We start from the raw sequence: 226,525 nt of genomic DNA, 5'->3' as shown, positions 1-226,525 counted from the left end.
TGGACGAAGCAAACGACGACGCGTTTGTGTTCTACTACGACGCAGCCTAAACGCAGGCCGCGCGATTTCCTCCGCAATTTCTATTGCCGGAGATGCAACAGGGGCGTAGCCAAGGGCTATGCCCTTTTTGCTTCTGATCCTTCTTCTTGGTGTTCTCGCCTATCTCTATTGGCAGCGCAGCACCACAACGCTGACCCGCCAGTGCCGTTGGCGCGAAGACCGGCGTGCGGGCGGCTGGGCCTGTGCCGCCTGCGGTGCCCGCCAAGGCGGCAGTGCCACCCCCCGCGATTGCCTGCGCCCCAGATCGCTTGCCAAAGGCGCGCGACTTCGTTTGTCTGAACCGACAGAAGCGGAGGACGCGATGACCGATCAGCGACAAGAGCCAACAGATGCGGAGGCGCGCCGCGCCGTCCCGCCGGTGATCTGTTATCCCACCGACACCCTGCCACGCCCGGATCTCAGTCTGTATCGGGCGGCGCGTAAAACCGCCCGGCCGCTGTCGGCAGTGACGGTGCCTCCGCGCGATGGCCGCTGTTTCCGGGTGCCCGCCGGTCATTTCTTTCGCATCACCTGCCGCGAGGGCGCGCAGGTCGGCGATCTGAACCTGTGGAACGCCAAAGACCTTTCCGAACGGTTCTACTCCGGCAAAACCCGCGCGCTCCACGGCAGCCATGTGTCCACAGGTGACCAGCTCTGGTCGTGTTTTCCCTTTATGCGCCCGATGGCGACGATCCTGCAGGATACGCTGGACTGGTATGGGATCGACGAATTCGGCGGCGCGGTCCACGATGCGATCGGCACCCGCTGCGACCCTTACACGGGCCGGGTTCTGGGCGGTGCGGATTACCACTATTGCTGCCACTCCAACCTGACCCGCGCTTTGGCGGCGGAAACGGGCCTGTCACTGGCCGAGGCCGAACCCAATGTGCATGATGTGCTCAATGTCTTTATGTGCACCGGCTTCACCCGCGACACGGGCCAGTACTTTATGAAAGCCAGCCCAGTCCGGCCCGGTGATTATCTGGAGTTCTTTGCCGAAATAGACCTGATTGGCGGTCTCAGCGCCTGTCCGGGCGGCGACTGCGGGGCTGAACACACCAGTGACGCGGCCGCCTGTTTCCCGCTTGAAGTCGAGGTCTTTGCCCCCGCCGCAGGGGCTTTGGGCGATTGGCAAAGCCCAGCCCTCAACCCTTACGACCGCAGCCATGGTCTTTAGGACAAAAAACTCCCGCCGCTGTAACATGCAAAAGGGGACCCCAAGGTCCCCTTTGTAGGCATCACACTTTGGCCGGGACCTTAGGTGAATGCGGCTTCCAGCGCGATTTCGACCATATCGCCAAAGCTGCGTTCGCGTTGATCCGACGGCAGCGCCTCACCGGTCTGCAGGTGGTCCGACACAGTCAGAACCGCCAGCGCACGGCGGCCATGACGGGCGGCCAGCGTGTACAGTTCGGCCGCTTCCATTTCCACACCCAGAACACCGTGACGCACCATCTGTTCGTTCAGATCGGGGCGTTCATCATAAAACGTGTCCGAAGAATAGATGCCCCCCACATGGGGCTTGCTCCCTCGGGCCTCAGCCGCGTCCACGGCAGCGCGCAAAAGGGACCAATCCGCACAGGGCGCGTAATTTACCTCGCGCAGAATTGTGCTGGACGGAGACGCCACAGTGGTTGCGGTCATTGCAATAATAACATCGCGGACCTTCACCGACGGTTGCATGCCCCCACAGGAGCCAATGCGGATCAGCGTTTTTGCATCAAAATCACGGATCAGTTCATTGACGTAAATGGACAGCGACGGCATGCCCATTCCACTGCCCTGAATGGAAACAGGGTTGCCTTTCCAGGTGCCGGTAAAACCCAACATGCCGCGCACGTCATTTACTTGGCGTACATCCTGAAGAAAAGTTTCCGCCGCCCATTTTGCGCGATAGGGATCACCGGGCAAAAGAACGGTTTCGGCGTAATCGCCTTTTTCCGCACCAATATGAACAGTCATTCTTTATTCCGATCAGATTTCGAGTTCGGAGATATCGACCCCATCGGTCAGGGCTTTGTGCACCCAATGCGGTTTGCGGCCACGGCCTGTCCATGTTTCAGAAGGGTTTTCCGGGTTGCGATATTTGGGGGCGGCTTTGGATTTCTTTGCGGCCTGCGCTTTTTGCGAGGTGCCAAGAACTTCATCCAGAGAATACCCGTATTGAGCAGCGGCCTGTTCTACTGCTCTCATCGCTTCATTCAATTCGCGCTGTTCTGCTTCTTTCAGGGCGACAGCGACGTCGTCTTGAAGTTGCAGAAGCTCTTTCCGTGACATTTGCGTCAAGTCAATGGACATGGCTTTCTCCAGTTTTTTTGTACCACGAAGAATTTCGCGCAATAAGCTAGTTATTGCGCGAATGCCAGATGCTAATCAGCATCTATTTTTATATTTTTAAATCGCAGGCTGAATAATGCCGGATTTATTGGAGGATTTAACGATCTTGATCCGGTTTTGCGAGATTCACAATGTCGTGCATAATCGCGTTCAGCTCGAAATTCTTAGGGGTATAGACTCTGGAGACCCCCATTTCGCGCAGTTTCACCGCATCATCATCTGGAATAATCCCCCCAACCACAACAGGGACGTGACCAAGCCCCGCGTCCTCTAGCTGCGCCAGCGTGTCCTTGACCAAAGGCAGATGGCTGCCCGACAGGATCGACAGGCCAATCACATGGGCACCGTCTTTTTCGGCGCTGTCGGCAAGCTCCTGCGGGGTCAGGCGAATGCCGTCATAGGTAATGTCCATACCGCAGTCGCGGGCGCGATAGGCGATCTGCTCTGCTCCGTTGGAATGGCCGTCCAGACCCGGTTTGCCAACCACGAACTTCAGACGACGCCCCAGCTGGTCAGAGACCGCGTTGACCGCCTCGCGCAGGTCATCCAACCCTTCGGTCATATTTGACTGCGACGCCGACACGCCGGTCGGGCCGCGATAGGTGCCGTGGACCTTGCGCATTTCTTCCGCCCATTCACCGGTGGTGACACCGGCTTTGGCCGCTTTGACAGAGGGCGGCACAATGTTTGCGCCAGTTCGGGCCGCTTCGCGCAGGTCCGCCAGGGCCTCGGCCACGGCTTTTGCATCCCGCGTGCTGCGCCAGGAGTTCAGGCGCGCAATCTGCTCCTGCTCCACCGCCGGGTCGACCACCATAATACCACCGTCTTCGGTCTGCAGCGGCGACGGCTCGCCCTCGGTCCATTTGTTCACACCAACCACAACGGTTTCATTGCTTTCGATCTTATTGATCCGCTCGGCGTTGGAATCCACAAGGCGGGACTTCATATATTCGATCGAGGCCACCGCGCCGCCCATGCTTTCAAGCGTTTTCAATTCGGCGCGCGCACCTTCTTTCAGCGCTTCCACCTTGGCATCCACCGCCGGGTTGCCATCAAACAGATCGCCATATTCCAGAAGGTCGGTTTCATAGGCCAGGATCTGCTGCATCCGCATCGACCACTGCTGATCCCAGGGGCGCGGCAGGCCAAGCGCCTCGTTCCACGCGGGCAGCTGCACCGCGCGGGCGCGGGCTTTTTTCGACAGGGTCACCGCCAGCATTTCGATCAGAATACGGTAGACATTGTTTTCCGGCTGCTGCTCGGTCAGGCCAAGGCTGTTCACCTGCACGCCATAGCGGAAACGGCGCGCCTTGGGGTCTTCAACCCCATAGCGTTCCTGACAGATCTCGTCCCACAGATCGACAAAGGCGCGCATTTTGCACATCTCGGTCACAAAGCGGATGCCTGCGTTCACAAAGAAGGAAATCCGCTGCACCACGCGGGGGAAATCCTCGGCCGAGACACGCGGGCGCAGTTCGTCCAGAACCGCTTGGGCTGTGGCCAGCGCAAAGGCCAGCTCCTGCTCCGGTGTCGCGCCTGCTTCCTGCAAGTGGTAGGAACAGACGTTCATCGGGTTCCATTTGGGAACGTGCTTATAGCAGTATTCGGCCACATCCCCGATCATCTTCAGGCTGGGTTGCGGCGGGCAGATATAGGTGCCGCGGCTCAGGTATTCCTTGATCAGGTCGTTCTGCACGGTGCCCTGCAGCTTGGAAATATCCGCGCCCTGTTCTTCGGCCACCGCAATATAAAGCGACAAAAGCCACGGCGCGGTCGCATTGATGGTCATCGAGGTGTTCATCTGCTCGAGCGGGATTTCATCAAACAGGGTGCGCATATCGCCCAGATGGCAGACGGGCACGCCGACCTTGCCCACCTCGCCGCGCGACAGCACGTGATCGCTGTCGTAGCCTGTCTGCGTCGGCAGATCGAAGGCCACCGACAGGCCGGTCTGACCCTTGGCAAGGTTCGCGCGATACAGCGCATTGGACTTCGCCGCCGTAGAGTGACCGGCATAGGTACGGATCAGCCAGGGGCGGTCCTTTTGGCGGACTTGGGACTGGTCGCTCTGCGCGTTTGTCATGGCGGGCCTCCTCACGGGATGAATCACGGATGGGTAATTTTATTTCGCTTGGCTGATGTAAACTGGAATTTTCGACCCTTGTCAATTCGCCGCGATGCAGCGACGAGGGCGGATGTGATTTCCGTGACGTCTTTGTTGCGTGAAATACGGTGGGCAGGGCGCAGGAAGGTCGATTGTTGCCGCGCGTGGCGCTTGTCTCGCTGGACGGGTGCAGGCAAGACTGCGCTATGACTCAGACTGTTGAACTCCCGCTTTGGCTTTTTGTGCTGATCCTGCTGTTTGCAGTGGTCACCTTTGCCTCGCATTTCCTGTTTCCCTCGGTGCGCTGGTTCTTCCGGCGGCGGCTGGAGACGGCGGTCAGACGTCTGAACAAACGGCTGGAGCGCCCGATCGAGCCCTTCAAGCTGGCGCGCCGCTATGACATGATCCAGCGCCTGATCCACGATCCTGCGGTCATGCAGGCGGTCAGCGAGCGCGCAGCCGAGGCAGGCGTGCCGGAAAACGTGGCCTTTGAAGAGGCCCGCCGCTACGCCCGTGAAATTGTGCCCTCGTTTTCCGCCGTGGCTTATTTCAGCTTTGCCATTCGCGCGGCGCGGTTCCTGTCCAATGCGATTTACCGCGTTCGGGTCGCCCATGTGGATGAACCTTCGGTCGCGGGCATCGACAAAAACGCCACGGTGATCTTTGTGATGAATCACCGGTCGAACATGGATTACGTTCTGGTGACCTATCTGGCGGCGGACCGCTCGGCGCTGTCTTATGCGGTGGGGGAATGGGCCCGTGTCTGGCCGCTCAGCCGTCTGATCCGGGCCATGGGCGCCTACTTTATCCGCCGCCGGTCCCGCAACGAACTTTATCGCAAGGTTCTTGCGGCCTATGTGCGGCTGGCGACCAAGGGCGGCGTGACCCAGGCGATCTTTCCCGAAGGCGGGCTATCGCTGGATGGTGCCATGGCGCAGGCCAAGCTGGGGTTGCTGAAATACATCGTCGAAGGCAGCGAGGCGCAGAATGGTCAGGACGGCAAAGACGTGGTCTTTGTTCCCGTCGCGCTGAACTATGACCGGGTGCTCGAGGACAAGATCCTGACCTCGGCCGCACGTATTGGCCAGCGCCGCTTCAAGGCGCGGATCGGAATTATCATGTTCCGCATGCTGCGCCAGTTCTGGCTGTGGCTGACCGGACGGTATCACCGGTTTGGTTATGCTGCGGTCAGCTTTGGCCGCCCCCTGTCCCTGTCCGAGATCGCCGCAGACCGCAGCCAGGATGCCCGCACCAAAGCCCTGTCGCGGGAACTGATGGCCCGGATCGGAGAGGCGGTGCCACTGGCGCCGGTGCCGGTGGTGGCCTGGATCCTGCTGCACCGGGGAGCAATGGATCGCGCCGGTCTGGAGGCGGAAATCACCCGGCTGACCGCGGATCTGCCGCTTGCTCATCTGCACCTGCCCGAAGGCGGAGAGGCCCATGCGGTTGACGTGGCGCTGCGGCAGTTGTTGCGCCGCCGATTGCTCCGCGAAGGGGCGGACGGACGCCTGACCATTCGGGACGGACAGGCGGATCTGATGTCCTATTATGCCAATTCAATCGCCCATCTGATGCCCCCTCCGGACCCGGCACCAGACCTATACGAAGGCACAGCCACGGACGCAGTTGCAGAGAATGCTGCATCTGCAAGGTTATAAAATTGCTCTGACGTAGCGAAAGAGGTTGCAATATTACCCTCCCGTTCTTATTCCTCAGATAGGACGAGCGATTCTGCATTGCGGCGAACAGCCCAGGGCAGAGCCGCCAAACCAACTGAAACATGGGACAAATCGCTGAGGGAGGCCGAGATGGCTCTGGACACGCAGGACAGCATCGCAACGTACGACGCACCGGAAAAAGACCTTTACGAAGTGGGTGAAATGCCCCCGATGGGCTATGTGCCCAAGCAAATGTACGCCTGGGCGATCCGCCGCGAGCGTCAGGGCGAGCCGGACAAGGCGATGCTGCAAGAGGTTGTCGACGTGCCGACACTCGACAGCAACGAGGTGCTGGTTCTGGTGATGGCGGCGGGCGTGAACTACAACGGCGTCTGGGCGGGGCTTGGTGTGCCGATCTCTATGTTCGACGTGCACAAGCAGCCCTACCACATCGCCGGTTCCGATGCCTCTGGCATCGTCTGGGCCGTGGGGGACAAGGTCAAGCGCTGGAAAGTCGGCGACGAAGTTGTGATCCACTGCAATCAGGATGATGGCGACGACGAGCACTGCAACGGTGGCGATCCGATGTACTCCGACAGCCAGCGCATCTGGGGTTACGAGACACCGGACGGGTCGTTCTCGCAGTTCACCCGCGTTCAGGCGCAGCAGCTTATGCCGCGTCCGAAACACCTGACCTGGGAAGAAAGCGCCTGCTACACGCTGACGCTGGCGACCGCCTACCGGATGCTGTTTGGCCACGAACCCCACGATCTGAAGCCGGGCCAGAACGTTCTGGTCTGGGGTGCATCGGGTGGTCTGGGCTCCTATGCGATCCAGCTGATCAACACCGCAGGCGCCAATGCGATCGGCGTGATCTCGGATGAAAGCAAGCGTGACTTTGTCATGGGGCTGGGCGCCAAAGGCGTTCTGAACCGCAAGGACTTCAACTGCTGGGGCCAGCTGCCCACCGTGAACACCCCCGAATATGCCGAGTGGTTCAAAGAAGCACGCAAGTTCGGCAAGGCGATCTGGGACATCACCGGCAAGGGCAACAATGTCGACATGGTGTTCGAACACCCCGGTCAGGCGACCTTCCCGGTCTCGACCTTCGTCGTCAAAAAGGGCGGCATGGTTGTGATCTGCGCCGGTACCTCGGGCTTCAATTGTACCTTTGACGTCCGTTATATGTGGATGCACCAGAAGCGCCTGCAGGGCTCGCATTTTGCCCACCTGAAGCAGGCGGCCTCGGCCAACCAGCTGATGGTCGAACGCCGTCTGGACCCCTGCATGTCCGAGGTCTTCCCCTGGGCCGAGCTGCCGGATGCGCATATGAAAATGCTGCGCAACGAACACAAGCCGGGCAACATGTCCGTTCTGGTTCAGGCGCCGCGCACCGGGCTGCGCACGCTGGAAGAGGTCGTCGCAGGCTAAACAGCGCCCAATTTGGGATCATGAAACTTAACAAACACCCGCAGGCGGTCGCTTGCGGGTGTTTTTGTCGTAAAAACAGGGTGAGGGCCGGTAAGCATACTGCCAAAGCTGTTGTTGTTGTCCCGGCGTGGGGCTAGCGTGAAGCCATCGCCTGAAAGGCCCTGAAATTGTTTTATCACATCTGCGCTCACTCTTTTGACTGTGACCCGTGCTGGGGGGCCTGTTGGGGCCCCTTTGGGGGCGTGCGTGTTTTGAAGGGTGCGGGGGGCGACAATGGCGCGTGATGATGTTGCCGAACCCGACGGCCTGGACGGGATTTTGGCACAGATCGAACGGCTGACCGATCTGTCGGATGTGCCGGGGGTGCTTCACGCGATCCAAAACCATTTTGAACTGGCCCACGTGGCCTATCTCTGGATCGACAAGCTGGGTGGACGCCACAAGCTGACCAGCCTCGGCGACGACTGGAAAACCCGCTACATCGAACGGGATTATTTCCGGGCGGACCCGGTGCTGACCGGCTGTTTTTCGGCGATTGACCCGGTGGACTGGCGGGATCTCAATTGGTCGGGGCGGCTCTCTGCGGCTTATCGGCGGGATGCCATGTCACATGGGGTAGGGCGGCAGGGCTACTCTGTCCCGCTGCGCGGACCGGGCGGTCAGTATGCGGTGCTCTCCGTGACCAGTGACTGGGCGGAACCGGTTTGGGATGCATTCAAAGACGCCAGTGGTCGCGATCTGATCCTGCTGGGGCACTACCTGAACCGCGTGGTTCTGGAACTGAGCACAGAGCCAGACCGCGCAGGCGATGCTATGGAAGGCCAGGCCCTGTCGCCGCGCGAATTGGCCAGCCTGGCCCTTCTTGCCGAAGGCAAATCCCGCGCCAAAGCCGCCGAAGCGCTGGATATTTCCGAACACACGCTGCGGGTCTATATTGAAACCGCCCGCAAGAAACTGGGGGCTCAGAACACCACCCATGCGGTTGCCAAGGCCGTGGCGACCGGGCTGATCGCGCTTTAACCTCTCGCCCCTCTGGTGCCCGACTTCCCACCCCTGTAGGGTCGCGCCAACAACAGAGAAAAGCGCATATGACAGAGCCTGCCAAACCCCCAGCCGTGCAGTTTTCCGAAGATCAGGCCGCAGCCTTTGATGCGGTGACAGCCGCCCTGCGCGATGCGGGCGTCGATCTGGAAGAAGAGCTGCTGCAATCGCCCAAAGGGGCGGGTGGCACATTGGCCGTCATCGGCAAGGCGGGCTCGGGCAAAACCCTGCTGCTGGCGCAGCTTTACAAGGCGCTGGAAGCGGCGGGGGTCGAGGTCGTCTCGGGCGATTACGAGAGCAAGAAGAAAACCGAAAAGCGCACGCTGGCGATCCTTGCGCCCACCAACAAGGCGGCTTCGGTCCTGCGCCTGCGCGGCGTGCCCGCAACCACCATTCACCGCATTCTCTACACGCCCGTCTATGACCCGGAATATGAAAAAATCGCCGAATGGCTGGCCGGTCACGGCGAACAGCCGGATCTGGAAGAACTCACCGAAGAAGCTTTGGCGCGGGCCAAAGCGTTTTACGAGCAGAACAAATCCATGCCCGGCGCGCTGGCCGCGGCGGGACTGCGCGGGTCCGATTTTATCACCGGCTGGAAACGGCGGGACGAACCCTTGGACATTGGTTTCATTGATGAGGCCTCCATGCTGGATGACCGCCAGTTCGAGGATCTGAAAGAAATCTTCCCGAACCTTGTGCTGTTTGGCGACCCGGCGCAGCTGGCGCCGGTCAATCAGTCGGGATCGATGGTCTTTGACAAACTGCCAGAGCCGCGCCGCCTGATCCTCAACCGCATTCACCGCCAAAAGGCCGACAACCCGATCCTTGATCTTGCCCATGCGCTGGCCGACCCGCAGCTGGGGTTCGAGGATTTTGAACGGATGATCGAAGACAGCGCCCGGCGCGACGAACGGGTGGTCTGGGGCCAACGGGTGGAGGTGGACCTGATGGCGCGCTCACCCGTTCTGGTCTGGCGCAACAACACGCGCATTCGCCTGATCAACGCCTTTCGCGCGGTCCACGGCGCCCCCGAAGACGAGCTCTTGCCCGGCGAACCCTTGATCTGCGACGGGATTGAGCTGCCGCTGAAACACCGCAAGAAACGGCTGGATCTGGAGGCCCGCGGCCTGATCAAGGGCGCGCAGGTGGTCTACCTCGGTCCCGGTCGCAAGCCGGGGTTTTCCCGCCTGCATGTGATGGGGGCGGAGGATCCACAGGTCTCGGCGGCCTCCATCGTGAAAATCGAAAAACCTGACGAAGAAGAACCCTTTATCCCCTTTGCCGCCCGTATGGGGGCGACGTTTTTGCACGGGGCGGCGGTGACAATTCACAAGGCGCAGGGCTCCCAATGGGATACGGCGCAGGTCTTTGCCCCCGATATCTTTGCCGCCGCCCGCATGGGACGGGTAGAGGCGGGGCAGCCCCTGTGGAAACGGCTGGCCTATGTGGCCATCACCCGCGCAGAATCGCGGCTGATCTGGGTGGTGCGCAATCGTCTGGCCAAGCCGACGCTGGGCCTGCCGGTGGATGACCTGCGCGCCGCCGCCGCGCCGACTCTCACGCTGGAAACACAGGAGGCAGACCTATTATGAAAACCGTCATCGTCACAGGGGCCAGTTCCGGGATTGGTCAGGCCGTTGCCGACTTGTTTCTCGCGCGCGGCTGGACGGTTGGCCTTCTGGCGCGCCGCGCTGAGGTGCTGGAGCAGATGGCAGCAGGCCAAGATCGTGCCATCGTAATTCCCGCAGATGTGACGCAGGCGGATCAGGTGGATCAGGCCTTTGATCGCTTTGTTGCGCAGGCGGGGCGGCTGGACGTGCTGTTCAACAATGCTGGGATTTTTCCGGCGCCCGGGCTGATTGATGAGATCCCGCTGGCAGACTGGCAGCGGTCGGTGGATGTGAACCTGACAGGCATGTTCCTGTCGGCCCGCGCGGCCTTTCGCACCATGCGCAGGCAGGACCCGCAGGGCGGGCGGATCATCAACAACGGCTCGATCGCGGCCCATGTGCCCCGCCCGCAAAGCGCGCCTTATGCGGCGACCAAGGCCGCGATCACCGGGCTGACCCGGTCTTTGTCGTTGGATGGCCGCGCCTTTGACATCGCCTGTGGTCAGATCGATATCGGCAATGCGCATACGCCGATGGTGGCGGAACTGTCTGCCCGTCACGCCGCGGCCAACCCGGACGCGGCCCCCTTGGACAGTTTTGATGTGGCGGATGCGGCAGCCTCGGTTCTGCATATGGCAGAGCTGCCAGCGGAGGCAAATGTCCAGTTCATGACCGTGATGGCGACCAAAATGCCCTACATCGGCCGCGGCTGAGGGGGCGCTCCCGCCCGTCGCCGGATCCTCCGCTGGCGCGGAGCGTCCGCTCCCGTTGGGCAAAGCGCGCCTTGCGGGCCGCAAGGCGCGCGCCCCCAGCCGCTGCTGTGGCGCGAAACATGTGCCGCATACGGGGCCGCAGCCCGCGCGCAGCGAGGGCTGCCAGGCCCAACCGGAGGAGATCATCTTTGATGATCAAACGACGGGCGGGAGCGTTTGCCTGCGGGGCGGGGCGTCAGCGTTGGCGCAGCGCCTGGAAAACGGCCGAAGCGCCCCAACCGGCCAGAGAGGCGATCACCAGCGCCAAAATCCCATAGAGCACCGGCTGCTGGCGCGACAGGTTGAACAGAAACCGCTCCAGACCAACTTTGCTCACCTCAATCGTGGTCTCGTAATGGGACACAACCTCACCGCCGCGGGTCAGGAAAATACGGGTGGCATAAAGCCCCTCGGTCAGGTCCGCGGGCATCGACAGCGCGGTGCGAAACAGGGTCTGCTGATCCACGGCCACGGTGTTTTCCCGCAGGGAATACAGCCCCCGGTTTTCGCGAATGCGGATCACGGCTTCGGAGAACGCAGCCCCATCTTCCACGCCCGCACCCACCAGCCGGATTGCCCGGCGGATCGACACATCGTGGCGCAGGTCTTCGGTGTCGCTCAGCACCTGTGTCAAAGGCGCTGAGGTTGCAACCGTGTAGAAACTGGGCGCGTGATCCACCAGCACCGCGTCGGTGTTGACCCAGATCCCGGCCTCGCGCGCTTTGCGGCGCACCATCACCGGCTCTTGCGGGCCAGAGACGGTGACCAGAACCTCCAGCGGCGCCCCATCAGGCAGGGGGGATTCGCGTTTCACCGCGCCAAAAATCAGAATTTCCGACCCGTTGAACGTAGCCGTGATCGCCACCTGATCCTGGCTCAGGCCCAGCACCACCTCTTCGGCAGTAGCCGTGCGCGACAGCACCAGCAGGGGCAGGCAGATCGCCAGCAGGGACAAGAGACGGCGCATCACGATCTCCCCGGGGTGGCAAGCGTATAAAGCTCGCTTGGTTCCAGCAGCAGATCCAGCGCCAGCTTGCCGCAGACCAGCAGAACCAGCGTTGCCAGCAGAATGCGCAGCTGTTCGGCGCGCAGTTTCACACCAATGCGGGTGCCAAACTGTGCCCCCACAACGCCACCAATCAACAGCAGAACCGCCAGAACAATATCCACGGTCTGGTTGGTGATCGCATGCAGCATGGTCGAGGCCGAGGTGACAATAATGATCTGAAACAACGAGGTGCCAACCACCACCTTGGTGGGCATGCCCAACAGGTAAATCATCGCAGGCACCATAATGAAACCACCGCCAACCCCCATGACCGCGGTCAGAACGCCCACGAAAAACCCCACAGCAATGGGGGGGATGACCGAAATATAAAGCCCGGAGGTGCGGAACCGCACCTTGAACGGCAGGCCGTGGATCGGGCTGTGCCGCGACCGTTTCGGGACCGCGCCGCTTTTGGCTTTGCGCCAGGCGTTCACACTTTCGATGAACATCAAGCCGCCCACAACGCCCAGGAAAATCACGTAACATAGGGTCACAAACAGATCGACCTGGCCCAGAGACTTCAGATAGTTGAACAGTGCCACACCGCAAAACGCGCCCGCAAGACCGCCTGCCTGCAGCACCGCGCCCATTTTCAGATCGACGGTTTTACGCTGAAGATGGGCCAGCACGCCCGACACGGAGGAGGCGACAATCTGATTGGCCCCCGTGGCCACGGCGACCGCAGGCGGGATGCCAATGAAAAACAGCAAAGGCGTCATAATAAAGCCGCCGCCAACGCCAAACATGCCAGAAAGAATGCCCACCAGCCCGCCAAGCCCGAGCACGATCCAGGCGTTCACAGCAACTTCGGCAATGGGCAGGTAGATCATCATGTTTCACTTTAAACCGCCGCAGACTGCGTAAATCAACAGCAAGCCGTGCCGCAAAGCAGCATATTTTTGTGACTGGGCAGGCGTGCCACAGATCGTAGGGCTGGCAGGATCTGCAGGCGTTAAAAAAAGCCCCCGACCGTTTGGGCGGGGGCTCTCTTTGTTTTGCATCTTTACGCGGTGGCTTAACGTTCTTTGACGTAGGGCTGACCACCGGCTTTCGGCGGGATCGCCTTGCCGACAAAACCAGCCAGGATCACCACGGTCAGGATGTAGGGCAGGGCCTCCATGAACTGAACCGGAACCACAAAGCCGCCAAGATCAATGTTCTGGAAGCGCAGCGCAATCGCCTGCAGCAGACCGAACAGCAGGCAGGCCCACAGGGCTGCGACCGGGCGCCATTTGGCAAAGATCAGCGCCGCCAGCGCGATATAACCACGGCCCGAGGTCATCTCTTTGACAAAGCCTGCTTGCAGACCGGTTGCAAGGTAAGCACCGGCAATACCACACAGCACGCCGCAGATCGCAATCGCGGCAAAGCGCAGACGGATCACGGAAATACCCGCAGTGTCCACGGCTGCCGGGTTTTCCCCCACCGCGCGCAGGCGCAGACCAAAGCGCGTGCGGAACAGCACCCACCAGGTCAGGAACACACACAGACCGGCAAGGTAGACGATGATCGAATGGCCCGAGATCAGCTCCGAATAGACCTGTTGCAGCACATTGGCCTCAGACAGCAGATCAGACAGGCGGCGGCCGGTCTCTGCGGCCTCGGTCGGGCCAATGGCAAAGGGCAGCTCAATCGGTTCAAACCGGCCACCGGACAACAGCGAGGGCGTGCGGCCACCCTGCTGGAACCAGCTTTGCGCAATCAGAACCGTCAGACCCGAGGCGAGGAAGTTGATCGCCACACCAGAGATCAGCTGGTTGCCCCGGAAGGTGATCGAGGCCGCACCATGCAGACCCGACAGCGCCAGCGAAGAGCCAATACCTGCCAGCAGACCAAACCAGACATTGCCGGTGATCGCTGCCACAGCCGCCGAGAAGAAGGCCGCCATCAGCATCTTGCCTTCAAGGCCAATGTCAAAGATGCCGGCACGTTCGGAAAACAGGCCCGCCAGACAGGCCAGCAGCAAGGGGGTGGCCAGACGGACGGTGCTGTCCAGCACCTGAACGAGTGTCAGGAAATCCATCAGGCTTTCTCCTTCCGAAACGCGAGGAAGAGTTTTTCAATCGGCATCCGGACCATATTGTCCAGCGCGCCGGTGAACAGGATGACAAGCGCCTGAATGACCACGATCAGCTCGGTCGGGATCGACGACCACAGCGCCAGCTCTGCGCCGCCCTGGTACAGGAACCCAAAGAGGATCGCAGCAAGGAACACACCCACCGGGTGGTTGCGCCCCATCAGGGCCACAGCGATGCCGATAAAGCCCGCGCCTTCGGTGGCGTTCAGAACCAGACGTTCCGCTTCGCCCATCACATTGTTGATCGCCATCAGACCGCAAAGCGCGCCCGAGATCAGCATGGTGATCATAATGATGCGCACCGAAGAAATACCGGCGTAACGGGTTGCGGGCTCGGATTTACCCAGCGCGCGGATCTCGTACCCCAGCGGCGTGCGCCAGATCAGCGCCCAGACAAACACACAGGCCGCCAGCGCCACAAACAGGGTCACGTTGGCCGGTGCGGATTTGGAGAACTCGATCCCGATCGGCGCCAGAATGTCATGCAGCGACGGCAGATGGGTCGCGGCCGGGAACTTGGCCGATGCCGGGTCCATTGCGCCTTGGGGTTTCAGCACCTCAACCAGCATGTAGTTCAGCACGGAAAACGCGATGAAGTTGAACATGATGGTGGTGATCACAATGTGGCTGCCGCGTTTGGCTTGCAGGTAAGCGGGGATCGCCGCCCAGGCCGCGCCAAACAGGCCCGCACCCACAGCCGCCACAACCAGCGCAATGGTCCAATGGGGCAGGGGCAGATACAGGCAGAACAGCGCCACGCCAAGACCACCCAGCATCGCCTGACCTTCGCCACCGATGTTGAACAGACCCGCATGGGCCGCCACGGCCACAGCCAGACCTGTGAACATGAAGTTGGTGGCATAATAAAGCGTATAGCCCCAGCCATAGGTGGAGCCGAGCGCGCCATTGACCATCAGGTTCAGCGCCTCAACGGGGTTTTCGCCAATTGCGAGGATCACAAGGGCGGAAATGAGTGCGGCCAGCAGGATGCTGATCACCGGGATCAGCACCACATCGGCCCATTTTGGCATCTTGTCCATTTACGCGGCCTCCCCCGCGACGCCGGCCATCATCAGGCCGAGTTCTTTTTCATCGGTTTGATCTGCGGCGCGTTCGCCCATGATCTTGCCGTCAAACATCACAGCGACCCGGTCAGACAGCGACAGGATCTCTTCCAGTTCCACCGACACCAGCAAGATGGCCTTGCCCGCGTCGCGCAGCTCTACGATCTGCTGGTGGATAAATTCAATTGCGCCAATGTCGACGCCACGGGTCGGCTGACCGATCAGCAGGAGATCCGGATTGCGCTCGATTTCGCGCGCAACTACGATCTTCTGCTGGTTGCCGCCCGAGAAGTTTTTCGCAGCCAGCCACGGCAGCGGCGGGCGCACGTCGAACTTCTCCATCTTGCGCTCTGTGTCGGCGCGCAGGGCGGCATTGTCCATCAACAGGCCCGCGTTATAAGCCGGGTCCCGGTGGTAGCCAAAGGCGACGTTTTCCCAGGCGTGGAAGTCCATGATCAGACCTTCGGCCTGACGGTCTTCGGGGACGTGGCCAATATGGGCGTCACGGCGCGCACGGGCATCCGACCCCGCACCGGTCATCGGCAGCTCAGACCCGTGCAGTTTCACGGAACCGGAAATGCGACCCCGATCAGCGCGCATACCGCCCAGCACCTCAAGGAGTTCCGACTGGCCGTTGCCTGCAACGCCAGCAATGCCCAGAATCTCGCCTGCGCGGACCTGCAAATCAATGCCTTTGACCCGCTCCACCCCCATGCTGTCGGTGACCGACAGATTTTGGATTTCGAGAATAGGCTTGCCCGGTTTCGCGGGCACTTTGTCGACCTGCAGCAGAACCTTGCGGCCCACCATCAGCTCTGCCAGCTCTTCCGGGCTGGTTTCGGCGGTCTTCACGGTTGCGGTCATCTCGCCACGGCGCATCACCGACACGGTGTCGGTATATTCCATGATCTCACGCATTTTATGCGTGATCAGCAGGATGGTTTTCCCTTCCGACCGCAGACGGTCCAGAATGCGGAACAGCTGGTCCGCCTCTGCCGGGGTCAGCACGCCGGTGGGTTCATCGAGGATCAGGATTTCCGCTTTGCGATAGAGCGCCTTCAGGATTTCCACACGCTGCTGCATGCCAACGCCGATCTCATCGATGCGGGCATCGGGATCAACGTAAAGCTCGTATTCTTCTTCCAGCGCCTTCAGCTCTTTGCGGGCGCGCGACAGGGACGGCATCAGCATGCCGCTGTCTTCGGCGCCCAGCACGATGTTTTCCAGAACAGTAAAGTTCTCGACCAGCTTGAAGTGCTGGAACACCATGCCAATACCGGCCGCAATTGCGGCCTGGCTGTCGGGGATCTCGGTGCGATTGCCCTTGATCCAAATCTCACCTTTGTCGGCTTTGTAAAAGCCGTACAGAATGCTCATCAGCGTCGATTTGCCCGCACCGTTCTCCCCAATGATACCATGGATAGAGCCGGGGGCTACGCTGATGGAAATGTCCTTGTTTGCCTGGACGGGGCCAAAGGCTTTGGAAATGCCTTTGAGTTGGATTGCTGGTGCCGTCATGTGGGCTCCCCTGTCACCTCATCACCGGTTGCGCTAACGGAGCCGGGTCGCGCCGCGCCAGTTAGTTACTTCGCATGTTCCGGGTTTGGGAAATACAAACCCGGAGGCCGTGCTATTACGACCTCCGGGCCATGATGCAAAGCCCTGAAGCGGAATCAAGCGTTGCGTCACACTGATTTTCTCGCTTCAGGGCGAAAGACTTTCGCTTAGAAGCTCAGAGCCGGGCAGCTGTCGTCGCTGGTGTAGTTGTGAACGCTCACGTCACCGGCGATGATTTTTGCTTTTGCGTCTTCAACGGATGCTTTCATCTCGTCAGAGATCAGCGCAGCGTTGTTGTCGTCCAGCGCGTAGCCAACACCGTCTTCGGCCAGGCCGAGGGTCTGGATGGTCGGCTCCAGCGCGTCGCCTGCTTTCAGCACCTCATAGACGGCAACGTCAACGCGCTTCAGCATGGAGGTCAGGACCTTGCCCGGGTGCAGGTGGTTCTGGTTGCTGTCAACGCCGATGGACAGGATGCCTTCGTCTGCGGCGGTCTGCAGAACACCAACACCGGTGCCGCCAGCAGCGGCGTACACAACGTCCGCGCCCTGTGCGATCTGTGCTTTGGTCAGCTCAGAGCCTTTAACCGGGTCGTTCCATGCGGTCGGCGTGGTGCCGGTCATGTTGGCGATGACGGTTGCATCGGGGTTCACAGCCTTCGCGCCTTCTGCGTAACCGCAGGCAAAGCGACGGATCAGCGGGATGTCCATGCCACCGATGAAGCCAACGGTGCCGGTCTTGGAGGCCTGTGCCGCCAGCATACCAACCAGATAGGAACCTTCCTGCTCGGAGAAGCCGATCACGTGCACGTTCGGCGCCTGAACCCAGCCGTCGATGGTGACGAAGGTGGTGTCGGGATAGTCGCCCACAACTTCAGCCAGCGGCGCGCTCATGGCGAAACCCATGGTGATGATCGGGTTTGCACCGGTTTCGGCAAAGCGGCGCAGGGCCTGCTCACGCTGGGCTTCGGACTTCAGTTCGATTTCCAGATACTTGCCGCCGGTTTCTTTCGCCCAACGCTCGGCACCATTGTAGCCGGCTTCGTTGAAGGATTTGTCGAATTTGCCACCGAGGTCAAAGATAACGGCCGGATCGGCCAGTGCTGCGCCTGCGGTCAGGGCAACGGTTGCGGCCGCGCCCATAAGCGTTTTGAAGAGGGTCATTCACGTACTCCCAAGTCTTGTTCCGGTCTTTAAAGACCCTTTTATCCTGTGCCATGCGGGCGCGCCCGGCAATGGCCTAGGTCAAGTTATAGGGCGATTTAGCGTGCGGCTTTCCGAAATGGTCAACAGTTTTTTGACCATCCGGTCGAATATCCGCGCAATTTCCTTAAAGAAACGCACGTTTCATCAGCAATGCATCGACAGGCGCCGCCCCGCGTCGCGCATAATAGGCTTTGCGGCGCGCGAAAAGAGCGAATCCGTCCCTCAGGTACAACTGTTGTGCGCTAACATTATCCTCTGCCACTTCCAGAAACACTTCCGTAGCGTCACGCGCCTGCGCCTCTGCCTGCCAAAGCGGCATTAGGGCGCGCGCCAAACCCTGTCTTTGGTGGTCGGGATGGGTGGCAAGGGTCAGCAGTTCCGCTTCGCCCGCAATCACCCGCACAATCGCAAAGCAGCGCGCATCACCAATGCCAAAGGTAAAGCGATCGTCCAGAAGATCGGCGATCTCGGTTTCAGACCAAGGGCGGGACTGGGTGAACGCGGCCTTGTGGGTGGCGGCCAGATCCGCCGCCTGCGCAGGCAACAGCAGCTCAGCCATCGATCAGCGCGGGCGGCTGGTCCGACGACGGCGCGGCATCTGCGGCGCGCAGGTACAGCGGTGCAGGGGCGTCTGTCTCAGTTTCAAACCGCGCCATCGCGTCGCGGGCAATCGCAACGGCAATACCGGGGGGCGTGGCCATGGGCGCACAGGTCAGCCCGGCATCGCGCGCGGCGTCCTCGGCCTCCTCACGTGGCATCAGACGCGGTGCCTGATCCCCGAGCGCGGCATAGAGCTGATCGCGCGGGGCGGGCACGGCGGCCAGCTCGCCCTCTGCGGCCCTTGCGTCAAACCCATCGACGCCGACCGCAGGAATATCCAGACCCAGCGCCAGCCCCCGCGCGGCCGAGACGGAAATGCGGATGCCGGTGAAATTGCCGGGGCCCACGCCCACGCCAATCGCATCCAGATTGTTCCACGTGACACCAGCCTCGGCCAGCACCTCTTCCAGCAGCACCATCAGACGCTCTGCCTGACCGCGGCCCATCTCTTCGACCCGGTTCACCAGCACATCCGCGCCACGCAACAGGGCGGCGGCGCAATGGGGGCCAGAGGTGTCAAATCCAAGAACCAGCGGCGTCGATGTCATTCGGAGGGATCCTTGTTAGCAGCGTTCAACCGCTCTCTGGCAGAGCCCGCGTCATGTGGCAACCCGTCGTGTATATGCAGCCACGGCAGGGCGGACTGGCTGTGACAGTGGTGTTCCGGCGCAATCTCGGCGGCTTGGTCCAGAATGCCGATGGGCACATAGACCTGCCCGGGCAGATAATCGAATGTCGCCGCCAGTGGGGAGCCGCATTTGGAGCAGTTCCAGCGCGCGACGCCGGGGGAATGGGACACACCGGGGCCCAGATCCGTCTGCAAAGCGGTGGCTTCAAATGCAACAAAGGCGCCCACGGGCGCCCCTGTCCATCGTCTGCAATCCGCACAGTGGCAAAAGGCGGCGGTCAAAGGCGCGGCCGAAAGCGTCAGGCGGGACGCGCCACAATAGCAGCGCGCCGTGTAGGTCTTGCCTGTTGCCTCAGACGGCAACCGGGCGGACCTCGGTTACTTCAGGGATATAATGACGCAGCAGGTTCTCGATGCCCATTTTCAGGGTCAGCGTCGAAGACGGGCAACCGGCACAGGCGCCCTGCATGTGCAGATACACCACACCGCGGTCAAAGCCGTGGAAGGTGATGTCGCCGCCGTCCTGGGCCACGGCCGGGCGCACGCGGCTGTCCAGCAGTTCCTTGATCTGGTTGACGATCTCGCCATCTTCGCCGGTGTGTTCGGCGTGGCCCGAGGCCTGCGTTTCGCCTGCGGCCATCACCGGCTGGCCGGATTGGAAATGTTCCATCACCGCGCCAAGGATGGCGGGTTTGATGTGGTCCCACTCAATGCCTTCGGCTTTGGTGACGGTGACAAAGTCATTGCCAAAGAACACGCCGGTGACGCCGTCCACCGCAAAGATGCGGGTGGCCAGCGGCGAGGTACCTGCCGCCTCGGAGGAGGGGAAATCAGCGGTGCCCGCTTCCAGAACGGTTTGGCCGGGCAGGAATTTCAGCGTCGCCGGGTTCGGCGTGGATTCGGTCTGGATGAACATAAGGGATCTCCGCGTTTGTGCTTCCGATATGCGTTCGGACGCGCTTGAAGTCAAGTTTTAGAACCATTCTAACTTAATTCCAAGCCCAAATCGCTGCGATATTATAACAGGCCTAACGAAACAGGGGGCCGGAGCCCCCTGTTTCTGTACTGTATATATAGGGTGATCAAAGCGCGTTCAGCTGCGCCAGCGCCGCATCATAGCCCGCCTGCGGGTCCGCGCTCAGCAGCGAGGGCTGGAAGCGCACCATCTGAACATCGGTGATGCCGATCGTGTTCAGCCACCACTCCAGATAGTTCGAGTGGAAATCAGCGCCGTATTTCGCATCCGCCCCCGGCGCCCAGACGCCGCTGGTGGTGATCACGGTGGCGCGTTTGCCCTCCAGCAGGCCGAAATACCCGCGTTCTGGATCAAAGCCGAACAGCATGCCCGGCTGGGTGATAATGTCGATATAATGCTTCAGCCTATAGGGCACGCCGCCGTTCCACATGGGCACACCCAGGACAATGTGATCGGCCTCAAGGAACCGCTGGGTGATCGACGCCACCTGATCCCAGGCGCGCGCCTTGACCGGATCCATTTCACCGACCCCAAAGAACGTCATCTTGGCGGCGGCCGGGTCGCCGTCAAAGGCGGGCAGGTCTTCGGCCCAGAGGTCGAGCCGGTCAACGTCGAGCGTCGGATCTTCGGCTTGCTGGCGGGCGACAAAGGCGGCAGCCAGCGCATTGGATTTCGACTCGGCCCCGCGGGGCGAGGCAAGGATATGGAGCAGTTTCGACATGGGGGTCTCCTGACATTTGGGTAACCAGTTAAATTGCACTTAGACGGTTACGTAGGCCCGAGTAACTTGTCAAAACAGATTTAGACGGTTACGCCTGATCCAACGCGAATGTGAAACCGCTGTGATCGCGCGGGACGGTTGACCGTAAGGAGAGCGCAAGTGACCAAAGCCCCCCAAAGCACCCTGCCGCCGCCGCAGCTGATTGCCGATCATCCGGGTCTGGAGATTCTGAACTCCTGCGGCGCGCCTTACGGGACGCATATGGACTGGTTGGAGACCGGCGAAGAACTGCTGTGCTGGATGCGCGCGGCGGGGTTTTTGACCGAAGAGCAGACAGCCCAGCTGTCCGGCCTGCCTGCGGTGGATCTGAAAATCGCTGCGGCGCTCGCCCGCACCATCCGCGAAACCTACCGCAGCAAAGGGGTGGGGGACGATCTGGTGCTGCTATTGAATCAGAACATCGCCGCCGGAGAGCTGCGCTGTCGATTGGAGATGGAAGAGGGCGTGCCGGTTCTGAAAGAAGACCTGCGCACTGAAACCGCCGAGGATCTTTTGGCGATCCTGTCCTATCACATGGCACGCCTGATCAGCGAAGCGGACGCCGACCGCCTGAAGACCTGCGATGGGCCGGGGTGTGATTTCCGGTTTCTGGACACCAGCCGCAACAATCGTCGGCGCTGGTGTTCCATGGCGATCTGCGGCAATCGCGCCAAAGCGGCCGCGCATCGGGCACGGCAGAAAGACGGCAGCGACGATCCCGCGCCTTAGGTGATCGCTTCGAGCTTTTCTTTGCTCATATCCCCCGGAACAACGGTGATCGGAATGGGCAGGGTGCCGGCCGAACGGGTCAGCTGGGTGACAATCGGCCCCGGTCCCTTGCGATCCGCCGCCGCGCCCAGAACCAGAACACCCACTTCGGTGTCGGCTTCGATCTGCGCGAGGATCTGCGGCACTGCTTCGCCTTCGCGGATGACCAGCTCAGGGTCCACGCCCTGACGGTCGCGCATCCATTTGGCAAAGACCTCGAAATGGGCGTGAATGCGTTCGCGGGCCTCTTCGCGCATCACCTCGCCGACGCCAATCCAGTGATTGAACTCTTCCGGGGGGATGATCGACAGGATTTCAACGCCGCCGCCGGTCTTGGCCGCGCGCATGGCAGCAAAACGCATGGCGTTCAAACATTCGCGGCTGTCATCAAGGACTACTAGGAATTTGCGCATTAAGGCCTCGGTTTTGTTCAGACGTCTTCTGTAGCGCTTAGTGTGGCGTAAGGGCCGGGTGCTGGCAATAGATCAACGCGGCCGGTCAGTGCGGCAGATTAGTGCGGCAGATCAGCGGGGGCGACCAAAGGGGCAGATTCGGGAAGGCCAATCGGTGTGCCGCAGCGGGCCCCGGCCGCAGATGCGATTCACGTGAAATAACGGGAAGGCCACCGGGCGGGTCAAAGCCCCGCTTTCAGCCGCGCATTTGGTTTTGAAATCGGCTTTCTGCGCCGCCCGGGCGGGTCGAGCGAGGTGCCAAATGGGCAGGCTGTCGCAAAAACTTCGATAAAAATTCAGAAAATAAACATTACCTTTGCACGAAATTGCGAGACAGGACTTGTGTGATATGCATAGATAAGGTGTGTGCGCTCGCATTGTGACCTAAGTCTTGTGTCCATAGGCGCGCGCGACAGAGGCAGTCCTTTACCCGAAGGTGGGGATTGTTTTCGAAACGTGAAAGAGGTGGATTGCGGAGATGCAGCAACATCGGGTCACAGGTGCTGCCGGGATAGGGTGGAGAAGCTCTGCCAAATGTCCTTTGCCTGTTGCCAGATCCGGTGCGGCTGATCTGTTTGTGGCACAAGGGAGCATCCTTTTGCACAAGCTGGGACAGAACGCTGGGCTGAAATCCGGTCATAAATGCGGCCAGAAATTCGGGCCGAAATCTGCGCAAAACACAGCCCCTTGGCCCTCTGCTGGCCGGTGCAAAGGGGGCTTTCTTTCACAACAAACCGTCCTGATTTCAAACAGTGCTGCGTTCATGGGGCAATCCCCGGGGGACGCGGCGCCATTGCGACGATCAGGACAGGCCCATGCACATCAGGTCAAACAGCCTGTTTTTGCACATGGGTCGGTGGGCCGAACCGCATTTGGCGCTGAATTTGGGACCGAACCTGGTGCCGAATTTGCTGCTGCGGAACGGCCAGGGATAAGCAGCTGTGCACAGCTCGGTGGGGGCCGAGAATGTTTTTCCGAGGAAGGAGACAGGCATGTATGCCGTGCACAAAGAGATCCGCCCCCAGGTCGCGCCTCAAGACGCGCCTCAGGTCGCGTCGCCTGATCAGGCAACCGCGCTTCCTTCACAGCGATCCCAGGACGCGCCCCTTGCCGAGCCAGCCCAGAAGCGGGCGGCGGCACTGGAACTTATGAAACAACTCGAAGCGCGCGCGGCCACGCGGTCCGAAGCCCGTCGCGCGCTGATTGACCGCTGTGGCCGACTGACGGCGCGGGCCCGGCTGTCGGCGCTGCTGGATGCAGAGCATCCCTATCTGCCTCTCTACAATATGGCGTCTTATCTGGTGGACGGGCCGGACCCGCTGCGGGCGCTGCCGGGGGCGTCCCTGTTGGGCGGGATCGGTTTTGTGGCCGGGGTGCGCTGTGTGGTGGCGGTGGATGATGCGGGGATCAACGCAGGTGTCATGACCGCGAAGACCGCCGAAAAGCTGGCCGGGCTGATCCGGGTGGCCCATCGGCAGGGCTTGCCTTTTGTGCATCTGATGGACAGCGTCGGCCCGGATTTGCACAAGGTCGATGGCACCCAATGGGATGCTTTGGGCACGGCGCTGGCCGAACTGGCCCGCAAAGGCCCGCCGGTGGTGTCGGTCCTGCATGGGTCTGCCATTGGGGCGGTGTCGCTGTTTGCGGGGCTGTCCGATCATGTGATTGCAGTGCGCAAAGAGGCGCTGGTGATGCTGGCGGGTGCGGCTCAGGTGCGGGCGGTGACCGGTGAGGTCGCCCGCGATGCGGCGCTGGGCGGAGCGGAACTGCATTCGGAGGTGACCGGTCTGGTCGATCAGCTGGCCGATGATGATGGCGAGGCCATCCAGCAGGCGCGGGCCTATCTGGCGTCCCGCTGGTCACAGGAAAGCGCCCCCACCACAGCCGAGCCGCCCTTGGCAGTGGCCAGCGTCGCGCCCGAAGAACTGGCCGTGCAGATCGCGGACGCAGGCGCGGTGGATCCGTACAAGCCGGGCTATGGTGTGGGCTGTCAGTGTATGCTGGCGCGCATTGGCGGCCATGCGGTGGCCATTCTGGCCGCAGGCGATGCGATGGATCCCGATGCGCTGCGCAAATGCTGCGCCTTTCTGGACCATGCGGAACAGGCCGGGTTGCCGGTTCTGTTCCTGCTCAACAGCAATGGGTTTGCGTTGGGACGGCAGGCGGAACGCGGTGGGATTGTACGACTGGCGGCCCAGCTGATGGCCCGTGTTGTGGCGCTGCGCACCCCGCGCATTGCGCTGCGGCTGGGGGCGGCGCATGGGGCGGCGGGCTTTGTGCTGGGCGGTTTGTCCGGCGCATTGGCCGGAGGGGTGGGGGGCATGGATTTCATGTTTTCCTGGCCCGGATCCGAGGCTGCGGTTCTGCCCCCACAGGAGGCAGGGCGGACGCTGGAGCAGGTGGCGCTGCGCAGCGCCCAACGGCGCAATCTTGCGCTGGATGAAAAGCGCCTTGGCGCGCAGCGGGCTGATCTGGAGGCGCATCTGACCCATCAGGCAGCAGCCCTCGTGCGCTCGGGGCAGGGCGGTGACATGGGGGTGATTGATCCGCGCGACAGTCGAAACGTGCTTCGGATCTGCCTCGACACCTGCGCCGCGGCCGGGAAGCGGCGCGTCAACGTTTGAGGTCGGTGCGACCCTTGCGTCCGCGCCGCCGATGCAGGCGCGCGCCCAGATCATAGGATCGATTGGCGTGCCCCACACGCAACCGCGCCGGGCGAAGCCCGGCGCCCGGCCCAACGGGACAAGATCATCTGAGATGATCGCAGGCCGGGCGGGAGTGCCCCCGCTGCGGTCCGGCCCGCGTCAGGGTCTGTGCTTTAGGTCCAGGTGCCTTCCGCCGCTGCGCGTATATTGCGGATGTTTTCACCGTAGACCTCCGGGTGTTCTACCGAGCCACCACGGAAGACAGCTGAGCCTGCAACCAGCACATCCGCACCGGCTTCGGCCACCAGAGGCGCGGTTTTCGGGTCCACACCGCCGTCGATCTCAATATGGATCGGACGGTCGCCGATCATCTCGCGCAGGGCGCGAATCTTCCCGGTCATGTCGATGAACTTCTGCCCGCCAAAGCCGGGGTTCACGGTCATGACGCAGACCACATCGGTCAGGTCCAGCAGATGCGCGACGGCTTCGGCCGGGGTGCCGGGGTTCAGGGCCACGCCGGACATCATGCCTGCGCCGCGAATGGCCTGCAGGGTGCGGTGAATATGCGGGCCTGCTTCCACATGAGCGGTCAGCACATCAGCCCCTGCATCGGCATAGGCATCAATATAAGGATCCACCGGCGCAATCATCAGGTGCACATCCATCACCGTCTTCACATGCGGGCGGAAGGCTTTGACGGCCTGCGGGCCAAAGGTGAGGTTCGGCACAAAGTGGCCATCCATCACATCCACATGCACCCAATCGGCGCCCTGCGATTCGATGGCCTGGATTTCCTGACCAAAGTTGGCGAAATCAGCAGAGAGGATGGAGGGGGCGATCTTGATGGAACGGTCAAAACCCATTGCGGCAGTCTCCTGAGGGGAAGGGATCAAGTCTCGCCGCCCCTATAGCGGCTCTATCCCCTTGCGCATAGAGCTTTCCGCAAGGGCTGTTTACAAAAGTTTTACCATTTCGACACACAGCGATCACTGAGCATCCGTAGGTAGGCGCGGTACTTATTCGGGGGCCGCTCGTGCTGCGCATTGACAAACTGACCAAGACTTTCGGCGATAAAACTGCAGTTGATGCTGCCTCGCTGGAGATCGACAAGCCCTGTATGCTGGGCATTATCGGCCGATCCGGTGCCGGCAAATCGACCCTCTTGCGCATGCTAAACCGCCTTGGCGATGCGTCCTCGGGCTCTGTCACCTTTGAGGGCCGTGAAATCACCACCCTGAAGGGCCGCGAAAAACGCGCCTGGCAGTCTGACTGCGCGATGATCTTCCAGCAGTTCAACCTGGTGCCGCGTATGGATGTTGTGTCAAACGTTCTGCACGGCACGCTCAACCGCCGCTCCACGCTGGCGACGCTGTTTAATCTTTATCCGATGGCGGACATTCACAAGGCGATCGATATTCTGGATCGTCTGGGCATTGCCGAACATGCCGCCAAACGCGCCGAGGCCCTGTCGGGTGGTCAGCAGCAGCGTGTGGCCATTGCCCGCGCCCTGATGCAGGACCCCAAAATCATCCTCGCCGATGAACCGATTGCCTCGCTGGATCCGATGAACGCCCAGACCGTGATGGAGGCCCTGCGCCGCATCCACGAAGAAGACGGGCGCACCGTGATCGCGAACCTGCACACGCTGGACACCGCACGTCGCTACTGCGACCGCGTCATTGGCATGCGCGATGGTCGCATCGTCTTTGACGGCCTGCCCGAGCAGCTGACCACCGGTGTGGCCCGCGAGATTTACGGCGCAGGTGCTGACTTCTCTGAGGCGGCGACCTCGACCGAGATCGAGACGCTGGAGAAAACCGACGCGCATGGCTACACCGCCGCGCTGGCCCATTAAGACCCCCGATTTCATCAACCTCGGGGCCGCAGAAACGCTCCGGGGATACCAACAACCGGAGTGACCTAAGATGAAAAAACTGATCGCTGCCGTTCTGGCAACCACCGCGCTGACCACCCCCGTTATGGCGGAAGGCATTTCTGAGTTTCGCATCGGCATCCTGGGCGGTGAAAACGCCCAAGACCGTCTGAACAACAACGAGTGCCTGCGCGCCAAAACCGAAGAGCTGCTGGGCGTTGAAACCAAGCTGTTCGCACCGGCTGACTACAACGGCGTGATCCAGGGTCTGCTGGGCGGCACCATCGACATGGCATGGCTGGGCGCGTCCGGTTACGCAAAAACCTACCTGTCCGACCCGGAAGCGGTTGAGCCGGTTCTGGTTAAGGTCAACGTTGACGGCGGCTACGGCTACTACTCTGTTGGTTTTGCCCGCAAAGACAGCGGCATCGCATCCCTGGAAGACATGAAGGGCAAGACCTTCGGCTTCGGTGACCCGAACTCCACCTCTGGCTACCTGATCCCGTCGATCGAGATCCCGACTGCAACCGGTGCCTCCATGGAATCCGGCGACTACTTTGGTGAAGTGAAGTTCACCGGCGGTCACGAGCAGACCATCGTTGCAGTGAACAACGGCGACGTTGACGGTGGCGTCACCTGGGCCGACGGTCTGGGCGAATGGGAAGACGGCTTCAACTCTGGCGCGCTGCGTCGTGCGGTTGACGCAGGTCTGATCGACATGAACGACATGGTCAAAATCTGGCAGTCCGCGCCGATCCCGGAAGGCCCCGTTGTTCTGCGCAAAGCCCTGCCGGAAGACGTAAAAATCAAAATGACCGGTCTGATGGCTTCGCTGCCGGCGATGGACTACGACTGCTACTACGGTGTTGCAGCTGGCGACTCCAAAGGCTTCCAGCCGATCACTCACGAAGCTTATGAGGTGATCATCGAAGCCCGCAAGCTGAAGTCCAAGTAATCCAACTGGACGCCTCATGATCGCGGGGTTCGGGTTCGTCCCGGACCCCGCATTTTTGGCCCCGATGTGGGCTGACGATTTCACAAGATTTTCTCAGGACAACGAACATGGCAGATCTGAGCGCCGCGCCGTCCTCGGTTGAGGACATTCGCACGGCTTACACCGAGCACACCCAGCGCAAACGCCTGTATGGCGGGATCATGCTGGTCTTGTTTGTTGCCCTTATGGTGGCGGGGTTCCGCACCGCTGACGACCGCAATGCGGGGTCTTTTGCGGATGGGGTCCACCGGATTTTTGACTATCCGGGCGAGGTGCTGTCGGAGGCGGCAGAGAAAGCCGTGCAGCTGCCCGGCCATCTGGTGCATTTCTACCCGGCGCTGATCGAGACGATCAATATTGCCGGTGCCGCAACCCTGATCGGCGCGATCTTTGGCACGCTGCTGTCGCTGTTGGCGACGCGCGGCATGGCGCCCTGGCCCGCGCTGATCCCGGTGTTTCGCCGCATTCAGGACCTGTTCCGCGCGATCCCGGAGATTGTGATTGCGCTGGTGCTGATCTTCCTTCTGGGCGGCGGTCCGGTGCCTGCGATGATCGCGATTGCGATCCACACGGCGGGCGCGCTGGGCAAGCTGTTTTCCGAGGTGAACGAGAACGCCTCGCTGAAGCCTGTCGAAGGGCTGAATTCGACCGGCGCGGCTTGGGCGCAGCGCATGTGGCTGGGCGTGATCCCGCAGGTGGGGCCGAACTATGTGTCCTATGCGCTGCTGCGCTTTGAGATCAACATCCGCGCCTCTGCGATCCTTGGCTTTGTGGGTGCGGGCGGCATTGGCTACGAGCTGAAGAACTCCATGTCCTGGGGGCAGGGGCGTTACGACGAAGCGGCCGCGATCTTTATTCTGCTGTTTGGCACCATTGTTGTTGTTGACCAGATTTCCGGCCTGTTGCGTGACCGGCTGACCCACGGAGCGAAGCTATGACAACTCCTGAAATGACGATTGGGGACACGAACATGGCCCTGAAAGGGCAGATGGACGGGCTGTTCCTGAAGAAGCGCCTGTTCAACTTTGGCCTGCCTGCGCTGGTGCTGCTGTATCTGACCTATGTGTTCTTTGCCTTTGATGTGCCCGGCCTGTGGGCCAAGGCGTCGATGGACAATGCGCGCACGCTGGTGTCGGATATCTACAGCTACAAGACCCATGTGACGCGCGACAATCGGTCGGGCGATGTGTCTGTCGCGATCGAAGGCGAACGCAAGGGCGAATACCCCGCGGGCGAAGGCCCTGCCTGGGTGGAATTTGGCGAAACCACCGTGGTGGATCTGGAAGATGGCTACGAGGTGCGCTTTGGCCCGGAAACCGTGGAGTTTGACATCCCCGGCTATGGTCTGATCCGCGCCACCCCGGACCGTCGCAAGGGCATTCAGGCCGAGCTGCCGTCCGAGGTGGTGCCGGATTGGATCAATGTGTCCAAGAACCGCATGGCGGTGAAAACGCCAAACGGCCGTCTGACCGTCACCCGCAACCGGGCCGAGGTGTTCCGGTATTTCACCGGCTGGGAGCTGTTCTTTTTCACGCTCGACAGCCCCTATTACGGGCAGGGCCCTGCAGAGCTGCTGAGCCGCGCGATTGCGGGGGAAAGCGGTGCGATCTGGCAGGACTTCTGGACCAACAAGATGTGGCGTCATCAGGATGTGGCCTGGGCGATTGGGGAAACACTGCTTATGGCGTTCCTTGGCACCTTTGGCGCTGCGATGATTGCCCTGCCGCTGGCCTTCCTTGGCACCCGGAACTTTATGCCCATTCGGCTGATCCGCATGGTGACGCGCCGTTTCTTTGACTTTGTGCGCGGCGTGGACAGCCTTATCTGGACCGTGGTTCTGGCCCGTGCCTTTGGCCCCGGACCCCTGACCGGCGCGCTGGCGATCCTGATCACCGACACCGGTACCTTCGGCAAGATCTTCTCGGAAGCTTTGGAAAACGTCGATGGCAAGCAGATCGAAGGCGTGGCCTCCACGGGGGCAAAACCGATCCAGCGCTACCGCTTTGGGGTGATCCCGCAGATCACGCCGGTGCTGTTGTCGCAGGTGCTGTATTTCCTCGAATCCAACACCCGTTCGGCGACGATTATCGGTGCGATCACCGGGGGCGGTATTGGCCTGTTGCTGACGCAGGCGATCATCACCCAGAAGGACTGGGAAGAGGTGTCTTACTATATCGTTCTGATCATCCTCATGGTGATGTTCATGGATTGGTTCTCGGGCTGGCTGCGCAAGCGTCTGATTCAGGGCGACGGCGACGGTCACTAAGACCGGGTCACAGGACACAAAGGCCCCCGGCATCCGCGCGGGGGCTTTTTCTTTTTGACGGAGACTGATGATGGCGAAACTGAGCGCAGAGACCCCGCATATCCACGACGGCTGCCAGATCACCGACAGCCGCTTTGGCGCTTTTGTCGAGATCGGCGCGGGCAGCCGCGTGGCGCATTCAGCCTTTGGGGACTACAGCTATTGCGACCGGGGCTGTGACATTGCCAATGCGCAGATCGGCAAGTTCTCTAATATTGCCAGTGCGGTGCGGATTGGGGCCACGGATCATCCGCTGACCACGGCGTCGCTGCATCATTTCCTCTATCGCTCGGCCAGCTATTGGGAGGACGCAGAGGATGACGCCGATTGGTTTGTGCGCCGGGCCGCGCGCCATGCGGTCATCGGGCACGACACCTGGATCGGCCATGGCGCGATGATCAAACCCGAGGTCACCATTGGCCATGGTGCGGTGGTGGCTGCGGGCGCGATTGTGACCAAGGATGTGGCCCCCTACACGATTGTCGGGGGCAATACCGCATCCTTGATCCGGCGCCGGTTTCCAGTGGCCGTCAGTGAGGCGATGATGGAACTGGCGTGGTGGGACTGGGACCATGCGCGCCTGCGCCTCGCCCTGCCGGATTTCCGCAGCCTTTCTGCCGAAGCCTTTCTTGAGAAATATGCCTGACCAATCGGTCAGCTGTCCTCGTCCTCCAAGGTCAGCGCAATGCGGTTGCCGGCGAAATAGCTGCTGCCATATTCCACTGGTCGGCCGTCGGCATCGACATTCAGGCTGACCGTGCGCAACAGCGGGTCGCCTTCGTTCACCCGCAGATGCAGCGCCTGCGTCGCCGTGGCGGCCGTTGCCGTGATCCGGGTCCAGGCGCGGGTGTAGTCGGTGATGCCAAACTGCCGGAAGGTTTCGGTGACAGAGCCGGTTTCGCGGATCACCTCGGGCAGGGTGGGGAAGCGGTCGGCGGGAAAGCAGCTGCGCGCCAAGGACACCGGCTCTGCATCGGCAAAGGACAGCGAGTCGTTTACGTGCAGCAGCGCGCCGACGTCGATTTTCAGCGCGGTGGCTTCTTTTTTATCGGCGCGGCGGGTGGTGACGGCCAGCTGTTCCCCACTGGGGGCGCGGCCTGCGGCGCGCAGGTTCTGGCGAAAGCTCACACGCTTGCCCAGCGGGTAGTCGGCCTTTGGCGTGGCCTTGGCCTGGGTGGCGACAAAGACGCCGGCACCGCGGCGGGGATGCACCAGCCCCTGGTCTGTCAGCTCTGCCAGCGCGCGGCGCACAGTGTGGCGGTTGACGCCAAATGTGCCCGCCAGCTGCGCCTCGGACGGGAGCTTGGCACCAATTGCGTAGCGACCGCTTGCAATGTCGGTCTCTAGGCTGTCGGCAATGGATTTCCAGATTGCAGTGCGCGCCATGCCCACCCCCTGTCATGATTTCGTCACCAAAGCTTCACGTGCCGGGGACTTCCCAGTGATCCGCGAATCTCCTATGATTTGTCTAGTTGTATAGTTAACATAGACAGGTTTGCCAAGAGGTGGCGGATGACCGAGATGAAAGAGATTGCGCAAGAGGCGCGGCGCGACTGGATGAGCCTGCTGGCGCGTTCAACGGCGGCAGATCTGGCGCGGCTTTGGGCCGAGGCGGGCCTTGCGCCTGCGTTTGACTGGCTGCGCCGTCCCGAAGTTGGCGGTGTCATGATGCGCGGCCGTCAGGGCGGCACCGGCGCGCCGTTCAATCTGGGCGAAATCACCGTCACCCGCTGCGCGCTGAAGCTGGCGGATGGCACGGTGGGGCACGGCTATGTGCAGGGGCGCGACAAGCGTCATGCGGAACAGGCCGCCCTTGTGGATGCGCTAATGCAGACCGGACAGGTGCCTGCGATTGAGGCCGCTGTGCTGGCGCCGCTGCGCAGGGCTCAGGCGGCGCGTCAAAGCAAACGTGCGGCCAAAGCGGCCGCCACCAAGGTCGAATTTTTCACCCTCCAGCGAGGAGAGGATTGATGCAGAGCAGCGTTTACGAGGGCGGATTTGCCCAGCCGCCGGTCCAGTCTGCTGCGGCCTTCCGCGCGGCGATGGAGGCCATGGCGCGTCCCGGCACAACACATCAGGTGACCGGTGGTCAGGCGCCGGGCCTGTCGGTTGCTGCCTCGGTCCTGTTGCTGGTGCTATGCGACACGGACACGGGTCTGTGGCTGGCGCCGGAATTGGACAGCGTCGAGCTGCGCGCCTGGGTGGCGTTTCATTGTGGTGCCCCAATTGTCGCGCCCGAACAGGCAGATTTTGCACTTGGCGCGTGGGGCGATTTGCCCATTGGTCAGTTTGCCATTGGCACAGCCGAGTATCCTGACCGTTCGGTCACGCTGATTGTCGAAGGGGACTGGCAGGGTGAAACAGTGAACCTGACCGGGCCGGGGATTGAAACCGCACAGGTGGTCGACCTGCCCGAACCCTCTGTTTTCACAGCAAACGCCGCCTGTTTCCCGCTGGGGTGGGATGCGTTCTTTACCCGCGGTGACACGCTGTGGGCGCTGCCGCGCAGCAGTCAAATTCAGGAGGGTTAAGCCGATGTATGTTGCAGTCAAAGGCGGCGAACGGGCGATTGAGAACGCCCATGACTGGCTGGCCGAGGAACGCCGGGGCGACCCGGATGTAGGAGAGCTGAGCCTTGCGCAGATCCGCGAACAGCTGAAGCTGGCGGTGACGCGGGTGATGGCGGAAGGCTCGCTTTATGATCCCGATCTTGCGGCGCTGGCAATCAAGCAGGCGCGCGGCGATCTGATCGAAGCGATCTTTCTGATGCGCGCCTATCGCACCACCCTGCCGCGCATTGGCGCGAGCCTGCCGGTGGACACCGAAGAGATGATCTGCGACCGCCGGATCTCGGCCACGTTCAAAGACCTGCCCGGCGGGCAGGTTCTAGGACCGACCTTTGATTACACCCACCGTTTGCTGGATTTCAAACTCGCCGCAGAAGGCGAACTGCCCGAGGCCGCGACGAGTGAGGCGCGCCCCGAACCCGTGCCGCATGTGACCAGCTTTCTGGATGCCGAAGGGCTGATCCAGCAGGAGCGCGCAACCGATGATGTTCCACGTGACATCACCCGCGAACCGATGGCGTACCCGACCGACCGGTCAACACGCTTGCAGGTGCTGACGCGCGGGGATGAGGGGTTCATTCTGGGCCTCGCGTATTCGACCCAGCGCGGCTATGCGCGCAACCATGCTTTTGTCGGCGAGCTGCGCATTGGCACCGTGCCGGTGGAAATGGAGATCCCAGAGCTGGGGTTTGCCATTGAGATCGGCGAGGTGGAGCTGACCGAATGTGAAAGCGTGAACCAGTTTGCCGGGTCTAAAACCGAGCCGCCGCAGTTCACCCGTGGCTATGGTCTGGTGATGGGCGCGGCAGAGCGCAAGGCGATTGCCATGGCGCTGGTCGACCGGGCGCTGCGTTGGGAAGAGCTGGGCGAAGACAATCTTGGCGCGCCTGCGCAGGACGAGGAATTTGTCCTGAGCCACTGCGACAATATTCAGGCGACCGGGTTCCTCGAGCATATCAAGCTGCCGCATTACGTCGACTTTCAGGCCGAGCTGGAGCTGGTCCGCAAACTGCGCAGCGAGGCAGAGGCAAACATTGCGACACAGGAGGCTGCGGAATGATGTCAGTCGCCGCCACCTCCGTCGCCACCGCCATCAAATCCACCGCCGTCATAACTGGTGTTATCTCCATACCAAGCGCCGCCGGGCGCATCGGGGTGAGTTCTAGAACTCCGTTCGCGACCATCAAAGTCGATCCAGACCCAGTGGCCGGAACTGTCTTGATGAAGGGAGCTGCGACGTCGGGCTTTGCGACGTTGGTGCCAAGCCATCGCCACGACGAAAATAGCAAAAATGCCAATGAAAATTGCGGCTTCCATAACTGGTCCTCAACAAAGGATGGGGCTCAAAATGTCTGACTACAACTTTGCATACCTAGACGAGCAGACCAAGCGGATGATCCGGCGGGCGATCCTGAAGGGGCTGGCTATTCCCGGCTATCAGGTGCCCTTTGCCAGCCGCGAGATGCCAATGCCCTATGGTTGGGGCACGGGCGGGGTGCAGGTGTCGGCCGCGGTTCTGATGCCCGATGATGTGTTCAAGGTGATCGACCAGGGCGCCGATGACACAACGAACGCGGTGTCGATCCGCAAATTCTTTGAACGCACTGCCGAGGTTGCGGTCACGGAAGCCACAACCGAGGCCACGGTGATCCAGACCCGCCACCGCATCCCCGAGACGCCACTGACCGAGGGGCAAGTGCTGGTCTATCAGGTGCCGATCCCTGAACCGCTGCGGTTTCTGGAGCCGCGCGAGACTGAAACCCGCAAGATGCACAGTCTGGAGGAATACGGATTGATGCACGTGAAACTTTATGAAGACATTGCGCGCCACGGGCAGATTGCCACCTCTTACGCCTATCCGGTGAAGGTCGAGGGGCGCTATGTCATGGATCCTTCGCCGATCCCCAAATTTGACAACCCCAAGATGGAAATGGCCGCCATTCAGCTGTTTGGGGCCGGGCGCGAACAGCGGATCTATGCGCTGCCGCCCTATACCAAAGTGGTGAGCCTGGATTTCGAGGACTACCCGTTCGAGGCCAGCAAACCCGACAAGGCCTGTGACCTTTGCGGGGCAGAACACAGCTATCTGGATGAGGTGATTACGGATGATCAGGGCGGGCGGATGTTTGTCTGCTCGGACACCGATTATTGCGCGTCCCGCCGGGCGGCGGGGCATCGTGGAGCCTTGGCGGCGGAGGACGCAGCATGACACCGTTGTTGCAGGTGAAAGACGTCACCAAAATGTATGGGCAGCGGATTGGCTGCCGGGGCGTGGGCTTTGATCTTTATCCCGGTGAGGTGATGGGGATTGTCGGCGAAAGTGGCTCGGGCAAGTCGACGCTGCTGAACTGCATGGCGGGGCATATGGCGCCCGATGCGGGGGAGGTTGTGTTTCACACCCGCGATCGTGGGCCGGTGGATACGGTCACCATGTCCGAACCCGAGCGGCGGATGCTGGGGCGCACCGACTGGGCCTTTGTGCATCAGCATGCGCGCGACGGGCTGCGCATGTCGGTGAGTGCCGGTGGCAATATTGGCGAGCGGCTGATGGCCGTGGGCGCGCGGCATTATGGCGATATTCGCACGCAGGCCGAAGACTGGCTGGGGCGGGTTGAAATCGATGCCGCCCGTCTGGATGACCGCCCGACCGCGTTTTCCGGTGGCATGCAGCAGCGTTTGCAGATTGCCCGCAACCTGGTGACCGGCCCGCGGCTGGTGTTCATGGATGAGCCCACCGGCGGGTTGGACGTCAGCGTTCAGGCGCGGCTGCTCGATCTGTTGCGCGGGTTGGTGCGGGACATGGGGCTGTCGGCGATTATCGTGACCCATGATCTGGCCGTGGTGCGGCTGCTGGCGGACCGGCTGATGGTGATGAAGGACGGCCATGTGGTGGAAACCGGCCTGACCGATCAGGTGCTGGATGATCCGCAGCATGGCTATACGCAATTGCTGGTGAGTTCCGTGTTGCAGGTGTGAGGAAGGGGGCCAGCCCCCTCTTGGCCTGCGGGCCAATTCACCCCCGGAGTATTGAGAGGCCAAAAGAAGATGATTGAAATTCGAGACGTGTCGAAAGAGTTTACCCTGCACAATCAGGGCAGTGCGGTGATCCCGGTGATGGCGGGTGCCAGCCTGTCCGTGCAGCCCGGAGAGTGCGTGGGGCTGGTGGGCAGTTCGGGCGCGGGGAAGTCCACGCTGATGCGGATGATCTATGGCAACTATCTGGCGGCCGGCGGCGAGATCCGGGTTGGTGGCGTGGATGTGGTGTCGGCGGAGCCGCGCGAGATCCTGGCGCTGCGTCGCGAGAGGCTGGGCTATGTCAGCCAGTTTCTGCGGGTTGTGCCGCGGGTGGCGACGCTGGATGTGGTGGCGGAGCCGCTTCTGGCGCTGGGCGTGGCGACGGCGCAGGCCCATGGCCGCGCGGCGGAGCTGCTGGCCAAGCTGAACATTCCCGAACGTCTGTGGTCGTTGAGCCCGACGACCTTTTCTGGTGGCGAGCAGCAGCGGGTCAATATTGCCCGTGGCTTTGCCCATGATTACCCGGCGTTGTTGCTGGATGAGCCGACGGCGAGTCTGGATGCAGCCAATCGCGCGGTGGTGCTGGAGCTGATCCGTGCGGCCAAGGCGCACGGGGCGGCGATCGTGGGGATTTTCCACGATGAGGCGGCGCGCGATGTGGTCTGTGACCGGGTGGTGGATGTGGCGCAGTTTACACCACAGGCTGCGGCATGAAGGGGCCGGTGGTTGCCATTGTCGGCCCCTCGGGCGTTGGCAAGGACAGTGTCATGCAGGGTTTGGCGGTGTCTGATCCCAAGATCCGCCTGCTGCGCCGGGTGATTACCCGTGCGCCCGAGGCGGGTGGGGAAGATTATCAGGCGGTTACGGAGCCGGAGTTTCAGGCGCTGGTGGCGCGGGATGTATTTGCGCTGCACTGGCAGGCGCATGGCCTGCACTATGGCGTGCCCCGCGATATTGAGCAGTTGCGGGACGGTGCGAGTGCGGTGCTGGTGAACCTGTCGCGGGCGGTGCTGCCGGCCGCACAAGAGGTGTTTGATGACTTTCGGGTGATCTCGCTTCGTGCGTCACAGGAAGTGCTGGCGCAGCGTCTGGCGGGCCGTGGTCGCGAAAGCGCGCAGGACATTCGCGCGCGGCTGACCCGCGCGGACCTGCCGCTGCCCGAAGGCCTGCGGCAGGTGTTCAAGGTGGATAATTCCGGCGCGCTGCAGGATGCGATCACGGCGATCCGTGCGATTATTGAAGCCCCCGTTGGCGACGCGGCTCAGCCAGAGGCGAGGGGGTAGCGTTGGATCAATTCAAAACGGCCATCCGCGCGTTCGCCGACCAGCGCCAGATCCGTGATCTCAAAGGGCTGGGGCAGCAGCGGCAGCAGGGTCTGCGTCAGGTAGGCTTCGGTCGCGGTCACTGTGGGTTTGTCCAGCTTGCCCGAGAGCGTGATGTGAAAGCGGAACAGCTCCATCACATGCGGGTAGCCCCACTGGGTCAGGTTGGCCTCTTGCGCGGGCGACAGGCCATTGCCGCGGCGGCGGGTCAGCTCGGCTTCGGTCGGGGGCGCGCGGAACGCATCGAGGGTTTCGACACAGGCGGCGGCCAGCTGGTTCAGCGCGGTTTCGTCCCCGGTGGGGCGCAGGGCCAGAAAACGGCCCAGTTTCGCGATCTCCAGCCCTTCAAGGCGCAAGGGTTTCTGGCTGGTGGCCAGTGTCGCGCAGGCGTCGCGCAGGGCGGCCTCGGTCTGGCCCTCGGCCAGGCGCATGGGCGGCTTCAGCGTGGCGTGCAGCCCGTATTTACGCGGTGTTTCGGTGATCGCCGCGACATCCAGATCACAGGCCGGATGCGCCAGAGGCTGTCCGGTTTCCATGTCCCAGCCCAACCATGCCGCGGCCCATTGGGCCCAGGCGGCGTCGGCTGGCGGCGCAAAGTAGAGCGCATATCGCGCAAATGTCATATTGGCCTCCTAAAGGGGGGCATTCTGTTTCGTTCCGCGAGCAATAACCCGAGAGTTGTGACCCTGAGATGACACAAGAGATGATCCTTGCCAATGCCACGCTTGTTTTGCCACAGGAAACCCTGTCTGGCAGCCTGACCCTGAAGGATGGCGTGATTGCAGAGATAACACCGGGCGCAGCGGTGCCTGCCGGGGCCATTGACTGCGGCGGCGACTATCTGGCCCCCGGTCTGGTGGAACTGCACACGGACAATCTGGAACGCCACATCGAGCCGCGCCCCGGTGTCGACTGGCCCCATGCGGCGGCCATTCTGGCCCATGATGCAGAGCTGGCCTCCTGTGGGATCACGACGGTGTTTGATGCCATGCGGGTGGGGTCGATCCCGCGCGGAAAGGGGCGGTATACCAAATATGCGCGCGAGCTGAGCCGCGAGCTGCTGGCCCTGCGCGAACGGGATGCGCTGAAGATCAGCCACTTCCTGCATTTGCGGGCAGAAGTGTGTTCCGAAACCCTTGCTGAGGAGCTGGCGGAGTTTGGCCCCGAAGACCGTGTGGGTCTGGTGAGTTTGATGGATCACACGCCGGGGCAGCGGCAGTTCCGCGATATTTCCAAGCTGGAGCAGTACGTGAAATCCAAACGCGGCATGTCGGATCAGGAATTTGTCGACCATGTCGCCCATCTGAAAGCGCTGCGGGACCAATATGGCGATCATCACGAGGCGGTGACGGTGTCCGAGGCGGCGCGCTTTGGGGCGGTGCTGGCCAGCCATGATGACACCACCACAGAGCAGGTCGCGGTCTCTGCCGAACATGGCATTCGTCTGGCAGAATTCCCGACCACGGTAGAGGCGGCAGAAGCCTGCCGGGCGCATGACATCAAGGTGATGATGGGCGCGCCGAACCTGATCCGGGGGGGATCGCATTCTGGCAATGTGGCCGCAGCCGAGCTGGCGGATCTGGATCTGCTGGACATTGTGTCGTCAGATTATGTGCCCGCCGCGCTGCTGCTGGCCGCGGTGAAGCTGGGGGGCATGTGGGATGACATGGCGCGGGGCATGGCCACCGTAACCCGCACCCCGGCGCTGGCGGCCGGGCTGACCGATCGGGGCGAGATTGCGCCGGGCAAACGCGCGGATCTGATCCAGTTCCGCATGACCGAAGGCGCCCCCGCCCTGCGCGCGGTCTGGGCCCGCGGCGCGCGCGTGTCCTGAAGCGGTTTGAAAAAGGAAAACGGCCCTGGTCGGGCCGTTTGCTTGATTTTGGTTCTGTGGGGCAGGCCGGGCCTGAGCCATCCGCCGTGCGCTTAGGCGCGGTAGAAGAAATAGCGCCCTTCGGGAATGCCGGCGGGCCCGTCCAGATCCTGAAACCCGACCAGCGGCTGACCCGAGACGATCACACCGCCGGGGGCCATGACCTGTGCGATCATCGGCGACAGGCGGGCGGCTTCGGCCACGTCTTTTTCTTTGACCCCAAAGCCAAAGTCATAGTGCGCCATCACGACCGGGCGATTCATGTCTGACAGCCGGTTCAGCATGTCTTCGGCTTCGCCCTGCAGGAAGTCCTGTTCTGGCGGCACGCAGGAGGGGTGGCATTGCAGCTGGCGGTCGATCACCCAGATGCGGCGCTGCGGCAGGAGTTCGCGCAGGTGGTCATAGGTGCGCCCATTGCCAAGCCCCATATCGAGCGCGTCGCCCGCCAGATCGGCGGTCTGCTCGGCGGCCCAATTGAGCCCGTCGCGTTGGGCGGTGAGGCGGCGAAGCATGGAATCGAGACGGCTCATGTGGGGATGTCCTTAGGTGTGCGGAATACGGGCGTCGTAGTGCCAGGGGCGGGCGGGGCCGCTCAGGAGCTTGTCGATGAGGGTTTCGCAGAACCCCCAGATCGCCGTGTCATGGGCCAGATGGTGGGTCAGGAGGCCAAAGGGCTCCAGCCGGTCGCTGCGGCCTTCGCGGCGGTCGGCCAGCTGGTCCGTGATCCGGGCCACCAGCCCGTCCAGCGACAGCAGGCTGCGGCTGCCGTGCCAGTCGATCGGGTCGACATGGGTGTTGACCTGTTCCAGCCCCGGCGCGGCGAGCCGTGTTTTCCGTGGCCCATAGGTTGAAATCGCGCCAAAGCCTGCGCCGGCCATCCACGGCAGCAGATCTGCCGAGACCCGGTTCCAGGGCGGTACAAACAGCGGCAGAAGGGCGTCGCCAAACATCTCGCGCAGCTGTGTGAGACCGGCTTCTGCCTCGGAGAGGGCGTCTTCGACAGGGCGCGAGGCGCCAAATTCGGCTTTCTTCTGGTCTTTGGGAGCGTGGTTCTTATGGGCCCAGCCATGCACAACCGGCAGCAGATGCGCCGAGGCGCCCACGGCGTCCACCAGCGACGGGGCGGCCGATTTTGGGATCACCGCCAGATGCACCGGCAGATCAAACTGACGGGCCATGGCGTCCAGGCGGCCAAGGGCTTCGCTTGGTTCGGTGGCGTCATCATCGCGCCACCACAGCGGCAGGTGCAGTCCCTGCTGCTGCCACATTTGCAATTCGCGGTCGAGGGGAGACCAATCGGCAGTCATTGGCGGTCCTTCATTCGTTTTTCTGCAATCTCCACGCTTTGGGTCGCGCCGTCAAACCTGAAGTTGTGGACGTCGCGTTGCGGCTGACGCATAGCTGAGGTGATGGCCTCGCACAGGCGGTCCGGCGTGAGCGCAGCGGCGGGGGACACGACAAATCCCGGCAGTTCGGCGAGACTGCGGGCGCGCAGACCCTGTTCCACCTCATTGCCCGCATCAAAGGGGACAAAGACCGACGGCGTGCCCGCCTGCAGCAGATCCAGCGCGGTGTTGTAGCCGCACATGCTGACAGAGGCCGCAGCATGGGGCAGCATCTGGCGGAAATCGGGGCGGGCGGGTTCCAGAACGGCGGGCGAGCTCGGATCCGCCAGCCGCGCAATCCGCGCCTGCGCGTCGCGGCCTCCCACCAGCAGACGGACGCGGTGGTCGGGCATCTGCTTGGCGGCTTCAATGGCGCAGGCAAAGAGTGCATCGCCCACATCACCCCCCCCCGCGCTGACGAGGATTTCGCCCGCGCCGAGGTTGTCGGGATGGGGGATCGCGGCTGGGGGCGCGACATAGCCGGTGTAGATCAGCTTTTCAGCCAGCGCAGGCGTCACCGGCCAGCTGGCGTCCAGCGTGGTGGTCGCAGGATCCGAATGGACCAGAACGCCGTCGTAGAACTGGCTTATCAGTGCCTCGGCCTGTTCGGCTTTCTTGGGCTTGGAGGGCGGGGCAAGGATGTCGCGGATCGACGACAGGATCAGCGGGCGCTTGGGCAGGGCATGGGCGGCCTCAAGCAGGGCGCGGAACTCTGCCCGCAGGGAGCGGCGGCCAAAGGGGAACAGTTCGGTCAGCAGCACGTCCGGCTGGATCTGATCCAGCAGGCCTAGCAGCGCGCTTTGACGGTGGGTCAGATAGTCCTGATCCGCGACGGTGCCTTCCGCAGTCAAAAGCCGCGAGAAGTCCACGCCGTCGGATCGCAAGGGTGGTAGCTGCACCAGCTCTACCCCATCGGTGTTCAGCTGCGGCGCAGGAAACCCACCCGAGGCCAGCGTGACCTGATGACCGGCCTGCGCGAAGGCACGGCCCAGGGTCAGGCCCCGCGACAGATGCCCGGTGCCCAGAAGATGGGTGACAACAATCAAGACCTTCATGGGGTGTCTTCCTTTGGCAGGCGGATGGGGTCGGGCCAGGGGGTGAGCCCATCGGCAGAGAGGTCCACGACAAACAGGCGGTTGCGTTTGATGGCAAAGGGGGCGGGGCCGTCGAAGTTCCAGCCATAGGCGCGGGCAAGGATCATGCGCATGACGCCGATGTGGCAGACGGCGACGGTATCTTCGGTGAGGGCGTCAAGCCAGGGAGACAACCGGGCCCAGACCTCGGCCGGGGGTTCGCCGTTGGGCGGGCGGTAGTTCCAGCCCCAGTTCTCAATATCGCGAAAGCCGCTGCTGGGGTCGGCGCGCAGGGGGGCGCCGTGCTGGCCTTCCCAGTCACCCCAGTTCATCTCGGTCAGGGCGGGGCTTGTTTTGGGCCTGCGCCCGGCGATTAGTTCAGCGGTCTCAGAGGCGCGGGTCAGCGGGCTGGACCAGAGGTCGGCCTGATCCCAGGGGGCGGGCAGTGACAGGCTGCGCAGATCGGCGCGGGCCTGATCGTCCAGCGGGATATCGCTGCGCCCCTGAATGCGGTGTTCGCGGTTCCAGGCGGTATGCCCGTGGCGCAGCAGGGCCAGTTTGATCGGGGTGTGCGGCATTACGGGGCCTCTGGGGGCAGGAGCGGCGCGAGCGCGGACCACAGCCGGTCCCGGGCGGCAGGCGCAAGGTGGCGGGCGGCGATGTGATCGCGGGCGGCTGCACCGTCGCTGTGACGCGCCTCGGGCGTGGTCAGCAGATGCTCCATCACTTGGGTCATGGCAAAGGCGCCTTGGCTTTTGTCCGGGCGCGGCAGAGCGCTGGGCGCCAGCACATCACGCAGGCCGGGGCGGTCCTGTGCCACCACGGGCAGCCCATGGGCCTGCGCTTCCAGATAGACCATGCCAAAGGCCTCGTTCACGCCGGGCCAGAGGAACAGCGATGCCTGCCCATAGGCCGCCGCAAGCGCGTCGCGGTCCAATTGCCCCAGCAGGTCCACATGCGCGCCAAAGGGGGCAAACAGCGCCTCCACCTCGGCGCGGGCGGGGCCGTCGCCCGCCACACAGAGCCGCCAGTCGCCCGCCCGCCCCCGGCTGTCGAGGCACGCCAGTGCCGCGGCAATAAGACGATACGAGGCCAGTTTATCACCGCCGCGCATCATGCCGACCGCCAGCATGGGGCCGTCCAGCGTGCTGGCGGGCGGCAGGGTGTCTTGTGGCAGAAAGGGGGGCAGATGCACCAGTTTCTGGTTCGGCGCCCGGTCGCGGTTCAGGGCAAAATGGTCCTGTTCGGTCAGGTAGAAAATCACATCCGCCGCATCGGCGGCCTGATGCGCGGCCTCGGCAAAGCCCGCCCAGGGACCAGAAAGCCGTTTCTTGGCGCGGGTGCTTTCCACTTGCACATAAGGGATGCCACGGGCGGCGGCGACACGCGGGCCGATCAGATCCGGTGCTTTGTAGTAATTGTGATAGGTCACCCAAAGGGAAATCTCGGGCAGCTCTGCCAAAAGGCGCGCAACGTCAGCTTCGGCCTCGGCGCGCAGCTGCGACTGGCGCGAAAGTGCGCCCTGTTTCTCGTGGCTGCGAAGTTCTGAGGTCAGCGTGACCTCGGCCCCTTCGCCCTCAAGCAGGGCAATCAGGTTCCGCGCCATCTCGCGATCACCCGAGGGCACCGGATGGTTCGGTGATTTCATGGGCGCGTAAAAGCCGATCTTATGGCCTGCGCCGCGCCTCATGCGGGGACGGGATGGCTGGCGCTGTCGAGCATCTGGCGCAGCAGTTGATCCAGCCGGGCAATGCCGGGGTCCATGCGGAATTCCGCCCGCAGACGGGCCAAGGCGGCATCGGCCATGGTGCGGCAGCCTGCGGGGTCGCGGGCCATTTGGGTCAGGGCCGCGGCCAGCGCCTCGGGCGCGTCTTCCGACAGGAGACCGTGGGTGCCGCTGGTGATGAATTCGGGGATCGCAGAGACAGGCGTCGACAGGATCGGCAACCCTTGGGAGGCGGCCTCCATCAGCACATTGGGCAGACCGTCGCGGTCGCCGTCTTCGGCAATGCGCGAGGGCAGCACAAACAGATCGGCGGCGCGCATGGCGTCAATCACCTCAGGCTGGTCGCAAGCCCCGCGCCAGGTGATGCGGTCTGCGACGCCGTGATCTTCGGCTATACCTTCAAGCAGGTCTTTCAACCCGCCGCCGCCAATATGGGTCCAGTGCCAGTCCAGATCGGCAGGCAGCTGGGCGAAGGCGGCGATCAGCCGGTCAAAGCCCTTTTTCTCGACCAGTCGGCCGACGGACATCATCTGAAACGGGGCATCCGGGGCACGCAAGCTGCGGGTCGGCGGTTCCGGGAACCGGCTGAGATCCAGCCCGTGGTAGACCAGATCCACCGGCGTCCCATCCGACAGGCTGCGCAGATGTTCGGCATTGAACGCGGTGCAGGTGGCCCCAAAGACCGCGCCATGGCTGCGGGTCGCCAGCTTTTCGCGCAGCTCCCACTCGGGGGAGGTGTAGATGTCCTTGGCGTGGGCTGAAAAGCTCCACGGTAGACCGCGCATGATCGCGGCATAGCGCGCAACGGAGGACGGCGTGTGCAGAAAATGGGAATAAAGCCCCAGAACCTCGGCCGGGGCTTCCGCCGCCAGTACGCAGGCTTGCCCAAAGCGGCGGATGCGGTTGTGGGTCGGGTCGCGTTTCAGGTCCTCGCGCCAGATTTTATAGGCCGCGCCATATCCGGGAAGGGCGCGGGCAGCGTCACGGGCGGCGGCCACACGGTCCTGTTCCTGATACAGGTATTCCGGCAGGTAGTTCACCCGCGCCTGCAGACGGTCGTGCAGGGGGTGACGTTTCTTGTCGGTGGGATGGCGCAGGGACCAGATTTCAAATTCTTGGCCCGCAGCTTCGAGCGCGACCAGTTCCTGCGCAATGAAGGTTTCGGACAGGCGGGGCCAGCCCTTGACCAGGACGGCAAGAGTGGGACGTGTCATTCCGCAGCTTTCCGGGATTGATTTGCCAGCAGGGCAGAGATCCGTTCGGTCACATATTCGAGCCCATCCAGCAGGCCGTTCCGAATTGCGGTCGAGGGCGCGGGCTGTTTTTCCAATGCACGAATGGCGCGCACCATGGCTTCGGGTGTCCAGCCGTCGCGGGTCTCGTCCAGCATGGTCACAAGGCCGAGCTCTTCGGCGCGGCTGGCACGGATCCACTGCTCCAGACGCGGCGTGGTGCGGGGCACGATCACGGCGGGTTTGTCAAAGGACAGAACCTCGCAGAAGGTATTGTACCCGCCCATGCAGACGACGCCCTGCGCGCCTGCAAACAGGGTTTCGATTTCGGACTCAAAGCCAACGGCGGTGACGCGGCCTTCAAGGCGGGCGACGCGTTCCTCAAAGGCGGCGCGGGTGTCGCCGGACAGGAAGGGGCCGTAGACCAGCACCGCGCGCGGCGCGAGGGTGGGGTCACGTTCGTAAGCGGACAGGACAAGATCCACCATCATTGCGCCATCGCCGCCGCCCCCGGGGGTGATCAGCACATAGGGCTGTTCCGGCGGCGCGCCGACCTCGCCCAGATCGCGGCGCAGGTAGCCGGTCCAATGCATGCGCGCCTGCGCATCTTCCGACAGATCCAAGCCCTGCGTCGGGTCATAGATGCTGCGCAGGCCATAGACCCAGATCTCGTGATAATAGCGTTCGGCCGCATCCAGCGCCCATTTGCGGTCCCATTCGGCGCGCAGCACCTCGGGTTCATCCAGCACATCGCGCAGGCCCAGCACCAGCTGTGCCTTGCCGCGTTCCTGCAGCATATCAAGCGTCGGCAGCAGCTCGCCGCGGAACCCGGTGGGTTCCTTGTCGACAACCAGCACATCGGGGTCGAACTGTTCGGCGGTGGAGCGGATCAGCCCGGCGCGCATTTCGGTGGTTTCCTCAATGCTCATCCCCATGGTGCGCGAGGCATAAGAGCCATCGGCGCGTTTGATCACACCGGGCAGGCGCATGTGGTCGACGCGGGTCGGAAAGGCAAAGCGCCCCGCCACCGGAGAGCCGGTGAGGATCATCGCCGAGGCCGAAGGATCCGCTGCCGTGATCGCCCCGGCCAGCGCCCGCGAGCGACGCAGGTGGCCAAGGCCAAAGGTGTCATGGCTGTAAAACAGGATCCGTGCGCCCCGTTTGATGGGGCTGCTGGCGGCGTTGGCTTGCGGCATATCGGACTTTGGCATGTCGGGCATTTTAGTCCAGCAAAGCTGAGGCCGTCCCCTGCGCCGCGAAACAGGCGGGGGTGGACAGTGGCATAGGAACGGAAGCCCGTTGGAATGCGCCCATGGTGTGCCTCGGTACTGGCAGCGCCCGGTTTGGGGTCGGCTGGCTGCTTTTGGATCTTTCCCGCCCCGATTGTTCGCTTTGGCTTTTGCACATCACACAGGATCGCAAGCACCACTTGGGTCACAAAAAACGGGCGGTTCTTCAGCACGATATAGCCCGCAGCCCAAAAACATGCAATCAAACCGATATCACCTGAATTTGAAATGCGACCGAATTTCAAGAATTGCGCTAGATTTGGCACGCTGCCGTTCTGGCACACGGAAAGATGGAAGTTTCGGACATGAAACATAAACAGATTGCAAATCTTTTGGCCGGTTTGTCAGCCCGCGTCTTGGCCCGTTTTATGGCCTGTGTTTTGGCTGTGGCATTTGCAGTGTTGCTGCCACTGTCGAGCCTCGCCCAAGAGAGCGACGCGGACGCATTGGCCGAAGCCATCCGCAAGGCGGCTGACAGTGGCGTCGGGGTGATCGTGGTCGACAGCACCGGCCGCCCGCTTGAAGCCGCAGAGCCGCAGGACGAAGCGCCGGTGGAAAAGGAGGGTGAGTCTTCGGCCATGATGATGGCGCAATCCGAGGTCAAAGCCTTTCGCGAAGCCTTGAACCAGCGGCTTGAGGCACTGCCCAATGCGCTGCGCGAAGTGGCCTATATCCTGCGCGCCACCAGCCCCGATGGGACCATTATGGCCTATGCCAAAGTGCTGGGCTGGAGCGTTCTGTTCCTGGCGATTGGCCGGTGGGTGACCACCGAAATCTACGGCAAGCGTCTGGTGCGCCGGTTTGTGGTCGCGCGGATCAAGGAAAAGCCCGAAGGCTACGCCGAAAAGATGCCGTTCTTGGTGGTGCGCTTCTTTGCGGGTATGGGCGGCACGCTGTTTGGCATGCTGTTTGCCTTCCTTGTCACCATGGTGATTTTTGGCCCCTCTGGCGATACTTCGATCGAGTTGACGGCGCTGGCGATCTATACGGCCTATTTCCTGGGGCGCACGGCCTCTGATCTGTGGCGTATGGTGCTGTCGCCGTTCCTGTCGCAATACCGGATCCCGGTCTTTTCCGACCGCGCCGCCAAGCGGATGTTCTACTGGGCGTCGGGGCTGGCGGTTTTTGATATCTGCGCGGTGCTGTTTTCCACCTGGGTGATGGATTTTGGCCTGAACAATCTGGTGTCGGCCATGGTCTATGGCTGCCTGATGCTGGCCTCGACCCTGCTGAATGTGCTGGGGGTGCTGATCAACGGACGGTTCATTTCCAATGCGATCCGCGGCGGCATGGATAAATCTGACTGCCCGCTGTTTCTGCGGATTTTCTCGCTCGCCTGGGCGCCGCTGATGGTGGCGTATCTGGTCTTTGGCTGGCTGGAACTGGCGTTTGATCTGGTGCTGGATCGCCCGGTATCCCTGCCGCCGACCGCCGGGCTTTATATGGTGATGATGTGCGTCTTTGTGGTGTACGGCGTGATCAATTACCTGATCGAGGTCTATTTTGCCCGCCGCGCGGTGCCGCAGGTCGAGGTGCTGGACACCCTTGAGGACGGCGACGTGGCAGAGGGGGATGTGATGGCCTCTGACCGGCCCGCCCATCCGATCGCCACCTTCAAGGCGCTGGCGCAACGGGCGGCGAGCATTCTGGGCTTTCTCGCCGGTGCGATTGCGCTGATCTTTGTCTGGAACCCGGATTTTGAGGTGGCGCCGAATTCGGTCATGGACCGGGCGCTGGATGTGATCGCCGTGCTGTTTATCGGCTATATCGTCTTCCACATGGCGCGGATCTGGATCGACAGCAAAATCGCCGAAGAAGAACAGGACGAGGAAGAGGGCGAACTGGGCGACGAAGGGGGGGGCGCCAGCGCCAGCCGTCTGGCGACGCTGCTGCCCTTGTTCCGGGGGGCCATTCTGGCGGTGGTGATCGTGACCATCATTCTGATTGTGCTGATGGAGATCGGGATCAATGTCAGCCCGCTGTTTGCCGGTGCCGGTGTGGTTGGTCTGGCGGTGGGCTTTGGCTCTCAGACCCTTGTGCGTGATATTTTCTCGGGGGCGTTCTTCCTGCTGGATGATGCCTTCCGGCGCGGCGAATATATCGACATTGGCAACGTGAAAGGCACGGTCGAGAAGATCTCGGTCCGGTCGTTCCAGCTGCGCCACCATCTGGGCGCGCTGCACACGATCCCCTTTGGCGAAATTCAGGTTCTGACGAACTATTCGCGCGACTGGGTGATCATGAAGCTGCCGTTGCGCGTGACCTATGACACCGACGTCGAGAAGGTGCGCAAGCTGATCAAGAAACTGGGACAGGAGCTGCTGACAGACGAGGTGATCGGCCACAACTTTATCCAGCCGCTGAAGTCTCAGGGTGTGATCGAAATGCAGGACAGCGCGATGATCATCCGGGTCAAGTTCATGACCAAGCCGGGGGATCAGTGGCTGGTGCGCAAGAAGGTGTTCCAGGAAATCCGCGATCTGTTTGAACGCGAAGGCATCAAATTCGCCCACCGCGAGGTCACGGTGCGCGTGGTCGACAGCACGGAAAAGGGCATGACACCTGCGCAGCGGGACGCCGCCATGGGCGCCGCGCAGCCTGCCATTGAAGACGAATTCATGGAAGCCAATGAGGGCGGTGACTAAACCGGGAGGCAGCGCCGCGCGCGCCCATCGGGCGCGCGCGGCGCTGGTCGCTTTGGGCAAAGCCCAAAGCGAAACCGCTCAGCCAGCGGGCGGCCGGGACAGCAGGGGTGAAGCCAGAGGGCGCCCTTTCGGTCGAACGCAAAAGGTCCATCCGGAAGCCGTTCTGCAAGTCTATTTGCCCCCCCAGGCAGCGGGGTTGCGCCCCACCGGTCCTGCGGCGTGTTGCCAGGACATCTGACATCCCAAAAGCGCAAGCGGAGGCGTCAGCCGCTCTGCCAGCCCCCAGCCGCTGCGCTCGGGCAGGGTGAAATCCCGATCCTCCGCGCCGGTCAGGACCGGGCCTTCTGCCGTATCAGACAGCGCGGCCAGTGTCTCTGCCGTGCGCGCCAGCGACAGCCGCGCTGTTGCCACGGGTTCGCCGCGCGCGGCGGCTGCCAGTGCGCTCAGACAGGCGGCGGCCATGAGGTACCCTGTCGCGTGATCCAGCGCCTGCACCGGCAAAGGATGCGGCCCCTCAGCACCGGCCCAGATGCGTCCGGCATCAGAGATCCCAGCGCTCATCTGCACCAGACTGTCAAAGCCGCGTCGCTTGGCCCAGGGCCCGGTCCAGCCATAGGCATCGAGCGTCACGTCCAACCGGTTCGGCGCGAGTGCGTCGCGGACCTCTGCCCCCAACCCCAAAGCCTCCAGCGCATCGGGGCGATAGCCATGGATCAGCACATCAGCCTCCGCCAACAGCTCTTTCAAACGGTCAAGGCCGGTCTCTGACTTCAGATCCAGAACGCCCATCCGCTTGCCCAGCGTGATATCCTGCAGCACGCCCGGCTCGTCCCAACCGGGCGGGTCAATGCGCAGAACATCGGCGCCGAACCCGGCCAGCGTGCGGGTGCTGACCGGACCGGCCAGCACGCGCGTCAGATCGAGCACCCGCAACCCGGCCAGGGGACGCGCCAGCGTCGCCTCCGGGCGCGCGCGAAGGGTCACGCTCCGCGGGGATGTCCAATCAATCAGCGGCTCCTGCGCCAGGGCTTGCCCCTGCGGATGCGCCAGCCACTCGGCACGGCTGCGCATGGCGGCGGCGACCCCACCGTTGGCGACCACTGCGGTCTCCAGCGCGTCGCGGTCCCATGTCAGAACGGCCTCAGTCACGGCCTCGCGATTGCCCGCACAGCCCAAAACCGACAGCGCCGCATCGCGGTGGTGGGGCAGGTTGGTGTGCAACCGGATCCAGCCGTCGCGGGTCTGGTAGTTCCCGGCGATCGGATCCCAAAGATCGGGAACCTCCCACCCCACCGCGCGAAAACTGTATTTGAACCACAGGGACGCCAGCCGCTGGTCGACGGTGACCTCGGGGCGGCTGGGGGCAAGGTTCAGCGCCGCAACCAGATCCGCCAGCGCCACCCCGACCGCGCCGACTGAGGCATTTGCCAGATCCGTGACCGCAAAGGCGCTGTCATAGCGCCCCTCCCCTGTGATCTGAAATTGATCGGGCGTGGGAAGGGCACGGAGCAGGGCCATGGGAAAATCCTATTGCTGGTAGGGGTCCAGACTGTCGCGCAGCCCGTCGCCTAAGAAATTAAAGGCTAAAACAATCACGATGATAGGCAGCATCGGAATTGCAGTCCACGGGTAGATCTCAATGCTGGCAAGGTTCTGCGCGTCGTTCAGCATCACCCCCCAACTGACCGCAGGCGCGCGCAGCCCCAGCCCAAGGAACGACAGCGCGGTTTCGCCCAAAATCATCGCCGGGATCGACAGCGTGGCCGAGGCAATGAGGTGGCTCATGAAGTTCGGCAACAGGTGCTTGCGGATCACTCGCCCCGAGGACGCCCCCATCATTTCCGCGGCGCGGACGTATTCTTCCTCGCGCAGGGACAGAAACTTGGCGCGCACGGATCGCGCCAGCCCCGGCCAATCCAGAATGCCGAGGATAATGGAGATGATGAAAAACACCGCCACCGGCGACCAGTTCGACGGCACCGCTGCCGACAGCGCCAGCCACAGCGGCAGTTCCGGCAGCGACCGCAGCACCTCGATCACCCGGTTGATGACCCAGTCGATGCGCCCGCCGAAATAGCCTGCAACAGAGCCAAAGAAAATACCCAGCACAAAGGACACGGTGATGCCGATCAGGCCCACCGTCAGCGACAGCTGCGCGCCGTACAGAATACGCGAGAAGATATCGCGCCCAAGGCGGTCAGACCCCCAGAGGAACAGGGTCGCCCCATCGGGGGCACAGAACAGATGTGTGCGCGACGGGATCAGCCCCGCGATGTGGTATTTGCTGCCTTCGCAGAAAAACTCGATCTGCTTGGGGGTCTCAAGATCCGGTTTCACGATCCACTGAAACGTCTCCATATCCGCCTCGGATGTCAGCGGATAAATGAACGGGCCGAGGAATTCACCCTCGTGGAACAGATGGATGCTTTGCGGTGGGGTGAACAGATGTTCGGCGTCGCGTTCGTTTGGCCCGTAAGGCGCGACAAAGCCCACAAAGGGCAGCATCAGATAGCAGAACAGCAGGAAGATGCCGGAAATCAGCCCCAGCTTGTGGGTGCGGAACTTGCGCCACACCAGCAGCCAATTGGGCGCGTCGAGATCCTTGCGCTCCACCTCGCGCAGCGAAGCGTCGGCGTCAAAGGGGGCGTCATCGACGTAGCGGTTGTCTTGGGTCATCCGTCGCGCCCCTCATAGCGGATGCGCGGGTCCAGAAGGACCAGAAGCACATCGGAAATCATGGTGCCGATCAGCGTGAGCAGGGCGACGAACATCAAAACAAAGCCCGACAGGAACATGTCCTGGCTTTTCAGTGCCTGCAACAGCACCGGGCCAATGGTCTGCAACCCCAGAACGACCGAGACCAGAACCGACCCCGACACCATCGATGGCAGCAGGTTGCCGATGTCAGCGACAAAGGGGTTGAAGGCCACCCGCAGCGGGTATTTCGCCAGCATCCGGCTGGGGCGCATGCCCTTGGCCACGGCGGTTTCGACGTAAGGCTTGCCCAGCTCATCCAGCATATTGGCGCGCAGCCGCTGCATCATTGCCGAGGCCCCAGAGGTGCCGATGACAAAGGTCGGCACGATCAGATGCAGCAGGATGGATTTCACCTTGTCCCAGCTCATCGGCATGCCTTCATATTCCGGCGCCATGAGGCCGCCAATGGGCAGGCCAAGGTGTTTATTGCCATAGTAAAACAGGATCAGCGCCAGCAGGAAGTTCGGCGTGGCAAGGCCCAGATAGCCAATGAAGGCAGCCGTATAGTCGATCATGGTGCGCGACTTGGCCGCGGCGATCACACCAAGGGGCAGGGCCACCATATAGACAAACAGCACCGCCGCGAGGTTCACCAGAACCGTCAGCCACAGGCTGTCGCCGACGATTTCACTTACGGGGCGGTCAAACTCAAACGACCAGCCGAAATTGCCCTGCAGCATGCCGGAAAACCCGTGCGGGCCGGGCAGGAAGCCCATCCAGATCAGATATTGCTGCCACAGCGGTTTATCGAGCGCATATTCCTGCCGCAGAAATTCAGCCTTGGCGACAAGGCTTTCCTGACCCGAAGCGCGGAATTCGGCGATCTGGTTGGACAGATAGTCCCCCGGTGGCAGGTTGATGATCCAGAAGATCAGCACTGACACCACAAGGAGCGTCAGCAGCATGGTGCCAAAGCGGTAGATCGCGTAGCGCAGAATTTCCATTAGCCGTCGCCACCTTCGAAGTAAAATTCATCCGGGCGATGGACGCCGAAATGGGCGCCGGGATCCCAGGCCCAGATGCCTTTTTCCGGCACATTGCGCAGCTTGTGCGAAACCACCACCGGCTGCGGCGCGCCGGCCACAATGCCAATGGCAAAGACATTTTCGGCATGGATCTTCAGCATCTCGCGCCAGGCGGCGGCGCGGCCATTGGCGTCTGTGGCATTGTTCCACTCTTCCAGCAGCTCCATCAGACGCATGGCGGGCACCAGATCAGGCGCTTCGCCTGCCAGACCGCCGGTCTGGTAATGCTGGCCCCACTTGGGCCACGAATAAAACACCTGATCGGTCGGCGCGAGGTAGATCGGCGAGGTATAGGACTGCGGCAGGCCATTGTCCCAGCCGAACCACACCGACGCCATCGACGACCCCGAGAACACGCGGTTGCGCATAATGTCCCGATCCAAGGGGCGCATGATCAGTTTTACCCCCACGTCGCGCCAGTCGTCGGTGATGATTTGCAACGCGTTTTCAACCTCTTGGCGTTCGCCTGCGGTTTCAATCACCAGCTCCATCGGGCGGCCGTCGGGCAGTTTGCGAATGCCATAGCCGTCTTTTTCGGCCAGCCCTGCTTCGTCCAGCAGTTTATTGGCCATCGCTGGGTCATATTGCGCCCAGGCGTCGCGCAGGGACTGGTCGAAGAAGGGGCTTTGTTCCAGCACCGTCATGGCGCCGGGCTTGGCCAGTTTGAAATAGAGCGATTTGTTGATGGCCGCGCGGTTGATCGCAACCGACAGCGCGCGGCGCACGCGGACGTCGCGGAACAGGTCGCGCCAGACCGGGTCGGCGGTGTTCAGGTTTGGATAGATCGCGATCTGCGAGGCTGTGCCATTGGACCACAGCTGGGTGCGGTAATCGCCCGCGGCCTCGCCTTTGCGCAGGATCGGAATGTCGCGGAAATCAAGACCGCGCGCCTGCAACTCGGCCTCGCCTGCGTTGGATTTTGCGGCGACCAGACCACCGGCGACAATCTCCATCTCGACGGTGTCGATATAGGGAAGCTGCACGCCATTGCTGTCGATGCGATGGTAGTAGGGGTTGCGGACAAACTGGTGGCGGATCTTCTTGCCGGCGGTGGCATTGATCCAGGGCTGCAGCGTTGGCAGGTCGGGATTGTCGAACTTCGACATATTGTCCCGTTTGTTGTGCAGCGCGGCCCAGCTTTTGACGCGGGCATAGTCGATTTCGCCCTGCAGATCAGCGGCCGAAGCAAAATCCTGATGGAACTGTTTCAGATAGTTCGACGGGCGGTAGATAAACGGCGGCACGGCCTGCGCCAGCGTTTGCAGGAAGTTCGGATTGGGCTGGGACCATTCGAAGACAACGGTTGTGGCGTCCGGGAAGCTGACCTGTGGCAACTCCCCATGGATGCGCAGGAAATCATCGGGGCCGGTCGGGGTCAGCTGGTCATTGTTGGCGATGTGTTTCCACCAGTATTCAAAGTCAGCCGAGGTGAAGGCATCGCCATTGGACCATTTGTGGCCGGGGCGCAGGCGCAGGGTGAACTTGCGGTTGGCCTCTTCCTCGAAGCTTTCCAGAATATCCGGCACCAGTTCGTAGTTTTCATTGAACCCAACGAGGCGGGCATAGCCATAGACCACCATCTGACGGATGTCCTTGGAGCGGGTGACCATGGTGTTGAGCGTGCCGCCCTGAACCCCCAGCGTGCGACCCTTGGTTTCCAGATCCACAACCAGCGGCACCTCTGGCAGGCGGTCGCCAATGGCAGGCAGGTGGCCCAGGTCAACTTCGGCTTTCCAGAATTCGCTTTCCTGCAGGGTTGGGCCTGCAAGGGCGGTCAGTGGGGCGAGCATGCAGGTCGCAGCGAGGGCAAGTAGGGAACGGGGGGCATCAAACATGGCAGCGCACCTTATGTCCTGAGGCCGTGGCCTCAGATCCTTTGTCGGGGCTCATGGCCACGAGGGGCGGCGCATCCGAGCCTTTGAACCGGAATTGTTCCGGCCAGTGCTCTGGGCTGCCGGCCCCCTGGGCCACAAGCTTGAGATTAATCGGGCGATTGACGTCCGGCGTCGGCTGGGCGGCAATCAGCGCCTTCGTATAGGGATGATTGGGATTATGGAAAAGCTCTTCTGGAGGCGCTTGTTCCACAACCAGCCCGCGGCGCATCACTGCAACCTCATCGGCGATGCGCGCCACCACGGCGAGGTCGTGGCTGATGAACAAATACGACAGGTTCTGCGCGTCGCGGATGTCTTCCAGAAGGCTCAGGATCTGGTCCTGCACCGACACATCCAGCGCCGAGGTGGGTTCGTCACAGATCAGCAGGCTGGGGTTCAGCATCAGTGCGCGGGCAATCGACAGGCGCTGGCGCTGGCCGCCCGAAAACGCATGTGGAAACCGCAACAGCATGTCCGTTGGCAGGCCAACCATCTTCAGCATCTCACCCGCGCGGTCCCGGCGTTCAGAAGCGCCGCCAATGTCGTGAATTTCCAAAGGTTCGCTGAGCGTATCAAGGATGCGCATACGCGGGCTGAGCGAGGAGTAGGGGTCCTGGAATACCATCTGCGCCTCGCGCTGGAAGGCGCGGCGTTGTTTGCGGTCCATGCGGTGGACGGCCACCGGGGTGGCATCGGGCGTGGGGCGGAACAGAACCTGCCCACCTGCGTCCGGGGCCTCGGCCCCCAGGGCGATGCGGGCGGCGGTGGTTTTGCCCGAGCCACTTTCGCCAACGATCGCCAGTGTCTTGCCGCGCGGGAGGGAAAAGTCGAGCCCGGCACAGGCCTGCACCTTCTGTGGTGCGGCCCAGGCCTTGCCTGCGCGCATGGTAAAGGTCTTGGCCACATCGCGCATTTCAAGGATCAGATCCCGTTCCACGGGGCGGTCCTGGGCCACCGGATCGGGGATCTTGGGCGCGGCGTGGAACAGTTTCTGCGTATAGGGGTGTGCGGGGGCGCGCAGGATCGGGGCGGCGGGGCCTGCCTCCATCACCCGGCCTTTGTGCATGACCACGACCTGTTCGGCCATATTGGCCACAACGCCCAGATCATGGGTGACGAGGATCATCGCCATGCCGGTTTCCTGCTGCAGCTCTTTCATCAGCCCCAGCACCTGCGCCTGTGTGGTCACATCCAGCGCGGTTGTCGGTTCGTCGGCGATCAGCAGGTCGGGCTTGGCCACCATGGCCATGGCGATCATCGCGCGCTGACGCATTCCGCCAGAGAGTTCAAAGGGATAGGACCGCCAGGTGCGGTCGGGATTGGGGAAGCCGACGCGTTCGAATTGCTCCAGCACGCGGCGCTTGGCGTCGCTGTCCGAAATCCGGCCATGCAGTTTCAGCGCCTCGGCCACCTGATTGCCGATCTTATGCAGCGGCGACAGCGACCGCATGGGTTCCTGAAAGATCATCGCAATGCGGTTGCCGCGAATATGGCGCAGCTTGCGGCTGCTCAGCGTGGCAAGGTCAACGGGATCGCCATTGGGGTTGAACAGCATCCGCCCCGAGCGGATCTGGGCCGCACGCGGCAGGATCTGCAACAGGGCGCGGCAAGAGATTGTCTTGCCCGATCCGCTTTCCCCGACCAGCGCCAATGTCTCCCCGGCGGAAACCGAGAAGTTCACATCTCTGACAACCGGTTCGGATTTCCCAAAACCGATCGAGAGGTTTTCGACCGACAAAAGTGGCTGCATTCAGCCGTGCCGGGCGAAGGAATGGCGCAAAGTCATGGTGATACGGTGTCTCCCTTTTTTTGAGCTACCTTCGCGCGAGGCTGCCCGTTTAGTCAAATGTGATTTCGCGCCCTAAGGCCCGCTGTTGGAAATTTGATCGCACATTTCCCCTAACCACCTGTAGTCTTGGGGCACATATTAGGCGCATGCGACAGCATCACGACATTTGAACCAGAGCTGAAGGAAGTTTTCCATGGTGACACGACTGGACCTTTTCATCGACCGCATGGTGTCGCAGCGGGCCTGCATCGACTTTGCCATTGCAGAGACCGACGCGATGGACGGCCCGGTGTTCGAACTGGGTCTGGGCAACGGGCGCACGTTTCACCATATGCGCGAACGGATCACCGGACGGGATGTCTATGTCTTTGACCGGTCGGTAGAAGCGCATCCTGACAGCATCCCGGCAGATCATCTGACGGTGCTGGGCGACGTGCAAGAGACCCTGCCGCAGGCGCTGGACCGGTTTGGGGCCACGGCAAGCCTGATCCACGCGGATCTTGGCGGGCATAATCTGGAAAAGAACGATGCTTTTGCGCGGCTGATCTCGCCATTGGTGGAGCCGCTGCTGGCGCCGGGCGGGATCATGGTGTCGTCAGACCGGATGTATTTTGACGCGCTGGACGAGATGCCATTGCCCGCAGGCGCGGTCAAAGGGCGCTGTTTTGTCTATCGCCGCTGAGGGGCGTTCCTGACCGATTGGGCGGGCTGCTTATTGGGCAAATCCCGTGGCCCAAAGCCCGGCCATGCCAATGTAGGTCACGTGGTGCAGAAACTGGTCAAAGCCCACCGCGCGCCAGAAGGCGCCCTGTGACGGGTCGAGCTGTTTGCAATGGGTGTGCCAGCCCTTCCAGTAGTCGATGTGGTAATGCACCACCCATTCGAGCGCCGGGATCAGGAACATCACCCAGAGCGGACAGCCAAACAGCAGGCCGATGAAAAAATAGACAAGCACCGAGCCCACCGCATGTACGGCGGCGTGCTGGGCCCGCCCCCAATGGAGATAGCTGCACCGTCCGGCAAGCATCTTGGCGGTTTGCAGATAGAAATCCGCAAACATGTGTTTCGCTTCCAGGAGGAAGATCAGAAGCAGCACGGCAGCCACATGTTCTGGCACTTGTTCGGTCTCCTTTCGGATCGCTTGCCGATCCCTGCACCGCAGTTCGGGTGCCCGGCAGAGCTTAGGCGGTTTTTTGACTATCGCAACCGTATCTCTGCGTCGTCTGTGAGCTAGGTCACAGAGTCATTATGTGACGGTGGGTGATAGTGGAGACACCTAAAGATAATGCTGCCGCTACCAGCCATTGCTTGGCCGCGCAGGCCGCGCTAGGCAGGGAAGACTAAAAAACTCTGGCCGATCTGGAGCAAACCCATAGAACGCTCGCTGTTCCAATTCATTTGGAAATACTCTCGCCGTGACCAGCTGGTGCTGCTGGCGGTCACCGCCTGTCTTTTTCCTCTTTTGTATCTGACGCTGGAACTGCCCAAGCGCATCATCAATGACGCCATTGGGGCGCAAAGCGATGTGATTGATGTCTTTGGCTATCAGGTGCCGCAGCTGACCTATCTGTGGGCGCTGTGCGGGGGATTCCTGCTGGCCGTGCTGGCGCATGGCCTGACCAAGATGCGCATCAACACGATGAAAGGTGTGCTGGCCGAACGGATGCTGCGCCGGTTCCGCTATCAGTTGATCGCGCGGGTGCTGCGTTTCCCGCAGCCCTATTTCGAACGTGTGAGCCAGGGCGAGCTGGTGTCGATGGTCACCGCCGAAAGCGAACCCATGGGCGGGCTGATGGGCGATGCCGTATCGCAGCCTGTGCTGCAGGCGGGTCAGATGCTGACCATTCTGTATTTCCTCTTTGCCCAGAACGTCTGGTTTGGTCTGGCGGCGGTGGCGCTGATCCCCTTGCAGGGCTGGTTGATCCCGCTGTTGCAGCGGCAGATCAACCAGTTGAACAAAAAGCGGATCAAACAGGTGCGCGCGCTGGCCTCCGAGATTGGCGAAAGCGCGGCTGGGGCGTCGACCCTGCGGGTCAATGGCGGCTGGCGCTATCGTATGGCGCGGGTCACGGATCGTCTGGGGCATCTCTATGACATTCGGTTCGAGATCTACCAGAAAAAGTTCTTCATGAAGTTTCTCAACAACTTCATTACCCAGCTGACGCCGTTCTTTTTCTATGCGGTGGGCGGCTATCTGGTGCTGCAGGGCAAGGTGTCGCTGGGGGCGCTGGTGGCAGCGCTGGCGGCGTATAAGGATCTGGCCTCGCCGTGGAAAGAGCTGCTGGCCTATTACAACCAGACGCAGGATATGTCGCTGCGCTGGGAGGTGATCCTGGAACGGTTTGCCCCGCCGGGCATGGTCGATGAGGCGTTGATGAGCGGGGAGCCGGATCGCGACACCCGTCTGAAAGGCGATATCGCGCTGGCCGGTGTCAATGTGCGGGATGCGGATGGCAATCTTGTGCTGGAGGATCTGACGGCGACCTTCCCCGGCGGTCAGATGATTGGCATTCTGGCCCCATCAGAAGAAGACAGGCGGGCGCTGGCCGAGGTGCTGACCCGCGAGGTGCTGCCCTCGAGCGGGCAGCTGAGCCTTGCCGGACATGATATCCGAAGCCTGCATCAGACGGTTCTGGCGGCACGGATGGGGCTTGCGACCTCGCGCCCGGTGCTGTTTCAGGGATCCTTTGGGGAAAACGTGCTGATGCCCTTGCGGCTGGAGCCGCGCGAAGAATGCGGTGATCCGCTGGCGCAGCAAAAGGCCATTCGCGCAGGCAACAGCCCCGATCCCTTTGGGGTGGACTGGGTGGCGCCGGAACTGGCTGGGTTTGACCACAAGGACGAGTTGCGCGCGTGGTGGCTGAAGCTGGTTGATGGGATCGGGTCGCAGACGACCCTGTTCCGCCGCGGCACAGAGCTGAGCTTTGATGCGCTGGACCATCCCCGTCTGGCCGAGGCGCTGGTGGGGCTGCGCCCCAAGGTGCACCAGGCGCTGGAGCTTGCGGGGTTTGACGGGTTTGTGCATTTCAACGCGCCGGATCGGTATAACCCGTCCCTGCCGGTGGCGGAAAACCTGCTGTATGCCACCCGTCGCGAGCCGATCACGTTTGAACATCTGGCCGAACAGGAAGAGTTCCTCGAGACATTGCGCCGCATTGGGTTGGACCGTGACCTTCTGGGACTGGCCCAGGAAGTGGTCGAGATGCTGCGCCAGATCTTTGGCATGGATGGCACCACGCATCCGCTGTTTCAGAAGCTGGGTCTGCGGGCCGCGGATTACGAGGCAACACTGAGCCTTGTGCAAAAACTGTCGTCGCATGGGGCGGCCAGCCTGACCCCGCGCGAACTGGCGCAGATGATGATTGTGCCGTTCTCGATCTCGGCCGAGGCCATTGGCCCCGCCTTCACCGAGGAAATGGAAACGCGCATTCTGTCCTTGCGGGCTTCGCATGGGCGCGAGCTGCTGGCGACCCTGGGCGATCTGTTTGTGCCGCTGGATGATGCGCGTTTTGCCCCCGGCTTTACCGTGCTGGAAAACGCCATCTTTGGCCGCGTGTCCGATATGGCGGGCGCGCGCGGCGAGGACCTGCGCAAGCTGGTGGGCGATGTGATCCTCGAGGCGGGGCTGGGCGATTGGGTGGTCGAACTGATCTTTGACCTGCCGGTGTCCGTTGGCGGGCAAGGATTGGGGGCGAGCTTTGCCGAACCCTTGGCCTTCTGCCGCGCCACGATCAAAACGCCGGATATTTTGATCCTCGACGAAGCTCTGTCGAGTTTTGACGCCGACACCCGCGCGGCGATGCGGGAAAACCTGCGGGCGCTTCTGCCAGATGCCACGGTGATTTTCCTGCAGGCGGAATTTGTCGATCCTGACAGTTTCGACAGCTTCTTTGAGCTGCGCCACGGGCGTTTGCGCAGTGAACGCGCCGAAGAGAGCACAACCAGCGAAGACAGCGCCGCCTCGGCCGATCTGTCGCGCAAGCTGCGAGCGTTGGAAAGCACGGCGCTGTTTTCCAGCCTCAACCGCCGTCAGCTGCGTCTGCTGGCCTTTGGCGCGCGCTGGTACGAGGCAGAGACCGACACCACCGTGTTCCACAAGGGCGACCCGGCAACCGATGGTGTGTATCTGATCCTGGAAGGCGAAGCGGGGCTGTATCAGCCCACGACCGCATCTGTCGCAGAGGGCGAAAAACCCTCGCGGGGGCATCAGGTGGTCACGGTTGGGCCCGGTGCGCTGGTGGGGGAACTGGGGTTGATCCGCAAGGAACCCCGCGCGTTGTCGCTGGTGGCCGAAACCCCGCTGACCTGTCTGCGGATTGGTGAGGAAGAGTTCCTCGCCGTGGTTGAAAACGATGCCCACACAGCCTTCAAGCTGCTGCAGGTGGTGTCGGGCTACGTGTCAAGCTGACCGAGTGGTTAGGGTAAAGAAGAAGGCCGCAGCGGGTGCTGCGGCCTGTGTTGTTTGTTGCCTGAAGGATCACTCCTCGGCGGGCGGTGCGCCGCCTTCAAAGCGGTTCCCGTTGGCGTAATCACAGGGGGCTTCCTGCATGCCAAGATGCAGGTCGCGGCCTTTGTAGGGATGAGCGCGGGCGAGGTCTTCGTCGACCTCGATCCCCAGACCCGGCGCGTCGGGCGCGGTGATATAGCCGCCCTCAACTTTGATCGCGCTTTTGATCAGCGCGTCGTGGAAGGGGGTCTCAATGGTTTCGGCCATCAGGATGTTCGGGATCGAGGTGGCGAAATGCACGTTGGCGGCCCATTCCACAGGACCCGCATAAAGATGCGGCGCCATCTGCGCATTATAGACCTCGGCCATGGCCGCGACCTTCTTCATCTCCCAGATGCCACCGGCACGCCCCAAGGCGGGCTGCAGGATTTCGGCCGCGCCAGCACGCAGCACCGCGCCAAACTCGGCCTTGGTGCAGAGCCGTTCGCCACAGGCCACGGGGATGCGCACATTGCGGGCAATGCGGGCCATGTCTTCGATCATATCGGGCGGGCAGGGCTCTTCGTACCACAGCGGGGAATAGGGCTCCAGCGCCTGTCCCATGCGGATCGCGCCCGCGGTGTTGAACTGACCGTGGGTGCCAAACAGCAGATCCGCCTTGTCGCCCACCGCCTCGCGGATCGCGGCGCAGAAGTTCACCGACATGGTGATGTCGGACATCGCAGGCATATGGCCACCGCGGATGGTGTAGGGGCCTGCCGGGTCGAACTTCATCGCGGTGTAGCCCTTGGCGAGCATGGCCGCTGCGGCCTCGCCTGCCTGTTCCGGGCTGTGCCAGAAATCGGGCAGCGTGTGGCCGTCCTGCGGGTACAGGTAGGTATAGGCGCGCACGCGTTCGTTCATCTTGCCGCCCAAGAGCGCATAAACGGGGCGGTCGCGGTCCTTGCCAAGGATATCCCAGCAGGCGATCTCCATGCCGGAGAACGCGCCAATCACGGTGGGGTCGGGGCGCTGCGTGAAGCCCGAGGAATAGGCGCGGCGGAACATCAGTTCGATGTTTTCGGGGTTTTCGCCCTGCATGTGCCGTTCAAACACATCCTCGATCACCGCTTTCATCGCGTCCGGGCCCACGGTGGAGGCATAGCATTCGCCCCAGCCAGTGATGCCGGTGTCGGTGGTGAGCTTCACCAGGATCCAGTAGCGGCCGCCAAAGCCCGGTGCGGGCGGGGCGGTGACAATGACGTCGAGGTCCTGCAGTTTCATGATTTTGGTCCGTTTTGTTGCGCCCCGGCTGGGGCCTTTTTCGGGTCGCACCCTAGGTGGCGAGCCGAGGCGACGTTCGCAAGGTCAAAAGCGACGTTCCGTGTCGTTCCCCGCGAAGATTAACCCCTAAACCCAGAAAATCCGAAGGAAACCGGTCAATGGCGGGGGAATGGTTGAAACGCGCGGCGGGCTACTTACCTTCAAGGGTCTCCTCCAACGCCACATGCCGCGCTGCGGTGATTGCTGTTTGTGCCGGCATTGGCGTCCCGACTTTCGAAAGGAAATTTCATGAAAACCTGGCTTATTACCGGCTGTTCCACGGGTCTTGGCCGCACGCTGGCGGAACATGTTCTGGCGCGTGGCGACAATGTGGTGCTGACTGCACGTCGCCCCGAACAGCTGAGCGAGCTGGCCGCCGCCTATCCCGACACCGCGCTGGTGGCAAAACTGGACGTGACCGAAGCGGCGGATATTGCCGCTGTTGTGGCTGCCACCGAGGCGCGTTTTGGTGGGCTGGACGTGCTGGTGAACAACGCGGGCTATGGGCTGATTGGCGCGGTCGAAGAGGCCACGCCCGAAGAATACCGCCCGCTGTTCGAGGTGAACCTGTTTGGCCTGATCGAGATGACCCGCGCCGCCTTGCCTTTGATGCGCAAAGGCACGGGCGGGCGCATCGTCAACCTGTCCTCGACCCTTGGGTTCATGGGGCGGGCGGGCTTTGGTCTGTATTCCTCTGCGAAGTTCGCGGTCGAGGGCCTGTCCGAGGCGCTGGCAGCCGAGGTGGAGCCCTTGGGCATGAATGTGATCATCGTGGAACCCGGCGCGTTCCGGACCGATTTCCTCGACCGGTCTTTGGCGGTGGCTGAAACCTCGATCGATGCTTACGCCGATACCGTGGGTCAGGTGCGCGCCTATCCGGAGGCTTTCAATGGCAACCAGCGCGGCAACCCGGAGAAGGGCGTGGCGATGATTGCAAAGGCGGTGGACAGCGACACGCCGCCGCTGCGTCTGGCGCTGGGCGCGGATTCCTATGCCAACAACCGCAGCAAGATCGACCGCGCGCTGGGTGATTTCGACACCTGGGAAGGCGACGCGGGCGAGGCCGTCTGGTTCCCGGAAGGCAGCTAAACTGGGTTTGCCCTGCGCGCCACGGGTGGGCGGGGCATTTCTATTGCTTCGCTAGGGCGGCAATGATCCGGTCAAGGATCGCCGCCAGCTCCGCCGGGGCGGCAAAGAACGGCGAATGCCCGCAGTCCATGTCAAAGCGCAGCTCGGGCGGCACGGCGGCGGCCATGGTTGTCTGATATTCGGGTGGAATCGTCCGGTCCTGCAGGCAGCGAATATAGGCTTTGGGCGTGTCGTCCCAGCGCGCGGGCTGAGGCAGCGGTGTCTGCTGTGGCCGGACCGGCTGGGGGCAAAGGCGCGGCAGGGCAAAGTCCACCACCTCTTGCGGGCAGTCCTGATAGAACAGATCCGGTGCGGCGTCTGGTGCAATGGAGAAACTGTGCCCATCCGCGGATCTCTGCGCCGCCGCGCCGATGGTCTGGCGCGGACCTGCATTGCGGACCGCGACCACCGACAGGCCGTCGCGGGGCACATTGGCGCAAAGGTAGACCAGCGCGCGCGGCCCGTTTTCCATAAAATCCAGCGCCCCGGTGATCGGGAAGCCGCCCCAGGAATGGCCGACGATGATCGTTTCGGATGTAGCAGCTTCAGCCACCGCACGGCAGGTGTCTTCGAGTGTCACCGTTTCGGGCGCGCGGCCATCATAATGCCCCGGCAGGTCGAGAGTACGGGCGCTATGTCCCCGCTGCGCCAGCTCTGGCAGCAGGTCGCGCCAGCACCAGGCCCCGTGACAGGAGCCGTGGATCAGCAGTAGATCAGACAAGATGTCCGGTTTCGCGCAGGAAGACCGACAGCAGATCCGCATAGGCCTGCGGCTGGTCAATGCAGGGCAGGTGGCCGGTCTTGCGCATCAGGGCGAACTGGCTGCCGGGGATCAGGTCCACGGTTTCGCGCACCAGATCCGGCGGGGTCGATCCATCATCCCAACCGCCAATCCCCATGGTCGGCAGACGCAGGCTGGCGGTGGGGGTGTAGAAATCGGTGCCCGCAATCGCTGCACAGGCCCCAAGATAGCCGGTTTGCGAGGTGCCCTCTAACACCTCTTTCCAGCGCAGGGCCTCGGGTGAGGTGCGGAACGCGCGGGGGAACCAGCGTTCGATTGTCTCGGCTGAAATGGCGGAAATGCCCTTGGCCTCGATCGTCTCCATCCGTCGGCGCCAGATTTCGGGCGTGGCGATCTTGGCGGCGGTATTGGACAGCACCAGCGCCCGCACCAGATCCAGCCGTTTGACCGCCAGCCCCTGCGCGATCATGCCACCCAGAGAGATGCCGACAAAACAGGCGTCTTTGACCTCGAGAAACCCCATCAGCCGTTCGGCGTCGCGCACCATCATCCCCATGGAATAGGCCCCTTCGGGCACCGAGGACTGTCCATGGCCGCGCAGGTCATAGCGGATCAGGCGCAGACCTTCGGGCAGGGCGGCGACGACCTTGTCCCAGATCGCCAGGTTCGTCCCCAGCGCATGGGCAAAAACCACCGGCGCGCCCGAGGGGTCGCCATCAATTTCATAGTTCAGCTGGACGTCGCCCAGATCCGCAAGTGCCATGTCGTGCTCCGATAAATCGCGCTGCAATGTATGGCGGCCTCACGCCAAGCGCAAACAGCTTCAGCCAAAGCGGCGCAGAGCCTCGGCATAGACATCGGCGTCGACATTGCCGCCCGTGGCCACGGCGATCACCGCGTCGCCCGCGATCTGATCCTTGCGGAACAGGGCGGCGGCAAAGGACACGGCGCCGCCGGGTTCCAGCACCACCTTCAGGTGCTTAAACGCCAGCGCCATGGCCTCTAGCGCCTCGTCATCGCTGATGACCAGACCGGGTCCTGCCAGACGGGACAGCACCGGCAGGCTGAGGGTGCCGGGGGCTGGCGTCAGGATCGCGTCGCAGATAGAGCCGGTCTGGCTTGGGTTGCTTTCCGCCTGACCGCTTGCCAAAGACCGCGCCATATCGTCAAAGCCCTTAGGTTCCGCCGGGCGGACGCGCAGACCGGGGGCGCGATCTTCAAGCGCCAGTGCAATGCCCGTGGCCAGCCCACCACCGCCACAGCAGACCAGAACGTCGGCTGTGCTGACGCCAACCTCAGCGGCCTGTTCCGCGATCTCAAGACCGGTGGTGCCCTGTCCGGCGATGACTTCGGGTTCGTCGTAAGGTTTGATCAGGGTCAGCCCCCGGCCCTGCACATAGGGCGCGGCGGCGGCTTCGCGGCTTTCGCCACCTGCGCGGTCGTAAAGGACAACCTCAGCGCCCATCGCACGGGTGTTGTCGATCTTCAGGCGCGGCGCGTCCGCAGGCATGACAATGACGGCCGGGACCCCATGCGCCTGCGCAGCAAAGGCCACCCCTTGTGCGTGGTTGCCGCTGGAAAAGGCGATGACGCCTTTGGCGCGGGCCTCAGGCAACAGGGCAGAGACAGCAGCCCAGCCACCGCGAAACTTGAACGATCCCGTATGTTGCAGGTTTTCCGCCTTCAGGAACAGGCGGCGGCCTGCGATCTCGTCCAGAAAGGGCGAGGACAAAAGCGGGGTGCGCCGCACGTGGCCCTTCAGGCGCGCGGCGGCGGCCTCGATCATTGCGATATTGGTCATTCGATGTCTTCCAGAACAGTGTGAATCAGGGCCAGCGCGGCCGCTTCGTCGAGGTAGGGCACATGGCCGCGATCGGGCAGTTCCACCATGTGCATTTGCGGCAGGCGGGCTTTCATCTCGGCGAAGGTTTCACCACTCAGAACGTCAGAAAACGCGCCGCGGATGGTGCCACAGGGCAGGCTGCCCAACGCCTCAAACCCCGGCCACAGGCTGGGCGGTTCGGGCATGTCGGCAAGGGCGGCGATCTGCGCCAGCAGCGCGTCGCGCAGTTTGGGGTCATACCGCAAGGCAAGGCCATCGTCGGTTTCATCATAGAACGTCTGCGCATCTTCCAACCAGCGTTGCCGTGGCAGCCCGGGAAAATCCTGCCCCAGCGCGAGTTCGATCGAGGCGGCGGCTTTGGCGTGGGTTTTGGCAGCGGGGCGGCGACCAAGGTAGTCAAAGATCCGCGCCATCCCCTCGGGTGCAATCTCGGGCCCCACATCATTGAGGATCACGGCAGACAGCCGATCCAGCGCGACGGCTGCCAGCGTCATGGCCACAAGCCCCCCGCGCGACGTGCCAATGATCGCAGCGCGCTCCAGCCCGAGGTGGTCCATCAGAGCCAGCACATCCTGCGCCTCTTGCAGCACGGAGTAGGTCATTATGTCGTCGGCATATTGCGACCGACCGCGCCCGCGAAAATCGAGGCAGATCACCCGGTAGTCTTTCAGATGCGGGCGCAGATAACGGAAATCCTGCCCGTCGCGGGTCAGGCCGGGCAGGCAGATCACGGGCGTGCCATCTGGCGAGCCGCTTTCGTCAAAATACAGCGCCAGCCCGTCGGCGGTTTGGAATGTGCTCATGAACAAGGTGTCCTTTTTGTCCGGCAGGGGAGGGCCAAACGGGGTTATCGCGACAGGGCGATTTCGGGAATGCGGGTCAGGTCGTCGAGGATAAAGTCGGGTTGCCCGGGCAGCTTGTCCACGGGTTGGCCTGCGCGGTTGACCCAAGCGGTGGTGAACCCGAAATCCGCCGCGCAGCCCGCGTCCCAGCCATTGGAGGACACGAACAGCACCTCGTCGGGTGCAACCCCAAAACGGGTAACGACAAGATCATACACCTGCGGTGCGGGTTTGAAGATGCCGACCGTTTCCACGGATAATACATCGTCCAGAAGGGGGCCGATGCCCGCCGAGTGCACCGCGCCGTTCAGCATGTCGGGGGATCCGTTCGACAGGATCGCGGTGTTGAGTCCGGCTTCTTTCAGCGTGTCCAGCACGGCCCTGACCTCGGGGTAGGCGGCAAGCTGCCAGTACAGATCCAGAAGCCGCTGGCGCAGCGCTGGGCGATCCGCCAGACCCGCGGCCTCCAGCGCCCAATCGAGCCCGTCTTGCGTCACCTGCCAGAAATCCGTGTGCCGATTGCTGAGCGCGCGCAGCCAGGTGTATTCGAGCTGTTTGAGGCGCCATTGGGCCGCCAGCTGGGTCCAGGTGGTTTCCAGTTCCGGAAAGGCGGGATCTGCTGCCGCATCCCGCGCGGCTGCGGTGACATCAAACAGGGTGCCGTAAGCATCGAAAACGCATGTGGAAACGGGCATGGGGCCTCCTTTGTTGTGGCAAGCTTGGCACAGGTTTGCGGGGTGGGGTACGCAAAAAATGTGTTGATACGGGTTTACTCTCGGGGAATTCGACTTAGGGTTCGACCCTTCAATTTTTACAATCCCGAAGGGAGCAGGCAATGAGCGCTGCGAAAGAAGGCGACAAGGTTCGCATCCACTACACCGGTACACTGCGTGATGGCACCGTGTTTGACAGCTCTGAGGGACGTGACCCGCTGGAATTCACTCTGGGCGCTGGCCATGTGATCGAAGGCATGGATGCAGGTATTGCGGGCATGGCAGTGGGCGACAAAAAGGTGCTGGATATCCCCTGCGCCGAGGCTTACGGCCCGATCAACCCGGCAATGCGTCAGGCGATCCCGCGCGAAGGCATCCCCGAGGATATTCCCGTTGAGGTTGGCCTGCAGCTGCAGATGCAGACCCCCGAAGGCCACATGCTGCCCGTCACCATCGTTGAATTTGACGAGGCGACCGTCACGCTGGATGCCAACCACGAGCTGGCAGGTCAGGACCTGATTTTTGACGTGGAGCTGGTTGCGATTGAAGCCTAAGGCTTTGCGCCCGCCGCACTAAAAAACGCGCCCTTTGGGGCGCGTTTTCTTTTTGAGTTATATCTCTGAAATCAGAGGTTTTCCTGCTGCGGCATGCCCAGCACGTGGAAGCCGCCGTCGACGTGGATGACCTCACCGGTGGTGCAAGCGCCAGCGTCCGACGCCAGATACACCGCAGTGCCGCCAACCGCTTCGAGGGTCGCATTGGACCGCATCGGGGCGTTCTGTTCGGTGTGCTTGTAGGTCTTGCGCGCACCGCCAATCGCAGCACCGGCCAGGGTTTTCATCGGACCCGGAGAGACCGCGTTGACGCGGATGCCTTCGGGGCCCAGATCATTGGCCAGATAGCGCGTCGCGCTTTCCAGCGCGGCCTTGGCCACACCCATGACGTTGTAATTCGGCGTCACGCGGTTGGAGCCACCATAGGTCAGCGTCAAGAGGCTGCCGCCTTTGTCTTTCATCAGCGGATACGCACGGCGTGCGACCTCGATGAAGGAATAGGCAGAGATATCCATGGAGTTCTTGAAGTTCGCGCGGGTGGTGTCGAGGATCCGGCCCGTCAGCTCGTTCTTGTCGGAATAGGCAATCGCGTGCACGACGAAATCAATGCTGTCCCAGCGTTCGCCCAGTTGGGCAAAGGCGGTGTCCAGCGAGGCATCATCGGTGACATCCACATCGACCATAAAGTCGCTGCCCAGAGATTCTGCCAGCGGCGCGAGACGCTTGCCGAAGGCCTCGCCCTGATAGGTGAAGGCCAGCTCCGCGCCTGCTTCGCTCATCGCTTTGGCAATGCCCCAGGCGATGGAACGGTCGTTGGCAACGCCCATGATCAGGCCACGTTTTCCGGCCAATAATCCGGTCATGGTTTTATCCTTTATATTTGCTCAAAACCATCGAGCCATTGGTGCCGCCAAAGCCGAAGCTGTTGGTCATCACACTGTCGAGGCCTGCGTTTTCAACGTAATCCGTTGCCACTTCGCCGGGCAGGATGCCTTCGGCGAGGGTGTCGACATTGATCGATGGGGTAATGAAATCGCCGTCCAGCATCAGCAGACAGAAGATCGCCTCCAGCGCGCCCGCCGCGCCTTGCGCGTGGCCGGTCATGGATTTGGTCGAGGAAATCGGCGGCACATAGCCTTCGCCGAACACACGGCGCGCGGCTTCCACTTCGCCAACATCGCCGACGGGTGTCGAGGTGCCGTGGGCGTTGATGTAGGACACTTTGCGGTCTTCGGGCAGGGTGGACAGCGCCAGACGCATGGCGCGCTCACCGCCTTCACCAGACGGGGCCACCATGTCATGACCATCCGAGGTCGCAGCAAAGCCGGTGACTTCGGCGTAAATCTTGGCCCCGCGGGCCAGTGCGTGGTCCAGATCTTCCAGAACCACAATGCCGCCACCGCCAGAGATCACAAACCCATCGCGGTCCTGATCAAAAGCGCGCGAGGCTTTGTCGGGGGTGTCATTGTACTTGGACGACATCGCGCCCATGGCGTCGAACAGGCAGGACAGGGTCCAGTCCAGCTCTTCACCGCCGCCGGCAAACATAATGTCCTGCTTGCCCATCATGATCTGCTCGGCCGCGTTGCCGATGCAATGGAGCGATGTGGAACACGCCGAGGTGATGGAGTAGTTGATGCCCTTGATCTTATAGGCGGTCGCAAGGTTCGCCGAGATGGTGGAGGACATACATTTCGGCACCGCAAACGGGCCAATCCGCTTGGTCGCGCCGGTTTTCAGCACGGTCTGATGCGCGGTCAGCATGGCAGAGGTCGACGGACCACCAGAACCAGCCACCAGACCTGTGCGTTCGTTCACCACATGCTCTTCGCTGAGGCCCGCATCGGCAATCGCCTGACCCATGGCAATATGGGCATAAGCCGCACCGGCGCCCATGAAGCGCAGGGTGCGTTTGTCGACATGTTCAGAAACATCAATTTTCAGCGTACCCGCGATCTGGCTGCGAAAGCCGTGCTCGGCCATGGATTCGCTGGCGACAATACCGGATTTTCCGGCGCGCAGAGAGGCGGTGACCTCTTCTGCGTTGTTCCCGATGGAGGAGACAATCCCCAGACCGGTGACGACGACACGACGCATACGTGCACTCCCTTAAACTGCTTATGTCTTACTAGGCATTGAGGGGCTGAGGTGCAAGGTGGGAAGGGGGGGCGCTGTTCGGAGACCAGTTAGGAATTGCATACTGTGCTACGGTGCGTTCTCCAACTAGTGTGCATAGCATGAAACACAACAAGCTTCACGGTGTCGCGCACAACTACGCCGTCTCAATGGCTGGCGGTTTAAGTTTTGTCGTGCCGAATAGAGTCATTCATACGCACGTCTTTGCTGAGGCTGAATCCAACAAAAACGGTTATTTGGTTGCGGACTTTCTTTCAGGAGAAGTGCAGGGGGCTTATCCAGAGGGAGAAGTTGCGCAGGCCTTGCCGTCGTTTGCAAAAGCTCTTCCGGAGTTTTGTGAGAAGCACAATGTCGATGTCGCCGACTACAAAGCTCTTTTGGTGCGTTTCATCGCTGACCCCGACGGAAACCGTTTTGTCGTAACTGTTGAAGATCGAACTGGGCGACGATCGTCTCGCGAATACTTCGGAAGCCAAGGTGAGCGTTCAGAGACCGTCGATGAACTTGGTAGACGTCGCCCAAAGGTTTTGAGCACACCTTTGGACTAGCAAATCAGTTGGATTTACACCTGCCTGCCACCATTGAAAACGGTTAAAGCGCTCAGCTATTTGAAACTTTCAGCAGGCTCGAAGGAAAAAGGGAAAGACATGGGGCGACGTAAGGACCTTCAAGGCCTTTGTAACGATCTGCTTGGCAGTTTTGTCAGTCGCAACAATAACCTAGATGGCTATTGGGCGTTGGGGAAACTGCAGCGAGCGCTGGAGGAACCCGCAGAGGATCGTCTACTTTTTGACCTTAAACCCGGCGGTCGTGTTCCGATTTCTTTTCAGCAATTGAACAGGGATTGGCAAGCCAATCTCGCTGCGCAGTGCCGACGCCGCGGTTTGCCGCTTGACTGGATCGCAAAGGCCGAACTTGCCGCACGGCGCGTTTCCTCAATGCAGTTGGAATGCACGCTGACCATAGTGACAGATCTGGATCGGGTGTTTGTCGCGCAACAAAAGGTTTTTGTGAGACCGCACGATCCAGAAAGGGAATACCGCAGAGCCCTTTGAACACTATAGATCAGCTCTCGGTCTTAGCTCTCAGACAGCGCCACCTTCCTGTCTTTGACCTGTTGGATTATTTCGCCATCGGCCACGCCCATGGTCAGGCGGCGGGTGTGCACCGCTTTGGTGCAGTTCACGCGGAAGGTCTGCGGCAGCGGTCGGGGCGGCGCAGGTCGGTTTGACCTCGCCCACCGGCCGCTCATCGGCTTAGCCAACCGGGGCAATGACATCATCTTTCGCTGATCGGTGGTCTAGTCGCCGTCGTCAAACAACCCTGTGTCAAAACCATCAATGGTGACCATGTTCTTCTTGCGCCAATAGGCCTCGACCCCGTCGGGGCCCATCTCTTCGTAATAGGGCAGCAGCTCTGTTTCTGAGCGGTCCGCCTGAAAGGGCATGTAGGGCACGCCGGTGCCGCAAGAGGTTTGAACCGTGTCGATGGTGATCTCGAACACCTGACGACTGCCTGCGAGCGCAGGGAAGTTGGCCGTGCTGTCGTGCCAGGATGGGTCGCGGGGGTGAATGACCTTGGCTGTGCCGTAGACCCGGAGAATGAGGGCGTCGCCTTCAAAGGCGCAGAACATCATTGTAATGCGATTGAGCTGCGCGATATGGCCAGCGGTTTCATTGCCGCTGCCCGAGAGATTGAGCCAGCGCAGGTGCGAGTCGTCGATCACTCGCAGCGTGTCGGCCCCTTTGGGAGAGAGGTTGACGCGCCCGTCTGCCGCTGCCGTGGCCACAAAGAAGACCTTTTGGCTTTCGATGAACCGACGCAGCGTCCCATTGAGTTTTGTTCCAACCGGCATGTCATACGGCCTCCTTCGCTGCTGTGCGCTACTGTGCGCTGCGTCAGCATAGGGGGATTTTGCGAAGCAGAGGGCGAGAAAAACGTGCGGCCACAAAAAAAGAGGCCCGGGGGCCTCTTTCAGATGGTGTCGCAAAGGAAAGCGGGGGCGCGTTAGCTCTCGCTCAGCGCCACTTTCATGTCTTTGACCTGATAGATCACCTCACCGTCGGCTTCGACAATGCCATCGGCCACGCCCATGGTCAGGCGGCGGGTTTGCACCGCTTTGGTGAAGTTCACGCGGTAGGTCAGCATTTTGCGGTCGGGGCGGACCATGCCGGTCAGTTTGACCTCGCCCACACCCAGCGCGTAGCCGCGGCCCAGCCAGCCGCGCCAGCCGAGGTTGAAGCCGGTCAGCTGCCACAGGCCATCCAGACCAAGACAGCCGGGCATGATCGGGTTGTTCGGGAAATGGCAGTCAAAGAACCAAAGGTCCGGGGTGATGTCGAATTCTGCGATCACATGGCCTTTGCCATGTTCGCCGCCGTCGCCGGAGATTTCGGTGATGCGGTCCATCATCAGCATCGGCGGCGCGGGCAGCTGCGCATTGCCGGGGCCGAACAATTCGCCACGGGCGCATTTCAGCAGGTCGTCCTTGTCAAAGCTCGTGGGGTATTGGGCCATGCTGGGCCTTCTCCTGACAGTCAGTGTTGATATGTGGAGATCCCATTAGCACCGGGGCAGCGGGTCCTGCAAGGGCAGCTACGTCAACTATATTGATGTAGCGCACTGTTACTGTATAACGTGCGGCCTGTGATTTTGATTGAAACTCATTCGCAAACTCCCATATAAATCCGAGAAAGACTCACCTGAAACAAGGCAGGACGCGCGCCTATGCACCCCACCTATGAGGAAAACGCCAACCGCTGGCTGAACGATGCCGGACTGCGTCCGACCCGTCAGCGCGTGACATTGGCGGCGCTTCTTGTGGGGGACGGACAGCATCGGCATGTGACCGCTGAGAGCCTGTTTGAGGCGGCCAAGACCGATGGGGCCTCTGTGTCGCTGGCGACGGTCTACAATACGCTGCGCGCTTTTTGTGATGCGGGAGTGTTGCAGGAAATCACCGTCGATGGGTCGAAAAGCTATTTCGACACCAATGTGCACGACCACCCGCATTTCTACTGGGAAGGCGACAGCCGCGTGACCGATGCGCCGTCGGACGAATTGGTGATTCAATCCCTGCCAGAGCCGCCGGAAGGCATGGAGATCGCATCTGTGGATGTGGTGATCCGTCTGCGCAAAAAGGGCTGATTTTTTCAGTTGCGATTTGAAGGGGCGCTGCCCCTCTGCGCGTGCCGCGCATTCACCCCGGAGTATTTGGGGCCAAAAGAAACACGCTGTGCGTCATTTATGTCCTGTGCAGGTGAGATCCTTTTGGGCTGTGAAGCGGACGTAGAAGGCCCGTTCTCTGTAGCTCCATGCCAGAAACTCGCTGCCGCGGATGGCAGTTGCATGCATGTCTGCGAACCCTCCGCTGTGCGCTCCTCGAAGATTTGCAAGAAAGCCCGCAGTCTTCAGGCAGGATAGGCCTGCCATTTAGGCGCGATCTGCAATTTCCTGTTCTACAATCAGGCTGGTGAGGCCAAGCGCGACGGCTCAGCCGCACAGCAATGTTGGAAAAACCGCCCAGCGGAGGATGTGGTGCTGAGTTCTGTGCTTTTGAGACCAGGCGACCGACAGGGCGCCAAGCGTGAGGCCCACGGCCGCAATGAAGGCTGCCACCTGATAGTATAGCGCCGAAAACAGAGGCATCCTGCGGCCGTTGCGACGCGCGAGACCATGCGGAACAAGCGCAGGCGCCCAGCACAAAGTGGGCAAAATCACAAAGAAACCCAAAATCACAAAGAAACCAGCGCCGAACAAAAATTCTGCCATCTAGGTTAAAACCACTGTCCCGGTTCCATCAGGCCGAGGTCCAGAAGCTGGCGCGAGGTCCACTCAAAAGGCACCGAATTGCGGCAGGCGAGTGTGGTGATGGCGTCGCGCGATCCCGGATTGCGGCGCAGCGCCTTGGCGGCGCGGAAAGAGCACACGGCGGCCGTCAGGTTGTGGTGCCAGGGGCAGGCATAGGTGTTGTACTCGGGGTCGCTGAACTGATGGGTTGGGGCGAGGGTCAGGTCTGCTTTGGCGCGGAACAGGGAAATGCGGTCAATGCGGCGGCTGGTCCAGGGGACATGTTCTTCGAGACGCCAGCGCAGGCCGCCAAAGAAATCCAGCTGGCGTTCCAGCGGCTTGTGGGTGACGGGGTGCACACGGGCCTGCGCGTAATACCCAGACCGGTCCAGCATGGCATCCTGCAGGGAGACGGCATTGGGGGCGGCTTCTAGGTCCGGCGCATAGAGATCCACCACATAGGTCAGCATGGCAGCGCGGCGTTCTTCGGCGTGGAAGGTCAGAAGTTCCCGCACGCTGCGGGTCTCGCTGAAGGGGAAGAACAGGTATTCCGCGTTGTAGCAGTAATAGAGCCAGCAGGTGGGGGCGGCGGCTACAATCACCTTGTTGATGGCGGTGAAGACATTGCTGGGCAGGCCACATTCATAGGGCACCCGGTGGAGCAGATCTGCCAGTTCTGCGGGCAGGTCAAAACTGTCCGGCATAAAGGCGACCACATGCACAAAGCCGAGGTCGAGATGGTGGCGCAGGGTCGAGGCGACCTCGACATCATCTTCGGCAAAGATCAGGGCGACCGGGCCTTTGGCCAAGAGGGCTTTGCCCTTGGCGAGGAAATCCTCGAGAGAGTTGTACCGCATGTCTGCCCCGTCGTTTCGCGCTTTGAGAGCCTTCTGGCCTTTTCAGGCAAAATCGGTTATCCGCAGCTCCATTGCAAGTGGGCCGTTTCCGCGATAAACGCCTCCGCTGTTTCTTTCCGTCCCGAAAAGGTATCTCCGCAATGACCGCGCCGAAAGCCTCCGAGCCCAAAAAGCTCTTTATTAAGACCTATGGCTGCCAGATGAACGTCTATGACAGCGAACGCATGTCCGAGGCGCTGGGCGGGCAGGGCTATGTGGAAACACAAAGCCCTGATGATGCGGATATGATCTTGCTGAACACCTGCCACATCCGCGAAAAGGCGGCCGAGAAGGTGTATTCGGAACTGGGCCGGTTCAAGGGTCTGAAGGCGGAAAAGCCCGACCTGAAAATCGGTGTTGCGGGCTGTGTGGCCCAGGCCGAGGGCGAAGAGATCATGCGCCGTCAGCCGATGGTCGATCTGGTTGTTGGCCCGCAGAGCTATCACCGCCTGCCGGAAATGGAAGCCAAGGCGGGCAAGGGGGAAAAGGTGCTCGACACGGATTTTCCCGAAGAAGACAAGTTCGAGAAGCTCAAAAGCCGCCCCAAGGCAAAGCGTGGCCCGACCGCGTTTCTGACCGTGCAGGAAGGCTGTGACAAATTCTGTGCCTTCTGCGTGGTGCCCTATACCCGTGGTGCCGAAGTGTCGCGCCCGGCGGAACGCATCCTGACCGAAGCGCAGGATCTGGTCGAACGCGGCGTGCGCGAGATCACGCTGTTGGGGCAGAACGTCAACGCCTATCACGGTGCGGGGGCAAGCGGTGATCTGACGCTGGCGCAGCTGATCTGGGAGCTGGACAAGATCGATGGGCTGGAGCGGATCCGCTATACCACGTCGCACCCCAATGACATGCTCGATGATCTGATCGAGGCCCATGGCACCTGCGACAAGCTGATGCCGTATCTGCATCTGCCGGTTCAGGCGGGATCGGACAAGATCCTCAAACGTATGAACCGCAGCCACACCGCCGAGAGCTATATCCGTCTGATCGAGCGCATTCGCGCGGCACGTCCGGATATTCTGATCTCGGGCGACTTTATTGTCGGTTTCCCGGAAGAGACCGAAGAGGATTTTCAGGCGACGCTGGATCTGATCGAAGAAGTGAAATACGGCACTGCCTATTCCTTCAAATATTCGACCCGGCCGGGTACGCCTGCGGCAGAGCGTCCGCTGGTGGATCAGGCCGAGGCCGATGACCGTTTGCAACGCCTGCAGGCCCTGCTGAACAAGCAGCAGCGCGAAGTGCAGGACAGTATGATCGGCCGCGAGGTTGGGGTGCTGTTTGAAAAGCCTGGCCGCCGCGAGGGCCAGATGGTGGGCAAATCCGACTACCTGCACGCGGTGCACGTGGCCGATTGTGACCGTGCGGTTGGTGATCTGGCGCGGGTGCGCATTGTGTCGTCCGGGGCCAATTCGTTGGCAGGCGAACTGATCCGCGACTGACCGATTGGTCACGACTCGCGGCCTGCCCGGGTGAGTCGTTAATCCTCAATTTCGCTAAAATGCCCCGGACCGAGTCCGGGGCGTTTTTGTTCAATGTTTCCCTATTGGTCATAATGGCTGTTTTAATTGGGCAGTGTTGACACAGGCGGTTCTAAAAAGGGCGAAAAAGAAGGGAAACCGCTCTTATTTGAACCAATAATTGTCTAATTTGGACGTAACTATGGGTCGTCGGAAATCGGGGCGCGGCCCTTTTGGGGGAATCGGCTTTAGAGGATGCCTGTTGTGTTGAACGAAATGAAGAAACTTGCGCTGTCGGCCATTGCGGTTGCGACCACAGTTGCACTGGTTGCGCCCGCTGCGGCGCAAGAAACACGGACCATCAAAGGTGAACGCTATTCGCCGACCATCTGGGTTGACCCGGATGGCTGTGAACACTGGGTGATGGACGATGGTGCGGAAGGCTATATGACGCCGCATGTGACGCCTGATGGCAAACCTGTCTGCCGTTTGGGCCAGCTGTGTGGCATGATGCCGACCGACCAGTTCTTTGCGACCGACAAGCATTATATCAATTCGACACACCGCAAACGGATTGTCGAATTCTTTGAAAAGACCCGCGCCAATACCCGTGCCTATGTGATCGCCGGCCACACCGACAGCCGCGCGTCTGATGAATACAATATCGCCCTGTCGCAGCGCCGTGCCAATGCGGTGGCCAAGATCGCCCGGACGGTGAGCGGTGTACGGGTTGCCGATGTGCGCGCCTACGGCGAACGTGATCCGCGCAAGCCGAACAACTCTGCCAAGAACATGGCCGAGAACCGCCGCGTTGAAATCTACTGCCTGCGCTGATCAAGGAGAGAGCGGATGAACATGATCAAATTGACCGCCGGGCTTGGGCTGATGCTGGCTGTGTCTGCCTGTGGCGATGTGTCCAATAAAACCATCGACCAGAACATCTTTGATGGCGGCAACAATGACCTGTCGAACCTGACCGCAGGCATCTGGGTGGATCCGGTTGGCTGCGAACACTGGATCATTGACGATGGCGTCGAAGGCTATGCGGACCTGCGCCGCACGCCCGATGGCAAACCGGTCTGCAACAGCGACCTGCCGCGCGAAACGGCTGTCGGTGCCTTCAAGAAGGGCTCGACCTTCGCGGATCCGATCTAATCGCAAACCGATTGCTATGAAAAAATACGGGCGCTTCCCTTGGGAGTGCCCGTTTTTTGTGGCGTTTGCATGAAAATGCCGCGCTGCGGCTTGCACCTGCCTGCCTGCCCATGCAGACTGAAGGGACAAACGACACGACAGGAGATCCACTTGGTCGCAAGTGCCTTGATTCCCCAAGCTTTCCTTGGGGCCCGCCAATGAATGAATTGGTGCTGGAATTTCCCGACAACCGCCTTTTGATGGACCTTTGCGGGGAACATGGGCGGAACCTCACCGAGATTGAAAACCGCCTCAGTGTACAAATCCCTCAACGTGGCAACCAGTTGATTGTGGTCGCCGAAGACGAGGCATTGGCCGAACGCACGGCCAACCTGCTGGAAACGCTCTATGATCGTCTAGAGGCGGGCAAAACCGTTGAAGCGGCGGACATTGATCGCGAACTGCGTCTTGATCGCTCGGACGAAGAAGACGAAACCCCCGATGACCAGCTCGAGATGTTCTCGGGCGGGCCGGTAGAAATCAAGACTCGCAAAAAACTGGTCGAGCCGCGCACGGATGCGCAGAAGGCCTATGTCAAAAACCTCTTTGAAAATGAGATGGCCTTTGGCATTGGCCCGGCGGGCACCGGCAAGACCTATCTGGCGGTGGCGGTGGGCGTGTCGATGTTCATCCAAGGTCACGTCGACAAGATCATCCTCTGTCGTCCTGCGGTTGAAGCGGGCGAACGGCTTGGTTTCTTGCCCGGCACGCAGGAAGAAAAAGTCGACCCCTACATGCAGCCGCTGTATGACGCGCTGAATGATTTCCTTCCGGGCAAGCAGTTGGCCAAGCTGAAGGAAGAAAAAACCATCGAGATCGCGCCGCTGGCCTTTATGCGCGGACGCACGCTGTCCAATGCCTTTGTGGTGCTGGACGAGGCGCAGAATGCGACCACCATGCAGATGAAAATGTTCCTGACCCGGCTGGGGGAGGGATCGCGCATGGTGATCACCGGTGACCGCAGCCAGGTCGACCTGCCGCGCGGCGTGACTTCGGGTCTGCGCGATGCGGAACGTCTGCTGGAGGGGATCAAAGGGATTTCCTTCAACTATTTCACGGCTGATGACGTGGTGCGCCATCCGCTGGTGGCGGCGATCATCAAAGCCTATGAGGCGGATGAACCCTTGGCCTAAGCACTGTGCCGCTGCCCCACAATGGGGCGGTGGCGATTTGCAGGCTGGTCCGGCAGAGGCTTTCCATTCCTGCCCAACGTGATATGGGACGGATAACAAAAGGAACCCTGCCTATGGCTCTGACCATTCTTGCTCAGGTGCGCGCTGTGTCCGGCACCGAAGACCAAACCCGCGCAGAAATGACCAAGCTGCTGGCGCCCACCCGCGCCGAGGCGGGCTGCCTGTTTTACGACTTCTATGCCGACAACAACGATCCCTGTCTCTTTCTGTTCTTTGAAGAATGGGAAAGCCGCGCGCATCTGGAGGCGCATCTGCAGTCTCCGCACTTGCAGGCCTGCCGCGCCGCAACCGCGGATCTGGGGCTTACTTGGGTTGTCAATGAGCTGAGCAAAGTTGAATAACCACGACGTATCGTCGGGGTGGATGAGGGCTGAGTGATGATTCTCGATATTGTTGTCGAAGACCCGCGCTGGGAAGATGCGGATCTGGAAAGCCATGCGGAGGCCGCGATTGCTGCTGCACTGACCCGCCTGCGGGTCGAGGATCTGGATTGGGAGGTCAGCCTGCTGGCCTGCAATGACGACCGCATTGCAGAGCTGAATGCGGAATTTCGTGAAAAAGATAAAGCAACCAATGTCTTAAGCTGGCCCGCCCAAGAGCTTGCAGCCGAGGAAGAAGGCGGCGATCCGGCCCGTCCAGAGGTGGATTTCATGGGCGATGCCGCGCTTGGCGACATTGCGATTGCCTATGAGACCTGTCAGCGCGAGGCGCAGGAGGCGGGAAAATCGTTCAGCGATCATGTCCGCCATTTGATTGTTCACGGAACTTTGCATCTTTTGGGCTATGATCACATCCGTGACGGCGATGCCACGCTCATGGAAGATCTTGAGGTCGAAATACTTGGCAAAATGGGTATCGCCGACCCATATAATGAAGACACGGGCGCTGGCAGTTGATCCAGACCCGCAACGGATAGGAAAGATGGGCGACGCAGACGGCAGTTCTAACGCAGCGCAGGGCGCGCTGCTGAACGAGACAACAGTAGGATCAGAGGCGGTTTTGACGGCCTCTCGGACCAAAACCGAAAAGAACGGTGTACGTCCAAGTTTCTTGCAACGGGTCTTTGGAAATATCACCCCTCTGGAGGAACCAGATGTGGCAGAGCCCCGTGGGGCGGATAACTCCTCGGACGTGAAACCGGGCCTTCTGAACCTGCGGCGTATGCGGGTCGAAGATGTGGCCATCCCTTCGGCCGAGATCGTGGCGGTGCCCGCCAATATCCCCAAGGATGAACTGGTCCAAGTGTTCCGCGACAGCGGCTTTACACGTGTGCCCGTCTACGAAGGCACGCTGGACACGCCGCTGGGCTTTGCGCATCTCAAGGATTTTGCCCTGACCCATGGGTTCAATGGGGCGGATGGGGCTTTTGACCTCACCACGATGCTGCGTCCGCTGCTGTTTGTGCCGCCCTCCATGCCCATCGGGGTTCTGTTGACCAAAATGCAGGCCGAGCGGCGGCATATGGCGCTGGTGATCGATGAATATGGCGGTGTCGACGGCATTGTGACCATTGAGGATCTGATCGAACAGGTCGTCGGTGAAATCGAAGACGAACATGACGCCGGCGAAGACCAGACCTGGGTGCAGGAAAAGCCCGGCTGTTATATTGCGCAGGCGCGCACGCCGCTGCAGGAGTTCGAGTCTGAGATCGGCCGCTCGCTGACGGGCCATGAGGACGTGGACGAAGAAGAGATCGACACCCTTGGGGGCCTGGTCTTTATGCTGTCGGGGCGGGTTCCGGCCCGTGGCGAGGTGATCCAGCATCCTGATGGGGCGGAGTTTGAAGTCATCGATGCAGACCCGCGCCGGATCAAACGTCTGCGTGTCCGCCTGCCGGATATCGCCGCAGAATGAACCTGCTGTCCCGGCTTCGGAGCCCGTCGCCTGTCCTGCCGCTGCTGGCGGTGTTGACCGGCTTGTGCATGGCGCAGGGGCTGGCGCCGTCTGGGCTGTGGGGGGCAACGCTGGTCGGATTGGGTGTGGCCGGGGTTTTGTTTCAGGGATCTGAACCGGAACAGGTTGGCGGCGCGCAGGCGTGGCGGCGTGCAGCGCTGCTCGGCTGGTGCCTTGGCCTTGGCTATTTTGCTTGGGGGCTGCGCTGGATTGTGGAGCCCTTTCAGGTCGATGCTGACACCCATGGCTGGATGGCGCCCTTTGCCCTGATGTTTATGGCCGGTGGTTTGGCCCTGTTCTGGGGCGCCGCCTTTGGCTTTGCGCGCGCGGTTGCGCGGCAGGGCGGGCTGTGGGTGCTGGTGGGGGCGTGGTCGCTGGCGGAACTGGCCCGTGGCTATGTGCTGACCGGGTTTCCCTGGGCGGGATTGGGGCAGGCGGTGCCGCTGGATCCGTTCTGGGCCGTGCTGCCATGGTTTGGCGCGCATGGGCTGGGTCTGGCTCTGATGGCTGCGGCTGTGCCTCTGGCGGGGATTGTGCGGGCGCGTGGCTGGCGGAAGGGGGCTGCGATTGCGCCTGCTTTGGTTCTCGGCGCAGTCAGTGTGGTCCTTGGCCGTGGGGTGCCTGCGCCAGAGCAGGTGCCGCTGACGTCGGAGCGGGTGCGTCTGGTGCAACCCAATGCGCCGCAGGATGAAAAATGGCTGCCCGAGAAACGCTGGGTGTTTTTTGAGCGCCTGCTGGGCTTCACTGCAGCGGAGGGCGCGGTTGACCTGACCGTCTGGCCGGAAACCGCCGTGCCGAGTCTTTTGAATTATTCCGACGGGTTTGCCCCCCATATGGCGCAGGCCGCAGGGGAGGCGCCCATCCTTTATGGGGTGCAGCGCGAAGAGGCAGAGCGGTACTATAACTCTGCTGTGTTGATGGGGGCGGATGGGCAAAGCCTCGACATCTATGACAAGGTGCATCTGGTGCCCTTTGGGGAGTACATGCCGCTCTCGGATCTGGCGGCACGGTTCGGTGTCTTCGGCCTTGCGGCGCGCGCCCAGTCTGGCTATGCGCCCGGCGCGGAGCGGCGGCTGCTGGATCTGCCCGTAGGCCGGGCGCTTGTGCTGATCTGCTATGAGGGGGTGTTCGGACAGGATGTCCGCGCCTTTGACGACCGGGCGGATCTGATCGTGCTGATCACCAATGATGCGTGGTTTGGCCTGTTTGCGGGTCCGCAGCAGCATCTGGTGCAGGCGCAGATGCGTGCTGCCGAACAGGGGCTGCCGATGGTGCGGGTCGCCAATACAGGTATTTCGGCCATGATCGACCCCTTTGGGCGTCTGCGCGAAAAGCTGCCTTTGAATGAAGCGGGGTTTGTCGATGCGGAGCTGCCTGCACCGCGACCAGTGACCGTATATGCCCAAACCGGCGACTGGCCGGTTTTTGCCCTGTCCGTGTTCTGTGTGCTGTGCGGCGGCCTGCACGGTTTGCGGCGGCGCGGGCGTCACGCTGTAACCTTGGGTTAAGCCTGTTCCCCATCGGCCATTGACCGCGGGCCTCTAGCCCCGTATTCCGAATGAATTGCTGCCACAACGGCTTCCTGGCGTGGCAGTGTTTTTCCAATGGAGCACCTCTCATGAGCCGTAAGAACTACACCTTCACTTCGGAATCCGTTTCCGAGGGCCATCCGGATAAGGTCTGTGACCGTATTTCGGATGCTGTTTTGGACGCATTCCTCGCGGAAGAACCCGAGGCACGCGTCGCTGCCGAAACCTTTGCCACCACCGACCGCGTGGTCATCGGAGGCGAAGTGGGCCTCTCTGATCAGGCCAAGTTGCAGGAATATATGGGTAAGATCGACGAGATCACCCGCGCCTGCATCAAGGATATCGGCTATGAGCAGGATAAGTTTCACCACGAAACCGTAGAAATCACCAATCTGCTGCACGAGCAATCTGCCCATATTGCCCAAGGCGTTGACGCCAGCGGCGACAAGGATGAAGGCGCGGGCGACCAGGGGATCATGTTTGGCTATGCCACCAATGAGACCCCCGCGCTGATGCCGGCGCCGATCCAATATTCGCACGCCATTCTGCGCCGCCTTGCTGAAGTGCGCAAGAACGGCACCGAGCCCGCGCTGGGCCCGGATGCAAAATCGCAGCTGTCCGTGGTTTACCGCGATGGCAAGCCGGTGGGCGTCTCTTCGCTGGTCCTGTCGACCCAGCATCTTGAGGAAAGCCTGACCTCGAACGATATTCGTGCGATCGTGGAGCCCTACTTCCACGAAGTTCTGCCAGATGGCTGGCTGACCGATGAAACCGTCTGGCACGTGAACCCGACCGGCAAGTTCGTGATCGGCGGCCCCGATGGGGATGCAGGTCTGACCGGCCGTAAAATCATCGTCGACACCTATGGCGGTGCCGCGCCGCATGGCGGCGGCGCGTTCTCGGGGAAAGATCCGACTAAGGTGGACCGCTCGGCGGCTTATGCTGCGCGCTATCTGGCGAAAAACGTCGTGGCTGCTGGTTTGGCGGATCGCTGCACCATTCAGCTGTCTTATGCGATTGGTGTGTCCGCGCCGCTGTCGATCTATGCCGACACGCATGGCACCGGTGATGTGGATGCCGCGGCCATTGAGGCCGCGATCCCGCAGGTGATGGATCTGACCCCGCGCGGCATTCGCACCCATCTGGGGCTCAACAAGCCGATCTACCAGCGCACTGCGGCTTATGGCCATTTTGGTCGCGAACCGGATGCGGATGGCGGCTTCTCCTGGGAGCGTGCGGATCTGGTTGACGCGCTGAAAAAAGCGATGTGATCGAAAAGAAAGGGGCGGGCCTGCGGGTCCGCCCTTCTTTCGTGATAAACGGGGGATGCTGTGCGAAGATGGGCGCGGAATTTCGGTTGGGCGGGCTTGGTTGTTCTGGCCTCGGTCATGGCGGGGCAGGCTTTGGAGGCGTCCGGTTCCAGGCTTGTGGTTGACGGCACGCGGCTGGTTTTTGACACCGAAGTTGAAAATGATGAGTTCCCGGATGAGATCGTCAATGAGGACATTGCGCGGTTTCGGGCGGTGCTGGCGGACAATCGGGATGTCACCGAACTGGAGCTGAATTCCAGCGGCGGCAGTGTCTACGCCGGGCAGGAGCTGGCCTGGATTGTCATGGATTATGGGCTGAACACGCGGGTGGTGGGCGAATGTACCAGTGCCTGTGTGGATGTGTTTCTGGCAGGCGCGCGCCGCCGGATGGCGCTGGGGGCCAAAATCGGGTTCCACCGGCGCTTTTGGTCGCCTGAAGCGGTGGCCAGCTACTATGAAGAACGGCGCGCGGATTTTGGCTGGGACAGCCCGTTTGACTATGGCTCCTGGATCTATGATGACACGCAGGAAGAAGTGTTCGAACATCTGACCTTTATGATCGACCGCGGCGTTGCACCTGCGTTTGCGGTCAAAACCATGCGGCCGGACTCCAGCGATGTGTGGTATCCCAATCGCCTGCAACTGATGGCCAGCGGTGTTCTGCGCGAGGCGGCAGACTGAGAAACCGCGCAGCACGTTGCCCGGGATGTTGCACGGGATGTTGCACAGGATGTTGCGCGGGCCCTCTGCCCTTTGCATGCGTCCTGTGCATGTCGTCTGTGACTTGACCTGCGCGCCTGCATACGGCAGAGGGGGCGCGACTTTTTTCCAAGCCTGCGAAAGCAACCTGTTCCATGTCTGATACCCCCTCTGATACCCCCGAGACCCCTCTGGAAGAGGGCCAAGAGGCCCCGGTGGCAAAAACCGATGCCGCAGAAAAGCACGCCTCTGGCGCGCCCTGGCGCAATTTCTATGGGCGGTTCAAGGGCAAAACGCTGAAGGCCAGCCAGGAACGCTATCTGGAAGAAGATCTGGATCGGCTCAGCCCCGGTGCTGTGGGTTGGGATGAAAACCCCGATCGCAAGCCGCTGGATCTGGAGGCGCTGTTTGGCGGTCGCGATGTCTGGCTAGAGGTCGGCTTCGGCGGCGGCGAGCATTTAGTGCATCAGGCGCAGTCGAACCCGGATGTGGGGATTATCGGCGCCGAACCCTATGTGAACGGCGTTGCCATGCTGCTGGGCAAGCTGCGTCAGTCCAATGTGGACAATGTGGCTGTTCACCCCGGTGATGCGCGCGATCTGATGGATGTGCTACCGGCGCAGTCCCTGTCCAAAGCCTTTCTGCTCTATCCCGATCCCTGGCCCAAGGCGCGCCACCACCGCCGCCGGTTTGTGACGCAAGAACATCTGGAACCGCTGGCCCGTGCGCTGAAGCCCGGCGCGATTTTCCGTGTGGCGACCGATATTCCCGACTATGTGCGCCAGACCCTCGAAGAGGTGCCGCAGGCGGGGTTTGAATGGCTTGCCGAAGGCCCCGAGGATTGGCGCACCCCTTGGGAAGACTGGATTTCCACCCGCTATGAGCAAAAGGCACTGCGCGAAGGCCGCACGCCGCATTACCTGACATTCCGCCGTCTGGGCTGAGTGGTCCGAGGGTTTGCGCTTCGGCTTTCAGCCGAAACGCCGGGGCGGGTGCGGGGGCCTGAGCGCCGCAGGCGCTCAGGCCCCCGCACCCCGGGCGACGCGCAACGCGCGGCGCAAACCTGCTGGGGGTGGACGGGGCTTTGTGGCTGCAACTGTTTTGGGCCGTGGACTATGGGCCTGTCATGCGGTAACAGCCATGTCGACCATAAGAGAGGAAGCCTTCATGTCTGGACACGGTAGCCCCATTCCCATGACCTCCCGCCGTGCGGGCCCGCTGCAAGGCGTGGCCGAAGTTCCGGGGGACAAGTCGATCTCGCACCGTTCGCTGATCCTTGGCGCGCTGGCGGTGGGTGAGACCCGCATCACGGGCCTTCTGGAAGGCGAAGATGTGCTGGACACCGCAAAGGCCATGCAGGCCTTTGGCGCTGATGTGACCAACCACGGCGGCGGTGAATGGAGTGTGCGTGGCGTCGGCGTTGGCGGCTTTCAGGAGCCTGAGAACGTGATCGACTGCGGCAACTCCGGCACCGGTGTGCGCCTGATCATGGGCGTCATGGCGACCATGCCGATCACCGCAACCTTCACGGGCGATGCGTCGCTCAATAAACGTCCCATGGCGCGTGTGACTGATCCGCTGGCGCTGTTTGGAACACAGGCCGTTGGCCGAACCGGTGGCCGTCTGCCGATGACCCTTGTGGGCACCACTGAAGCGACCCCGGTGCGCTACGAGGTGCCGGTGCCCTCTGCACAGGTCAAGTCCGCCGTTCTGTTTGCAGGGCTGAACGCGCCGGGCAAAACCGTTGTCATCGAAAAAGAAGCCACCCGCGACCACACCGAGCGCATGCTGGCTGGCTTTGGCGCGGAAATCACCGTGGAAGACACGGCTGAGGGCCGCGTCATCACCCTGACCGGTCAGCCCGAGCTGAAGCCGCAGGTGATCGCTGTGCCGCGTGATCCGTCCTCGGCTGCATTCCCGGTCTGTGCCGCGCTGGTGACGCCGGGTTCGGATGTGTTGGTGCCGGGCATTGGCCTCAATCCGACCCGCGCCGGCCTGTTCACCACCCTGCGCGATATGGGCGCGGATCTGACCTATGAAAACGAACGTGTGGAAGGCGGCGAGCCGGTCGCGGATCTGCGCGCGAAATATTCGCCCAATATGAAAGGCATCGAGGTTCCGCCGGAACGCGCGGCCTCCATGATTGACGAATACCCGGTGCTGTCTGTTGTCGCGTCCTTTGCCACGGGCACCACCATGATGGCCGGCGTCAAAGAGCTGCGCGTCAAGGAAAGCGACCGCATTGACGCGATGGCCCGTGGCCTGCGGGCCAATGGCATCACCGTCGAAGAAGGCGATGACTGGTGGAGCGTCGAGGGCAAAGGCCCAGATGGCGTGCCCGGTGGCGGCACCTGCGAAAGCTTCCTCGACCACCGCATTGCCATGTCGTTTATGGTCATGGGCTTTGGCGCACAAAAGCCGGTCTCTGTGGATGATGGCAGCCCGATCGCCACATCTTTCCCGATCTTCGAGACCTTGATGGGCAATCTCGGCGCGCAGATCAGCCGCGACAACGCCTGATTTTTCCGACTTCTGAGAGCGCCCCACATGGGGCGCTTCTCTTTTTGACAGGTGAGATGGGGCAAAACGCGAAAAAACCACCGCCACCTGTTGAATTCCCGCCCGGTGCGCCCGATACCTTTGGGCACTCATGGAAACATGGGCAAGACAGAATAGGACGACACGGGACATGGGCTTTACCATCGCAATCGACGGTCCGGCAGCGGCCGGCAAGGGAACAATTTCGCGCGCCGTGGCTGCGCATTTTGGCTTTGCGCATTTGGACACCGGTCTGTTGTACCGTGCCGTGGGGGCAAAGATGCTCGCTGGGGAAGCGCCGGTTGACGCAGCCCGCAACCTGGTGCCCGAGGACCTTGAAAGCGATGAACTGCGCAGCCCCGGTGTTGCGCAGGCGGCGTCCAAAGTGGCGGTGATTGCCGAAGTGCGGGCCGCATTGGTGGATTTCCAGCGTGCCTTTGCCCGCCGGGCCGGGGGCGCTGTGCTGGATGGGCGTGACATTGGCACCGTCATCTGCCCCGAGGCCGAAGCAAAGCTGTTTGTGACCGCCACAGCCGAAGTGCGCGCCACGCGCCGCTTTCTCGAGCTGACCCAAAAAGGCACCGTCACCACGCTGGAAGAGGTTCTGGCCGATGTCAAAGCCCGCGATGAGCGCGACATGAACCGTGCCGAAGCGCCGCTGCGGCCCGCAGGTGATGCGGTGTTGATCGACACCAGCACGCTTGCGATTGAGGAGGCCGTGGCGAAGGCCATCGCCGCGATCGAGGCGCGCCGCGCGGACTGAGCCTGCCGTTACGACATATCATGCGCTGTGGTTGAACTGCGCGATGCGGTTGCTATCTCAGCGGCACAGACCTTCGAACAAAGGACAACAGATGTTTCTGGACAAGCTGCAATGGCGCTATGCCGTGAAGAAGATGGACCCCGCCAAAGTGGTGCCCGAAGACAAAGTGGACCAGATCGTCGAGGCGGTGCGCATGGCGCCGACATCCTCTGGCCTGCAACCGTTCGAGCTGTTGGTGGTGACCAACACAGAGATCCGCGAACAGATCAAACCGGTGTCCTGGAACCAAAGCCAGATCACCGATGGCTCGCACCTGTTGGTCTTTGCGGTCTGGGACAATTATTCAGCCGAGCGCATTGATGCAGTCACCCAGCAGATGGCGGACGAACGCGGTGGCATGAATGACATGCTGGCGGGTTATTACGACAATCTGAAGAAGATGTACCTGCCGCGCGATGCAGAAGAGAACTATGCGCACGCGGCCCGTCAGGCCTATATCGCGCTTGGTTTTGCGCTGGCGGCTGCGGCCGAGCTGGAGGTGGACAGCACCCCGATGGAAGGGTTTGATCCCAAAGCCGTTGATGAGATCTTGGGCCTGAAAGAAAAAGGTCTGCGTTCGGTTCTGCTGTTGCCGCTGGGATATCGCGCGGAAGAGGGCGACTGGCTGGCGTCGATGAAAAAGGTGCGCAAGCCCGCTGCGGCGATGGTGACACGGGTCGACTGATCCAGATGTGAGAGCCGAACAAAGGGTCGCCGCAGGGCGGCCCTTTTGTGTTAGGGGGCAAGGCGCAGGGACATGCGCCGGTAGGGGATGTCTCGTTTGAAAAATGGGTCGCCCGAGGTTTCAAACCCAAATCGCGCGTAAAAGGGCAGGGCGCTTTCGCGGGCATCAAACCAGAAGACCTGCGCCTGCTGTGCGCGGGCGACGGCCAGAAGGTGGTGGATCATTGCGGTGCCACGCCCTTGGCCCTGTTCGTCGCGCAGGGTCGCGAATTTCCGCAGGCGAATCTGGTCCTTGTCTGAAAACAGAGAGGCCGTGCAGACCAGCCGGTCCCCGGCAAACCCACCAAAATGCAAGGCGCTGTCATCGCCCTCTAGGCGGTTTGCCGACAGTGGATGATCCGGCCACAGGACCGCCTGACGCAGGGGCAATGTCTGTTCGGCTGTGATCGCGCGAATGATCATATCGGTGGTCCTTGCTCCTGCTTTGGTGCACTAAAGCCTGTAGCACAGGCACGCAATGACGTGGAGGCATCAGGCGATTCCCTGTTTGGGAGTGTGACCAACCGGTAAGCACAAGAGGGGCGTAAAACCCTTACAGAGGTTTAAAGAATCCGCTCCAAACCCGCCGAAGGCCCTTGTTTTAAAGGCCGCAAAGCCGGTCTTGGGGCTTGATCCCAAAGCAAAATGGGGATAAGTACCGCGCTGTCAGACAAGATACGGTGAACGTACGGACGACAGTTTGAGCAGGGTCGGGGCAACCTCCGGCCCTTTGTGTTTGTTCGCTCTGCGTCGTTCGTATCTGGTGTAACAGCCTCCCTTATCGATCAAAGACCAACCTCAGACCGGCGGAGACAACCGTTCGGCCAGCAAAATTTTGTAAAGGAAAACAACGCCAGATGGCTAATACATCCATGGAGGAATTCGAAGCCCTCCTGCAAGAAAGCTTCGAAATGGACACACCCGAAGAGGGTTCTGTTGTCAAAGGCAAGATCATCGCAATCGAAGCGGGTCAGGCCATTATCGACGTCGGCTACAAAATGGAAGGCCGCGTTGAACTGAAAGAATTCGCAAACCCCGGTGAAGCTCCCGAAGTCGCAGTTGGCGACGAAGTGGAAGTGTACCTGCGCGCGGCTGAAAACGCCCGCGGCGAAGCTGTCATCTCCCGCGAGATGGCGCGCCGTGAAGAAGCATGGGATCGCCTGGAAAAAGCATACGCAGACGATCAGCGCGTCGAAGGCGCGATCTTCGGCCGCGTCAAAGGTGGCTTCACCGTTGATCTCGGCGGCGCCGTGGCCTTCCTGCCCGGCTCCCAGGTTGACGTACGCCCCGTGCGTGACGCAGGCCCGCTGATGGGTCTGAAGCAGCCGTTCCAAATCCTGAAAATGGACCGTCGTCGTGGCAACATCGTTGTCTCCCGTCGTGCCATCCTGGAAGAGTCCCGCGCCGAACAGCGTGCCGAAGTCATCGGCAACCTGTCCGAAGGCCAAGCGGTTGAAGGTGTTGTCAAGAACATCACCGAATACGGTGCCTTCGTTGACCTGGGCGGCGTTGACGGCCTGCTGCACGTCACCGACATGGCATGGCGCCGTGTGAACCACCCGTCCGAGATCCTGACCATCGGCGAAACCGTCAAGGTTCAGGTCATCAAGATCAACAAAGAAACTCACCGTATCTCCCTCGGCATGAAACAGCTGCAGGACGATCCGTGGGATGTTGTTGGCGTTAAGTACCCGCTGGGCTCTGTGCACAAAGGTCGCGTCACCAACATCACCGATTACGGTGCATTTGTTGAGCTGGAAGCTGGCGTTGAAGGCCTGGTGCACGTCTCCGAGATGTCCTGGACCAAGAAAAACGTCCACCCGGGCAAAATCGTCTCCACTTCGCAAGAAGTCGACGTCATGGTTCTGGAAATCGATGGCGCCAAGCGTCGCGTCTCCCTGGGCCTGAAGCAGACCATGCGCAACCCGTGGGAAGTGTTCTCCGAGAACAACCCCGAGGGCACTCAGGTCGAAGGCGAAGTCAAGAACATCACCGAATTCGGTCTGTTCATCGGCCTCGACGGCGACATCGACGGCATGGTTCACCTGTCCGACCTGTCCTGGGACGAGCGTGGCGAAGATGCGATCCAAAACTACCGCAAAGGCGACATGGTTTCTGCCGTTGTCTCCGAAGTGGACGTTGAAAAAGAGCGTATCTCCCTGTCCATCAAAGCTCTGGGCGGCGACAAGTTCGCTGAAGCAACCGGTGGCGTGAAGCGCGGTTCCGTGATCACTGTTGAAGTGACCGCGATCGAAGACGGTGGCATCGAAGTGGAATATGAAGGCATGAAATCCTTCATCCGCCGCTCCGACCTGGCCCGTGACCGTGCCGACCAGCGCCCCGAGCGTTTCTCTGTTGCCGACAAGGTCGACGTGCGCGTCACCAACATCGACAGCAAGACCCGTCGTCTGGGCCTGTCCATCAAAGCCCGCGAGATCGCAGAAGAGAAAGAGGCCGTCGAACAGTATGGTTCCTCCGACTCCGGCGCGTCGCTGGGCGACATCCTGGGCGCAGCGCTGAACAACGACTAAGGTCGAGCGCGCGTTACAGCGATAAAAACAAGGCCCCGCAGGAGCAATCCTGCGGGGCTTTTTCTTTCGGCGACGTCATCCGAACAAGGCGTGGTGCCGATCAAAATAAGGCGCATGTTAAGGCTTTGCAGCTACTAAGCTTCGCTCATTAGCGACTATTCCAAACGTGGCCTTCATTATGACTATTGCCTTTCCACAAGCCTTTCATGCTCCGGTTTACAACTCTGCTATTGCGTATTTGAAAGCGCGTAATTTCCCGATGGCAGAAGCCCACTTGCGGCGTTCGATCGCGGAAGAAGGCGCAACCGCGCTGAGTTTTCACTATCTGGCGCAGGTTCTGAGTCAAATGGGTGGTCGACAGAAGGATGCCTTGGCCCCACAGGCTGCTGCGCTGAAGCTTGCCCCCCGTCATCCTGTGTTTATTGCCGCGCTTGGTCTTCGGCTTCAGGATGCCGGGAAGGAGCATGAGGGATTGACCCTTCTGGAAGAGGCGCTTGCGATTGATCCAAACAATCTTCTCGCGCTGCCCTGGGCGCTGCGCCTGCGTCGGCGGTTTATGCTCTGGACCGGTCAGGAACAGGAAGATGCCGCTCTTGCGACCCTTTTGAACAGCGATTATCAGATCGATCCCCTGATGCTCCTGACCTATGTTGACGACCCTCTGATTCAGCTAAAATACGCGGGCCTTAGTGCGCCACGTGTGGCTGAGAAACCGATGAAAGCGCACGCCGCGCATGAAAAAATCCGCATCGGATATTTTTCCGCAGACTTTTACCAGCATGCAACAATGCATCTTATGAAAGGCCTGCTTCGCGAGCATGACCGAGATCGCTTTGAATTCAATATTTATGACCTCAAGCCGGTCCTGACCGACACGGACTCTGAATTTGTACGTGAGTTTGCAGATGTTTATCACGACGTCAGCTCGCTGACCGCTGATCAAATCGCAGATCTGGCACGCAAGGATGAAATCGATATTGCCATAGACCTGAAAGGCCAAACCAAGGAAGCGCGCCCTGAAATCTTTGCGCTGCGCGCAGCACCGGTTCAAATTTCATTTCTTGGCTTTCCCGGCACCTCAGCCATGCAAGCTATGGACTATATGGTTGCTGACAAAATGACGATACCGGAAGGGGATGAGCGTTACTTCAGCGAGAAAATCATGCGGATGCCCGGATGTTATCAACCCACAGACAATGCGCGCAGCCCGGCTCAGAAGGGCAATCTGCGACAGAATTTCGGGCTGCCAGAAGACAAGTTTATTTTCGCGAACTTCAACCATCCACATAAAGTCGGCCCGAGGGAATTTGCGGCATGGATGCGCGTCCTTCGCGAAACGTCCAATTCTGTGCTGCTGTATTTTACCGGCGGGAGCGATTTGACCGCAGAACTTGCGCGACAGGCAACAGATCATGGTGTCGACCCATCGCGCATCCTCACTTGTGGCATGATCCCGCAGCATGAACATCTTGATCGAATGGCCCAGGTTGATCTCTGTCTGGATTGTTTTGCCTACAATGCTCACACGACAGCATCGGATGCGCTGTGGGCCGGGGTGCCTTTGCTGACCCTATGTGGTAGCCAGTTTTCTGCACGGGTCGCGACCAGCATATTGTCTGCTGCTGGGATTGATGGGCTTTCGGTCACATCCGAGAATGCATTTGTCGACAAAGCGGTGGCGCTGTCACAGGATCCCGACGCAACTTCAGCGTTAAAAGCGCAGATTGCCAGGAACCGGGAAAGTTGCTCACTATTCGACACCATCGCTTGGACGAGCAATTTTGAGCACCTGCTTGAAAAGGCGCATGCTCGACGTGTCGCGGGACAGCCGCCTGCGCATCTGTCTGTTTAATGGTTGGACAAAATGGTGCTGGCTGTGTCTGTGTGCACGCTGACGGGCCAATGGCAACGGATGGCCTAATCTAGAAAGACCGCACGGGGAAGGCTTACGAATCAATGGTTTCGCTGCGGCGCAGATAAAATGCTGTTTTTTCGATCTCAGAGCCGTGATTTGAGGAATCAAGCTCTTTGTCGATGGGAGATACGCAAAAATTCGCGCCCAATAGGGGATTTTCTGCTGTGACTACCAATAGTTATTGTTCCCGCCTGTGGTATTTCTTCCTATAGTTCTCGTACCCTTGAGTGTGAGACGCGGCTTTGGGAGGGCCATAGGCATGATCCGTTCGGAACTGATTCAGAAGATTGCAGACGAAAACCCGCACCTGTATCAGCGAGATGTGGAACGGATCGTTAATACGGTCTTTGAAGAGGTCACAGACGCCATGGCGCGCGGTGACCGGGTTGAGCTGCGCGGCTTTGGTGCGTTCTCTGTGAAGAAACGCGACGCCCGCGTTGGTCGCAACCCGCGCACCGGCGACACTGTGCAAGTCGAAGAAAAACACGTACCCTTCTTCAAGACCGGTAAGCTGCTGCGCGACCGTCTGAACGGAAAAGAAGAGTAACAATGCGATACATTCGTTATGCTGTGCTGGTGGTGCTGGCGTTTGGGTTGATTTCGGTCTGCCTGGCGAATCGTGCTGTCGTTGATATCAAACTGCTGCCCGAGGCCTTTGCTGAACTCGCCGGTATGAACCCGGCGATCTCGCTGCCGTTGTTTGTCATTGTGCTGGGCGGCGTTGGCGTTGGCCTGGCCATTGGCTACGTGCTGGAATATCTGCGCGAACACAAACACCGCCGCGAAGCCCGCCTTCAGCGCGGCGAGGCGCGCAAGCTGTCGCGTGAAGTCAAAAAGCTCAAGAAGCAGAAAAACGAAGGCAAGGACGAAGTCCTCGCGCTGCTCGAAGACGCGACCTGATCATGACCAAGATTCGTGCCAAGATCTGCGGTGTGAAAACGCCGCAGGATATTGCCGTTTGTGCCGAAGCAGACGCGGCTTATATCGGGTTCAACTTCTTTGCCAAATCGCCGCGTTCTGTGGATATTCCAACCGCCACGCAGCTGGCGGTTGATGCGCCTGTGGGGCTGGCCAAGGTCGCGCTGGTGGTGAATTTCGACAACGAGGCGCTGGATGCAATCACCGCCTCTGTGCCGCTCGATATGTTGCAGTTGCACGGCGCGGAAACGCCTGAACGCGTGGCCGAGGTCAAAGCCCGCTATGGCCTGCCGGTGATGAAGGTTCTGGGGATCTCTTCCGCTGAAGACGTCGCCAAGATCGACCTTTACGCCCAAGTCGCAGATCAGATTCTGGTGGATGCCAAGGCGCCAAAAGATGCGGTTCTGCCCGGTGGCAATGGCGTCACCTTTGACTGGAGCCTGTTGCGCGCCAAGAAATACTGGCAGTGCCCGTGGATGCTGGCCGGTGGTCTGAACCCCGACAATGTGGCCGAGGCCGTGCGGGCAACCGGTGTGCGTCAGGTCGACGTGGCCTCGGGTGTGGAAAGCGCGCCGGGGGTTAAGGATCCTGAGCTGATCCGCGCGTTTGTGGCGGCTGCAAATTCCGTCTAGCGCGCTCTTTTTTCCATTTGAAAAGCGCTAACGCCTGTCGACGCAGACATCTGCGCCGCAGGGTTTTGGCGGTGGTGTGTGCATCCCGTAGGATTGCCTGATCCTGCTGCCAGCTGGTCTGCTGATTTCTGGGGGTGCGGCGGGGCAGGGCAAAAAGAAAAAGCATGGTCATTCTTTCATTTCTGTTGCGATGTGCACAGAATGGCGGTTCCATTGCAGCGGAAATAGTAAGGTTTCCTGCAAGCTGGCTTTCATAAATGAAACGCACTCCCGCAATTGATGATCTGGTGCTTTTTGTTCAGGTGGCGCAGGCCGGGGGGCTGGCCGGGGCGGCGCGGGACAGCGGGATCAGCACGCCGACCCTGTCGCGCAAGATGCAGACATTGGAGCAGGATCTGGGGCGGCATCTGTTTCTGCGCGGGCCGCGTGGCTATGGGCTGACAGCAGAGGGGCGGGCGCTGCTGGCGGATCTGGCTGATCTGATCCCGCTCAAAACCCGGCTCAGCCAGTTGTTGCAGCAGGATCAGACGCCAGAGGTGCGCATTACCGCAGGCAGTTGGACAGCCGCGTTTCTGGCCCGTCGCATCCCGGTGCGGGACACTTGGGCGCCTGCCTTTGTCGAAGCCACAGCGCGGCTCGATATTGCACGGCGGGGCGCGGATATCGGCATTCGCAATCAACGCCCGGATCAACCCTGGCTTGCAGCGCGACGGACGCGGCAGATTTCCTATCGGCTTTACGCGCGCTCATACGATGTCGAAGGCTATGTGGCACTGTCGCGGGATGCGGCGCAGCCGCCTTCGGCCCGGTGGTTGCGGGATCACCACGGCGATGACATTCGCGCCACGGCAGGGTCTGTGCGGCTGCTGGCGGATCTGGCCTTGGCCGGGGCAGGGCGCGTGGTGCTGCCCTGTTTTGCCGCCGCCGATCTGCCCGATCTGCACCCCGTGAGTGACCCGATCACCGACCTTGGGCACGAGGAATGGCTGGTTAGCCACCACGAAGCCCGCCACGACCCGCCGGTGCGTGCAGCATTGGATCAGATTGCCACGATCCTGACCAAAACAGGAACCTGACGTATCCACGGCAGCTTGTGGTGCGAAAACGGGTTTCTTCCCGCCCAAATCGCCATTAGAACCGTGCCAACTGATGACGGAGACACCAATGGCCGAAGATCTTTTCAACAGCTTCATGAATGGCCCCGACGAGAAGGGCCGGTTCGGCATCCATGGCGGCCGCTTTGTCAGCGAAACGCTGATGCCGCTGATCCTGAGCCTCGAGGAAGAATACGAGAAAGCCAAGGTAGACCCGAGTTTCTGGGCCGAAATGGACGACTTGTGGAAGCACTATGTTGGCCGCCCGAGCCCGCTGTACTTTGCCGAACGCCTGACCGAACAGCTGGGCGGCGCCAAGATCTATATGAAGCGCGACGAGCTGAACCACACGGGCGCGCATAAGATAAACAATGTGCTGGGCCAGATCCTGCTGGCGCGCCGCATGGGCAAAACCCGCATTATCGCCGAAACCGGTGCGGGTCAGCACGGTGTGGCCACCGCCACGGTCTGTGCGAAGTTTGGTTTGAAATGTGTCGTCTACATGGGCGCGCATGATGTCAAGCGCCAGGCACCGAACGTGTTCCGCATGCGTCTTCTGGGCGCAGAGGTGATCCCGGTCACCTCGGGACGTGGTACCCTGAAAGATGCAATGAACGACGCGCTGCGTGACTGGGTGACCAATGTTGCAGACACCTTCTACTGCATTGGTACCGTGGCAGGCCCCGCGCCGTACCCGGCGATGGTGCGCGACTTCCAGTCGGTCATCGGCAAAGAGGTCCGCTGGCAGCTGGCTGAACAGGAAGGCGAAGGCCGTCTGCCCGACACCGTGATTGCAGCGATCGGTGGCGGCTCCAACGCAATGGGTCTGTTCTACCCGTTCCTGGACGACAAATCCGTCAATATCATCGGCGTGGAAGCCGGCGGTAAGGGCGTGGATGAAAAGATGCAGCACTGCGCTTCGCTGACCGGTGGTCGCCCGGGCGTTCTGCATGGCAACCGCACCTATCTGCTGCAGGATGACGACGGTCAGATCCTCGAAGGATTCTCGATCTCGGCGGGTCTTGATTACCCCGGCATCGGACCAGAGCACGCCTGGCTGCACGACATTGGCCGCGCGCAATATGTGTCGATCACCGACAAAGAGGCGCTGGAGGCGTTCCAGCTGTCCTGCTCGACCGAAGGCATTATCCCGGCGCTGGAACCGTCCCACGCGCTGGCTCATGTCGCGAAGATCGCGCCTGATCTGCCCAGGGACCATATCATTGTGATGAACATGTGTGGCCGTGGCGACAAGGACATCTTCACCGTGGCGCGTCACCTTGGCTTTGACATGTCCGACACCGAAGAAGGCCGCGATCTGGAGGAGTAATCCTCGCCGTCCGCGACCCCCGTTTCAGAAACATCAGGCGCCCCCGATTTGGGGGCGCTTTTTTGTTGGCTGCGGTATCTGGTGCCAGCCTCGCCTCATAAACCCAAGTTTATAGGCCTAACCCTGGGTTCAAAGCACCGCGTTTATACCCTCCGACACATAGCCGACGTCCAGCGCAGCGTGTCATTTCGTTTCTGTCCCACCTCGGAACTGGATCCGGGCCCAACAGGAAGGAAGTTCTCATGAAACGTAGATTGGTATTTATCGGAGCCCTCGTAGCAGTCGCAGGCAACAGCGCAATGGCACAGGGGCTGAATGACCAGATTGTCTCGACCTTGCGGGACATGGGGTTCACCCGGATCGAAATCGAAACCGGTCTCACGCAGACCAAAGTCGAAGCGCTGCGGTCTGATGTGAAGTTGGAAGTTGTATATGATCAGGGAACGGGCCGTATCCTCACGCAGGAACAGGACCGAGTGGACGCGGATGATGACACCACGCCGGGTGTCGAAATCAGTCAGGGCGATGAAGATTTCGTAGATGAGACCGGCGAAGAGCTGGACGATGATGACGAAGATGAGGATGATTTCGAAGACGAAGACGAAGACGAAGACGAAGACGAAGACGAAGACGAAGACGAAGACGAAGACGAAGATGAAGACGAAGATGATCGCGGAGATGATGATCACGACGCCGACGATCATGACGATGACCGCGATGACTATGACCGCGATGACCGCGACGACGATGACCGCGATGACCGCGACGACGATGACCGCGATGACCGCGACGACGATGACCGCGACGACGATGACGCAGGAGAGACACGCAACGATGGTGATGATTGAACCAACTCGGACATGTAATCCGCAAGCGCCGCATTGGGGCGTAGGCTGTGCCTTTGATCGGACAGGCCTATGACGCGGCCTATATTGCGCCTGTGTGCTGTAGCCGTCCTGACCCTTTGGGTTGGGGCGGCGCAGGCTGAAACAGCGCAGGAGCGGATCGTGCGAAGCCTTGTCGAGGATGGGTATTCCAAGGTGTATACGCGCCGGACTCTCCTCGGGCGCGTCCGGATCACCGCTGAGGGGCCCGAGGGCTCGCGGGAAATCGTCCTCAATCCATCTTCAGGGGCCGTGCTGCGCGATTATTTTGACGCGGCAGATGACGATGAAGAGGAGGCCTCTGGCGCCGAACACGATGCTGACGATGAAGATCGCGAAGATGAAGACGATGGCGAAACAGGCGGCGATCGCGACGACGATGATCGCGACGACGACAGCGACGATGATCGCGACGACGACAGCGACGATGATCGCGACGACGACAGTGACGATGATCGCGACGACGACAGCGACGATGATCGCGACGACGACAGTGACGATGATCGCGACAGTGACAGTGACAGCGGTGGCGACAGCGACGGTGGTGACAATGACGATTGACATACACAGCTGGGGGCGCGCGTTGTGAAGGGCCTTTTGGGCTTTGCCATTTTGATGGCGCTTCAGCTGAGCTGCGGTGGTTTTTTGCTCTGGGACGTGTTCAGTGGGTTGCTGGGCTTTGGCTTTCCCCCATCGCCTGGGCGATCTACGAACTGGTCGAAATCGGCGCGATCACCGGGCTGCTTGTGGGTATGATTGTCAGTGCTTCGCTTTTGTGGCGAGCCATTCAGCGCAAGAAACGTGTTGAGACCAGCCTGCGACTGGCCTCTGGTACCTATATGGATGTGCTGGAGGAAAGCTTTGCGGACTGGCGGCTGACACCGGCAGAGCGGGATGTGGCGCTGTTTCTGGTCAAGGGCTGCACAACAGCCGAAATCGCAACCCTGCGCAGCACATCAGAAGGCACGGTCAAAGCGCAGACCAATGCCGTCTACCGCAAAGCCAATGTGTCCGGGCGGCCTCAGTTGCTGGGGCTGTTCATTGAGGATCTGATCAACCCCAGACTACCTTAAGGGGGCTTAGTTCACCTTCACCGAATGTTTCTGCAGAACCTCAAGCGGCACAATGTCCAATGCCCGTTGATGGGTGCCTTCAAGGTGGACTTTTGGCGCGCAGCCTTCGTCCGCCGCCTGCAGGAAACGCCCCGCACAGAGGCACCAGCTGTCGCCGGGCTTCAGCCCTTTGAAGCGAAACTCCGGGCGTGGGGTCGACAGGTCATTTCCGACATATTTGGAATAGGCGAGGAATTCTTCGGTCATCACGGCGCAGACGGTGTGGCTGCCTTCGTCCTGGGCACAGGTGTTGCAGGCCCCATCCCGGAAGAATCCGGTCAGCGGATCATGAGAGCATGCAACAAGCGCGCTGCCCAGAACATTGATACTGTCGTCTTTTTCCATGGAAATACCTGCGGTTATGCCAAAGCCTATGGTGCCATTACTTGGTAACGGCGTTGGCAGCAATTATCAATCTACAGGTGATAATGGCGGAGACGAAGGGATTCGAACCCTCGAGACGGTTTCCCGCCTACTCCCTTAGCAGGGGAGCGCCTTCGACCACTCGGCCACGTCTCCGTTGACCCGTATATGTCCCACCGTCAGGAGAGACAAGCGGTTTTTTGAAATTTCTGCGACGGTTTTGCGTCTGCCGTAGCTGCGGGGTGGTGGGGTAAGTTTTCATAAGGATTTCACGAGGTTCAGCGGGCAGAGCCTTATGCGCAGACAGCGGGTTTTGACCCAAAGCCTGTGTCGCGTCTGTATCAAGCCGGTGCCCAGAGCAGCTGCTTCAGACCGGCGAGTTTTGCCAGGCGCGTCAGCTCTGCCTCGAGCTTGGCCTGGCGTTTCGGAGTGCGCAGGCGGTCGGACTCGACCCAATAATTTGTCAGGGTCAGACAGCCGGTTTTACGGTCACCTTTGGCTTCGATCCGACCGACAAAACGGTTCCCCTCCAAAAGCGGGTAGACGTAGTAGCCCCATTGCCGTTTGGCGGCCGGGACAAACATCTCCACGGTGTAGTCAAAGCCAAACAGCCGCGACAGGCGTGTGCGGTCGCGGATCGCGGGGTCAAAAGGGTTGAGAATGCGCAGCCGAGACGTGGGGTCCTTGAGGGTGCTGATCCGCGCCTCAATATCTGCGGCGGCCAGCGCTTTGGTCCAGCTGCCATCTGCGCCTTGCACCTCGACCTCGAGCGGTTGCGTCGCCTCGGCCCAGGCCTTGGCCTCTGGCGCGTCGCAGGCGTCCCAGAATTTGCGGATTTCGGTCAGGGTGCCAAACCCCAGCCGATCAAGGGCTGTTTCGCACAGCTGGGTGATCTGGTCCCGGTCGGTCAGGACAGGGCGATCCTGCGGGAATACCCGTTCCGCGAGATCATAGAATTTGGTGAAACCGTCGCGGTGCGAGGTCGCGAGTTCCCCGGAATACCATAGGTAGTCCAGCACCATCTTATGGGGGGGACGCTGCCACATGGCCTTGGTGCCAGTGACCTTTGTGTCGAAGGCTTGCGTCGACAGCGGCCCCTCGTCGCGGATCCGGCGCAGGACGTCCTTGATCAGGTCCGGGTCCAGATGTTTGCCAAACCAGTTGGAGCGCCCCACCTGTTCCCGCTTGCGGTCAAACTGCCGCTGCCACATGGGCAGGAACGCCATTGGCAGGACCGAGGCATCATGGGTGAAATGTTCAAACACCTGCCGCCTGTCGCGCAACAGCGGGTCGAGCATGCTCTCGCGGTAGTTCTGGTTGCGGCTCCATAGAATGTGATGATGGGCGCGGGACACCACCTGAATGGTATCGAGCTGTACAAAGCCCAAGGCCTGGATCAGCCCAAGCGTATCCAGCGGGCCCGTCGGCGCCTGCGCGAGGCCATGCGAGGTCAACCAAAGGCCCCGGGCGGTGCGATTGTCGATTTTTAAGGTGGCCATGCGCTGCTCCCCTCTTTTTGTTTCCTTTTTGTTCCACGATGGGGCGGCTGAAGAAAGGAAAATCTGCAGCGAGCGGCGCGGAGCGGGCACAAAAAAGGGGAGGCCGGAACCTCCCCTCTGATCTTGTGCGCGTGCGCAGCTTAGGGCAGCAGCGCGAGGCGCTTCATGAACAGGTCTTTGACCTCGTCCGCTTTCACTTTCATCGCCACATGGGTCACGCCGCGCGCGGCGTCGTCAGAGAGCAGGGTCGCGCCCGAGGTTTCGCCCTCGCAGGAGACGGTGATCGGCACGGCGCGGGTTTCAAACAACTCTGGGTGGGTGCAGCAGATCACAGCCGCCGGGTCGTGCAGGGAACAACCATTCAGGCCCGCGACCTCTTGGTAGAACTTGATGTAGAAGACGCTCATCTGCTTCAGCATGCCGCCCAGTTCGGGGCTGGCGGCTTTGATCGCGTCAAAGTCTTCCGGCACACAGAGAATGCGGTGGGTGACGTCCAGGCCAACCAGCGTGACATTGCCACCGGCGGCACAGACCACTTCGGCCGCATGCGGGTCGTGATAGATGTTGGCTTCGGCGTGGGGCGTGATATTGCCGCCTTCTTCCAGCGACCCGCCCATGATGACGATGTTCTTGCAGTTGTGCACGAAATCAGGGTCACGCTGGATGGCGATGGCGATATTGGTCAGTGGGCCAACCGGGCAAACCACCAGTTCGCCTTTGTGTTCACGTGCCATGCGGATCAGGAAGTCTGCGGCGTCTTCTTCGATGATCTTGCCCTTGGGCTCTGCGGCGGGGATGTCGCCAAAGCCTTCGTCGCCATGCACATTTGCCGACGGCGGGAAGGGCGGCAGTTCCAGCGGCTTGGGCGCGCCCTGTGCCACCGGCAGATCCAGACCGGCGGCTTCCAGCAGGCGCAGCGCATTGCGAGCCGCCATTTCCGTGGTCACATTGCCGAAGATGGAGGTCAGGCCCAGCAGCTCAATATCAGGGGCCGCTGCGGCATAAAAAATCGCCATTGCATCATCGATGCCGGGATCCGTGTCGATAATCAGCTTGGTGGTCATGTCTCTTCTCGTCCTTCGTCTTGCGGAATTGAGCGACCTTAGCGGCGGCCCTATCCGCACTCAACAGTCTCGCCGTTCGGAATAAGCGATAAGTGTATCAATAAAATGGCCTGCCTCCAAAGGAGGCGGGCGGCAATCTTTCAGTCCTGCGGTGAAGATCAGGTGTTGAACAGGAAATGCATGACGTCGCCGTCCTGCACCAGATAGCTCTTGCCTTCTGCGCGCATCTTGCCCGCTTCCTTGGCACCGCTTTCGCCGTTGCAGGCGATGTAGTCGTCATAGGCGATGGTTTCGGCGCGGATGAAACCCTTTTCGAAATCACCGTGGATGACGCCAGCCGCCTGCGGGGCAAGGGTGCCCTTTTTGATGGTCCAGGCGCGGGCCTCTTTCGGACCAACGGTGAAATAGGTTTCCAGCTGCAAAAGTTCGTAACCCGCACGGATCAGACGATCGAGACCAGCCTCGGCCAGACCCATCTCCTCGAGGAACATGGCGGCCTCATCGGCTTCCAGCTGGCTGATCTCTTCTTCGATCTGAGCCGAGATGATCACATGGCTGTTGCCTTGGGCGGCGGCCATTTCCGCCACCGCTTTGGAGTGTTCGTTGCCCTCAACGCTTTCGGACTCGCCCACATTGCAGACGTAGAGAACCGGCTTGGTGGTCAGCAGCTGCAGCATGGACCAGGCTTTGGCGTCCTCGGCATCGACCTCAACCAGACGCGCGGGCTTGCCGCTTTCCAGCATCTCCTGCGCCTCTTGCAGCAGACGATCCTGCTGCTGGGCTTCTTTGTCATTGCCCTTCAGCTTGCGCACGAGGTTGGCGCGGCGCTTCTCAATGCTTTCCAGATCGGCCAGCATCAGCTCTGTCTCGATGGTTTCAGCATCGGCCACCGGGTCAATGCGGTCCTCGACGTGGGTGACGTCCTTGTCCTCAAAACAGCGCAGCACATGGGCGATTGCGTCCACTTCGCGGATGTTTGCAAGGAACTGGTTGCCCAGACCTTCGCCTTTCGACGCGCCCTTCACTAGACCGGCAATGTCCACAAAGGTCATGCGGGTGGGAATGATCTGCTTGGAGGTGGCAATGGCCGCCAGCTTGTCCAGACGCGCGTCCGGAACGCCCACATCGCCCACATTGGGTTCAATGGTGCAGAAGGGGAAGTTCGCCGCCTGCGCGGCTGCGGTTTTTGTCAGTGCATTGAAGGTGGTCGATTTGCCCACATTCGGCAGGCCGACAATACCCATTTTAAAGCCCATGTTGCGCTCCTTTTCGCTTGGGATGCTCTTAGTCGGGCTGGGGCCAATGCACAAGCCGGCAGGCGTTTCACGGGTTAATTCTTGCGAAGTGACGAGGTGTTTAACCATGTTCCCACAGGGCGGCCATCCGCACAGCCGCGCAGAGGCCTGCCAGTTGCTTCTGATTCTTTAACGCGAGAGGTCGCGCGCCCGAAGGCAGGGCTCTCGGTTTTTTGGGGGGCGCCGACGATGACGCGACCCGGATATGGGGCTGATGCAGGCTTGGCAAAGAACCACTTCGGCACCCATTGAATGATCATGCTGCACCCACAAGAAGGCTGAAAGCCGTTCACGTGGCGTATGAAACGGGGGTAGGGGGCCAAGACCTCTTGCCCTTGCGGCCTCTCTCTGGCACTCCCGTCGGGACGATATTTAGGGAGCCGCACATGACACGCATTGATGCGAAATTTGCCGAACTCAACGCCCAGGGCAAAAAGGCCTTTGTGACCTATGTGATGGCCGGCGACCCGGACTATGACACCTCGCTCGAGGTCGTGAAGGGCCTGCCGGGCGCAGGCGTTGATATTATTGAGCTGGGCCTGCCGTTCACCGACCCGATGGCCGATGGCCCGACCATTCAGCTGGCCGGTCAGCGCGCGCTCGACGTGGGCATGACGCTGAACAAGACGCTGCAGCTGGCGGCGGATTTCCGCAAGACTGACGACACCACGCCGATCGTGCTGATGGGCTATTATAACCCGATCTATTCCCATGGGGTGGACAAGTTCCTGGCCGATGCGAAGGCTGCGGGCATTGACGGTCTGATCGTGGTGGACCTGCCGCCCGAAGAAGACGAAGAGCTGTGCATTCCCGCACAAGCGGCTGGTTTGAACTTCATCCGTCTGGCGACGCCGACCACAGATGACAAGCGCCTGCCCAAGGTGCTGCAGAACACCTCTGGCTTTGTCTATTACGTGTCGATCACCGGCATCACCGGCGCAGCCGAGGCCCAAGCCACCAATGTTGGGCCGGAAGTGGCCCGTATCAAAGCCTCTACCGACCTGCCGGTGATTGTGGGCTTTGGCATCAACACGCCGGAGAAAGCCGAAAACATCGCGAAGGTCGCGGATGGCGCGGTTGTGGGCTCTGCCATTGTCAGCCAAATCGGCGCAGGCAAGTCGCCGTCTGAGGTGCTGGAGTTTGTCGCCTCCCTCGCCGAAGGCGCGCATCGGGGTTAAGCCTGCACTCTGAGCTTACAGCGGCGTCCTTTGGACGCCGTTTCCTTTTTTATTACACTGAATTTAAAAACACTTTTGGTCTCAAAATATGATTGAACTTTACCGTCGCAGCTTTGGGCTGTTCTTTGGGTATTTCCCTTTCTTCGCCTTTATAGCGGCCCTGTTTCTTGCGATTGAGCATTTCGGGTTCGGCGATAACGCGGGCGCATCCTTTGTCGTTTACACATTGATCGCCCTTTACTGTCACAAGCTCCTGCTCGCCAAAGAGCCGGTTTCCAATAAATGGATATGGCGAGGGTCGGTTGGAGCGAAAGACGAGACGAACCCACTTGCAGGTGGCACTTGGCCGTTCTTTTGGCGGTCAGGGGTGTTTATGATCTTTTTGGTTGCGATTATGCTGCTTATCACATTTGGCAGTGCGAGCCTTTTTGACGGCTTGGCCGCCGACATTTCGGGCCTTGTAGTCCTTTTTGGTGTGATTGGGACCGTCACAACTTTGGGCGTCGCACTCGCGTTGATCGGCACCGTTTTTCCCGCCGCAGCGATTGGTGGCGACGCCGCCCTTGACCGGGCGTTCGAGCGTGGACGCAAGACATTTTGGATTACCCTCCTGCGTTTTGTGGTTGGCCCTGGTTTGGTTACCTTTGCCACGTTGGTCGTGGTTTTGCTATTCCCGGCACAAACCGATGGTCTGGTCCCAAATGTGATGTTCGAACTGATCGGCATGTTCAGCACCTGCCTTTCAGCAACGGCGTTGTGCCTTGCCTATGAAAAGGCCGAATTGCAGCTTGCCTCAACCACATCAGACTGATGCCAAACACGGCGGCCTTCGGGTCGCCGTTTCCTTTTACGGATAAGACTCTTGCCCGATAGCACCGTCACTGGTTAGAAATTCTTACCAGACAGGCGCGGGAGGATTTTATGCCGGTTATTACCACGATTGAGGATCTCAAACGCCTGCATGAACGTCGCGTGCCACGGATGTTCTTTGACTACTGCGAAAGCGGCAGTTGGACCGAACAGACCTTTCGCGAAAACACCACAGATTTCGACCAGATCCGCCTGCGTCAGCGGGTGGCCGTGGATATGGCGGGGCGCTCGACCGCCAGTCAGATGATTGGTCAGGATGTGGCCATGCCTGTGGCCTTGGCCCCTGTGGGTCTGACGGGGATGCAGCACGCCGACGGAGAGATCAAAGCCGCCCGCGCCGCCGAAGCCTTTGGCGTGCCCTTCACCCTGTCCACCATGTCGATCAATTCGATCGAAGACGTGGCGGAGGCGACCACCAAACCCTTTTGGTTCCAGCTCTATACCATGCGGGACATGGACTATACCCGCCGCCTGATCGAACGCGCAAAGGCCGCCAAATGTTCGGCGCTGGTGATTACGCTGGATCTGCAAATTCTGGGCCAGCGTCATAAGGATCTGAAAAACGGCCTGTCGGCCCCGCCAAAACTGACGCCCAAGACCATTGCAAACCTGATGACCAAATGGACCTGGGGCATTGAAATGCTGGGCGCAAAACGGCGCGAGTTTGGCAATATCGTGGGCCATGTGGACACCATCACCGACACTCGTTCGCTGGGCACCTGGACGGCCGAGCAATTCGACCCCTCGCTGGATTGGGGTAAGGTGGAAACCCTGATGAACATGTGGGGCGGCAAGGTGATCCTGAAGGGGATCTTGGATGCCGAGGATGCCAAAATGGCTGCGAAACTGGGCGCGGATGCGATCACCGTGTCAAACCACGGCGGCCGTCAGCTGGACGGCGCGCTGTCGTCGATCAAGGTTCTGCCCGAGATCATGGATGCCGTCGGTGGCGACGTTGAGGTGCACCTCGACAGCGGGATCCGGGCAGGTCAGGACGTGCTGAAAGCGCTGGCGCTGGGCGCGAAGGGTACGATGATTGGCCGGGCCTTTGTCTATGGGCTGGGGGCGATGGGACAGGCGGGGGTGACGCAGGCGTTGGAGGTGATCCACAAAGAACTCGACACCACGATGGCGCTGTGCGGGGAGAAGGCGGTGGAAAACCTTGGACGGCACAACCTGCTTGTTCCGGCTGATTTCACCGGCACCTGGGCCCCTTAAGCAGCTTTTCGCATCCCCGGCACCAAGACCACTGCGATCAGCGCCAGAAGGCCTGCCAGCACCGTAAAGGCGATGGGCAGGCCAAACATCTGCGCCAAGAGCCCCAGTGCAGGTGGGCCAAGGAAGAAGCCGGAATAGCTGACAAACACCACCCGGGAAATCGCCATGGGGCGGGTTTTGGCTGCAACGGTCTTGCCAACCCAGGCCAATACCATGGGCGCAACAACCGACACGCCAAGGCCAAGAACAGCAAAGCCAAGGATCGCCAGCCCTTTGCTCGGTGCCCAGGCGGCCAACACCGTGCCCGCCGCAGAAACAAGGGCTGCCAGACGCAGAACGCGGCCCTCGGACAGGCGGGCCAGCACAACTTGCCCCCACATTCGGCCGAGCCCCATGGTAAAGCCCAGCATCGCAGGCCCCAGCGCGCCCTCAGCTGCGCTGCCGCCATAAGACCGCTCCAGATGCAACGCTGACCAGTTGTCGGTGGCCTGTTCGGCAACAAAACCAATGGCCGCCGCGATCCCGGCCAACGCGATCAGCAGGACGGGCAAGCGCGTTTCGGCGCTTTTGTCTTCGGTAGAGCGATCGGTTGACACATGGTACAGGCCCATGGCCAGACCCAGCGAAAGCGCGCAGACACACATAAAAAACACCTGTGCGGACACGCCGTTTTCGCGGGCAAGCCCGGCCACCAGCGCCGCGCCGCCGTAAGCGAAAGAATAGACGGCGTGGTTCAGGTTCATCAACGGGCGGCCGCTTTCGGCTTCGATCCCGCTGAGGCGGACGTTCATCACCACGTCCAGCAGACCAGAGGTGCCCATGCAGGCCAGCATGGCCACCGCAAACATAGGCCAGTTTTGCGCCAGACCGGGCAAGGCAAAGCTGGCGATCAACAGTCCCGCTGCCCCCACCATGGCCCATCCGCCCCAGCCGCGGTCCACGCGCGGGGCCGCCCACATGGCCGCCAAGCCGCCAAAGGCGCCGCACAAAAGCGCAAGGCCAAACTGACCGTCGCTCAGCCCCGCCTGAGCTTTGATTTCGGGCACATAGGCGCCAAAGGCCCCCCAGAACAGCCCCATCAGAATGAAGGCTTTCAGCGGCACCCAGCTGGCGGCGATGTCTTTTCTCAGATCCATGCGGCCGAGGTTGCAGATCCCCGGCCGTGGAGCAAGATTTCATTTACAGAAGTGCAAGGGTCGCCTCAGATCGACCCGACAATACGATCCTGAAACCAGATCAGCGACGGGTAAGCGCAGATCCAGATCCAGAAGAACCGGTTCAGCCCAAAGAAACAGGCGTTGGAGAAATGGAAGGCTGCGGTGCAGGCCAAGGCAATCTTTAGCGCCAGCGGGTCCAGTAGGGTCAGCGGAAAGGCCAGCTCCAGCAGGATGACCGCCCAGCCCATGGCCAGCAGGAATAGGGGCCGATCCGCCAGTGCGCGCAGCCCCTCGCTCACCGGGTAGGCCGAGAACCGGAACACATCGCGCAGTGCCTCGCCCTTTTGCCATTCAGGATTGATGACTTTGATCCACCCCGACACGAAATAAGACAGTACCAGCTGCACCGCGAGGTACGACAGCGCCATTTCCGACCAGAATTGCGTTGGCGCGGCATGGGCCAGCAGCAGGCAGGTCAGGATCAGCAGGGTCATCTTGTCGCTGCCGCCATTATAGGGGCCCTGATACCGCCACAGCTGCCACAATCCGATCCCCCAAAGCGCCGCCAGCACCAAGGTGACCTCCAGCCCGGCAATCAGCGGCAGACACAGCGCAAGACGTACGGCAAACACCAGCGGGTCGGCCCAGGCATAGCGTACCGCCAGCTGTTCGAGGCTTTGTTGAAACAGGGCAAAGGCAAGAAGGATTTCGCTCAGGCGCAGGGCCAGTTCAATAGTCATGGCTGCGGACCCTCAGGCTGTTGACCGGCACGGGGGTGCTTTCAAATTCGACCTCTTTGACCAGCTGTGCACCGTCCCGGTACCAGAACACCAGTCGGAACTGCAGCTCTGTGTCGTCGGCCATTGGCAGCAGGCGGGCAATCCGGCGGTTGATTTCGTCCTCGCTGTGGGCGCTGGAATGGGGGCTGTCTGCTTCGACCAGCCGTTCGGCGCAGCTGACCATGAACAGCTGTTCGTTCCACGCGGGGTTCCAAAGCATGCGTCGCAGCATCGTAAAAAACGACAGATGCGCCGGGCGGGGCCGGTCCTCTTGCCAGTCGCCTGCCTCCCCACGGTGCAGCAGGCGGTATTCCACGCGCGGCGAGGGGGCGACGGTCTTGAAGAAACGCCAGGAGGGAATCAGCGCTGGCAACAACAGGGAGATCAGGCGCAACAAGGTCAAAGCTCCGGGGGACAACACGGCGACGGGGGGACAAGGACGGGTCAAACCACTTTAATCCGGGGGATTTAACAACCGGTTCCCGGTCTTTGCGGGAAATGCGGGCCCGAGGGGTTCCCAATTTGGCGATTTCCGTATAAGGACGCGGCTTCATCGGGGTGACAGCCTTGGAGGCACCCCTCTAGTCATATTGGAGAATTACAATGGCGAATGAGATTCCTGATCTTGAGTGCCAGGTTCGTGCGGGGACAGGCAAGGGCGCCGCTCGCGCCGCGCGTCGCGCGGAAATGGTACCTGGTGTTGTTTTTGGTGGCGACGCTGAGCCGCTCGCAATCCAGATCCCCTTCAACGTTCTGCTGAAGAAACTGAAAGCAGGCAAATTCAAGTCCACCCTGTGGAACCTGAAAGTTGAAGGCCACGACGACGTTCGTGTGATCTGCCGCGACGTCCAGCGTGATGTTGTCAAAGACCTGCCGACCCACTTCGACCTGATGCGCCTGCGCCGCACTTCGAAAATCAACCTGTACATCCCGGTTGAGTTCATCAACGAAGAAGCAGCGCCCGGCATCAAAAAGGGCGGCGTTCTGACCGTTGTCCGCGCCGAGGTTGAGCTGATCGTGACCGCAGGTGACATCCCCGAGAAGCTGGTTGTTGACCTGACCGGCAAAAACATCGGTGACGTGATCAACATCTCGGACATCGAACTGCCCGCAGGCTCCAAGCCGACCATCGACCGTGACTTCGTGATCGCAAACCTGGCCGCTCCGGCCGGTCTGGCGTCCGCAGAAGCGGAAGAAGGCGAAGAAGAAGCCGCTGCAGAAGCATAAATCTCTCCCGCAAGGGAAGATTACGACGGGCTCCCCTTGTGGGAGCCCGTTTGCGTTTGCGGGATCAGCCTTCCCAAAGGACGGTGTTGGGATAAAACTGCGACCAGGCAAACCAGAAGGCCTGATGGCTGCCCAGATCACGGCCCGAAGCATCTACGGCGCGCACCCCGCCGCCATCCATCACCAGCCGCACGTTTTCAAACGCCACCTCGCGCCCACGGGTCAGGGCGCTGACCGCCTTGCTGCGTTGGAACGCCACAGGGCGCCCCGAAGCGGTGACAATGCCAATAATGTCCTCTTGCACCGACAGGCGCGGGTCCACATCGCCAATGGGGAAAATCGGACCATTGGCATCGCGGGTGTTGCGGAAATCAAAATCCCGCCCCAGTGCCAGCCGTTCGTCCAGCACCGTTGTGTCAGGGTGCGCGCGGCGCCAGTCGCCCCAGGTGGTGGTGACCACGCTGGCCTGTTCCAGCTGCACCCCCTTGCGGGCCAGCGGGCCGGTCACAGCATGGCCTTTGAAGGTGTCAAAGACAGAATAGGTCTCCAGGTCATACATCACCTTGTTCGACCGGATCAGCAGACCCGAGGTGCGCAGGGTTGGCCGTTTGACCCCACCCGGAATGCGATCGGTGAAATAGGCCTGCGCCGCACCGCAAAGGGTGCAATAGGGCAAACCCAGATCGCGTCCGCCCAGCGTGTCATTGACCATTTCGCGCACTTCCATGATCTGGCGGGGATAGGCACGGGCCTCCCCGTTCACTTCCACGCCAAAGACAATGTCGCTGTCTTGCAACCACCCGGCTTCGGACGCGGTGGTCACGGGTGGGTTGTCTGCGGCGGGAATACAGTTGCAGCGCGCGTCGGTCTGTCCGAACGGTCGATCATCAATCAGCACGCCGCCCCAACTGACATGTCGCCAGTCAATGTCGCCTTTGACAAACAGCTTGTCCCACGCGGGCACCACCGTTGTGAAAATGGCCCGTTTGACCTTGAGATATCCGGGCGGGGCGGGAATGTCCCATGCGATGAGCACATCTGTGGTGTCGCCCCAAGGGTTCTGGCCAGAGATCTGGGTGTTCAGCAACCGACTGGCCGCATCCGCCAGTTGCGCATTCAGCGCACGGCCCGGCGCAAACCGCATCAGGTCGGATATGATCCAGACCAGCCGTGGATCGCCAGAGGCGGCAATCTCCTCCAGCGCGATGGCCTGATCCTGTCCCCAACTGGAGTGTCGCATACTGTCGACAAAGGCCACCTCCACGGCCTGACGCAGATCCTTGCTCAGCCGACCGTCGGGGACCGGGGGAGGGTTGCCGAATTCGGCAACAATGTAGTCGGGTAAAGCTGGGGTCTGCGCCATCAGATGCCCCGCCAGAGACAGGCTGACGCCGAGGCCAAGACAAAACGCACGGAGTGCTGTTTGGGGAGGGTGTTTTGTGGGCTGGGTCATTTGCTGTTCCTTCGGCTGGGCGCATTGGCTTGCGTCAAACAGTGTCGTCTTTGCGGATCCAAGGCCAATCACAAAGCTTCAGGCTCTGGTGAGCGGAGGCGTGACCGTCGCCGCCCTGGTGTAAAGAGGGGGTACAGGGGGGTGTACGGGGGGTGTACATAAAGTGCACAAAAGGTGCCGTTTGTCTTTGGCCCATCCCTTGGTTCGCGTGCTCTGGATTTTTGGCGTCAGAGCCTATATCGAAATCCGGCACTTTTGCGGGCTCTGCCCCGCGCCTTACGGATCGGAGCACGCCCATGAAACTGTTTGTCGGCCTTGGAAACCCTGGCGGGAAATACGAACGCAATCGCCACAATATTGGCTTTATGGCGTTGGATCAGATCGCATCCGATCACGGGTTTTCGCCGTGGAAGTCGAAGTTTCAGGCGCAGGTCAGCGAAGGCAAGCTGGGCAGCGAAAAAGTGATCCTGCTCAAGCCGCAGACGTTCATGAACAACTCGGGTCAATCGGTGGGGGAGGCCATGCGATTTTACAAGCTGACCTCGGATGATGTGGTTGTTTTACATGACGAATTGGACCTCGCGCCGGGAAAATGCCGGGTCAAACAGGGCGGCGGTCACGCCGGTCACAACGGCCTGCGGTCGATCCATGCGCATATTGGTGCGGACTATGGCCGGGTGCGTCTGGGCATTGGCCATCCGGGCCACAAAGATGCGGTTGCGGGCTATGTTCTGCGTGATTTCCCCAAGGCCGATGAAGGCTGGCTGGATGATCTGATGCGCGGCATCTCGGATGGCGCAGCAGAGCTGGCGGGGGGCGACAATGGCAAGTTCATGAACGCCGTCGCTCTGCGTGTCGCGCCACCGCGCAGTTCGACCACCCGGGACAAAAACGCCCCTGACAAGACCAGCGGCAAGCCCCGCGCAGAGACAGATCCAAAACCTGCCAAAAGCGCCAAGCCTGCAGAGCCCGCTCCCGACACCCGCTCGGCAATGGAGCGGCTGATGGATAAATTCCGCTAAGCCTTGTCAGGAGGCTGATATTTTCGCGGCTTCCGACACCCCCTGCACCCCACGATCATGGAGCCGGGGCACCATTTTCAACAGCACCTCCGCGGTGGCAAGCGCGTCTCCAAGCGCGGTGTGACGGGCTTCGGGTGGCAGGTCCACATCGTAGCGTTCTGCCAGATCATCCAGCGTATGTCCGCTGAGGCTGGGGGACAGATGTTGCGACAGACGTGCAGTGCAAAGGGTCGGGGCATCAAAAGATGGCCCCCCCGCGCGCGCCTGTGCCTGCAAGAATCCCATATCAAACGGCGCATTATGGGCCACCAGCACCGCGTCACCGCAGAAGGCTGCAAACTCCTGTGCCACCTCAGTCAGTTTGGGAGCGCCTTTCACCATCTCATTGGTGATCCCGTGGATTTCGGTGGTGCGTGCGGGGATTGGACGTTCTGGATCCACCAATCGGTCGAACACTTCTTGCGACTGGATTTTGCCGTTCACGATCCGCACCGCAGACAGCTGCACCACGGTGTCTTTTTCCGGGTCGAGCCCTGTGGTTTCGGTGTCGAACACCACAAACTGGCGCGTTGCCAGAACACCGCAGCTGTCCTGTTGTATGGGGGCGGCAAAATCATAGGCCAGCGGTGTCAGCGCTGGGGGCTCTGTGCTGCGCTCTTCTGCCTCCAGAAGGGCGACAAACCCCAAACGCCCGCCTGCATCGTCCAAAGCGGACAGGCGGCAGGTAATCTCTGGGCTGGTGCCAAAAGGTTGCTGGCGGCGGGTAAGGGCCACCTTGCAACAGGCGCCTGCCGGTTTGGGCCCCAACTCTGCCATTGCGGCTTCAAGCGGCGCAGGATCCACATAGAGCCCGACCTGCCGGTGCAAGCCCACAGGCCCAAGGCACGCGCGCGCAGTGGCATCAGACAGCAGAACCTCACCAGTTGAGGACAGAACCAGAACCCCGGCGGGCATACATTGGACAAGCGTTTCCAATTGGTGGCGGCTGGTTTCCAGCGCTTCGGTTTGTTGCGCCACAGCGCGTTTCTGACTGGTGCGGGTGTCCTCCAGCACCGCGTGGAGGGCGCGGGCGGCGGGGGCAAGCGCGCCAAGGTGGGGCGCGGCACGGTCGTCAATAGCGCGGCTCACATCCGCTTCGGCGCGCGTTTCCAGTTCGTTTGTGAGCGCAAGGATCGGCTTGGCGACATGATCATCAAACAGGCTGCCGATCCAGGTCGACAGGCCCGCCAGACCCAACGATGCCAAAAGCCAGGCGATGACATATCCTTCGACCGGCCCGCCTGCGCGCTGATGGCCAAACCACAAGGCCAGCGCGAGGATGGCGCTGCCGCCCAATGCAATGGCTGCAAAAAACAGGGCAAAGCGGCGGCGGAGGCCGAGCTTTTGATAAAGGCGGCTTTCTTCGGGTTTGGCTGGGGCCAGCGTGCTGGCGCGTTCGCTGACCCGGTCTGGGTGGTCTCTTGTCAGTTCAACCATTGATCGCATCCTCCCCATGCGTTCCGGTTTATGTCTCGTGCGGCCTTACCCTTGGCAGGCCGCCGCGATCAGCGCAGGCGAGGCCGCCTGCCAGCGTGCTTGGCTGGGGTCGCTCAGTGCGGTGCCCGTCGCATCGGCCCGGCTGGTGTCTGCACAACGCAGCAATTGTGGCACCTTTGCCGGCGGCTGCCAGCGGGCAAACAGATAAAGATCCATCAATTGCACGCCAGGCACCTCTGGGTTTTCCTTGGCCGAGGCTGTGTCGAGTGCCACAAGGCGCACCACTTGCGGTGCCACATAGGTCCAGGGGCGATACCACTGGCTGCGGGTGATTTCTTCGACCACCACTACGCCTTCGGGCAGGCCGTCTTTGGTGCGGTTGCCCCAGCTGTATTCACTGGCAATGGCGACGGCGATCATCGCAGCACCAGCTGCAACCGGCATGGCCCAGCGGGGCAGGCGCCCGCCGGTCATCAGGTTCAGCAGCATCATCAGCCCGGCGCCACCGATCCCGGCGGCAAATGTGGCGATTAGTTCCAGAAACAAGGTCGTCTCCTCGAAAGGGTCAGGTAAAGTGTCAGGTCTGGCCGCTCAGGGCCGATTGCATGGTTTTCACCACCAGAAACGCATCGCGCAGGTGGTTGCGTTCAAGTTCGGACAGCTCCATCGGGTCGAGGTAGTTGTCCGGGCTCTCGCCGCTGTTAATCTGGGCCGCCTGATGGCGCAGGCGGGTTTCCACGATCATATCATAGGCGTCCAAAAGGTCCTTGGCGCCGCTTTCCGAAATCACACCCGCCTTGCCCGCTGCCACCAGGCGGTCGCGGGTGTTGGCCACATAAGTTCCGCCCTTCAGAGCATATACCCGGCCCAGATCGACCACAGGCACGACGCCTGCGTGTTTCATATCCAGCGTGTTTTTATGTTCACCCGAGCGGATCAGGGTCAGGTTGCGGAAAAACCCCAGAGGCGGCGCATGTTTCAGTGAATTGCCGACCATCTGGCGGATAAAGATCGAATTGCGCTGCGCCTTGTCCATGGTTGCGGATTGCAGCCCTTCGAACAGCGCGGTGTCGCCCGCAATCGGTCGCAGGTCGAACATCACCGAGGCAAGCATCTGCGCCATTGTGTCGGGTTCTTCGATCCAGTCATGGAAATAGCTCTGCCAGACCTTCAGCGGCTGACGCCACTGCGGGTTGGTGGCCATCATGTCACCGGGGCAATAGACAAAGCCCACCTCGTTCAGCCCGTCGCAGACGCGGGTGGCGAGCTCTTTGAAATAGGGTTCATGGGCGGCCGTCATATTGTCCGAGATGATCAGGCAGTTGTCTTGATCGGACACGCCGGTCTGTTCGCGCCGCCCCTGGCTGCCGCAGGCGGCCCAGACATAGGGCACAGGCGCCGGACCCAGATCTGCTTCGGCCAGGGCCAGAAGGCGGCGGGTGACGGCGTCGGTCAGGTCGGTGATCCGGCGGCAGATCGCCTCTGGCCTTGTGCCTGTGGTGGTGAGGTTGGCCAGCAGTTCCGGCAGGCGGGTCATCACCTGTGCCATTTCCGCACTGTTGCGGGCGGATACGATTTCAGAGGCCATATGGCTGGCAGTGGCGGCCTGTTGGCGGAACAGATCGCTGTGGCCAATGATCCCGGCAATCCGCCCGTTTTTGCCCTTCACCGGCAGGTGGTGAATGCGGCGTTCAGCCATCATCATCAGCGCATCAAGACCCGAGGCGTCAGGCGCAATCGTCACAGGGTTTGACGACATAATCTCGCGGACAGGAACATCGCCGCCTTTGCCTTCGGCCAGCACTTTGTTCACCAGATCGTGGACTGTCACAATCCCCTCGAGCTTGCGGCCATCCATGACCAGCAGCGAATTGATGCGCCGGTCGCGCATGATCCACGCCGCATCGCGCGTAGAGGCTTCGGGGACGCAGGTCACGAGGTTCGGGGTCATCATGTCCTGCACGCGCAGGGCCATAAGACCGGATGTTTCGCTGGCGGCATTGGTTTTCAGCACCGGGCGATAGTACCAACGGCCAAGGGCTGGGACATTTTCGACCAGTTCCCGGAAGGTTTCGGCAGGGATCATCAACAGATCCGCAGGTTCGACAACACGGGCGGTCAGGTTGGCCTCGCCGCCGCGCAGAACGGCCCGTTCGCTCAGGCTGTCGCCGGGGATCCGGTGCGAGACCACGTCCCCCGCTGCCGAAAAGATATCGACCTCGCCTTTTTCCACCAGATAGAGCCCGGGCGGCGTGTCGCCGGCGGCAAAGACCAGCGCGCCCACCGGCAGGTGCACCTCTTGGGTGGACTGGGCCAAAGCGCTGCGCTCGGCCTCGGTCAATTGCCCGAAGGGTTTGATCTGCGCCAGGCGCTCGGAGATGGATGTGGTGGAGGTCATGCGGGAAACGGCCTCAGGTTAGGGTCTGTCGCTTTGATTGGACCACGGGGAGGGCGCTGTCCGCAAGAATTTCGATGGAAAAAGGGCGCCCAATTGGGGGCGCCCTTTCGAGTGTTTTGAAGATTAGTGGCCAGATTGGGCTGCACCTGCGCCACGGGGGACGCGGACGCTTTCGACCAGCTCGCGCACGTCTTCCGGCAGCTCTTCGGTCCGCGAGGAGACGAAGAAGGCAACCGCGAAGTTGATCGCTGCACCAATCGCACCAAAGGAGGTGGATTTGATGGTGCCCAGCAGCGGCTCTGCATCGGTGAAGCTGTTGGTGCCCGGGATGAAGAACCAGCCCTTGTGCAGGAAGATGTACAGCAGGGTCACAAGCAGACCTGCCAGCATGCCTGCAACAGCACCTTTGTTGTTCACACGGGTGGAGAAGATCCCCATCATCAGCGCCGGGAAGATCGACGCCGCCGCCAGACCGAAGGCCAGAGCCACGGTTTGAGCCGCAAAGCCCGGAGGGTTGAGGCCAAGGTAGGTCGCAACCGCGATGGCCACAGCCATAGCAATACGCGCCGACAGCAGTTCGCCTTTTTCCGAGATGTTCGGGTTCAGCTGACCTTTGATCAGGTCATGGGAGACCGCCGAAGAGATCGCCAGCAGAAGACCCGCAGCCGTGGACAGCGCAGCCGCCAGACCGCCAGCCGCCACCAGACCGATGACCCAACCCGGCAGGTTGGCAATCTCGGGGTTGGCCAGAACCAGAATGTCACGGTTGAATTTGGTCAGTTCGTTGCCGGTCCAGCCGTTTGCTTCTGCGGTGGCTGCCATTTCCGGGTTCTTGTCGTTGTAGTACTGGATCAGGCCGTCGCCGTTTTTGTCTTCCCATGCGAGAAGGCCGGTTTTCTCCCAGGTCTTCATCCAGTTGTAGTCGGCGTCGTTTTCAATGGTTTCCACGGAAACCGCTTCGCCGTTCGGCCACATCATTTCGGTGATGTTCAGGCGGGCCATAGCACCCACCGCAGGCGCAGTGATGTACAGCAGCGCAATGAACACCAGCGTCCAGCCCGCAGACCAACGTGCGTCAGACACTTTGGGAACGGTGAAGAAGCGCATGATGACGTGCGGCAGACCTGCGGTACCGATCATCAGCGACAGGGTGAACAGAACCATGTTCAGTGTGTCGGTGTGGTGCGCGGTGTATTCTGCAAAGCCAAGATCACGAACAACCTGGTCCAGTTTCGCCAGCAGCGGCTCACCGGAAGCGGCGTGATCACCAAACAGACCCAGACCCGGGATCGGGTTGCCAGTCAGCTGCAGGGAGATGAAGACCGCCGGGATGGTGTAGGCGGTGATCAGAACGCAGTACTGCGCCACCTGCGTGTAGGTCACGCCCTTCATGCCGCCGAAAACGGCGTAAGCGAACACGACACATGCGCCGATCAGCAGGCCGGTGGTGTTGGAAACTTCGAGGAAGCGGCCAAACGCCACGCCCACACCGGTCATCTGACCGATCACGTAGGTGGTGGAAGCCACGATCAGACAGATAACCGCCACCATGCGTGCGGTGGGGGAGTAAAAGCGGTCACCGATAAATTCAGACACGGTGAACTTGCCGAACTTACGCAGGTAAGGCGCAAGCAGCAGGGCCAGCAGAACGTAGCCACCGGTCCAACCCATCAGGAAAGAGGAGTTGTCATAGCCAGTAAAGGCAATGAGACCCGCCATCGAGATGAAAGAGGCCGCAGACATCCAGTCCGCCGCGGTTGCCATACCGTTGGTGACAGGGTGAACACCCTGACCAGCGGCATAGAATTCAGATGTGGAACCCGCGCGGGCCCAGATCGCGATGCCGATGTAGAGCGCAAAGGACGCGCCCACAAACAGCAGGTTGATGGTAAACTGGTCCATAATCCGGTCCCCTTATTCTTCGACGCCGTGCTGGCGGTCCAGGCGGTTCATGACAAAGGCGTAGTTGAAGATCAGCACGAGAAAGACCAGGATCGATCCTTGCTGTGCAAACCAAAAGCCAAGGTCGGTGCCACCAACCGAAATACCCGCGAGAAGCGGGCGCAGAAGAATGCCAAAGCCAAAAGAGACCAGCGCCCAGATTACCAGGCTCCAGCCGATAATCCGAAGATTGGCCTTCCAATAGGTCTTGTCACTCTCTGATGTAGAGGTGACCTGAGATGTGTCAGACATGGGATTTCCTCCTCCCCTTTTTGACGTTTATGTCCGCAGCAAGACCCCACTTGCTGCGGTTATTTTATGCTTCCCTGCGTTACGCTATTTCCAGCGCAACGAGGGAGGCAAGCTGTGCTTCTACGCTGTCGATCGCCTGCATGGCGTCCACATGTTTCAGGACGCCCTCCTTCCCGTAGTGATCGATCAGCGGCGCGGTTTCCGCGTGATAGGCCTCGAGGCGCTTGGACACGGTTTCCGCATTGTCGTCGGCCCGACGTTTGAAGTCGTGGCCACCGCAGTTGTCGCAGGTGCCTGCGGTTTGCGGCTGCTTGAAGCTGTCGTGATAGCCTTCACCACAGCCTGCGCAGGTGTAGCGGCCTGAAATCCGCTCCACCATTGCCGCGTCATCCACCTCAAGGCTGATGGCCGCAGTAATGGCGCTGTTGTTTTCCGCCAGCAGCGCATCCAGCGCTTCGGCCTGAGGTGCGGTGCGCGGGAAGCCATCAAAGATAACCCCGCTCTCGCAATCGGCCTGACCCAGACGGTCGCGCAGGATGTTGACGACGATCTCATCCGAGACCAGCCCGCCCGCTTCCATTACCGCCTTTGCGGCCAGACCTGCCTCGGTGCCTTCGGCCACCGCGGCGCGCAGCAGATCGCCGGTGGACAGCTGCACAAGGCCAAAGCGGTCCTGAAGTTTGCGCGCTTGGGTGCCCTTGCCTGCGCCCGGCGGCCCAAGCAGGACAAGGTTCACGCGTTTTTGCTCAAATCCGGATCCATCCATCATGGCTCTGGCTCCTCTTTAAGCGTTGGCGCGGTTGGCGATCAGGTCGTCGACCACGCTGGGATCTGCCAGCGTCGACGTATCCCCAAGGCTGTCGGTCTCGTTCTCGGCGATCTTGCGCAGGATGCGGCGCATGATTTTGCCCGAACGGGTTTTCGGCAGGCCGGGGGCCCATTGGATCACGTCGGGTTTGGCAATCGGGCCGATCTCCTGACGCACCCAAGCCTGCAGCTGGGCACGCAGTTCGTCGGTGGCCTCGACCCCGTCCATCAGCGTGACATAGCAGTAGATGCCCTGACCCTTGATGTCATGCGGGTAGCCGACAACAGCGGCCTCAGAGACGGTCTCGTGTGCCACCAGCGCGCTTTCGACCTCGGCGGTGCCCATACGGTGACCGGAGACGTTGATCACATCGTCGACGCGACCGGTGATCCAGTAGTAGCCATCTGCGTCGCGGCGGCAGCCGTCGCCAGAGAAGTAGTAGCCTTTGAACATCTCAAAGTAGGTGGACACAAAGCGGTCGTGGTCGCCCCAGACGGTACGCATCTGGCCCGGCCAGCTGTCTTTAATCGCCAGCACGCCTTCGGTGGCGCCGCTCAGTTCATTGCCTTTGTCGTCCAGAATAACCGGCTGGACGCCGAAGAAGGGCTTGGTGGCTGACCCCGGCTTGGTCGGCGTTGCGCCAGGGAGGGGAGCGATCAAAATGCCGCCGGTTTCAGTCTGCCACCAAGTATCGACAATGGGGCAGGAACCCTTGCCGACGTTCTCGTTGTACCAATTCCAGGCCTCGGGGTTGATCGGTTCCCCGACCGAACCCAGGATGCGGAGGCTGGAGAGGTCATATTTCTCGACCCATTCCGGGCCTTTGCCCATCAGCGCGCGGATCGCGGTGGGGGCGGTGTAGAATTGCGTGACCTTGTGCTTTTCGCAAACGGCCCAGAAGCGGCCGGCGTCGGGGTAGGTCGGCACCCCTTCGAACATCACGGTGGTTGCACCATTGGCGAGCGGGCCATAGACGATGTAGCTGTGACCGGTGACCCAGCCGACGTCCGCAGTACACCAGTAGATGTCACCGTCTTGATAGTCGAAGACATACTGGTGGGTCATGGCGGCATAGGCGAGGTAGCCGCCAGAGCAGTGCACAACGCCCTTGGGCTTACCGGTAGAGCCAGAGGTGTAGAGGATGAACAGCGGATCTTCGGCGTTTACCTCGGTCGGGGCGCAATCCGGGGCCACACCTGCGGCCATGTCTTCGTATTTATAGTCGCGGCCTTCGACCCAGTCGATCTGCGCGCCGGTGCGCTCCACAACCAACAGCTTGACCTTGTCAGAGCAGCGCAGCAGGGCCTTGTCGCAGTTGGATTTGAGCGGGGTGTTGCGGCCACCGCGCGGGGCGTAGTCGGAGCAGATCACCACTTTGGCGTCACAGCCGTTTACACGGTCCGCCAATGCATCTGGGGAGAAGCCCGCAAAGACGATGGAGTGGATCGCGCCAATACGGGCACAGGCCAGCATGGCATAGGCCGCAGCCGGGATCATCGGCAGATAGATGACCACGCGGTCGCCTTTGTCGACGCCCATGTCTTTCAGGACGTTGGCAAAGACCTGCACTTCTTTGTGCAGCTGTTTGTAGGTGATATGCTGTGCGGCTTCGTCCGGATTGTCGGGCTCAAAGATGATCGCGGTCTGATCACCGCGGGTCGCCAGATGCCGGTCGATACAGTTGGCAGCAACGTTCAGCGTGCCGTCTTCGAACCATTTGATCGAAACATTGTCGTAGTCAAACGAGGTGTTCTTAACCTTGGTGAAAGGTTTGATCCAATCGAGGCGTTTGCCTTCTTCGGCCCAGAAGCCTTCCGGGTCGGAAACGGATTTCTGGTACAGTTCTTCATAGCGCGCCGCATCCGCATGTGCGTTTTCCGCGATTTCAGAAGACGGGGCGTAAAGGGGCGCGCTGTCAGCACCGCCGGTCGGTTGAATCGTCATTATCTTTTCCTCCCTGACTTGCCGCTGCGTCCTCTCAATCCCACACAGCCGCTGGATCTTGTAAATCAGTATGACACGAAAACTGCAATAAGTTGTTTTTTCTCCAAAAAATCGGGATCGTTTTGTAAATTTATTTTCGGCATGGGTGTGAATTTTGTAAATCTATCTCGTGTAGTGAAAATTTTTCAACAAGTTCAATGCAACAGGAAGCCGCTCGGTTGAGGGTCTGTATGCAATTGCATGCCGTTTGAGGTGGGATTTTGCGGGCAGTTGCTGCTCGGGCTGCAATCAGCTTGGGCGCTAACAGAACAAAGCCCCGCCAGAGGGCTGGCCATAAAGACCTAAAAGGTCGCGCATGATTCGTACCCGATTCGCGGCGGTAGCTTTGCAAGAATTGCGCAAGATTTGCGGTTTCGGATGCAGATTTGCACCCGAGCACCCACAAAAAAGGGCCGCAAAGGGGCGGGTTGCTCCGTTAGCGGCGGCGCCCGATTCGAGACTGAAGCGAGGCGCTGGCCGCTTTGATATGGCTGCGCGTCAGCTCGGCAGCACGGTCAGCGTCGCCTTCGCGACAGGCCTGACAGATCATCCGGTGATCGGCATTGGACTGCGACAGCGCCTCTTCGCCCAGAAAATCGATGGTCAGATAACGGTGCACCTTGTCCATCGCCCGCTGCAGCGCGTCGAGGTGGTAGGTCAGGCCGGATGGCGCATAAAGTGTGGCGTGGAAAGACCGGTTCAGTTCGGCCCAGTCGCGCATATCCGAGGCGTCTTCCATCTTGTCGAAGAAGCTTTCGGCCTCGTCCAGAAGCGCTGGTGTCAAGTTTTTGACAGCCCGGCGCATGACTTCGGGTTCGACCAGAGCGCGGAATTCGTAGATTTCGCCCAGCTCGGCCGCTGACAGGCCCGCAACAACCGCGCCCTTGAACCGCTGAGATTTGGCCAGACCCTGTTCCTCCAGTCGCGAGATCGCCTCGCGGACGGGAATGCGGCTGGTGTTGAACTGCCGTGCCAGATCGTCCTGACGCAGGGGCACACCATCCGCAAGCTCACCTTCGACGATCGCTTTGCGCAAAGCGTCGAAGACCACGGTGGCCGCAGAATCACCACGCGCCGCAGTCTGACGCGGCTGGGAATTCCCTGGAGAAGGGGCTTTGTCCTGGCTCTGGGTCTTCATGGCATGGTCACTCCTTGGACGCCCGTCATAGAATACTGCGACGGACCTGCAAGGAAATTATTGTACCAAGATCATTTGCGCAATTATTGGGAAGGATTTACGAAGCCACCTTGCCAAGGCGATGCAACCGCCGACGAACTGCCGCGTGCGGCCATGCGTTCAAGGTTCACAATTGTGGACAGCATAATGCGGTCATGACTCCAATCGGCAGGGCGTTGGATCAGCAGGGCCGTGGACAGAACCACCAGAATGAACAAGCCGCAGACCATTTCCCAGACCGGTCCGCGTCCTGCGCCTGTGTCGCCTTCGGTGACGGCAACGATGCGCCGGGCCAGAACTGGCATCCGGCGGATTTCGCGCGGATCAAGCAGAGCCGCGACAGGGCCGCGTTCGCTCAGGTGACCGGTTGCGCCACGCGCGGCAGAGGTGGCCCGGATCAGGCATTCGCAATAGGCCCGCGCATCAAACCGCCCGCGGTCTCGCAGGGCCTGATCGCAAGCAAATTCACGGATGCTGCGCATGTCGCGGCGCCACAGGTAGAACGCTGGGTTCCAGAACAGCACAGGCCGCAGCATCTCGAGCAGGATCGCGGTTTCCACATCTTTCTGGCGGAAATGCTGGAGTTCGTGGGCGAGGGTCAGGCGCAGATCCTCGGGCGAGGACAGCAGACGTTCAGGCACGACCACATAGCGGTACCAAAGGCCGCGCGTGGAATAGGCCACAGGTGCGGTTTCGCTGACCATCAGATGCAGGCGGCCAATGCGTTTCCATAGGAAAGCGTCCTGCAGCGCTGCGCGCAATTGCCAGACCGCCCGTCCAAAATGCGCCAGGCTGCTGAGTGCGCCGATCAGGATTAGCGCGAGGACGAGATGGCTCCAGGTGGTGGATTGGGTTGCCATGCTGCGCACCACATCGTCGCGCAGCCCAATCATGCCTTCGAATTGTGCGGCGCTGAGGTTCACATTGCCCTGCAGGTATTGCGCGACCAGCACATCCGACAGGGTGGGCGCGCGGCCCAGGCCAAGGGCGTTTATCCCCAGCGCCACAAAGGGGGCTGCGGCCAGAAAGAAGGTCATGCTGTTGAGAAGGCGCAGCTGGGACTGAAAGGCGTGCGCTGCGGTGCTGCGTGCCAATATGGCACGGGCGCAGAACCAGAAACAGGCGCCCACGAGCACCAGCAGATTGAGGTCGATATATGCGTTCAGCAGCGCATCAGCTTGCATTGTCCCCCAGCCTTTCGTTCAACAACGCTCGCATTTCCTCGAGCATGTCATCTGTGATGTTCTCATCATCCACAAGACGCGCAACCAATGCGGTCGGCGTACCATTGAAGAGCTTGCTCGACAGATCGCGCAATGTCTTCTGCTGGTAGTCGGCCTTTGGAATGGCGGGCTGATAGACCAGAGACCGGTCTATGCGGCTGGAGGTCAGGAAGCCCTTCTGCTCCATAATCTTCAGCACCGTTGCCACCGAGGTATAGGCGCGCTCCTGCACTTTGTTCAGCTCTGCCAGAATATCCCGCACACTGCCTTGGCCCAGTTCCCAGACCACGGTCATGAACTCGAGTTCGACCTCGGTCATAAGTGTACGATCGTGTTTCTTGCGCATGTGCCTCTGAAGTGCCTTTGGTATGATGGGAAGAGGTCACGAGGGGAGACGTGTCCTCTATCATCTGTTGATATGATTAAAGCTTAGGCGAATTTTAAATATCCGCCAAAGCCTTTTCTTATCGCGGGTCAATATTTGGCGTCAAACCTTCCAGAAACAGAAAGTGCTCCAAAGAAGTGCCAGCGCCAGCGGAGTCCACAGCAGCGCGTCGGTCAGCCCGAGCCACGCAAGGAAGATATAGGCACTCCCCAACAGGCTGATGAACAGACGGTCGCCACGGGTGGTGGTCAGGCCCAGCACGCCCTTTCGGGACGCGCCACCGGGCCTGCGGATCTCCAGCGCGATCAAAACAAAGATCGCGGTGAAAATGCCGATAAAGAGAAGGGCAGTGGGCCAGGTCCAGGCCATCCAGCTAAGCATATCTTGGGTCCTCCCTTAGACGCGACCCATCGCGAAACCCTTCGCGATGTAGTTGCGGACAAAATAGATGACGATGGCGCCGGGGATAATGGTGAGCGTGCCAGCGGCAGCCAGCAGACCCAGTTCATACCCCGCACTGGAGGCGGTTTTGGTCATGGTGGCGGCGATGGGTTTTGCCTCGACTGCGGTCAGGGTCTTGGCCAGCAGCAGTTCCACCCAAGAGAACATGAAGCAGAAGAAAGCCGCCACACCCACGCCCGCTTTGATGGCCGGGATAAAGATCGACACAAAGAAACGCGGGAAGGAATAGCCGTCCACATAGGCCGTTTCGTCCAGCTCTTTGGGGACCCCCCCCATGAAGCCTTCCAAAATCCAGACCGCCAGCGGGATGTTGAACAGGCAGTGGGCCATGGCGACCGCCAGATGGGTATCAAACAGCCCCACAGCGGAATAAAGCTGGAAGAAGGGCAGGGCAAAGACCGCCGCCGGGGCCATGCGGTTGGTCAGCAGCCAGAAGAACAGCTGCTTGTCACCGAGGAACCGATAGCGCGAGAAGGCATAAGCGGCGGGCAGCGCCACGGCGATAGAGATCACCGTGTTGATCGACACATAGAGGATCGAGTTGATGTAGCCCCAATACCAGCTTGGATCGGTGAAGATCGTGACATAGTTCTCCAGCGTGAACGTCTGGGGAAACAGGCTGAAGCCTGACAGGATTTCGTTTGTTGTCTTAAAGCTCATCGCGACCAGCCAGTAGATCGGCAGCATCAGGAACAGGATATAGACAATGGGGACGATGGATCGTTTTTGCATGGATCTCATCTCCTTTAGTTCAGGTCGTCCTTGGTCATCAGCGTGTAGAACAGCCAGCTGACCAGGAGGGTGATTGCGAAATAGATGAGGCTCATTGCGGCGGCCGGGCCCAGATCGAACTGCCCAAGGGCGATCTTCACCAAGTCAATCGACAAGAGCGTGGTGGAGTTGCCGGGCCCACCGCCGGTCAGAACAAAGGGTTCTGTGTAGATGTTGAAGCTGTCCATGAAGCGCAGCAGAATCGCGATGGTCAGGACGTTTTTCATCTTCGGCAGTTGGATGAAGCGGAAGACGCTCCAATTGCTGGCGCCGTCAATCTTGGCCGCTTGATAATAGGCGTCGGGGATCGACACGAGGCCTGCATAGGACAGCAGCACAACAAGCGAGGTCCAGTGCCAGACGTCCATGGTGACAATCGTCACCCAGGCCGCCACAGGATCCTGTGTCATGTCATAGTTGATGCCAAGGACGTGGTTCAGGAAGTACCCCAGAAGGCCAATATCGGGCAGGGTAAAGATGTTCCACATGGCGCCAACCACATTCCACGGGATCAGCATCGGCAGCGCCATCAGCACAAGACAGACCGGCACCCAAAACCCTTTGCGCGGCATCGACAGCGCAATGGCAATGCCGAGCGGGATCTCAATAATCAGGATCAGGAAGGTGAACATAAACTGGCGACCAAGTGCTGCATGGAAGCGGTCGGATCGCAGGATCTGCTGGAACCAGTCGAGCCCCTGCCAGAAGAAGATATTGTCGCCAAAGGTTTCCTGAACGGAGTAGTTGACGACCGTCATCATCGGAATCAGCGCGTTAAAGGCAACGAGCAGCAGCACCGGCAGGACAAAGAACCAGGCCTTTTGGTTTTCGGTTTTCATGTGCGCTCTCCCGGTTCGGTTGCCAGCCAGCCATCCACATAAAGGCGGGTCTGTTCGCGCTTGAGATCTAGGTGGACATCAGCGCCGACCTCGGGGGCGGTGCCTTCGACCACAGCATTGATTTTGTGCCCTTGGCTCTGGCATTCGACGATCACATGGCGGCCGACATCGGACACTTTGGTCACGGTGGCAGGCAGGCCTGTGTCGGCGAGCGCGACAAATTCGGGGCGAATGCCAATTTCAGTTTTGCCGTCGGCGGCGCCTTGGATTGGTCCTTCCAGCGTGACCGTGTGAGTGCCGAATTGGACCACACCAGCCTGCAGGGTGCAGGGCAGGATGTTCATCCCCGGCGAGCCGATGAAATGGCCAACGAAGGTATGCGCTGGGCGCTCGAACAACTCTACGGGCGTGCCGATCTGCACCACCTGACCCAGTTCCATCACCACAACCTGATCCGCAAAGGTCAGCGCCTCGGTCTGGTCGTGGGTCACATAGATCATGGTGGCCCGCACGCGCTGGTGCAGCTCTTTCAGTTTTGACCGCAGTTTCCATTTCAGATGGGGATCAATCACGGTGAGCGGCTCGTCAAACATCACAACATTGACGTCTTCGCGCACCAATCCGCGCCCCATCGAAATCTTCTGTTTGTTGTCGGGGCTGAGGTTCGCGGCCCGCACGTTCAGCATATCGGTGACCTCGAGCATCTCGGCAATGGCCATCACGCGACGTTCAACTGTGGCTTCGTCCCGGCCGCGATTGCGCAGCGGGAAGGCCAGATTGTCGTAGACTGTCATGGTGTCGTAGATCACCGGGAACTGGAACACCTGCGCAATATTGCGTTGGTCCGGGGGCAGTTTGGTGACGTCTTTGCCGTCAAACAGGATCTGCCCTTCGGATGGTGTTAGAAGGCCGGAAATAATATTCAGCAGAGTCGACTTGCCGCAACCCGACGGGCCCAGCAGCGCATAGGCGCCGCCGTCTTGCCAGTCGAGGTCAATTTCCTTCAGCGCATAGTCCGAGGAACTTTTGGGGTTGGGAAGATAGCTGTGTCGCAGCTTGGAGAGGGTTATTTTAGCCATTGTGTCCTCACGCCACGCGGGTGCCATCGGGGGCAAAGAAATAGCCCTGCGACGGATCCATGTAGAAGTCATGCAGCTCGCCCACCTCGTAGGGGTGCACGCCTGCACTCAGGGAAACCCAAGCGGCGTGATCGCCGCCGAGGTCCATGTCGAAATGGGCGGAGCTTTCGCTGCCCGACAGTTCGGTGACCTGAACCCGGCCATTGAGCTGCACCAGACCAGCGGCATGGGCCACCGGCGTCACATGGTGGGGGCGAATTGCCAGTGTATAGGTGCCATCAGACAGATTTGCCGCATCACCTGACAAGGCCCATTCGATGCCAGAGCCCAGCGTTGCCTTGCCGCCCTGTTTGATGATCGTTGCGGTGTTGATCGGCGGGTCCGAAAAGACGCGCGCTGCATCCAGCTGTTCCGGGTTGCGATAAACGTCAGCCGTGGGACCGAACTGGGTCACACGCCCATCATCCATCAGCGCACAGGCCCCGCCCAGCAAAAGCGCCTCTTCTGGTTCGGATGTGGCATAGACAACGACCGCGCCGCGCCCAGCAAACAGCTCGGGCAGCTGCGCACGCAGTTCTTCGCGCAGCTTGTAGTCGAGGTTCGCCAGCGGTTCGTCCAGGAACACTGCGCGGCTTTCCTTGGCAATGGCGCGCGCAAGCGCGCAGCGCTGCTGCTGGCCGCCAGACAGCTCGTGTGGGCGACGGTGCAGCATCGGCGTGAGTTGCAGGATATTTGCCGCCTCTTCCACGCGGCCTGCAATTTCGGATTTCGCCATGCCTGCAACCTTGAGCGGGGAGGCAATATTGTCGAAAACCGTCATATGCGGGTAGTTGATAAAGAACTGATGGACCAGCGAGATATTGCGTTTCTGGGTGTTGAGGCGGGTCACGTCCTGCCCGTCCATCAATACCGACCCAGACGCAATCGGGTCCAGGCCCGCCATCATCTTGATCAGGGATGTCTTGCCGGCGCCTGTCGCCCCCAGCAGAACATTGAAATGACCGGGCTGCAGGGTCAGGGACGTCTCCTTAATATGGAGCACCCCGCCGACACGTTTGGTCACGGATTGAAGTTCTAGTGCCATGATTTTTGCGCTTTTTGGCTAGGCCTTGGGGCCGGGTGAGGGCCCTGCGGTAGGCCGGTAGAGCCCCCGTCTAATGGGGTTCGGTCAGGGTGAAGAGGGGCGGCCCAGCATGAGGGCCGCCCTTAGGTCGTGACTGTTAGTTCTGGGCCCAGCGGGCGACCAGTTCGTCATAGTTCACGGTTTCACCTTGCGGTTTCTCATTGTCGAGCTTCGGCTTGGCGCCGCCATTGGCGTACCACCACTCTGCGTCCTTCTCTTCGTTCAGACGCGGGCCGCAACCACCGTAGATTTCCGCTTGCTCATCTGCACGCTGCATCCGGGCCATGGTGATGTCCATTTCCTCGGCCAGGCGATCCATTGCCTCTTGCGGGGTAAAGGCACCGGAGTTCACGTCACCGATCTGCTGCCACCAGATCTGCGCCAGTTTCGGATAATCCGGAACGTTCACGCCGGTCGGGGACCATGCCACCCGGTCAGGCGAGCGGTAGAATTCCACCAGACCACCCAGTTTCGGTGCACGCTCGGTGAAGCTTTCGTGGTTCACAGAGCTGTCGCGAATGAAGGTCAGACCCACATGGGACTTCTTCACGTCGACGGTTTTCGACACGACAAACTGAGCATAAAGCCATGCCGCTTGTGCACGGTCCAGCGGGGTGGACTTCAGGAAGGTCCAGGAACCCACGTCCTGATAGCCAACCTTCTGGCCTTTTTCCCAGTAGGGGCCGTGCGGGGATGGCGCCATGCGCCACAGCGGGGTGCCGCTGTCGTCGACGGTGTTGTTGCCCTCAGATTTCGGCTTCACCATGTCGGCGGTAAAGGCGGTGTACCAGAAGATCTGCTGGGCCACGTTGCCTTGCGCCAGTGCGGGCAGGGACTGGTAGAAGTCATAAGACGCCGCACCGGGAGGTGCGTATTTGCGCAGCCATTCGTCCCATTTGCGGATCGCATAGACCGCTGCGGGGCCGTTTGCAGCGCCACCGCGGGTGACGCTTGCGCCCGCCGGGTTACAGCTGCCCGCTTCCATGCGGATGCCCCATTCGTCTATCGGCACACCATTGGGTTCACCTTTGGAGCCCGCGCCCGCCATGGAAAGCCAGGCATCGGTCATCCGCCAGCCAAGATCCGGTGCGCGCTTGCCATAATCCATGTGGCCATAGATCGCGGTGCCGTCGATTTCCTTCACGTCTTCGCTGAAGAACTCGGCGATGTCCTCATAGGCAGACCAGTTTACTGGCACACCAAGATCATAGCCGTATTTCTCTTTGAAAGCGGCCTGCAGGTCTGCGCGATCGAACCAGTCCTTGCGGAACCAGTAAAGGTTGGCGAACTGCTGATCCGGCATCTGGTACAGGTCGCCATCGGGACCGGTGGTGAACTGGGTGCCCATGAAGTCATCCAGATCCAGACCCGGGTTGGTCACAGCCGAAAAATCACCCGCCATCATATCGGTCAGGTTATAGGCCAGCTGCAGACGCGAGTGCGTGCCGATCAGGTCGCTGTCGTTGACATAGGCATCATACAGATTCCGCTTGGTCTGCATCTGGGTCTGAACCGCCTGCACAACCTCGCCTTCGCCAAGGATCTGGTGGTTCACCTTGATCCCGGTGATGTCCTCGAACGCCTTGGTCAGGACCTCGGATTCGTAGGAATGTGTTGGAATGCCCTCGGAAAGAACGTTGATTTCCATGCCCTTGTAAGGCTCTGCAGCGTTGATGAACCACTGCATTTCCGCCAACTGTTCGTCCTTGGTCAGGACCGAAGGCTGGAACTCTTCGTCAATCCACTTCTTGGCAGCGGCCTCGTCGGCATAGGCTGCCTGTCCCGCGACCACGGCGATTGCCGCAGTTGCGGACAAAAGATACTTGCGCATCTTTCTCCTCCCTTGAAAGTTGCAACCACAGTCCCCCTCCTCAAGGGGTGGTGGTCATGAGGCGATCGTTTCATTTTGAGGTGATAAAAGTCAAACTAAAAAATTAGTAATCATTCAAATACATGAAAACCAACGTTTAAATATTGATTTTCGCCGCTTTCGTTTGGTCGTTTGCGGGCGTGATTCACCGTGCAGCTTTCATTTAGGGGATCGCCGCTCCTGCAGAATGCAGCTATGAGGGCGGCCATGAAACACGCGCAAACTTTCGAGATTTTCCTTATCGCACCGCCGGGCCTGGAACAGAGCCTGTGGAAAGAAGCCCGGGCCAAGGGTTTCCCTTCGGCACGCTACACCACGGGGGGCGTCACCCTGAAAGGCGGCTGGGAGGATGTCTGGCGCGCCAACCTGGTGATGCGCGGTGCGACACGGGTTCTGGTCCGCATCGGCGAGTTTCGCGCCTTTCACTTGGCCCAGCTCGACAAACGATGTCGCAAGTTTGACTGGGCAAAATATCTGCGCCCGGATGTGCCTGTTCGGGTCGAGGCCGTCACCAATAAGAAGTCCAAAATTTACCACGCAGGCGCTGCAAAAGAGCGGGTAGAGCGGGCGATTGCGGAAACCCTTAGTGCGGAAATCTCGGATGAGGCACCGGTGACGGTAAAGCTGCGGATCGACGACAACCTCTGTGTCTTCAGTCTGGATACCTCGGGCGAGGCGCTGCACAAACGCGGCCACAAAGCAGCCGTCGGCAAGGCCCCCATGCGGGAAACTCTTGCCGCGCTGTTCCTTGGCGCTTGCGGCTATGATGGGCAGGAACCTGTGCTGGATCCGATGTGCGGGTCGGGGACTTTTGTCCTGGAGGCGGCCGAGATTGCGGCGGGGATGACACCCGGACGAGCGCGAAGCTTTGCGTTCGAGCAGCTCGCAACATTTGATGGGGACGCCTATGCAATGGTGCGCGCCACATTGCCAGCGCCGCAGAGGACTTCCTTGTCGTTTCATGGGTCTGACCGCAATGCGGGCGCGATTGAAAACGCCACGGCCAACGCGGAACGCGCAGGCTTGTCTGACAATTGCCACTTCCGCCATGCGTCGATCAGTGACCTGCAACGCCCTGAAGGTGATCCCGGTCTGGTGATCATCAACCCGCCTTACGGGGCGCGCATTGGCAATAAGAAACAACTCTTTGCGCTTTATGCCACCTTGGGCACGGTGCTGAGCGAACGGTTCTCGGGCTGGCGTGTTGGCATTGTCACGACCGACGGCCAGTTGGCGCGGTCAACCAAGCTGTCGTTCCTGCCGGAAAGCGCGCCGATCGATCACGGCGGACTGCGGGTCAAATTGTTCCAGACCGACCCGCTGCCCTGACCCTTAGTCGTCTTTGCGCGCCCAGGCGCGTTCAAACCCCAATCGCGTCAGGCGCGCTTCGTCAGCGCGTGTAACCGGTAGCCCCTGGTGTTCGATTGCAGCGCAATAAGGGGCCTCCAGCGCGGCTGGCGCAATAACCGCAAGGTTCTGGCCCAGCCAATAGGGACGGGCGGCGGCAAGCTCTGCGCCGAGGCAGGCGCCCCAGATCTGTCCCGCTGCGATCTCTGCGGTCAGGTGCCCCAGTTGCAGCCCGGTCTGCGCTTCGGAAAGGCGTGCAGCCAGACGTTCCGGGCGGCTCATAACGTCTTCGGATTGCGCGCGCAGGGACGCGGGATCAGGTGCTGCCGCAGATGTGGCCCCCAGAAACCCCTGAACCAGCTGCACTGTGGCGAAAGACTGGAAACTGACCACCTCTTCTGCGCTGATTTGCACCCAATGGGTTGAAGCACCGGGCAGACAGAGCACCCCGTCCCAATCGGGGTTGAGGCTCAGGAAGGCATCAATACGCAACGTGGCAGCTGCCAGAACGCCAGCCGGTGCCTTCTGGGTAAGGGTCGGCGTGGCCAACAGCCCCTGTTGGCTTCCGCGCAGCGGCTTCAGCCGGGCCGGTTTTTCCGGAACTGTTGCGCCGGGTGTGCCGGGCAGCCCGGAGACCAGCACCTCTGCGCCGGGAGCAAGGCGTGCCGCTTCGGACATGTCAGAGACCAGATGTGATGTCGGTTCCCCGCCGCCCATGACCCAGGCCCGCCACGGGCTGTGGTCAGCGTCCAGGGCAATCCAGGTGCGGGGAGCAGAGGCGGTCGAAGCCATGAGCGTGGTTCTCTTGGTTGGGGCCAAAGGGGCAATTGGGGCAAATCTTGCCGGTTTCTTGCCGCAGGTTGGCGCGGAACACAATGGTCACGACCTTTGATAGGGTGACCTATACTTTCGCGTACGTCTTTAGTCCAATTCGCTTTGGATATTTTGCATATGTCACTTTATTTAAATTGTATACATGCAAGTTCGACGGGCGTGTCATACGCCTGATAGGACGCGAAAAACTGGCCAAAAGGCTTGTTTTCTGGATGTGCCGCCGATCAAAAGATCCTGCGACACCCAGATTTGGTACAAAGCGCGAAAGCTTTGCTTGCATTGTTGTTTTGAATGTTTGAAATCGTGATCCCAGTTTAAAGAGAGGCAAAATGGCAGACTTCGACAGAACGGAAGAGCTTACCGCGAATGTGCGTTCGGACGCTGCTGCCGGGGATTGGTCGGCGCCACAGTCGGCCTCTCAGGGGGGGAGACTCGCTGCGCGGGATGCGCTTTCGGCTGCGGGACCGGTGTCACGTCATATTGCGGGCAAATGTGCCGAGGGGAGGCAGTTAATGACGCATGGGTTACAGGTGCACGGGGGCTTTTTCGCGCAGCAATTGGCAAGAAAGCTGATCGATGACGGTTACGCGCCGGATGTCGTGCTGGCCCATATTCCGCCGGAACGCCGTTTCTTGGACTCAGACAACCTGATGATGCCGCTGCACGAGCATGCCAGCTTTTTGGAGCAGGCGGTCGACATCACCGGCAATCACCTTCTGGGTGTGGAGTTTGCAGCCACCCAGGACTTCCTTGGGCTTGGCGTCGTTGGATATCTGTTTCAGACCGCCCCAACCATGGGCGCGGCGCTGTCCTGCCTTGCGGAATTCAGCGATTTGTTCAGCAAGGCCTTGCGTATAAAAGCTGACAACCTTGTTCATGACGGTCGTCTTGAGTGGCATTACGAAGGCGGGCAGGGTCTGAAGTTGGGGCATTGCGCCGAATTTACCGCGCATCTGATTTTACAGGGGGTACGTCGGTTTGTTGGCCCTCGCGTTCAGGTCAAACGGGTGGTGTTTTCGCACAGCCGAACCGAAGGGCTGCCAGAACTCACTGAGGCTTATGGCGTACGCCCAGAGTTTGGACGTGGCCGCAACCTGCTGGAATTTTCCACCGATGATCTGGCGGCGCCCATGCGGACAGCGGACCCGCAGCTGCATGCTATTTTGCGGACCCATGCAACCAATCTGCTCGACAAGGATGTTGGGCAAACTGAACAATTGGTGGTCACGGTCGAGCGGGTCATCCTGCAGCGTCTTCCCGAAGGCAAAGCGACACTGCCACAGGTTGCCCGCGAACTTGGCATGAGCGCCCGGACCCTGTCGCGCCGCCTCTCGCACGAGGACACCAGCTTTTTCATTATCCTTGAAGGGCTGCGCCGCGCCTTGGCGTTCCGCTACCTCAAAGAACCCGGCATGACGCTTGCGGATGTGTCCTATTACCTTGGATATTCCAGCCTCAGCAGCTTCAATGATGCTTTCAAGCGCTGGACCGGGAAAAGCCCGGGGCAATATCGCTTGAACCCGAACTGACCTCTCAGGGTGGGGCGGCTCAGTAGTCCCGCTTAAAGAACAGACCCAGACCTGTTTCACCTTCCCCGGTGACCGTGCCAGTGGCGGTCAGGGTGCGGCTCAGGTCGAGGTTAATGGTCAGTTCGCTGTCCCCTTCGGTGTTGATATTGAAATCCGTATAGACATTGTCCGCCAGATATCCGCCCAGCCCAAGCTGCCCGGTCCCCAAATTGTCTGCGCCAATGTCCACTGAATCGACACCGGTTGCGTCGCGCAGCTCTTTGTTGGCGCCGCCGCCGCGTCCGGACAATGTCAGGACCGAACTGGCCAGCCGTGCCAGCGCCAGCGGTGACAGATCCTGAATATTGTCCCCAAACAGCAGCAGCGCCAGCGCTTCCTCGCTGGGGCGCGCAGGATCCGAGGTAACCTGAATGCGCGGCGCATCCGCGCGACCGCTCAGTTCTAGCGTTGCGGTGCCTTGTTCGGTCTGCGCCGACGAGCGGAACTCCAGATAAGGGGTGAGATCCCCCAGCAGGGTGACCTGACCTTCGTCCAGATTGAGGCGACGGCCCAGAATGTCAAAGGTTCCACGGATCAGGGAAATCTGCCCGGCCGGGGCAAGATTGGCGGTGGTACCGCGCACGGCAATGCTGCCGCCAAGTTCCGCGTTGAGGCCACGCCCACGGGCAAAGATCTTCCGCGGCGCATTGATTGTCAGGTTGAGCGCGATTGCAGGCCCACCTGTATCAGAGGTGTCCTGCGCAACAGAGGGGTCGGCCAGTCCGGCCCGGATGCGCGTGGCGCGCTGGGCTGCTGTGGCGCCGGTCAGGCGGATAGGAGGGATCGGGGCCGCAGAGATACTGCCACCCGCAGTGTTCAGGTTCAGGTTGGTTTCACCCACATTGATAACCCCGTCCAGACGCGCCCCGGCGGCGAGGGGGCCGCCTAGGCGCATTTGCCCGTCCAAGATGGTCTCGTAGGACAGTTTGTCGGTCAGCACGATGTCGCTCAGCTGGATGTCCAGCGCGCCGCTGTAGGGCTCCGAGAGGGTGACAGGGCCCGCAATACGCAGCGTACCGCCCTCCCGCGGGCGCGCCGACAAGGACAGTGCGGCCCGACCTGCGGCGAGGTCGATCTGGCCTGTGATGCCTTCGATCTGTTGCGCAAGATCAGGCAGCACAAGTCGGCTGTCGCGGGTTGCAAGGCGCCCCGAGAGGTTTGACAGCTCTGGTGTGCCTTTTAGGGTCAGGTCAAAGGTCAGCGGGCCTTCGATCAGTCGGGGTTTCAGGAAGCTGTTGGCGCCCTCAAGCCGAAGGCTGCCTTGGCTGGCAAGATCGGCCAGGCCTTCGCCTTCGTCCCATTGCCCGCCAAACCGCATGTCGATGCCCAAGGGGCCGCGTGCATTGCCGTCGACTTGCCAGATGGCATCCGCGCGTTTGGCCTCCCCCTCAGAGCGCAGCGCACCGTCTAGGCCGGGTAGCAGGGTTTCGAGCCGGGCTATCAGCAGACGATAGCTCAGATCCGCAGCGCCGGTTGCTTCCTCAAATTCGCCATTCAGGGACAGATCCAGACCGGCCGGGCCGGTGACCATGCCCGCACCAGCGATTTGGCCGTCCTTGCGGTTGATGTTGCCTTTGGCAACCACCGGAGCGCCGCGCAGCTGGGCGGCGAACCGCTCTGCTCGCGGGAGACGTGCGTCAAAATCGAAATCCGCTGTGCCGTCCCGCGCAACTTGCCCAGAAAGCGCGAGCGTTATGTCTGTGGCCGCCACAATATCAGCAGTCCCAAGCACAGCATCTCCTTTGCGGCGCAGATTGGCTGTCACCGTCGCGGGCCCCTCCAGCTGCGGTACCAGCCTGTTGATCTGCGCCAGCTGCGCCGACACGCCCAGCTGTCCGGCCTTGCTGTCCAAATTGCCCGACGCCTTGGCGGTGATTTCGGCGGTTTGCAGGGCAAAGTCGTCAATGCGCAATCCTGAACTGTCACGCGCTGCTGACAGCACCAGTGTTGAGGCACCCGCAGTCAGCGGGTCGAGTTGGGCATTGCCAAGCCCCAGATCCTGACCGTTCGCGGAAAGCGAGAGGTCGAACCCGCTCTCCAGCGCGGTATATGTGCCGGTGAGGTCCCCGGTGAGCGCCCCTTTGACGGGTTGGCCAACAAGCGCGTCAAAGCGGCTGAGGTCTGGTGCCAGAACAGACAGGTTCGCGGCCAGTTTCAGCCCTTCTGACAATCCAGACAGAGACAGGGCCCCTTGGGCCGTTGCGCCGCCTGCATCCAATTCAAGATCGCTGAAGCTGAGGGTTTCCGCATCTGTGCCACCTGCCGCAATATCGGTGCTGAGCGACAGGGTGGTTCCAAGCGCCTTCGCAAGCGCTGGGTCGCCGGGGTCCAGTCCTCTGAGGGTTGCTCTTACGCGGCCGGCCAGCGCCCGTTCTGGACCGTCCGGCAGGATGCCGTCACCTTGGATCTGTGCAGAGCGGAGGAAGATGTCGCCGCTTTGCAGCTCTTGGAGGGCCGCAGTGACCTGCCAGTCAGCGCCTTGCGGTTTGGTCAGCCGAAGGGTCATCGCCGCGAGGCTTGTATCGCCGCCGGGGACCGGAAGGACCACCCGTGCGGCACCATCCGGCGGTGAAATCGCAGCCACCAGATCAACCGTGTCGAGCACCCCGTCAGCGAGTGTGAGCGCACCATTCAGCTGCAACGCACGGCTGGCAAGGCTCAGCTCGTCAATCACAAGCGCATCCGGTCCCTGTTGCCCGCGCAGCTGTGCCCGCAGGCCGGGGCCGAAAAACGCGTGGTACGCCTGCGGCAGGAAGGCATCAATATCGCCGGTCAGATCCGCGTCGAACTGACGTACACCGGGGCTGTCTTGAGGTTCGGCCAGAACAACAGCGCCTTCAAGACGTCTTTGGCCCTCACTGTCGAGCGTGAGGTCCGCACGGAACTTTGACAGCGGCCCGCTCCCTGTCAGGGCGAGATCCAGATCAGGCTTGCCGGGCAGTGACAGCGCCGCAGAAACCAGCCCACCGGGGGCTTCTGCGAACAGAAGATCCAATGTGAGGACCTCAGTTTCGTTTGAAAAACCGGCCTTTAGATCCAGACGGTCTGGGTCTGGCCCGGCGACATCGCGATCCAGACGTTCTACCAGCAAGGCCACATCAGCCGTGCCGCTGACCAAAGACAGATTGCCCGAGGCCGTCAGCGTGGCTGCGGTGCCGATCAGGTCTTTGGCCAGGGTCAAGACGCCAACTTCAAGCTTGGCGATTTCAACAGACACCGGCAGTTCGGGCAGCGAGAACGGCTTGGTTTCCGGCGAAGGCAGTTCTTGAACGCCCGCCGGTTGCCCGGGGCTGCGCAAAACGTCAATACGCGCAGCACTCAGGGCATTGACGACAAAACGCCCGCGCAGAAGGGCGGTGCGGTTCCAATCCAGCACGGCATCCTTGAGGGTCAACCATGTGCCATCCTGGTCCAGAAAGGCCAGTTCTTCGATGGTCGCCCGAGACGACAGTGCACCGCGCAGGCCTGTGACGCGGACTTGCTGATTGTCCGATGACAGGCTGTCTTCCAAAAACCGTTCCAGAAACGATCCGTCACCGTCTTGCGCAAGCACCGGGCGCGCGTTGATCGCTGCAAAAAGAGTGCACAATACAAGGGCACATACCGCAGTGATCCGGACCCAACGGAGGCTGTATCGCATGTGACCTGTCAAAACGCCTGTCCTATGCCGATGTAGAATTGCAAATCGCTCAGCCCGTCGCCTGCGGGCACCGCAAGGTCCAGCCGCAGCGGGCCAATGCCAGTCACATCATAGCGCACCCCAAGGCCATAGCCTGCGTGGCTTTCGCTGTTTGAGCTGGGCAGTTCGTTGCGCCCCACCAGCCCGGCGTCATAAAATCCAACCAGCCAAAGCCGGTCGTTCAAGCGCCCGCGCAGCTCTGCTGAGGCGGCGAGAAAGCTGCGCCCGCCTGCGGTATTTGTGCCAACCGGAATGCCAAGTGATTGGAACTGCTGGCCGCGCACGGTGCCTGCGCCGCCGGAAAAGAACAGCAGAGTGGGGGCGACCTGCTCAAGCTCTGGCCCGATGACCGACCCGCCCTGCAAACGCCCGGCCAGAACCAGACGATTGTCGCGGCCCAGGCTGCGGTAGGCGCGCCCATCCAAATTCAATTGCAGGCCATTGGCCCCGCCCTTCAGGCCGATGAACGGGATCAGGGTGCCGTTCAGATAATAGCCCGAGGTCGGGTTGTTCTTCACATCCCGCAGATCCCGTTCACCGCGCAGGCGACCCGCGATATAGGTGAAATCGCGACCCGACCCAAAGGCATCATCCGCTTGGATCTGGCTCAGGCCAACCGCGGCCTCGACAAAGCTGCGTTTGCTGATAGTTCGGCGCAAACCAATCGCGCCATAGGCTTGTGTGGCGCTGTAGTGTTCCTCGTTCAGGTCCTGCAGCTCTGCCAGATAGAACAGGTTTTCATCGGGCCCAAGCGCCGCAGGTTGGTCAAGGCGGGCGGCAAAAGTGGTGTTCAGATCGCTGTCGCCAATACCGTCCAAAGACAGGTCGAGCTTCAGCCGTTCAGCGCCCCCAAAGAGGTTGCGATGCATCCAGCCCAGCGACAGAGACGCCGCCTCGGTCGAGCTGAGTTCGACACCTGCAGTGATCCGCCGTCTGGGCTGGTCTTTGAGCGTGGCTACAAAATCGAGGCTACCATCTGCGTTTGGCGTTTCAGCCTGTCTGAAACTGACCGCAGAAAACGTCCCCGTGCGGCGCAGACGACTGGCGGCCTGGCTGATCAGATCGGGGTGATAGGTCGCACCTGTCTCAAAGCCCGCAATCCGCTGCACGGCCTCCGGACGCACACGGGATCCTTCGGCCTCTAGGCGCAGCTGACCAAGGCGCAGGCGGGGGCCCGGCGCGAGCGTCAGACGTGCATCGAGTTTGGCTGTGCGCGCATTGGCCGAGATGTCCTGACGCCCCAGTGCGGCTTTTGGGTGGCCTGCTTCGTCCCAGGCCTTCACTCCGGCTGTGACAGCCGCTTGCAGGATGCCTGTGGTTGCGGGGCGGCCGGGGGCAAAATCCTCGGGCAGCGCGAGCGGCTGTTCAGGCGTTTCAGGGGGCAAAGGGGCCATGCGTGCTGTGCCAAAGGTGAACTTGCGCCCCGGGGCCACCCGTATCGTGATTTGATTGATCGCCTTTGGCTGGGCCAGAAGGTCAATGGTCGCAGCCTCGCGACCATCCAGTTTGATCGAAATCTCGGGCGCAAAATACCCAGCGTCGTAAAGCACTTGGATCAGGGTTCGGTAATCCGCCAAGGCGGCTGCCAGCTGGGTCTGTACCTCGGTGCTGCGCGCATTTGCTGCAAGGGCAGAGGCCGTGCGCAACCGGTCTGACAGATCCTCGGCCGCACCGGGGGTTGCAAAGCTCAACTCGGCGGCGGGTGCAGTTTGCGCCCAGAACAGCGTCGCGCTCAGCCCTATTCCCAGACCTGCAACATGCCTGCGCAGCATATGGGTGAGCCTGCGCGATCTTCCTGCCTGTTGCACCATAAGAGAGCTCTGCCTTCGCTTGGCCCGGGGGATGCGGGCTGTCCTTGCTTGCAGGCTACACGCAACCGTCGCCAGAGCAAACACGGCGTAACTGCCGTCGGCGGGGAAATTCAGGCCGGAATGGCCCCTGCCAGCTGCCGGGTCAGCGGACCATTCGCCGTGCAACATCCAGCATTCGCGCCGAGAAGCCCCATTCATTGTCGTACCAGCCAAAGATCCGCAACTGACGGTCGCCCACCATGCGCGTTTCCGGGGCGGCAATGACCAGGGATTCGGGGCGGGCGCGCAGATCTGACGACACCAAAGGCGCTTCGGTCCAGCCCAGCACGGGCGAGGCTGCAACAGCCTCTTGCACCTTGGCCAATAGCGCATCTTCGCTGTGTGTCTTGGACAATTGCACAACCAGGTCTACCGCAGACACGCTGGCGGTTGGCACGCGGACGGCCGCACCGGAAATCCGGCCTGCCAGATGCGGCAACACCACGTCTATCAAATGCATGGCAGAGGTTGTGGTGGGCACCATCGACTGCGCGCCGCCGCGCGATCGGGCAAAATCGCCGCGTGGGGCGTCGACCATCGGCTGAGAATTCGTATAGCAGTGGATTGTGGTCATATGACCGGTCTCAATCCCTGCCAGTTCGTCCAGCATCTTGACCAGTGGTGCCACCGCATTTGTGGTGCAGGAGGCATTGGACAAGATCGCCTCGCCGCCGAGTTCGCTGTCATTTGCGCCAAAGACGATGGTCTTCTCTGCTGCAGGCGACGGGCCAGAGATCAGAACGCGCTTTGCACCCGCTTTCAGGCCGCGGCTGGCCACATCCGAGGTCCGGGCAATTCCGGTACATTCCAGCACAACGTCAACGCCGCTCAGATCTAGTGTGGTCAGGTCGCGGGTCTGGTGGAGCGGGAACCGCCGACCCTCGACAACCAAAGCGCCGCCGTCGACGCTGACCGTACCGGGGTAGGGGCCAAAGGTGCTGTCATATTGAAACAGATAGGCGCACATCTGCGCTTCGGCGATGTCATTTATGCCAACAACCTCCACGCCCTGACCGCGCGGAGAGGTCAGGATCTGGCGCAGAATCGCGCGGCCGATGCGGCCGAATCCGTTAAGTACAATCTTCATGGCCCCAGCTATGACAGCACCGAAAGCCGGGTACAATCCATGCGCACAATTCCATTTGTGGCTTGGTACAATCGGAGGTTTTGCCGGATTCATGTTCTGTTTGCGACAATTGGTGAATCAAATTCGACTTGCGCCCCTGCGTAAGCGCTGGTAGCGTTCGTCTCAGCACATGGGAGAACCCGAAACGCGACCTTCGCGTCAGGGTGCCGAAGGAGCAACCGCCCCGGAAACTCTCAGGCCCACGGACCGTGTGCGATTAACACTCTGGAGAGAGCCCGGGTCACCGGGACGCCGAAGGGATAACGATCTCAGGCGCATGGACAGAGGGGGCATCATTTGGGCGCAGTATTGGTCTGCGCGACGAAAGGATGCCGGATGAAATTAGGACAGGTTTATCACTCACGGACTGTTCGCGGAGACAGCGCATGAGCGCGCTCCGGCAGACGCCGCTCCATGCGCTGCATGTGGAGCTTGGCGCCAAGATGGTCGACTTCGCGGGCTACGACATGCCGGTGCAATACCCGATGGGCATCATGGGCGAACACAGCCACTGCCGCGAGAAGGCGGGGCTGTTCGACGTGAGCCACATGGGGCAGGTCATTCTGCGGGCTGGGGACTATGAAACCGTGGCTGCGGCTTTTGAATCCCTGATCCCGATGGATGTTCTGGGCCTTGGCGAAGGGCGACAGCGCTATGGGTTTTTCACCAATGATGCGGGTGGCATTGAAGATGACCTGATGTTCGCCAATCGTGGGGATCATCTGTTTGTGGTGGTCAATGCGGCCTGCAAAGAGGCGGATATTGCCCGGATGACTGCCGCGCTGGAGCCCGGCGTGACCGTCACTCCGGTCACGGATCGCGCCCTTTTGGCCTTGCAGGGTCCGGCCGCCGAAGCGGCGCTTGCCACGCTGTTGCCGGAAGTAGCGGATATGCGCTTCATGGATGTGGCAGATGTGGTCTGGGAGGGCGAAACCCTGTGGATTTCACGCTCTGGCTACACTGGCGAGGACGGTTTCGAAATCTCGGTGCCTGCAGCCAAAGCAGACCCGCTGGCGCGTGCGTTGCTGGCCGATGACCGGGTGGCGCCGATTGGTCTGGGCGCGCGGGACAGCCTGCGTCTTGAGGCCGGGCTTTGCCTGTATGGGCATGACATCGACACCTCCACACGCCCCTACGAGGCAGCGCTGGGCTGGGCGCTCCAAAAGGCGCGTCGCGCGGATGGGGCCCGTGCGGGCGGCTATCCGGGCGCGGATCATGTCTTTGCTGACCGCGCAGCCCTCAGCCGCAAACGCGTTGGCCTGCGCCCCGAAGGGCGTGCGCCCATGCGGGAAGGGGTGGACCTTTTCGCCGGAGCCGACGGGGGCGACCCAATTGGCAAAATCACCTCGGGCGGTTTTGGCCCGACCGTCGGTGGGCCAGTGGCCATGGGATATGTGCCCGCAGAGCTGGCCGAACCCGGCACCAAGATCTTTGGGGCACTGCGCGGCAAGCGCCTGCCTCTTACCGTCACGACACTTCCGTTTGTGGCGGCCAATTTCAAACGTTGAGGTCCCCGCTTGAACACGCGCAAGCGGCTAAACACAGGGAAAATATCATGAAATACACCGAAGAACACGAATGGCTGGTCACCGAAGGCGATATTGTCACAGTTGGCATTACCAAACACGCCGCCGAACAGTTGGGCGATGTGGTCTTTGTCGAACTGCCGGAAGTGGGCACTGAAATCACCAAGGACGAAGAAGTTGTGGTGATTGAAAGCGTCAAGGCCGCGTCCGACATCCTCGCGCCGCTGGATGGCGAAATCGTCGAGGTGAACGACGCCATCGTGGATGCACCGTCGAAGGTCAATGACGACCCGGAGGGCGAAGCCTGGTTCTTTAAGGTCAAGCCAAGCGACCTGTCGCCAATGGACGACTACATGGATGAAGCCGCCTACAAGGACTTCATCGGCTGATCCTGACAGTGCCTGACCGTATGGTCAGGCCGCGCCTGTTCCGCGTCCCGCAAAGGGGCAGGCGCGCCACCGTCCGCCCGAGGCGACTGTTGGTCCTGCGCCTGCGCGGCGCAGTGACCCTTCGTGTCCCCTGTCGACACTTCGGACCCTTTACGCAAGACGATCCCAATGAAGGAGGCCCTCAATGCCCTTCACCCCAACCGAATACCTGCCCTATGACTTTGCCAACCGTCGTCACATTGGCCCATCTCCGCAAGAGATGGAGGAGATGCTGGCCGTGATCGGCGCGGACAGTCTGGACGCGCTGATTGATGAAACACTGCCGAAATCGATCCGCCAGGCGGCTGCTTTGGATTTCGACCGCCCGCTGTCTGAACGCGAGCTGTTGCACCGGATGCGAGAGGTGGCGGGTAAGAACCAGACGCTCACGTCGTTGATTGGTCAGGGCTACCACGGCACCGTGACCCCGCCCGCGATCCAGCGCAATATTCTGGAAAACCCAGCGTGGTACACGGCCTATACGCCGTATCAGCCCGAGATTTCCCAAGGGCGCCTTGAGGCGCTGTTGAACTTCCAGACCATGATCTGTGATCTGACCGGGCTGGAAGTCGCCAATGCGTCACTTCTGGATGAAGCGACCGCCTGCGCCGAAGCCATGACAATGGCGCAGCGGGTGGCAAAATCCAAGGCCAAGGCGTTTTTTGTCGACCGGGACTGCCATCCGCAGAACATTGCCGTGATCCAGACCCGGGCAGAGCCGCTGGGGATTGAGGTGATCGTTGGCAACCCGGACAAGCTGGACGCGGACAAAGTGTTTGGCGCGCTGTTCCAGTATCCCGGCACCTATGGGCATGTGCGTGATTTCACCGATCACATCGCACAACTGCATGAGAACAAAGCCATTGCAGTGGTGTCAGCCGACCCGATGTCGCTGACCCTGCTGAAGGAACCCGGCGCGATGGGGGCGGATATCGCGGTCGGTTCGACCCAGCGGTTTGGTGTGCCGGTTGGGGCCGGTGGACCGCATGCGGCCTATATGGCCTGCCGCGACGCCTATAAGCGGTCCATGCCGGGGCGGATTGTTGGCGTGTCCGTCGACAGCCATGGCAATAAAGCCTATCGGCTGTCGTTGCAGACCCGCGAGCAGCATATTCGTCGCGAAAAGGCGACCTCCAATGTCTGCACCGCGCAGGCGTTGTTGGCGGTGATGGCGTCAATGTATGCGGTGTTCCATGGGCCCAAAGGGCTGAAGGCGATCGCGCAGCGCATCCATCGCAAGACGGTGCGTCTGGCGCAGGGGCTCGAGGAGAACGGGTTTAAGGTTGATCCCAAGGTGTTCTTTGACACCATCACCGTGGATGTGGGCCCGCTACAGGCGGCAGTGATGAAATCGGCCGTAGATGAAGGCATCAACCTGCGTCGCGTCGGAGAGACACGTGTTGGCATTACGCTGGACGAGGCCACGCGCCCCGAAACCGTCGAAGCGGTCTGGCGCGCCTTTGGGATTATCCGCAAGGACGATGATTTTGCACCCACGTACCGCGTGCCCCAAGGGCTGCACCGCAAGACGGATTATCTGACCCACCCGATCTTCCACATGAACCGGGCCGAGACAGAGATGATGCGTTACATGCGCCGTCTTGCAGACCGTGATCTGGCGCTGGATCGGGCGATGATCCCGCTGGGTTCCTGCACCATGAAACTGAATGCTGCGGCCGAGATGATGCCCCTCAGCTGGCCGGAGTTTTCAACCATTCACCCCTTTGCGCCGGCCGATCAGATGGCGGGTTATGCAGAGATGGTGACGGATCTGTCGGCCAAGCTCTGCGATATTACCGGCTATGATGCGATCTCCATGCAGCCAAACTCGGGCGCGCAGGGCGAATACGCGGGGCTGTTGACGATTGCGGCGTATCACCGCGCACGCGGCGAGGGGCATCGCAATATCTGCCTGATCCCCATGTCGGCCCATGGCACCAACCCGGCGTCGGCCCAGATGGTGGGGTGGAAGGTGGTTCCAGTGAAATCGGCTGAAAACGGCGATATCGACCTGGAAGATTTCCGCGCCAAGGCGGAAAAACACGCAGATGCGCTGGCGGGCTGCATGATCACCTACCCGTCTACGCATGGCGTGTTCGAGGAATGCGTCCACGAGGTCTGTGACATCACCCATGAGTTCGGCGGGCAGGTCTATATTGATGGAGCCAATATGAACGCCATGGTCGGCCTGTCGCGTCCCGGTGATCTGGGCGGCGACGTGAGCCATTTGAACCTGCACAAGACCTTTGCCATTCCCCACGGCGGTGGTGGCCCCGGCATGGGCCCGATTGGCGTGAAAGCGCATTTGGTGGCGCATCTGCCGGGTCACCCCGAGGTGGGCGGCACAGAAGGGCCGGTATCCGCAGCGCCCTGGGGGTCGGCGTCGATTTTGACGATCTCCTGGGCCTATTGCCTGATGATGGGGGGCGCGGGACTGACGCAGGCGACCAAAGTGGCGATCCTGTCGGCGAACTACGTGGCCAAGCGCCTCGAGGGGGCCTACGAGGTGCTCTATAAGGGGCCGTCGGGCCGGGTGGCACATGAATGCATCTTGGACACGCGTCCTTTTGCGGACAGTGCAGATGTGACTGTGGATGATGTCGCGAAGCGCCTGATCGACAGCGGTTTTCATGCACCCACCATGAGCTGGCCTGTGGCGGGGACGTTGATGGTGGAGCCAACCGAAAGCGAGACCAAAGCGGAGCTGGATCGTTTCATTGAGGCGATGCTGTCGATCCGCGATGAGGTCAAAGCCATTGAGGCAGGGGACGTGGACCCGGCCAATAATGCGCTGAAGAACGCGCCGCACACGATGGAAGATCTGGTGCGGGAATGGGACCGTCCGTATTCCCGCGAACAGGGCTGCTTCCCGCCGGGTGCTTTCCGTGTGGATAAATACTGGCCGCCGGTGAACCGTGTGGACAACGCCTTTGGGGATCGAAACCTTGTCTGTATTTGCCCGCCGATGGAGGACTATGCCGAGGCGGCGGAGTAAACTGTCAAAAGGAAACGGGGCCTGCGGGCCCCGTTGCTTTTTCGGCCGGTCCTGCGCCTGCGGCTGCGGACGGGCCGCCCCAGTGGCACCCTGACGTGTCTTTCACGCGGTGGCGCGCCGCGCCAGCGGCGCATGGCCCAACGGAAGGTGGTCATCTTTGATGATCCGCCGACGGGCGGGAGCCCCCCGAGCGCGGCGGTTAGCTGTCGGTTTTGAACACGGGGTCGGGATAGCCCACGCGCGCCAGATACAGCCCATGTCCGGGGCAGACCGGGCCACAGGCGGCGCGATCCTGCGCCTCGAGCGCGCTGCGCACGTCGTCGGGTGTCCAGCTGCCCGCTCCGACACGTTCCAGCGTGCCGACAAAGCTGCGCACCTGATTGTGCAGGAAGCTACGGGCACGGACGTGAAAGTGAACCTCGGGCCCCGAGAGCCCCTGAACCTGTTCAATCCGCAGCTCGTCCAGCGTTTTCACTGGGCTTGCCGCTTGGCAGATAGACGACCGGAATGTTGTGAAATCATGCAAGCCCAGCAGGTGGTTGGCCCCTTCCTGCATGGCTTCGATGTCCAGCGCATGGTTGATCTGCCAGACTTGACCTTTGTCGTGGGTTGCAGGCGCGCGGCGCATCAGAATGCGGAACAGATATTGCCGCTCGACCGCCGTAAACCGCGCGTGCCAGTCTTCGTCTACCCGCGCCGCGTCGACAATCGCCACCGGCAGCGGTTTCAGGTGATGGTTCAGCGCCTCGCTCAGTCGGAATGGGTCCCATTCTTTTTGCAAATCACAATGCGCCACCTGACCCAGGCCATGCACGCCTGTGTCGGTGCGCCCGGCTGCCGCAATTGTGTGCGGGCCGGGTTCCAGTTTGCACAGCGCATCCTCGATCGCGCCCTGAACCGAGGGCTGATCTTTCTGCCGTTGCCATCCGGCAAAGGGCTTTCCGTTGTATTCGACTTTGAGGGCAATACGGGGCATGCGCGGGGAGTTACAGGCAAAGCGGCCCCCTAGCAAGGGGCGCGGCGCCCCCTTATGTTGAACGCACCATTCAGAAACGCGGGGCGCACCACAGGTGACAAACAGAATGCAGCCGATCGGGCAAATTGGAGACGCGATTGGCGGGCTCGCTGAAGGTGTCATCCGCCGGGCCGAGGATCTGAGTGACACGCTCACCAGCCCCTTCACTGAGGCGCGTTTGCGTCTGGGGGTCACCGGACTTGCCCGGGCGGGCAAGACTGTGTTTATCACTTCGCTTGTGGCCAATCTGATGGATCGTGGCCGCATGGGGCAGGTCGAAGCGATCCGGGAGGGGCGGATCGAGACTGCCTTTCTACAGCCGCAGCCCGATGACACGGTGCCGCGGTTTGATTTTGAACGCCACCTCGCGGCGCTGACTGGGCCCACGCCGCATTGGCCGGAAAGCACGTCGTCGGTGTCGGAGTTGCGCCTGAGCCTCAAAATCCGTCCCAAAGGGTTTTGGGCAACGGTGTCGGGGCCGCGCATTCTGCATCTTGATATTATCGACTACCCCGGCGAATGGCTGTTGGATCTGGCGCTTCTCGACAAGGATTATGCCGACTGGTCCGCCGACGTTATGGCGCGCCTTCCCGCACGGTCCGAGGCAGCGGCCTTTCTGGACGCGGCTGCCAGGGCGGACGGGGCTGCGGCCCATGATGAGCCTCTTGCCCAAGGTTTGGCGGCCGCATTCACCGACTATCTGCGTGCGGCGCGAAAGGCAGGCTATTACGACTGCACACCGGGGCGGTTTCTGCTGCCCGGCGATTTGGCCGGTTCGCCTGCGCTGACTTTCGCGCCACTGCCTGCGGGATCCAGCCCACGTGGCAGTCTTGCCCGCGAAATGGCGCGCCGGTTCGAGGCTTATAAAACTCGCGTGGTGCGCCCGTTCTTTCAAGAGCATTTCTCGCGTATTGATCGCCAGATCGTCTTGGTCGATTCGCTGAGCGCACTGCATGCCGGTCCGGCTGCGGTCGAGGATTTGCGCCGTGCGATGGGGGATATCCTCACGGCCTTTCGCCCCGGTCGCAATGGCGTGCTGAGCCAGATCCTGCGTGGAAAACGCGTCGAAAAGATCCTCTTTGCGGCCACCAAGGCCGATCACCTGCACCATCAACAGCACCCGCAGATGACCGCTCTGATCGAGGCCCTGACCCGCGAAGCCCGCGATCGGGCCCAGTTTTCGGGGGCCGAGACCGCGGCTCTGTCACTGGCGGCGCTGCGGGCCACAACCGAAGAAATGCGCAGCCACCACGGCAGTGATTTGCCCTGTGTGCGTGGAACCTTGCTGGACACGGGCAAGGCCGCAGCTTTTTACCCCGGCGCATTGCCACGCGACCCAAGCGAAGTGCTGGTGCCTGCCCGCAACGGCGAAGGCGCGTGGCTGGACGGGGACTATCAATCCATGGCCTTTGCCCCGCAGCCGCTGACGTTGCGCCCCGGGGACGGCCCACCGCATATCCGTCTGGATCGCGCCACTGAGTTTTTGATCGGAGATCGACTGTGACCCTATATTTGCGCAACGCCCAACCCACAGATGCGGGAAAACTTGGCGCTATTCTGCACCGCTTTGAGGTGGACACGCCTTGGATGCCCAAAACCCATTGCGAAGCCGAGGCCATCGCCTTTTGTGGCACGATGATCGACCGCGGCTGGGTGACCGTGGCCCTGACCGACCGGGTGGTGGGTTTCCTTGCTCGCGACGGTGGCCAGATATGTTCGCTCTATGTGCACCCGGATATGCAGGGGCAGGGCATCGGCAAGGCACTGTTGGATAACGCCAAATCCACTGAGGGCGAGCTGATGCTCTGGACCTTTCAGGCCAATGAAGGCGCACAGCGGTTTTACCTGCGCGAAGGCTTTGTCGAAAAGCGCAGGACGGAAGGCGACAATGATGAAGGCCTGCCCGATATCCTCTATCGTTGGACCATCGCGCAAGAGCTGCAGATGAAAGAGGCCCTGGCGCAAGAGGACGACGCATGAGCCGAAAACCTGTCGTCTTTGATCTGGAGGATAGCAAAACCGTCCCTTCGGTCGCGGATGCGCCGCCCGTGCCGGAACCGCAGACCGCGCCAGAACAGGAGGCGGCAGCGGACGCAGGGCGTCGCAGCCTGCAAGGGGGATCCGGACTTGGCCGCTGGTTCTGGTCTGTCTTGCTTGGTCTTGTGGGGACGTTGGTGTCGCTGGCAGCGTGGGATTATGCAACCACGCTTATTGCCCGTATTCCGCTGCTCGGCTGGGCTGTGGCTGCGGCGATTGTGGTGCTCCTGGGACTTGCACTGGTGTTCGGGCTGCGTGAACTGGCGGCCTTGTCGCGGCTTCGGCGGACAGACGGGCTGCGACAGCGTGCGGAGGGGGGGCGCAAGGATCTGGATCGCGCCCGGCGAGTTGTCTCTGACCTCGATCGGTTTTACGCGCCGCGAAAGGACCTCGCCTGGGCGCGCGCGCGCCTGTCAGAGCGTCGGGCCGAAGTCCTGGATGCAGATGCTCTGCTGGATCAGGCCGAGGATATTCTGCTGACATCCCTTGATCGGCAGGCACAGGCCGAGGTCGAACAGGCCGCCCGTCAAGTCGCGGCAGTCACAGCACTGGTGCCGCTGGCTCTGGCGGATGTGGTGGCAGCGCTCTTGTCCTCGCTGCGTATGATCCGCCGGATCGCGGAAATCTATGGCGGACGTTCGGGATTCTTCAGCTCTTGGCGGCTGACCCGCGCGGTGTTCACTCATTTGGTGGCGACCGGTGCGATGGCGGTGGGGGATGATCTGCTAGAGCCGATCCTTGGCGGTTCTGTGCTGTCGAAACTGTCCCGCCGGTTTGGCGAAGGTCTGGTCAATGGCGCGCTGACCGCACGTGTCGGTCTTGCGGCGATGGAGGTCTGTCGACCTTTGCCGTTTTCGGCGCGCGCCAAACCATCGACCCGCAAGGTGATCCAAAACGCTCTGACCGGCCTTGTGTCGCGGGACAGCGGCCCCAAGAACTGACGCGCCGCGCTTTTGCGCGGCGCCACGCCCAACGGGAGACGGCCACTGTCAAGTGGCCGCTCGACGGGCGGGAGCCCCCCGCTTGTGGTGCGGCGCTCAGATCAGGCGGGGTGGTTGATCCGCAGGACGGCGGACGTTCTCAACGCCTGCACGGAACCCTTCGCCAATCTTATCCGCCAGATCGCCCCATTGCAGCGCTTGGCGCTCGGTCAGCTCCGCGTGCAGGGTCTCGTGGAACAGCCCCAGCCAGATCGGAAAATGCTCTGGCTTCACATCGGGGCGCGTCAGATGTTCGCGCATGGGAAACCCGTCATAGCCTGGCTCGCGCAGGATTGCATTGCGCCAGAAGGCGGCGATCTTTTCTTCATGTTCCGGCCAGTTCTGAACATGGGCACCAAACACCGGTCCCAGAACCGCATCAGCGCGCACGCGCGCATAGAAGCGTTCGACAACTCGAGAGATTTCACTGCGGGTGATCTGAAACCGGGCGAGGGGATGATCGGTCATGAAAGCTCCTGTCTGCTTGGCCCCTCATGCCACCCTCGCCCCTATTGTGCAACGTGCTTGCGCGGCCTATAAGGCGGCTCATGACCCGCGCACATCTGAACACCGTGGCCATCATTATTCGAATTACCAACCCGGCGCTCTGAACAGACGAGCCGCCGGGCAAAGGTGCTTGAGTGATCGCACCGAACCGAATATCCCCAAACCGACCAGATTTTTCAAAGGACGCCACCGTCATGTGCGCCGACACACCCGAAAATACCCCCGAATACAAAGACACCCTCAATCTGCCCAAAACCGATTTCCCCATGCGCGCAGGCCTGCCCAAGCGCGAACCCGCATGGCTGGAGCGTTGGGAAAAGATCGGGGTCTATGACCGCCTGCGCGAAAAGGAAGGCCGCCAGCCGTTTACGCTGCACGATGGTCCTCCTTATGCCAACGGCCATTTGCACATTGGTCACGCGCTGAACAAGACCATCAAGGACATGATCGTCCGGGCCCATCAGATGATGGGTTTTGATGCGCGTTACGTCCCCGGTTGGGACTGCCACGGCCTTCCGATCGAATGGAAAATCGAAGAGCAGTACCGCAAAAAAGGTAAAAACAAAGACGCCGTTCCTGTGGTCGAATTCCGTCAGGAATGCCGCGCCTTTGCCGACAAATGGGTGAACATCCAGCGCGAGGAATTCAAACGCCTCGGCATCACCGGCAACTGGGCTGACCCCTACCTCACCATGAATTACCATGCTGAGGCCGTGATTGCGGATGAGTTCATGAAGTTCCTCATGAACGGCACGCTCTATCAAGGCTCTAAGCCCGTGATGTGGTCCCCGGTCGAGAAAACCGCCCTGGCCGAGGCCGAGGTTGAATATCACGACAAGGAAAGCTTCACCATCTATGTGAAGTTCAAGGTCTCCAACGCCGATCACAAACACGCCGGTGCCCATGTGGTGATCTGGACCACCACCCCCTGGACCATCCCGTCGAACAAAGCCGTCGTCTTTGGCGAAAACATTGCCTATGGCCTTTACGAGGTCACCGGCACGCCGGAGGAATGCTGGCTGTCCGTCGGCGAAAAATACATTCTCGCCGACAATCTGGCCGCCGATGTGTTCAAAAAGGCTCGCCTGTCCGATGACCAGTACACCCGCGTCGCGGACGTGCCGGTATCTGAGCTGGCCGATGCCCAGCTGACCCACCCGCTGGCGGGTGCCGAAGGCGCCAATGGCGAATGGGACGACATCCGCGACTTCCGCGCGGCAGAATTCGTGACCGACACCGAAGGCACCGGCTTTGTCCACTGCGCGCCGTCCCACGGTATGGAAGAATTCGAGCTTTACCGTGACCTCGGCATGCTCGAACAGGTGATCACCTATAACGTCATGGACGACGGCGGCTTCCGCGCCGACCTGCCGTTCTTTGGCGGCAAATACATCCTGAACCGCAAAGGCGGTGAAGGCGACGCGAACAAAACCGTCATCGACAAGCTGGTCGAAGTCGGAGGCCTGCTGGCGCGCGGCAAGATCAAGCACAGCTACCCGCATTCCTGGCGCTCCAAGGCACCGATCATCTACCGCAACACCCCGCAGTGGTTTGCCGGTGTGGATCGCACGCTCGATGACGGCATGGGCGATTACGGCGACACCATCCGCGAACGCGCCCTGCGGTCGATCGATGAGCTGGTCAAATGGACCCCGCAGACCGGCCGCAACCGTCTGTATTCCATGATCGAATCCCGCCCTGACTGGGTTCTGTCCCGCCAACGCGCCTGGGGTGTGCCGCTCACCTGCTTTACCAAGAAGGGCGCGCTGCCGACCGATGCGGACTTCCTCTTGCGCAACCCCGAAGTAAACGCCCGCATCACCGCCGCCTTTGAAAAAGATGGCGCCGATGTCTGGTACACCGAAGGCTTCAAGGAACAGATCCTCGACGGTCTGGCAGACCCCGAAGCCTATGATCAGGTCTTTGACGTTCTGGACGTGTGGTTCGACTCTGGCTCCACTCACGCTTTCGTTCTGCGCGACCGCGAAGATGGCACCGAGGACGGCATTGCCGATGTCTACATGGAAGGCACCGACCAGCACCGAGGCTGGTTCCACTCCTCGCTGCTGCAGGCCTGCGGCACCAAGGGCCGTGCGCCTTACCGCAATGTGGTGACCCACGGCTTCACGCTGGACGCCAAGGGCATGAAGATGTCCAAGTCGCTCGGCAACACCATCGTGCCGGAAGAGGTCGTCAAACAATATGGCGCTGACATCCTGCGTCTGTGGGTGGCCCAGACCGATTACACTGCCGACCAGCGGATCGGCCCGGAGATCCTGAAGGGCACCGCCGACAGCTACCGCCGTCTGCGCAACACCATGCGCTTCATGCTCGGCTCGCTTGGGGATTTCACCGAAGATCAGCGGGTGGACCCGGCGGATATGCCCGAGCTGGAGCAGTGGGTGCTGCACCGTCTGGCCGAACTGGATCACCAGGTGCGTCAGGGGTATAAATCCTTTGACTTCAATGGTGTCTGGCAGGCGATCTTTACCTTCGCGACCGTGGATCTGTCCTCCTTCTACTTCGACATCCGCAAGGATGCGCTGTACTGCGATGGCGACACGCTGAACGCACGTGCGGCGCGCACCGTTCTGGATATCCTGTTCCACCGCCTCACCACCTGGCTTGCGCCGATCCTGGTTTTCACCATGGAAGAGGTCTGGCTGGAGCGTTTCCCCGGCGACGATAGCTCTGTTCATCTTATCGACATGCCCGACACGCCCCGCGACTGGCTGAACGAGCCGCTGGCGGCGAAATGGGCGCAGATCCGTCAGGCCCGCCGCGTTGTCACCGCCGCATTGGAAGTGCAGCGTGTGGACAAGGTGATCGGTGCCAGCCTCGAGGCCGCCCCGGTGGTCCATATCCGCGACGAAGCTGCGCTCGCGGCGCTGAAATCGGTGAACTTTGCCGATATCTGCATCACCTCCGCGATCAGCCTGACCGGCGACCCGAGCCCGTCTGACGCCTTCCGCATGCCCGAAGTTGATGGTGTGTCGGTGGTGTTTGAAAAAGCCGAAGGCGAAAAATGCCAGCGCTGCTGGAAGATCCTGCCGGACGTCGGCATGACACCGGCCTTCCCCGGTACCTGTGGCCGCTGCGCTGAGGCGCTGGCGGACTAAGCCCGGCCTTACAGCCTGTAGTAAAAGAAAGCCCGGATCGAAAGATCCGGGCTTTTATACAGGAGGCACCATTTGGGAATGGCGGTCTGGCTTTGGGGGTCAGGCTGACAGTCGCGTCAACACATCCTGTACGTTGCTGTATTGGGCGACCGCATCAAGGCTTTGATGCGTGGACAGGGCAGGGGCGTCAGCCTCGCTTGGCTCCATCTCTGATTGGCGGTCCAAAACACTGCGAATGGCGGTTTCCACCGGTGAGGCCGCCACGATCTGCGTTTCACCGCGCATTGGCGCAGGAATGTCGTCACTGGCGGCTTGTTCCTGCGGCGGCGGCGGAGCGCTTTCGTCATGGAGACTTGGCGCGACGTCTTCCTCGGTTGTAATGGCCGGAACAAAGCTGCGACCGCTGCGGGTCGGATCGCTGTCGCGCCCTTCGGCAGAAATATCGTCGCTGAGGAAGTTTGATAACCGTGAGCCCTGAACTTCGTCCTGAGATTCCGGCCGTGTCGGCGCCGCAGCGGTGCTCAGCCCTTCGGGTGGAGCTGGCAATTGAGGCGGTCCAGACGTGGGGCCAAACCCGGATTGTGGAGTCATGTCTTGCCCTTTCAATAATCGTTACGCTGATGCGATCCGCTTATGGCATTTCTACCAAAGGGCCTTTTGGCCGGAATTGGGGCACCCTTTATAAAATGGCAAATAAAGGTGCCAAACCCTGCGTGTCACGGGGCATCCTAAGTGCTTCCATTAAGACAATACCGCAGTCGTTCATAATTCAGAAAGGAAATATGGAAACAAGTTTAACAGAGCAGAGTAAGATTGAGCACGCCCTTTTCGGATAGAAGCGCAAAGGCGCAGCCAAAAGGGGATTAGAACATCCCCATGGCTTTAAGGTAGTTCTCCTCGGCCATTTGTGCGCGCATTGGAACCGGGCCCGGCGCGGTGCCGCTGTCGAGGTTCAAGAAAAACTTTGCCATATTGATGCTGCCGCCATTCAACTGGGTGATGTCCGCGTCGCCGATGCGGGCGTTCTCATTCACTGCAGAATTGGCCAGGCGGCTGCTTTCAAGGGACATTTCACGTTCAATATTGCGCGCCATTGTTTGGGGAGCGCCAGCCGCGAGCCCATTAAGGCGCGGGTTTTCGTTCAGCTCTCCATTGCGGGCAGAGGTCGCTGCGCGTGCCGAGGCGTAGCCATCTGTGTGGCCGTTGAGCATACGATAAACACCAACCTGACTGATCGACATGGACATGATCTTTTCCTCGTTTGAACTATCCTTAAGGAAAGTTTTACAAAATATAGATCGGGTTTGGAATTATAGAAATTTTAACGATTGGCGCGAAAAAGGATAGCTTCCTATGCACACGTATAGGGTGTTTAATACTTTTGTATGGGAAAATTTGGTTAATTTATATTAGCAAATTTGACCAATGTTTGGCAATTGAAAATTTTAAATGTTTCCGCTTCGTTTTCGCGGAGTCGGATAGAATCAATGCTCGCGAATTGTTCTCGCGGCGCCAGCGCCAAAGCGGTTGGTTCTGGTGGGATATGATGGGCAGAGCTTGGCCGCGAAGCCACTTTTGGCCAGCGGGGTCGATCCGGCCGTTCTGCGCCTGCCAGTACCTAAGCCGCCCTTGGGCAAAGGGTGGCAGGATGCGCAGGCTGGCGCTCAGAAAAAGTTCTTAGCACCCATATAGCGGCGGCTGGCTTCGCGTTCGGAGGTTGCGAAACGATCTTTGCTCGAAGAAAGGACGACATAGGCTGCAGGTTCCACAGTCGGAGCTGACTTTTGTGGTTTGGCGGCGGTCGCGCGCAGTTTTGGGTCGGCGGGAACTTCCACCGGGAACTGGCTTCGGTTTGCAGTTTGGCGCAGCTGCTCTAACGCTTTTTCCAGCGACTGGATGGATGCTGGATGTGCGCCGACCGGCAGGTGCGGCTGGTCCTTCTCCTCGACTGTCGGCTCGGTGGACATGGAAACATCCTTTTCAGGGCAATGACTATCGGAACTCGCAATCATTGTTGGCGATTATGCCTAACGCTTCCCTAACCACAGGTGGTGAGTCGGGCCTGAACCCACGCAGTTTCGTCAATCATGCGAAAAAAAACACAGGGAAACACAGGGGAACGGGGCCGTCCCGGCGATTTCGGCTCTGCTGTCGGGACAGGCGTCAGGGGCTGAGTGGGGGTGGACATAATATATGTGCGGCTGTGGCCGGGGCGGTTTGATTGCCGCGTTTCCTTTCCGGCGAAATTCGGCTAGTCCTGCGAAACACTGATCTGATCGTCCGGAAAAAAGCCCGAAGGATGCCAAAGCCATGATTGCGCGTTACGATGGCTACATGCTGCGCCAGCTGATCGCCATGTGGGGGTTTTTCACTCTCGTTTTGGCGGGCGTGTTTTGGATTTCGCGGTCGATTGGGCTGTTTTCGACGCTTCTGGCTGGGGGGCATTCCCCTTGGGTGTTCTTTGAGCTGACCGCCTTTACCTTGCCGACCCTGGTGCGCACGGTGATGCCAATGGCGGTGTTTGCGGCGGTGGTCTACGTTACCAACCGGCTGCGGCGAGAGAGTGAACTGGTGGTCTTGCAGGCCATTGGCACCAGCCCGCTGCGCCTGGCCAGACCCATCCTGTATTTCGCGCTGCTGAGCTCGGTGATGATCGGGGCCATTACGCTCTATCTTCGCCCCGAGTCCATCGCGGCCTATGACCGCCGCGAGGCAGAGCTCGAACAGGATGTGGCCGCCAAACTGTTGCGCGAGGGGACGTTTCTGCATCCGATGGACTCGGTGGTGTTATATTTTGGCGAGGTGAACTCCGACAGCACTTTGCGGGATGTCTTCCTGTCCGATCGCCGCAATCCGGATCAGACCCTGACCTATACCGCGTCTGAGGCCTATCTGGTGCCGCAAGACGACGAACTTTATGTTGTCATGGTCAATGGTATGGCGGCGCGGTATTCGACCCAGACCGAGGCCCTGTCGGTCACCTGGTTCGAAGACTTCACTTTTGATGTTTCGAGTTTCGGCCGCTTTGATGAAACCGCAGAGCGCGGACTGCGGTCTCTGCCCACGTGGCAGCTGATGTCCCAGCGTGCGCAACTTGCCGCGACGGGGCGCTTCACCGAAGGTCAAATGGCCGAAGAGCTGCAGGAACGGCTGTCCTGGATCGGGATCTGTGCAACCGTTGCAATGGTCGGCTTTGCCGCGCTTTTGATGGGCGCACATTCGCGGTTCGGGCTTTGGGCGCAAATTGGCATTTCCTTTGTTGTGCTGATCGGGCTGGAGGGGGCGCGGGGTGCTGCGGGCAAGATGGTTGGCGAAGATCCCTCCATGTGGTGGGCTTATCATGCGCCCACAGCCATTGGCTTTGCCTTGTCGTTGGTGTTCCTGCATTTCGCCGGACGCCCTTTGCGTCGCCCGAACACAGGCAACTGATCGGGGTGTCGTTTCCTTTGTAAACTTGTGTGGCAATATTCATCTGACTGTCGTTTAGCCGTCACGAAGTCGCAATAATGCGACTCTACTCATCGACCAACCTCCTCCGCTTGTGCGGCGTTCTATGCTGGTTCTCCGGGATCCCAAAGGCACCGGCAAGGTGGCGTGCTTCACAACGGTTGGAGCCCAGACTTGGCCGACGGGAAGAGCGTATGATGCAAGCAGACGCAGGGTTCATAAAGCGCAGCAGTCAGTTGCCGGTGGTGACAATCATCAGCCCCATGCACAATGAGGCCGAAAATGTTGCGGCCCTGATTTCCGAGATCGAAGCCATTCGTCCCGCGCTGCCTCAGAGCGAAGTCATCCTTGTGGATGACGGGTCCCGTGACAAAACAGCAGAGCTTATCGTTGAACATCAGCAAAGCCGTCCTTGGTTGCGTCTGTTGCAGCATGCTGTGGCGGGCGGACAATCTGCGGCCGTCCATTCCGGCGTGCGCGCCGCGCGCGGGCAGATCATCTGTACGCTAGATGGGGACTTGCAAAACCCGCCCGCTGAAATTCCAAAAATGTGTGCGCCCCTTCTGGATGCCAGCGCCGCCGAAACCCTTGGGTTGGTGGCAGGCCAGCGGGCGCGTCGGCAGGATACGCTGTCAAAACGACTGGCGTCGCGCTTTGCCAATCGGTTGCGCGCTTGGGTCCTGAAGGATGCCACCCGCGACACGGGCTGCGGTCTGAAGGCGTTTCGCCGCGAGGCATTTCTGGATCTGCCTTTCTTCAATCACATGCATCGCTATTTGCCGGCATTGTTTGCGCGTGCGGGCTGGGAGGTGACGCATGTGGATGTCGCGCATCGGGAACGCAGCGGGGGGGTGTCGAAATACACCAACCTGCAACGAGCGTTGGTGGGCGCGTCGGATCTTCTTGGGGTGGCCTGGCTGATTGCCCGCGCCAAAACCGCGCGGGCGCAGGAAATTGTCGCGCCGCGCGCCAGCAACAGCAAGGCGGCAGAGTGATGGACAAGGTTCTGGCTTTCTTTCAGGTTCATTCCACCGCAGAGCTGGTCTGGGTCGGGATTGGCCTGTGCGCGCAGTTGATGTTTTCCATGCGGTTCATTCTGCAATGGTGGGCGTCCGAAAAAGAAGGGCGTTCGGTCGTTCCGGAAACCTTTTGGTGGTTCTCGATCTTTGGTGGGCTGACATTGTTTGCCTATGCGTTGCACCGGGGCGACCCTGTCTTCCTGCTCGGGCAATCGCTGGGCGTGGTGATCTATGCGCGGAACCTCTGGCTGATCTACGCCGAGAAGCGATGCTTGGCGCAGGAGGCGTGACGCAGCCCTATGACCGAGCTGACCTCGCCGCTTCAATTGTCCTCTAACACAGTGTGGCGGCGTGATCCGCGCTGGCTTGTCTTTGTCGGGGTCGGCTTCATCACGGCCCTGCGTATTCTCGCGCTTGCGATTTCGGACGCCGATCTGTTTGTCGATGAGGCGCAATATTGGCTGTGGGGGCAAGAGCTTGACTGGGGATACTATTCCAAGCCGCCGCTTATTGGCTGGCTGATCCGGGCGGTCACCGATCTGGCTGCCAGTGATGCAGAGTTCTGGGTGCGATTGCCGGGACCAATCCTGCATGGGGTGACAGCCCTTTTGCTGATGGGCGCTGCCCAAGAGGTGCTGCCGCGCGCGCAAGCCGCCGTGGTGGCGCTGACCTATGTGACCTTGCCCCTGGTGGCTGTGGGCTCTGTTTTGATTTCGACCGATAGCGTTCTTCTGCCATTTTGGGCGGCCGCGCTGTGGCTTTGGCTGCGGCAGGTTCCACAGCCAAGCGCCGCTTTGGCGCTGTTGATGGGGCTTTGCCTTGGGCTTGGCATGATGAGCAAATATGCGGCCCTCTATTTCTTTGTCTGTGGCGCTTTGGTCTGGATATGCCTGCCGCAAGCCCGCCTGAAGCTGTCACATTTGCTGATCGCATTTGCAGGTTTTGGCGTGGCGATCGCGCCGAATGTGATCTGGAACATCACGCATGACCTGCAAACCCTGCACCACACAGCCGACAATGTGGACTGGGTGCAGCCGGGTAAATCCCCCGAGCTGAATTTTGACAAACTGCTTGAATTCTCCCTCGCGCAATTGGCTGTGATGGGGCCGGTGCTGTTTCTGGCCTATCTTGCTGCGGTTGTTCAGGGGTTCTGGCGGGGTGGTCCCTTGGCGCGATGGCTCATCGGGTTTTCGTTGCCGGTGCTTGCAATTGTGTGTGTGCAGGCATTGTTGTCCAAAGCTTTTGCCAATTGGGCGGCAATGACCTATCCGGCCGGCGTTGTTCTGGTGGTTCTCTACCTCTGGGATCAGGCGCGCTGGATCTTGTGGGCTGGCATAGCGGTAAACCTTGCCCTGTGCCTTGCTGTTGGGGTTGCGGCCACACAAGTGACCCGCTGGGAGCGCGGGGGCGGGCTGCTGCTCGACCGGTATACGGGTCGGGCCGTAATGGCCGAGGCAGTTGAAAAAACGGCCCACGACAATGGTCTGTCCACAATCGTGGCCTCCAGTCGCCATGTGCTGGCGGATCTTTATTACTATGGCCGGGACAGCGGGCTTCAGGTTTACGCAGCGCCCTACAAAGGACCGACGCCGCATTATTACGCGCAGAAACATAAGCTGCCGATGGGGCTGTCGGGGGATGTTTTGTTCATTGCACATGCAGATCACGCGCCATGTGACGAGGCCCGACTGATCCACTTTCTGCCGCCGCAGGACGGAGCCTACAACGACCAGAATCTTGCTTTCTTTGTCCTGCCTAGCCGGTGTCTGGAGGACCGAAAATGACGCAACCCCTTCTGTGGATCTGGCTGATCGCCGCGCTGTTGTTTGCGGTTGCCCCCGGTTTGGACCTGGCTGTGGCGGCCTTGTTTTTTGATGCCCAACGTGGCGTGTTTCCGACCGACCTTTTGCCGGCCCTTCAAACGCTGCGCGAGCTCATCTGGAATCTGTTTCACCTTGTGGCGCTGGTGCCGCTGATCTTCGGGATTCAGGCGCTGTACACCAAAGCGCCGCTGCGTATTCCAGGCCGTTTCTGGGGCTATTGTGTCACCCTTGTCGTGCTGGGTCCGGTTGCTTTGGTCAATCTTGGCCTGAAGTCCAACTGGGGGCGGGCCCGCCCGGCCGAGGTGGCAGAGTTCGGCGGAACATCGACCTTTACCCCGGCGCTGCAATGGGCAGATCAATGCAGCAACAACTGTTCTTTTGTTTCGGGTGAGGCATCGGCGGCGGCGGTGGCGGCCATTCTGGCAGGCTTGATGCTTTGGAATGTGGTGCCTCCGGCGCGCCGCCGGGTGCTGCTTGTGGTGCTTGTGACCTTTGTGGCGGTGGCATCGATCATGCGGGTGATGAAGGGGCGCCATTTCCTGTCTGACGTTGTCTGGGCGTGGATTTTCATGGGGACTTTGGCGCAGGTATTGGCGCGTGCCTTCAATCTGGGTCCGGCTGTGCAGCGGGTGACCTGGGCGGCGTTGCGCACGGATGCACGCAGCTTTTGGCGCGACATCCGAAAAACCGGGCAGCTCTGGCTGCGTATGCTGCGTCTGAGCTGGCACAGGCTGACTTTGTTGAGCCGCTATATGCGCAAAGGGGACATGCGAAATGTTTGATTTTCCACCCGCCGCAGAGGTTCACCCGCGCATTGAGCCAGAGAAAGACAAGTGTTTCAGCGCTCGCCTGCGATGGCTTGTCTTACGTGCGATGCGCCACTTTGGACTGATGGTCGTCCTTGGGGTCATTATGGTGTGTGTCATGCTGGGCGGCGCGCGCGACGTCGAGAAGCTGGGCGACAACCTGCAGATTGCTCTGCCCCTGACCGGGCTTGCCTGTGCGACGGCCGAAGGGCGCGGCGTGCAGTATTTTGGGCGTTTCCTTTTGCTTGAGGTCGGCATTCATTCGTCAAAGAACCTGCTGGGGGATCAACCGATCAATTTAAGGCCCAGCGGTGGCAACCGTGGCTTTCCGTCAGGGCACACGTCAGCGGCCGCTTTTGGGGCCACAGCCCTGGTTCAAGGGTGCCTGCGGTCGAACAAAAGCGCGCAGGCTGCAGTGGTGATCGCGGCCGGATTTGTCGGCACCACACGGATCGAACACAATGCGCACTCGGCTTTGCAAGTGCTGGCAGGGGCTGTGTTGGGGTTTGTGGTGCAGGCCGCATCCCTTGTGGCGTTTGATCGCGCCTTTGGTCGGTTTTGGCGCGGTTGCGCCATCGGCTTGGGTTGGCTCGGCGCACGCGCTGTGATGGCCGTCCGGCACGTGCGATCATGGCGCGACAAGGGGATGCGGGTGTAGGCCTTGGCCTTTTGGCGGCAGAAAAACCGCACCCGGTCAGCGCATTTCATAGAGGGTCAAAGCAACTTCATCGCCACCGCCAATGGCGAATCCGGTCACCTGTCCCACGGGGGTCAGATCCCGTCCGATCTCTGTCGCAGCATTGTCAAACGCGGCCCGTTTGGGGGCGTCCACAAAGACCAGCGCACAGTCCGCACGGCTCAAACGTTCCACTGCCGAGGCCGCGTTGTGGTCAAAGGTGACGGGATGCGGGCTCAGCAGCATCAGCGATTCTTCCTGATAGCCCACAGATAGGACCAAGGGCGCAGTGCAGAGGTCTGCCGAGCGGATCTTCTGTGACAGCGCAACCGAGGGCCAAAGCGCAGGGGCACGGGCCAGGTGAGACCACAAGCTGGATGTCATCCCCAAGCTTAGCAAGGCAAGCGCCAGCACCGGAGCCAGCACCCGTCCACGCCCAATTGTGCGCCACATCAGCACAGCACCGGCCAGAGATAGCGCAACGCCAAAGATCCAGTAGCGGGTCGGGGACACCCCCATCTGATGTCCAAACCAGACAGAAGCCACAGGAAACACCGTGCCCAGCACCAGCAGCGCCGCGACACAGGTCTTCATGGTCCAGTGCAAAGGCGCTTTGGGGCGGGCCATCCACCCGGCCGCGCAAAGGGCTGCAAGGGCAGGGTAGGTGGGCAGAACATAATGGATCAGCTTGGTTGCGGTGAACTCGAACAGCAGCCAAGTGGGGATGATCCAGGCAAGGCAGAATATCACCTCGGGCGCGCGCCACTGGCGAAAGGCGAACCAGATCCCAAACGGCAGCAGGATCGAGGCGGGCCAGAAGGTGACCCACACCAGCCCCAGATAAAATCCAGGCGGGGCGCCATGGCTTTCTTGCCCTTCGCCGATTTTTGCCAAAAGGTCTTTGCCAAGGCTTTCCACCCAGAACGCGCCATCAGATTTGATCGTAATGGCAATGTACCAAGGCAACACCAAAGCGAGCAGCAGCAGCATACCGCGCCCGGCGCGCAGAGGTGCCAGCCAGCGCAGGCTGCGTTGTTGCGCACAAAGCACCAGCGCTGTGCTGCCCACAACCAACAGCCCAATCGGCCCTTTTATCAAAACCGAGACCGCCAATGCGGCCCAGAACCCATAGGCCAGTCCCGCGCGCAGCATCCGGTCCAGCCAGAGCCGTGCCAGCACATATTGGCAAGCGAGTATAGTCGCCAGCAGGGTCATGTCGGTCTTGGCCAGACGTGTTTCAGCGCCAAAAACAAAACAGCTGGCCAGCATTACAGCCGCCCCTAACGCCTGTGGTGCGCCCATCAGCGTCAAGGTGATCAGATAAGTCAGCAGCACCGCGACAACAGCGCTCAGGGCCGAGGGCAGGCGGTAGGCCCAGATGTCGTGCAGATGCTCTGGCCCCAACAGCGAAAGGCTGGCGCTTTGCAGCCAGTAGATGCCGATGGGCTTCTTATAGCGGGTGCCCTCTCCGAGCCGGATATCGATGAAATCTCCGGTTTCAACCATCTGCCGCGAGGCCTGCGAAAACCGGGTTTCGTCGCGGTCAATCGGGGGGAGGTCAAAGAAACCGGGCAGGCTCATCAGCAGGGTGAGCAGCACCAGAAACAGCATGACCCAGGCGCGCGGGCCGTTGGACAAACGGGTCAAAAGCGCGTCAAACTTCTGCATCGGTGATCCTGTTGGTGGTCGTCTGATCTGTCTTAACCGCAGGATATGACGCCCCTAAGACGGATCAGGCTTTTGGGTGCGCGCGGTTGTAGATTTCCATCAAATGCGCAGTGTCCACTGCTGTATAGGCCTGCGTGGTAGAGAGGGATGCGTGACCCAGAAGTTCCTGAATAGCACGCAGATCGCCCCCTGCCTCCAGCAGATGGGTGGCAAAGCTGTGGCGCATGGCGTGTGGTGTGGCAGTGTCGGGCAGCCCCAGTTGCGCCCGTGCGGCCTGCATCGCGGTGCGGATTGCGCCGGGATTCAGCGCCCCGCCACGCACGCCCCGAAACAGCGCTGTATCAGCGGTCAGCGGATGCGGGCAAAGCTTGCGATAGCGTTCCACCGCCGCGCGCGCCACCGGCAGCACCGGCACCATGCGTTCCTTTTCGCCCTTGCCCGTGATCCGCAGAACCTCTGGGAGGGGCGCATCTTGGCCACGCAGCCCCAGCGCCTCGGAAATGCGCAGCCCGCAGCCGTACAAAAGGGTGACCACAGCCACATCGCGGGCAGAAACCCAGTCTTTGGCGGATTGCAACTCGACCGTTTCAATCATTGCCTTGGCCGCATCGGGCGCCAATGGGCGGGGCAGTTTTTTCTGAAACTTCGGCGCGCGGGTCGACAGGACGGCGGTGGGCTCATAACCTTCGCGTTCGGCCAGCCAGCCATAGAACCGCTTGACGGCGGACAGTTTGCGCGCAAGGGATCGCGCCCCGGTGCCGCCATTGCGCAGCTCTGCCATCCAGGCGCGCATATCAGCGGTGGCAATGTCGGACAGCGCACCAAGCCCCTGAGGTTCGCCGAAATGCAATGTCATAAAGCCGAGGAAATCCGTGACATCCCCGCGATAGGCGGCAACGGTATTTTCTGCCACATCTTCCAGCGCAGCAAGGGTTTCGAGCCAACGCTGCAGCGCGTCGCGGGCCGCAGGGGATATGGCGGCCGCGCGGGGTGTCATGACAGCCAGCGCCGCAGGCAGCGCTCGAACACCCCACCAAAGAAGCCCAGCAGATCCGTGCCGTGTTGGGTGGTGAATTGGTATTCATCCCGCGACCCCAGCACCAGCAATGCGGGCAGGCGGCCGGTGCCAAGATCCAGCCGCAAGCAGGCCTCGGATTGGATATCAGCTGCCGCCGCCCCAAAGACGCGTGTGCTGCCGCCGTCGATCTGGCGCAGCAGGACGGGGCGTTCGCTGGCACGGCCGCGTTCGTCGGACAGGTATTCGTTGCAGAAACCTTCCGCGCAGATCTTCAGCACATCGCTCATGGATGTCACCGAAGATGCGCCATCAGCCTCGGCGCTTTCCAGCACCAGCGCCAGCGCGTCAACGCGCAGGATTTCGGGTAGATCACCGCGCAACGCCGCGAGAAAGGCGTTGAAATCAACAGGGTCCAGTAGGCGCAGCACGGCGCGCTGGATCTGGTTTGTCCCGGCCAAATTCTCGTAAGCCGCTGCAATCACCGAACGATGCGTGTCTTCAAGCCGGTCCAGTCGGGCTTCGAGTCGCTCCATTGCCAGACCACGCATATCAATCACATTGGCCCCCATTGCGCGTTCGTTTGCGCCCACCAGCGCGCGCATCACCGCCTGATCTTCAAGAATGACCTCGGGTGCGGAGAGAATCTTCTCGCGGGCATCATCTGCCAAAGGCAGGGCAGTGGGGGACTTTGTGCTCATGGGCCTCTACTCGACTGCGAGGTGTCTCGCGTTCTGATGGGCCGGTGCGCGGCCTCGGTTTGTCCAAGTCTTTATGCCCCACATGGGGCTTGGGGATCAATCGTCTTGAGGCGACTGTGGCGTTTCCCGCAGGAAGCCTGCGGCTTCTTCCGGAAAGTCGTCGCGCCAGGCCTCATTGTAGATCCAGGCTTTGCGTTCCAGGTATTCTGGCTCGTCCGAGAGGGCCGCAATCCGCGCGCGGTGGGCCGCTACGCAGGCATCATGCAGGCGGCGTGTTTCCGGCACAGCCAGCAATGCGTCATATTCGTCCTGCATCCGGTCCCGCATCCGGGTCAGGTTCGAATTGGTCGCTTCCGAGAAGTTGCGTGTGCGCCAATAGCGGTTCGAGGCTTTCTTGTTGGCCACCACCACATCGCCGCGGTGCATTTTGACAAGGAAGCTTTCTAGCGATCGCAGCGGGAAGTGATCTAGGCTCACCAAATCATAGGTGCCGCGGCAGTCCCAGCCATTGTCGCCGGGCTCCTGCATCAGCTCTTGGCGCAGTTGGGCCGAGCCGTCGCGCCATAGCACTGTGCCCAGACTTGGGTACATATCGGGGCGGTGATTGCGGATGCGGCTGACCCGTGGCGACATGCGCACCAGAGATTTCACCCCACGCTGGGCGCGTTTATTGCCAGGGGTCTCGGTCTGATGGGCGGGAAACAGCGCCGTCACGTGACCTTCCTGATAGCGGTTCTGCCCATTGCAGCCGTGGTTCAGCTCGCTGATCGACAGGACGTCAAAATCTCCCGCAGCTTTGATCAGGGCCGCCAGCGTGCCATCGCCCACGCGGACATTTACAAATTCGTCTACGTCCATCGACAGCACGTAATCGGCGGCCTCAAACTCCGGCAGGAAATGGGTATACTGCAGGGCGACGGGCTGGAAATTGGTCGCTGTCACCGCAAGGGCCGGGTTGGGCATATGGCGCAGCAGACCGCGGCGGGCCAGGTGATCCAGCAGGCGGTCGGTCCCATCGGTGCAACCATTTGTGTAGACAACGAAATCGGTGACCCCAATCGCACGATGCCAAGCCAGCCATTCCAGAATGAACGGGCCTTCGTTCTTCATGCAGGTGGGCAGAAGGATGCGCAGGGGCGCGCTGCTTTCGGACCGTTCGGCGCGGTAGCGTCGGCGGGGCATAATGTCTTCGATGTCGCGTTCGGCCCCGGTTTCGGCGCCGGTTGGAATGCGATCAAACAGGCGCAATGCGCCATCAGGCGTGATCGCATGATTGGGCAGGAACCCCAGTTCCGCGAGACGGTCGACAATCACTCGCATACCGTCCTGCCCATAGACCTCGGGGTGCAGTTTCAGCACGATTTGGCGCAGACCGGACAGATCGGCCCCTTGCCAGAGATCCAGCTCACCGCCTTCGATATCACAAAACAGCACGGTTGGGTGGTGGTCAGCCAGAAGGTCCCCCAAAGAGACGCTTGGCACCTCTGCCACGGCATCATGAGGCCGGTCATCCGGGGCGGCGCTGCTGGACCAGAAATTCGGGCGGATATAGAAGGGGGCGACGGGGCCCGTTGCAGACGCGTCTTTGTTCACAACAGCGGCCTGTATCAGGTTCGGCGTGGTGACGTTGTTCAGGTGCCAAACTTTGCGGATCAGCCGTGTCAGGCGGCGATCAGCCTCAATGGTCAGCACGTCAATGTCTCGCAGGGTCTGTGCCACCGCAGCAGAGACAATACCAAGGCCTCCGCCTAAGTCCAAAAGTCGGTCGCCGGGTTTCAGAACGGACAGCAGCAGATCAACCTCGCCCTTGCCATAGCGGCCCCGGCGCAGCGGTTTTTCGATTTTCGGCGTGATGATCTCGGGCACGAAGGGCACACGAAGCCCATGCACTTCGATCGTATCGGTATAGTCTACCATTTGTCCTGTCACCCGCCTTGTGTCGCACCTGTTTCGGTGCTGTGCGCAAATTGATGCATTCATGCTGCGGCGACAATAAGGCGCGTTAACGGAAAAGAAAAACGCCCCCGCATGGTGCGGAGGCGTCACAGAATTTGGATCCTTCAGCTGCGCTTACAGGATCTTGATGTCTGCCGCTGCGATGTCTTTCAGGAAGGCATCCAGACCTTTGTCTGTCAGCGGGTGGTTGACCATTGCTTTGATCACAGCGGGCGGAGCGGTGATCACATCCGCGCCAATGCGCGCAGAGTCGAGCACGTGGTTCACGGTGCGGATGGAAGCCGCCAGAATCTCGGTCTCGAAACCATAGTTGTCATAGACGGTGCGGATGTCTTCGATCAGCTCCATGCCATCAAGGTTGATGTCGTCCAGACGACCAATGAACGGAGAGATGAAGGTCGCGCCCGCTTTGGCTGCCAGCAGCGCCTGGTTGGCCGAGAAGCACAGGGTTACGTTCACCTTGTGGCCCGCGTCGGTCAGGGTCTTACAAGCTTTCAGGCCGTCCCAGGTCAGCGGCACTTTGACGGTGATGTTGTCCGCGATTTCCAGCAGCTTGCGGCCTTCGGCGATCATGGTTTCTGCGTCGGTCGCGGTCACTTCTGCGGACACCGGGCCGTCGACCAGCGCGCAGATCTCTTTGGTGACGTCAATAATGTCACGGCCGGACTTCTTGATGATCGAAGGGTTGGTGGTCACACCGTCAACCATGCCAAGGTCGTTCAGCTCGGCAATGGCGTCGATATCTGCGGTGTCTACGAAGAATTTCATGGGCTTTGGTCCTCTGGATGGCTTGGCCTCAGTGCGCCTTGCCTTTACCTGATAGGAAGGCTGACGGAAAGTACGAAACAGTGGGATGCCCGCCACGGGAATTCTGTGGGCTTCCTGCGGGGTTTCCGCGGCGGACATAGCATATGTTAGCGGAAACATATAACGAAAACATGGCAAGGATCCCAAGCGTAGAATGACTGCAACACCCGAATCTCCTGAGTTCTTTCCCTCAGGCGCCCGCGTGGCGGTGCTGACCACAGAGCCGCTCGATCGCTTTTTGGATTACAAAGCGCCCGAAGACGGCTGTTTTCTGGGCGCCTTTGTCGAGGTGCCGCTTGGCCCGCGCAAAGTGATCGGTGTTGTCTGGGGGCCGGGGGCTGGGGATTTCGACTTTGCCAAACTGCGCCGCGTGATCCGGGTGCTGGACCTTGCGCCGATGCGCGGCGAGATGCGCGAATTTCTGACCCGCGCTGGGGCCTATACGTTAACGCCCCTGTCGATGATGCTGCGGCTTGCCACTCGCGCGCCGGGGCTGGCCGATCCGCCATCGATGCGCAAGGTGCTGCGCCGGGGCAGCTCTGATCCTGATCGCATGACCGATGCGCGCGCCCGTGTTCTGGACGTGATGGATGAATTCGAAGGGTCGTCCTTTACCCCCAAGGAACTGTCCGATCTTGCCGGTGTGACCCCGTCGGTGGTCAAAGGGCTGGTGAAGCAAGGCGCCATAGCCGAAGTCGAAGCCCCCCGCGACAGTGCCTTTCCGACGCTGGACCCGACCCTGCCCGGTAAGACCCTGTCCGAGGATCAGGCCGCCGCAGCAGCGGCGCTGGAAGAAGGCGTGATGTCCGGCAAATACGGCACCACGCTTTTGAAAGGTGTAACCGGCTCGGGTAAGACAGAGGTCTATCTAGAAGCCGTCGCCGCCTGTTTGAAAAAGGGCCGTCAGGCGTTGGTGCTGTTGCCAGAAATTGCCCTGACCGCAGAGTTTCTGAAACGGGTCGAGGCGCGCTTTGGCGCGCTGCCTGCCGAATGGCATTCGGGCGTCACCATGACCGAACGCCGCCGGGTCTGGCGCATGGTGGGGCAGGGGGGCGCACAGCTGGTGATTGGCGCGCGCTCGGCGCTGTTTCTGCCCTACCGCGATCTCGGCCTGATCATCATCGATGAAGAACATGACACGTCATATAAGCAAGACGAAGGCGTCCTTTACAATGCCCGTGATCTGGCAGTGTGGCGGGCCTCGCTGAATTCGGCGCAGGTGGTGCTGGCGTCGGCCACACCTTCGCTCGAGACCTGGGTCAATGCAGAAGCCGGGAAATATCGCCGTCTGGATCTGAAATCACGCTTTGGTGCCTCGGTCCTGCCGACCATGAAGGCGGTGGACATGCGAAACGAGGAACTGCTGCCCTCCACCTGGATTTCCCCGACGTTGAAGCAGGCGATCAAACTGCGGCTGGAACGCGGGGAACAGTCGCTGCTGTTTCTGAACCGCCGCGGCTTTGCCCCTGTCACCATTTGCCGGGCTTGCGGGACGCAGGTCTCCTGCGATCATTGTGATGCGCGCATGGTCGAACACCGGTTTATGAACCAGCTGTTGTGCCACCAATGCGGGGCGACAAAGCCGGTGCCAAAGGAATGCCCCTCCTGTGGGGTCGAAGGCAAAATGGCCCCCGTCGGCCCCGGCATCGAACGTCTGGCCGAAGAGGCGGCGGCCCTGTTCCCCGACGCTCGGATTGCGGTGCTGAGTTCCGACCTGTTCGGATCGGCCCGCGCGCTGAAAGCCCGGATCGAGGAGATCGGAAAAGGCGAAGCCGATATTATCCTTGGCACCCAGCTGGTGGCCAAGGGGCACAACTTCCCGCTGCTGACGCTGGTCGGGGTGATTGATGCGGATCTTGGCCTGCAGGGATCGGATCTGCGGGCGGGGGAACGGACTTTCCAGTTGATGCGCCAGGTCGCAGGCCGTGCAGGCCGCGCCGAACGTCAGGGCGAAGCGCTGATGCAGAGCTTCCAGCCCGAGCACCCGGTGATCCGTGCGATCCTGTCTGGCGATGAGGAGGAGTTCTGGCGTGCCGAGGCGCAGCAGCGACAAGAGGCAGGCGTGCCCCCCTACGGACGCATGGCGGGGATTATCCTGTCGGGCACAGATCTGGCGCAGGTTTTTGATCTGGGCAATGCGCTTGCCCGCAACGATCGCCCGCTGCGGGAGATCAACGCAATGGTCTATGGCCCAGCCCCCGCGCCGATCGCCCGTGTGCGCGGGCGCCACCGGGTCAGGCTGTTGATCAAGGCCGCCAAAGGTGCGCCGCTTCAAGAGGCGATTTCGCGTTGGATTGCACCGGCGCGATTGGCGGGCGATCTGCGCCTGAACGTTGATATCGATCCGCAGAATTTCTTCTAGCGCTTGAGGAGCATCATCCCAGCGCTTCAGGGGTTTCGCTTCGGGCTTCGCCCGAAGCGACCGGCGCCGCGCGCGCCCCGCAGGGGCGCGCGCGGCGCTATGCCCAACGGCCGCCCGAGTGCCCGAAGGGGGCTTGGACGGCGGGCGGGAGAGCCTGCGATTGCGGCGTGACCTCTGCACGAACGCAGGGCGTCTGTGCGCCCCTGCGGGTGATTTGGTACAATTCTTTTCTCGCGCCGTGGCTTTTGCAGGCGTAAAGGAAACTCATGTTCACCCCCATCGCCCTTGATCAGGCCCGCTTCTTGCCGCTCTGGCGGCGTCCTGTGACGCTTCTGTTTCTCATGGCCATTGCCATGCCGATTGCGTTTTCGACTTGGCTGGCCCTGCTGAATAACTTCGTGATCGAAGTGGCGGGCTTTGATGGGGCGGACATCGGGCTTTTGCATTCCGTACGCGAGATCCCGGGTTTTCTGGCCGTGGGGGTTATTGCTCTCATCATCTTTATTCGTGAACAGGTCTTGGGGCTGATTTCGCTCGCGCTCCTTGGGGTGGCCACAGCCGTGACTGCGATGTTCCCGTCGTTGGGCGGGATTCTGATGATCACGCTCCTCAGCTCCATTGGCTTTCACTACTACGAGACCGTGAACCAGTCGCTGCAGCTGCAGTGGCTGAAAAAAGACGAAGCCCCCAAGGTGCTGGGCTGGCTGGTGGCGGCTGGATCGGCTGCGACGCTGGTGGTCTACGGGCTGATTGTGCTGCTGTGGGAGCCTTTGTCGCTGACCTATAATCTGGTGTTCCTGTTGACCGGCGGCATCTGCGCGGCGATTGCGCTGTTCTGTCTGTTTGCCGTGCCGCAGTTTGATGCGCCCACCCCGCAGACCAAATCCTTTGTGCTGCGCCGCCGTTACTGGCTTTACTACGCGTTGCAGTTCATGGCGGGGGCGCGCCGCCAGATCTTTGTGGTGTTCGCGGGCTTTATGATGGTCGAAAAGTTCGGCTTTGAGGTCCACCATTTGACCGGCCTTTATCTGCTGAACCTGCTGGTGAATATGGTGATTGCGCCTGTGCTGGGCCATGCGGTGGCCTTTTTCGGCGAACGCCGCACGCTGCTGTTTGAATATCTTGGCCTTGTGCTGGTCTTCACCGCCTATGGCGGGGTCTATTGGTTTGGTTGGGGCTTCGCCGTGGCGGCTGCGCTTTATGTGATCGACCATATCTTTTTCTCGCTGGCGCTGGCGCTGAAGACTTACTTCCAGAAGATCGCGGACCCGGCTGATATTGCGCCAACGGCGGCCGTGGCTTTCACCATCAATCACATTGCTGCGGTGTTCCTGCCGGTGCTTCTGGGCTTGTTGTGGGTGGCATCGCCGTCTTCCGTATTCGTATTGGCGGCCCTGATGGCGGGTGGGTCGTTTGCACTGGCGCTGTTGATCCCGCGCACCCCTGAACCGGGGAATGAAACGATTTTCCAAGGCTCGGCCGCGGCACAGGCCGCTGAATAGTCCGCTTTCGCTTGACCTGATCCGGGCAGCGGCGTAGGCGCGAGGCAAATTGATGTTGCCTGCGCTTGCGCCCTTATCCATTCAGGAGGCTCCCATGCCCACATTCACCGCTCTTACAACCCTCCCCGGAAAAGCCCAGGCCGAGGCGCTGGGCGATGCAATGGAAAACCTGATCCCCGAACCCACTGGCGTTGGTGTGTTCGAGATCGAAGACGGCTCTGGCCTGTGGGAAGTGGGCGGTTACTTCACCGAAGAACCCGATGTGGCGGGGCTGGCGCTGCTGGCCACCATCCATGACGCCAAACCTTTCGCCATTTCCGAGCTGCCGGAAACCGATTGGGTCGCCCATGTGAAACGCGAACTGGTGCCCGTAGAGGCTGGCCGTTTCTTTGTCTACGGCTCCCATGATGCCGACCAGCTGCCCGAGGGCAAAGTGCCGCTGCTGATCGAGGCCGCAATGGCCTTCGGCACCGGCCACCACGGCACCACGCTGGGTTGCCTCAAGGCGCTGGACCGTCTGATCGACGAAGGGTTCGTTGGCAACAAGGTGGCTGACATTGGCTGTGGCACCGCCGTGCTGGCGATGGCGGCTGCGCGCGTCTGGGACGGCACGTTCCTTGCCTCTGACATCGATCAGGTCGCTGTGGACGTGGCCGAAGCCAATCTGAGGGCCAACGGTATGGAAGGGGCTGTTCACTGCCTTGAAGCCGCGGGTTTTGATGCCCCGGCCCTGCAGGAAAACGCGCCTTATGATCTGATCTTTGCCAATATCCTCAAGGGCCCGCTGATCATGCTCAGCCCCGATGTGGCAGCCCATCTGCGCGACGCGGGCTATGCGATTCTGTCGGGTATTCTCAATGAACAGGCCGATGAGGTCGTTGAGGTTTATTCTCAAAATGGCATCAATGTTCACCACCGCGAGGAGATTGGTGAATGGACGACCCTTACTTTGGTGAAGAAATCGTAAGTAAAAGCGATTTATAGCGAATTTTCCTTAACTCCACTTGTCTGAACCCTAACCTAAGGTAGAGTTGGACTTGACCACTGGTGGGGGCCAGTTGGAGTTAAGGATATGAGCGATCAACGTGCGGACTTCCGCGGACGGTTGCGTTTAATTGAAAAACGTCATTCGGGCTATGCGCGCGATGGGTATACAGCGCGGTTGCGGTCGGATGGGCTTATTGAGGTCGTCCAGCAGCCCAAAGTGAAATCGCGCATCTCGGGGCGCTCGCTGCTGTTGTTCATTGCTGCGGCATTTCTGTTCAAGGGGCTGTTGATGGCCTCGCTCGGTTTTGACAGCTATGACGAACGTGTGGCGAAATTGGCCGATGGCACTCAGGTCGAAAAGGCCGGTGCCTTCTTGATGCAGGCTGACCCGGTGTCCACCCTGGTTGCCCAGAAGCTGGGGCCGCTGCTGCCCTGATTTCGGATGGATCTCCGAAGATGTGAGCCGTGCCTGAAAAGGCGCGGCTTTTTCTTTGCCGCAACAGGGGGGGCAGAGCCGACCGTCAGGCACGAAAAAACCGCATCCTCACAAAGGAGAATGCGGTCAAGATGCGCCGCGCAGGGAGGGCCACGGCGGGGAGGGAAATGTGGCGATTACATCGCCTGCAGATCGTCGCGTGTCAGGCCGATGTCGTTCAGTTCACGCTCGGTCAGACCGGAAAGGGCCTTGCGGGTCGCGCGGGTGTCGCTCCATGCGGCAACGGCGGCCTCAGCTTGGGCCAGAAGAGCGCCGATACGGCCAGTCAAGCCGGTGGCGCCAAATGCGGGGCGGTTGGTTTCGATTGCAGCCATATCCACGTTCCTCTTTTTTCAAACGGGTCAAAATTTCATCGCAACACCTAATGTGTTTGCGTATTGCGGCATTTAGGATGGGAGGGCGACCTGAGCAATGGGGATTTTTGCAAGTGTCCCATGATCAGTGTGCATAGCTAAATCGCCTTAAAAATAAGGGCGATTTACATATTAAGCCGGTTTTGCGCCAACTGTTCCAAAAGCGACTTGGCGCAAAAAGGAAAGTGTCGCTTTCTGCTTAAAATTTGCGCGCGAAAGTTAAGGGGCGGCCGAAGCCAATTTGACATGTTCGCCTTTTGTGCTAGAGCGGAAGCAGCAGCAAAGACAAAAAATCTGGTTTTTTCCCCGCGTCATTTTGAATGCGCCTGAGAAAACATAGACCACTGACAGCAAAGCACCGGGCAGTTACGGGCAGAACGGCGAGAACAAAATGCGAATATTGGGAATCGACCCGGGGCTTCGGACCCTCGGCTGGGGTGTCATCGAATCAAATGGCTCGCGGTTGTCCCATGTGGCCAATGGCCATTGCACCTCGGATGGCGATGATCTGGGCGAGCGGCTTTTGTCATTGCACAATCAGGTCACCGAAATCATCGAAGCCTACGCGCCCGATCAGGCCGCGATCGAACAGACCTTTGTGAACAAAGATGGCGCGGGCACCCTGAAACTGGGGCAGGCGCGCGGTGTGGCGCTGCTGACGCTGGCCAAGGCCGGCCTGCCGGTGGGCGAATATGCTCCGAACCGGGTAAAGAAAACAGTGGTGGGCGTCGGCCACGCTGAAAAAGAGCAGGTCCTTCACATGGTGAAACTGCAGCTGCCCGGTTGCGAGCCCAAAGGGCCGGACGCTGCAGATGCGCTGGCGATTGCAATCTGTCATGCCTATTACGGTGGAACGCAACAGCGGCAACTGAAGGAGAAACGCGCATGATCGGTAAGCTGACAGGTCGTCTGGATTACAAGGCGCTGGATCACGTGCTGATCGACGTGCGCGGCGTGGGCTATATTGTCTATCTCTCGGACCGCACCATGGCAACCCTGCCGCCGGTGGGCGAGGGGGTGTCGCTGTATACCGATATGGTCGTCCGCGAAGACCTGATGCAGCTGTTTGGTTTTACTTCATTGGTGGAAAAAGAATGGCATCGCCTGCTGACATCGGTCCAAGGCGTGGGCGCAAAGGTGTCGCTCGCGATCCTCGGCACGCTGGGGCCTGATGGGGTCAGCCGCGCCATTGCGCTGGGGGATTGGGCTAGCGTGAAGGCCGCCAAAGGGGTTGGACCCAAAACCGCGCAGCGCATTGTGCTGGACCTCAAGGACAAGGCCCCCGGCGTTATGGCCATGGGCGGCACGGTGACCGAAGCGATGGAGGGGCCGGATCTGGATGTGATCGAGGCCGCGGATCCTGCGCCCAAGCCGACAAAGAAAACCGCGCCCAAGAAGCCGTCTGGCGCAGCTGCGGCCTCTGCGGGGGCGCTTTCGGCGCTGGGGAATTTGGGCTATGGGCCGTCAGATGCGGCCGCCGCCGTGGCCGAGGCGGCGGGCGACAACCCGGATGCAAATGAAGCCGAACTGATCCGCGCCGCCCTGCGCCTTCTGGCGCCGAAGGGCTAAGCGATGATCGACAGCGACCCCACATTGCGCCCCGACCCGCTGCCCGAAGATGGCGGCAGTGACAATGACCGCGCCCTGCGCCCGCAGGAGCTGGGTGATTTTATCGGCCAGGCCGAGGCCCGCGCCAACCTGCGTGTCTTTATCGAAAGCGCCCGCCGCCGGGCAGAGGCCATGGACCACACGCTGTTTCATGGCCCGCCCGGTCTGGGGAAAACCACCCTGGCGCAGATTGTCGCACGCGAACTGGGTGTGAATTTCCGCATGACCTCGGGGCCTGTTCTGGCCAAGGCGGGCGATCTGGCGGCGATCTTGACCAACCTCGAGGCACGCGATGTGCTGTTCATCGACGAGATCCACCGCCTGAACCCTGCCGTGGAAGAAGTGCTCTATCCCGCGATGGAGGATTTCGAGCTGGATCTGGTGATCGGCGAAGGCCCGGCTGCGCGCACCGTTCGGATTGAATTGCAGCCCTTTACGCTGGTTGGCGCGACAACACGTATGGGGCTGTTGACCACACCGCTGCGCGACCGGTTCGGCATTCCGACCCGGCTGCAATTCTATACTGAGGACGAGCTGTTCCAGATCGTCAGCCGCAACGCCCGCAAACTGGGCGCGCCAGCGGATGACGCCGGCGCCCGAGAGATCGCGCGGCGCGCGCGCGGCACCCCAAGGATCGCAGGACGGCTCTTGCGCCGCGTGGTGGACTTCGCGGTGGTGGAGGGCGATGGAAAGATCACCCAGGAACTGGCCGATGGGGCCCTTACACGGCTTGGCGTGGATCAGCTAGGGCTTGATGGGGCCGACCGGCGTTATCTGGCGTTGATTGCCGAAAACTACGGCGGTGGTCCGGTGGGGATCGAGACGATTTCGGCAGCCCTCTCGGAAAGCCGCGATGCGCTGGAAGAGGTGATCGAACCCTACCTTCTGCAACAGGGCCTGATCCAGCGGACCCCGCGCGGGCGGATGCTGGCCGCCAAGGCCTGGGCGCATCTGGGGATCGCACCACCGCGCAGCCAGAGCGATTTGTTTACTTAAAGGGGGCTGGCATGGCCGATATTGAGGACCTCGCCGATCTGGCAGAGCGGATCTCTGCCATATATGCTGAACGCTTTGGCATTGACCGCGACGCCACATGGTATCTGGGCAAAATGACCGAGGAGCTGGGCGAAGTCACATCCGCCTACCTCAAGCTGCAAGGACAGGGGCGAGGCACGGGAACCCGCGCGGATCTGGAGGATGAGGTTGCCGATCTTTTGGGCTTTGTGCTGCTCTTTGCCCGGTGGCAGGGGATTGACGCCGGCGCCGCGCTGGAGCGGAAATGGGGCGCTTACCTGGCCTCTGATCAATAGGCGATGTGCGTTCCAGCCCTATCAGGCCTTCTGCTGGCGTCGGGGCAGGGTATTGAGGGGTGTTGGCTGACCTCACGACCCTTCTATGCCTCCCTCTTGCCCCGGCGGCCGTTGCGCGGCATTAAGCGCCCAAGACTGCCCCAAAGACCCGCAGGAGCCTTGCATGTCCAGCACCGTGAACCTCACGCCCGAGCAAATCACCCGCCTGTTTACCCGCCCGGATGGGGGCTATGCCTTTGCCCGCTGGGGCCGTCCGATTGCACCGATCGTGTTCGGTGTCGAGGACGAGACGCTGGCTGTGGTCAAAGGCGCCATTGAGGCGGTGGCGACATTGGCAGGGCATCAGATGGCGGAAACCGACCCGGAGCTTGGGTCAAACCTGATGTTTTTCTTCTTCCGCGAGTGGGAAGAGCTGCTGACGGTGCCGGATCTGGACCGGATGATCCCAGAGCTTCCAACCCTTGTGCCGCGTCTGTCAGAGGCTGACGCGAGTCAGTACCGGGCCTTTCGTTTCGACGATCAGGGCGCCATTCAGGCAGCTTTTGTTTTCCTCCGGATGAAGGGTCCGATGGCGGAGCTGCCTGCGGAAACCCTGGCGTTGACGCAAGCGGTGCAAATCATGCTGATGTGGGGCGAAGCGGCCTTTGCAGACACCTCGCCGCTGGCGGTTCTGCCTGACACCGGTGCAACCATTCTGCGCCCCGAGATCGCTGGCGTGATTGCGGCGGCCTATGACCGGATGATGCCACCCTCGGCCGATGATGCCAGCCATGCGCTGCGTCTGTTCGCGCGCCTGCAGGCCCCTGTGACGCCGGAGGTCGAGCAATGACACATGAATTCCCGGTCACCGTTTATTACGAAGACACAGATATGGGCGGGATTGTCTATCACGCCAATTACCTGCGTTTCATTGAACGCGCCCGCAGCGCATGGGTGCGCGAGCTGGGCGTCGACCAGAACGCCATGCGCGAAAGCGGCCATGTCTTTGTCGTGGTGCGGATCGAGGCAGACTACAAAGCGCCTGCAAAATTTGACGACCAGCTGACCGTTCTGACCGAGGTCGAAAGCGTCGCGGCTGTTAAGCTGATCCTGAACCAGCGGGTGATGCGCGGCGACCAAGAGCTGTTTGCAGCCAAAGTGATCATTGTCGGCATGGATACCAACACCGAACGGGCGGCAAAGCTTCCGGCAGAAGTTCGCGCATTGCGTTAACTTTTTCCTGCTCACGCGGTGTTTTCTTGGCAAGAGGGTCCAAATTGGGCTAGCGTCCGGGCAAACAAGCCGTGAACCACGCGGCGCGGAACAAAGAGCAGGCAGATGGAAGCAGAAACTCTGGCATTGGCGCAGGAGATCGATTTCTCCATGTGGGGGCTGTTCGCGCGGGCGACGCTCACGGTGAAGCTGGTGATGATCATCCTTGTGGGGGCCTCGGCCTGGTCATGGGCGATTATTATCCAAAAACTTCTGACCTATCGGTCGGCGCGCAGCGAAGCAGCGCAGTTTGACCGCTCCTTCTGGTCCGGCAATCCGCTGGACGAGCTGTTTGACCAAATCGGACCCGAACCTGCGGGGCACTCTGAACGTATTTTTGCCGCCGGCATGACCGAATGGCGCCGCAGCCATCGCACCGACGGCATGCTGATCCCCGGCGCGCAGGCGCGAATTGACCGGTCGATGGATGTGGCCATTGCCAAAGAAGGCGAAGGCCTGCAAAGCGGTCTGCAGGTGCTTGCAACCATCGGGTCTACCGCGCCGTTTATCGGTCTGTTTGGGACCGTTTGGGGCATTATGAATGCCTTTATTGAAATCGCCGAGGCACAGAATACCAACCTCGCCGTGGTGGCGCCGGGCATTGCCGAGGCGCTTCTGGCCACAGGTCTGGGCCTGCTGGCGGCGATCCCGGCGGTGATCTTTTACAACAAGCTCAGCGCGGACAGTGACCGGATCATTGGCGGCTATGAAGCCTTTGCTGATGAGTTTGCCACCATTTTCTCGCGCCAGCTGGACGGCTGATCGATGGGCGCGGGTGTACAGGTCAAAGATACAGGCGGCGGCAGACGGCGCGGTCGGCGCCGGTCGCGGGCGCGGCCGATGGCCGAAATCAACGTCACCCCCTTTGTCGACGTGATGCTGGTGCTGTTGATCATCTTCATGGTGGCGGCGCCGCTGATGACGGTGGGCGTGCCGGTCGAGCTGCCCAAAACCGCAGCAGGCGCATTGCCGGGCGAAGATGAAGAACCGCTGTCGGTCACATTGACCGCAGAAGGTGACATTCAGATCATGACCACATCGGTGCCGCGCGAAGAGCTGATTTCGCGTCTGCAGGCCATTGCAAGCGAACGCGCCTCGGATCGGGTGTTCCTGCGTGCGGATGGCAGCATTCCATATGCGCAGGTGATGGAGGTCATGGGCGCGCTGAATGCAGGCGGTTTTGCCAATGTGGGCCTTGTCACCGACACGGGCGGCCCTGCGTTGGATGGCGGGGACCAACCCGCGAGCGATGGGTAAGGGCCCGTGCAGACCGGCACCAAAATCTCACTTCTTGGCCATGGCGCGCTGGTGACCTGGGCGCTGTTTGGCGGCGCGTTCCAGTCTGAACCGCTGCCATTCACGGTGCAGGATGTATCCGTTATTTCAGCTGAGGAGTTTGCACAGCTCAGCGCGCAGGTCGCAGCCCCCGAGGTCGCACCTGAACCGGCGGTGCTGCGCGACCCGGCAGAAACCCCGGTTGAGACCCCAGAGCTGGCGCCGGAAGATGCGCCGCGCCCGCAGCGGCCTGAACCTGCGCCTGTTGCACCGGCGCCAGAGCCTGAGCCCGAAGTGGTGCAACCCGAGCCCGAACCAGAGCCCGAGGTGCCAGACGTGGCGCCGACACCGCCAGATTTGCCCGAGCCGCTGAGCGAAACACCGCAATTGGCCGAACCAGAAGTGGGGCGCGAAAATGATCGCGTGGCCCCCGAACCCATTGCGCCGCCAGAGCCAGACAGCCAAATCGCGGATGTGACGCAGGAAGAGGTTACCCCTGACGCGGGCGCGGAAGCCAACCAGCCGGTACAGGATGCCTCGCAGCAAGAGGCCGCCAGCGACCGCATTGTCACCGAAGCAGAAAGCGAGAGCGACAATCCGACCGTGCTGCAAAGCACGCCGCGCCCGCGACTGCGTCCGCGCAATCTGGCCGCACAGCCCGACCCGGACCCGCAGCCTGAGCCTCAACCAGAGCCGCAGCCCGAGCCGGAAGATACCCGCGCTGCGGATGTGAGCTCAGCCATCTCGGATGCGCTTGCCAATCTGGGCGAGGTCGAAGCCCCAGTGCCCTCTGGGCCGCCGCTGACCGAAGGGGAGCGAAACGGTCTGCGTCGCCAGATCGCCGGGTGTTGGAACCTTGGCACTGTATCGACTGAAGTCATGCGGACTGTGGTGGTTGTGGGCGTGTCGCTGCAGGAAAACGGCATGCCAGAGAGCAGCAGTATTCGCATGCTGTCATTCGATGGCGGCAGTCAGGCCTCTGCGAATACAGCCTTTGCAGCGGCGCGCCGGGCTATTCTGCGCTGTTCACGCAGCGGCGGGCGCGTGGGCTATGATTTGCCGACAGAAAAGTATCAGCAATGGAAAGAGGTGGAGATCACCTTCAACCCGGCCAAAATGCGGCTGCGATGACAAAAACGGGCAGGCGGACATTATTGTGTCGCATGTCAGAAAATTCATAAGGCGGGGCATCGCGCTGTGATCTTCCCCCTGCACAAAGCGCGCAAACGCGTGTTAACCAAACGACGACCAATAGGCGGTCACTCCGGAAAGGACGCGGATCAGATGACATTAGCTTGGGTTAGACAGGGTTTTGTAAAACAGGCTGCGGTGGTCGGTCTGGCGATGGCGTCGCTGGTCGCCGCCACAGCGCCTGGGGCCGTTGTGGCTCAAACTGGCCCATTGCGCATTGAGATCACCGATGGTGTGATTGAGCCGCTGCCCTTTGCGGTGCCGGATTTTATCCCCGCAGATGCGGCCGCGTCGCAGTTTGCGGCCCAGATTTCGCGCGTCATCGCCGAAGATCTGGCAGGCACGGGCCTGTTCCGCGAGGTGCCCAAGGGGGCATATATCTCGAATCTCACGGATTTCTCGGCTCCGGTGAACTACACGGATTGGAAAGCGATCAATGCGCAGGCGCTGATCACAGGTGAGGTCGCGGTCGAAGGTAATCTGGTCAAGGTGAAGTTCCGCGGCTTTGACGTCTTTGCCGGCAAACAGATCGACGGCGCCGGGCTGCAGTTGGTTGGAGGCACGGATGGCTGGCGCCGCATCGCCCATAAAGTGGCGGATGTGATCTATTCCAAGATCACCGGCGAGGGCGGTTATTTCGACAGCCGCGTAGTTTACGTGTCCGAAAGCGGGCCCAAGAACGACCGCAAAAAACGCCTCGCGATCATGGATTATGACGGCGCGAATGTTCAGTATCTGACCAATTCCAATGCGATTGTACTGGCGCCGCGGTTTTCGCCCACTGGGGATCGGGTGCTGTATACCAGCTACGAAAGCGGCTTTCCGCAGATCCATGTTCTGGATGTGGGGCAGGTGCAGCAGCGTGTCTTGTCGGCGGGCGATGGCATAATGAGCTTTGCGCCGCGGTTCGCGCCTGACGGGCGGACCGTCGTTTATTCCCAATCCGAGGGCGGCAATACCGACCTCTATACGCTCGATATTGATAGCGGTGCGCGCAAGCGCCTGACATCGGCCCCCTCGATCGAGACCGCGCCGTCGTTTTCGCCCGATGGCCGTCAGATCGTCTTTGAAAGCGACCGCTCTGGTAAGCCACAGCTTTATGTGATGCCCGCATCGGGTGGGCCAGCAACACGGATCAGCAAAGGGTCCGGGCGCTATGGCACGCCTGTCTGGTCGCCGCGCGGGGATTTTGTAGCCTTCACCAAACAGAACGCAGGCCGGTTCCACATCGGCGTCATGCGCACTGATGGCAGCGAAGAGCGCCTGCTGACAGCGTCGTTCCTTGATGAAGGCCCCACCTGGTCCCCCAATGGCCGCGTCATTATGTTCACCCGCGAAACCCAGGGACCGACGGGCCGCGCACTGTTGTATTCGGTCGATGTGTCGGGTCGGAACCTCAAGCCGGTGCGCACGCCAGAGGGCGGCTCTGATCCGGCGTGGTCGCCGTTGCAGAACTGATCAATCTGCCCCGGAGCGCCGCTTGGTGCCTCGGGGTGAACTATGCTAGAGTTTTTTTGAAACAGCCGGGGTGAACCCGGCGATGGATTGGCCCTGCGGGGCGGCAGCCATTGCGGCAAACAGATAAGAGGCAGGTTAAATGAGCGGTTCCAAGATTATCCCCTCGAAGATTATCCTTGTGACGGCAGTGGCTCTGGCGCTGGCGGGATGTGGCCCAAAACCCTGGGAAAGCGGTGCAAATGGCGCGGGTGCTGGCGCAAACGGCGCTGGCGCCGGGGCGCTTGGGGCGGCCGCTGATCCCAGCAGCCCGGTGTATTTCCGTGAAACTGTCGGGGATCGGGTCCTGTTTGAGGTGGATCAATCCTCGATCAACCCCGCCGCACAGGCGGTGTTGCAGGGGCAGGCGCGTTGGCTGACGGCCAACCCCGACTACACCATCACCATCGAAGGCCATGCTGACGAACAGGGCACCCGCGAATACAACCTTGCGCTGGGGGCTCGCCGCGCCAATGCAGCGCGGGAATATCTGATTTCGCAGGGCATCGCAGGCAGCCGCATTCAGGTGGTGACCTTTGGCAAAGAACGCCCGATCGAGATCTGCTCGGCCGAGGCCTGTTATTCTAAAAACCGCCGCGCTGTGACTGTGCTGGCTGGCGGTCTGGTGGGCTAAGCCATGGGGGGCTTTCGATCCGTTCTGGCAGCTTCCGCCCTGTGTTTCCTGACGGCGGTGTCTCCGGCCCTCGCGCAGCAGCAGGATCAGACGCTGGCGGATATCCGTCAGGAACTGACTGTGCTGCATGTGGAAATCCAACGCCTGAAGCGTGAAATGTCGACCACTGGCTCGCCCACAGGCACGCTGGCCGGGGGCTCTGTGCTGGAGCGGGTGGGCGCTATTGAAGCAGAACTTCAGCGCCTCACCGCTCAGACCGAAGAGCTGGATATTCGTATTCAGAATGTGGTGCGCGATGGCACCAACCGCATTGGCGATCTGGAGTTTCGGCTGGTCGAACTTGAAGGCGGTGACGTGACACTGCTTGGCGAAGCCAGCACGCTGGGCGGTGACACTGCTGCTGTGGCGGACGGCGAAACAGTGACCGCACCAGACCCGACCAGCAGCGAACTGGCTGTTGGGGAGGCGGCGGATTTTGCAGCGGCGCAGGCGGATCTCGAGGCGGGGTCCTATCAGGCGGCCGCGGACAAACTGGCGGCGTTCCAATCTGCCTATCCCGGCAGCCCCTTGGGGCCTGAAGCGGATTTTGGGCGTGGCAAAGCGCTGGAGGGTCTGGGCAATACCCGCGATGCCGCGCGCGCCTATCTTGCTGCTTTTACCGCCGCGCCAACTGGACCCAAGGCACCGGATGCGCTGTTTGAACTGGGGGCCGCATTGGGGCGTCTGGATCAGGTGGATCAGGCCTGTGTGACCCTGTCCGAGGTGGCGGTCCGTTTTCCCAGCAGCGCCGCCGTCCAAACCGCAGAGGCAGAACGCGGCACTCTTGGCTGCCCCTGATGACCTGATGCTGCTGCTATGACACCTGCCAAAGACAGCCAGCCGTTTGAGAGTCTCATCGCGGCGGTGCGCAGTGATATTTTGCGTGCGGCCCCTGTGCGCCTTGGTATTGCGGTGTCCGGCGGGAGTGATTCTTTGGCGCTGCTGTCTTTGGCTGTAGAAGGTCTGGCAGGCACCGGCATTGAACTGTTTGCCGCAACCGTCGATCACCGTTTGCGGGCGGCTTCACAAGAAGAGGCGGCTGCGGCCAAAGCCGTGTGCGATCAGTTGGGTGTGCCCCATGACACATTGGTCTGGGAGGCAGGGCCGCAGGGGGGCAACCTGCAAGACCAAGCGCGCGAGGCGCGGTATGATCTGCTGACCCGCTGGGCCAAAGGGCGTGACATTCCAATGATTGCGTTAGGCCATACCGCCGATGATCAGGCTGAAACGGTTCTGATGCGCCTGCGTCGGGCGTCCGGTGTGACAGGCCTCGCGGCCATGCGGCCCCGACGGATGCGCAACGGTATAATGCTGGCGCGCCCGATGTTGGACCTGCGGCGTGCAGAGCTTCAGGCCTATTTGCAGGCCCGCGATATTGCCTGGATCGATGATCCCAGCAATGAAAACACCAAATTCGAACGGGTTCGCATCCGTCAGGCGATGGACCTGCTGGAACCTTTGGGGCTGACCGTTTCAACCCTGACCGCCGTGGCCGAAAACATGGCCCGTTCGCGGGATGCCCTGGATTGGTATGCGTTTACTTCGGCTCAAGAGCTGTTGCAGGTCAGTCCCCTTGGGGTGCGGATAAATCAGCGCGGATTTCGGGTGTTGCCCGAAGAAATCGCATTTCGTCTGCTGCGGCATTCCTTGGGCTGGATGTCCGGGCAGGTGTATCCGCCGCGTCGCGATCCGATGTTGGCGGCCTTGCGGGCCGTGCGCCACGGGACGTCCTTTACTCTGGCCGGTTGCCAGCTGGTGACCCGCAAAGGCAGCACTTGGGTCACGCGGGAATTGAACGCAGTTGCAGGATTGTCTGCTGACATCGGGGCGACCTGGGACAATCAGCTCAGCCTGCATGCGCCCAGCGTGCGTCAGGTTGATGCCTACACCGATATGAATCAGTCCAGCGCGCGCGTCCGGGCAGTTGGCCACGAAGGGCTTTTGCAGTTCTCAGACTGGCGGGATCTGGATCTCCCGCGGAGCGTTTTAGCCGCAAGTCCGGGAGTTTGGCGTGGGGACAAGCTGCTGGCCGCCCCTTTAGCAGGCTGGAGCGCCGGATACCGTGTCGAACAAGCCCGTTCGGGCGCAGAGTTTTACAGCAGGCTTTTATCTCATTGAACCTCTGTCAATCATCCCTATTTTAGAAGGTAACCCCACGCGCCCCTTTGGGCGTTATGACTTCTTCAGGAGATTTCCTTGGGCAACGCACGTAATATCGCCTTTTGGGTTGTTCTGTTCCTGCTGGTCCTCGCGCTGTTCAATTTGTTCAGCGGAACCGGCAATACATTGCAAAGCCGCGAAAGAACTTATTCCGACTTCGTCGCCGCCGTAGACGGTGGTCAGGTCAAAGCAGCCACCTTGGATGGTGAACAGGTCCGCTACACCACAGCAGGGGGTGAAAGCTATGTGACCATTGTTCCCGGCGATGCCAAGGTCACGGATCTGCTGATCGCGCAGGGTGTTCCGGTCAAAGCTGAAAAGCAGGAGCAGTCAGGTTTGCAGAGCTTTGTTATAACGCTTCTGCCGTTCCTGCTGTTGATCGGTGTCTGGGTCTATTTCATGAACCGGATGCAAGGCGGCGGCAAAGGTGGCGCTATGGGCTTTGGCAAATCCAAGGCCAAGATGCTGACCGAAAAGCAGGGCCGCGTGACCTTTGACGATGTTGCGGGCATTGATGAGGCGAAGGAAGAACTCGAGGAAATCGTTGAATTCCTGCGCAATCCGCAGAAATTCAGCCGTCTGGGCGGCAAGATCCCCAAAGGCGCGCTGCTGGTGGGCCCTCCGGGCACCGGTAAGACGCTGCTGGCGCGTGCGATTGCAGGCGAAGCGGGTGTCCCTTTCTTCACCATCTCGGGTTCCGACTTTGTTGAGATGTTTGTGGGCGTTGGTGCAAGCCGTGTCCGCGACATGTTCGAACAGGCCAAGAAGAACGCGCCCTGTATTGTGTTCATCGATGAAATCGACGCTGTAGGGCGCCATCGTGGTGCCGGTTATGGCGGCGGCAACGACGAACGCGAACAGACGCTGAACCAGCTGCTGGTCGAAATGGACGGTTTTGAAGCGAATGAAGGCGTGATCATTCTGGCCGCGACCAACCGCCGCGACGTTCTGGACCCCGCGCTGCTGCGTCCGGGTCGTTTCGACCGCAACGTGACTGTTGGCAACCCCGACATCAAAGGCCGCGAAAAGATCCTTGGCGTGCATGCCCGCAAGACGCCGCTGGGGGCCGATGTAGACCTGCGAATCATCGCCCGTGGTACACCCGGTTTCTCGGGTGCGGATCTGGCGAACCTTGTGAACGAAGCCGCGCTAATGGCCGCACGTGTGGGCCGTCGCTTTGTCACCATGGAAGATTTTGAGAACGCCAAGGACAAAGTCATGATGGGCGCAGAGCGCCGGTCGATGGTCCTGACGCAGGATCAAAAAGAGAAAACCGCCTACCACGAGGCAGGCCACGCAGTGGTTGGTCTGGTGCTGCCGGAATGTGACCCGGTTTATAAGGCCACCATTATCCCACGCGGTGGTGCGCTGGGTATGGTTGTGTCCCTGCCAGAAATCGACCGCCTGAACTGGCACAAGGATGAATGTGAACAGAAGCTGGCCATGACCATGGCGGGCAAGGCCGCAGAGATCCTGAAATACGGTGAACACCATGTGTCGAACGGCCCTGCCGGTGACATTCAGCAGGCAAGCCAACTGGCGCGCGCCATGGTGCTGCGCTGGGGCATGTCGGATAAGGTCGGCAATATTGACTACGCCGAAGCGCACGAAGGCTATTCTGGCAATACCGCGGGCTTCTCGGTCTCGGCGAATACCAAAGAGCTGATCGAGGAAGAGGTCAAAGCCTTCATCCAGAACGCCTATGACCGTGCGTTTAAGATCCTTGAAGACCACAAAGAAGAGTGGGAACGTCTGGCCGAAGGTCTGCTGGAATACGAGACTCTCACCGGTGAAGAGATCAAGCGTGTGATGAATGGCGAGCCCCCCAGCAGCGATGATGATGCTGGTAGCGGCTCAGAAGAAGCTGCGGCCTCTGTCACGGCGATCCCGAAGGCTAAGAAGCCTTCGACGGATGGCGACGCGGGCGGCGATATGGAGCCTGAACCTACCGCCTGATTGGGACCTGTCGGCACAGCCTGACACCCAAGCCACGCTATGCACTGACGGAAAAGCCGCCTTTCGGGGCGGCTTTTTTGTTGTTTTCACGCCGCGCATGACTTGAATGTAACAAGGCGGCCCTCTAGCTTTTGTAAATTCGTTACAAAAGCCGGAGGGTAGAATGACAGCAGTCCGCGAAAACTGGCCGCAGGACGCGCAAGGTTCTGTGCATGCCGACGTTGCCCCGTCGCCGTGGCTCTTTGCCTACGCCGCTGTTGCGATCGCCCTTTTTGCCGGGTTTCGGGCGTTGGGGGCAGATGACATATTTTATGCCGTCACCAAGGAAGCCGGGCCGATCGAAGTGGCCTCTGCCGTGCTGTGGGGGCTGGCTGCGGTCACCGTGCTCAGCCTGTCGTCCTATGCGCAGCTTGCCTATCGTTGGCCGATTGTTGTTGGGTTTTCCCTGTTTGCCGCTCGAGAGTTGGACTGGGACAAGGCGTTTTTGTCCGAAGGTATCCTGCAGCTGCGGCTGTACTCCGGAGATGCGCCGATGGGTGAAAAACTGATTGGCGCCGCGGTGATCGCTCTTATTTTGACGGTGCTTTGGAAGCTGGCGCGGCAGATGCCGTTGATGTGGACAGCGCTTTGGTCAGAGCGCGCGGCTTGGGCTTGGATGGTTGTTGGTACCCTCGGCTTGGGTGTTGTCGCCAAAACAATTGATGGGATTGGGCGCAAGATGGCTGAGTTCGGTGTGACCTTGTCACCCGAGACGGTTGCTGGTTTCAGTGTCGCAGAAGAACTGATGGAACTGGTCTTTGTGGTGGGCATGATCGCAGCGGTCTGCATGTTTGAGGCCCGCAGCCGTCGCGTCTGAGCGCGGCGCTGCTCTGTTTCTCCTAATTTTTTGACAGTCGACTGTTTTCGCCACTGCGCCCGGTCTGGCACGCGCCGCTTTCCTGTGCGCGCCAGCGATTGATGACCCGCATGGGGTTGTCATGGGGACAGGGCAGGGGCATTTTCGGCGCGAACCGATCTTTGAAGGAGAGCACCATGCCGGTCTTGCGCGAAACTGAATTTGCTGGGGAAATTGTCTGGATGGGGCATGTGCCCGCAGAAGCAGGCATTACCGCCAGCCCGCGCGAGGCGATGGAACTGGGCTTCCACGGTGTCACTGGCGAACGCCACGCGGGCGAAAACCGCCCTTCCTGTGTGCGGATGACCAACCTTTATGACAAGGGAACAGAGATCCGCAACGTGCGCCAGCTGACGATTTTGGCGCAGGAAGAGCTGGACGCGATTGCCGCAGAAATGGGCATGGAGGCGCTCGATCCGTCGTATTTGGGAGCTTCATTGATCCTTCGTGGCATCCCGGACTTTACCCATGTGCCGCCGTCGGCGCGTCTGCAGGGACCGGACGGGGTGACGCTGACCATCGATATGGAGAACCGCCCCTGCATTATTCCCGGTCGCGAGATTGAAAAAGATCACGCTGGTTACGGGCCGAAATTCAAAACAGCTGCAACCAATCGCCGCGGGGTTACCGCTTGGGTCGAACGTCCGGGCAGCTTGAAGCTGGGCGAATCTCTTCGTTTGTTCGTGCCCGACCAGCGCGGATGGCTGGGCGAGGCGGGCTGACGCCCAGACAGCTCATGCGCGGAAAGCGACATTTCAGATCCGACATGTTTCCTTTCCGCGTCACTGAGGGCGGCGTGAAATTCAAATAAGACGCTCGGGGACAGAATTATGTCGAAAACAGAGGGCGAAGTCTGAATACGACAAGCTAAGCCTTGAGCCAGACGGCGGTCCCGCCGCAAACCCAGAACTCGAGACTGAGGACTCAAGGCCATGAGCTACAAGAGTGACATTGAAATCGCCCGCGAGGCGAACAAGCTCCCGATCCAAGAGATCGGTGCCAAAATCGGCATGTCCAACGACGATCTGCTGCCCTATGGCCACGACAAGGCCAAAGTCAGCCAGGACTTCATCAACTCGGTGAAATCCAAGGAAGACGGCAAGCTGATCCTCGTGACCGCCATCAACCCGACCCCGGCGGGCGAAGGTAAGACCACCACCACCGTTGGTCTGGGCGATGGCCTGAACCGCATCGGCAAAAACGCGATGATCTGTATTCGCGAAGCGTCCCTCGGCCCGAACTTCGGCATGAAGGGTGGCGCGGCCGGTGGCGGCATGGCGCAGGTTGTCCCGATGGAGGAAATGAATCTCCACTTCACCGGTGACTTCCACGCAATCACCTCTGCGCACTCCCTGCTGTCGGCGATGATCGACAACCACATCTACTGGGGCAACGAGTGCGAAATCGACATCCGTCGTGTTGCATGGCGTCGTGTGGTCGACATGAACGACCGCGCCCTGCGTCAGATCACCGCCTCCCTGGGTGGCGTGTCCAACGGCTTCCCGCGTGAAACCGGTTTCGACATCACCGTGGCATCTGAAGTTATGGCGATCCTCTGCCTGGCAAACGACCTGCAGGATCTGGAAAAGCGTCTGGGCGACATCATCGTGGCCTACCGCCGCGACAAGACCCCGGTTTACTGCCGCGACATCAAAGCAGAAGGCGCAATGACCGTTCTGCTGAAAGACGCAATGCAGCCGAACCTGGTTCAGACTCTGGAAAACAACCCGGCGTTTGTCCACGGTGGCCCGTTCGCGAACATCGCACACGGCTGTAACTCTGTGATCGCAACCAAGACTGCGCTGAAAGTTGCGGACTACGTTGTGACCGAAGCAGGCTTTGGTGCCGACCTCGGTGCTGAGAAGTTCATGAACATCAAGTGCCGCAAAGCAGGCATCGCACCCGACGCGGTTGTGATTGTTGCCACTGTGCGCGCAATGAAAATGAACGGCGGCGTTGCCAAAGCAGACCTCGGCGCGGAAAACGTCGAAGCTGTGAACAACGGTTGTGCAAACCTTGGCCGTCACATCGAGAACGTCAAATCCTTCGGCGTTCCGGCGGTTGTCGCGATCAACCACTTCGTCACCGACACCGACGCAGAAATCCAGGCCGTGAAGGACTATGTTGCCTCCCACGGTGTGGAAGCGATCCTGTCCCGTCACTGGGAGCTGGGCTCTGAAGGCTCCGCACCGCTGGCTGAAAAAGTGGTCGAGCTGGCCGAATCTGGTGCCGCGTCCTTCGCGCCGATCTACCCGGACGACATGCCGCTGTTCGAGAAGATCGAAACCATCGCCAAGCGCATCTACCGCGCCGACGAGGTTCTGGCTGACGCGAAGATCCGCAACCAGCTGAAAGAGTGGGAAGCAGCGGGCTATGGCAACCTGCCGGTCTGCATGGCGAAAACCCAGTACTCCTTCTCCACCGACCCGAACCTGCGCGGTGCGCCCACCGGCCACTCCGTTCCGGTTCGTGAGGTTCGCCTCTCTGCGGGTGCTGGCTTCATCGTGGTTGTCTGCGGTGAGATCATGACCATGCCGGGTCTGCCGCGCAAACCTGCGTCGGAAAGCATCCGTCTGAACGAAGAAGGCCAGATCGAAGGCTTGTTCTAAGACGCAAATTGCGTCACCTACGGCCCGGGAGTATTCCCGGGCCGTAGGAGTTTGAAACGATGACCAACCGTATTCCGCCGAAAGACTGCAACGACATGACCGACCTTCGTGCGCAAATCGATGCGCTAGACGAAGATCTGGTGGCGCTGTTTGTAGAACGTGCGGGATACATTGACCGGGCCATCGCGCTGAAACAGATCAATGGCTGGCCAGCGCGGATCCCTGAACGGGTCGAAGAGGTGGTGACCAATGCGGGCGACCGGGCCGAAGCAGCCGGGCTGGACCGCGAACTGGTCGAACGTCTTTGGCGGCAACTGGTTGATTGGTCGATTGCCCGCGAAGCGCAGGTAATCCGAGAAGAATAGGCGGCCCGTACCGGGGCCCGCAGCAACAAGGAAGACAGCAATGGCAGCGAATATCATTGACGGCAAAGCCTTTGCCGCAACCGTCCGCGAAAAGGTTGCGGGCCATGTGACCCGCCTGAAAGAAGAGCACGACATCACCCCCGGCCTGGCCGTGGTGTTGGTGGGCGAAGACCCGGCGTCTCAGGTTTACGTGCGTTCCAAAGGCAAACAGACCGTTGAGGTCGGCATGAACTCTTTCGAGCACAAGCTCGATGCCGAGACCTCTGAGGCGGACCTGCTGGCGCTGATCGACAAGCTGAACAATGACCCGACCGTGCACGGTATTCTGGTGCAGCTGCCGCTGCCCAAGCACCTGGACGAAGATCTGGTCATCAACTCCATCGCGCCGGAAAAAGACGTGGATGGCTTCCACATCTCCAACGTGGGTCTTCTGGGCACCGGTCAGAAATCCATGGTGCCTTGCACCCCGCTGGGCTGCCTGATGATGCTGCGTGATTATCACGGTTCGCTCTCTGGCATGGACGCGGTTGTGATCGGCCGTTCCAACATCGTTGGTAAGCCGATGGCGCAGCTGCTGCTGGGCGACAGCTGCACCGTGACCATTGCGCATTCCCGCACCAAAGACCTTCCGGAGGTTGTCCGCCGTGCAGACATCGTTGTCGCCGCTGTGGGCCGTCCTGAAATGGTTCCGGGTGACTGGATCAAAGAAGGCGCCACCGTGATCGACGTGGGCATCAACCGCATTGAACGCGACGGCAAGAACAAGCTTGTGGGCGACGTCGACTTTGCCTCCTGCGCGGAACGTGCCGGTGCAATCACCCCAGTTCCGGGCGGTGTGGGTCCGATGACTATCGCCTGCCTGCTGGCCAACACCGTGACCGCCTGCTGCCGCGCCAACAATCTGGCCGAGCCGGAAGGGCTCACAGCCTAAGTTGGGCTGGAAGGGTTGACCGCGTAAAGCGGAGCCTTTGGCTCCGCTGCCTCCGGCGGGGATATTTGGAAAAAGATGAAAAGCGGCGTTCCGGTTCGGAGCGCCGTTCTTGCTTGTGATGGAAGGTAATTTGCAGGATAGCGCAGGACAGCCGAGGCGCTGTTGGGGCCTTCACACATGCGTTCTAGCGGGCCCGAGCCCTATTGCTTTGGATGTGCGACAGGCCGCCGGGTTTAGCGGACGGGAACCGGTACCATTGTCCCCTGTAAGAGCGCGATGAGCGTTTCGCGGCCCTGATCCAACGCGTGCACCTCTGCCGTGACCACCACCAGCCGCTTGCCTGCCTTCACCACCTTGCCCGTAGCGCGCAGGCGGTCGCCCAGACCGGGCGCGAGGAGGTTGATTTTGACCTCGGCCGAGACCACCTCTAGGCCCTGCTCCATCACGGTCAGCGCCGCATAGCCTGCAGCGCTGTCGCTAATGGCAAAGGGCAGCGCCGCATGGGCTGCGCCCAGCTGCTGCAAGCTGGTCGGCAGGATCGGTGCAGAGATCACAACGCGGCCCTCTTCCACGCTGTCGAGCGTGGCGCCAAGGGTTGTCATCATGGTCTGCGCATCAAAGCTTTGTTGGATTCGCTGCTGTGTCATGGGGCCAGCCTAGGGGCTGTTTGCGAAGCTGCCTAGCGCCGAGCGTGTGGTTTTATGCGGGGCATGGGGCAGGGCAGGGCGCGGGGACCGCAGAGGATTGCGATGGCGTCGGGCCGCATAAGATCCTGCAGCACCGGGTCGGTTGCCCGCAATCCTCCGGTATAAGTGCCAAAGGCCGGAAGGATCAGCCTGTCCCGGTCCACCAGAAAGGCGGGGCGGCTTTGATGCCGGACAACCACTTTGGGGTGGTAATGGCCGCTGACCTCGCCCGATTGGTCTGTTGCAATATGCCGGAAGGTGAGCGGGCCAAGGGTCAGCTTGGACAGGGCCTCTCCGCCAAAAGCAGGTGGGGAGGGATCGTGGTTGCCTTCGATCCAGACCCAACGCCGACCCTTTGGGAGAGCCGCAAGTAATTCGCGTTCCTCTGTGATCAATGCGCCTGCGGCCCTATCATCGTCAAAGCTGTCGCCAAGACAAATAACGGTGCTGGGGTCCAGGCGGTCGGTCAGCGCGCGAAGCCGCTCTAGTGTATCGCGCCCTTCATAGGGGGGCAGCGCCGCGCCGCCGCGCCGTGCGTGCCGTTCCGATTTGCCCAGATGCAGGTCCGAGACCACAAGCGTGCGCTGCGAGGCCCACCACACTGCGCGGTGTCCGAGCGCTGTCAGTTGCGCGCCGTGAAAGGTGAAATCGAAACCCATTATCCCGTTGCCTCATCCAGCATGCCAAGGCCCGATTGCTGCATCAGCGCTTGGGTTTCGCGCTCCAGGAGCCGCTCTACACCGGCGCCTTTGATTGGCACTTTGCCAACCTCGAGCAGTAATGGCGCAGCGAGCGGGGTCACACGCGGCAGGCGCAGGAGGTCAACGCGACCTTCGATGCGCGCCGCCAATTCTTCGATGCGCCCAAAATCCACCAGCCCCCGCAGGGCTTCTTCGCGGGTGATCTGCATCAGCACGTGTTCCGGGTCGTATTTGCGCAGCGTGTCATAAAGGATGTCTGAAGAAAACGTCGCCTGTCGCCCGGATTTGCGCGCCCCCGGCGTGTTGCGTTCGATCAGTCCCGCGATGGTCGCCACCGCGCGGAAGGTTCGTTTCATCACTGCGTTTTCGCCAAGCCAGCCGTCCAGTCCGTCGCGCAGATTGGCAATGTCGAACAGCCCCGCAGGATCCAGAACCGGCTCAAGCCCCCAGATCAGGGTCGCATAATCACTGGCCACAAACCCCAGCGGATCAAGGCCCAGTTCTTCCATCCGTTTGGTCAGGAGCAGGCCGAGCGTCTGCTGGGCATTGCGTCCCGCAAAGCCATAGGCACAGATGTATTCGCGCCCATCAAGCGGGAAGCTTTCGACCAGCAGCCGCCCGCGCCGCGGCATTTGCGACATCTCCCGTTGCAGTGCCAGCCAGTCAGCCGTGTGGGCAGGCAGATCGGGCCAGCTGTCTTGTTTCAGTATGCGCAGGATCCGGCTGCTCAGCTGCGTTGAGGTGGCGAACTTGGTACCGTTGAAGGTGGCGACTTTTGGTTTCTTTGCAGCGTTGCGGCTGACCTGCACGACCATTTCGCGTAGCCCCTCATAGGCGACCACCTTGCCGGCAATCAGGAACGTATCACCGGGGACCAGAGTTGCGGCAAAGCCTTCCTCGATCTCTCCCAATGGCGCGCCACCACGGCTGTTCTTGTAGCGCACCTTCAGCGTATCCGTGTCCTGAATGGTGCCAAGGTTCATGCGGATGCGGGCCGCCGCACGGGGATCGCGCAGCTGGTAAAGCCCATCCGGGCGCCGCAACAGCCGCCGCCATTGATCATAGGCTTTGAGCGCATAACCACCGGTGGCACAGAAATCGAGGCAGGCGTCGAAGTCCGCGCGGCTCAGATTGGTATAGGCCCCCACCGTGCGGATTTCGTGAAACAGTGCTTCCGCTTCAAACGGACCGGTGCAGGCGGTGATCAGAATATGTTGGCACAGAACGTCGCGCGGGCCGGGGGGCAGGGCGTCACCGTCCAGATCCCCGGCTGCGACCGCTTCGAGAGCCGCGCGGCATTCGACCACCTCAAACCGGTTTGCGGGCACCAAGAGCGCCTTGGAGGGGGCGTTATAGCGGTGGTTCGCGCGGCCAATGCGTTGGACCAGTCGCTTGACGTTTTTCGGCGCGCCGATCTGGATCACCAGATCGACGTCGCCCCAGTCGATCCCCAGATCGAGCGACCCGGTGCAGACCACGGCGCGCAATTGCCCTGCGACCATGGCTGCCTCAACCTTTTCACGCTGCGCGCGGTCTAATGCACCATGGTGGATACCAATCGGCAGGGCATCTTCGTTGGCGAGCCACAGCCGGTGAAAGAAGATTTCCGCCTGCGCGCGGGTGTTGTGGAAAATCAGCGTGGTGTTGTGGGTTTTGATCTGGCGCAGGACTTCGGGGATGGCATGTGCAGCGCCGCCGCCCGCCCAGGGGGGGGCTTCGGGCAGGTCGAGCATTGTGATGTCTGGCGCGGGACCGGGATCGGCCATCAGGATCGGGCAGGGGTCGGGGTGCCGGGCGAGCGTTCGTGCAATGGCCTCGGGATCGTCGACTGTTGCAGACAGGCCCACACGCCGCAGATCGGGACATAGGGTTTGCAGCCGACCGAGGGCCAACATCAACTGCGCGCCGCGTTTGCTTTCGGCCAGCGCGTGAATTTCGTCCACAATCACCCTGCGCAGTCCCTGAAATATGCGTGGCGCATCTGGGTAGGACGTCAGCAGCGCCAGGCTCTCGGGGGTGGTCAGTAGGATATGTGGCGGGTCGCCGCGTTGGCGGCGTTTTTTGTAGGCCGAGGTATCGCCCGTGCGGTCCTCAATGCGGATGGGCAGGCCCATTTCCGCCACGGGGCCGGATAGGTTGCGTTTGATGTCCGCAGCCAAAGCCTTCAATGGTGAGACATAAAGCGTGTGTAGCCCCTCGTGTGTTCCATCAGCCAGTTCGCATAAGGAGGGCAGGAACCCGGCCATGGTCTTGCCGCCGCCGGTGGGGGCAATCAGCAAAGTCGAAGGCTCTTTGGTCCGCGCCAGCATGTCTAGCTGATGCGGGTGAGGGGACCAGCCTCGGGATGAAAACCAGCTTTGAATCGCGTCGGGAATCGCCACCATGTTCCCTGTTTAGTCCAACTGGGTCGTGCCGGAAAACGAAAAGCGTCGAATTGCGCACACGCGATCCAAATGCGCCTGCACCGCGCGCCAGCGCGGTGCCACGCCCAACGGGAGGACATCCTCTTTGATGATGGAACGACGGGCGGGAGCGCCTGCGGCTGGCGCGCGGTGGTCTACTTCACGATATGCTCGTCTTTGACGAACATGTTGGCCCAGGCGCGGTCAATCAGGTCGGGGCTCATCTGATAGGGGATGCCTTCAAATTCGCAGATGGCGATCATCTGGTCGATCAGGAACACCGGCTGGTAATTCGCATAGATATTGTCGATCGTCGGGTATTTCACCTTCAACAGATGGATCAGTGCTGCCTCGTCGAGCGGCAGGCCTTTTTTGCGGGCCACCATGGCAAAGATCTTCAGGAAGTTTTCCTGGTTCGGACCGTCGATCTTGATCTTGAAAAAGATCCGGCGCAGGGCCGCTTGGTCAAAGATCTCGTTGGGGTGGAAGTTGGTGGAGAAGATCACCAGCGTGTCAAAGGGCACTTCGAATTTTTCGCCCGATTGCAGGGCAAGGATATCCCGGCTTTCTTCCAGCGGAACAATCCAGCGGTTCACCAGTGACTGCGGGGGTTCCTTCTGGCGGCCAAGGTCGTCGACAATGAAGATGCCGCCGGTGGATTTCAGCTGCAGCGAGGCCTGATAGGTGCGCGCGGTTGGGTTATACACCAGATCAAGCATATCCAGCGACAATTCCCCCCCGGTGATAACCGTCGGGCGTTCACAACGCACATAGCGTTCGTCATAGGGGCGGTGTTTGCGCAGGGAATTGGGGTCCTGCTCTGGTTCGGGCAGGGCATTGTGGACAATCGGGTCATAAACCGTGATCACCTGCCCGGCATATTCCAATGCGCGGGGCACAAAGACATGGTCGCCAAGCGCGTCGCGAATGCCGTTCGAGATCGAAGATTTACCGTTGCCCGGTGGGCCATACATCAGAATGGATCGACCGGCGCTAACCGCCGGGCCAAGTTGATCCAGCAGAGTGTCGGGCAGGACCAGATGCCCCATCGCTCCGGTCAGCTGCTGGCGCGTCACCATAATATTGCGGATCGACTGGCGTTTGACCTGTTCGCGGTAGACAGCCAGCGGCACGGGCATCGCGCCGAAGTATTCGGACTGCGCCAGCGCATCCAGCGCGCGCGCTTTGCCCGCATCGGTCAGCTGATAGCCCATTTCATTGCCGGAATTGGCATTGAGCGTACCCGTCGCCTCCAGCAGTTTCTGTCCGCGGGCCATATCCACCAGCTCTTGGGTGATCGAAACAGGCAGGCAGATCGCCTCAGCGATATCGGTGACGATGGCAAGGTTCTTGCGAAACAGGGTTTTTAGCAGGATATCCCGCATCATCACCAGCGGCAGCTGCATCTCGGACAGCCCACGCGGCGGCGGCGGGGCAATGATCGGCTGGGGTTGCATGTTCATCGGGGTGGCCTGTCATCTGTTGTGTGCCCGCGCGCGGGATCAGCGCGAGGCGAAAGCTCAGGCAACAGCTTATTCAGCACTGTGGCAGAAGGGGGGCGCAATTGGGGAAATGGCGCAGCGGGAGCCTACTGGCCAAAGGCCACCGCCAGTCCAAGGTAAGCCACAAGGCTGCCGCCAAGACAGAAGCCCATCGGGAATTTATAGCCCACGTTCCAGCTTTTCCAGTCTGGGGCGAGCTGGCGCAGGGGGGTGTATTTCGCAAAGCGATGTGTGGCGTAACCGCCAAGCAAAGTGGCCGAGAAGACAATCGCCATCAGAGCCAGATCGCCAAAGGCCACAAAAGGCGCGGCAGCACCAATGAACTTGGCATCGCCCCCGCCCATCAGGCCGCCATAGAAACAGAACATGCCAAAGGCGATCCCAATTGGCAGCTGGAGGAAATGCCAGCCGTAATCGGCCCAGGTCGGCATCGCGACCAGCCCGACACTCACAAAAACCGCTGCAAGGCCGTAGTTGATCCAGTTTGGAATGCGCATCATCGCCAGATCGCAAAACGCTGTGGCTGCGCAAAACGGCAGCACAAAGGGCAGGAACCACAGCGCGGTTTCAGAATGCAGATGGATCATATGCCTGAAGCCTTAGCCTTGTTCGAGCGCCTGAAGCGCCTGAGCTGCGGCCTCGAAATGCTGCGGATGGGTGTCCACCGCCTCGCGCAGCAGGCCTTCGCCGATATTGGTGTCGCCCTGTTTCACCGCCGACAGCGCCAGCGTGTACAGAAGCTGCGCCCGTTCGGTCTGGTTCATCCGCAGCACCGGCAGTGTGTAGTTGCGCTGTGCGCCTCGGGCCAGGATCAGGTTGTTTTTGGCAGTAAAAAGGTCGGGCTGCTGACGCAGGGCTTCGCCAAACAGGCGCTCTGCTTCGCTATAGTCGCCGCGGGTCAGCTTGGAATAGCCCCAATTGTTGAAGATGCTACCGGGTGTGGTGGTCAAGCCAACAGCGGTTTCATAGAAGCTGTCGGCGCGTTTCCAGTCTTTGTTGCTGTCGGCAACAACCGCTTCAAGACGGTAGCGTTTGAAGGTTTCATAGGTCGGGGGCACCTGATCCAGCACGGTCTTGGCTTCGGCCCAGTCGTTTGTGCGGATCAGCGCATCGGCCAGATTGACCCGGTCCTCGTTGGTCACGCCCTTCATCGCAACTGTGCGTTGCCAGGCCAGTTTCCCTTCGGCAAAGCGTTTCGCACGCACCAGAGAATGCGCCAGCCCGCGCTGCAGGTCGATGCGGTCGGGGGTTTCACCCAAGGATCGCTGGAAATAGCGCACCGCTTCGTTGGGATCAGCAGAGTTCAGGATCACGTCGTTGAGATCGCTCTCATCAACCACATTCACAGTCTGCTGCAACGCGCGTTCCACACTGTCATCAGCGGATTCGGAACAGGCAGACAGGGTGACGACGGCCGCAAGCGCGGCGGAAATAGATAAGACGTGGCGCATGTTCCTGCGTCCTTTACTGCTCTGGCCTCGTTTCGGGCCTAGGGTTGCTGCTCGGCCTCTTGTGCGCTGGCCCCTGTTGCGCTCTGGATGCGGTATACCCCGCCTCCATATTGCACCAGATTATACGCTGTGCCGTCGGCGTCAGTATGATCGGAATTTTCAAGCATTTCGAGGGCGCGGCGCAAATTATCACGGATTGCGTCACTTTCGCCATTGTCCAACGCATAGGCCCGGCGCAGGTATTGCTCGGCCTCAGCGGCTTTGCCCTGTTGCAGCAGCGCAAGGCCAAGGTTGTTCAGCGCTTCGGGCCAATCGGGTTCCATGTCCACCGCGCGGCGCAGAAGGTCTTCGGCTTGGCCCAGTCGGCCCAGCGACAGATTGGCACTGCCCAAGGATGAAAACACTTCGGGCTTGGGGCCCTCTTCCAGATAGGCGCGGGTAAAGGCATCCAGCGCCAGCTCGTATTCTCCGGCAGCCATCAGCCGGTGACCTACTTCTAGCCCGCTGACAGCATCCTTGCGCAGGTCAACACCGGGTGCATGAGGGCTGTCTGGATCATGCGAAGATGTCGAAATGGCATCGCAGCCTGCACCAAGGGCGACTGCGCAAATACCCAAAACAAAGGGAAAAAGCCGCGCGTAATGGCGGCTTCTTGGAACTGGCATGATCCTGTGCTCCATCTCCTGCCCGAAAAATGCCGACCCGACTTACGCGGGCTTTGTCCCCCGGATCGGCTGAGGGCGGCGCGGGAATTACATGTCGCCCAGTTTGGAAATCACCTCGGCAGAGGGGCCGACGAGAATGATCAGCAAGGGCGGAACCGTCAGCCCCATTGTGGCAAGAGTCATTTTAACAGGCAACTTGTTTGCGGCCTCTTCGGCGCGCATCACCCGTTTGTCCCGCATTTCCCCGGCATAAACCCGCAGCGCTTCGGCGATCGAGGTACCAAATGTCGAGGACTGGATCATCACGGTGACAAAAGACGAGATATCCTGCACGCCACAGCGGGTGCCCATGTCGCGCAGAACACGGTCTTTGTCTTTACCGGCTTTCAGTTCCTGCGCGACGATTTGGTATTCTTCCGCAAGTTCCGGGAAAGACGTCCGAAGCTCTGCCGCGACGCGCACAATCGCCTGGTCGAGCGATTGGCCCGCTTCCACACAGACCAGCATCATGTCGAGGGAATCAGGGAACGCATCGGCGATCTTTCCACGTCGTTCCGTCACCCGGCGGGTCACCCAGTATTTGGGCAGCATATAACCCGCACCGCCCGGGCCCAGAATGCGAATAATGATCTGCTGTGTGGTGAACTCATAGCCTGCATTCAACACATAAACAAAGGCAAGACCTGCCACGAGCCCGATCAGGCCAAGTGCAAACTGTGCAAAGTGGAACACGCGCACGGCGTCGCGGGAGCGATATCCCGCCTGACGCAGTTTCAGTTCCATTGCGGACAGCTCTTCAGCGTCCTGAGGCTCCAGGAAAGAGGCAAATTTCTGCAGCTGCTCGTTGCGGTCCGTATTGCGCAACCGCGCCTGTGTGGACTTTGGGCGGGTTTCATCCTGCACCTGACGCTGCAGCTTTTTCAGCGGATCTTCCGGTTGATTGAGAAGCAGCGGAACTGCCAGCACGATCAGCACAAGGCCAAGGAAGCCAACCACCATAAGGGGGCCGAATTCGCCAAGCTGGGACACCAGAAGGTCGTGAATAAAGGTCACTGGATTCATGTGCTTGCCCCTTTAGACCTTAATGTTGGTGAGAATGCGCATAACGATCAGGTTTGCCGTCAGCATGGCCCCGACAAGAAAACAGGCCGGAATAAAATAGGGGTGATCAATGACAGAGTCATAATAGCCCGGATCGTTAAACAGGATGAAGCCAAGGCACACCAACGGGAAGCCCGACAGGAACTTGCCCGACCACTGGGCCTCGGCGGTGATGGCTTTGACGCGGCGAAACAGGCGGAAACGGGCGCGGATCACTTTGGCCAGGCCGGCCAGTACTTCGGCCAGGTTACCACCCGATTTCTGCTGAATGGACACCGCCACCGTGAGGAAGCGCAAATCCTGCAGGTCCAGACGGTTCGCCATATCCTCGAGCGCTTCGCCGACATCGCGGCCATAGGCGCATTCATCGGCGATAATGCCAAATTCGGTGGCCAGCGGGTCTTCGACTTCTTTGGCCACCATCTGAATGGCCGAGGAAAACGGGTGGCCGACGCGCAAGGACCGCACCATCAGTTCGACGCCATCAGGCAGCTGTTCTTCCAGCATGGCCATGCGTTTTTTGGCTTTGGAATTGACCCAGAAATAGATCGCACCGACGCCAATGATAATGCCGCCCAAAATCCGCACGGGCAGGGGCGTCTGGGTGGCCACACTCAGAACAATAAAGGCAGCCGTGCCTAGGCCGACCATTAGCATCATCAGTTGTTTTGGCGAAAACGCGATTGCCGCTTTCTGCGCCTTTTCGGCCAGCAGCGAATAAAGCGGGATCTTCTGCGAGCTGAGGTGCTGTTGCATCTCTTTGCGCAGCTGTTCCAGCACCTGTTCGCGCTGGCCGCCTTTTTCCAGCATCTCAAGACGACGGTTGACCCGGCTGTTGAGGCTGATCGATTTGCCAAAGGTCACCAGATAGATGCCTTCGACCAGCGCCACGACGCCGACAAAAATCAGGCCGTAGATGACAGGTTCCATCCCGATATTCATCAGCGCGGCTCCATAATCGTCGGCTCGTAGATCGAGGCAGGCAGGTCATATCCCCACAGGCGGAAGCGTTCTGAGAAGTTAGAGCGCACGCCGGTGGCGGTAAAATGGCCAATGATCTTGTTGTCGGGCGTCAGGCCCACGCGCTGGAAGCGAAAGATCTCCTGCATGGAAATCACATCGCCTTCCATCCCGGTAATTTCGGTGATCGAGGTCATGCGGCGTGAGCCATCCTGCAGGCGCGAGGCCTGCACGATCAGGTTCACCGCCGAGGAAATCTGGCTGCGCACTGCTTTGATCGGCATCTCAATACCAGCCATCGCGATCATGTTCTCCAGACGGGAAATCCCGTCGCGGGCCGAGTTGGCGTGGATCGTGGTCATCGACCCATCGTGGCCGGTGTTCATCGCCTGCAGCATGTCGATCACTTCTTCGCCGCGGGTCTCGCCGACGATAATGCGGTCAGGGCGCATCCGCAGGGCGTTTTTCAGACAGTCGCGGGGCGAAACCTCGCCTTTGCCCTCAACGTTGGGCGGGCGGCTCTCCATACGGCCCACATGGGTCTGTTGCAGCTGCAGTTCGGCGGTATCCTCGATCGTCAGGATCCGTTCTGAGTTGTCGATGAAAGACGACAGCGCATTGAGCGTGGTGGTTTTACCTGAACCGGTACCGCCCGAGACAATCACATTCAGGCGGGTGGACACAGCAGCCTGCAAATAGGCGGCCATCTCTTCGGTAAAGGCGCCAAAATTCACCAGATCGTCGATCTGAAGCTTGTCCTTTTTGAACTTACGAATAGAGACCAGCGAGCCATCGACCGCAATCGGCGGCACCATGGCGTTAAAGCGGGACCCGTCCGCCAGGCGGGCGTCCACATAGGGGTTGGATTCATCAACACGCCGACCCACGGCCGACACGATTTTGTCGATGATCCGCATCAGGTGCTTTTCATCTTTGAAGGTGACGTCCGACAGCTCGAGCTTACCGCTGCGTTCAATAAAGATCTGTTGCGGCCCGTTGACCAGAATATCCGAAACCGTGTCGTCCTGCAGCAGGGTCTCCAGCGGGCCAAGGCCGCGGACCTCGTCATAAAGTTCTTTGTTCAGCTGCGTGCGGTCTTCGCGGTTGAGAACAATATTGCGCTCATTCAGGATTTCGGCCGCAATGGCTGAAATCTCGTTGCGCAGCTCTGCTTCGGCGGCATTTTCCAGGGCGCTGAGGTTCAGGTTCTCCAGCAGCTCGCGGTGCATTTCGATCTTGATTTCACCCAGGCGCTCTTTGCGCTTGCGGTCGCGATCATCCGGCGAAGCTTTTGCGGCAACACGCGGGGAAGGACGGCGCAAGACGGTCTTGGCGGGTTCTGCCGTAGAAGCCGCACGCGGGGCAGGGGCAGCCGCGGCTGCTGTTGGTGCACTTTGTTTCTTGTACTTCGAAAACATCGTCTAATCCCAGATCCACAGGTGCCGCGCGCGGCGTATCGCTGTCTTTGCGGCGGCAGTTAGCCGTTTTGCGTCACAGTTTGCTTAGGCGGCTTTGGCTTCGCTGGCGCCCAATTCGTGCAGGCTCTTGGCGAGCTTGGCGATTTCCTTGCGCAACGGGTTCTTTGGTGCCGACGTGGCAAGAGGCTGGCCATGGTCACAGCTTTGCAACACTGGTTTGCCGCCATCGGGCAGCTGAATATCCAGGGCGATCCCAAGGCTTTCTGCCATGCGTTTGACGCGGCTTTTGCCATTGAGATCGGTGAACTTCGGCGCGCGGTTCAGCAGGAAGCGCAGCTTGTCAAAGGGCAGATCTTCGGACTGGAGCGCCCGTTTCATCCGCAGCGTGTTCTGCGCCGAGCGCATATCAAGCTCCACCAGCGCGAAATAGACATGGGCCATATTCAGCACGGTTTCGGTCCATTGAACCAAGGTGTGAGGCAGGTCAATCACCACAAAATCAAAGTGACTGCGCGCCATCTCCACCACCCGCAGGATGTCTTCGGGGGTGATGAATTCCAGTGGCACCATATCGGCCGGGGCGGTCAGGACCTGCAGGCGGTCCTGATAGGTCACAAGCGAGCCGCCAAAGATGTCTTCGTCCATGACTTCGGTTTCACTCAGCATTTCCATCACCGCGTCGCGGCGGGGCAGGTCGAGGTAGGTCGACACAGAGCCGTGCTGAAGATCAAGATCCAGAAGGCAGACCGACGGCGTGTCTCCTTCGGAGAGCTGCGCCAGTTCCCAGGCAAGGTTCACCGCAAAGGTGGTGGCACCTGTGCCACCGGCCATGCCGTGGGTCACAATCACAGCGCCCTCGCGGCGGCTGTCGGCATGCAGTTTGGGGCTGTTTGCGGCCGATGCGGCCGGGGTTTCCGGTGCGACCGGGTTTTGAGCGCGCAGACGCTCAATTGCGGCGGCCAGTTCGTGCTCGGGCAGCGGATAGGGAATGAACTCATCTGCGCCCAGACGCAGCAGCTTGTGCAGCGCCGCGGGGGTGACATCTTCGGCCACCAGGATGACTTTGATATTGCGAGATTTGGCCTGGGTGATGATTTCGCCCATGAGGTCCAGATTGTCCTCATCGGCGCTTTCCATCGCCAGGGCCACAAATTCCACGGCCTCGGCTTCGGGCTGGTAGAAGAACGCCAGCGCCTCGGTGAAATCAAGATCCCCCCAGGCTTCACCCATGGCGGTTTCCATATCCTCGATCAGGAGGTCGAAATTCTGTACGTCCCGGCAGATCGTGCAGGCCACGATCGGCGGTGTCTCTTGTTGCGAAGCCGCAGTACTCATACGCCAGTATCCTTAAATCTCGCCCGACGGAGCCGCGAAACTGCGCTCAATCGGACCGGTGCCGCCCCCACCACAAGGTACACGGCGCCCCTTGATCAGAGCTTCGTTCCCAATCTGGGCAAGATTTGGGCTAAAAAGCCCCAATTGTTTGGAATGTTAAACATACCTAACGGAATCCTAATGTGGTCTGACCGAACGGTGCCCAAAGGGGGCGTCGCCGACAGTTTCTGTCGCCCGGACAGCAAAAAGGCCCCCAGGGTGGGAGCCTTTTGAAACCGTTTTTGCGGTGTGGCGGTTAATCGAGCGAGGCTTCGATCGCCGATTCGTGGGTCAGGGTGCGTTCTGCAACAGCGCTTTCCACATAGTCGCGGTAAATGATCTCTGCATAGCGCCCGTCCAGCGAATTGACGCGCGATTGCACAAAGCCCGACACTTCGGTCACTGTGCGGCGGTTGCGGCGTTCGCGCTGGTCGGTCAGGACAAGCGGCTGCGTTTCGCCAAAAGAGACGACAGCTTCCAGACGCTTGCGGCTGATCCCATGACGCACAAGATAATTCACAGCAGCCCGCGCCCGGCGCAGACCCAGCGACTTGTTATAGCGCTCAGAGCCGACCGCATCGGTGTGACCAAACACTTTGAACCGCACCTCAGGGAACTGTTTGATCCAGCCCGCCTGCTGGTCGAGCACCAGACGCGCGCTTTCGTCCAGACGGGCGCTGTCAAAGTCGAAGGTGATGGTGCTGGGCACCTCGGAGGCAAATCGGTTTGCCAGTTGCACCGTGTAGCTCAGGTCACCAGAGATGATCGCTGCGTTTTCATGGGTGGCGCTGCCGAAGTAGCGCGTGTCCAGCGGCTCTCCGGCCTCCTTGTAGGCGCAAGCGCCTGTTACGGCTGCGAGGCTTAAAATCAGGGCCGATTGTTTCAACATGCGCGTCACCATCCTGCCTGCGGGTTAGTCAAGAATATAGCCGTAAGAGCCATTGAAGTCCTGCTTTGCAACTTCACCGGCCGCGCCACGCTGGGTGCGCTCGGTCTTGCCCAGAAGGAACAGGTCACGCTCGCTCGGTGGGCGGATGCGATCTGTAGGCAGGGCATAGACATCACCGCGGGTTGGGCTGACCAGATGGGCCGAGACGATGATCACCAGTTCGCTTTGACGGCGTTCGAAATCGGCGCTGCGGAATAGGGTGCCCAGGATCGGGACATCCCCCAGCCACGGCACTTGCGCGGCATTGTCGAGGAAGTCGTCTTCGATCAGACCGGCAATGGCAAAGCTTTCGCCGTCACGCAGTTCGACCGTGGTTTCCGTCGCGCGACGCGAGAAACCATTAATGATCAGGCCACCGGATTCAAAGGTCACAGTCGGGTCAATTGCAGAGACAGAGGCCTGCATTTCGAGATTGATCAGATCGCCGTCCACAACCCGGGGGATAAAGTCCAGCTCAACACCAAAGGGTTTGAATTCAATGGTGATAACACCGTCTTCCTGCGCCACGGGCACCGGGTATTCGCCACCTGCAAGGAAAGAGGCCTCTTGGCCCGACAGGGCAGAGAGGTTCGGCTCTGCCAGCATTCTGACAAGGCCCTTTTGTTCCATCGCCTCGAGAACGACGCCAAGTGCCACATTGCCGATGTCAAAGCCAAAAAGGGCTGCACCAAAGGTGTTCTCTGCTGTGGCATAGCCGCGCTCAGTAGAGTTCGAGTTGCCAAAGCTTAGGTTCAGATTGTTGCCATCCACAAGGAAACCATTGGTCTCCCCGGCGGAGTCACTGCCCAGAAACGCAAGCGAGGTGCCCAGTTGTTTGGAGACATTGCGCTGCATTTCCGCAAAACGCACTTTCAGCATGACCTGCTGCACGCCGCCGACACTCATCAGGTTGGACACACGATCCGGCGCATAACGCGAGGCAAGATCCAGCGCGCGCTGCATCCGCGCGGCGCTTGAAACGGTCCCCGACAGCACAATGCCGTCGTTTGCGGTGCGCACCTCGATTTTTTCATTGGGGAGGATCTGGCGCAGACGTTCTTTGAACTCGCTGACATCAGCGGCCACACGGACGTCGACATTGGTGATCAGCCGGCCAGAGCCGTCCAACAGTGTCAGCGTGGTCAGCCCCGGCGATTTGCCCAGAACATAGATCGACCGGTCCGACAGGGACGAAATGTCCGCAATGCCAGGATTGGCAATGCTCAGCTCAGCAAAAGGCTGTTCCGATTCCACCACGACAGCGCGGTTCATCGGCACCTCTAGCTTTGCGTTGGTGCCTTGTTTGACGATTTTGAGCCCATTGGCCTGTACACTCTGAGGAACAGACGCCCCCAAAACTGCAAGGCCAGTCAGAGCCGCTGCAACGAAACTTCTAAATACCATGTGACCTGCCTCTCCGATCACGAAATTTTCTTTGGGGTCTGAGTTGCCCCGATTTTTGTCAACACCCTGCGCTACTTCCGATTACATTGCAATAATCAATGGGTTTTCAGGCGTCTTTGATGTGGAGGCGGGGCAACACGGGGAAAGTTGCCGGTCTTTTGTCAGACCTGTGCCGGGGAAAACCAGGGGGGCAGCCAGGGGGCCGTTGGGCTTGGGGCGCAGCTGAAGATGCAGGACGCCACCCCAACCAAAAGCAGTTGGGGCGGCCTTTTTGTGAACTGGTGTGATCTGTTCGATCGCTAGTCGCGGCAAGCGATCGGAACCTCGACCACCTCGGCGCCACGGCGGTTGCGAATTGTGCAGACGCGCTCTTTTTCCTGCGCCTGTTCAACCTCCAGAGCGGCAAGACCCAGCAGTCGGCGCTGGTCGACGTCTTCGATCGTGCCCACGGTGGTATCCCCGGCGCCAACAAGCGACAAAGACAGTCGGCCGGTGGCCTGGCCGTGCTGCAGGATGCCCACGTCGTCGCGTGTTCCGGTGATGGTCACGGTGCGTGCAATGGTTGTTGCGCTGACGTCGTGGCCCGCAGTTTGGTCTACGGCGATCAATTCGATGCTCGACAGGATAAGGCGGGTCACTTCACCGGCACGGCGCCCTTCGGCATCAACCATATTGCCGGTCCAATAGACATCTACGCGGTCGCCGGGGCGCAAGAAGCCGGAAACGCCAGAGGCCACATCGACCTTGATGGCGGCGGCTCGCATACCGGTTTTAAGAAGCGAGGTCAGACCCGCGCCCTGACCGGGTTCGGACAGTTTCACTTTCAAAAGCGGCTCGCCGGGTTCCATTGCGCGCAGGATGTGGCGGGTCTGGTCACCTGTGGCCTTCGGGAACAATACATCCGCTGAAACAAACGCCCCCTCGGGAAGGGCGGTTTCGGGCCAAGAAACTGTTTTTACGTCCTCTTCCGTGAGGCGTTCACCATATTTCAGCGCCTTCGTCGCGACGAAAACCGGGACGGTCGGCACATAGTTGACGCCCTTGGCCCGTTCATCGGCCAAAGCCTGCTGGTAAGCTTCAATATAATTCTTTGCCATCATCACCGCGCCGCCCGCGAGGGCGATACCAGCAATAAGGACGAGACCAAATACCGCTCGCATAAGGTTGCCTCCGTTTGATCTTTTGGGCCCTGAGACAGGGCGGGTTAGCGCCAGGCGTGTTTGGCAGAAAATCCGAAAGGCTGCTCCGAGGAACAGCCAGATGGATCAGCTAAAGAGGCTCAGGTTCATATTGTTGAAGATGTTTGTCGCCAAGCTGCCCATGGAGGTGCCATACGCATTCAGCAAAGCAAGGGTCAGCGCGACTCCGGCAGCGACAAGCACCACCCAATCGACGGTTACTGCTCCTTGGTCATCGGCCAGAAAGTGTTTCAGGCGTTTCATCACATTGCTCCTTGGGGCTCCCTGCGGGCTCAGTCAAAAGTTCAGCTACCAAACTGCCGGTGCCAGGTGGGGAATGTCACACCGGAACTGTCAGATCGGAACTGTCGACCCGGATCTAACGAGCAGTACCTGTGGCCCCGTTCATTTGGGGGGGGGGCAGATCACTTGTAAAGAAACTCCAGGCCAGGCGGTCCCGGCCCGGAGCAAGATTACACAACCTCTGAGGCGCTGAAACCAGCTGCCACAGAAGCCACGGTAAACTTAGGGTACGGTCGGAGCCGCAACACCGGTGGTCACGTTGGATGCCGCGGTGGAGGTCAGGCCGGTTGTGGAAGTCTGGATGGAAGTGAAGACTGCAACAGTCAGCGCAACGATAGCAGCGGTCAGAACAACCCAGTCAACGGTCACGGCGCCAGAGTCGTCTTTGCGGAAGTTTTTGATGAATTTGATCATAGTTCGTCCCTCCTGAGGATCGATAAAAAGTTTCATCCCTTTGAGCATCTGTGCCACCTGCTCTCTCACCTGCTTGGTGGCTGCCCGTCTTGGATGAGTTAGTTTTGACGGTGCAGCGTGGCAGGATTGGGGCCGAATGGGGGAAAAGGGCTGAAAATCTTAAAAATGAATTACCGACCGGTTAGGATTTTGAATTTATTAAGTAATCAGTGATTTGATGCCTGTTTCACGCAGCAAGTCTGCCACGCAATGGTGGGAAATGAGGCGATTTTGACAGATTCCCTGCTCATTTGTGGGCGTTTCGTTAGAACTTTCCTAAACTGGAGTTGAGGCAAGGCAGGGTAAAATGGGCAAAAAAACAGAGTTAAGTGGGATTCCATCCGCGCTCTTGCCCGGATTCCTGTCCCTTTGCGGCCAAATACACGCGAATTTACGGTCAGATGCCCAGAATCGGGCGGGGAATCGTGCTGAAGCGCTGTTTGCCACTACGAAAGACGACTCGCATGCGATGGCGCCTCGATCGCCACAACGGGCTGGGTCTTGGGCGGACAGGATCTGGTGGAGCGGCGTCTGTGTTTGTGCCACGGTGCTTGCGCTCACGGCTGAGCCTCTGGCCGCACAAGATGCAGCCCCAGCCGAGGCAGCCTCCAAGTATGATGATTTCACCGCTAAACGTATCCGCCCACCAAAACCCGGCAGCGGGCGGTTGATCACTATTCAGATTGATCCTGCGGAACAGGCGGCGCGTTTGTCGAGACGGACAGAGAGCGACGATCCGCCCGCAGAAGAAACAGACAGCACCGCAGCGACACCCGTGCCGCAAGAGGCGCGCTTCGCATGGTTTTGGGAAGAGGTCTCGCCAGCATTGGAGGCAGCAAGCGCCGGGCGGCTGGAGACTGCGCTAGAGGTGATCGCCGCTCATCCCGAGGTCACAGCCCCGCGACTGCAGCAGATGCAGGACATTGTGAATGCATACGGCATTGATATTCTGACGGGCACCCTGGGTACGCAGGTGTCGCCAGCCTGGGTCCTGGCGGTGATCGCGGTGGAATCCTCGGGACGGGCGGATGCTGTAAGCAGTGCAGGGGCGCAGGGGCTTATGCAACTGATGCCCGAAACAGCAGTCGAACATGGGGTCACGGACCCTTTTACCCCAAAGGACAACATTGCAGGTGGCGTGCGGTTCATCGACCAGCTGATGGCCCTGTACGGAGGTGACCCGATGCTGGTTGCGGCGGCCTATAATGCGGGCCCTGGTGCCGTGCGCGATCATGACGGGGTGCCGCCCTATACGGAGACGCGGGACTATGTGCCCAAAGTGCTGGCGGCCTATCAGATGGCGCGCAGTCTCTGTCGGACTCCACCGATCATGATTTCGGACGGGTGCATTTTCCACAGTATGAACTGACGGCCCTGCCGCAGGTGCCGGAGCGTGAGGTTTCGGATCGCTGCCGCGATCCGACAGCGGGGGCGCCGAACCTTTGGTTCGGCGCCCCCGTCTGTGTCTGACGTGTCATGATCCATGTGAAACAACCGCAATGTGCGGGCACTTAGTCAGGCACATGGGCAGTCACATGGGCTGGCACAAGGGCAAGCCTGATTAATCGACCAGCGTCGCCTCGGTCGCTGCGCGCAGATCGGATTCGGTCACACCGTCGGCGAGCTCAACGATTTTGAGGCCGCCTTCGACCACATCGAGAACCCCAAGGTTCGTGATGATCCGGTCCACCACGCCTTTGCCCGTCAGCGGCAGGGTGCATTCTTTCAGCAGCTTGGAGACGCCGTGTTTGTTGGTGTGGTCCATGACCACCACCACGCGGCCGACACCTGCGACCAGATCCATTGCGCCGCCCATACCTTTGACCAGCTTGCCGGGGATCATCCAGTTTGCAAGGTCACCGTTTTCGGCCACTTCCATTGCGCCCAGAATTGCCATGGCGATCTTGCCGCCACGGATCATCGCAAAGGATTGTGCGCTGTCGAAATAAGCGGTTTGCGGCAGTTCGGTGATGGTCTGCTTGCCTGCATTGATCAGGTCAGCGTCCTCTTCGCCGTCAATCGGGAAAGGCCCCATGCCCAGCATACCGTTTTCCGACTGCAAGGTGACCTCGATCCCTTCGGGGATGTAGTTCGAGACCAGCGTCGGAATACCAATGCCGAGGTTCACATACCAGCCGTCTTGCAGTTCCTGTGCGGCGCGGGCCGCCATTTGGTTACGATCCCACATGGATTAGGCCTCCCGTACGGTGCGCTGTTCAATGCGCTTTTCATGATCGCCCTGGATGATCCGGTGCACATAGATGCCGGGCAGGTGGATCGCATCCGGGTCAAGGCTGCCCGTGGGCACGATTTCCTCGACCTCGGCGACGCAGATCTTGCCACAGGTCGCCGCAGGCACATTGAAGTTGCGCGCGGTTTTGCGGAACACCAGATTGCCGGTTTCATCGGCTTTCCAGGCCTTCACAATGGCCAGATCGGCAAAGATGCCTTCTTCCATGATGTAGTCCTCCATCGCGCCATCGGGGCCTGTGGGGAACTGTTTCTCCATCTTGCCCTCGGCGATGACGGTGCCGACGCCGGTTTTGGTGAAGAAGCCGGGGATGCCTGCGCCGCCTGCGCGCATGCGCTCGGCCAGTGTGCCTTGGGGGTTAAACTCGAGTTCCAATTCGCCGCTCAGATACTGGCGCATGAATTCCGCGTTTTCGCCCACATAGGACGAGATCATCTTCTTGACCTGACGGGTTTGCAGCAGGATGCCGATGCCAAAGTCGTCCACGCCAGCGTTATTGGACGCGAAAGTCAGATCCTTGGTGCCTGCGTCTTTGATCGCATCCAGCAGCAATTCAGGAATGCCGCAGAGGCCAAAGCCGCCTGCCGCGATGAACATGCCGTCATGAAGCAGCCCGTCGAGCGCCTCGGCGGCTGAGCCATAGGTTTTTTTCATGGAAATCTCCTCTCCAATGCCTTGACGTCAATCTGCCACGGAGACGGGGGGGCACGTCAACGAATGTGCTGCGTTTTGCGTATTTCTACGGAAATTGCGCAGCCCTTGCGCGCAAAGCGCAAAAAAACGCAAAGGCTAAGAATTTCCTTAGAAATTTCAGCTGTTCTGGTCAGAGTTTGTTTTTTGTGGTCCCGTTGAGATGCCAACCCAGATCGTAGACGCCATTTATCTTGGCATCACAGCCGAGCTTGACACAAATGAAACCAACTGGACGGTGGAGCAGGCCAGCACATTGCTGGGCACCACGTTTGGCGGGTTGGGCGATCCTTTGTGGGACAAAATCGGTGAGGTCGAGCTGGAAGATGCCGACAATGACAATAAGACCCGTTCAAACGACAACGGCCAATTGGGGGAAGACCTGACCTATGGTGGCACTGGGTCTGCCCTGGATTCGGCTCTAATCTATAATGCGACCGTCCATTTTACAGATGGGTCCTCGACCACAACGACACTTGTTCTGGCTCAGGACGAGTTGGGGCGTCTTTTTGTGATGCCACCGACGGGCGGGCCGGGCGTTTTGGATGACGGCTATATCCGGTCCATCACGATCGACAGCCTTTATGACGACGACTTTGTGGGGCTGACCACCCCGCGCGAGGCTGAGGCCTTTTTGGTCTGTTTTGCGGAAGGTACAAATATAAAGACACCCCAAGGTGAAACCCCGGTAGAGGTATTGCGCCCCGGCGATCTGGTCGCGACGTTGGATCACGGTGCGCAGCCGGTGATATGGGTTGGCAGCCGCTGCGTCACGGCACAGGGTCGTGAAGCACCGGTCGTGATCGCGAATGGGGCTCTGGGGGAGGGATCTCCGCGCGCGCCTTTGTCTGTGTCCCGTCAACATCGGGTGGTGATCGAGTCGACAATCGCGGAACGTATGTTTGGTGCACGACAGGTTTTGGTCGCCGCCAAAGACCTGCTGGATCTGCCCGGCGTCACGCAGGCGGGCACAGGGCAGACATTGACCTACTGGCACATTCTTCTCCCCCGCCACGAAATCCTTTGGGCCGAGGATGCCGCCGTTGAGAGTTTTCTGCCTACGCCCCTGTCGCTTCGCGCGCTTCACGAAGGGGACAGGCAGACCATTGCGCAAAAGATCACACAGCTTGCGCCCTACGAAATGGCCCGCGCCCAAATCAATGGGGCACGGGCCAGAAAATGCGTTGCACGGCACCTTCGCAATCAAAAACCACTTGTGGGGCAGGGGCTGACCCTGCTGATCCCTGCCTGAGGCGCTATTCCTCTGCGCCGGCTTCTTTCGTGGGTGTCTTGGTTGCAGTTTTCTTCGTCGTGGTTTTCTTGGCGGCGGTTTTCTTGGCAGGCGCCTTCTTTTTTGCAGGCGCTTTCTTCTTTGGCGCTTTCTCGGCGATCAGGGCAACCGCCTGGTCCATGGTCACATTGGCCGGTTCCACGTCCTTGGGCAGGGTCGCATTGACCTTGCCCCATTTGACGTAAGGCCCGTAACGGCCATCCATAATCTGCACCGCGCCGCCTTCGCTGGGGTGTTCGCCCAGCTCTTTCAGCGCCTTCGCCGCAGACCGGCCCCGGCCCGGATTGGCACGTTTGTCCGCCAGCATCTCCACCGCGTGGTTCATGCCGACCTCGAACATTTCGGTCCATTGTTTCAGGCTGACGTAGACGGGTTTTTCATCGCCGGGCAGCTTGTGCATCAGGTATGGGCCAAAACGGCCAAGGTTGGCCGAGATGCGCCCGCCTTCGGGGTGGTCGCCCACATTGCGCGGCAGCGACAGCAGCTGCACGGCCTTGTCCAACGTGGTTTCTTCCTTGGCCCAGCCACCATTGCGGGGGGCGGGCAGAGAGGAACGCTTGGGCTTTTTGTTCTCGGGTGTGGCTTCACCGCGCTGAACGTAAGGACCATAGCGGCCGTCTTTCAGCCAGATCTCATCACCGCCGTCTTCGCCCAAAAGCTTCTCTTCGCCCTCGGCGCCTTCACCGGCGATCGGGCGGGTGTAGTTACACTCGGGGTAGTTGCCGCAGCCGACAAACCCACCGGTGCGCGAGGTCTTGAGGTGCAGCTGACCGGTGCCGCATTTCGGGCAGATCCGCGGGTCAGAGCCATCTTCGCGCGGCGGGTACAGCTGCGGCGCAAGTGCGTCGTCCAGAACATCCAGAACCTCGGAAATCCGCAGGTCGGAGGTTTCAGCAATCGCGGCGTGGAAGTCGCGCCAGAAATTCCCAAGCAGCTCTTTGTAATCGCGATCCCCGGCCGAGACATCATCCAGCTGATTTTCAAGATTCGCGGTGAACTCGTAGCCGACATAGGTGCGGAAGAAGTTCAGAAGGAAGATCGTCACGATCCGCCCGCGTTCTTCGGGGAACAGGCGATTCTTGTCCTTGCGGACGTATTCGCGGTCCTGAATCGTTGTAATAACAGAGGCATAGGTGGAAGGACGCCCAATGCCGAGCTCCTCCATCCGTTTCACCAACGTTGCCTCGGTATAGCGCGGCGGCGGTTGGGTGTGGTGCTGCAGGCTGAGAACCGCAGCATTTTCAGACAGCACACAGGCGTCCTTGCCAGCCTTTTCGGCTTGCGCGGCCAGACCGCCTGCAAATTTTACCGCATCGCCCTGCATGATCTGGGGCAGGCGCTTGTCGTCCTCGTCCACCACATCATCGCGGCCTTCTTCATAGACACGCATAAAGCCGTCGAACAGCACCACTTGCCCTGTGGCGCGCAGAACGACCTGTTTGTCGTCCGAGCCAAGGTCAACCGTGGTGCGCTCCAGACGGGCGCCTTCCATCTGACAGGCCAGCGTCCGCTTCCAGATCAGATCATAAAGCTTGCGCTGATCGTCTTCCGACACCTTCAGGCTCGCCGCGTCGCGGCTCATGTCGGTTGGGCGGATACATTCGTGCGCTTCCTGCGCGTTCTTGGCTTTGTTTTTATAAACGCGCGGCTCGCTCGGGACATATTCCGGGCCATAACGGGTGGCGATCTCTGCGCGTGCTTCGGTCACGGCTTCGGGCGCCATGTCGATGCCGTCGGTCCGCATATATGTAATGAGACCTGCCTCATAGAGGCGCTGGGCGGCGTTCATACATTGACGCGCGCCCATGCCAAACTTGCGCGAGGCTTCCTGCTGCAGGGTCGAGGTCATAAACGGCGCAGACGGGTTGCGGGCGGCGGGTTTGGCCTCCACGGAGATCGCGGAATAGGCGCGGGACGCCACCGCCTGCACGGCCAGTTCGGCAGCGGTGGAGTTGGCGAGGCTGAATTTGTCCAGCTTTTCGCCCCCCAGAACCGTCAGGCGGGCCTCAAAATCCTGACCTCGCGGGGTCGTCATCTGCGCCTTCACCGACCAGTACTCGACTGGATTGAACGCTTCGATCTCCATCTCGCGTTCCACGATCAGGCGCAGGCAGACGGATTGCACACGCCCAGCAGAGCGTGCGCCAGGCAGTTTCCGCCACAGAACCGGCGACAGATTGAAGCCCACGAGATAGTCGAGCGCACGTCGGGCGAGGTAGGCCTCTACCAGCGGCATGTCGACATCGCGCGGGTTTTGCATCGCCTGCGTCACCGCCTCTTTGGTGATCGCGTTAAAGGTCACGCGGCTCACGGCTGTGGATTTTTTGATCGCGCGACGCTTGGTCAGCGCTTCCTGCAAATGCCAGCTGATTGCTTCTCCTTCGCGATCAGGGTCAGTCGCGAGAATCAGTGCATCATCGTCTTTTAGGGCGTCAGCAATGGCACGGACGTGTTTCTTACTGTCATTGCCGACCTCCCAGGTCATGGCAAAATCGTCGTCCGGCTGGACCGAGCCATCCTTGCGGGGCAGGTCGCGCACGTGTCCGTAAGAGGCGAGAACTGTGTAGTTTTTCCCCAGATACTTATTGATGGTTTTGGCTTTTGCCGGGGATTCGACGACAACAACGGGCATTCGGACTGGGCACCTTTCGTGACAGATTCAGTGCGTTCTAAGGCTTGGGAAATGTGGCGTGCAAGGGGAGAATGTCAATCATTGACACATCTCTTGACCAAGACTTCGCAGGAATTGGTGGTATTTTCAGCGCTTAAACCTTGGGACTGGGGACAGAGGCCGGGCGCGAAAACAGGGGCGATGGCGGGAACATTCACTTTCATTTGCGGCGGATTGTGCCGTCCTCCGCGCGATCAATGTCGTCGCCCATCTCAAGCTCGGTCAGGGCACGCAGTGCTGCGCGCGGGTCTGTTGTGCTGTCCGCGACAATATGATGTTGCGGCGTCGGAGAGGGGGCGGTGCGGGACAGGATCGTGCCATGCAGGGCGGCGGTTTCACGCAGGCTCCGGCGCTCGGGCTGGGGGGGGAGATCCGCAAGCGCGGGTTTGCGGCCCAGCGGCGGGCGCGGTTGTTGGGGGGCGGGCAGGGCGTCGACCACATCGCGGGCATCGCGCACCAGTGTGGCCCCTTCCCGGATCAGAATATTGCAACCAGAGGCGCGCGCATCCATGGGGTGGCCAGGAACCGCAAGCACGTCGCGCCCCATATCCAGCGCATCGCGCGCGGTGATCAGGCTGCCAGATTTGGCGGCGGCTTCGACCACCACCGTAGCCGCGCTGAGCCCTGCAATTATGCGGTTGCGGGCGGGGAAATGCCGCGCCTGAGGGGCCAGGCCCATGGGTTGTTCCGACAAGAGCAGACCTTTCTCCCGGATTTCAGCGGCAAGGTCGGCATTTTCTGATGGGTAGACCACATCCACACCGCCGCCCAGAACGGCGATTGTGCCGGTGTCGACACAGGCTTGATGCGCTGCTGCGTCAATGCCGCGCGCAAGTCCTGATGTTACAACCTGCCCCAGTTCGCCCAGATCCCGTGCCAGAGCACGCGCCATTCGCAGGCCAAGCGAGGAAGCATTGCGTGCACCCACCATAGCAATCGCAGAACGGTGCAGTAGGCTCAGATCGCCCACAGCCCAGAGGACAGGCGGGGCGGTTTTTAACTGCATGAGAAGAGGAGGGTAGTCCGGATCCCCAAAGCACAAAAGCCGCGCTTTGGCGGCTTTTGCTTTGGCGATTTCGGCATCAAGAATTGCTTCCGGGCACGTTTTGTACCCTTTGACACCTGCTTCGGCTGCCACTTTGGGCAGTGCATCCAGCACATTCTGTGCTGTCCCATACTCGGCCATCAGCCGGTAAAAGGTCGAGACCCCGATTCTTCGGGAGCGCAACAGGCGGAGCCATGAATACCTTTGATCTTCCGTGGTGGGTGGGAGTGGGGGGTGATAGGAAGAATGTGCTTCTCCGGTCATCCGATGCTCCACCTTGTTGCAAGACAATGTTTACCGCCAAAGGGGTTAACAGGTGGTGAATCTAAGGACAGTTTGCCAAGATTTTTCACTATCTCGTTTATCAGGATCTGCGGCGCGGCGATTCTCCGAAGTCGGGCGTTATTTGGGCCAAGAGCCCTTGTTTTTATGGGGGTAACGGGGGGCTGAAAGGCGCAGCGCAGCGGTGGGGCAGCGTTTTTTGAGTCGTGCTTTGGTTAATAAATATGTCTATAGAGACCGGATTTGCGCGAAGTTTCTGGGGATAATTGGTAAATCGCGTCACAGGGCAGGGCACTTGCCCGCTTCAAGAAAAAGGGCGAGTCGCCTGCGACTCGCCCTGCTGACGGAGACAAAGTGATGAGTCCCCGATGTCCTTTAGGTGGCAGACCCGCCCACGGTCAGGCCGCCCATCAAAACACTGGGCTGACCAACGCCGACGGGCACCCATTGCCCCTGTTTGCCGCAATTGCCCATGCCCGGATCCAGCGCCATGTCATTGCCAAGCGCACGGATCTGGTTCAGCGCCGTGGCCCCATCGCCAATCAGCGTTGCGCCTTTGACCGGTGCGCCAACTTTGCCGTCTTTGACGCGGTAGGCCTCGGTGCAGGAGAAGACGAACTTGCCATTGGTAATATCGACCTGACCGCCGCCAAAGCCGACGGCCCAGATGCCGTCCTTGATATCACGCACCAGATCGGCCGGATCCGCATTGCCACCTAACATATATGTGTTGGTCATGCGCGGCATGGGCGCATGGGCGTAGCTTTGGCGGCGGCCATTGCCGGTGCTGTCGACACCCATCAGGCGCGCGTTCTGGCGGTCCTGCATGAAGCCCACAAGAATGCCATCCTCGATCAGGGTGGTTTTCTGGCTGGGCGTGCCTTCGTCATCCACCGTGATCGAACCACGACGGTCAGGAATGGTGCCGTCGTCCAGAACGGTGACGCCGGGCGCGGCAATGCGCTGTCCCATGAGACCGGCAAAAGCAGAAGAGCCTTTACGGTTGAAATCACCCTCCAACCCGTGACCAATCGCTTCGTGCAGCAGGATGCCGGGCCAGCCCGGCCCAAGCACCACATCCATTTCGCCGGCGGGGGCAGGTTCCGCTTCGAGGTTCACCAGCGCGATGCGCAGGGCCTCGCGGGCCTTGGCTTGCCAGTCCTGCGGCGCGATCAGCCCATCCAAGCCCACGCGCCCGCCGCCCCCAGCGCTGCCGCTTTCACGGCGGCCCTGATCATCGACGATCACGGAGACATTCAGGCGGGTCATGGGGCGGACATCCCGCACCCGCACGCCATCGGCGCGCAGGATCTCGATTTCCTGGATCGAGGCCGCCAGTGTGGCTGAAACCTGCACCACCCGCGAATCAAGACCTCGGGCAAAGGCGTCGATCTCGCGCAGGGTTTCTACCTTCACCGGGAAGCTTTGGGCTGCGATGGGGTCCTGATCGGTGTAGAGCTTGCGATTGGTTGGCTTTGGCGCAGGCGCCATCGTGCCGCCGCCATCGCCCACCGCAAGCCGCGCAGTTTCACCCGCGCGCCGCAAGGCTTCGATCGAAAGCGTGGTGGAATGGGCATAGCCTGCCACATCATCTTTGACCGCGCGCAGGCCGAATCCTTCGGCGGCGTCGAAACTGGCGGATTTGACCCGGCCATCGTCGAGCACCAGCGCCTCGGATTTTCGGCGCTCCACAAATATTTCTCCGTCATTTGCGCCGTTTAGCGCCTGCCGAAGGATAGGCAGCGCCTCATCTTCGGGTAGCGTGGTCTCAAAGGGAGAGAATGTGGAATCGTCCATGTGGCGGGACCTCGTTTTTGATCTAAATCAAGAAAGCGACGCTATGCCGCGCGTCTGCCTCTTTATATGATAGTCATAATATGATTTTTAACTGCAACAATGACAACGTCCACGGGCCGGATTTCCTACGGTTCAGGGCAGAGCTTAGAACCGGTAACGACCAAGCTATCAGGATGTGATATGAAGAACGCTTTGACGCTCGCGGGGCTTTTGACCGCGCTTTCTAGCCTTCCCGCCATGGCGCAAGACGGACTGGAAACCATTGGTAAGCCCCATGATGGGTTGTTGGGTTTCCAGCCGGCAGCAACACGGCTGGCCGAAGGTATTCATTGGGTCGATAATTTCATCCTGGTGATTATCACTGTGATCACCCTGTTTGTGGCGGGCCTGCTTGTTTATGCGATTGTCCGGTTCAATCGTAAGGCAAACCCGAAACCAGAGAGCTTTACGCACAATACGCCGCTGGAAATTGCCTGGACCATTGTGCCGCTTCTGATTCTCGTCGCGATTGGGTCGCAGTCGCTGCCGGAACTGTTCGACCAGCAGGAAATCCCCGAAGCAGATGTGACCATCAAGGTGACCGGCTACCAGTGGTACTGGGGCTATGAATATGTCGACCATGGCTTTGCGTTTGACAGCTATATGATCGGTAACCCCGCCACCCTGGACGAAGATGTGCGCCCAGCGGATGCGGATGTGACGCCTTATGTTCTGGATGACGCAATGCGCGCCAAGTTGGTAGACGCGGGCTACAACGAAGATGAATTCCTGCTGGCCACCGACACTGCGGTTGTTGTGCCTGTTGGCAAAACCGTTGTCATGCAGGTCACTGGCGCGGACGTGATCCACTCCTGGACTATTCCGGCCTTTGGGGTGAAGCAGGATGCGGTGCCCGGTCGTCTGGCAGAGCTGTGGTTCAACGCAACCAAAGAAGGCATCTACTTTGGTCAGTGTTCCGAACTGTGCGGCAAAGACCATGCCTATATGCCGATCACCGTCAAAGTTGTCTCGCAAGAGGCCTATGACGCATGGCTGCAGGGTGCGATCGACGAATATGCGGGTCAGCCGCTCGACTATCAGGTCGCTTCCAACTAAGGCGACGGTTCAGACCCGGTCGGACTGCCTTTCTGGCAACCGAGGGGCTGATCAAGGGAAAGACAGGCGGGCCGCGCTCAGCGTGGCCGCCATTTGAACTAAAGAGAACGACATGACTGACGCCAGCATCAACGCAAGCCTGCCCCGCGAAGACGACGCCCAATTGGGCGACTATTTCGCGCTGCTCAAGCCGCGGGTCATGTCACTGGTGGTGTTTACCGCCTTTGTCGGCCTGCTCGCCGCGCCGGTGTCCGTCCACCCGGTCGTTGGCTTCTGTGCCATTTTGTTCATTGCCATTGGCGGCGGCGCGTCCGGCGCGCTGAACATGTGGTGGGATGCCGACATTGACCGGGTGATGAAGCGGACCAAAACACGCCCGATCCCTTCAGGCAAAGTGCAAGAAGGCGAGGCACTGACCCTTGGCATTGCCCTGTCTGGTCTGTCGGTGATTATGCTGGGACTGGCGACCAATATCTTTGCTGGCGCGTTTCTGGCCTTCACCATTTTCTTCTACGTGGTGATCTACACCATGTGGCTGAAACGCTCGACCCCGCAGAACATCGTCATCGGCGGTGCCGCCGGGGCCTTTCCGCCGGCCATTGGCTGGGTCGCGGCAACCGGTTCGCTGACGCTTGAACCGATCTTGATGTTCGCGCTGATCTTTATGTGGACGCCGCCGCATTTCTGGGCCTTGGCGCTGTTCATGCGCTCGGACTACGATGATGCGGGCGTTCCAATGTTGACGGTGACCCATGGTCGCCGCGCAACCCGCGTTCATATACTGGTCTACACCGTGGCCCTGGCGGCCCTTGCCATTGGCACGGCTTTCACCGCGCTGGGCGGCTGGATCTATCTGACCGTTGCGGTGGTGATGAACGCGCTGTTCCTGCTGGGCGCGCTGCGGATCATCCGCCGCGATGAGGACATGTCCGAGGTCGACAACTTTAAAGTCGAACGCCGGTTCTTCTTCCTGTCGCTTCTGTATCTGTTCCTGCATTTTGGCGCGATCCTCGCCGAGGCGCTGCTGAAACCCTATGGTCTGGGAGGCTGGTAAGATGAGCCTGCGCAAGGAACACGAACTGCACACACGCCGCAAAGGCCGCAATGTGGGCGTTGGCCTGCTGCTGGCCGGGTTTGTGGTGCTGGTTCTGGCCCTGACCATGGTCAAAGTGACGTCGAACGGGTTCCAATTCCCGGCCAACCTCGGAGGCGAAGGCGGATGAACATGAGCGGGCCCCAGAAGACGGTTCTGCAACTGGTATCAGTTGTGATCCTCATGGGAGGGCTCGCTTGGGCGTCTGTGCCGTTTTATGACTGGTTCTGTCGGGTCACGGGCTTTGGCGGTGTGACTGGCGTGGCCGACGCCGGATCAGAGACGATCCTCGATCAGACCGTCAAAGTGCGTTTTGACGCCTCCAAAGAACGCGGAATGCCATGGGAGTTTACCCCGGTGGTCCGTGAGATGGAGATGCGCATCGGCGAAACCGGGCTGGCCTTCTATGAGGCCTATAATCCAACGGACCGTCCGGTTGCAGGCCAGGCGTCTTACAATGTCACCCCCTACACGGCGGGCGGCTTCTTTGAGAAAATTCACTGTTTCTGTTTCGAGGAACAAGTGCTGCAACCCGGTGAACGGGTGCAGATGCCGGTGACTTTCTTTGTCGATCCAGCGATCGTCGAAGATGTCGACGGCCAATATGTGCATACGATAACCTTGTCGTACACATTCTATGAAATTGATCTGCCCGAGGGCTATGCCGCGCTCGATCAAAAGGCAGACACCGATATTAACTGAGGCCACTTTGGTGAGGGACCGTTGAATGGCACATGCTAAGAACCACGACTTTCATATTCTGCCGCCGTCGATTTGGCCTCTGCTGAGTTCGGTTGGCACCTTCGTCATGCTGTTTGGCGCGGTGCTCTGGATGCAGGGTATCACCGCCTGGATGTTCTGGATCGGCTTCGTTGCCGTCCTGTATTCTGCGTTTTGCTGGTGGGCGGAAACCATTGCCGAGAACAAAGCAGGCGATCACACGCCGGTTGTTCTGATCGGCCTGCGCTATGGCTTTATTCTCTTCGTTATGTCCGAAGTGATGTTCTTCTTTGCCTGGTTCTGGTCCTTCTTCAAACACGCCATCTACCCGATGGAACAGTATTTCGGCACCGAATACGCAGCGCCGAATATCTATCCGGTTGATGCGTTCCACCTGCCGCTGATCAACACGCTGGTCCTGCTGCTGTCTGGGTGTGCCGTCACCTGGGCGCACCACGCGCTGGTGCATGAAAACAACCGCAAGGCGCTGATCCAGGGTCTGGCCATTGGTATTGCACTGGGCATCTTCTTTACCTTCCTGCAGGGCTATGAATATGCGCATCTGCTGCACAAAGGCTGGGAATTTGGCGGTGACGAGTTCTATTCGAACTTCTTCATGGCGACCGGTTTCCACGGCTTCCATGTGATCATCGGTACCATTTTCCTAACCGTCTGCCTGATCCGCGCGATGAAGGGGGATTTCACCCCGAAACAGCACGCCGGTTTCGAGATGGCCGCCTGGTACTGGCACTTTGTGGATGTGGTCTGGCTGTTCCTGTTCTTCGCCGTCTACATCTGGGGCACCGCGGGGCTGGCTCACTAAGATCCCGCAGGCAGCCCGTATCAATGTAACGGGTACATCTTTGCGGTTCTTATTTCCGCAAGGGTCACGTATCACCAAGGCGCGCGGGGCAGGGGCTTCGCGCGCCTTTTCACTTCTGGGACGAAGACGCAAATGGCACGGTCTTACTTTTTGGCGCTGGTGGGGGGATTGGGCCTTGTGGCCTTGCTGAGCCTTGGCATCTGGCAGCTGCAGCGCCTGGACTGGAAAGAAGGCGTTCTGGCAACGATCACCGCGCGGATCAATGAGACGCCGATTGCGCTGCCCGATGCGCCCACCCCCAAAGAAGACGCGTATCGTGCGGTCACTTTGACCGGGGCGCTGATGCCCGAGGAACTGCATGTCTACTGGGTGACATCTGATCAGGGGCCGGGCTACCGGGTGATCTCTCCGTTTGTCACCGATCAGGGGCGTCGCGTGTTGCTGGATCGTGGTTTTGTCACCGCCAAAGCCAAGCTCGATAGCCGCTCTGTCGGGGCCGCAGCCGTAACGGGAAACCTGCTGTGGCCGGACGAGGTCGACAGCCTGACGCCTGCGCCTGATTCTGTTGGCAATATCTGGTACGCCCGCGATGTCGAAGCCATGGCCGCCAAACTGGGTACGCAGCCGGTGCTGATTGTCGCCCGCGACGTCAACATGGCCCATGCGGTCAATTCGATCACGCCTTTGCCGGTTTCGACCCAGAATATCCCGAACAACCACCTGCAATATGCAATCACCTGGTTCCTGCTGGCCCTTGTCTGGGCGGCGATGACCGGACTTTTCCTCCTGCGCTCCCGCAAGGGCGCGAGCGCGCAACAACTCAAGAGCTGAGACCATGAAATATATCTCGACCCGCGGCCAAGCGCCGGAACTGACCTTCGAGGAAGCTATGCTGACGGGCCTGGCCCGTGACGGCGGCCTCTATGTGCCTGCCGAGATCCCCACAATGACCAAGGAGGAGATCGCCGCACTGGCTGGTCTGCCTTATGAGGACATCGCTTTCCGTGTCATGTGGCCCTATGTCGAAGGTTCCTTCACCGAGGAAGAGTTCAAAGGCATTATTGCCCGCGCCTACGCTGGTTTCGGCCATGCCGCCCGCGCACCGCTGAAGCAGCTGACCCCGAACCACTTCCTGCTGGAGCTGTTCCACGGCCCGACGCTGGCCTTCAAAGACTTTGCCATGCAGCTGATTGGTCAGCTCTTCCAGGTGGCGCTGAAGCGCCGCGGCGAAAGCGTTACCATCGTAGGGGCAACCTCTGGCGACACAGGGTCTGCGGCGATCGAGGCTTTCAAAGGTCTGGATGCAGTGAACGTTGCGATCCTCTACCCGCACGGCCGCGTCTCCGAGGTGCAGCGCCGTCAGATGACCACCCCGCAGGAAAGCAATGTGCATGCGCTGGCCGTGGACGGTGACTTCGACGACTGTCAGGCGCGCGTCAAAGACATGTTCAACGATTTTGGGTTCCGTGATGAGGTCAAGCTGGCCGGTGTGAACTCCATCAACTTTGCACGTGTTCTGGCGCAGGTTGTCTACTACTTTGCCGCGGCCACCGCGCTGGGCGCGCCGCACCGCAATGTGTCCTTCTCGGTGCCGACCGGCAACTTTGGCGACATCTTTGCAGGTTTCATCGCCAAGCAGATGGGCCTGCCCATCGACCAGCTGGTGGTGGCGACCAACCAGAACGACATTCTGCACCGCTGCCTGTCTGGCGAAGGCTATTTCAAAGGCGAAACCAAACCGTCGATCTCTCCGTCGATGGACATTCAGGTGTCGTCGAATTTTGAGCGCGCGCTGTATTTCGCCTATGACAAAGACACGGCAGCCGTGGCCCAGCTGATGGACGAGCTGAAAAACGGTGGGGGCTTCAATGTGTCCCAAGGGGCGCTGGAAGCGCTGCAGGCGACTTATGAGTCTGGCCGCGCGTCGGAAGAAGAGACACTGGCGACCATCAAGTCTGAGGTCGAATCGTCTGGCGAGCTTCTGTGCCCGCACGGTGCGATTGGTGTGAAAGTTGCCAATGAACACCTCAAAGAGGGTGTCCCGATGGTCACACTGGCCACCGCGCACCCAGCAAAGTTCCCGGCAGCGGTCGAAGATGCCTCTGGCATCCATCCGCCTCTTCCCCCGCGCATGGGGGATCTGTATGAAAGATCGGAACGCGTCACCCGTATCTCCTCTGATTTGGGCGACCTCGAAGATCACATCAGAAAGCAAGTCGCCAAGTGACAGTAAGACAAGACCAGCTCGCCAACGGGTTCCGCATCGTCACCGAACATATGCCGGGGCTGCAATCTGCAGCCCTTGGGATCTGGGTCAACGCCGGGGCGCGACACGAGACGGTTGAACAGAACGGGATCGCCCATTTCCTTGAACATATGGCGTTCAAAGGCACGGAGCGCCGCTCGGCGCTCCAGATTGCTGAAGCCATTGAGGACGTGGGCGGTTACATCAACGCGTATACCAGCCGCGAAACCACCGCCTATTACGCCCGCGTCCTGAAGGACGATGTGGCGCTGGCGATGGATGTGATCGGTGATATCGTTGTCAATTCGGTCTTTGACCCGCGCGAAATCGAAGTGGAGCGCGGCGTGATCTTGCAAGAGATCGGCCAGACGCTGGATACGCCCGACGACATCATCTTCGACTGGCTGCAGGAAGAATGCTACGCTGGTCAGCCCATCGGCCGGTCGATTCTGGGCCCGGCAGAACGCGTGCGCAATTTCTCGCGCGAGGATCTGCAGCGTTTTGTTGCCCAGCATTATGGCCCCGGTCAGATGATCCTGTCGGCAGCTGGTGCTGTGGATCACGATCAACTGGTGCGTATGGCCGAAGATCTTTTTGGTCATCTTGAGCCGAAAAAGCACAGCGTGCTGGAGCCTGCGCGTTTTACCGGTGGGGATGTACGCCACGACAAGGCGCTGGAGCAGGCGCATTTTGCACTGGCCTTTGAAAGCCCATCGTTCCGCGACCAAAGCATCTATGCCACCCAAATCCTGGCCGGTGCGCTTGGCGGTGGCATGTCTTCGCGTCTGTTCCAAGAGGTGCGCGAGAAACGCGGGCTTTGCTATACGATCTTCAGCCAAGCGGGCGCCTATGACGACTCCGGGACCTTTACGGTCTATGCGGGGACCTCGGGCGAACAGCTGGGCGATCTGGCTGCGATTACCATCGACGAGCTGCGCCGCGCGGCAGATGACATGTCCGAGGCCGAGGTTGCCCGGGCACGTGCCCAGATGAAGGCGGGGATGCTGATGGGACTCGAAAGCCCGTCGAACCGTGTCGAGCGTCTGGCCCGTCTGGTGCAAATCTGGGACCGTGTCCCGAGCCTTGAGGATACTGTGGCGAAGATCGACGCGGTGACCTGCGAGGATGTCAAAGCCATGGCGACCCGCATCGGGCGCGAAGCGCCGATGGCACTGGCGATGTACGGGCCGCTTGGCGCGGCACCGGACTTCCAAAGCCTGCAGGAGAGGCGCGCAGCCTAATGCTTCTGGCCCGACGCAAGCTGAAGCTCGAGACCGAGCGGCTGACCCTTCGGCCGCCGGTCCATGCTGATTTCCGGGCTTGGGCTTTCCTGCGACAGCAAAGTCAGCCCCATCTTGTGCCCTGGGAGCCCAGTTGGTCCGCAGACCACCTGACCCGCAAGAGCTTTACCAATCGGGTGTATTGGGCGCAGCGGTCGATCAGTCAGGGCACGGCGTTGCCGCTGTTCCTGTTCCGTCGCGAAGATCAGATGCTGCTGGGGGCGATTACGCTCGACAATATTCGCCGAGGTCCAGCCATGGCGGGGACCGTCGGCTATTGGACAGGCGCGCGGTTTGCGCGGCAAGGCTATATGCGCGAAGCCATTGATTGCGTGGTGCATCATTCCTTTACCCGACTGGATCTGAGCCGGGTTGAGGCCGCTTGCCTGCCTGAAAACGCAGCCTCACGGGGGCTGCTGGAAAGCTCCGGGTTCAAATACGAAGGCGTGGCACAGTCCTATCTGCAGATTAACGGTCGCTGGAGGACGCATGTGCTTTATGCGGCCCTGCGGGGCGACCGGCGCGGCAAGACCATGGTCGGACAGGCGTGATCTGACCAGTGATGTGGGGCGCTGCCCCACCCCCCGAGGTGTTTATCGTCAAAAAAAGATCAGGCCGGATGACTTTTGACAACACCGCGCTATGTGCCGGACATGCGTGTTCTGATTTCTTTCCTCTTGATGGTCTGGGCGCTGCCAGTGGGCGCACAGGATCGGCGTGCGAGCCATTGTATTGCCTTAGTTGAAAATACGCCGGGGATCGAAATGATCCATACCGCCAGCTGGCAGGATCCACTGACGGATGAATTCACGGTCCGCCTCCACTATATTGCGCATGCGTCTTTTCTGTTGCAGACGGCAGGCGGGTTGTCGGTGGTGACAGATTACACCGGGTTTCTTGGCAGCACAGATCTGGTGCCGGATGTGGTGACAATGAACCATGCGCATTCCACCCATTGGACGGAACGCCCTGACCCACGTATTCCGCATGTTCTGCCGGGCTGGGGCGACTTTGGGGTCGGCATTGATCATCATCTGGATCTTGGTGAAATGCTGGTGCGCAATGTCTCCACCGACATCCGGTCAAGTTTTTCGGGGGTCGAGGCCAACGGCAATTCGATCTTTGTGTTCGAGGTGGCGGGGCTGTGTATTGGGCATTTGGGCCATCTGCATCATGTGCCGACGCCGGAACAATTTGCGGCACTTGGGCGCTTGGATGTGGTTATGGCGGCTGTGGACGGGGGAACAACCCTGCCGCTGCCTGACATGATAAAGGTTCTCGAACGTCTGCGGTCGTCCATTGTGATTCCGATGCATTGGTTTTCGGGCCAGGCGCTCGAACGCTTCCTGACTGAGATTGGCAATGACTTTCCTATCCAGCGGGTCGGGAGGCCATCGGTAGAGATCTCCCTGCGGGATTTGCCATCGCGGCCGACGGTTGTCGTTTTGACGCCTGCCTATCTGACTGCGGCGCAATGACGCTTGCCAAATTGCAGGCAAATGGGGATGGATGGGCCATGGAATTGAACTCTGCCGATCCCGACTTTCTCGCACGTCTTGACGCCCTGTTGCCCGACGGCACGTTGCGTGCGCCCGAACCGCGATATCTGGAAGAGCCGCGCGGTCGCTTTGTCGGCCAGGCTGGCGCGGTGGCCTGTCCACGAACAGTTGAGGACGTCTCTACCGTTTTGCGGGCGGCAAACGAAGCGCGCGTGGGCGTGGTGCCCTTGGGCGGCGGAACAGGTCTTGTGGGCGGACAATTGATGCCCGACGGGCCCGCGCCCTTGGTTGTGTCATTGGAACGTCTGACTGCGGTGCGCGCGACTTATCCGGAAGAAAATGTTCTGATTGCCGAAGCTGGCGCGACGCTGGCCAATGTGCAGGCCGCTGCCGAAGCGGTTGGGCGCTTGTTTCCGCTGTCTCTTGCCTCTGAGGGCACCGCGCAGCTGGGCGGGAATCTTGCCAGCAATGCTGGTGGGCTCAATGTGCTGCGCTATGGCAATGCGCGTGACCTGTGCCTTGGCCTAGAGGCCGTGCTGCCCACAGGCGAGATCTGGAATGGCCTGACGCGCCTGCGGAAGGACAATACCGGTTATGATCTGAAAAATCTGCTGATTGGGGCGGAAGGAACGCTTGGGGTGATTACCGCAGCATCTTTGAAACTGGCGCCACGGCCAGCGGTCACCGGGGTCGCCCTGTTCGTGGTGCCGTCGGTCGAGGCCGCGATCACCTTGCTGGCGCGCGCGCGCGATATGGTGGGCGAAGGCGTCTCTGCCTTTGAGATCATGCATGCCCAAGGGTTTGATTTTCTGCGTGAACACCTGCCCGAGCTGCGCCAACCCTTTGCCAAACCGCCCGAGTGGTCGGTGTTGATCGAGCTGGGGCTGGGGCAGGGGCAAAGCGCGGAAGCCGCGCTTACGGGGCTGTTTGCCGAGACGGTGACCGATGGTGTTGTCAGCGATGGCATGATTGCCCAAAGCGGGGCACAGGCGGCAGCACTCTGGGCGCTGCGAGAGAATATTCCCGAGGCAAACCGCCGGATCGGGTCGGTGTCCAGCCATGATATTTCGGTGCCGATCCGGCGAATTCCGGATTTCATACCCGAGGCCCGCGCGGCGCTTTTGGCGATCGACCACAGTTTCCGGATCAACTGCTTTGGGCATTTGGGCGACGGCAATCTGCATTTCAATGTGTTCCCAGCCAAAGGGCGCGACCGCGCCGACTACGAGGCGCTGCGCGGCGCGGTAAAGGACTGTGTGCATGGTCTGGTTCATGCCTACGAAGGATCCGTTAGCGCGGAACATGGCGTGGGGCGGCTGAAAGTTGAAGATCTCGAACGTTATGGGGATCCGACAAAACTGGCGGCTATGCGCGCGATCAAAGCGGCGCTGGATCCCAATGGAATTATGAACCCGGGCGCGGTGCTGCGGGCCTAGCGCCCTTGGTTGCGGGTGCGGCGTGATTCACAGTCGGGATCAGAAAGACGTGCACATAAAAAAACCGGGCGTCTTGGCCCGGTTTTTACGTTTTTAGCGCCAGTTTCGGCACGCGTGTCAGAGCCCGTCAAACTCGCACAGGACATTGACGTCCATACCCATATCCTCGAGCAGCTTGCGGCCGCCCAGTTCGGGAAGGTCAATGATGAAAGAACAGGAGATGATCTCGCCGCCAAGGCGTTCGATCAGCTTGATGCCTGCCCCTGCGGTACCGCCGGTGGCCAGAAGGTCATCGACCAGCAGAATCTTTTCACCCGGCTGGATTGCATCCTTGTGCAGCTCAACCACGGCCTCACCGTATTCCAGCTTGTATTCCTGGCTGATGGTGGCGCCGGGCAGTTTGCCCTTTTTGCGGATCGGCACAAAACCAGTGCCGAGCTGGTGGGCAATCGCACCGCCCAGAATAAAGCCGCGGGCCTCAAGGCCGACCACTTTGTCGATACGTTGTCCGGCATAGGGGTGCAGCATCTGGTCAACCGCCATGCGGAAACCGCGTGGGTCGGCAAACAGGGTGGTCACGTCACGGAACATGATCCCTTCGTGGGGGAAATCCACGATGGTACGGATGTAGTCCTTGACGGATTTGGATTTGCTGTTGGTGCTCATCGCAGGGCGTCCTTGGCTTTTGGCTTCGGTCAATCAACTGTAAGCCCCGCGTTTGCGCGAAGCCCATAGCGGTTTGACCGATAGGGACGCGTGATTCAAGCCAGAACCGGAGAAATTACCTAATCAGGTCCTGCCTATCGTTGCGAAACCTGCATTACTTCCATTTCGAAAGATAAGTCCGATACAGCCCTTCGGGCAGCCATGGCAG

The 226,525-nt window shown here is 60.6% G+C and carries 215 protein-coding genes, 1 tRNA gene, 1 pseudogene and 3 riboswitches (1 of these 220 running past the window's edge); of the genes and pseudogenes, 111 read left to right on the top strand and 106 right to left on the bottom strand.

All coding sequences use genetic code 11. The features are described 5' to 3' along the window. Positions 1 to 50, top strand: the 3' portion of a protein-coding gene (locus TRM7557_RS03165) for a hypothetical protein (protein ID WP_058288749.1). 289 nt of this gene lie to the left of the window's left edge; 50 of the gene's 339 nt are visible here — the last part of the coding sequence; its start codon lies off the left edge, out of view; the stop codon is at positions 48 to 50. 311 nt (positions 51 to 361) lie between these two features. Beyond that, entirely contained in the window at positions 362 to 1,216 is an 855-nt protein-coding gene (locus TRM7557_RS03160) for an urea carboxylase-associated family protein (protein ID WP_058288928.1), read from the top strand. 80 nt (positions 1,217 to 1,296) lie between these two features. Here TRM7557_RS03160 and deoD read toward each other — a convergent pair whose 3' ends face one another. The 3 genes from deoD to TRM7557_RS03145 form a co-directional block, all read right to left on the bottom strand. Then, complete coding sequence (gene deoD, locus TRM7557_RS03155; protein WP_058288748.1) at positions 1,297 to 2,001, bottom strand: purine-nucleoside phosphorylase; 705 nt, start codon at positions 1,999 to 2,001, stop codon at positions 1,297 to 1,299. Positions 2,002 to 2,013: 12 nt separating this feature from the next. After that, entirely contained in the window at positions 2,014 to 2,337 is a 324-nt protein-coding gene (locus TRM7557_RS03150; RefSeq protein ID WP_058288747.1) for an H-NS histone family protein, read from the bottom strand. Positions 2,338 to 2,473: 136 nt separating this feature from the next. Continuing rightward, positions 2,474 to 4,459, bottom strand: a complete 1,986-nt coding sequence (locus tag TRM7557_RS03145) for a protein meaA (protein ID WP_058288746.1) — start codon at positions 4,457 to 4,459, stop codon at positions 2,474 to 2,476. A 227-nt stretch (positions 4,460 to 4,686) separates the two neighbouring features. Here TRM7557_RS03145 and TRM7557_RS03140 point away from each other — a divergent pair, with 227 nt between their 5' ends. The 5 genes from TRM7557_RS03140 (at position 4,687) to TRM7557_RS03115 (ending at position 10,936) form a co-directional block, all read left to right on the top strand. Then, positions 4,687 to 6,138 (top strand): 1-acyl-sn-glycerol-3-phosphate acyltransferase, encoded by a 1,452-nt coding sequence (locus TRM7557_RS03140; RefSeq protein WP_058288745.1) that lies wholly within the window; start codon positions 4,687 to 4,689, stop codon positions 6,136 to 6,138. A gap of 150 nt (positions 6,139 to 6,288) precedes the next feature. Then, positions 6,289 to 7,569, top strand: a complete 1,281-nt coding sequence (gene ccrA / locus TRM7557_RS03135) for a crotonyl-CoA carboxylase/reductase (RefSeq protein WP_058288744.1) — start codon at positions 6,289 to 6,291, stop codon at positions 7,567 to 7,569. 273 nt (positions 7,570 to 7,842) lie between these two features. Continuing rightward, complete coding sequence (locus tag TRM7557_RS03125; RefSeq protein WP_058288742.1) at positions 7,843 to 8,589, top strand: helix-turn-helix transcriptional regulator; 747 nt, start codon at positions 7,843 to 7,845, stop codon at positions 8,587 to 8,589. A gap of 68 nt (positions 8,590 to 8,657) precedes the next feature. Beyond that, positions 8,658 to 10,205, top strand: coding sequence for an ATP-dependent DNA helicase (locus TRM7557_RS03120; RefSeq protein WP_058288741.1), 1,548 nt, complete (start codon positions 8,658 to 8,660; stop codon positions 10,203 to 10,205). Next, positions 10,202 to 10,936 (top strand): SDR family oxidoreductase, encoded by a 735-nt coding sequence (locus TRM7557_RS03115; protein ID WP_207382612.1) that lies wholly within the window; start codon positions 10,202 to 10,204, stop codon positions 10,934 to 10,936. The genes TRM7557_RS03120 and TRM7557_RS03115 overlap by 4 nt, the downstream gene beginning before the upstream one ends. Positions 10,937 to 11,171: 235 nt before the next feature. Here TRM7557_RS03115 and TRM7557_RS03110 read toward each other — a convergent pair whose 3' ends face one another. The 11 genes from TRM7557_RS03110 to TRM7557_RS03060 all read right to left on the bottom strand — a co-directional run bounded on the left by TRM7557_RS03110 (position 11,172) and on the right by TRM7557_RS03060 (position 20,851). Next, positions 11,172 to 11,942, bottom strand: coding sequence for a TIGR02186 family protein (locus tag TRM7557_RS03110; protein ID WP_058288739.1), 771 nt, complete (start codon positions 11,940 to 11,942; stop codon positions 11,172 to 11,174). Then, the gene (locus TRM7557_RS03105) at positions 11,942 to 12,856 is read right to left on the bottom strand and encodes a sulfite exporter TauE/SafE family protein (protein ID WP_058288738.1); all 915 of its coding nucleotides are present in this window, start codon (positions 12,854 to 12,856) and stop codon (positions 11,942 to 11,944) included. The genes TRM7557_RS03110 and TRM7557_RS03105 overlap by 1 nt, the downstream gene beginning before the upstream one ends. 182 nt (positions 12,857 to 13,038) lie before the next feature. After that, positions 13,039 to 14,046 (bottom strand): ABC transporter permease, encoded by a 1,008-nt coding sequence (locus TRM7557_RS03100; RefSeq protein WP_058288737.1) that lies wholly within the window; start codon positions 14,044 to 14,046, stop codon positions 13,039 to 13,041. After that, positions 14,046 to 15,140, bottom strand: a complete 1,095-nt coding sequence (locus tag TRM7557_RS03095) for an ABC transporter permease (protein WP_058288736.1) — start codon at positions 15,138 to 15,140, stop codon at positions 14,046 to 14,048. The genes TRM7557_RS03100 and TRM7557_RS03095 overlap by 1 nt, the downstream gene beginning before the upstream one ends. Then, a complete protein-coding gene (locus TRM7557_RS03090; RefSeq protein ID WP_058288735.1) occupies positions 15,141 to 16,682 on the bottom strand; it encodes an ABC transporter ATP-binding protein in 1,542 nt (513 codons plus the stop codon). Between the two features lie 206 nt (positions 16,683 to 16,888). Next, on the bottom strand, positions 16,889 to 17,884 hold the full coding sequence (locus TRM7557_RS03085) for a BMP family lipoprotein (protein ID WP_058288734.1): 996 nt from the start codon (positions 17,882 to 17,884) through the stop codon (positions 16,889 to 16,891). 166 nt (positions 17,885 to 18,050) lie between these two features. Continuing rightward, positions 18,051 to 18,485, bottom strand: coding sequence for a GNAT family N-acetyltransferase (locus TRM7557_RS03080; RefSeq protein WP_058288733.1), 435 nt, complete (start codon positions 18,483 to 18,485; stop codon positions 18,051 to 18,053). Next, a complete protein-coding gene (gene tsaB / locus TRM7557_RS03075; protein ID WP_058288732.1) occupies positions 18,478 to 19,074 on the bottom strand; it encodes a tRNA (adenosine(37)-N6)-threonylcarbamoyltransferase complex dimerization subunit type 1 TsaB in 597 nt (198 codons plus the stop codon). The genes TRM7557_RS03080 and tsaB overlap by 8 nt, the downstream gene beginning before the upstream one ends. Further along, positions 19,071 to 19,517, bottom strand: coding sequence for a GFA family protein (locus TRM7557_RS03070; RefSeq protein WP_058288731.1), 447 nt, complete (start codon positions 19,515 to 19,517; stop codon positions 19,071 to 19,073). Before TRM7557_RS03070 ends, tsaB begins: the two co-directional genes overlap by 4 nt. Further along, a complete protein-coding gene (locus tag TRM7557_RS03065) occupies positions 19,507 to 20,070 on the bottom strand; it encodes a NifU family protein (protein ID WP_058288730.1) in 564 nt (187 codons plus the stop codon). Before TRM7557_RS03065 ends, TRM7557_RS03070 begins: the two co-directional genes overlap by 11 nt. A 166-nt stretch (positions 20,071 to 20,236) precedes the next feature. Continuing rightward, positions 20,237 to 20,851, bottom strand: a complete 615-nt coding sequence (locus TRM7557_RS03060) for an FMN-dependent NADH-azoreductase (RefSeq protein WP_058288729.1) — start codon at positions 20,849 to 20,851, stop codon at positions 20,237 to 20,239. A 159-nt stretch (positions 20,852 to 21,010) separates the two neighbouring features. Between TRM7557_RS03060 and TRM7557_RS03055 the strand changes: the two genes are divergently transcribed. Further along, positions 21,011 to 21,619, top strand: coding sequence for a CGNR zinc finger domain-containing protein (locus TRM7557_RS03055; protein WP_058288728.1), 609 nt, complete (start codon positions 21,011 to 21,013; stop codon positions 21,617 to 21,619). Here TRM7557_RS03055 and TRM7557_RS03050 read toward each other — a convergent pair. Continuing rightward, positions 21,616 to 22,071, bottom strand: coding sequence for a universal stress protein (locus TRM7557_RS03050; RefSeq protein WP_058288727.1), 456 nt, complete (start codon positions 22,069 to 22,071; stop codon positions 21,616 to 21,618). The two genes, TRM7557_RS03055 and TRM7557_RS03050, sit on opposite strands and share 4 nt — an antisense overlap. A gap of 1,187 nt (positions 22,072 to 23,258) precedes the next feature. Here TRM7557_RS03050 and TRM7557_RS03045 point away from each other — a divergent pair. Next, positions 23,259 to 24,734 (top strand): carboxyl transferase domain-containing protein, encoded by a 1,476-nt coding sequence (locus TRM7557_RS03045; protein ID WP_165592401.1) that lies wholly within the window; start codon positions 23,259 to 23,261, stop codon positions 24,732 to 24,734. Between the two features lie 194 nt (positions 24,735 to 24,928). Here TRM7557_RS03045 and rpe read toward each other — a convergent pair whose 3' ends face one another. Beyond that, positions 24,929 to 25,618: a ribulose-phosphate 3-epimerase gene (gene rpe, locus TRM7557_RS03040; protein ID WP_058288725.1), complete on the bottom strand. Its 690-nt coding sequence runs from the start codon at positions 25,616 to 25,618 to the stop codon at positions 24,929 to 24,931. Positions 25,619 to 25,788: 170 nt separating this feature from the next. Between rpe and phnC the strand changes: the two genes are divergently transcribed. From phnC to TRM7557_RS03015, 5 genes are all read left to right on the top strand, one after another. Then, positions 25,789 to 26,610, top strand: a complete 822-nt coding sequence (gene phnC / locus TRM7557_RS03035; RefSeq protein WP_058288724.1) for a phosphonate ABC transporter ATP-binding protein — start codon at positions 25,789 to 25,791, stop codon at positions 26,608 to 26,610. A gap of 70 nt (positions 26,611 to 26,680) precedes the next feature. Beyond that, complete coding sequence (phnD, locus tag TRM7557_RS03030; protein WP_058288723.1) at positions 26,681 to 27,583, top strand: phosphonate ABC transporter substrate-binding protein; 903 nt, start codon at positions 26,681 to 26,683, stop codon at positions 27,581 to 27,583. Between the two features lie 107 nt (positions 27,584 to 27,690). Next, a complete protein-coding gene (phnE, locus tag TRM7557_RS03025) occupies positions 27,691 to 28,560 on the top strand; it encodes a phosphonate ABC transporter, permease protein PhnE (RefSeq protein ID WP_058288722.1) in 870 nt (289 codons plus the stop codon). A gap of 11 nt (positions 28,561 to 28,571) precedes the next feature. Next, the gene (gene phnE, locus TRM7557_RS03020) at positions 28,572 to 29,888 is read left to right on the top strand and encodes a phosphonate ABC transporter, permease protein PhnE (RefSeq protein ID WP_207382619.1); all 1,317 of its coding nucleotides are present in this window, start codon (positions 28,572 to 28,574) and stop codon (positions 29,886 to 29,888) included. A 70-nt stretch (positions 29,889 to 29,958) separates the two neighbouring features. Continuing rightward, the gene (locus tag TRM7557_RS03015) at positions 29,959 to 30,573 is read left to right on the top strand and encodes an LbetaH domain-containing protein (protein WP_058288720.1); all 615 of its coding nucleotides are present in this window, start codon (positions 29,959 to 29,961) and stop codon (positions 30,571 to 30,573) included. Positions 30,574 to 30,581: 8 nt separating this feature from the next. On the opposite strand, the gene phnF is transcribed toward TRM7557_RS03015, so the two are convergent. Then, positions 30,582 to 31,313 (bottom strand): phosphonate metabolism transcriptional regulator PhnF, encoded by a 732-nt coding sequence (phnF, locus tag TRM7557_RS03010; protein WP_058288719.1) that lies wholly within the window; start codon positions 31,311 to 31,313, stop codon positions 30,582 to 30,584. Between the two features lie 135 nt (positions 31,314 to 31,448). Between phnF and phnG the strand changes: the two genes are divergently transcribed. From phnG to phnN, 8 genes are all read left to right on the top strand, one after another. Beyond that, entirely contained in the window at positions 31,449 to 31,898 is a 450-nt protein-coding gene (gene phnG / locus TRM7557_RS03005) for a phosphonate C-P lyase system protein PhnG (protein WP_207382618.1), read from the top strand. Continuing rightward, positions 31,898 to 32,458, top strand: coding sequence for a phosphonate C-P lyase system protein PhnH (gene phnH, locus TRM7557_RS03000; RefSeq protein ID WP_058288718.1), 561 nt, complete (start codon positions 31,898 to 31,900; stop codon positions 32,456 to 32,458). Before phnG ends, phnH begins: the two co-directional genes overlap by 1 nt. 4 nt (positions 32,459 to 32,462) lie before the next feature. After that, a complete protein-coding gene (locus tag TRM7557_RS02995; RefSeq protein ID WP_058288717.1) occupies positions 32,463 to 33,554 on the top strand; it encodes a carbon-phosphorus lyase complex subunit in 1,092 nt (363 codons plus the stop codon). Next, a complete protein-coding gene (locus TRM7557_RS02990) occupies positions 33,551 to 33,850 on the top strand; it encodes a hypothetical protein (protein ID WP_058288716.1) in 300 nt (99 codons plus the stop codon). Before TRM7557_RS02995 ends, TRM7557_RS02990 begins: the two co-directional genes overlap by 4 nt. Then, positions 33,843 to 34,703 carry an alpha-D-ribose 1-methylphosphonate 5-phosphate C-P-lyase PhnJ gene (locus tag TRM7557_RS02985; RefSeq protein ID WP_058288715.1) on the top strand — a complete coding sequence of 287 codons (861 nt, stop codon included), beginning with the start codon at positions 33,843 to 33,845 and terminating at the stop codon, positions 34,701 to 34,703. The genes TRM7557_RS02990 and TRM7557_RS02985 overlap by 8 nt, the downstream gene beginning before the upstream one ends. After that, positions 34,700 to 35,470 carry a phosphonate C-P lyase system protein PhnK gene (gene phnK / locus TRM7557_RS02980; RefSeq protein WP_058288714.1) on the top strand — a complete coding sequence of 257 codons (771 nt, stop codon included), beginning with the start codon at positions 34,700 to 34,702 and terminating at the stop codon, positions 35,468 to 35,470. Before TRM7557_RS02985 ends, phnK begins: the two co-directional genes overlap by 4 nt. A gap of 69 nt (positions 35,471 to 35,539) precedes the next feature. Further along, on the top strand, positions 35,540 to 36,223 hold the full coding sequence (gene phnL, locus TRM7557_RS02975) for a phosphonate C-P lyase system protein PhnL (protein ID WP_058288713.1): 684 nt from the start codon (positions 35,540 to 35,542) through the stop codon (positions 36,221 to 36,223). Next, the gene (phnN, locus tag TRM7557_RS02970; protein WP_058288712.1) at positions 36,220 to 36,792 is read left to right on the top strand and encodes a phosphonate metabolism protein/1,5-bisphosphokinase (PRPP-forming) PhnN; all 573 of its coding nucleotides are present in this window, start codon (positions 36,220 to 36,222) and stop codon (positions 36,790 to 36,792) included. Before phnL ends, phnN begins: the two co-directional genes overlap by 4 nt. Here phnN and TRM7557_RS02965 read toward each other — a convergent pair. After that, positions 36,771 to 37,454 carry a DUF1045 domain-containing protein gene (locus TRM7557_RS02965; RefSeq protein ID WP_058288711.1) on the bottom strand — a complete coding sequence of 228 codons (684 nt, stop codon included), beginning with the start codon at positions 37,452 to 37,454 and terminating at the stop codon, positions 36,771 to 36,773. The two genes, phnN and TRM7557_RS02965, sit on opposite strands and share 22 nt — an antisense overlap. A gap of 68 nt (positions 37,455 to 37,522) precedes the next feature. On the opposite strand from TRM7557_RS02965, the gene TRM7557_RS02960 reads away from it, so the two are divergent. Further along, a complete protein-coding gene (locus tag TRM7557_RS02960) occupies positions 37,523 to 38,665 on the top strand; it encodes an alpha-D-ribose 1-methylphosphonate 5-triphosphate diphosphatase (RefSeq protein ID WP_058288710.1) in 1,143 nt (380 codons plus the stop codon). A gap of 92 nt (positions 38,666 to 38,757) precedes the next feature. Here TRM7557_RS02960 and TRM7557_RS02955 read toward each other — a convergent pair whose 3' ends face one another. Genes TRM7557_RS02955 through TRM7557_RS02925 form a run of 7 tightly spaced genes read right to left on the bottom strand, consistent with a single transcriptional unit; the run spans position 38,758 to position 45,331 of the window. Continuing rightward, entirely contained in the window at positions 38,758 to 39,234 is a 477-nt protein-coding gene (locus tag TRM7557_RS02955; protein ID WP_058288709.1) for a class I SAM-dependent methyltransferase, read from the bottom strand. 12 nt (positions 39,235 to 39,246) lie between these two features. Next, the gene (locus TRM7557_RS02950; RefSeq protein WP_058288708.1) at positions 39,247 to 40,011 is read right to left on the bottom strand and encodes a polysaccharide deacetylase family protein; all 765 of its coding nucleotides are present in this window, start codon (positions 40,009 to 40,011) and stop codon (positions 39,247 to 39,249) included. Continuing rightward, the gene (locus TRM7557_RS02945) at positions 40,008 to 41,144 is read right to left on the bottom strand and encodes a glycosyltransferase family protein (protein WP_058288707.1); all 1,137 of its coding nucleotides are present in this window, start codon (positions 41,142 to 41,144) and stop codon (positions 40,008 to 40,010) included. Before TRM7557_RS02945 ends, TRM7557_RS02950 begins: the two co-directional genes overlap by 4 nt. Next, positions 41,141 to 41,740: a histidine phosphatase family protein gene (locus TRM7557_RS02940; RefSeq protein ID WP_058288706.1), complete on the bottom strand. Its 600-nt coding sequence runs from the start codon at positions 41,738 to 41,740 to the stop codon at positions 41,141 to 41,143. The genes TRM7557_RS02945 and TRM7557_RS02940 overlap by 4 nt, the downstream gene beginning before the upstream one ends. Next, on the bottom strand, positions 41,740 to 42,810 hold the full coding sequence (locus TRM7557_RS02935; RefSeq protein ID WP_235811383.1) for a glycosyltransferase family 4 protein: 1,071 nt from the start codon (positions 42,808 to 42,810) through the stop codon (positions 41,740 to 41,742). Before TRM7557_RS02935 ends, TRM7557_RS02940 begins: the two co-directional genes overlap by 1 nt. Positions 42,811 to 42,848: 38 nt before the next feature. Then, positions 42,849 to 44,102 (bottom strand): glycosyltransferase family 4 protein, encoded by a 1,254-nt coding sequence (locus TRM7557_RS02930; RefSeq protein ID WP_058288704.1) that lies wholly within the window; start codon positions 44,100 to 44,102, stop codon positions 42,849 to 42,851. Further along, positions 44,099 to 45,331: a glycosyltransferase family protein gene (locus TRM7557_RS02925; RefSeq protein ID WP_235811382.1), complete on the bottom strand. Its 1,233-nt coding sequence runs from the start codon at positions 45,329 to 45,331 to the stop codon at positions 44,099 to 44,101. The genes TRM7557_RS02930 and TRM7557_RS02925 overlap by 4 nt, the downstream gene beginning before the upstream one ends. Before the next feature lie 383 nt (positions 45,332 to 45,714). Between TRM7557_RS02925 and TRM7557_RS02920 the strand changes: the two genes are divergently transcribed. Next, entirely contained in the window at positions 45,715 to 48,054 is a 2,340-nt protein-coding gene (locus TRM7557_RS02920; protein WP_235811381.1) for a mechanosensitive ion channel family protein, read from the top strand. Positions 48,055 to 48,225: 171 nt separating this feature from the next. On the opposite strand, the gene TRM7557_RS02915 is transcribed toward TRM7557_RS02920, so the two are convergent. From TRM7557_RS02915 to TRM7557_RS02895, 5 genes are read right to left on the bottom strand one after another with little or no spacing between them, the layout of a single operon-like run. Beyond that, positions 48,226 to 49,572 carry a CoA transferase gene (locus TRM7557_RS02915; protein ID WP_058288703.1) on the bottom strand — a complete coding sequence of 449 codons (1,347 nt, stop codon included), beginning with the start codon at positions 49,570 to 49,572 and terminating at the stop codon, positions 48,226 to 48,228. A gap of 9 nt (positions 49,573 to 49,581) precedes the next feature. Beyond that, on the bottom strand, positions 49,582 to 50,730 hold the full coding sequence (locus TRM7557_RS02910; protein ID WP_058288702.1) for an ABC transporter permease: 1,149 nt from the start codon (positions 50,728 to 50,730) through the stop codon (positions 49,582 to 49,584). Beyond that, complete coding sequence (locus tag TRM7557_RS02905; RefSeq protein ID WP_058288701.1) at positions 50,727 to 51,755, bottom strand: ABC transporter permease; 1,029 nt, start codon at positions 51,753 to 51,755, stop codon at positions 50,727 to 50,729. The genes TRM7557_RS02910 and TRM7557_RS02905 overlap by 4 nt, the downstream gene beginning before the upstream one ends. Further along, the gene (locus tag TRM7557_RS02900) at positions 51,755 to 53,671 is read right to left on the bottom strand and encodes an ABC transporter substrate-binding protein (RefSeq protein WP_058288700.1); all 1,917 of its coding nucleotides are present in this window, start codon (positions 53,669 to 53,671) and stop codon (positions 51,755 to 51,757) included. Before TRM7557_RS02900 ends, TRM7557_RS02905 begins: the two co-directional genes overlap by 1 nt. After that, positions 53,664 to 55,460 carry an ABC transporter ATP-binding protein gene (locus tag TRM7557_RS02895; RefSeq protein WP_058288699.1) on the bottom strand — a complete coding sequence of 599 codons (1,797 nt, stop codon included), beginning with the start codon at positions 55,458 to 55,460 and terminating at the stop codon, positions 53,664 to 53,666. The genes TRM7557_RS02900 and TRM7557_RS02895 overlap by 8 nt, the downstream gene beginning before the upstream one ends. A gap of 232 nt (positions 55,461 to 55,692) precedes the next feature. Here TRM7557_RS02895 and TRM7557_RS02890 point away from each other — a divergent pair, with 232 nt between their 5' ends. Next, a complete protein-coding gene (locus TRM7557_RS02890) occupies positions 55,693 to 56,181 on the top strand; it encodes a class I SAM-dependent methyltransferase (protein ID WP_207382611.1) in 489 nt (162 codons plus the stop codon). 30 nt (positions 56,182 to 56,211) lie between these two features. Here the strand turns inward: TRM7557_RS02890 and TRM7557_RS02885 are convergent, their stop codons facing one another. Beyond that, entirely contained in the window at positions 56,212 to 56,616 is a 405-nt protein-coding gene (locus TRM7557_RS02885; RefSeq protein WP_058288698.1) for a DUF3307 domain-containing protein, read from the bottom strand. Positions 56,617 to 56,922: 306 nt separating this feature from the next. Between TRM7557_RS02885 and TRM7557_RS02880 the strand changes: the two genes are divergently transcribed. After that, the gene (locus TRM7557_RS02880; RefSeq protein ID WP_058288697.1) at positions 56,923 to 59,907 is read left to right on the top strand and encodes an ABC transporter transmembrane domain-containing protein; all 2,985 of its coding nucleotides are present in this window, start codon (positions 56,923 to 56,925) and stop codon (positions 59,905 to 59,907) included. Positions 59,908 to 59,976: 69 nt separating this feature from the next. Here TRM7557_RS02880 and TRM7557_RS02875 read toward each other — a convergent pair whose 3' ends face one another. Next, the gene (locus TRM7557_RS02875; protein WP_058288696.1) at positions 59,977 to 61,209 is read right to left on the bottom strand and encodes a mandelate racemase/muconate lactonizing enzyme family protein; all 1,233 of its coding nucleotides are present in this window, start codon (positions 61,207 to 61,209) and stop codon (positions 59,977 to 59,979) included. Between the two features lie 288 nt (positions 61,210 to 61,497). Between TRM7557_RS02875 and TRM7557_RS02870 the strand changes: the two genes are divergently transcribed. After that, positions 61,498 to 62,337 (top strand): oxidoreductase, encoded by an 840-nt coding sequence (locus TRM7557_RS02870; protein ID WP_058288695.1) that lies wholly within the window; start codon positions 61,498 to 61,500, stop codon positions 62,335 to 62,337. A 40-nt stretch (positions 62,338 to 62,377) separates the two neighbouring features. Here TRM7557_RS02870 and TRM7557_RS02865 read toward each other — a convergent pair whose 3' ends face one another. From TRM7557_RS02865 to TRM7557_RS02845, 5 genes are read right to left on the bottom strand one after another with little or no spacing between them, the layout of a single operon-like run. After that, on the bottom strand, positions 62,378 to 63,097 hold the full coding sequence (locus TRM7557_RS02865; RefSeq protein WP_058288694.1) for an alpha/beta fold hydrolase: 720 nt from the start codon (positions 63,095 to 63,097) through the stop codon (positions 62,378 to 62,380). Next, the gene (gene pcaD, locus TRM7557_RS02860; RefSeq protein WP_058288693.1) at positions 63,090 to 63,881 is read right to left on the bottom strand and encodes a 3-oxoadipate enol-lactonase; all 792 of its coding nucleotides are present in this window, start codon (positions 63,879 to 63,881) and stop codon (positions 63,090 to 63,092) included. The genes TRM7557_RS02865 and pcaD overlap by 8 nt, the downstream gene beginning before the upstream one ends. 60 nt (positions 63,882 to 63,941) lie before the next feature. Next, on the bottom strand, positions 63,942 to 64,919 hold the full coding sequence (locus TRM7557_RS02855) for a threonine ammonia-lyase (protein WP_058288692.1): 978 nt from the start codon (positions 64,917 to 64,919) through the stop codon (positions 63,942 to 63,944). Beyond that, positions 64,916 to 65,764 carry an alpha/beta fold hydrolase gene (locus TRM7557_RS02850; RefSeq protein ID WP_058288691.1) on the bottom strand — a complete coding sequence of 283 codons (849 nt, stop codon included), beginning with the start codon at positions 65,762 to 65,764 and terminating at the stop codon, positions 64,916 to 64,918. The genes TRM7557_RS02855 and TRM7557_RS02850 overlap by 4 nt, the downstream gene beginning before the upstream one ends. A 44-nt stretch (positions 65,765 to 65,808) precedes the next feature. Further along, a complete protein-coding gene (locus tag TRM7557_RS02845; RefSeq protein WP_058288690.1) occupies positions 65,809 to 66,498 on the bottom strand; it encodes a haloacid dehalogenase type II in 690 nt (229 codons plus the stop codon). 140 nt (positions 66,499 to 66,638) lie between these two features. Between TRM7557_RS02845 and TRM7557_RS02840 the strand changes: the two genes are divergently transcribed. Next, complete coding sequence (locus tag TRM7557_RS02840; RefSeq protein ID WP_058288689.1) at positions 66,639 to 67,070, top strand: FKBP-type peptidyl-prolyl cis-trans isomerase; 432 nt, start codon at positions 66,639 to 66,641, stop codon at positions 67,068 to 67,070. Between the two features lie 71 nt (positions 67,071 to 67,141). Here the strand turns inward: TRM7557_RS02840 and TRM7557_RS02835 are convergent, their stop codons facing one another. After that, positions 67,142 to 67,933 carry an enoyl-ACP reductase FabI gene (locus tag TRM7557_RS02835; RefSeq protein WP_058288688.1) on the bottom strand — a complete coding sequence of 264 codons (792 nt, stop codon included), beginning with the start codon at positions 67,931 to 67,933 and terminating at the stop codon, positions 67,142 to 67,144. Between the two features lie 4 nt (positions 67,934 to 67,937). Next, positions 67,938 to 69,167: a beta-ketoacyl-ACP synthase I gene (gene fabB, locus TRM7557_RS02830; RefSeq protein ID WP_058288687.1), complete on the bottom strand. Its 1,230-nt coding sequence runs from the start codon at positions 69,165 to 69,167 to the stop codon at positions 67,938 to 67,940. 140 nt (positions 69,168 to 69,307) lie between these two features. Here fabB and TRM7557_RS19810 point away from each other — a divergent pair, with 140 nt between their 5' ends. Continuing rightward, positions 69,308 to 69,754, top strand: a complete 447-nt coding sequence (locus TRM7557_RS19810) for a hypothetical protein (protein ID WP_074941862.1) — start codon at positions 69,308 to 69,310, stop codon at positions 69,752 to 69,754. A gap of 33 nt (positions 69,755 to 69,787) precedes the next feature. Then, a complete protein-coding gene (locus TRM7557_RS02825; RefSeq protein WP_131727511.1) occupies positions 69,788 to 70,261 on the top strand; it encodes a hypothetical protein in 474 nt (157 codons plus the stop codon). Between the two features lie 23 nt (positions 70,262 to 70,284). Here TRM7557_RS02825 and TRM7557_RS19700 read toward each other — a convergent pair. The 3 genes and pseudogenes from TRM7557_RS19700 to fabA all read right to left on the bottom strand — a co-directional run. Continuing rightward, positions 70,285 to 70,386, bottom strand: a pseudogene (locus TRM7557_RS19700) (beta-hydroxydecanoyl-ACP dehydratase); the annotation flags it as partial. Between the two features lie 120 nt (positions 70,387 to 70,506). Further along, positions 70,507 to 71,061: a pyridoxamine 5'-phosphate oxidase family protein gene (locus TRM7557_RS02820; RefSeq protein ID WP_058288685.1), complete on the bottom strand. Its 555-nt coding sequence runs from the start codon at positions 71,059 to 71,061 to the stop codon at positions 70,507 to 70,509. A 152-nt stretch (positions 71,062 to 71,213) separates the two neighbouring features. Further along, a complete protein-coding gene (gene fabA / locus TRM7557_RS02815; protein ID WP_058288684.1) occupies positions 71,214 to 71,723 on the bottom strand; it encodes a bifunctional 3-hydroxydecanoyl-ACP dehydratase/trans-2-decenoyl-ACP isomerase in 510 nt (169 codons plus the stop codon). A gap of 210 nt (positions 71,724 to 71,933) precedes the next feature. Between fabA and irrA the strand changes: the two genes are divergently transcribed. Further along, on the top strand, positions 71,934 to 72,353 hold the full coding sequence (gene irrA / locus TRM7557_RS02810) for an iron response transcriptional regulator IrrA (protein WP_058288683.1): 420 nt from the start codon (positions 71,934 to 71,936) through the stop codon (positions 72,351 to 72,353). 629 nt (positions 72,354 to 72,982) lie between these two features. Here irrA and TRM7557_RS02800 read toward each other — a convergent pair. Further along, positions 72,983 to 73,852, bottom strand: coding sequence for a glycosyltransferase family 2 protein (locus TRM7557_RS02800; RefSeq protein WP_058288681.1), 870 nt, complete (start codon positions 73,850 to 73,852; stop codon positions 72,983 to 72,985). Positions 73,853 to 73,992: 140 nt separating this feature from the next. Here TRM7557_RS02800 and miaB point away from each other — a divergent pair, with 140 nt between their 5' ends. The 14 genes from miaB to TRM7557_RS02730 all read left to right on the top strand — a co-directional run bounded on the left by miaB (position 73,993) and on the right by TRM7557_RS02730 (position 87,194). Beyond that, positions 73,993 to 75,333 carry a tRNA (N6-isopentenyl adenosine(37)-C2)-methylthiotransferase MiaB gene (miaB, locus tag TRM7557_RS02795; RefSeq protein WP_058288680.1) on the top strand — a complete coding sequence of 447 codons (1,341 nt, stop codon included), beginning with the start codon at positions 73,993 to 73,995 and terminating at the stop codon, positions 75,331 to 75,333. A 294-nt stretch (positions 75,334 to 75,627) separates the two neighbouring features. Continuing rightward, the gene (locus TRM7557_RS02790; RefSeq protein WP_058288923.1) at positions 75,628 to 76,185 is read left to right on the top strand and encodes an OmpA family protein; all 558 of its coding nucleotides are present in this window, start codon (positions 75,628 to 75,630) and stop codon (positions 76,183 to 76,185) included. Positions 76,186 to 76,200: 15 nt separating this feature from the next. After that, positions 76,201 to 76,506: a hypothetical protein gene (locus TRM7557_RS02785; RefSeq protein WP_058288679.1), complete on the top strand. Its 306-nt coding sequence runs from the start codon at positions 76,201 to 76,203 to the stop codon at positions 76,504 to 76,506. A 197-nt stretch (positions 76,507 to 76,703) separates the two neighbouring features. Continuing rightward, the gene (locus tag TRM7557_RS02780; RefSeq protein ID WP_058288678.1) at positions 76,704 to 77,678 is read left to right on the top strand and encodes a PhoH family protein; all 975 of its coding nucleotides are present in this window, start codon (positions 76,704 to 76,706) and stop codon (positions 77,676 to 77,678) included. A 113-nt stretch (positions 77,679 to 77,791) separates the two neighbouring features. Further along, the gene (locus tag TRM7557_RS02775) at positions 77,792 to 78,079 is read left to right on the top strand and encodes a putative quinol monooxygenase (protein ID WP_074941864.1); all 288 of its coding nucleotides are present in this window, start codon (positions 77,792 to 77,794) and stop codon (positions 78,077 to 78,079) included. A gap of 36 nt (positions 78,080 to 78,115) precedes the next feature. After that, entirely contained in the window at positions 78,116 to 78,634 is a 519-nt protein-coding gene (ybeY, locus tag TRM7557_RS02770; protein WP_058288676.1) for an rRNA maturation RNase YbeY, read from the top strand. A gap of 25 nt (positions 78,635 to 78,659) precedes the next feature. Then, on the top strand, positions 78,660 to 79,592 hold the full coding sequence (locus TRM7557_RS02765; RefSeq protein ID WP_058288675.1) for a hemolysin family protein: 933 nt from the start codon (positions 78,660 to 78,662) through the stop codon (positions 79,590 to 79,592). Then, complete coding sequence (lnt, locus tag TRM7557_RS02760) at positions 79,589 to 81,139, top strand: apolipoprotein N-acyltransferase (RefSeq protein ID WP_058288674.1); 1,551 nt, start codon at positions 79,589 to 79,591, stop codon at positions 81,137 to 81,139. The genes TRM7557_RS02765 and lnt overlap by 4 nt, the downstream gene beginning before the upstream one ends. A 55-nt stretch (positions 81,140 to 81,194) precedes the next feature. Continuing rightward, a riboswitch (SAM-SAH riboswitch) is annotated at positions 81,195 to 81,243 on the top strand. Positions 81,244 to 81,249: 6 nt separating this feature from the next. Beyond that, the gene (metK, locus tag TRM7557_RS02755) at positions 81,250 to 82,431 is read left to right on the top strand and encodes a methionine adenosyltransferase (protein ID WP_058288673.1); all 1,182 of its coding nucleotides are present in this window, start codon (positions 81,250 to 81,252) and stop codon (positions 82,429 to 82,431) included. A gap of 60 nt (positions 82,432 to 82,491) precedes the next feature. Beyond that, the gene (locus TRM7557_RS02750; protein WP_058288672.1) at positions 82,492 to 83,151 is read left to right on the top strand and encodes a COG3904 family protein; all 660 of its coding nucleotides are present in this window, start codon (positions 82,492 to 82,494) and stop codon (positions 83,149 to 83,151) included. 173 nt (positions 83,152 to 83,324) lie between these two features. Then, entirely contained in the window at positions 83,325 to 84,113 is a 789-nt protein-coding gene (gene trmB, locus TRM7557_RS02745; protein WP_058288671.1) for a tRNA (guanine(46)-N(7))-methyltransferase TrmB, read from the top strand. A gap of 223 nt (positions 84,114 to 84,336) precedes the next feature. Further along, positions 84,337 to 85,689 carry a 3-phosphoshikimate 1-carboxyvinyltransferase gene (aroA, locus tag TRM7557_RS02740; RefSeq protein WP_058288670.1) on the top strand — a complete coding sequence of 451 codons (1,353 nt, stop codon included), beginning with the start codon at positions 84,337 to 84,339 and terminating at the stop codon, positions 85,687 to 85,689. A 169-nt stretch (positions 85,690 to 85,858) separates the two neighbouring features. Next, positions 85,859 to 86,470: a (d)CMP kinase gene (locus TRM7557_RS02735; RefSeq protein WP_058288669.1), complete on the top strand. Its 612-nt coding sequence runs from the start codon at positions 85,859 to 85,861 to the stop codon at positions 86,468 to 86,470. Positions 86,471 to 86,561: 91 nt separating this feature from the next. Continuing rightward, the gene (locus TRM7557_RS02730; RefSeq protein WP_058288668.1) at positions 86,562 to 87,194 is read left to right on the top strand and encodes an NAD(P)H-dependent oxidoreductase; all 633 of its coding nucleotides are present in this window, start codon (positions 86,562 to 86,564) and stop codon (positions 87,192 to 87,194) included. Positions 87,195 to 87,244: 50 nt separating this feature from the next. Here TRM7557_RS02730 and TRM7557_RS02725 read toward each other — a convergent pair whose 3' ends face one another. After that, positions 87,245 to 87,655, bottom strand: a complete 411-nt coding sequence (locus TRM7557_RS02725) for a GNAT family N-acetyltransferase (RefSeq protein WP_058288667.1) — start codon at positions 87,653 to 87,655, stop codon at positions 87,245 to 87,247. 434 nt (positions 87,656 to 88,089) lie between these two features. Here TRM7557_RS02725 and rpsA point away from each other — a divergent pair, with 434 nt between their 5' ends. The 10 genes from rpsA to TRM7557_RS02675 all read left to right on the top strand — a co-directional run bounded on the left by rpsA (position 88,090) and on the right by TRM7557_RS02675 (position 97,609). Then, complete coding sequence (rpsA, locus tag TRM7557_RS02720) at positions 88,090 to 89,763, top strand: 30S ribosomal protein S1 (RefSeq protein ID WP_058288666.1); 1,674 nt, start codon at positions 88,090 to 88,092, stop codon at positions 89,761 to 89,763. 166 nt (positions 89,764 to 89,929) lie between these two features. Next, on the top strand, positions 89,930 to 91,615 hold the full coding sequence (locus tag TRM7557_RS02715) for an O-linked N-acetylglucosamine transferase, SPINDLY family protein (protein ID WP_235811380.1): 1,686 nt from the start codon (positions 89,930 to 89,932) through the stop codon (positions 91,613 to 91,615). Positions 91,616 to 91,937: 322 nt separating this feature from the next. Further along, the gene (gene ihfB / locus TRM7557_RS02710) at positions 91,938 to 92,225 is read left to right on the top strand and encodes an integration host factor subunit beta (RefSeq protein WP_058288664.1); all 288 of its coding nucleotides are present in this window, start codon (positions 91,938 to 91,940) and stop codon (positions 92,223 to 92,225) included. 2 nt (positions 92,226 to 92,227) lie between these two features. After that, on the top strand, positions 92,228 to 92,578 hold the full coding sequence (locus tag TRM7557_RS02705; RefSeq protein WP_058288663.1) for a lipopolysaccharide assembly protein LapA domain-containing protein: 351 nt from the start codon (positions 92,228 to 92,230) through the stop codon (positions 92,576 to 92,578). Positions 92,579 to 92,580: 2 nt separating this feature from the next. After that, complete coding sequence (locus TRM7557_RS02700; protein WP_058288662.1) at positions 92,581 to 93,228, top strand: phosphoribosylanthranilate isomerase; 648 nt, start codon at positions 92,581 to 92,583, stop codon at positions 93,226 to 93,228. 257 nt (positions 93,229 to 93,485) lie between these two features. After that, positions 93,486 to 94,304, top strand: a complete 819-nt coding sequence (locus tag TRM7557_RS02695) for a LysR family transcriptional regulator (RefSeq protein ID WP_058288661.1) — start codon at positions 93,486 to 93,488, stop codon at positions 94,302 to 94,304. An 88-nt stretch (positions 94,305 to 94,392) separates the two neighbouring features. Next, complete coding sequence (gene trpB, locus TRM7557_RS02690) at positions 94,393 to 95,652, top strand: tryptophan synthase subunit beta (RefSeq protein ID WP_058288660.1); 1,260 nt, start codon at positions 94,393 to 94,395, stop codon at positions 95,650 to 95,652. A gap of 242 nt (positions 95,653 to 95,894) precedes the next feature. Beyond that, positions 95,895 to 96,500, top strand: coding sequence for a PepSY domain-containing protein (locus tag TRM7557_RS20145; RefSeq protein ID WP_207382610.1), 606 nt, complete (start codon positions 95,895 to 95,897; stop codon positions 96,498 to 96,500). A gap of 69 nt (positions 96,501 to 96,569) precedes the next feature. Next, a complete protein-coding gene (locus TRM7557_RS19945; RefSeq protein WP_074941865.1) occupies positions 96,570 to 97,097 on the top strand; it encodes a hypothetical protein in 528 nt (175 codons plus the stop codon). Then, on the top strand, positions 97,094 to 97,609 hold the full coding sequence (locus TRM7557_RS02675; protein ID WP_235811379.1) for a helix-turn-helix transcriptional regulator: 516 nt from the start codon (positions 97,094 to 97,096) through the stop codon (positions 97,607 to 97,609). Before TRM7557_RS19945 ends, TRM7557_RS02675 begins: the two co-directional genes overlap by 4 nt. Positions 97,610 to 97,615: 6 nt before the next feature. On the opposite strand, the gene TRM7557_RS02670 is transcribed toward TRM7557_RS02675, so the two are convergent. The 5 genes from TRM7557_RS02670 to ychF form a co-directional block, all read right to left on the bottom strand. Further along, a complete protein-coding gene (locus TRM7557_RS02670) occupies positions 97,616 to 97,993 on the bottom strand; it encodes a DUF2237 family protein (RefSeq protein WP_058288658.1) in 378 nt (125 codons plus the stop codon). An 84-nt stretch (positions 97,994 to 98,077) separates the two neighbouring features. Next, a tRNA-Ser gene (locus TRM7557_RS02665) sits at positions 98,078 to 98,167 on the bottom strand. A 185-nt stretch (positions 98,168 to 98,352) separates the two neighbouring features. After that, positions 98,353 to 99,510: a winged helix-turn-helix domain-containing protein gene (locus TRM7557_RS02660; RefSeq protein WP_058288657.1), complete on the bottom strand. Its 1,158-nt coding sequence runs from the start codon at positions 99,508 to 99,510 to the stop codon at positions 98,353 to 98,355. 140 nt (positions 99,511 to 99,650) lie between these two features. Beyond that, positions 99,651 to 100,574: a nucleoside hydrolase gene (locus TRM7557_RS02655; RefSeq protein WP_058288656.1), complete on the bottom strand. Its 924-nt coding sequence runs from the start codon at positions 100,572 to 100,574 to the stop codon at positions 99,651 to 99,653. Positions 100,575 to 100,732: 158 nt separating this feature from the next. Beyond that, positions 100,733 to 101,830 carry a redox-regulated ATPase YchF gene (ychF, locus tag TRM7557_RS02650; protein ID WP_058288655.1) on the bottom strand — a complete coding sequence of 366 codons (1,098 nt, stop codon included), beginning with the start codon at positions 101,828 to 101,830 and terminating at the stop codon, positions 100,733 to 100,735. 425 nt (positions 101,831 to 102,255) lie between these two features. Here ychF and trpA point away from each other — a divergent pair, with 425 nt between their 5' ends. The 3 genes from trpA to TRM7557_RS02635 all read left to right on the top strand — a co-directional run bounded on the left by trpA (position 102,256) and on the right by TRM7557_RS02635 (position 105,135). After that, a complete protein-coding gene (gene trpA / locus TRM7557_RS02645; protein ID WP_058288654.1) occupies positions 102,256 to 103,047 on the top strand; it encodes a tryptophan synthase subunit alpha in 792 nt (263 codons plus the stop codon). 88 nt (positions 103,048 to 103,135) lie between these two features. After that, on the top strand, positions 103,136 to 103,858 hold the full coding sequence (locus tag TRM7557_RS02640) for a hypothetical protein (RefSeq protein ID WP_058288653.1): 723 nt from the start codon (positions 103,136 to 103,138) through the stop codon (positions 103,856 to 103,858). Positions 103,859 to 103,968: 110 nt separating this feature from the next. After that, positions 103,969 to 105,135, top strand: a complete 1,167-nt coding sequence (locus TRM7557_RS02635) for an alpha-hydroxy acid oxidase (RefSeq protein ID WP_058288652.1) — start codon at positions 103,969 to 103,971, stop codon at positions 105,133 to 105,135. Here the strand turns inward: TRM7557_RS02635 and TRM7557_RS02630 are convergent. The 3 genes from TRM7557_RS02630 to TRM7557_RS02620 form a co-directional block, all read right to left on the bottom strand. After that, positions 105,132 to 106,271: an MFS transporter gene (locus TRM7557_RS02630; RefSeq protein WP_058288651.1), complete on the bottom strand. Its 1,140-nt coding sequence runs from the start codon at positions 106,269 to 106,271 to the stop codon at positions 105,132 to 105,134. The genes TRM7557_RS02635 and TRM7557_RS02630 overlap by 4 nt on opposite strands. 65 nt (positions 106,272 to 106,336) lie before the next feature. Then, positions 106,337 to 107,032: an HTTM domain-containing protein gene (locus TRM7557_RS02625; RefSeq protein ID WP_058288650.1), complete on the bottom strand. Its 696-nt coding sequence runs from the start codon at positions 107,030 to 107,032 to the stop codon at positions 106,337 to 106,339. Continuing rightward, positions 107,022 to 107,468 carry a hypothetical protein gene (locus tag TRM7557_RS02620; RefSeq protein ID WP_058288649.1) on the bottom strand — a complete coding sequence of 149 codons (447 nt, stop codon included), beginning with the start codon at positions 107,466 to 107,468 and terminating at the stop codon, positions 107,022 to 107,024. The genes TRM7557_RS02625 and TRM7557_RS02620 overlap by 11 nt, the downstream gene beginning before the upstream one ends. A 206-nt stretch (positions 107,469 to 107,674) precedes the next feature. Between TRM7557_RS02620 and TRM7557_RS02615 the strand changes: the two genes are divergently transcribed. After that, positions 107,675 to 108,298, top strand: a complete 624-nt coding sequence (locus tag TRM7557_RS02615; RefSeq protein ID WP_058288648.1) for a 50S ribosomal protein L25/general stress protein Ctc — start codon at positions 107,675 to 107,677, stop codon at positions 108,296 to 108,298. A gap of 64 nt (positions 108,299 to 108,362) precedes the next feature. Here the strand turns inward: TRM7557_RS02615 and TRM7557_RS02610 are convergent, their stop codons facing one another. Further along, positions 108,363 to 109,751, bottom strand: a complete 1,389-nt coding sequence (locus tag TRM7557_RS02610; protein ID WP_058288647.1) for a DUF3179 domain-containing (seleno)protein — start codon at positions 109,749 to 109,751, stop codon at positions 108,363 to 108,365. A gap of 296 nt (positions 109,752 to 110,047) precedes the next feature. Between TRM7557_RS02610 and pth the strand changes: the two genes are divergently transcribed. Next, a complete protein-coding gene (gene pth, locus TRM7557_RS02605) occupies positions 110,048 to 110,773 on the top strand; it encodes an aminoacyl-tRNA hydrolase (protein ID WP_058288646.1) in 726 nt (241 codons plus the stop codon). 6 nt (positions 110,774 to 110,779) lie between these two features. Here pth and TRM7557_RS02600 read toward each other — a convergent pair whose 3' ends face one another. The 16 genes from TRM7557_RS02600 to TRM7557_RS02525 form a co-directional block, all read right to left on the bottom strand. Beyond that, complete coding sequence (locus TRM7557_RS02600; RefSeq protein WP_058288645.1) at positions 110,780 to 112,249, bottom strand: 3'-5' exonuclease; 1,470 nt, start codon at positions 112,247 to 112,249, stop codon at positions 110,780 to 110,782. A gap of 45 nt (positions 112,250 to 112,294) precedes the next feature. Beyond that, a complete protein-coding gene (locus TRM7557_RS02595; protein WP_058288644.1) occupies positions 112,295 to 112,795 on the bottom strand; it encodes a hypothetical protein in 501 nt (166 codons plus the stop codon). 31 nt (positions 112,796 to 112,826) lie between these two features. Next, the gene (locus tag TRM7557_RS02590) at positions 112,827 to 114,647 is read right to left on the bottom strand and encodes a DUF294 nucleotidyltransferase-like domain-containing protein (RefSeq protein WP_058288643.1); all 1,821 of its coding nucleotides are present in this window, start codon (positions 114,645 to 114,647) and stop codon (positions 112,827 to 112,829) included. A gap of 123 nt (positions 114,648 to 114,770) precedes the next feature. After that, complete coding sequence (locus TRM7557_RS02585; RefSeq protein ID WP_058288642.1) at positions 114,771 to 116,549, bottom strand: sodium:solute symporter family protein; 1,779 nt, start codon at positions 116,547 to 116,549, stop codon at positions 114,771 to 114,773. A gap of 12 nt (positions 116,550 to 116,561) precedes the next feature. Then, a complete protein-coding gene (locus tag TRM7557_RS02580) occupies positions 116,562 to 116,840 on the bottom strand; it encodes a DUF4212 domain-containing protein (RefSeq protein ID WP_058288641.1) in 279 nt (92 codons plus the stop codon). A 79-nt stretch (positions 116,841 to 116,919) separates the two neighbouring features. Beyond that, positions 116,920 to 117,606 carry an adenylate kinase gene (locus TRM7557_RS02575; RefSeq protein WP_058288922.1) on the bottom strand — a complete coding sequence of 229 codons (687 nt, stop codon included), beginning with the start codon at positions 117,604 to 117,606 and terminating at the stop codon, positions 116,920 to 116,922. An 18-nt stretch (positions 117,607 to 117,624) separates the two neighbouring features. Continuing rightward, the gene (gene acs, locus TRM7557_RS02570) at positions 117,625 to 119,592 is read right to left on the bottom strand and encodes an acetate--CoA ligase (RefSeq protein ID WP_058288640.1); all 1,968 of its coding nucleotides are present in this window, start codon (positions 119,590 to 119,592) and stop codon (positions 117,625 to 117,627) included. Positions 119,593 to 120,067: 475 nt separating this feature from the next. Continuing rightward, positions 120,068 to 120,769, bottom strand: a complete 702-nt coding sequence (locus tag TRM7557_RS02565; protein WP_082626490.1) for a GntR family transcriptional regulator — start codon at positions 120,767 to 120,769, stop codon at positions 120,068 to 120,070. A gap of 83 nt (positions 120,770 to 120,852) precedes the next feature. After that, positions 120,853 to 121,992: a M56 family metallopeptidase gene (locus tag TRM7557_RS02560; protein WP_058288639.1), complete on the bottom strand. Its 1,140-nt coding sequence runs from the start codon at positions 121,990 to 121,992 to the stop codon at positions 120,853 to 120,855. After that, entirely contained in the window at positions 121,982 to 122,377 is a 396-nt protein-coding gene (locus tag TRM7557_RS02555; RefSeq protein WP_058288638.1) for a BlaI/MecI/CopY family transcriptional regulator, read from the bottom strand. Before TRM7557_RS02555 ends, TRM7557_RS02560 begins: the two co-directional genes overlap by 11 nt. A gap of 141 nt (positions 122,378 to 122,518) precedes the next feature. Continuing rightward, positions 122,519 to 122,797, bottom strand: coding sequence for a DUF2160 domain-containing protein (locus TRM7557_RS02550; RefSeq protein ID WP_058288637.1), 279 nt, complete (start codon positions 122,795 to 122,797; stop codon positions 122,519 to 122,521). 15 nt (positions 122,798 to 122,812) lie between these two features. Further along, positions 122,813 to 123,610, bottom strand: coding sequence for a carbohydrate ABC transporter permease (locus tag TRM7557_RS02545; protein ID WP_058288636.1), 798 nt, complete (start codon positions 123,608 to 123,610; stop codon positions 122,813 to 122,815). A 14-nt stretch (positions 123,611 to 123,624) separates the two neighbouring features. Continuing rightward, on the bottom strand, positions 123,625 to 124,488 hold the full coding sequence (locus tag TRM7557_RS02540) for a carbohydrate ABC transporter permease (RefSeq protein WP_058288635.1): 864 nt from the start codon (positions 124,486 to 124,488) through the stop codon (positions 123,625 to 123,627). Then, positions 124,485 to 125,567, bottom strand: coding sequence for an ABC transporter ATP-binding protein (locus TRM7557_RS02535; protein WP_058288634.1), 1,083 nt, complete (start codon positions 125,565 to 125,567; stop codon positions 124,485 to 124,487). The genes TRM7557_RS02540 and TRM7557_RS02535 overlap by 4 nt, the downstream gene beginning before the upstream one ends. Positions 125,568 to 125,574: 7 nt before the next feature. Continuing rightward, complete coding sequence (locus tag TRM7557_RS02530) at positions 125,575 to 126,651, bottom strand: ABC transporter ATP-binding protein (RefSeq protein WP_058288633.1); 1,077 nt, start codon at positions 126,649 to 126,651, stop codon at positions 125,575 to 125,577. 136 nt (positions 126,652 to 126,787) lie between these two features. Then, positions 126,788 to 128,521, bottom strand: a complete 1,734-nt coding sequence (locus TRM7557_RS02525) for an ABC transporter substrate-binding protein (RefSeq protein ID WP_058288632.1) — start codon at positions 128,519 to 128,521, stop codon at positions 126,788 to 126,790. 246 nt (positions 128,522 to 128,767) lie between these two features. On the opposite strand from TRM7557_RS02525, the gene TRM7557_RS02520 reads away from it, so the two are divergent. After that, positions 128,768 to 129,889: a THUMP domain-containing class I SAM-dependent RNA methyltransferase gene (locus TRM7557_RS02520; RefSeq protein WP_058288631.1), complete on the top strand. Its 1,122-nt coding sequence runs from the start codon at positions 128,768 to 128,770 to the stop codon at positions 129,887 to 129,889. A gap of 3 nt (positions 129,890 to 129,892) precedes the next feature. Here the strand turns inward: TRM7557_RS02520 and TRM7557_RS02515 are convergent, their stop codons facing one another. Continuing rightward, on the bottom strand, positions 129,893 to 130,699 hold the full coding sequence (locus TRM7557_RS02515) for a 2-dehydro-3-deoxygalactonokinase (protein WP_058288630.1): 807 nt from the start codon (positions 130,697 to 130,699) through the stop codon (positions 129,893 to 129,895). Positions 130,700 to 131,253: 554 nt separating this feature from the next. On the opposite strand from TRM7557_RS02515, the gene TRM7557_RS02510 reads away from it, so the two are divergent. Next, a complete protein-coding gene (locus tag TRM7557_RS02510; RefSeq protein WP_058288629.1) occupies positions 131,254 to 132,270 on the top strand; it encodes an AraC family transcriptional regulator in 1,017 nt (338 codons plus the stop codon). Positions 132,271 to 132,289: 19 nt separating this feature from the next. Here TRM7557_RS02510 and TRM7557_RS02505 read toward each other — a convergent pair whose 3' ends face one another. From TRM7557_RS02505 to TRM7557_RS02495, 3 genes are all read right to left on the bottom strand, one after another. Continuing rightward, positions 132,290 to 135,862 carry a translocation/assembly module TamB domain-containing protein gene (locus tag TRM7557_RS02505; RefSeq protein ID WP_235811378.1) on the bottom strand — a complete coding sequence of 1,191 codons (3,573 nt, stop codon included), beginning with the start codon at positions 135,860 to 135,862 and terminating at the stop codon, positions 132,290 to 132,292. Positions 135,863 to 135,957: 95 nt separating this feature from the next. Next, positions 135,958 to 137,760: an autotransporter assembly complex protein TamA gene (locus tag TRM7557_RS02500; protein WP_058288627.1), complete on the bottom strand. Its 1,803-nt coding sequence runs from the start codon at positions 137,758 to 137,760 to the stop codon at positions 135,958 to 135,960. 181 nt (positions 137,761 to 137,941) lie between these two features. Continuing rightward, a complete protein-coding gene (locus TRM7557_RS02495) occupies positions 137,942 to 138,925 on the bottom strand; it encodes a type I glyceraldehyde-3-phosphate dehydrogenase (RefSeq protein WP_082626487.1) in 984 nt (327 codons plus the stop codon). Positions 138,926 to 139,085: 160 nt separating this feature from the next. After that, positions 139,086 to 139,184: riboswitch (glycine riboswitch) on the top strand. A gap of 1 nt (position 139,185) precedes the next feature. Beyond that, positions 139,186 to 139,253: riboswitch (glycine riboswitch) on the top strand. Positions 139,254 to 139,350: 97 nt separating this feature from the next. Between TRM7557_RS02495 and gcvT the strand changes: the two genes are divergently transcribed. The 3 genes from gcvT to gcvP all read left to right on the top strand — a co-directional run bounded on the left by gcvT (position 139,351) and on the right by gcvP (position 143,913). Further along, complete coding sequence (gene gcvT, locus TRM7557_RS02490; protein WP_058288625.1) at positions 139,351 to 140,472, top strand: glycine cleavage system aminomethyltransferase GcvT; 1,122 nt, start codon at positions 139,351 to 139,353, stop codon at positions 140,470 to 140,472. A gap of 47 nt (positions 140,473 to 140,519) precedes the next feature. Beyond that, positions 140,520 to 140,879, top strand: coding sequence for a glycine cleavage system protein GcvH (gene gcvH, locus TRM7557_RS02485; RefSeq protein WP_058288624.1), 360 nt, complete (start codon positions 140,520 to 140,522; stop codon positions 140,877 to 140,879). Positions 140,880 to 141,063: 184 nt separating this feature from the next. Continuing rightward, on the top strand, positions 141,064 to 143,913 hold the full coding sequence (gene gcvP / locus TRM7557_RS02480) for an aminomethyl-transferring glycine dehydrogenase (protein WP_058288623.1): 2,850 nt from the start codon (positions 141,064 to 141,066) through the stop codon (positions 143,911 to 143,913). Positions 143,914 to 144,112: 199 nt separating this feature from the next. Here the strand turns inward: gcvP and truA are convergent, their stop codons facing one another. Then, positions 144,113 to 144,889 carry a tRNA pseudouridine(38-40) synthase TruA gene (gene truA, locus TRM7557_RS02475; RefSeq protein WP_058288622.1) on the bottom strand — a complete coding sequence of 259 codons (777 nt, stop codon included), beginning with the start codon at positions 144,887 to 144,889 and terminating at the stop codon, positions 144,113 to 144,115. 106 nt (positions 144,890 to 144,995) lie between these two features. On the opposite strand from truA, the gene TRM7557_RS02470 reads away from it, so the two are divergent. The 3 genes from TRM7557_RS02470 to TRM7557_RS02460 are packed head-to-tail and all read left to right on the top strand — an operon-like array spanning position 144,996 to position 147,906. Beyond that, positions 144,996 to 146,432 carry a YcjX family GTP-binding protein gene (locus TRM7557_RS02470; RefSeq protein ID WP_058288621.1) on the top strand — a complete coding sequence of 479 codons (1,437 nt, stop codon included), beginning with the start codon at positions 144,996 to 144,998 and terminating at the stop codon, positions 146,430 to 146,432. Continuing rightward, complete coding sequence (locus tag TRM7557_RS02465) at positions 146,429 to 146,908, top strand: GNAT family N-acetyltransferase (RefSeq protein ID WP_058288620.1); 480 nt, start codon at positions 146,429 to 146,431, stop codon at positions 146,906 to 146,908. Before TRM7557_RS02470 ends, TRM7557_RS02465 begins: the two co-directional genes overlap by 4 nt. After that, the gene (locus TRM7557_RS02460) at positions 146,905 to 147,906 is read left to right on the top strand and encodes a YcjF family protein (RefSeq protein WP_058288619.1); all 1,002 of its coding nucleotides are present in this window, start codon (positions 146,905 to 146,907) and stop codon (positions 147,904 to 147,906) included. Before TRM7557_RS02465 ends, TRM7557_RS02460 begins: the two co-directional genes overlap by 4 nt. A 96-nt stretch (positions 147,907 to 148,002) precedes the next feature. Here the strand turns inward: TRM7557_RS02460 and TRM7557_RS02455 are convergent, their stop codons facing one another. Further along, the gene (locus tag TRM7557_RS02455; protein WP_058288618.1) at positions 148,003 to 148,413 is read right to left on the bottom strand and encodes a group III truncated hemoglobin; all 411 of its coding nucleotides are present in this window, start codon (positions 148,411 to 148,413) and stop codon (positions 148,003 to 148,005) included. Between the two features lie 233 nt (positions 148,414 to 148,646). Between TRM7557_RS02455 and ileS the strand changes: the two genes are divergently transcribed. After that, positions 148,647 to 151,571 (top strand): isoleucine--tRNA ligase, encoded by a 2,925-nt coding sequence (gene ileS, locus TRM7557_RS02450; RefSeq protein ID WP_058288617.1) that lies wholly within the window; start codon positions 148,647 to 148,649, stop codon positions 151,569 to 151,571. Positions 151,572 to 151,670: 99 nt separating this feature from the next. On the opposite strand, the gene TRM7557_RS02445 is transcribed toward ileS, so the two are convergent. From TRM7557_RS02445 to TRM7557_RS02435, 3 genes are all read right to left on the bottom strand, one after another. Further along, complete coding sequence (locus tag TRM7557_RS02445; protein ID WP_058288616.1) at positions 151,671 to 152,162, bottom strand: hypothetical protein; 492 nt, start codon at positions 152,160 to 152,162, stop codon at positions 151,671 to 151,673. Between the two features lie 272 nt (positions 152,163 to 152,434). Beyond that, complete coding sequence (locus TRM7557_RS02440) at positions 152,435 to 152,818, bottom strand: hypothetical protein (RefSeq protein ID WP_074941868.1); 384 nt, start codon at positions 152,816 to 152,818, stop codon at positions 152,435 to 152,437. A 417-nt stretch (positions 152,819 to 153,235) separates the two neighbouring features. Next, positions 153,236 to 153,538: a hypothetical protein gene (locus tag TRM7557_RS02435; protein ID WP_058288614.1), complete on the bottom strand. Its 303-nt coding sequence runs from the start codon at positions 153,536 to 153,538 to the stop codon at positions 153,236 to 153,238. A 343-nt stretch (positions 153,539 to 153,881) separates the two neighbouring features. Here TRM7557_RS02435 and lptF point away from each other — a divergent pair, with 343 nt between their 5' ends. The 6 genes from lptF to TRM7557_RS02405 all read left to right on the top strand — a co-directional run bounded on the left by lptF (position 153,882) and on the right by TRM7557_RS02405 (position 159,324). Beyond that, positions 153,882 to 155,000, top strand: a complete 1,119-nt coding sequence (lptF, locus tag TRM7557_RS02430) for an LPS export ABC transporter permease LptF (protein WP_082626486.1) — start codon at positions 153,882 to 153,884, stop codon at positions 154,998 to 155,000. Between the two features lie 212 nt (positions 155,001 to 155,212). Further along, entirely contained in the window at positions 155,213 to 156,013 is an 801-nt protein-coding gene (locus tag TRM7557_RS02425) for a glycosyltransferase family 2 protein (RefSeq protein ID WP_235811377.1), read from the top strand. Beyond that, on the top strand, positions 156,013 to 156,327 hold the full coding sequence (locus TRM7557_RS02420; RefSeq protein ID WP_058288612.1) for a lipid-A-disaccharide synthase N-terminal domain-containing protein: 315 nt from the start codon (positions 156,013 to 156,015) through the stop codon (positions 156,325 to 156,327). Before TRM7557_RS02425 ends, TRM7557_RS02420 begins: the two co-directional genes overlap by 1 nt. 9 nt (positions 156,328 to 156,336) lie before the next feature. After that, entirely contained in the window at positions 156,337 to 157,821 is a 1,485-nt protein-coding gene (locus TRM7557_RS02415) for an ArnT family glycosyltransferase (protein ID WP_058288611.1), read from the top strand. Then, a complete protein-coding gene (locus TRM7557_RS02410) occupies positions 157,818 to 158,642 on the top strand; it encodes a phosphatase PAP2 family protein (protein ID WP_058288610.1) in 825 nt (274 codons plus the stop codon). Before TRM7557_RS02415 ends, TRM7557_RS02410 begins: the two co-directional genes overlap by 4 nt. After that, the gene (locus TRM7557_RS02405) at positions 158,635 to 159,324 is read left to right on the top strand and encodes a phosphatase PAP2 family protein (RefSeq protein ID WP_058288609.1); all 690 of its coding nucleotides are present in this window, start codon (positions 158,635 to 158,637) and stop codon (positions 159,322 to 159,324) included. The genes TRM7557_RS02410 and TRM7557_RS02405 overlap by 8 nt, the downstream gene beginning before the upstream one ends. Before the next feature lie 36 nt (positions 159,325 to 159,360). Here the strand turns inward: TRM7557_RS02405 and TRM7557_RS02400 are convergent, their stop codons facing one another. From TRM7557_RS02400 to fsa, 5 genes are all read right to left on the bottom strand, one after another. After that, positions 159,361 to 161,010: an ArnT family glycosyltransferase gene (locus tag TRM7557_RS02400; protein ID WP_058288608.1), complete on the bottom strand. Its 1,650-nt coding sequence runs from the start codon at positions 161,008 to 161,010 to the stop codon at positions 159,361 to 159,363. A 64-nt stretch (positions 161,011 to 161,074) separates the two neighbouring features. Then, positions 161,075 to 162,007 (bottom strand): tyrosine recombinase XerC, encoded by a 933-nt coding sequence (locus tag TRM7557_RS02395; RefSeq protein ID WP_058288607.1) that lies wholly within the window; start codon positions 162,005 to 162,007, stop codon positions 161,075 to 161,077. Continuing rightward, a complete protein-coding gene (locus tag TRM7557_RS02390) occupies positions 162,004 to 162,726 on the bottom strand; it encodes a DUF484 family protein (protein WP_058288606.1) in 723 nt (240 codons plus the stop codon). Before TRM7557_RS02390 ends, TRM7557_RS02395 begins: the two co-directional genes overlap by 4 nt. A 96-nt stretch (positions 162,727 to 162,822) precedes the next feature. Next, positions 162,823 to 164,643 (bottom strand): FkbM family methyltransferase, encoded by a 1,821-nt coding sequence (locus tag TRM7557_RS02385; RefSeq protein WP_058288605.1) that lies wholly within the window; start codon positions 164,641 to 164,643, stop codon positions 162,823 to 162,825. 153 nt (positions 164,644 to 164,796) lie between these two features. After that, a complete protein-coding gene (gene fsa / locus TRM7557_RS02380) occupies positions 164,797 to 165,450 on the bottom strand; it encodes a fructose-6-phosphate aldolase (RefSeq protein WP_058288604.1) in 654 nt (217 codons plus the stop codon). Between the two features lie 193 nt (positions 165,451 to 165,643). Here fsa and TRM7557_RS02375 point away from each other — a divergent pair, with 193 nt between their 5' ends. From TRM7557_RS02375 to TRM7557_RS02360, 4 genes are all read left to right on the top strand, one after another. Further along, positions 165,644 to 167,851 carry a primosomal protein N' gene (locus TRM7557_RS02375; protein WP_058288603.1) on the top strand — a complete coding sequence of 736 codons (2,208 nt, stop codon included), beginning with the start codon at positions 165,644 to 165,646 and terminating at the stop codon, positions 167,849 to 167,851. Positions 167,852 to 168,117: 266 nt separating this feature from the next. Then, positions 168,118 to 169,353, top strand: coding sequence for an MFS transporter (locus tag TRM7557_RS02370; protein WP_058288602.1), 1,236 nt, complete (start codon positions 168,118 to 168,120; stop codon positions 169,351 to 169,353). Positions 169,354 to 169,447: 94 nt separating this feature from the next. Then, complete coding sequence (locus TRM7557_RS02365; protein WP_058288601.1) at positions 169,448 to 170,320, top strand: 50S ribosomal protein L11 methyltransferase; 873 nt, start codon at positions 169,448 to 169,450, stop codon at positions 170,318 to 170,320. A 105-nt stretch (positions 170,321 to 170,425) separates the two neighbouring features. Then, on the top strand, positions 170,426 to 170,776 hold the full coding sequence (locus TRM7557_RS02360) for a hypothetical protein (RefSeq protein WP_058288600.1): 351 nt from the start codon (positions 170,426 to 170,428) through the stop codon (positions 170,774 to 170,776). Between the two features lie 176 nt (positions 170,777 to 170,952). On the opposite strand, the gene TRM7557_RS02355 is transcribed toward TRM7557_RS02360, so the two are convergent. Next, positions 170,953 to 171,150, bottom strand: coding sequence for a DUF1127 domain-containing protein (locus TRM7557_RS02355; protein WP_058288599.1), 198 nt, complete (start codon positions 171,148 to 171,150; stop codon positions 170,953 to 170,955). Positions 171,151 to 171,580: 430 nt separating this feature from the next. Between TRM7557_RS02355 and ruvC the strand changes: the two genes are divergently transcribed. The 19 genes from ruvC to folD all read left to right on the top strand — a co-directional run bounded on the left by ruvC (position 171,581) and on the right by folD (position 188,907). Beyond that, positions 171,581 to 172,078 (top strand): crossover junction endodeoxyribonuclease RuvC, encoded by a 498-nt coding sequence (ruvC, locus tag TRM7557_RS02350; RefSeq protein ID WP_058288598.1) that lies wholly within the window; start codon positions 171,581 to 171,583, stop codon positions 172,076 to 172,078. Beyond that, complete coding sequence (ruvA, locus tag TRM7557_RS02345; RefSeq protein WP_058288597.1) at positions 172,075 to 172,758, top strand: Holliday junction branch migration protein RuvA; 684 nt, start codon at positions 172,075 to 172,077, stop codon at positions 172,756 to 172,758. The genes ruvC and ruvA overlap by 4 nt, the downstream gene beginning before the upstream one ends. Positions 172,759 to 172,761: 3 nt before the next feature. Beyond that, complete coding sequence (gene ruvB, locus TRM7557_RS02340) at positions 172,762 to 173,793, top strand: Holliday junction branch migration DNA helicase RuvB (RefSeq protein WP_058288596.1); 1,032 nt, start codon at positions 172,762 to 172,764, stop codon at positions 173,791 to 173,793. Positions 173,794 to 173,804: 11 nt separating this feature from the next. After that, positions 173,805 to 174,107, top strand: coding sequence for a nucleoside triphosphate pyrophosphohydrolase family protein (locus TRM7557_RS02335; protein WP_058288595.1), 303 nt, complete (start codon positions 173,805 to 173,807; stop codon positions 174,105 to 174,107). A gap of 163 nt (positions 174,108 to 174,270) precedes the next feature. After that, positions 174,271 to 174,936, top strand: coding sequence for a hypothetical protein (locus TRM7557_RS02330; protein WP_058288594.1), 666 nt, complete (start codon positions 174,271 to 174,273; stop codon positions 174,934 to 174,936). Then, a complete protein-coding gene (gene ybgC, locus TRM7557_RS02325) occupies positions 174,933 to 175,319 on the top strand; it encodes a tol-pal system-associated acyl-CoA thioesterase (protein WP_058288593.1) in 387 nt (128 codons plus the stop codon). Before TRM7557_RS02330 ends, ybgC begins: the two co-directional genes overlap by 4 nt. A gap of 105 nt (positions 175,320 to 175,424) precedes the next feature. Beyond that, complete coding sequence (gene tolQ / locus TRM7557_RS02320; protein WP_058288592.1) at positions 175,425 to 176,120, top strand: protein TolQ; 696 nt, start codon at positions 175,425 to 175,427, stop codon at positions 176,118 to 176,120. A gap of 3 nt (positions 176,121 to 176,123) precedes the next feature. Continuing rightward, positions 176,124 to 176,615, top strand: a complete 492-nt coding sequence (gene tolR, locus TRM7557_RS02315; protein WP_058288591.1) for a protein TolR — start codon at positions 176,124 to 176,126, stop codon at positions 176,613 to 176,615. A gap of 6 nt (positions 176,616 to 176,621) precedes the next feature. Next, a complete protein-coding gene (locus tag TRM7557_RS02310; protein WP_058288590.1) occupies positions 176,622 to 177,764 on the top strand; it encodes a hypothetical protein in 1,143 nt (380 codons plus the stop codon). 153 nt (positions 177,765 to 177,917) lie between these two features. After that, entirely contained in the window at positions 177,918 to 179,282 is a 1,365-nt protein-coding gene (gene tolB, locus TRM7557_RS02305; protein WP_058288589.1) for a Tol-Pal system beta propeller repeat protein TolB, read from the top strand. 139 nt (positions 179,283 to 179,421) lie between these two features. Next, entirely contained in the window at positions 179,422 to 179,952 is a 531-nt protein-coding gene (gene pal, locus TRM7557_RS02300) for a peptidoglycan-associated lipoprotein Pal (RefSeq protein WP_058288588.1), read from the top strand. A 3-nt stretch (positions 179,953 to 179,955) separates the two neighbouring features. Further along, a complete protein-coding gene (gene ybgF / locus TRM7557_RS02295; protein ID WP_058288587.1) occupies positions 179,956 to 180,789 on the top strand; it encodes a tol-pal system protein YbgF in 834 nt (277 codons plus the stop codon). A gap of 18 nt (positions 180,790 to 180,807) precedes the next feature. After that, positions 180,808 to 182,109, top strand: a complete 1,302-nt coding sequence (tilS, locus tag TRM7557_RS02290; protein WP_082626484.1) for a tRNA lysidine(34) synthetase TilS — start codon at positions 180,808 to 180,810, stop codon at positions 182,107 to 182,109. A gap of 78 nt (positions 182,110 to 182,187) precedes the next feature. Beyond that, a complete protein-coding gene (gene ftsH, locus TRM7557_RS02285; RefSeq protein WP_058288586.1) occupies positions 182,188 to 184,107 on the top strand; it encodes an ATP-dependent zinc metalloprotease FtsH in 1,920 nt (639 codons plus the stop codon). A gap of 163 nt (positions 184,108 to 184,270) precedes the next feature. After that, positions 184,271 to 184,963, top strand: a complete 693-nt coding sequence (locus tag TRM7557_RS02280; protein ID WP_058288585.1) for a hypothetical protein — start codon at positions 184,271 to 184,273, stop codon at positions 184,961 to 184,963. A gap of 176 nt (positions 184,964 to 185,139) precedes the next feature. Beyond that, positions 185,140 to 185,724 (top strand): MOSC domain-containing protein, encoded by a 585-nt coding sequence (locus tag TRM7557_RS02275; RefSeq protein ID WP_058288584.1) that lies wholly within the window; start codon positions 185,140 to 185,142, stop codon positions 185,722 to 185,724. Between the two features lie 210 nt (positions 185,725 to 185,934). Beyond that, positions 185,935 to 187,611, top strand: coding sequence for a formate--tetrahydrofolate ligase (locus TRM7557_RS02270; RefSeq protein WP_058288583.1), 1,677 nt, complete (start codon positions 185,935 to 185,937; stop codon positions 187,609 to 187,611). A gap of 59 nt (positions 187,612 to 187,670) precedes the next feature. Then, positions 187,671 to 187,976 (top strand): chorismate mutase, encoded by a 306-nt coding sequence (locus TRM7557_RS02265; RefSeq protein ID WP_058288582.1) that lies wholly within the window; start codon positions 187,671 to 187,673, stop codon positions 187,974 to 187,976. Positions 187,977 to 188,016: 40 nt separating this feature from the next. Beyond that, entirely contained in the window at positions 188,017 to 188,907 is an 891-nt protein-coding gene (gene folD, locus TRM7557_RS02260) for a bifunctional methylenetetrahydrofolate dehydrogenase/methenyltetrahydrofolate cyclohydrolase FolD (RefSeq protein ID WP_058288581.1), read from the top strand. 233 nt (positions 188,908 to 189,140) lie between these two features. Here the strand turns inward: folD and TRM7557_RS02255 are convergent, their stop codons facing one another. The 16 genes from TRM7557_RS02255 to TRM7557_RS02185 all read right to left on the bottom strand — a co-directional run bounded on the left by TRM7557_RS02255 (position 189,141) and on the right by TRM7557_RS02185 (position 205,394). Next, entirely contained in the window at positions 189,141 to 189,554 is a 414-nt protein-coding gene (locus tag TRM7557_RS02255) for a PaaI family thioesterase (protein ID WP_058288580.1), read from the bottom strand. 32 nt (positions 189,555 to 189,586) lie between these two features. Then, positions 189,587 to 190,255, bottom strand: coding sequence for a ligase-associated DNA damage response endonuclease PdeM (gene pdeM, locus TRM7557_RS02250; RefSeq protein WP_207382616.1), 669 nt, complete (start codon positions 190,253 to 190,255; stop codon positions 189,587 to 189,589). Next, positions 190,252 to 192,678: a ligase-associated DNA damage response DEXH box helicase gene (locus tag TRM7557_RS02245; protein ID WP_058288578.1), complete on the bottom strand. Its 2,427-nt coding sequence runs from the start codon at positions 192,676 to 192,678 to the stop codon at positions 190,252 to 190,254. The genes pdeM and TRM7557_RS02245 overlap by 4 nt, the downstream gene beginning before the upstream one ends. A 173-nt stretch (positions 192,679 to 192,851) precedes the next feature. After that, a complete protein-coding gene (locus TRM7557_RS02240; RefSeq protein WP_058288577.1) occupies positions 192,852 to 194,159 on the bottom strand; it encodes a hypothetical protein in 1,308 nt (435 codons plus the stop codon). 125 nt (positions 194,160 to 194,284) lie between these two features. Further along, positions 194,285 to 194,782: a prepilin peptidase gene (locus TRM7557_RS02235; RefSeq protein WP_058288918.1), complete on the bottom strand. Its 498-nt coding sequence runs from the start codon at positions 194,780 to 194,782 to the stop codon at positions 194,285 to 194,287. A gap of 15 nt (positions 194,783 to 194,797) precedes the next feature. Continuing rightward, a complete protein-coding gene (locus tag TRM7557_RS02230; RefSeq protein WP_058288576.1) occupies positions 194,798 to 195,649 on the bottom strand; it encodes a tetratricopeptide repeat protein in 852 nt (283 codons plus the stop codon). Between the two features lie 38 nt (positions 195,650 to 195,687). Next, positions 195,688 to 196,314, bottom strand: a complete 627-nt coding sequence (locus TRM7557_RS02225; protein ID WP_058288575.1) for a tetratricopeptide repeat protein — start codon at positions 196,312 to 196,314, stop codon at positions 195,688 to 195,690. Positions 196,315 to 196,401: 87 nt separating this feature from the next. Continuing rightward, positions 196,402 to 197,376: a type II secretion system F family protein gene (locus TRM7557_RS02220; protein WP_058288574.1), complete on the bottom strand. Its 975-nt coding sequence runs from the start codon at positions 197,374 to 197,376 to the stop codon at positions 196,402 to 196,404. A gap of 12 nt (positions 197,377 to 197,388) precedes the next feature. Next, the gene (locus TRM7557_RS02215; RefSeq protein WP_058288573.1) at positions 197,389 to 198,357 is read right to left on the bottom strand and encodes a type II secretion system F family protein; all 969 of its coding nucleotides are present in this window, start codon (positions 198,355 to 198,357) and stop codon (positions 197,389 to 197,391) included. Beyond that, positions 198,357 to 199,793, bottom strand: coding sequence for a CpaF family protein (locus TRM7557_RS02210; RefSeq protein WP_058288572.1), 1,437 nt, complete (start codon positions 199,791 to 199,793; stop codon positions 198,357 to 198,359). The genes TRM7557_RS02215 and TRM7557_RS02210 overlap by 1 nt, the downstream gene beginning before the upstream one ends. A gap of 84 nt (positions 199,794 to 199,877) precedes the next feature. Then, positions 199,878 to 201,128 carry an AAA family ATPase gene (locus tag TRM7557_RS02205; protein ID WP_058288571.1) on the bottom strand — a complete coding sequence of 417 codons (1,251 nt, stop codon included), beginning with the start codon at positions 201,126 to 201,128 and terminating at the stop codon, positions 199,878 to 199,880. A 295-nt stretch (positions 201,129 to 201,423) separates the two neighbouring features. Beyond that, positions 201,424 to 202,056 (bottom strand): OmpA family protein, encoded by a 633-nt coding sequence (locus TRM7557_RS02200; RefSeq protein WP_058288570.1) that lies wholly within the window; start codon positions 202,054 to 202,056, stop codon positions 201,424 to 201,426. Between the two features lie 24 nt (positions 202,057 to 202,080). Beyond that, the gene (locus TRM7557_RS02195) at positions 202,081 to 203,499 is read right to left on the bottom strand and encodes a type II and III secretion system protein family protein (protein WP_058288569.1); all 1,419 of its coding nucleotides are present in this window, start codon (positions 203,497 to 203,499) and stop codon (positions 202,081 to 202,083) included. Positions 203,500 to 203,798: 299 nt separating this feature from the next. After that, on the bottom strand, positions 203,799 to 204,659 hold the full coding sequence (gene cpaB / locus TRM7557_RS02190) for a Flp pilus assembly protein CpaB (protein ID WP_058288568.1): 861 nt from the start codon (positions 204,657 to 204,659) through the stop codon (positions 203,799 to 203,801). A 105-nt stretch (positions 204,660 to 204,764) separates the two neighbouring features. Beyond that, on the bottom strand, positions 204,765 to 204,941 hold the full coding sequence (locus TRM7557_RS19690) for a hypothetical protein (protein WP_165592400.1): 177 nt from the start codon (positions 204,939 to 204,941) through the stop codon (positions 204,765 to 204,767). Positions 204,942 to 205,202: 261 nt separating this feature from the next. Next, complete coding sequence (locus TRM7557_RS02185) at positions 205,203 to 205,394, bottom strand: hypothetical protein (protein ID WP_058288567.1); 192 nt, start codon at positions 205,392 to 205,394, stop codon at positions 205,203 to 205,205. A 508-nt stretch (positions 205,395 to 205,902) separates the two neighbouring features. On the opposite strand from TRM7557_RS02185, the gene TRM7557_RS02180 reads away from it, so the two are divergent. Beyond that, positions 205,903 to 206,802, top strand: coding sequence for a lytic transglycosylase domain-containing protein (locus tag TRM7557_RS02180; RefSeq protein WP_082626483.1), 900 nt, complete (start codon positions 205,903 to 205,905; stop codon positions 206,800 to 206,802). 192 nt (positions 206,803 to 206,994) lie between these two features. On the opposite strand, the gene TRM7557_RS02175 is transcribed toward TRM7557_RS02180, so the two are convergent. Continuing rightward, positions 206,995 to 207,621: a 3-oxoacid CoA-transferase subunit B gene (locus TRM7557_RS02175; protein ID WP_058288565.1), complete on the bottom strand. Its 627-nt coding sequence runs from the start codon at positions 207,619 to 207,621 to the stop codon at positions 206,995 to 206,997. 3 nt (positions 207,622 to 207,624) lie between these two features. After that, the gene (locus tag TRM7557_RS02170; protein ID WP_058288564.1) at positions 207,625 to 208,338 is read right to left on the bottom strand and encodes a CoA transferase subunit A; all 714 of its coding nucleotides are present in this window, start codon (positions 208,336 to 208,338) and stop codon (positions 207,625 to 207,627) included. 199 nt (positions 208,339 to 208,537) lie between these two features. On the opposite strand from TRM7557_RS02170, the gene TRM7557_RS02165 reads away from it, so the two are divergent. After that, positions 208,538 to 209,626, top strand: a complete 1,089-nt coding sequence (locus TRM7557_RS02165; protein WP_058288563.1) for a Hint domain-containing protein — start codon at positions 208,538 to 208,540, stop codon at positions 209,624 to 209,626. Between the two features lie 4 nt (positions 209,627 to 209,630). On the opposite strand, the gene topA is transcribed toward TRM7557_RS02165, so the two are convergent. From topA to tldD, 3 genes are all read right to left on the bottom strand, one after another. Continuing rightward, entirely contained in the window at positions 209,631 to 212,297 is a 2,667-nt protein-coding gene (gene topA / locus TRM7557_RS02160; RefSeq protein WP_058288562.1) for a type I DNA topoisomerase, read from the bottom strand. 199 nt (positions 212,298 to 212,496) lie between these two features. After that, complete coding sequence (gene dprA, locus TRM7557_RS02155; protein WP_058288561.1) at positions 212,497 to 213,645, bottom strand: DNA-processing protein DprA; 1,149 nt, start codon at positions 213,643 to 213,645, stop codon at positions 212,497 to 212,499. Positions 213,646 to 214,038: 393 nt separating this feature from the next. After that, the gene (gene tldD, locus TRM7557_RS02150) at positions 214,039 to 215,460 is read right to left on the bottom strand and encodes a metalloprotease TldD (RefSeq protein ID WP_058288560.1); all 1,422 of its coding nucleotides are present in this window, start codon (positions 215,458 to 215,460) and stop codon (positions 214,039 to 214,041) included. Positions 215,461 to 215,640: 180 nt separating this feature from the next. Here tldD and coxB point away from each other — a divergent pair, with 180 nt between their 5' ends. From coxB to TRM7557_RS02095, 11 genes are all read left to right on the top strand, one after another. Then, entirely contained in the window at positions 215,641 to 216,555 is a 915-nt protein-coding gene (gene coxB, locus TRM7557_RS02145) for a cytochrome c oxidase subunit II (protein ID WP_058288559.1), read from the top strand. A gap of 112 nt (positions 216,556 to 216,667) precedes the next feature. Then, entirely contained in the window at positions 216,668 to 217,609 is a 942-nt protein-coding gene (gene cyoE, locus TRM7557_RS02140) for a heme o synthase (protein WP_058288558.1), read from the top strand. Between the two features lies 1 nt (position 217,610). After that, positions 217,611 to 217,778 (top strand): hypothetical protein, encoded by a 168-nt coding sequence (locus TRM7557_RS02135; RefSeq protein ID WP_058288557.1) that lies wholly within the window; start codon positions 217,611 to 217,613, stop codon positions 217,776 to 217,778. After that, on the top strand, positions 217,775 to 218,350 hold the full coding sequence (locus tag TRM7557_RS02130) for a cytochrome c oxidase assembly protein (RefSeq protein ID WP_058288556.1): 576 nt from the start codon (positions 217,775 to 217,777) through the stop codon (positions 218,348 to 218,350). Before TRM7557_RS02135 ends, TRM7557_RS02130 begins: the two co-directional genes overlap by 4 nt. A gap of 25 nt (positions 218,351 to 218,375) precedes the next feature. Further along, on the top strand, positions 218,376 to 219,191 hold the full coding sequence (locus tag TRM7557_RS02125; protein ID WP_058288555.1) for a cytochrome c oxidase subunit 3: 816 nt from the start codon (positions 218,376 to 218,378) through the stop codon (positions 219,189 to 219,191). Between the two features lie 132 nt (positions 219,192 to 219,323). Then, a complete protein-coding gene (locus tag TRM7557_RS02120) occupies positions 219,324 to 220,022 on the top strand; it encodes an SURF1 family protein (RefSeq protein ID WP_058288554.1) in 699 nt (232 codons plus the stop codon). A gap of 4 nt (positions 220,023 to 220,026) precedes the next feature. Then, positions 220,027 to 221,418: a threonine synthase gene (thrC, locus tag TRM7557_RS02115; protein ID WP_058288553.1), complete on the top strand. Its 1,392-nt coding sequence runs from the start codon at positions 220,027 to 220,029 to the stop codon at positions 221,416 to 221,418. Then, positions 221,415 to 222,677 (top strand): M16 family metallopeptidase, encoded by a 1,263-nt coding sequence (locus TRM7557_RS02110; protein ID WP_058288552.1) that lies wholly within the window; start codon positions 221,415 to 221,417, stop codon positions 222,675 to 222,677. The genes thrC and TRM7557_RS02110 overlap by 4 nt, the downstream gene beginning before the upstream one ends. Beyond that, on the top strand, positions 222,677 to 223,267 hold the full coding sequence (locus tag TRM7557_RS02105) for a GNAT family N-acetyltransferase (protein ID WP_058288551.1): 591 nt from the start codon (positions 222,677 to 222,679) through the stop codon (positions 223,265 to 223,267). Before TRM7557_RS02110 ends, TRM7557_RS02105 begins: the two co-directional genes overlap by 1 nt. A 102-nt stretch (positions 223,268 to 223,369) precedes the next feature. Next, on the top strand, positions 223,370 to 224,194 hold the full coding sequence (locus tag TRM7557_RS02100) for an MBL fold metallo-hydrolase (RefSeq protein ID WP_058288917.1): 825 nt from the start codon (positions 223,370 to 223,372) through the stop codon (positions 224,192 to 224,194). A gap of 38 nt (positions 224,195 to 224,232) precedes the next feature. Then, positions 224,233 to 225,651 carry an FAD-binding oxidoreductase gene (locus tag TRM7557_RS02095; RefSeq protein WP_058288916.1) on the top strand — a complete coding sequence of 473 codons (1,419 nt, stop codon included), beginning with the start codon at positions 224,233 to 224,235 and terminating at the stop codon, positions 225,649 to 225,651. A 117-nt stretch (positions 225,652 to 225,768) separates the two neighbouring features. On the opposite strand, the gene TRM7557_RS02090 is transcribed toward TRM7557_RS02095, so the two are convergent. Next, positions 225,769 to 226,317 (bottom strand): adenine phosphoribosyltransferase, encoded by a 549-nt coding sequence (locus TRM7557_RS02090; RefSeq protein WP_058288550.1) that lies wholly within the window; start codon positions 226,315 to 226,317, stop codon positions 225,769 to 225,771. Positions 226,318 to 226,525: the final 208 nt, after the last annotated feature.

The sequence above is a fragment of the Tritonibacter multivorans genome, assembly GCF_001458415.1.
Taxonomy (GTDB): Bacteria; Pseudomonadota; Alphaproteobacteria; order Rhodobacterales; family Rhodobacteraceae; genus Epibacterium; species Epibacterium multivorans.
The sequence above is the reverse complement of the archived record's forward strand: the minus strand, read 5'-3'. Positions and strand labels throughout refer to the sequence as shown.

Bases quoted from the DNA above. Each gene is read 5' to 3' on its own strand.
- TRM7557_RS03160 (WP_058288928.1), top strand. From the start codon at position 362: ATGACCGATCAGCGACAAGAGCCAACAGATGCGGAGGCGCGCCGCGCC.
- deoD (WP_058288748.1), bottom strand. From the start codon at position 2,001: ATGACTGTTCATATTGGTGCGGAAAAAGGCGATTACGCCGAAACCGTT.
- TRM7557_RS03150 (WP_058288747.1), bottom strand. From the start codon at position 2,337: ATGTCCATTGACTTGACGCAAATGTCACGGAAAGAGCTTCTGCAACTT.
- TRM7557_RS03145 (WP_058288746.1), bottom strand. From the start codon at position 4,459: ATGACAAACGCGCAGAGCGACCAGTCCCAAGTCCGCCAAAAGGACCGC.
- TRM7557_RS03140 (WP_058288745.1), top strand. From the start codon at position 4,687: ATGACTCAGACTGTTGAACTCCCGCTTTGGCTTTTTGTGCTGATCCTG.
- ccrA (WP_058288744.1), top strand. From the start codon at position 6,289: ATGGCTCTGGACACGCAGGACAGCATCGCAACGTACGACGCACCGGAA.
- TRM7557_RS03125 (WP_058288742.1), top strand. From the start codon at position 7,843: ATGGCGCGTGATGATGTTGCCGAACCCGACGGCCTGGACGGGATTTTG.
- TRM7557_RS03120 (WP_058288741.1), top strand. From the start codon at position 8,658: ATGACAGAGCCTGCCAAACCCCCAGCCGTGCAGTTTTCCGAAGATCAG.
- TRM7557_RS03115 (WP_207382612.1), top strand. From the start codon at position 10,202: ATGAAAACCGTCATCGTCACAGGGGCCAGTTCCGGGATTGGTCAGGCC.
- TRM7557_RS03110 (WP_058288739.1), bottom strand. From the start codon at position 11,942: ATGCGCCGTCTCTTGTCCCTGCTGGCGATCTGCCTGCCCCTGCTGGTG.
- TRM7557_RS03105 (WP_058288738.1), bottom strand. From the start codon at position 12,856: ATGATGATCTACCTGCCCATTGCCGAAGTTGCTGTGAACGCCTGGATC.
- TRM7557_RS03100 (WP_058288737.1), bottom strand. From the start codon at position 14,046: ATGGATTTCCTGACACTCGTTCAGGTGCTGGACAGCACCGTCCGTCTG.
- TRM7557_RS03095 (WP_058288736.1), bottom strand. From the start codon at position 15,140: ATGGACAAGATGCCAAAATGGGCCGATGTGGTGCTGATCCCGGTGATC.
- TRM7557_RS03090 (WP_058288735.1), bottom strand. From the start codon at position 16,682: ATGACGGCACCAGCAATCCAACTCAAAGGCATTTCCAAAGCCTTTGGC.
- TRM7557_RS03085 (WP_058288734.1), bottom strand. From the start codon at position 17,884: ATGACCCTCTTCAAAACGCTTATGGGCGCGGCCGCAACCGTTGCCCTG.
- TRM7557_RS03080 (WP_058288733.1), bottom strand. From the start codon at position 18,485: ATGGCTGAGCTGCTGTTGCCTGCGCAGGCGGCGGATCTGGCCGCCACC.
- tsaB (WP_058288732.1), bottom strand. From the start codon at position 19,074: ATGACATCGACGCCGCTGGTTCTTGGATTTGACACCTCTGGCCCCCAT.
- TRM7557_RS03065 (WP_058288730.1), bottom strand. From the start codon at position 20,070: ATGTTCATCCAGACCGAATCCACGCCGAACCCGGCGACGCTGAAATTC.
- TRM7557_RS03060 (WP_058288729.1), bottom strand. From the start codon at position 20,851: ATGTCGAAACTGCTCCATATCCTTGCCTCGCCCCGCGGGGCCGAGTCG.
- TRM7557_RS03050 (WP_058288727.1), bottom strand. From the start codon at position 22,071: ATGCGCAAATTCCTAGTAGTCCTTGATGACAGCCGCGAATGTTTGAAC.
- TRM7557_RS03045 (WP_165592401.1), top strand. From the start codon at position 23,259: ATGAAACAACTCGAAGCGCGCGCGGCCACGCGGTCCGAAGCCCGTCGC.
- rpe (WP_058288725.1), bottom strand. From the start codon at position 25,618: ATGGGTTTTGACCGTTCCATCAAGATCGCCCCCTCCATCCTCTCTGCT.
- phnD (WP_058288723.1), top strand. From the start codon at position 26,681: ATGAAAAAACTGATCGCTGCCGTTCTGGCAACCACCGCGCTGACCACC.
- phnE (WP_058288722.1), top strand. From the start codon at position 27,691: ATGGCAGATCTGAGCGCCGCGCCGTCCTCGGTTGAGGACATTCGCACG.
- phnE (WP_207382619.1), top strand. From the start codon at position 28,572: ATGACGATTGGGGACACGAACATGGCCCTGAAAGGGCAGATGGACGGG.
- TRM7557_RS03015 (WP_058288720.1), top strand. From the start codon at position 29,959: ATGGCGAAACTGAGCGCAGAGACCCCGCATATCCACGACGGCTGCCAG.
- phnF (WP_058288719.1), bottom strand. From the start codon at position 31,313: ATGGCGCGCACTGCAATCTGGAAATCCATTGCCGACAGCCTAGAGACC.
- phnG (WP_207382618.1), top strand. From the start codon at position 31,449: ATGAAAGAGATTGCGCAAGAGGCGCGGCGCGACTGGATGAGCCTGCTG.
- phnH (WP_058288718.1), top strand. From the start codon at position 31,898: ATGCAGAGCAGCGTTTACGAGGGCGGATTTGCCCAGCCGCCGGTCCAG.
- TRM7557_RS02995 (WP_058288717.1), top strand. From the start codon at position 32,463: ATGTATGTTGCAGTCAAAGGCGGCGAACGGGCGATTGAGAACGCCCAT.
- TRM7557_RS02990 (WP_058288716.1), top strand. From the start codon at position 33,551: ATGATGTCAGTCGCCGCCACCTCCGTCGCCACCGCCATCAAATCCACC.
- TRM7557_RS02985 (WP_058288715.1), top strand. From the start codon at position 33,843: ATGTCTGACTACAACTTTGCATACCTAGACGAGCAGACCAAGCGGATG.
- phnK (WP_058288714.1), top strand. From the start codon at position 34,700: ATGACACCGTTGTTGCAGGTGAAAGACGTCACCAAAATGTATGGGCAG.
- phnL (WP_058288713.1), top strand. From the start codon at position 35,540: ATGATTGAAATTCGAGACGTGTCGAAAGAGTTTACCCTGCACAATCAG.
- phnN (WP_058288712.1), top strand. From the start codon at position 36,220: ATGAAGGGGCCGGTGGTTGCCATTGTCGGCCCCTCGGGCGTTGGCAAG.
- TRM7557_RS02965 (WP_058288711.1), bottom strand. From the start codon at position 37,454: ATGACATTTGCGCGATATGCGCTCTACTTTGCGCCGCCAGCCGACGCC.
- TRM7557_RS02960 (WP_058288710.1), top strand. From the start codon at position 37,523: ATGACACAAGAGATGATCCTTGCCAATGCCACGCTTGTTTTGCCACAG.
- TRM7557_RS02955 (WP_058288709.1), bottom strand. From the start codon at position 39,234: ATGAGCCGTCTCGATTCCATGCTTCGCCGCCTCACCGCCCAACGCGAC.
- TRM7557_RS02950 (WP_058288708.1), bottom strand. From the start codon at position 40,011: ATGACTGCCGATTGGTCTCCCCTCGACCGCGAATTGCAAATGTGGCAG.
- TRM7557_RS02945 (WP_058288707.1), bottom strand. From the start codon at position 41,144: ATGAAGGTCTTGATTGTTGTCACCCATCTTCTGGGCACCGGGCATCTG.
- TRM7557_RS02940 (WP_058288706.1), bottom strand. From the start codon at position 41,740: ATGCCGCACACCCCGATCAAACTGGCCCTGCTGCGCCACGGGCATACC.
- TRM7557_RS02935 (WP_235811383.1), bottom strand. From the start codon at position 42,810: ATGAAATCACCGAACCATCCGGTGCCCTCGGGTGATCGCGAGATGGCG.
- TRM7557_RS02930 (WP_058288704.1), bottom strand. From the start codon at position 44,102: ATGACACGTCCCACTCTTGCCGTCCTGGTCAAGGGCTGGCCCCGCCTG.
- TRM7557_RS02925 (WP_235811382.1), bottom strand. From the start codon at position 45,331: ATGCCAAAGTCCGATATGCCGCAAGCCAACGCCGCCAGCAGCCCCATC.
- TRM7557_RS02920 (WP_235811381.1), top strand. From the start codon at position 45,715: ATGAAACATAAACAGATTGCAAATCTTTTGGCCGGTTTGTCAGCCCGC.
- TRM7557_RS02915 (WP_058288703.1), bottom strand. From the start codon at position 49,572: ATGGCCCTGCTCCGTGCCCTTCCCACGCCCGATCAATTTCAGATCACA.
- TRM7557_RS02910 (WP_058288702.1), bottom strand. From the start codon at position 50,730: ATGACCCAAGACAACCGCTACGTCGATGACGCCCCCTTTGACGCCGAC.
- TRM7557_RS02905 (WP_058288701.1), bottom strand. From the start codon at position 51,755: ATGGAAATTCTGCGCTACGCGATCTACCGCTTTGGCACCATGCTGCTG.
- TRM7557_RS02900 (WP_058288700.1), bottom strand. From the start codon at position 53,671: ATGTTTGATGCCCCCCGTTCCCTACTTGCCCTCGCTGCGACCTGCATG.
- TRM7557_RS02895 (WP_058288699.1), bottom strand. From the start codon at position 55,460: ATGCAGCCACTTTTGTCGGTCGAAAACCTCTCGATCGGTTTTGGGAAA.
- TRM7557_RS02890 (WP_207382611.1), top strand. From the start codon at position 55,693: ATGGTGACACGACTGGACCTTTTCATCGACCGCATGGTGTCGCAGCGG.
- TRM7557_RS02875 (WP_058288696.1), bottom strand. From the start codon at position 61,209: ATGAAACTGCAGGACCTCGACGTCATTGTCACCGCCCCGCCCGCACCG.
- TRM7557_RS02870 (WP_058288695.1), top strand. From the start codon at position 61,498: ATGAAAACCTGGCTTATTACCGGCTGTTCCACGGGTCTTGGCCGCACG.
- pcaD (WP_058288693.1), bottom strand. From the start codon at position 63,881: ATGGCACTTGCGGATCTGGGCGACGTCCAGCTGAACTATGAAATTGAT.
- TRM7557_RS02855 (WP_058288692.1), bottom strand. From the start codon at position 64,919: ATGACCAATATCGCAATGATCGAGGCCGCCGCCGCGCGCCTGAAGGGC.
- TRM7557_RS02850 (WP_058288691.1), bottom strand. From the start codon at position 65,764: ATGAGCACATTCCAAACCGCCGACGGGCTGGCGCTGTATTTTGACGAA.
- TRM7557_RS02845 (WP_058288690.1), bottom strand. From the start codon at position 66,498: ATGCCCGTTTCCACATGCGTTTTCGATGCTTACGGCACCCTGTTTGAT.
- TRM7557_RS02840 (WP_058288689.1), top strand. From the start codon at position 66,639: ATGAGCGCTGCGAAAGAAGGCGACAAGGTTCGCATCCACTACACCGGT.
- TRM7557_RS02835 (WP_058288688.1), bottom strand. From the start codon at position 67,933: ATGACCGGATTATTGGCCGGAAAACGTGGCCTGATCATGGGCGTTGCC.
- fabB (WP_058288687.1), bottom strand. From the start codon at position 69,167: ATGCGTCGTGTCGTCGTCACCGGTCTGGGGATTGTCTCCTCCATCGGG.
- TRM7557_RS19810 (WP_074941862.1), top strand. From the start codon at position 69,308: ATGAAACACAACAAGCTTCACGGTGTCGCGCACAACTACGCCGTCTCA.
- TRM7557_RS02820 (WP_058288685.1), bottom strand. From the start codon at position 71,061: ATGCCGGTTGGAACAAAACTCAATGGGACGCTGCGTCGGTTCATCGAA.
- fabA (WP_058288684.1), bottom strand. From the start codon at position 71,723: ATGGCCCAATACCCCACGAGCTTTGACAAGGACGACCTGCTGAAATGC.
- irrA (WP_058288683.1), top strand. From the start codon at position 71,934: ATGCACCCCACCTATGAGGAAAACGCCAACCGCTGGCTGAACGATGCC.
- TRM7557_RS02800 (WP_058288681.1), bottom strand. From the start codon at position 73,852: ATGCGGTACAACTCTCTCGAGGATTTCCTCGCCAAGGGCAAAGCCCTC.
- miaB (WP_058288680.1), top strand. From the start codon at position 73,993: ATGACCGCGCCGAAAGCCTCCGAGCCCAAAAAGCTCTTTATTAAGACC.
- TRM7557_RS02790 (WP_058288923.1), top strand. From the start codon at position 75,628: ATGAAGAAACTTGCGCTGTCGGCCATTGCGGTTGCGACCACAGTTGCA.
- TRM7557_RS02785 (WP_058288679.1), top strand. From the start codon at position 76,201: ATGAACATGATCAAATTGACCGCCGGGCTTGGGCTGATGCTGGCTGTG.
- TRM7557_RS02780 (WP_058288678.1), top strand. From the start codon at position 76,704: ATGAATGAATTGGTGCTGGAATTTCCCGACAACCGCCTTTTGATGGAC.
- TRM7557_RS02775 (WP_074941864.1), top strand. From the start codon at position 77,792: ATGGCTCTGACCATTCTTGCTCAGGTGCGCGCTGTGTCCGGCACCGAA.
- ybeY (WP_058288676.1), top strand. From the start codon at position 78,116: ATGATTCTCGATATTGTTGTCGAAGACCCGCGCTGGGAAGATGCGGAT.
- TRM7557_RS02765 (WP_058288675.1), top strand. From the start codon at position 78,660: ATGGGCGACGCAGACGGCAGTTCTAACGCAGCGCAGGGCGCGCTGCTG.
- lnt (WP_058288674.1), top strand. From the start codon at position 79,589: ATGAACCTGCTGTCCCGGCTTCGGAGCCCGTCGCCTGTCCTGCCGCTG.
- metK (WP_058288673.1), top strand. From the start codon at position 81,250: ATGAGCCGTAAGAACTACACCTTCACTTCGGAATCCGTTTCCGAGGGC.
- trmB (WP_058288671.1), top strand. From the start codon at position 83,325: ATGTCTGATACCCCCTCTGATACCCCCGAGACCCCTCTGGAAGAGGGC.
- aroA (WP_058288670.1), top strand. From the start codon at position 84,337: ATGTCTGGACACGGTAGCCCCATTCCCATGACCTCCCGCCGTGCGGGC.
- TRM7557_RS02735 (WP_058288669.1), top strand. From the start codon at position 85,859: ATGGGCTTTACCATCGCAATCGACGGTCCGGCAGCGGCCGGCAAGGGA.
- TRM7557_RS02730 (WP_058288668.1), top strand. From the start codon at position 86,562: ATGTTTCTGGACAAGCTGCAATGGCGCTATGCCGTGAAGAAGATGGAC.
- TRM7557_RS02725 (WP_058288667.1), bottom strand. From the start codon at position 87,655: ATGATCATTCGCGCGATCACAGCCGAACAGACATTGCCCCTGCGTCAG.
- rpsA (WP_058288666.1), top strand. From the start codon at position 88,090: ATGGCTAATACATCCATGGAGGAATTCGAAGCCCTCCTGCAAGAAAGC.
- ihfB (WP_058288664.1), top strand. From the start codon at position 91,938: ATGATCCGTTCGGAACTGATTCAGAAGATTGCAGACGAAAACCCGCAC.
- TRM7557_RS02705 (WP_058288663.1), top strand. From the start codon at position 92,228: ATGCGATACATTCGTTATGCTGTGCTGGTGGTGCTGGCGTTTGGGTTG.
- TRM7557_RS02700 (WP_058288662.1), top strand. From the start codon at position 92,581: ATGACCAAGATTCGTGCCAAGATCTGCGGTGTGAAAACGCCGCAGGAT.
- TRM7557_RS02695 (WP_058288661.1), top strand. From the start codon at position 93,486: ATGAAACGCACTCCCGCAATTGATGATCTGGTGCTTTTTGTTCAGGTG.
- trpB (WP_058288660.1), top strand. From the start codon at position 94,393: ATGGCCGAAGATCTTTTCAACAGCTTCATGAATGGCCCCGACGAGAAG.
- TRM7557_RS20145 (WP_207382610.1), top strand. From the start codon at position 95,895: ATGAAACGTAGATTGGTATTTATCGGAGCCCTCGTAGCAGTCGCAGGC.
- TRM7557_RS19945 (WP_074941865.1), top strand. From the start codon at position 96,570: ATGACGCGGCCTATATTGCGCCTGTGTGCTGTAGCCGTCCTGACCCTT.
- TRM7557_RS02670 (WP_058288658.1), bottom strand. From the start codon at position 97,993: ATGGAAAAAGACGACAGTATCAATGTTCTGGGCAGCGCGCTTGTTGCA.
- TRM7557_RS02660 (WP_058288657.1), bottom strand. From the start codon at position 99,510: ATGGCCACCTTAAAAATCGACAATCGCACCGCCCGGGGCCTTTGGTTG.
- TRM7557_RS02655 (WP_058288656.1), bottom strand. From the start codon at position 100,574: ATGACCACCAAGCTGATTATCGACACGGATCCCGGCATCGATGATGCA.
- ychF (WP_058288655.1), bottom strand. From the start codon at position 101,830: ATGGGCTTTAAAATGGGTATTGTCGGCCTGCCGAATGTGGGCAAATCG.
- trpA (WP_058288654.1), top strand. From the start codon at position 102,256: ATGACACGCATTGATGCGAAATTTGCCGAACTCAACGCCCAGGGCAAA.
- TRM7557_RS02640 (WP_058288653.1), top strand. From the start codon at position 103,136: ATGATTGAACTTTACCGTCGCAGCTTTGGGCTGTTCTTTGGGTATTTC.
- TRM7557_RS02635 (WP_058288652.1), top strand. From the start codon at position 103,969: ATGCCGGTTATTACCACGATTGAGGATCTCAAACGCCTGCATGAACGT.
- TRM7557_RS02630 (WP_058288651.1), bottom strand. From the start codon at position 106,271: ATGGATCTGAGAAAAGACATCGCCGCCAGCTGGGTGCCGCTGAAAGCC.
- TRM7557_RS02625 (WP_058288650.1), bottom strand. From the start codon at position 107,032: ATGACTATTGAACTGGCCCTGCGCCTGAGCGAAATCCTTCTTGCCTTT.
- TRM7557_RS02615 (WP_058288648.1), top strand. From the start codon at position 107,675: ATGGCGAATGAGATTCCTGATCTTGAGTGCCAGGTTCGTGCGGGGACA.
- TRM7557_RS02610 (WP_058288647.1), bottom strand. From the start codon at position 109,751: ATGACCCAGCCCACAAAACACCCTCCCCAAACAGCACTCCGTGCGTTT.
- pth (WP_058288646.1), top strand. From the start codon at position 110,048: ATGAAACTGTTTGTCGGCCTTGGAAACCCTGGCGGGAAATACGAACGC.
- TRM7557_RS02600 (WP_058288645.1), bottom strand. From the start codon at position 112,249: ATGGTTGAACTGACAAGAGACCACCCAGACCGGGTCAGCGAACGCGCC.
- TRM7557_RS02590 (WP_058288643.1), bottom strand. From the start codon at position 114,647: ATGACCTCCACCACATCCATCTCCGAGCGCCTGGCGCAGATCAAACCC.
- TRM7557_RS02585 (WP_058288642.1), bottom strand. From the start codon at position 116,549: ATGGACCAGTTTACCATCAACCTGCTGTTTGTGGGCGCGTCCTTTGCG.
- TRM7557_RS02580 (WP_058288641.1), bottom strand. From the start codon at position 116,840: ATGTCTGACACATCTCAGGTCACCTCTACATCAGAGAGTGACAAGACC.
- TRM7557_RS02575 (WP_058288922.1), bottom strand. From the start codon at position 117,606: ATGGATGGATCCGGATTTGAGCAAAAACGCGTGAACCTTGTCCTGCTT.
- acs (WP_058288640.1), bottom strand. From the start codon at position 119,592: ATGACGATTCAACCGACCGGCGGTGCTGACAGCGCGCCCCTTTACGCC.
- TRM7557_RS02565 (WP_082626490.1), bottom strand. From the start codon at position 120,769: ATGAAGACCCAGAGCCAGGACAAAGCCCCTTCTCCAGGGAATTCCCAG.
- TRM7557_RS02560 (WP_058288639.1), bottom strand. From the start codon at position 121,992: ATGCAAGCTGATGCGCTGCTGAACGCATATATCGACCTCAATCTGCTG.
- TRM7557_RS02555 (WP_058288638.1), bottom strand. From the start codon at position 122,377: ATGCGCAAGAAACACGATCGTACACTTATGACCGAGGTCGAACTCGAG.
- TRM7557_RS02550 (WP_058288637.1), bottom strand. From the start codon at position 122,797: ATGCTTAGCTGGATGGCCTGGACCTGGCCCACTGCCCTTCTCTTTATC.
- TRM7557_RS02545 (WP_058288636.1), bottom strand. From the start codon at position 123,610: ATGCAAAAACGATCCATCGTCCCCATTGTCTATATCCTGTTCCTGATG.
- TRM7557_RS02540 (WP_058288635.1), bottom strand. From the start codon at position 124,488: ATGAAAACCGAAAACCAAAAGGCCTGGTTCTTTGTCCTGCCGGTGCTG.
- TRM7557_RS02535 (WP_058288634.1), bottom strand. From the start codon at position 125,567: ATGGCTAAAATAACCCTCTCCAAGCTGCGACACAGCTATCTTCCCAAC.
- TRM7557_RS02530 (WP_058288633.1), bottom strand. From the start codon at position 126,651: ATGGCACTAGAACTTCAATCCGTGACCAAACGTGTCGGCGGGGTGCTC.
- TRM7557_RS02525 (WP_058288632.1), bottom strand. From the start codon at position 128,521: ATGCGCAAGTATCTTTTGTCCGCAACTGCGGCAATCGCCGTGGTCGCG.
- TRM7557_RS02520 (WP_058288631.1), top strand. From the start codon at position 128,768: ATGAAACACGCGCAAACTTTCGAGATTTTCCTTATCGCACCGCCGGGC.
- TRM7557_RS02515 (WP_058288630.1), bottom strand. From the start codon at position 130,699: ATGGCTTCGACCGCCTCTGCTCCCCGCACCTGGATTGCCCTGGACGCT.
- TRM7557_RS02510 (WP_058288629.1), top strand. From the start codon at position 131,254: ATGACGCATGGGTTACAGGTGCACGGGGGCTTTTTCGCGCAGCAATTG.
- TRM7557_RS02500 (WP_058288627.1), bottom strand. From the start codon at position 137,760: ATGCTGCGCAGGCATGTTGCAGGTCTGGGAATAGGGCTGAGCGCGACG.
- TRM7557_RS02495 (WP_082626487.1), bottom strand. From the start codon at position 138,925: ATGAAGATTGTACTTAACGGATTCGGCCGCATCGGCCGCGCGATTCTG.
- gcvT (WP_058288625.1), top strand. From the start codon at position 139,351: ATGAGCGCGCTCCGGCAGACGCCGCTCCATGCGCTGCATGTGGAGCTT.
- gcvH (WP_058288624.1), top strand. From the start codon at position 140,520: ATGAAATACACCGAAGAACACGAATGGCTGGTCACCGAAGGCGATATT.
- gcvP (WP_058288623.1), top strand. From the start codon at position 141,064: ATGCCCTTCACCCCAACCGAATACCTGCCCTATGACTTTGCCAACCGT.
- truA (WP_058288622.1), bottom strand. From the start codon at position 144,889: ATGCCCCGTATTGCCCTCAAAGTCGAATACAACGGAAAGCCCTTTGCC.
- TRM7557_RS02470 (WP_058288621.1), top strand. From the start codon at position 144,996: ATGCAGCCGATCGGGCAAATTGGAGACGCGATTGGCGGGCTCGCTGAA.
- TRM7557_RS02460 (WP_058288619.1), top strand. From the start codon at position 146,905: ATGAGCCGAAAACCTGTCGTCTTTGATCTGGAGGATAGCAAAACCGTC.
- TRM7557_RS02455 (WP_058288618.1), bottom strand. From the start codon at position 148,413: ATGACCGATCATCCCCTCGCCCGGTTTCAGATCACCCGCAGTGAAATC.
- ileS (WP_058288617.1), top strand. From the start codon at position 148,647: ATGTGCGCCGACACACCCGAAAATACCCCCGAATACAAAGACACCCTC.
- TRM7557_RS02445 (WP_058288616.1), bottom strand. From the start codon at position 152,162: ATGACTCCACAATCCGGGTTTGGCCCCACGTCTGGACCGCCTCAATTG.
- TRM7557_RS02440 (WP_074941868.1), bottom strand. From the start codon at position 152,818: ATGTCCATGTCGATCAGTCAGGTTGGTGTTTATCGTATGCTCAACGGC.
- TRM7557_RS02435 (WP_058288614.1), bottom strand. From the start codon at position 153,538: ATGTCCACCGAGCCGACAGTCGAGGAGAAGGACCAGCCGCACCTGCCG.
- lptF (WP_082626486.1), top strand. From the start codon at position 153,882: ATGATTGCGCGTTACGATGGCTACATGCTGCGCCAGCTGATCGCCATG.
- TRM7557_RS02425 (WP_235811377.1), top strand. From the start codon at position 155,213: ATGATGCAAGCAGACGCAGGGTTCATAAAGCGCAGCAGTCAGTTGCCG.
- TRM7557_RS02420 (WP_058288612.1), top strand. From the start codon at position 156,013: ATGGACAAGGTTCTGGCTTTCTTTCAGGTTCATTCCACCGCAGAGCTG.
- TRM7557_RS02415 (WP_058288611.1), top strand. From the start codon at position 156,337: ATGACCGAGCTGACCTCGCCGCTTCAATTGTCCTCTAACACAGTGTGG.
- TRM7557_RS02410 (WP_058288610.1), top strand. From the start codon at position 157,818: ATGACGCAACCCCTTCTGTGGATCTGGCTGATCGCCGCGCTGTTGTTT.
- TRM7557_RS02405 (WP_058288609.1), top strand. From the start codon at position 158,635: ATGTTTGATTTTCCACCCGCCGCAGAGGTTCACCCGCGCATTGAGCCA.
- TRM7557_RS02400 (WP_058288608.1), bottom strand. From the start codon at position 161,010: ATGCAGAAGTTTGACGCGCTTTTGACCCGTTTGTCCAACGGCCCGCGC.
- TRM7557_RS02395 (WP_058288607.1), bottom strand. From the start codon at position 162,007: ATGACACCCCGCGCGGCCGCCATATCCCCTGCGGCCCGCGACGCGCTG.
- TRM7557_RS02390 (WP_058288606.1), bottom strand. From the start codon at position 162,726: ATGAGCACAAAGTCCCCCACTGCCCTGCCTTTGGCAGATGATGCCCGC.
- TRM7557_RS02385 (WP_058288605.1), bottom strand. From the start codon at position 164,643: ATGGTAGACTATACCGATACGATCGAAGTGCATGGGCTTCGTGTGCCC.
- fsa (WP_058288604.1), bottom strand. From the start codon at position 165,450: ATGAAATTCTTCGTAGACACCGCAGATATCGACGCCATTGCCGAGCTG.
- TRM7557_RS02375 (WP_058288603.1), top strand. From the start codon at position 165,644: ATGACTGCAACACCCGAATCTCCTGAGTTCTTTCCCTCAGGCGCCCGC.
- TRM7557_RS02370 (WP_058288602.1), top strand. From the start codon at position 168,118: ATGTTCACCCCCATCGCCCTTGATCAGGCCCGCTTCTTGCCGCTCTGG.
- TRM7557_RS02365 (WP_058288601.1), top strand. From the start codon at position 169,448: ATGCCCACATTCACCGCTCTTACAACCCTCCCCGGAAAAGCCCAGGCC.
- TRM7557_RS02360 (WP_058288600.1), top strand. From the start codon at position 170,426: ATGAGCGATCAACGTGCGGACTTCCGCGGACGGTTGCGTTTAATTGAA.
- TRM7557_RS02355 (WP_058288599.1), bottom strand. From the start codon at position 171,150: ATGGCTGCAATCGAAACCAACCGCCCCGCATTTGGCGCCACCGGCTTG.
- ruvC (WP_058288598.1), top strand. From the start codon at position 171,581: ATGCGAATATTGGGAATCGACCCGGGGCTTCGGACCCTCGGCTGGGGT.
- ruvA (WP_058288597.1), top strand. From the start codon at position 172,075: ATGATCGGTAAGCTGACAGGTCGTCTGGATTACAAGGCGCTGGATCAC.
- ruvB (WP_058288596.1), top strand. From the start codon at position 172,762: ATGATCGACAGCGACCCCACATTGCGCCCCGACCCGCTGCCCGAAGAT.
- TRM7557_RS02335 (WP_058288595.1), top strand. From the start codon at position 173,805: ATGGCCGATATTGAGGACCTCGCCGATCTGGCAGAGCGGATCTCTGCC.
- TRM7557_RS02330 (WP_058288594.1), top strand. From the start codon at position 174,271: ATGTCCAGCACCGTGAACCTCACGCCCGAGCAAATCACCCGCCTGTTT.
- ybgC (WP_058288593.1), top strand. From the start codon at position 174,933: ATGACACATGAATTCCCGGTCACCGTTTATTACGAAGACACAGATATG.
- tolQ (WP_058288592.1), top strand. From the start codon at position 175,425: ATGGAAGCAGAAACTCTGGCATTGGCGCAGGAGATCGATTTCTCCATG.
- tolR (WP_058288591.1), top strand. From the start codon at position 176,124: ATGGGCGCGGGTGTACAGGTCAAAGATACAGGCGGCGGCAGACGGCGC.
- tolB (WP_058288589.1), top strand. From the start codon at position 177,918: ATGACATTAGCTTGGGTTAGACAGGGTTTTGTAAAACAGGCTGCGGTG.
- pal (WP_058288588.1), top strand. From the start codon at position 179,422: ATGAGCGGTTCCAAGATTATCCCCTCGAAGATTATCCTTGTGACGGCA.
- ybgF (WP_058288587.1), top strand. From the start codon at position 179,956: ATGGGGGGCTTTCGATCCGTTCTGGCAGCTTCCGCCCTGTGTTTCCTG.
- tilS (WP_082626484.1), top strand. From the start codon at position 180,808: ATGACACCTGCCAAAGACAGCCAGCCGTTTGAGAGTCTCATCGCGGCG.
- TRM7557_RS02280 (WP_058288585.1), top strand. From the start codon at position 184,271: ATGACAGCAGTCCGCGAAAACTGGCCGCAGGACGCGCAAGGTTCTGTG.
- TRM7557_RS02275 (WP_058288584.1), top strand. From the start codon at position 185,140: ATGCCGGTCTTGCGCGAAACTGAATTTGCTGGGGAAATTGTCTGGATG.
- TRM7557_RS02270 (WP_058288583.1), top strand. From the start codon at position 185,935: ATGAGCTACAAGAGTGACATTGAAATCGCCCGCGAGGCGAACAAGCTC.
- TRM7557_RS02265 (WP_058288582.1), top strand. From the start codon at position 187,671: ATGACCAACCGTATTCCGCCGAAAGACTGCAACGACATGACCGACCTT.
- folD (WP_058288581.1), top strand. From the start codon at position 188,017: ATGGCAGCGAATATCATTGACGGCAAAGCCTTTGCCGCAACCGTCCGC.
- TRM7557_RS02255 (WP_058288580.1), bottom strand. From the start codon at position 189,554: ATGACACAGCAGCGAATCCAACAAAGCTTTGATGCGCAGACCATGATG.
- TRM7557_RS02245 (WP_058288578.1), bottom strand. From the start codon at position 192,678: ATGGTGGCGATTCCCGACGCGATTCAAAGCTGGTTTTCATCCCGAGGC.
- TRM7557_RS02240 (WP_058288577.1), bottom strand. From the start codon at position 194,159: ATGAACATGCAACCCCAGCCGATCATTGCCCCGCCGCCGCCGCGTGGG.
- TRM7557_RS02230 (WP_058288576.1), bottom strand. From the start codon at position 195,649: ATGCGCCACGTCTTATCTATTTCCGCCGCGCTTGCGGCCGTCGTCACC.
- TRM7557_RS02225 (WP_058288575.1), bottom strand. From the start codon at position 196,314: ATGCCAGTTCCAAGAAGCCGCCATTACGCGCGGCTTTTTCCCTTTGTT.
- TRM7557_RS02220 (WP_058288574.1), bottom strand. From the start codon at position 197,376: ATGAATCCAGTGACCTTTATTCACGACCTTCTGGTGTCCCAGCTTGGC.
- TRM7557_RS02215 (WP_058288573.1), bottom strand. From the start codon at position 198,357: ATGAATATCGGGATGGAACCTGTCATCTACGGCCTGATTTTTGTCGGC.
- TRM7557_RS02210 (WP_058288572.1), bottom strand. From the start codon at position 199,793: ATGTTTTCGAAGTACAAGAAACAAAGTGCACCAACAGCAGCCGCGGCT.
- TRM7557_RS02205 (WP_058288571.1), bottom strand. From the start codon at position 201,128: ATGAGTACTGCGGCTTCGCAACAAGAGACACCGCCGATCGTGGCCTGC.
- TRM7557_RS02200 (WP_058288570.1), bottom strand. From the start codon at position 202,056: ATGTTGAAACAATCGGCCCTGATTTTAAGCCTCGCAGCCGTAACAGGC.
- TRM7557_RS02195 (WP_058288569.1), bottom strand. From the start codon at position 203,499: ATGGTATTTAGAAGTTTCGTTGCAGCGGCTCTGACTGGCCTTGCAGTT.
- cpaB (WP_058288568.1), bottom strand. From the start codon at position 204,659: ATGCGAGCGGTATTTGGTCTCGTCCTTATTGCTGGTATCGCCCTCGCG.
- TRM7557_RS19690 (WP_165592400.1), bottom strand. From the start codon at position 204,941: ATGAAACGCCTGAAACACTTTCTGGCCGATGACCAAGGAGCAGTAACC.
- TRM7557_RS02185 (WP_058288567.1), bottom strand. From the start codon at position 205,394: ATGATCAAATTCATCAAAAACTTCCGCAAAGACGACTCTGGCGCCGTG.
- TRM7557_RS02180 (WP_082626483.1), top strand. From the start codon at position 205,903: ATGGCGCCTCGATCGCCACAACGGGCTGGGTCTTGGGCGGACAGGATC.
- TRM7557_RS02175 (WP_058288565.1), bottom strand. From the start codon at position 207,621: ATGTGGGATCGTAACCAAATGGCGGCCCGCGCCGCACAGGAACTGCAA.
- TRM7557_RS02170 (WP_058288564.1), bottom strand. From the start codon at position 208,338: ATGAAAAAAACCTATGGCTCAGCCGCCGAGGCGCTCGACGGGCTGCTT.
- TRM7557_RS02165 (WP_058288563.1), top strand. From the start codon at position 208,538: ATGCCAACCCAGATCGTAGACGCCATTTATCTTGGCATCACAGCCGAG.
- topA (WP_058288562.1), bottom strand. From the start codon at position 212,297: ATGCCCGTTGTTGTCGTCGAATCCCCGGCAAAAGCCAAAACCATCAAT.
- dprA (WP_058288561.1), bottom strand. From the start codon at position 213,645: ATGACCGGAGAAGCACATTCTTCCTATCACCCCCCACTCCCACCCACC.
- tldD (WP_058288560.1), bottom strand. From the start codon at position 215,460: ATGGACGATTCCACATTCTCTCCCTTTGAGACCACGCTACCCGAAGAT.
- coxB (WP_058288559.1), top strand. From the start codon at position 215,641: ATGAAGAACGCTTTGACGCTCGCGGGGCTTTTGACCGCGCTTTCTAGC.
- cyoE (WP_058288558.1), top strand. From the start codon at position 216,668: ATGACTGACGCCAGCATCAACGCAAGCCTGCCCCGCGAAGACGACGCC.
- TRM7557_RS02135 (WP_058288557.1), top strand. From the start codon at position 217,611: ATGAGCCTGCGCAAGGAACACGAACTGCACACACGCCGCAAAGGCCGC.
- TRM7557_RS02130 (WP_058288556.1), top strand. From the start codon at position 217,775: ATGAACATGAGCGGGCCCCAGAAGACGGTTCTGCAACTGGTATCAGTT.
- TRM7557_RS02125 (WP_058288555.1), top strand. From the start codon at position 218,376: ATGGCACATGCTAAGAACCACGACTTTCATATTCTGCCGCCGTCGATT.
- TRM7557_RS02120 (WP_058288554.1), top strand. From the start codon at position 219,324: ATGGCACGGTCTTACTTTTTGGCGCTGGTGGGGGGATTGGGCCTTGTG.
- thrC (WP_058288553.1), top strand. From the start codon at position 220,027: ATGAAATATATCTCGACCCGCGGCCAAGCGCCGGAACTGACCTTCGAG.
- TRM7557_RS02105 (WP_058288551.1), top strand. From the start codon at position 222,677: ATGCTTCTGGCCCGACGCAAGCTGAAGCTCGAGACCGAGCGGCTGACC.
- TRM7557_RS02100 (WP_058288917.1), top strand. From the start codon at position 223,370: ATGCGTGTTCTGATTTCTTTCCTCTTGATGGTCTGGGCGCTGCCAGTG.
- TRM7557_RS02095 (WP_058288916.1), top strand. From the start codon at position 224,233: ATGGAATTGAACTCTGCCGATCCCGACTTTCTCGCACGTCTTGACGCC.
- TRM7557_RS02090 (WP_058288550.1), bottom strand. From the start codon at position 226,317: ATGAGCACCAACAGCAAATCCAAATCCGTCAAGGACTACATCCGTACC.